The sequence below is a fragment of the Thermosporothrix hazakensis genome, assembly GCF_003253565.1.
Classification (GTDB): domain Bacteria; phylum Chloroflexota; class Ktedonobacteria; order Ktedonobacterales; family Ktedonobacteraceae; genus Thermosporothrix; species Thermosporothrix hazakensis.
Genome location: NZ_QKUF01000013.1, coordinates 1 through 165,698, shown reverse-complemented (window position 1 = coordinate 165,698; position 165,698 = coordinate 1). Strand labels below are relative to the sequence as shown.

98 protein-coding genes and 4 pseudogenes are annotated in these 165,698 nt (G+C 52.1%); 55 read left to right on the top strand and 47 right to left on the bottom strand.

Going from position 1 to position 165,698, the window contains the following annotated elements; all coding sequences use genetic code 11:
• The 4 genes from EI42_RS18330 to EI42_RS34405 form a co-directional block, all read right to left on the bottom strand.
• Positions 1 to 2,224: non-ribosomal peptide synthetase (locus EI42_RS18330; RefSeq protein WP_146505375.1), on the bottom strand; the 2,224-nt coding region annotated here is incomplete at its 3' end.
• A 49-nt stretch (positions 2,225 to 2,273) separates the two neighbouring features.
• Complete coding sequence (locus EI42_RS18325) at positions 2,274 to 6,518, bottom strand: type I polyketide synthase (RefSeq protein ID WP_111324079.1); 4,245 nt, start codon at positions 6,516 to 6,518, stop codon at positions 2,274 to 2,276.
• Positions 6,499 to 8,487 carry an AMP-binding protein gene (locus EI42_RS34410; protein ID WP_170142734.1) on the bottom strand — a complete coding sequence of 663 codons (1,989 nt, stop codon included), beginning with the start codon at positions 8,485 to 8,487 and terminating at the stop codon, positions 6,499 to 6,501. Before EI42_RS34410 ends, EI42_RS18325 begins: the two co-directional genes overlap by 20 nt.
• On the bottom strand, positions 8,477 to 9,742 hold the full coding sequence (locus EI42_RS34405) for a condensation domain-containing protein (protein WP_111324077.1): 1,266 nt from the start codon (positions 9,740 to 9,742) through the stop codon (positions 8,477 to 8,479). The genes EI42_RS34410 and EI42_RS34405 overlap by 11 nt, the downstream gene beginning before the upstream one ends.
• Before the next feature lie 317 nt (positions 9,743 to 10,059).
• On the opposite strand from EI42_RS34405, the gene EI42_RS18310 reads away from it, so the two are divergent.
• From EI42_RS18310 to EI42_RS18230, 16 genes are all read left to right on the top strand, one after another.
• On the top strand, positions 10,060 to 18,765 hold the full coding sequence (locus tag EI42_RS18310) for a type I polyketide synthase (protein WP_170142733.1): 8,706 nt from the start codon (positions 10,060 to 10,062) through the stop codon (positions 18,763 to 18,765).
• Positions 18,766 to 18,831: 66 nt separating this feature from the next.
• The gene (locus tag EI42_RS18305; protein ID WP_111324075.1) at positions 18,832 to 23,532 is read left to right on the top strand and encodes a type I polyketide synthase; all 4,701 of its coding nucleotides are present in this window, start codon (positions 18,832 to 18,834) and stop codon (positions 23,530 to 23,532) included.
• Between the two features lie 6 nt (positions 23,533 to 23,538).
• A complete protein-coding gene (locus EI42_RS18300; protein WP_111324074.1) occupies positions 23,539 to 32,448 on the top strand; it encodes a type I polyketide synthase in 8,910 nt (2,969 codons plus the stop codon).
• Between the two features lie 31 nt (positions 32,449 to 32,479).
• Positions 32,480 to 33,337, top strand: a complete 858-nt coding sequence (locus EI42_RS18295) for a 3-hydroxyacyl-CoA dehydrogenase family protein (protein ID WP_111324073.1) — start codon at positions 32,480 to 32,482, stop codon at positions 33,335 to 33,337.
• A 20-nt stretch (positions 33,338 to 33,357) separates the two neighbouring features.
• Positions 33,358 to 33,609 carry an acyl carrier protein gene (locus EI42_RS18290; RefSeq protein ID WP_111324072.1) on the top strand — a complete coding sequence of 84 codons (252 nt, stop codon included), beginning with the start codon at positions 33,358 to 33,360 and terminating at the stop codon, positions 33,607 to 33,609.
• A gap of 16 nt (positions 33,610 to 33,625) precedes the next feature.
• The gene (locus EI42_RS18285) at positions 33,626 to 34,762 is read left to right on the top strand and encodes an acyl-CoA dehydrogenase family protein (RefSeq protein ID WP_111324071.1); all 1,137 of its coding nucleotides are present in this window, start codon (positions 33,626 to 33,628) and stop codon (positions 34,760 to 34,762) included.
• Positions 34,763 to 34,780: 18 nt separating this feature from the next.
• The gene (locus EI42_RS18280; protein WP_111324070.1) at positions 34,781 to 35,839 is read left to right on the top strand and encodes an HAD-IIIC family phosphatase; all 1,059 of its coding nucleotides are present in this window, start codon (positions 34,781 to 34,783) and stop codon (positions 35,837 to 35,839) included.
• Between the two features lie 65 nt (positions 35,840 to 35,904).
• On the top strand, positions 35,905 to 36,909 hold the full coding sequence (locus EI42_RS18275) for an ABC transporter ATP-binding protein (RefSeq protein ID WP_111324069.1): 1,005 nt from the start codon (positions 35,905 to 35,907) through the stop codon (positions 36,907 to 36,909).
• Positions 36,878 to 37,666, top strand: coding sequence for an ABC transporter permease (locus EI42_RS18270; RefSeq protein ID WP_111324068.1), 789 nt, complete (start codon positions 36,878 to 36,880; stop codon positions 37,664 to 37,666). Before EI42_RS18275 ends, EI42_RS18270 begins: the two co-directional genes overlap by 32 nt.
• A gap of 43 nt (positions 37,667 to 37,709) precedes the next feature.
• Positions 37,710 to 41,111 (top strand): non-ribosomal peptide synthetase, encoded by a 3,402-nt coding sequence (locus tag EI42_RS18265; RefSeq protein ID WP_111324067.1) that lies wholly within the window; start codon positions 37,710 to 37,712, stop codon positions 41,109 to 41,111.
• A gap of 3 nt (positions 41,112 to 41,114) precedes the next feature.
• On the top strand, positions 41,115 to 41,876 hold the full coding sequence (locus EI42_RS18260; protein WP_111324066.1) for a thioesterase II family protein: 762 nt from the start codon (positions 41,115 to 41,117) through the stop codon (positions 41,874 to 41,876).
• Positions 41,877 to 42,016: 140 nt separating this feature from the next.
• The gene (locus EI42_RS18255) at positions 42,017 to 43,831 is read left to right on the top strand and encodes a fatty acyl-AMP ligase (RefSeq protein WP_111324065.1); all 1,815 of its coding nucleotides are present in this window, start codon (positions 42,017 to 42,019) and stop codon (positions 43,829 to 43,831) included.
• Positions 43,824 to 44,036 (top strand): MbtH family protein, encoded by a 213-nt coding sequence (locus tag EI42_RS18250; RefSeq protein WP_111324064.1) that lies wholly within the window; start codon positions 43,824 to 43,826, stop codon positions 44,034 to 44,036. The genes EI42_RS18255 and EI42_RS18250 overlap by 8 nt, the downstream gene beginning before the upstream one ends.
• 21 nt (positions 44,037 to 44,057) lie before the next feature.
• Positions 44,058 to 47,426: a non-ribosomal peptide synthetase gene (locus EI42_RS18245; RefSeq protein WP_111324063.1), complete on the top strand. Its 3,369-nt coding sequence runs from the start codon at positions 44,058 to 44,060 to the stop codon at positions 47,424 to 47,426.
• A gap of 35 nt (positions 47,427 to 47,461) precedes the next feature.
• Positions 47,462 to 49,936, top strand: a complete 2,475-nt coding sequence (locus EI42_RS18240) for a type I polyketide synthase (RefSeq protein WP_111324062.1) — start codon at positions 47,462 to 47,464, stop codon at positions 49,934 to 49,936.
• 574 nt (positions 49,937 to 50,510) lie between these two features.
• A complete protein-coding gene (locus tag EI42_RS18230; protein ID WP_170142732.1) occupies positions 50,511 to 53,342 on the top strand; it encodes a winged helix-turn-helix domain-containing protein in 2,832 nt (943 codons plus the stop codon).
• 430 nt (positions 53,343 to 53,772) lie between these two features.
• Here EI42_RS18230 and EI42_RS18225 read toward each other — a convergent pair whose 3' ends face one another.
• The 3 genes and pseudogenes from EI42_RS18225 to EI42_RS18215 form a co-directional block, all read right to left on the bottom strand.
• Positions 53,773 to 55,122 carry an MFS transporter gene (locus EI42_RS18225; protein ID WP_246046479.1) on the bottom strand — a complete coding sequence of 450 codons (1,350 nt, stop codon included), beginning with the start codon at positions 55,120 to 55,122 and terminating at the stop codon, positions 53,773 to 53,775.
• 385 nt (positions 55,123 to 55,507) lie between these two features.
• Positions 55,508 to 55,729 (bottom strand): annotated as a pseudogene (locus EI42_RS18220) (zinc ribbon domain-containing protein); the annotation flags it as partial.
• A gap of 34 nt (positions 55,730 to 55,763) precedes the next feature.
• Positions 55,764 to 56,447: a hypothetical protein gene (locus tag EI42_RS18215; protein WP_111324059.1), complete on the bottom strand. Its 684-nt coding sequence runs from the start codon at positions 56,445 to 56,447 to the stop codon at positions 55,764 to 55,766.
• Positions 56,448 to 56,712: 265 nt separating this feature from the next.
• Between EI42_RS18215 and EI42_RS18210 the strand changes: the two genes are divergently transcribed.
• From EI42_RS18210 to EI42_RS18170, 8 genes are all read left to right on the top strand, one after another.
• On the top strand, positions 56,713 to 57,918 hold the full coding sequence (locus EI42_RS18210; RefSeq protein WP_111324058.1) for a hypothetical protein: 1,206 nt from the start codon (positions 56,713 to 56,715) through the stop codon (positions 57,916 to 57,918).
• A 20-nt stretch (positions 57,919 to 57,938) separates the two neighbouring features.
• A complete protein-coding gene (locus EI42_RS18205; protein WP_111324057.1) occupies positions 57,939 to 61,946 on the top strand; it encodes a DUF6603 domain-containing protein in 4,008 nt (1,335 codons plus the stop codon).
• Positions 61,946 to 64,129, top strand: coding sequence for a hypothetical protein (locus EI42_RS18200; protein ID WP_111324056.1), 2,184 nt, complete (start codon positions 61,946 to 61,948; stop codon positions 64,127 to 64,129). The genes EI42_RS18205 and EI42_RS18200 overlap by 1 nt, the downstream gene beginning before the upstream one ends.
• 16 nt (positions 64,130 to 64,145) lie before the next feature.
• Entirely contained in the window at positions 64,146 to 68,162 is a 4,017-nt protein-coding gene (locus tag EI42_RS18195) for a hypothetical protein (protein WP_111324055.1), read from the top strand.
• A gap of 13 nt (positions 68,163 to 68,175) precedes the next feature.
• Complete coding sequence (locus EI42_RS18190; RefSeq protein WP_170142731.1) at positions 68,176 to 71,625, top strand: beta-propeller fold lactonase family protein; 3,450 nt, start codon at positions 68,176 to 68,178, stop codon at positions 71,623 to 71,625.
• Positions 71,626 to 71,639: 14 nt separating this feature from the next.
• Entirely contained in the window at positions 71,640 to 72,668 is a 1,029-nt protein-coding gene (locus EI42_RS18185; protein ID WP_111324053.1) for a hypothetical protein, read from the top strand.
• 19 nt (positions 72,669 to 72,687) lie between these two features.
• Positions 72,688 to 73,074 carry a hypothetical protein gene (locus EI42_RS18180; RefSeq protein WP_137686321.1) on the top strand — a complete coding sequence of 129 codons (387 nt, stop codon included), beginning with the start codon at positions 72,688 to 72,690 and terminating at the stop codon, positions 73,072 to 73,074.
• Positions 73,075 to 74,383: 1,309 nt separating this feature from the next.
• Positions 74,384 to 75,328, top strand: a complete 945-nt coding sequence (locus EI42_RS18170; RefSeq protein ID WP_111324050.1) for an NAD-dependent epimerase/dehydratase family protein — start codon at positions 74,384 to 74,386, stop codon at positions 75,326 to 75,328.
• Between the two features lie 156 nt (positions 75,329 to 75,484).
• On the opposite strand, the gene EI42_RS18165 is transcribed toward EI42_RS18170, so the two are convergent.
• The 5 genes from EI42_RS18165 to EI42_RS33930 all read right to left on the bottom strand — a co-directional run bounded on the left by EI42_RS18165 (position 75,485) and on the right by EI42_RS33930 (position 79,007).
• Positions 75,485 to 76,057, bottom strand: coding sequence for a TetR/AcrR family transcriptional regulator (locus tag EI42_RS18165; protein WP_211326242.1), 573 nt, complete (start codon positions 76,055 to 76,057; stop codon positions 75,485 to 75,487).
• A 66-nt stretch (positions 76,058 to 76,123) separates the two neighbouring features.
• Positions 76,124 to 77,248: an NADH-quinone oxidoreductase subunit D gene (locus tag EI42_RS18160; RefSeq protein ID WP_111324048.1), complete on the bottom strand. Its 1,125-nt coding sequence runs from the start codon at positions 77,246 to 77,248 to the stop codon at positions 76,124 to 76,126.
• A gap of 463 nt (positions 77,249 to 77,711) precedes the next feature.
• The gene (locus EI42_RS18155; RefSeq protein WP_111324047.1) at positions 77,712 to 77,906 is read right to left on the bottom strand and encodes a hypothetical protein; all 195 of its coding nucleotides are present in this window, start codon (positions 77,904 to 77,906) and stop codon (positions 77,712 to 77,714) included.
• A 258-nt stretch (positions 77,907 to 78,164) separates the two neighbouring features.
• On the bottom strand, positions 78,165 to 78,692 hold the full coding sequence (locus tag EI42_RS33935) for an MmyB family transcriptional regulator (RefSeq protein WP_249033468.1): 528 nt from the start codon (positions 78,690 to 78,692) through the stop codon (positions 78,165 to 78,167).
• A 90-nt stretch (positions 78,693 to 78,782) separates the two neighbouring features.
• Positions 78,783 to 79,007, bottom strand: coding sequence for a helix-turn-helix domain-containing protein (locus tag EI42_RS33930; RefSeq protein ID WP_246046477.1), 225 nt, complete (start codon positions 79,005 to 79,007; stop codon positions 78,783 to 78,785).
• A 321-nt stretch (positions 79,008 to 79,328) separates the two neighbouring features.
• Here EI42_RS33930 and EI42_RS18145 point away from each other — a divergent pair.
• Positions 79,329 to 80,164, top strand: a pseudogene (locus EI42_RS18145) (SDR family oxidoreductase).
• 453 nt (positions 80,165 to 80,617) lie between these two features.
• On the opposite strand, the gene EI42_RS18140 reads toward EI42_RS18145, so the two are convergent.
• Together EI42_RS18140 and EI42_RS18135 are read right to left on the bottom strand one after the other, a co-directional pair.
• Positions 80,618 to 81,709, bottom strand: coding sequence for a hypothetical protein (locus EI42_RS18140; protein WP_211326241.1), 1,092 nt, complete (start codon positions 81,707 to 81,709; stop codon positions 80,618 to 80,620).
• Between the two features lie 44 nt (positions 81,710 to 81,753).
• Entirely contained in the window at positions 81,754 to 82,548 is a 795-nt protein-coding gene (locus EI42_RS18135) for an acyl-homoserine-lactone synthase (RefSeq protein ID WP_111324045.1), read from the bottom strand.
• A 549-nt stretch (positions 82,549 to 83,097) separates the two neighbouring features.
• Here EI42_RS18135 and EI42_RS18130 point away from each other — a divergent pair.
• Entirely contained in the window at positions 83,098 to 84,348 is a 1,251-nt protein-coding gene (locus EI42_RS18130; RefSeq protein WP_170142730.1) for a restriction endonuclease, read from the top strand.
• A 1,444-nt stretch (positions 84,349 to 85,792) separates the two neighbouring features.
• On the opposite strand, the gene EI42_RS18115 is transcribed toward EI42_RS18130, so the two are convergent.
• From EI42_RS18115 to EI42_RS18095, 5 genes are all read right to left on the bottom strand, one after another.
• Complete coding sequence (locus tag EI42_RS18115) at positions 85,793 to 86,656, bottom strand: NAD(P)H-binding protein (RefSeq protein WP_111324084.1); 864 nt, start codon at positions 86,654 to 86,656, stop codon at positions 85,793 to 85,795.
• 143 nt (positions 86,657 to 86,799) lie between these two features.
• On the bottom strand, positions 86,800 to 87,627 hold the full coding sequence (locus EI42_RS18110; RefSeq protein WP_111324042.1) for a MerR family transcriptional regulator: 828 nt from the start codon (positions 87,625 to 87,627) through the stop codon (positions 86,800 to 86,802).
• Between the two features lie 791 nt (positions 87,628 to 88,418).
• Positions 88,419 to 89,372 (bottom strand): alpha/beta hydrolase, encoded by a 954-nt coding sequence (locus tag EI42_RS18105; RefSeq protein ID WP_111324041.1) that lies wholly within the window; start codon positions 89,370 to 89,372, stop codon positions 88,419 to 88,421.
• 705 nt (positions 89,373 to 90,077) lie between these two features.
• The gene (locus tag EI42_RS18100) at positions 90,078 to 91,361 is read right to left on the bottom strand and encodes an MFS transporter (RefSeq protein WP_111324040.1); all 1,284 of its coding nucleotides are present in this window, start codon (positions 91,359 to 91,361) and stop codon (positions 90,078 to 90,080) included.
• A gap of 516 nt (positions 91,362 to 91,877) precedes the next feature.
• On the bottom strand, positions 91,878 to 92,936 hold the full coding sequence (locus EI42_RS18095; RefSeq protein ID WP_111324039.1) for a MarR family winged helix-turn-helix transcriptional regulator: 1,059 nt from the start codon (positions 92,934 to 92,936) through the stop codon (positions 91,878 to 91,880).
• A gap of 176 nt (positions 92,937 to 93,112) precedes the next feature.
• Between EI42_RS18095 and EI42_RS34400 the strand changes: the two genes are divergently transcribed.
• From EI42_RS34400 to EI42_RS18075, 5 genes are all read left to right on the top strand, one after another.
• Positions 93,113 to 93,244 carry a hypothetical protein gene (locus tag EI42_RS34400; protein WP_281279012.1) on the top strand — a complete coding sequence of 44 codons (132 nt, stop codon included), beginning with the start codon at positions 93,113 to 93,115 and terminating at the stop codon, positions 93,242 to 93,244.
• 147 nt (positions 93,245 to 93,391) lie between these two features.
• Entirely contained in the window at positions 93,392 to 94,177 is a 786-nt protein-coding gene (locus tag EI42_RS18090; protein ID WP_111324083.1) for an ATP-binding cassette domain-containing protein, read from the top strand.
• Positions 94,178 to 94,972 (top strand): ABC transporter permease, encoded by a 795-nt coding sequence (locus EI42_RS18085; RefSeq protein WP_281279011.1) that lies wholly within the window; start codon positions 94,178 to 94,180, stop codon positions 94,970 to 94,972. It abuts the gene before it with no gap.
• 138 nt (positions 94,973 to 95,110) lie between these two features.
• Positions 95,111 to 96,289 (top strand): cytochrome P450, encoded by a 1,179-nt coding sequence (locus tag EI42_RS18080; RefSeq protein WP_111324038.1) that lies wholly within the window; start codon positions 95,111 to 95,113, stop codon positions 96,287 to 96,289.
• A gap of 96 nt (positions 96,290 to 96,385) precedes the next feature.
• On the top strand, positions 96,386 to 96,700 hold the full coding sequence (locus EI42_RS18075) for a hypothetical protein (RefSeq protein WP_137686320.1): 315 nt from the start codon (positions 96,386 to 96,388) through the stop codon (positions 96,698 to 96,700).
• Between the two features lie 557 nt (positions 96,701 to 97,257).
• On the opposite strand, the gene EI42_RS18070 is transcribed toward EI42_RS18075, so the two are convergent.
• Positions 97,258 to 98,697 (bottom strand): family 43 glycosylhydrolase, encoded by a 1,440-nt coding sequence (locus EI42_RS18070; protein WP_111324036.1) that lies wholly within the window; start codon positions 98,695 to 98,697, stop codon positions 97,258 to 97,260.
• A gap of 572 nt (positions 98,698 to 99,269) precedes the next feature.
• Entirely contained in the window at positions 99,270 to 100,079 is an 810-nt protein-coding gene (locus EI42_RS18060; protein ID WP_246046473.1) for a sugar phosphate isomerase/epimerase family protein, read from the bottom strand.
• 616 nt (positions 100,080 to 100,695) lie between these two features.
• On the opposite strand from EI42_RS18060, the gene EI42_RS18050 reads away from it, so the two are divergent.
• Positions 100,696 to 101,943, top strand: coding sequence for a hypothetical protein (locus tag EI42_RS18050; RefSeq protein ID WP_111324032.1), 1,248 nt, complete (start codon positions 100,696 to 100,698; stop codon positions 101,941 to 101,943).
• 173 nt (positions 101,944 to 102,116) lie between these two features.
• On the top strand, positions 102,117 to 103,445 hold the full coding sequence (gene secY / locus EI42_RS18045; protein WP_111324031.1) for a preprotein translocase subunit SecY: 1,329 nt from the start codon (positions 102,117 to 102,119) through the stop codon (positions 103,443 to 103,445).
• Here secY and EI42_RS33360 read toward each other — a convergent pair.
• From EI42_RS33360 to EI42_RS18035, 3 genes are all read right to left on the bottom strand, one after another.
• The gene (locus EI42_RS33360) at positions 103,435 to 103,596 is read right to left on the bottom strand and encodes a hypothetical protein (protein WP_211326240.1); all 162 of its coding nucleotides are present in this window, start codon (positions 103,594 to 103,596) and stop codon (positions 103,435 to 103,437) included. The genes secY and EI42_RS33360 overlap by 11 nt on opposite strands.
• An 82-nt stretch (positions 103,597 to 103,678) precedes the next feature.
• Positions 103,679 to 104,086 (bottom strand): nitroreductase family deazaflavin-dependent oxidoreductase, encoded by a 408-nt coding sequence (locus EI42_RS18040; RefSeq protein ID WP_246046471.1) that lies wholly within the window; start codon positions 104,084 to 104,086, stop codon positions 103,679 to 103,681.
• Between the two features lie 374 nt (positions 104,087 to 104,460).
• Positions 104,461 to 105,021, bottom strand: a complete 561-nt coding sequence (locus EI42_RS18035) for a zinc-binding dehydrogenase (protein WP_111324029.1) — start codon at positions 105,019 to 105,021, stop codon at positions 104,461 to 104,463.
• Between EI42_RS18035 and EI42_RS34925 the strand changes: the two genes are divergently transcribed.
• A complete protein-coding gene (locus tag EI42_RS34925) occupies positions 104,920 to 105,252 on the top strand; it encodes a winged helix-turn-helix transcriptional regulator (RefSeq protein WP_111324028.1) in 333 nt (110 codons plus the stop codon). The two genes, EI42_RS18035 and EI42_RS34925, sit on opposite strands and share 102 nt — an antisense overlap.
• Before the next feature lie 299 nt (positions 105,253 to 105,551).
• On the opposite strand, the gene EI42_RS18025 is transcribed toward EI42_RS34925, so the two are convergent.
• The 3 genes from EI42_RS18025 to EI42_RS18015 are packed head-to-tail and all read right to left on the bottom strand — an operon-like array spanning position 105,552 to position 115,205.
• The gene (locus EI42_RS18025) at positions 105,552 to 108,932 is read right to left on the bottom strand and encodes a Swt1 family HEPN domain-containing protein (RefSeq protein ID WP_111324027.1); all 3,381 of its coding nucleotides are present in this window, start codon (positions 108,930 to 108,932) and stop codon (positions 105,552 to 105,554) included.
• Between the two features lie 19 nt (positions 108,933 to 108,951).
• On the bottom strand, positions 108,952 to 111,720 hold the full coding sequence (locus EI42_RS18020) for a DUF1156 domain-containing protein (RefSeq protein ID WP_111324026.1): 2,769 nt from the start codon (positions 111,718 to 111,720) through the stop codon (positions 108,952 to 108,954).
• A complete protein-coding gene (locus EI42_RS18015) occupies positions 111,699 to 115,205 on the bottom strand; it encodes a helicase-related protein (protein ID WP_111324025.1) in 3,507 nt (1,168 codons plus the stop codon). Before EI42_RS18015 ends, EI42_RS18020 begins: the two co-directional genes overlap by 22 nt.
• 1,118 nt (positions 115,206 to 116,323) lie before the next feature.
• Between EI42_RS18015 and EI42_RS33355 the strand changes: the two genes are divergently transcribed.
• From EI42_RS33355 to EI42_RS18000, 3 genes are all read left to right on the top strand, one after another.
• Positions 116,324 to 116,791 carry a hypothetical protein gene (locus EI42_RS33355; RefSeq protein ID WP_111324024.1) on the top strand — a complete coding sequence of 156 codons (468 nt, stop codon included), beginning with the start codon at positions 116,324 to 116,326 and terminating at the stop codon, positions 116,789 to 116,791.
• A 163-nt stretch (positions 116,792 to 116,954) separates the two neighbouring features.
• Positions 116,955 to 118,226: a hypothetical protein gene (locus EI42_RS18005; RefSeq protein ID WP_137686318.1), complete on the top strand. Its 1,272-nt coding sequence runs from the start codon at positions 116,955 to 116,957 to the stop codon at positions 118,224 to 118,226.
• A gap of 288 nt (positions 118,227 to 118,514) precedes the next feature.
• Positions 118,515 to 119,039 (top strand): HAD family hydrolase, encoded by a 525-nt coding sequence (locus tag EI42_RS18000; protein WP_111324022.1) that lies wholly within the window; start codon positions 118,515 to 118,517, stop codon positions 119,037 to 119,039.
• 58 nt (positions 119,040 to 119,097) lie between these two features.
• Here the strand turns inward: EI42_RS18000 and EI42_RS17995 are convergent, their stop codons facing one another.
• From EI42_RS17995 to EI42_RS17985, 3 genes are all read right to left on the bottom strand, one after another.
• Positions 119,098 to 119,424 carry a hypothetical protein gene (locus tag EI42_RS17995; RefSeq protein ID WP_111324021.1) on the bottom strand — a complete coding sequence of 109 codons (327 nt, stop codon included), beginning with the start codon at positions 119,422 to 119,424 and terminating at the stop codon, positions 119,098 to 119,100.
• A gap of 1,052 nt (positions 119,425 to 120,476) precedes the next feature.
• The gene (locus EI42_RS17990) at positions 120,477 to 120,875 is read right to left on the bottom strand and encodes a VOC family protein (protein WP_111324020.1); all 399 of its coding nucleotides are present in this window, start codon (positions 120,873 to 120,875) and stop codon (positions 120,477 to 120,479) included.
• Positions 120,876 to 121,352: 477 nt separating this feature from the next.
• Positions 121,353 to 122,327: an amidohydrolase family protein gene (locus tag EI42_RS17985; protein WP_170142728.1), complete on the bottom strand. Its 975-nt coding sequence runs from the start codon at positions 122,325 to 122,327 to the stop codon at positions 121,353 to 121,355.
• 193 nt (positions 122,328 to 122,520) lie between these two features.
• Between EI42_RS17985 and EI42_RS17980 the strand changes: the two genes are divergently transcribed.
• The 3 genes from EI42_RS17980 (at position 122,521) to EI42_RS17970 (ending at position 125,421) form a co-directional block, all read left to right on the top strand.
• Complete coding sequence (locus tag EI42_RS17980) at positions 122,521 to 123,075, top strand: TetR/AcrR family transcriptional regulator (protein ID WP_170142727.1); 555 nt, start codon at positions 122,521 to 122,523, stop codon at positions 123,073 to 123,075.
• A gap of 809 nt (positions 123,076 to 123,884) precedes the next feature.
• Positions 123,885 to 124,457: a PadR family transcriptional regulator gene (locus EI42_RS17975; RefSeq protein WP_111324018.1), complete on the top strand. Its 573-nt coding sequence runs from the start codon at positions 123,885 to 123,887 to the stop codon at positions 124,455 to 124,457.
• A complete protein-coding gene (locus tag EI42_RS17970; RefSeq protein WP_111324017.1) occupies positions 124,441 to 125,421 on the top strand; it encodes a BtrH N-terminal domain-containing protein in 981 nt (326 codons plus the stop codon). The genes EI42_RS17975 and EI42_RS17970 overlap by 17 nt, the downstream gene beginning before the upstream one ends.
• 576 nt (positions 125,422 to 125,997) lie before the next feature.
• Here the strand turns inward: EI42_RS17970 and EI42_RS17965 are convergent.
• Positions 125,998 to 128,097, bottom strand: coding sequence for a WD40 repeat domain-containing serine/threonine-protein kinase (locus EI42_RS17965; RefSeq protein ID WP_170142726.1), 2,100 nt, complete (start codon positions 128,095 to 128,097; stop codon positions 125,998 to 126,000).
• 396 nt (positions 128,098 to 128,493) lie between these two features.
• Positions 128,494 to 130,332, bottom strand: a complete 1,839-nt coding sequence (locus tag EI42_RS17955; RefSeq protein WP_137686316.1) for a methyl-accepting chemotaxis protein — start codon at positions 130,330 to 130,332, stop codon at positions 128,494 to 128,496.
• A gap of 774 nt (positions 130,333 to 131,106) precedes the next feature.
• On the opposite strand from EI42_RS17955, the gene EI42_RS17950 reads away from it, so the two are divergent.
• The 5 genes from EI42_RS17950 to EI42_RS17930 all read left to right on the top strand — a co-directional run bounded on the left by EI42_RS17950 (position 131,107) and on the right by EI42_RS17930 (position 139,331).
• On the top strand, positions 131,107 to 133,161 hold the full coding sequence (locus tag EI42_RS17950) for a hydantoinase/oxoprolinase family protein (RefSeq protein WP_111324013.1): 2,055 nt from the start codon (positions 131,107 to 131,109) through the stop codon (positions 133,159 to 133,161).
• On the top strand, positions 133,158 to 134,912 hold the full coding sequence (locus EI42_RS17945; RefSeq protein ID WP_111324012.1) for a hydantoinase B/oxoprolinase family protein: 1,755 nt from the start codon (positions 133,158 to 133,160) through the stop codon (positions 134,910 to 134,912). The genes EI42_RS17950 and EI42_RS17945 overlap by 4 nt, the downstream gene beginning before the upstream one ends.
• Before the next feature lie 97 nt (positions 134,913 to 135,009).
• On the top strand, positions 135,010 to 136,554 hold the full coding sequence (locus EI42_RS17940; RefSeq protein WP_111324011.1) for an ECF transporter S component: 1,545 nt from the start codon (positions 135,010 to 135,012) through the stop codon (positions 136,552 to 136,554).
• Positions 136,555 to 136,735: 181 nt separating this feature from the next.
• Positions 136,736 to 138,490 carry an ABC transporter ATP-binding protein gene (locus EI42_RS17935; protein WP_111324010.1) on the top strand — a complete coding sequence of 585 codons (1,755 nt, stop codon included), beginning with the start codon at positions 136,736 to 136,738 and terminating at the stop codon, positions 138,488 to 138,490.
• Positions 138,483 to 139,331 carry an energy-coupling factor transporter transmembrane component T family protein gene (locus EI42_RS17930; protein WP_170142725.1) on the top strand — a complete coding sequence of 283 codons (849 nt, stop codon included), beginning with the start codon at positions 138,483 to 138,485 and terminating at the stop codon, positions 139,329 to 139,331. The genes EI42_RS17935 and EI42_RS17930 overlap by 8 nt, the downstream gene beginning before the upstream one ends.
• A gap of 67 nt (positions 139,332 to 139,398) precedes the next feature.
• Here the strand turns inward: EI42_RS17930 and EI42_RS31980 are convergent, their stop codons facing one another.
• Positions 139,399 to 139,617 carry a hypothetical protein gene (locus tag EI42_RS31980; RefSeq protein ID WP_137686315.1) on the bottom strand — a complete coding sequence of 73 codons (219 nt, stop codon included), beginning with the start codon at positions 139,615 to 139,617 and terminating at the stop codon, positions 139,399 to 139,401.
• Positions 139,618 to 140,276: 659 nt separating this feature from the next.
• Here EI42_RS31980 and EI42_RS17925 point away from each other — a divergent pair.
• On the top strand, positions 140,277 to 141,458 hold the full coding sequence (locus EI42_RS17925; RefSeq protein ID WP_111324008.1) for a glycoside hydrolase family 76 protein: 1,182 nt from the start codon (positions 140,277 to 140,279) through the stop codon (positions 141,456 to 141,458).
• 301 nt (positions 141,459 to 141,759) lie between these two features.
• On the opposite strand, the gene EI42_RS17920 is transcribed toward EI42_RS17925, so the two are convergent.
• From EI42_RS17920 to EI42_RS17905, 4 genes are read right to left on the bottom strand one after another with little or no spacing between them, the layout of a single operon-like run.
• Positions 141,760 to 142,383 carry a biotin transporter BioY gene (locus EI42_RS17920; RefSeq protein ID WP_170142724.1) on the bottom strand — a complete coding sequence of 208 codons (624 nt, stop codon included), beginning with the start codon at positions 142,381 to 142,383 and terminating at the stop codon, positions 141,760 to 141,762.
• Positions 142,384 to 142,406: 23 nt separating this feature from the next.
• On the bottom strand, positions 142,407 to 143,414 hold the full coding sequence (bioB, locus tag EI42_RS17915; RefSeq protein WP_211326238.1) for a biotin synthase BioB: 1,008 nt from the start codon (positions 143,412 to 143,414) through the stop codon (positions 142,407 to 142,409).
• A gap of 56 nt (positions 143,415 to 143,470) precedes the next feature.
• Complete coding sequence (locus tag EI42_RS17910) at positions 143,471 to 143,845, bottom strand: hypothetical protein (RefSeq protein ID WP_111324005.1); 375 nt, start codon at positions 143,843 to 143,845, stop codon at positions 143,471 to 143,473.
• Positions 143,826 to 144,407 (bottom strand): RNA polymerase sigma factor, encoded by a 582-nt coding sequence (locus tag EI42_RS17905; RefSeq protein WP_111324004.1) that lies wholly within the window; start codon positions 144,405 to 144,407, stop codon positions 143,826 to 143,828. Before EI42_RS17905 ends, EI42_RS17910 begins: the two co-directional genes overlap by 20 nt.
• A 451-nt stretch (positions 144,408 to 144,858) precedes the next feature.
• On the opposite strand from EI42_RS17905, the gene EI42_RS17900 reads away from it, so the two are divergent.
• The 4 genes from EI42_RS17900 (at position 144,859) to EI42_RS17880 (ending at position 150,538) form a co-directional block, all read left to right on the top strand.
• Entirely contained in the window at positions 144,859 to 145,563 is a 705-nt protein-coding gene (locus EI42_RS17900) for a YceI family protein (RefSeq protein WP_111324003.1), read from the top strand.
• Between the two features lie 328 nt (positions 145,564 to 145,891).
• Entirely contained in the window at positions 145,892 to 147,718 is a 1,827-nt protein-coding gene (locus EI42_RS17895) for a cellulose binding domain-containing protein (protein ID WP_111324002.1), read from the top strand.
• 961 nt (positions 147,719 to 148,679) lie between these two features.
• The gene (locus tag EI42_RS17885; protein ID WP_111324000.1) at positions 148,680 to 149,054 is read left to right on the top strand and encodes a YybH family protein; all 375 of its coding nucleotides are present in this window, start codon (positions 148,680 to 148,682) and stop codon (positions 149,052 to 149,054) included.
• A 494-nt stretch (positions 149,055 to 149,548) separates the two neighbouring features.
• On the top strand, positions 149,549 to 150,538 hold the full coding sequence (locus tag EI42_RS17880; protein WP_111323999.1) for an alpha/beta hydrolase: 990 nt from the start codon (positions 149,549 to 149,551) through the stop codon (positions 150,536 to 150,538).
• Between the two features lie 200 nt (positions 150,539 to 150,738).
• Here EI42_RS17880 and EI42_RS17875 read toward each other — a convergent pair whose 3' ends face one another.
• From EI42_RS17875 to EI42_RS34920, 5 genes and pseudogenes are all read right to left on the bottom strand, one after another.
• Entirely contained in the window at positions 150,739 to 151,521 is a 783-nt protein-coding gene (locus EI42_RS17875) for an SDR family NAD(P)-dependent oxidoreductase (protein WP_111323998.1), read from the bottom strand.
• Positions 151,522 to 151,587: 66 nt separating this feature from the next.
• On the bottom strand, positions 151,588 to 152,319 hold the full coding sequence (locus tag EI42_RS17870) for an SDR family oxidoreductase (protein WP_111323997.1): 732 nt from the start codon (positions 152,317 to 152,319) through the stop codon (positions 151,588 to 151,590).
• A 113-nt stretch (positions 152,320 to 152,432) separates the two neighbouring features.
• Entirely contained in the window at positions 152,433 to 152,852 is a 420-nt protein-coding gene (locus tag EI42_RS17865) for an SgcJ/EcaC family oxidoreductase (RefSeq protein ID WP_170142723.1), read from the bottom strand.
• Between the two features lie 162 nt (positions 152,853 to 153,014).
• On the bottom strand, positions 153,015 to 156,140 hold the full coding sequence (locus EI42_RS17860) for a winged helix-turn-helix domain-containing protein (protein WP_111323995.1): 3,126 nt from the start codon (positions 156,138 to 156,140) through the stop codon (positions 153,015 to 153,017).
• A 192-nt stretch (positions 156,141 to 156,332) separates the two neighbouring features.
• Positions 156,333 to 156,704, bottom strand: a pseudogene (locus EI42_RS34920) (putative quinol monooxygenase); the annotation flags it as partial.
• Between the two features lie 112 nt (positions 156,705 to 156,816).
• Between EI42_RS34920 and EI42_RS17850 the strand changes: the two are divergent.
• Positions 156,817 to 158,847, top strand: coding sequence for a tetratricopeptide repeat protein (locus tag EI42_RS17850; RefSeq protein WP_111323993.1), 2,031 nt, complete (start codon positions 156,817 to 156,819; stop codon positions 158,845 to 158,847).
• Positions 158,848 to 158,919: 72 nt separating this feature from the next.
• Here the strand turns inward: EI42_RS17850 and EI42_RS17845 are convergent, their stop codons facing one another.
• Together EI42_RS17845 and EI42_RS17840 are read right to left on the bottom strand one after the other, a co-directional pair.
• Positions 158,920 to 159,606 (bottom strand): hypothetical protein, encoded by a 687-nt coding sequence (locus EI42_RS17845; protein WP_111323992.1) that lies wholly within the window; start codon positions 159,604 to 159,606, stop codon positions 158,920 to 158,922.
• Positions 159,575 to 159,955 carry a PadR family transcriptional regulator gene (locus tag EI42_RS17840; RefSeq protein ID WP_211326237.1) on the bottom strand — a complete coding sequence of 127 codons (381 nt, stop codon included), beginning with the start codon at positions 159,953 to 159,955 and terminating at the stop codon, positions 159,575 to 159,577. The genes EI42_RS17845 and EI42_RS17840 overlap by 32 nt, the downstream gene beginning before the upstream one ends.
• Positions 159,956 to 160,397: 442 nt before the next feature.
• Here EI42_RS17840 and EI42_RS17835 point away from each other — a divergent pair, with 442 nt between their 5' ends.
• Positions 160,398 to 161,000 (top strand): YdeI/OmpD-associated family protein, encoded by a 603-nt coding sequence (locus tag EI42_RS17835; protein ID WP_111323990.1) that lies wholly within the window; start codon positions 160,398 to 160,400, stop codon positions 160,998 to 161,000.
• A gap of 473 nt (positions 161,001 to 161,473) precedes the next feature.
• On the opposite strand, the gene EI42_RS34395 is transcribed toward EI42_RS17835, so the two are convergent.
• Positions 161,474 to 161,602 (bottom strand): hypothetical protein, encoded by a 129-nt coding sequence (locus tag EI42_RS34395; RefSeq protein ID WP_282957326.1) that lies wholly within the window; start codon positions 161,600 to 161,602, stop codon positions 161,474 to 161,476.
• 40 nt (positions 161,603 to 161,642) lie between these two features.
• On the opposite strand from EI42_RS34395, the gene EI42_RS17825 reads away from it, so the two are divergent.
• Both EI42_RS17825 and EI42_RS17820 read left to right on the top strand, forming a co-directional pair.
• The gene (locus EI42_RS17825) at positions 161,643 to 162,653 is read left to right on the top strand and encodes a GlxA family transcriptional regulator (RefSeq protein ID WP_246046470.1); all 1,011 of its coding nucleotides are present in this window, start codon (positions 161,643 to 161,645) and stop codon (positions 162,651 to 162,653) included.
• Positions 162,622 to 163,215, top strand: a complete 594-nt coding sequence (locus EI42_RS17820; RefSeq protein WP_111323988.1) for a DJ-1/PfpI family protein — start codon at positions 162,622 to 162,624, stop codon at positions 163,213 to 163,215. The genes EI42_RS17825 and EI42_RS17820 overlap by 32 nt, the downstream gene beginning before the upstream one ends.
• An 89-nt stretch (positions 163,216 to 163,304) precedes the next feature.
• On the opposite strand, the gene EI42_RS17815 is transcribed toward EI42_RS17820, so the two are convergent.
• A complete protein-coding gene (locus tag EI42_RS17815; protein ID WP_111323987.1) occupies positions 163,305 to 164,096 on the bottom strand; it encodes an amidohydrolase family protein in 792 nt (263 codons plus the stop codon).
• Positions 164,097 to 164,875: 779 nt separating this feature from the next.
• Between EI42_RS17815 and EI42_RS34915 the strand changes: the two are divergent.
• A pseudogene (locus EI42_RS34915) lies at positions 164,876 to 165,058 on the top strand (helix-turn-helix transcriptional regulator); the annotation flags it as partial.
• A gap of 91 nt (positions 165,059 to 165,149) precedes the next feature.
• Here the strand turns inward: EI42_RS34915 and EI42_RS33920 are convergent.
• The gene (locus EI42_RS33920; protein ID WP_246046468.1) at positions 165,150 to 165,476 is read right to left on the bottom strand and encodes a hypothetical protein; all 327 of its coding nucleotides are present in this window, start codon (positions 165,474 to 165,476) and stop codon (positions 165,150 to 165,152) included.
• Positions 165,477 to 165,698 lie beyond the last annotated feature (222 nt).

Sequence of the window (165,698 nt, the reverse complement as noted above, 5' to 3'; positions counted from 1 at the left end):
GCTCCAGATCAAAGGGCCGCTCACGCTCCTGCCTGATATATGCCTCCACCTTCTCCTCTCGCTCCTCCTCCCGCTCCTGAAGCACGCTCACCCTCGTCAAAAAGGCTCCCGGCTCTTCCGCAATTCGTTGGACCGGACCCTCTCCCTCTTCGGGAAAGCTCGTACGCAGGCTCTCCTGACGCCGAACCAGCCGGTATAAGCTTGCAATTAACGCCTCATGATCCAGTGGCCCATACAGGTTCCACGCCAGCACAATCGTATAGGCTGATTGTCCCGGAGTCAGCCGATCCAGAAACCAGAGCCGTTGCTGCGCATACGACAATGGCAACCTCTCGGTTCGTGATACCCGCTTGAGCGCGAACTGTGTATCTTTCCCCTGGCTCTTCTGTTGCCTCTCGATAAAGCTCGCCATAGCACGAATAACTTGCTGCTCAAAAAAAAGATGGAGCGGGAAGACAATCTGAAACGCACTGTAGATTCGGGCTACTATCTGAGTAGCGTGAAGGGAATGCCCCCCGAGCGCAAAGAAACGATCCTCCACCCCTACCTGTGCCACACCCAGAACCTCTCTCCAGATCTCGACTAAGGTCGCCTCCACTTTTGTTCTCGGCGCAACATAACTTGTCCCGGTCATCTGCCGGCTCTTTGCCAGGGCAGGCAGCGCTTGCCGATCAACCTTCCCATTGCTCGTGAGCGGAAAGCTATTCAGCAGCACAAAGCCGGCGGGCAGCATATATGAAGGAAGCCGTTCCTGAAGCCATTGTTGAAGCTCTTCCAGAAAGTGTTCATCCTGCTGCCCCTCACGCGGTATCACATAGGCTACGAGTTCTTTTTGTTCGGGGATATCTTCTCGCGCTACGACCAGGCTCGTTTTCACCCCATGATGCATGGCAAGTATCCCCTCAATCTCACCAGGCTCAATACGAAACCCGCGAATCTTTACCTGGTGATCGCTCCGGCCAATATACTCGAATGTGCCATCAGAAAGCGTGCGCACCAGATCACCCGTCCGGTAGATTCGAGCGCCAGGAGTAGACGAGAATGGATCTGGAAGAAAACGCTCCGCTGTCAACTCTGGCCGGTTGAGATACCCCGGTGATACGCCCTCTCCTCCGATATAGAGTTCTCCCACAGCGCCAGCCGATACCGGTTGCAAGTTTGCATCCAGAATATGGGCCGTCGTGCTGGCGATAGGATACCCGATATCGGGCATCTTCAAGTCTTTCTTCTTCCCGGCTGAAACGGTACCTGCCGTAGCTACAACCGTACATTCGGTAGGGCCATAGTGATTCACCAGACGGAAGGGCAAACCGGGTTCAGGATAAAGGCGGAGTTTATCCCCACCGGTGAGCAACGCACGCAATGGCACACGTTCCGGCCAGGAAAGTGCGAGTATTGTTTCTGCAAGCGGCGTGGGAAGAAAACAATAGGTAATGCGCTGTTCTAGAAGCCAATCCCGCAAGAGGTGCGACGAAAGGCGCGTCTCTTCATCAGGAATATGCAGGCTGGCCCCCACAACTAAATACGGCCAGATTTCCCAGACACAGGCGTCAAACGCAGGGCTGGCAAGCTGAGTGGCACGATCCTCAGGAGTAATCTCATAGGCCTGAATGTGCCAGCGAAGCAGATACAGCAGGTTCGCATGGGAAATCTGTACGCCCTTTGGCTTACCGGTAGAACCGGAAGTGTAAATTACATAAGCAAGTTCCTCCAGTTCTCGGCTTACATCCAGATTGGTCTTCGGCCATACAGCTCTTCTCACCACCTCCACATCAACCGTACTCACTCCCGGCAGGGCTTCCCCTCGCGTAAGCACAACCTTTACGCCGGCTTCTTCCATCTGTAACACGTTTCGCTGTGGAGGCGCCCCCGGATCAAGCGGCACATATGCCCCGCCGGCCTTCCAGATCGCAAGCAGGCTCACAATCAGATCAACCGATCTCGGTAAACAAACCCCTACCAAACTCCCTCTCCTGACTCCACGTTCTCGTAAGCAAAGTGCCAGTTGGTTCGCCCGCTCGTTCAGCTCCCAGTAGCTCAGACTTTCCCGCTCATCGCTGACCGCAAGCCTCGCAGGAATACGTTCTACCTGCTCTTCAATCAATTGATGGACACAACGTTGAGCGCGTTCGGTCTGCTCATCTTTAATCACTCCCTCCTGGCGCAGAAGATGTTTTAGCAATTCCTGTTTTTGAAGAGAGAGCTGTTTCGATCTATCAGCCATTGGTTTTTCTCCTCATACTTCTCAACAATCTAATAGATCACGATTGTGTTTACAAACCATGTGAACAATCTCGGAGTATGTTCCCGGGAGCTGGTATCAATCCTTCATCTATCAGATAGTGAAGATACATGCCTGGCAAATCAGCATCCACAGATGGGTAAACAATCGACGATCCTTTGAGCCTTTCTAGAGTCCGCTCGCACCCAAAGCGATTCCGTCTCCGCGTTCGATGAACAAACATGTTTGCGTCGGAAGCCGCCCCCTCCTCAAGCAATTGCAGAAGAAGCTCCGCATCTGGATCGGGCTTCACCTTCAGTGCTTCAATAATATCGGACTTCCAGATACTCAATGGAACCAGCTCCACCTGATAGCCAAAAGTACGCAGCCAATGAAGGACTTCCTGCCAGGGAATCAGTTCAGGGGAAACCAGATGAAAGACATCTTTCTCGGTATTCTGCTGCTGAGAGAGGTATACAATTGCTTTGCTTACATAATCAACAGGCAGGATCTCCATATACTCATCAAGCATAGGAGCTTTCCCCAGACGAAGACATGTCATAAGCAAACGCAGCCACACATCGCCACTGTTGCTGACACCAGTCTCACTATGTCCGGTAATAGTTCCGGGACGATAAATAGTAACGGGCAGTCCTCTTTCACGATACTGGAACACAATCTGCTCTGCCACCCACTTACTCAGGCTATATCCGTTGGCTGTTGCTATAGCTTCGGAACGACAACGCGGAATGATATGCTCCTGGAGAATCGTTTCATCATAGACATCAAGATCAAAAACGGAAACCGAAGAGATATAATGGAGCGGCTTTACACGTGTTCTGCTCGCAAGGCGTAGCACTTCCCTGGTTCCAAGCACATTGGTTGCTTTCAAGGTCTGATAGGGATAGAAGAAATTAACCTGAGCCCCATTGTGATAGATCACATCAAGGCTTTCGGCCAGTCGATCAAACTCAGCAGAAGGAAGCCCGAAACAGGGCAGCGCCAGATCCCCTTGAAGGGCAATAATCCTCGAAAGATCACACTGACGCGACAACGTGCGAGAGCTCAGGTTATTCAAAACTCGCTCCCTTGCCTGTGCAGGTGTAGATGCACGAACCAGACAATACACAGTAGCCTTTGTCCTCTGCAACAGCTCAGAAAGCAAAAAAGCACCTGTAAAGCCAGTCGCTCCGGTCAGCAGAATGGCTTTTGGCTCTTCTGGCGCCGCGACATGAGCAGGCAGCCGAATCTCCTCAGCAAGGACTATCTCTTTCCATAACGCCTCGGGGCCTGATGCATCTTCGTTTGCCGCTTGCCGATGCAGTTGTTCAATTGCCTCTGCCAGTGCCGCAATGGTAGGCTTTTCCAGAAGGTGCCGGACAGAAAGCTCTATCTGGCAGGCCTGATTAATGGCAGCGATCAACTGCGTAGCAAGCAGCGAATGCCCTCCCAGTTCAAAGAAATCATCATAGACCCCGATTTCCCGCAAGCCAAAGAACGTCTGCCAGAGAGTACATAGACGCTGTTCCAGCTCCGTACGAGGCGCTACATATGCTGTCTGCATCACTGTCGAACACTCGCCCTGAAATACCGCAGTATCTTTCACAGGAGAGGTAACCGAGTGTCCTGCATAGAAACCGGACGGCGCATCAAGCCAATACCGCTTTCGCTCAAAAGGATATCCGGGGAGAGGAACACGCTTTCGTCGCTCATCCGCATAGATTTTCTGCCAGTCGACATGTACGCCCGCCATCCAGAGTTTTCCTAGCGTTTGCAAGAGAAAATCAGTGTCCATAACACACTGTTCTTCCCTTCTCATGGAGGCCAGAAAAAGATGAGGCGTATTGTCTAACTGCCTTTGTGCCGATACTTTCAGTACCTGTTCCGGACCAACTTCCAGCAGAATAGCCCCTTCAAAGCCCCTCAGAATGGTTTGCAGGCCAGCCGCGAATTGCACGGTCTGTCGGATATGCCTGACCCAATACTCCGGGTTGCTTGCCTCTTCTGCCATAATCCATGTCCCTGTGACACTCGATATGTAGCGTTTTAGCGGAGGGCGAAAGCGAATACCTTGTACAGTATGGCGAAACTCGTTCAGTAGCGGGTCCAGCATCGGAGAGTGAAATGCATATGCTGATTCCAGCAGATGACATTGTACGCCGCGTTCGCTCAGCAGAGCACGAAGTGTTTCAATCCGTTCACATGGTCCCGCGACGACACACTGAGTCGATCCGTTCTGTGCAGCAAGTGAAAGTTCAGCGGGAAGCAGAGGAAGCACTTCGTTCACAGATGCAGACACTGACAGCATACAGCCACCACCCGTTTTCTGCACCATCCTGCCATACAGAAGAGCCAGTTCAAGTCCTTCTTCCAGCGTTATGACACCAGCCAGACAGGCAGCAACATATTCACCTACGCCCCATCCAAGCATTGCATCCGGCTGTATGCCCCAGGTCATCCATAGCTGAGCCAGCGCATATTCAAGCATAAAGAGGAGTGGCTGTGTGATCTGTGGCTCGCGCAGTCGCTCCTCCAGCCGGGAGGACTCATCAGCAAAAAGAAGAGCGCGCACATCTTCCCCCAGAAACTTCTGAAGCAGGACAGCCACCTTATCAACGTGCTGACGAAACAAAGCCTCTTCTTGATACAGGGTGCTGCACATCCCACCGTGCTGGCTTCCCTCTCCCGGGAAAAGGTAAATCACGGAGCGGCGTAACCCATCATCGACATGAGTTAAAAGCGTCGCTGGATTCTTGCCCTGTAACTCCTGAATCGCATCTATCCTATCACAACACACACATATACGCCTGTAGGGGAAATGCTTGCGTCCAACCTGAAGTGTATATGCTATATCTGCCAGCTCCTGTTCAGGGTGTCTCTCAATGTGGCTTGCGAGCTGAGCAGTGACTTCCTCTAAAGCGGAAGGCGTTCGAGCACTCAGAACCAGAAGTTGAACAGGCCGAGAAAAAGGGGCTGGATCGGCTTCAGGAGCCTCTTCCAGGATAACGTGAACATTTGTGCCTCCGACGCCCAGAGAGTTGACACCTGCACGACGCGGAAGCGCAGGCGTTTCCCACGGCCTGTACTGGGTGTTGACATAGAAAGGGCTTGTCGCAAAACCAATTTGAGGATTGGGTTGCTGAAAATGCAGACTGGGGACCATGCTTTTATGCTTCAGCATAAGAGCAGTCTTGATGAGACCTGCAACCCCGGATGCATGATTCAAATACCCGATATTGCTTTTCACAGAACCAAGTGCACAATAGCTCTTTTCTGCGGTCCTGCGTTGGAACGCTTTTATTAATGCAGTCAGTTCCAGTGAGTCACCCAAAGGGGTTCCAGCTGCATGAGCCTCTACGTAACTAATGGTAGAGGGATCAACACCCGCCAGAGCCAGTGCTTCCAGAACTGCTGTTGCCTGCCCATCCACACCCGGTACAGAATAGCTGGCTCTGGATGCTCCATCATTCGTGATTGCCCCTCCTTTAATGACGGCATACACCGTATCTCCATCTCGCACAGCATCCTCCAGCCGCTTTAACACCACCGCTCCCAGGCCATCCCCGAAGATGGTTCCTTGAGCTCGGGCATCAAAGGCCCTGCAATGCCCATCTGGTGATAACAGACTGGTTTCTTCGTAAAGATACCCCTGATCAGGGGCTGGATTCACGGAAACCCCTCCCGCAAGCATCATGTCGCATTGATAGCTCATAAGGCTCTGGCAGGCCATATAGATGGCGACAAGCGAACTTGAACAGGCCGAACGAATATTGAGACTTGGCCCTTTCAAATTCAGCTTATAGGAAACTCGTGAACTGATATAATCGCCGCTGTTCAGGTAATCAATGGCGTTTCCGCCGATTGCTTTTTCTATATGGGGATGCGCATGAATATGAAACACATAGGCATTATCACCTGAGCCAATATACACCCCGACCACTCCCGAACAGGTTTCCGGATTATAGCCAGCGTGCTCAAAAGCATGCCAGGCACACTCCAGGAATAGCCGGTGTTGCGGGTCCATAACCTCAGCCTCGCGAGGCGTGTAGCCGAAAAACGAGGCATCAAAAAACTCTCTCTTTTCAAGCAGCGAGGCAGCCCGCACATAATTCGGCTGTGCGAGTTGCTCCGGATCAACTCCGGCAGCAAGCAATTCCTCATCTGTGAAAAACGTAATCCCTTCTCTTCCTTCACAGAGGAGCCTCCAAAAGGCCTCGACATCTGGCGCTCCCGGGAAGCGACAGGCCATGCCAATAATGGCAACGCCATCTAGAGATTCATGGGAGGGTTCCATCATGCTGTCTCCTCTCCTTCATCAGTGCTTTTCGTTTCTGCAAAGCCTCATTTTGCCGCTCTACCCGTTTCGCAATCTGTTGTTCTTCCTCCTGTTCCTGCTGTTTTTCCTGACATTCCTGCAAAAACACAGCTAATTCCCTGATAGTCGGATATTTCAAGAGATCAAGTACCGCGATAGGGAGCTTGAGCAGACTTTGAATCTCGTTGTGCAGTCGGATCATCAGGAGCGAATGCCCACCACGATCAAAGAAATTGTCATGGATGCTTATCTGCTCAACTTGTAACAGGCGGCACCAGATAGCGGCTATCTCTTTTTCCAGGTGGGTACGAGGAGCAGCCTCCACTCCTTGAGAGCAGGCCTCTTCTTCCTGTGGAAGGGCTTCATAACAAACCGCTCCATCAGAATCAAGCGGTACATCCTCAAGCAGGATAAGCGATACAGGTCCAAAGGAAACGGGAATATATTCCTGCAGTATGGCTTGAAGAGCAGGTTTGAGCGTCGCCCACTCAGCCTCCTTTTCTGGAACAACATAGACAACAAGTCGTTGTTTCTCACGCACAACGATAACAGCCTGATAGGCCTCCCTGTGCTCCATCAGCAAAGTGGCAACGGCAGCAAACGAGAAACGCTCATTGCGAACTTGAATTTCCGGTCCGATCAGTTCAAGTCTTCCGTCTGGAAGTACTCTGGCCCTGTCGCCAGTTTGAGAGAAGCGTGTTCCCGCAATCATCACAGCGGTTTCTGATCGCTCTCCCGCAACGTATATCTCGCCAATAGCTCCCAGTGGCACCTGTTGCTTCTGCTGGTCCAGAAGAAGAAGCGGAACAAGAGGATAGCCAATAGGAGTGCAGCGACGCGGGGGTTTCGTTGCATCCAGCACATACAATGTCTGCCACGTTCCCGCCACGCCATAACCATGTATGATCTCTATGCCCGGCAAACGCTGCTGTAGCTCCTGTAACTTCTGCTCGGGAAATGTTCTACTCTGAGTCAGAAGCAGTTGCAGAGGACAGAGGTATCCTTGACGACTCAGGCGCAGAAGCGCGGGCAAAAAATGTTCAGGAAGATAGGCACCGGTTATCTGATGTGTAGCCAACCACTCGCAATACGTTTTCCCCGGGAACCGATACGCTTCAGGAACAAGCCAGGCAGTCCCTCCACCAGTTAACGGGAGTAATAGTTCATACAGAAAGGTTGGTGAAGAGTGCAAGGACCAGACTCCCATGCTGACAGCTCTTTTTCCCCAACCATGTTGGACAGCATGCTGAAGGAACCGATAGAGCTGGCTTTGCGTTTGGTCTATTGAAGGATACCATGCCAGGATATCCGTCATTTCGCGTTCCTGAACCGGAAGCGGCGCAGGAGGTGCTATCAACTCATCTATACAGAGGCACGGAATATCACTGAAGTAGCCTCGCATCGCTTGTTCACAGATAACACATCTGATAGAAGGCATTCCCGCTCTTTGCGAAAAGGGGGGCTTTTCTTCTAGCGGAACAGAACTGCACCCTGCTCTCAGGATTGCAAGCATCGCTATGACAGCAGCAAGTGACCGTTCCAGGACAAGCCCGATATATGAACCTGCCTGTATCCCCATTGCCAGCAGATGCTGTGCTACCCTCTCGATTTCACAGGAGAGCTCGCGATATGTATAGCTCTTTCCTTCATAGACAAGCGCAGTCGCGTCAGGGGAACGTTCTACCTGAGAAGCAAAAAGCTCATAGAGAGCATTGGCAGGAATCTCATCTTCTGGCGGGAACGCCAGCGGAGAAGCAAGCAAAGGAAGATCCTGAAGACGCTGTTCAGGATTGTCTACCAGGGCGGCCAGAAGCATGCGATAGCTCTCCATCATCTGCTCGATACTGGCTCGTTCAAACAGCTCACCATTGTATTCGAGCGAACCCTTCATCCCTTGCTCGCTCTCCTCTAACAACAAAGTAAGCTCAAATCTGGCTGTTTTATTCTCCATAGAAAGCATTGTCCTCTACTTCAAAGGGGAGACAGACAAGTCCGGTCAATTCCTGTTCCCGATAGGCGTTCTGAAGCGAAAACAAGATCTGAAACAGAACGGTTCGACCGGGGTCGCGCACTGGCCGCAATGCTTCAACCACTCGCTCAAAAGGGATATCCTGATTGCTATAGGCATCCAGTGCATCAGCCTTAACCCGCTGTAAGATGGTTCGGAAGGTCGGGTTCTCCTTCAAATCGGCACGTATAACAACTGTATTGACAAAGTTGCCAATCAGCGGCTCAAAGTCAGTCCGTGTCCGGTTGGAAACGGGCAACCCAACTGCAATATCTTCCTGTCCAGTGTAACGACTTAACAGGACCTGGAAAGCTGCCAGCATCAGCATCACCAGTGTCACCCCTTCGCGCTGACAAAGCGCAATGAGCTTCTCATGCAGGGCAGCATCTAGCGTGAAGGAAAAAGTATGCCCGCTATACCCCTGCCTTGCGTGGCGAGGATGATCTGTCGGCAATGCCAGCGGTGCAGGACTATCAGACAGACGCTGAAGCCAGTAGTGGAGCTGTGCATTCCCGCGTTCCCCCTGTACTCGCTCCTGTTGCCATTGCACAAAATCCGCATACTGAACAGCGAGGGGAGGCAATGGAGAAGGCCGCTCATTTACAAAAGCATCATAGAGCTGTGAAAGTTCTTGTGAAAGAATCCCCATTGACCAGGCATCGGCGATAATATGGTGGAGCGAGAGGAAAAGAATATGCTCATTCTCCCGGGTCGCAAAGAGATATACGCGTAGAAGCGGACCGCTTTCCAGATGAAAGGGCTTCTGTTTATCTTTCCGAATTGTCCGGATGATTTCCTGCTTCTGCTCCTGCTCTGAGAGGTTGACAAGCACTACAAGCTCTAACTTGAGCGTATAGGCCGGGCCAATGTGTTGCACAGGCAAGCCATGAACAACAGGAAAGGTCGTCCGCAAAATATCATGGCGTCTGATTATCTCATTCAAGCTGGCCTCCAATGCATCCACATGCAAATCTCCCAGAAGGCGAAGACCGGTAAGCATATGAAAATTGCTACTGGTTGGCTCTATCTGATGTAAAAACCATACCCGCTGCTGCGCAAAGGAGAGAGGAACAGTCTGTTCACGCTGAATAGACTTCTGCTCTGTCTGAGCGGTAAGTCCCTGTTGCTGTAACAGGCGTTGAAGGAGTGCCTGTTTCTCTGCGGAGAGCTTCATTCTTCCATACCGGGAGGATGCCATACTTGCTCCTTATCGTCTCTTTCCAATCATCATGTCAACGCTATATTGCCTCATTACACACTTTTCAAGTGTATGCCCTTCTCTTCTCCTCTGTCATGTGCCAAAAGATGTATTTCTACTGCCCGATGCTCTGAAACACAAGCAAGCGAAATGCTGAATGTACCTTTCGATACATGACTTTCCCTGAAGACTTGTTTAGACTTGCAGCAGAAAGAGTGCTTCTCACCCGGAAAAGTCAAAATGAACGCCAGCCTTCTCCTGTACAAAGCAAGCACACCTGGCTGGTGATATCTGGCAGAGTGAATAAGGAAGTATCAATGCGCAAAGCAAGCTTTCTCACAGAAGAGACAATCCAGGCCAGGCTGCAAGCGGAACTTGCACAGCATCTGGACATTGATATTGCGGAAGTCGATATACATGATTCTTTCGCGAGTTATGGGCTGGTTTCGGCTGATGCGGTGCAGTTCGTCAGCTTACTGGAAGATTGGTTAGGAGTCAGTCTTTCTGATACACTCCTCTACGACTATCCAAATATAGCCGGGCTTACTCAGTACCTGATGACGCTAGAGACGCCACACACCGCAGCTCGCACACCCCGTAGAGCATCAAATGAACCGATCGCAATTATCGGTATCGGCTGCCGCTTCCCTGGCGGAGCAGATACACCAGAAGCTTTCTGGCGGCTCCTCTCTCATGGCGAGTGTACCGTAACAGAGGTTCCCCCTGAGCGCTGGAGTCTTGAAACATTTTACGACCCGGATCCCCAGGCTCCTGGCAAGATGTATACCCGCTTTGGAAGCTTTATCTCTGATATTGATAGCTTTGATACCAGCTTTTTCGGCCTCTCGCCTCGCGAAGCCTCGCGAATGGACCCCCAACAGCGACTATTGCTTGAAGTTGCCTGGGAAGCGCTGGAGCGCGCCGGTATCTCTCCTGAATCGCTCCAGGAGAGTCAGACCGGCGTTTTTATCGGCATGATGAGCAACCAGGAATACATGCAGCTCCAAATTCAGCACGGAAACGGCGACCATCTCAATGACCCCTACTTCGGGCTGGGCAGCGCGGCCAGCGTTGCCGCCGGGCGTCTCTCTTATCAGCTCAACTTAAAAGGGCCCGCGTTGACTGTCGATACGGCCTGTTCATCCTCCCTGGTGACTACCCATCTCGCATGTCAGAGCCTGCGGGAATATGAATCTGATCTCGCTCTGGTCGGAGGTGTGAACGTCACGCTGCTTCCAGAAAATATTGTCAATTACTGTAAAATGGGGATGCTTTCAGCCGACGGGCGCTGCAAAACCTTCGATGAATCGGCCAACGGGTTTGTACTGGGAGAAGGCTGCGGGATACTTGTGCTCAAGCGCCTCTCGGATGCGCTCGCAGATAGAAACCCTATCCTCGCGCTTATTCGCGGCTCTGCTGTCAATCAAGATGGGCGCAGCAATGGCCTGACCGCACCGAACAAACACGCACAGGCTGCTGTCATTCGACAAGCATTGGCAAACGCAGGCATCACCCCTCAGCAGGTGCAATATGTGGAAGCTCATGGTTCCGGGACTGCATTGGGCGATCCAATCGAGGTCGATGCATTGATGTCGGTGCTGGGAGAGGAGCGTCATTCAGAACAACCCCTCCTGATCGGCTCGGTAAAAACCAACATCGGTCACCTGGCCGGAGCAGCAGGTATTGCAGGGCTCATTAAGACGGTTCTCGCTCTCCAATACCGTGAACTTCCCCCTCACCTCCATGTACAAAAGCCCAATTCGCGAATCAACTGGCAAGCATACCCGATCGAAATAGTACAGCAAAGGCGGGCCTGGCCTCAAGGAGCGCATATAGCAGGGGTCAGCTCTTTTGGCTGGTCCGGGACCAACGCACATGTCATAGTAGAAGAAGCGCCCATGCCGCCAGAAACCGAAGCACCTGCCACCGCACAATTGCTTCTGCTTTCCGCCAGAACCACAACAGCCCTGGAACAGGCAACAGAGCGCCTCATCACGTACTTACAGCAGCACCCCACCGCTCTTCTGGCTGATGTTGCCTACACCACGCAGGTAGGTCGTACCCCCTTCCAGAAGCGGCGGGCCATCATTGCCAGAAATAGAGAAGAAGCCCTGCGTACACTGACGGAACGCTCCTTCCTGACCGGTTTTCTTTCAGACAAGGGGCATCCAATCGCATTTCTCTTCTCACATCAAGAGTACCTCTCACTTGAACAGAGTATGGAGTTCTATCAGAACGAACCTGTTTTCCGCTCCATCATTGACCGCTGCCACACGTATCTTCTGCATACCTTCAACAGAGATATCCAGCAGTGCCAGAAACAGACCCAATCCTTCATTGTGAAATATGCGCTTGCCGTACTCCTGCGCTCGCTAGGTGTCACGCCATCGGCTCTGTTCAGTTCAGGAAGGGATGAGTACATTGCGGCATGTCTCTCCGGGGTGCTCTCGCTTGAAGATGCTCTCAGGTTGAACATGGCACAGGACACAGAAAGCCCGGACCTTCTTTCTCAGCTTCCATGTCACCCGCCCGAGATTCCCTTTATCTCTTCCCGCACCGGAGACTGGATCTCGACGGAACAGGCTACTGATCCTGAGTACTGGATCACATGCGGACAGCAGACTGTTGATGAGATCAGACAGTCTCAATACAGCAAGCGATACTTCCTTGTACACATTGGAGGCCAAACCGAGCAAGATACTGCTGAGACGTCTATAGTGGCGCTTCTGCACTCGGCTGATGATCATCTCTCTGTTCAGGAGACTGTACTTACCTGCCTGGGTAAACTCTGGCTTGCCGGGGTTTCAATCAACTGGTCTGCTCTCCATGCAGGAACGCAACGAAGGCTGCTCTCATTGCCTACCTACGCTTTCGAGAAACAGCGCTGCTGGATAGGGAATCGCTCTGAAGAACGGCTCCCACAATCCGGGAAAAGAGAACTCGCCGATAGGTTCTACCTCCCTGAATGGATTCAACGTCCGGCGCCCCGGGCAAACGGGCTGACGGAAAGTGGCCCCTGGCTTCTTTTTCATGATCAAGCGGGTCTGAGCAAGGCAATTACACAGCAACTCCTCCGGGAAAATCAGTCAGTTATCCAGGTTTATGCGGCTACACACTTCCATCGGCAAAATGACTATATGTATTCCATCCGCTTGGCATGCCAAGAAGACTACAGCAGGCTTTGTCAGGAGTTGCAAGACAGTGGTTTGTTCCCTGCAACAATTATTCACTGTGGAGGCTTTTCCAGACAGGATAGAGAAATGCCCTCCAGAGCTTCCTTTCAAGCCCTGCAAACCAATGGCTTCTATAGTGTGCTCTTCCTGGCGCAGGCATTACAGGCATACTCGCACCCTGTTCGGCTAAACATCATTACCAATCAACTTCAACCCGTAACTGATCGGGACCATGTGCATCCAGAGCATGCCCCCTTACAGGCTGCCTGTAAGGTGATACAACAGGAATACCCTGCTCTTCGTTGTACGCATATCGATCTGGCAGGCAATGCCTTACAGTATCAAAGCGACGAAGATACGATCAGGCAGCTTCTCATAGACTGTTGCACTGACAGTCCAGATCAAAGCATTGCATATCGAAACCAGCAACGTTGGGTCCCGCAGTATCGCCCTATCCATCTGGAAGCACCTCTGTATCCTGCACACCTACGAAAACAGGGCGTCTACCTTATCACCGGGGGGCTGGGCGGTATCGGTCTTGCTCTGGCAAAGTACCTCGCCAGAACAGTACAGGCTCGACTTGTCTTGCTCAGTCGCTCGGCTTTACCCGCACGAGAAACCTGGCCAGACCTGATTCGCAGTGAAGACAGCACGAGTAAAACCGCACAGCGACTTCAACATCTGCTTGAGCTGGAGGCCCTCGGTGCAGAAGTCCTGCTACTTCAAGCCGATATTGCTGATCCGGCACAGACACAAGCAGCCATACAACAGACGCTTACCCGATTCGGTACACTGCACGGAGTCTTTCACGCGGCTGGCAACGTGGAGCAAGAGGCCCTCAAATCGATCCAGCATCTGACCCGGGCCGATTGCGAGCTTCATTTTCAAGCAAAGGTGTACGGAACCATTGCGCTCTATCAGGCACTACAAGAAGTACCTCTCGATTTCTGCCTGCTCTTCTCTTCTATCTCTGCTGTACTGGGTGGTCTGGGCTTTATCAGCTATGCAGCCGGAAATTGTTTCCTGGATAGCTTCGCCCGGCGCTATCGAAGTTTGGAACAGCCGTGGATCAGCGTCAACTGGGATACATGGCTAACGGACAGTATGAAAACAGCCTTCCAGGGGAAAACACTTCTTCGCTATGCAATGGAACTTGATGAGGGACTTGATGCCTTGAATCGCATCCTGGCCTCTCCAGTCGCTCCCCGGATCGTCCACTCAACAGGGAAGCTTCAAGAGCGACTTCAGGAGTGGCTGCCACCTGTCAGCAAAACGCCTCCCTCACAGACTCCAACCATTGTCAGAGATTACGAGCGCACGATCACCACTATATGGCAGGAAGCACTTGGCCTGAACGAAGTCAACCCTGACGATAACTTTTTTGAATCAGGGGGGAACTCTCTTATTGGCATACAGGTTATCAACAAGATCAATAAAGCGCTGCAACTCCAACTACCCAATGTTGCGCTCTTTGAAGCGCCCACGATCAACGCCCTTGCCCGCTATGCTCGCAACACTCAACAGACAGCGACAACGGAAAGCAAACAACCGCAAAAAGCCAAACGCGCCACCCCTCAACAAAATGGTATCGCTATTATTGGCATGGCCGGGCGCTTTCCGGGTGCCAACTCTATTGAACAATTCTGGGAGAATTTGCGTAACGGCGTGGAGACTATTTCTTTCTTCTCAAAAGAGGAACTGGCAGAAGCCGGTGTCCCTGACCAACTGCTTCAGCATCCTGATTATGTGCGAGCACGCCCGATACTTGAAGACATCGCATCTTTCGATGCTGCATTCTTCGGCTATACGCCCCGAGACGCAAGTTTACTTGATCCACAACACCGACTTTTTCTTGAGTGTTGTTGGGAAGCGGTTGAGCATGCGGGCTATGACACCCAGACGTATAAGGGGTCTGTCGGTGTCTTTGGCGGTTCCGCTATGAGTACCTACCTGCTATCGCATGCAAACACCATCCTGGGATCAATCGATGACTATCAGCTTGTCATCAGCAACGACAAAGATTCCCTGACAACAACCGTTTCCTACAAACTCAATCTCAAAGGGCCAAGCGTTGCGGTTCAGACCTTCTGTTCTACCTCTCTGGTCGCCGTCCATCTTGCCTGTCAAAGCATCCTTGCCAATGAATGTGATATGGCTTTGGCAGGAGGCGTCTCGGTTCGCGTCCCGACAAAGAGAGGCTATCTGTACCAAGAAGGCGGAATGGAGTCCATTGATGGACATTGCCGTACCTTTGATGCGAAAGCTACAGGAAGTATCTTCGGGGACGGCGTTGGCATTGTTGTCCTCAAGCGCCTTTCTGATGCTATCGCAGATGGAGACACCATTCATGCCGTCATCAAAGGCAGCGCGATCAACAATGATGGCTCATTGAAGGTCAGCTATAGCGCTCCAAGCGTGACCGGACAGGCAGAAGCAATCAAGGCCGCTCTGCTCAATGCAGACGTCTCCGCGGAGAGTATCAGCTATGTCGAGGCACATGGAACAGCCACAGAACTCGGTGACCCGATCGAAATTACAGCCCTTACAAAAGCGTTCCGCACAGACACAGAGCGTCAACAGTACTGCGCGATTGGCTCTGTGAAAACAAACGTAGGTCACCTTGATCGCGCCGCGGGCGTCTCCGGTCTCATGAAGACAACGCTGGCTCTGGAACATGAAGAGATCCCCCCGAGCCTCCACTATCAATCACCAAATCCTGAGATCACTTTTGCCAGCAGTCCCTTCTATGTCAATTCCCGGCTGACTCCGTGGCCGCGCAGCAGTCGTCCACGAAGAGCGATGGTCAATTCGCTTGGTATGGGTGGAACGAACGCCCATGTTATTCTTGAGGAGGCGCCCATGCAGACGCCTTCATCGGCTTCTCGCTCCTCGCAGCTCTTTGTTCTCTCTGCCCGCTCGGAATCTGCCCTTCAGCAGAGTATCAGCAATCTGCAAAACTACCTGGAACGCCATCCAGATGCGAAGCTTGCAGATGTCGCCTATACCCTCCAGGTTGGGCGCAGACGTTTTGAACATCGTTGCACCTTCGTCTGTGGGACGCAGGCGGGAGCGTTACAGGCGCTCTCCACAGGAACCGGTCTCCATATACGGAAAGAACAGCGTACCGGACGCCCGCTCATTTTGTTCTTCCCGGCAACGGATCACTATCAGGATATCCAACTGCTTTGTGCTCAAGAACTCACTTTTCAAGCCCACTTCGACCGAGGATGGGAAAGCGTGTGCTCCCTGACCGGGTCCCAGAGAGAGAAGCAACCCACCGGACAGGTTGCCCTTTTCCTGGCAGAATATGCGCTCGGACAAGCCCTTCTTCAATCAGGCATTACTCCTCAAGCCGTATTTGGCTCTGGCATTGGAGAATATGTAGCGGCCTGCCTGGCCGGGGTGCTGACACTTGAAGACGCTTTGTCTCTGGTACTGGTAGAACAGGCCCGGAATATCGAACTCCATACACCGAGTATCCCTTTCTTTTCAAGCAACAGTGAAACCTGGCTCCGTGATGGTCTTGCAATTCCTTCCTCCTACAGAGGAGCCCTGACAAAGCAAAATGTGTCCCTATCAGCCTCACTCCTGCAATGGATACAAGAGCCTGATTCGGTGCTTCTGACAGTAGGCACCGCCCAAAATCCTGAGCTTACCTCTTGCCTCAAGCAGGTTGATTCTCGCTTGCTTCCAGATATGCTGACAGCCATCCAACCGGGAAATGCATCCTTTCTTGCAATGCTCGGGCAGCTCTGGCTTGCCGGCGTCACAATCGACTGGGAACGCTTCTACAGCCAGGAACGGCGCCACCGACTGCCACTGCCAACCTATCCATTTGAGCGCCAGCATTACTGGATTGAAACGGCACCGGCGCAGCCAGAGGTTTCAGCACAGCGCACAACAGAGCAAAAGCAGCCACTCAAAGACTGGTTTTATCTCCCCGGCTGGAAACAAGCACCGCCGGCTCGCATTGCTCGAAGGCAGGCACGTGAACAACAAGCCCACTGGGTGTTCTTTATGGACAAATGCCAGATCGGGAAACAGCTTATCACGCACCTACAGCTTCTTCCAGAGCAGGTCACGTGTATCTGGGCCGGTCAGGCCTTCCAGAAAAGAGAAGAAGGCATATATAGCATTCATCCGGGTGAGCGGGCTGATTACGAAATGGTCCTGAAGGAATTACAGGCGCAGGGAAAAACACCTGCTACCATCGTTCATCTCTGGTCACTCAATCGCGAAGAACGAGCAATAGAAACAGAGCTCAGAGAAGGCTTCTCTAGCTTGCTCTTCCTCGCTCAGGTGCTTGGCGACCTGGGAATTCAATCCTATTCCCTGAATGTACTTTCAAGCACCATTTATGCTATCACCGGACGAGAAACAATCCGCCCGGCCCACGCGACACTCTCAGGCCCCTGCCGCGTGATTCCTCAGGAATATCCGAGCGTCAGTTGTCGCAACATTGATATAGAGTTGCCAGAGCCAGGAAGTCAGCAGGAGACCACGCTGCTCCATCTGATCAGCGCCGAACTCAGCAGTGAGACAGGAGAAAGCGTCGTTGCGCTGCGTGATAAGACGCGTTGGATACAGAGCTTCGAGCCGCTAGAACTCCCGGAAACGCAGCCGGATACCGTCAACCTGCGTCAGAATGGCGTGTATATGATAACCGGCATCGGTGGGCTTGCTCTGAGTATGGCAGCATACCTGACACAGAAGTTTCATGCCAAAATAGCACTTATCGGACGCAGCATGCTTCCTGCTCGTCAGGAATGGCCCCATATCCTTGCCAGCCAGGGAGATACATCCGGCATAGGCTGGAAAATTCGCACGGTTCAGTACTTAGAGCAAGCAGGCGCTGAGCTTCTCTTCCTTCAGGCCGATGTCTCAGATGAAGAACAGATGCGTGCAGCCCTTACTCAAACACTCTCAACCTTTGGCACACTACATGGCATCCTGCATACTGCCGGCGCGCCGGGCGTTGGTCTGATCCAGATCAAAAAACCTGCCGATGCGGCAACAGTGCTCGCTCCTAAAGTGGTGGGAACAGAGACACTCTTACGAATCATCAAGGAAAAACCGGATCTTTCGCTCGACTTCCTGGCTCTCTTCTCATCTATCACCTCGATTACGGGAGGCCCCGGGCAGGTCGATTACTGTGCCGCAAACGCGTTTCTCGACGCCTGCGCCCGTTGTTCATACCCGCAGATAGGAACTCTTGTCTCGCTGAGCTGGAGCGAATGGCAATGGAACGCATGGGAGGCGGGTTTAGCAGGATACGATAGCGAAACACAGAACTTCTTCCGTACGCAACGCCAGATCTTCGGGATCACAGCGGAGGAAGGTGCAGAGGCTTTTGTGCGTGTCCTGGCATCTTCGCTTTCTCATGTTATCGTCTCACCTCAGCCATTCCAGGCACTGCTGAATCTCAGCACAACGCTTACAACCAGGACTGTGCTCCAGCGAACCCAGAAACAACAACAGAATCGGGTGAAACACCCGCGACCCAATCTCAGCAGTTCCTATGCTCCGCCTGCGACAGATCTGGAACGCCAGATTACCGCAATCTGGGAAGATCTACTCGGTATCGAAGCCATCGGTGTCAATGATAACTTCTTTGAGCTCGGTGGCAACTCTCTTATCGGCCTGGATCTGGTGACGCGCCTGAAAAAAGGGCTGAAACTGACAAACCTTGCAGCCTACATCATCTACGAAGCGCCCTCGATTCATGCCCTGGCACAGGTCATCCCGCAGGAGCAGGCTGAAACGGTCAGTGTCATACGCTCCGATAGAGGCACACGCAGGCGGGAGGCGCTTCGCCGTCGCATGCATGGAGGAGGACAAAAGAGCGAATAGCCCTCCCCAAGACACACATCTCATCGTGACACAGTTATTTCTCCACTGGAGAGGAGAGAGCGCAAGATGACAAATGATTCGTCCTACGATACAGCCTTAGCCATCATAGGCATGTCAGGAAAGTTTCCAGGGGCTGCAACCCTTGAAACGTTCTGGCAAAACATTGCCGGAGGGATAAAATCCATCCGCTTCTTTACTGATGAGGAAATGCTGGCAGCCGGAATTGATCCTGCTGAATTACGTAAGCCTGATCTGGTGAAAGCGGGAGGCTTCCTTGAAGACGTCGAGTACTTTGATGCAGCCTTCTTCGGGTATACGCCACGTGAAGCCGATATTATGGATCCTCAGCATCGGCTTATGCTGGAATGCGCCTGGTCCGCGCTGGAAGATGCAGCCTATGTACCAGACACCTATCAAGGGCTGATTGGCATCTTTGCCGGTTCGGCCACCAGTACCTATATGCGCCACAATATCTATGCTGATCCGGCACTCTTTGAGAACATCGGACAGGCACAGGTCAATGTCGGCAACGACCAGGATTCTCTGACAACGACTATCTCCTATAAGCTCAATCTCAGAGGGCCCAGTATTGCGGTACAAACCTTCTGTTCAACCTCCCTGGTCGCGGTCCATCTTGCCTGTCAGAGTTTGCTCAATGGTGAATGTGATATTGCACTTGCCGGTGGCGTCGCGATCAACCTTCCCCAGGAAAGCGGATATATCTATGAGGAAGGGGGTATTCTCTCTCCCGATGGGGAATGCCGCACCTTTGACGCGCAGGGGCAAGGCAGCGTTATGGGAAACGGGGCAGGTTGTGTCGTTCTCAAGCGCTTCCATGACGCCTTGAACGATGGCGATCATATCTATGCGTGTATTCGAGGAACCGCTATCAATAATGATGGGGCAGCACGAGTCAGTTATACCGCTCCCGGACTCGATGGACAGGCAAATGTTGTCGCTGAGGCCCTCGACAATGCTGATATAGATGTTGAGAGTATCGGTTATATCGAAGCCCACGGCACTGCAACTGCCCTCGGGGATATGATCGAGCTAGGGGCACTCCTCAAGGCATTTCGTGGAAGAACGGACAAACAGCGGTTCTGTGCCCTGGGTTCAGTGAAACCAAATGTGGGCCATCTGGACCGCGCAGCAGGAGTCACCGGTCTGATAAAAACCGCGCTGGCTCTTCAACATCAGCAGATTCCACCCAGCCTGAACTTCGAGCAAACCAGCCCTGATATTCAGTTAGAACAGAGTCCTTTCTTTATCAATACAACCCTGCGAGCCTGGCCCGCTGCCGATGCACCTCGCCGCGCAGGCGTCAGCTCCTTTGGCGTAGGCGGGACGAATGTGCATGTCATTCTGGAAGAAGCTCCAGAACATGTAAACGCGCCGTCAGCTCGTCCATTTCATCTCCTCTCGCTGTCGGCACGCACCGAGACCGCGCTAGAAGCGATGACGAAACAACTGGCAACTCATCTGAGCAAATATCCGGAACAGAACATAGCAGATGTCGCCTATACCCTACAGGTAGGACGAACAGTCTTTCCATACCGACGCGTCGTGCTCTGTGAGGAAAGAGAAGATGCTATCCAGGCCCTGCAAACCGGCAATTCGGCACAGGTCTTGACCACCCGGGACCCTTTTCGGGAGCGCAAAGTTGCTTTCCTCTTTCCCGGTGTAGGCGAACAGTATGGCGAACAGGCAAAAGCGCTGTATCGAGATGAGCCAGATTTCCGCGAGGCCGTAGAACGCTGTTGTTCTTTCCTCCGAGCCAGCTTCGACCTGGATATAAGCGAGATTTTTATGCAAGAGCAGCCGCCACACCAACCAATGTCCTCGCACATTGACTTTCGGGCAATGGTAGGACGCTCCAGGCGCGCTACAAACTCTTCGCTCTCTCGCACAGCTATTGCTCAGCCGGCGCTCTTTGTCTTTGAATATGCCCTGGCATGCTTGCTTCAACGGTGGGGGATTCAACCTGTTGCCCTGCTTGGCTATAGTCTGGGAGAATATGTAGCAGCCTGTCTGTCCGGCATCTTGAGTCTGGAAGACGCTCTTACCCTGGTTGTGCAACGTGCCCGGGCCATTGATGAGCTTCCGGCTGGCACAATGCTTGCAGTCAATGCACCAGAAGCTCAGGTGCAGCGCTATCTCTCTTCCCACATCAGTCTCGCCGCCGTGAACAGCCCGATGACATGCGTGCTTGCCGGTTCTCCTGATGCAATCGCGTCTCTGGAGCAACGTCTGCATGAACAGGAAATTGCGTGCTTTCGCATCCAAACAACCCACGCCTTTCATTCCTTTATGCTGGAACCACTGCGCCCTATTGTCACAAAGTACGCCCATAGCGTGCGACGGTCAACACCCCGAATTCCTCTGATCTCGAACGTCACTGGCACCTGGCTGACAGATGAACAGGCGCTGGATCCAACCTATTGGGCCGCACATATGTGTCAAACAGTGCAGTTTGTCAGGGGTGTAGAACAGTTGCTTCATGATCCTGAATGGTTGGTTCTCGAAGTCGGCCCCGGCCAGGGTCTCAGCTCCTTTGTGAAGCAACATCTCGCATGTGGTTCGGCACGTCTGCCGCTGATACATCCTCTCCTGCCAGCCGCCTATGATCGGCAACCCACGCAAGCGTTCTTGCTGAAAACGCTTGGCAAGCTCTGGCTCGCCGGCGTGCCTGTGAACTGGGCAGGCTTTCATGCCCAGGAACAGCGCTACCGTGTCTCATTGCCTACCTATCCTTTTGAAAGACAACGTCACTGGCTCACACCCGCCAAATCACCCTCGTCTCCAGGCCCCTCCATTCAGGTGATGAGTGTCGATCAACTGGCGCGACTGGAACATATCTCTGATTGGTTCTATCTCCCATCCTGGAAACAAGGTGCTCCCCAGCATCCCTTTACAAGGAGCAGAGAAGATGCCCCTCGCTGGCTTCTCTTTGCCGATGCGCAGGGTATCGGTGAGCGTCTCGCGCATATCTTACGTCATCACGGGCACGCCGTTGCTCTGGTCAAACCGGGCGAAAGATTTGCAGTTTTACAAGATGGTTCCTATCGTCTCAATCCGCCTGATCGCGCTGATTATGAGCAGCTCTTTCAGTCCTTGCCTGCTGTGCTCGGTGGCCTACCAACCGATATCGTTCACCTGTGGACGGTAGGCATGCCGGAGAAGCCTCTAGACTACGGCTTTTATAGCCTTTTAGCGCTGTCCCAATGCCTGGGCAATCTCGATGAGCAACCCTGTATGCTCTCAATCGTCTCTGACGAGACACAGGAAATTATGGAAGGGGAACGCCTCTGTCCTGCAAAATCCGCCGTTATGGGAGTCTGCCGGGTGATTCCCCAGGAGTATACCCACATTCGGTGTCGGACAATTGATATTGTGCTCTCCGAGACGCAGTCCAAAATCGCTCTCCTTCTGACTGAGCTAACAAGTGACTGCTCAGATCAGGTTGTCGCTCTTCGGGGAGGCAAACGGTGGCTGGAAACCTTTGTGCCATATCCTCTCCCCGAACCGACACAACCGATCTTCAGGCAGAACGGTGTCTACCTGATTACAGGCGGCTTAGGTGGGCTTGGTCTGGCAATGGCAGAGCGACTGGTACAACAGTATCACGCGCAGGTGATCTTGACCTCCCGTTCGGCATTACCGCCCCGCCAGGAGTGGGAACGCATGCTCGCACTCCCGGATGAGATAAACACGCGCAAGCTCAGCGCCCTTTTACGCATGGAAGCGCACGGCGTTCAGCCTCTTGTCCTCTCTGCAGATGTCAACAATGAAGAACAGATGCAAAGGGTGTTTCAGCGCATTCTGGAAACGTATGGCATGCTACATGGCATCCTTCATACCGCTGCCGTCCCCGCCATCGGCCTTACACAGTTCAAAACGGCAGAAGCAGCAGCGCATGTGCTGGCTCCTAAAGTCAGCGGAACACTCATCCTGGAAAAACTGATCAGGCAAGATGTTCCCTCGCTCGACTTTCTTCTGCTCTTTTCCTCTATGTCCTCGATCACCGGGGGAGGGCCAGGGCAGGTCGATTATAGTGCTGCCAATGCCTTTCTGGGCACCTATGCGAAGGCGCAACGACATCAATACCCGCAAACGCTGGCTGTCGACTGGGGTGAATGGCAATGGAACGGGTGGGAAGCTGGACTTGAGGGCTATGATCCAGCAGCACAAGAGCTCTTCAAACAACATCGCCTCCATTTTGGCATCTCGTTTGATGAAGGCTTCGCCGCGCTCACGCGTCTTCTGGCTCAGGATCAGCCCCATGTTATTGTCTCAACGCAGGAATTTTGCACCTTCGCAGAGCTCAGCAAGGACTTCACAGCAAGTACCGTCATACAATACGAGCGAGAAAAGCAGCGAAAAACAGAGCGCCACCCCCGCCCGGCACTCAGCACATCGTACAGCGCCCCACGAAACCAGCAGGAGCAACAAATAGTAGCCATCTGGGAAGATATGCTCGGTATCACCCCTATTGGCATTGATGATAATTTCTTTGATCTGGGGGGCAACTCCTTAACAGGCGTTGCGATGATAGCCCGCTTGAAGAAGGCCTTTTCTCTTGCTCGTCTCCCTGCGGCCGCGCTCTATGAAGCTCCCTCCGTCAGCGCAATGGCTCAATACCTGAAACAGTATTCTTCAATGCAATCAGAGACGAAGGATCATGCACAAAACGAGTGGGACGAGCGCGGTATGAAGCGTCGAGCAGGGTTGCGACAGCGTCTTAACGAACGTCAGCAGCAAGAAAGATGAGATCTCATGACCAGTTCAGTATATTACACCGAAGAATATCAAACGGCCCTGGCTCTTATCGGCATGTCGGGGCGCTTCCCTGGAGCTCAGAATGTTACGGAGTTCTGGCAGAATATCTCACAGGGACATCAATCCCTGCGTCCGCTCTCAGATGAAGAGCTTCGCGCGGCGGGGGTTGATCCGGCGCTACTTCGCGATCCGAACTTTGTTCGCGTGGGGGCGATTGTCGAGCAGGCAGATACCTTTGACGCAGCCTTTTTCGGATATTCACCACGCGAAGCTGAAATTATGGACCCACAGCATCGCCTCTTTCTTGAATGTTGCTGGGAAGCACTCGAAGACGCTGCTTGTGATGTATCTACCTATCAGGGTCTCATTGGCGTTTTCGCGGGAAGTGCCGTCAGCACATATATGTTACGCAATCTGTTACCGAATAAAGAGTTGATGAATTTAATCGGACAGATGCAGCTCGATGTCGGCAATGATCGGGACTCTCTCTCCTCTACAGTGGCTTACAAGCTTGGGCTTCGTGGCCCGGCACTGGCAGTGCAGACCTTCTGCTCGACCTCATTGGTCGCCACACATCTGGCCTGCCAGAGCTTACTGAACTACGAATCTGATATTGCACTTGCTGGCGGCGTCAGTATTGTCTTTCCACAAGAGACAGGCTACCTGTACGAAGAGGGCGGCATCCTCTCCCCCGATGGAGTCTGCCGAACGTTTGATGCACGGGGCCAGGGCAGCGTTATGGGGAATGGTGTCGGAGTTGTAGCCTTAAAGCGTCTGCACGATGCTCTGGACGATGGCGACCATATCTATGCGATCATTCGGGGTTCGGCAATCAATAATGATGGCAGCACCCGCGTGAGCTATACCGCGCCGGGTGTCGATGGAGAAGCAAACGTTATCTCGGCAGCCCTGAGTTATGCCAACCTCTCCGCCGAAAGCATCAGCTATATGGAAGCACACGGCACGGCGACAGTGCTTGGTGATGCCGTCGAAATAGCAGCCATGCAGAAAGCGTTCAACCGCCAAACCAATAAGAAGCGCTTCTGTGCTATTGGCTCTGTCAAACCCAATGTAGGCCACCTGGATCGCGCAGCGGGCATCACTGGATTGATCAAGACCTCTCTGGCGCTCCATCATCGCCAGATCCCGCCCAGCCTTCATTTCGAGCGAACAAGCCCGGATGTTGATCTTGATAACAGCCCGTTCTATGTCAACACCACACTCAAGCAGTGGGAAAGCACGGATCATCCGCGACGTGCCGGTGTAAGTTCTTTCGGGTTGGGCGGAACCAATGCCCATGTGGTACTGGAACAGGCTCCAGAAGTGGTCTCTTCCCCTCACTCGCGCCCCTGGTCCCTGCTGCTGCTCTCAGCAAAAACAGAGACAGCGCTTGATGCAATGTGCAGAAACCTTGCTTCCTTCCTGGAAACCCATCCGGACCTCAATATAGCAGATGTGGCCTACACTCTTCAGGTAGGACGGAGCACCTTCAACTATCAACAGGCGCTTCTCTGCACCGATAGCATGGACGCCCTTCAAGTACTGCGCGGCCGCCCTTCAGATCGGCTTCTCCGTCAGCATCAGGTGCATCGGAATCGTCCTGTTGCATTTCTCATACCAGAAAAAGCGCATTACCCGTTCGCCTCTCTCCAGGTGCTCTACCGGGAAGAGCATGCGTTTCGAGTTGAGGTTGAGCGCTGCTGCCGCTGTGTGCAGGAACAGTCTGGCCTGGCTCTTCAAGCACTTTTTGAAGGGCATGAGCAGCAGCTATCTGCTTCGGGACAGGCAGCCCTTCACTTCATTGTAGAATATGGACTTGCCCGGCTTCTCCAGCAAGGGGGCATACAACCGGCCTGCATATATGGATCTGAACCTGTCGCCGCCTGTCTCTCTGGTGTCTTATCTCTGGAGGATGCATTACGACTTGTCGTACAACGCGCTCGTTCTCTGGAAACAGGCGCATCAGTACTCTCTTCCGAGCAGGCAGCCAAAATGATACAAGGCATTTCATTGCAAAAACCCACTATCCCTTACGCTTCTCATCTCACCACAACCTGGATCACGGCAGAGCAAGCAACAAGCCCCCGATACTGGCAGACGCTCTTGTGTCTGGAAGAGCACACCCCCCGGGAATGGAAGCAACTCCTCTCAGACAGTGAATGCCTGTTCCTGGAGGTGGGACCGGGCCAGATGCTGGAAGCGCTTCGGCCTGGCGGAGAACTCAATGAGGAACTCCGGTTCTCCATCCTACCAGCAGATCCAGAGCAGTCCAGCCAGCGTCACCTGCTCATTACCCTCGGCCGTCTGTGGTTGGCAGGCATTTCTATCAATTGGCAGGGCTTTTATGCACAGGAACAGCGCTGCCGTCTCTCTCTTCCAACATATCCCTTCGAGCGCAAGCGCTACTGGCTCGCTGCTCCCGGGGCCCCGGCAGATTCGCCTGAAAATCTACGAAAGCCCGAGATCAGCGATTGGTTCTCTCTTCCCACCTGGGAGCCCGCGCCTCTCGCCGCCCAACAAGCAAAGAAAGCCACCTACTTGCTCTTCCTTGATGAGAACAAAGTCAGTGAAACGCTTGCGCGCACCCTTGAGCAAGCACACCATACGGTCATACAGGTCTATGCGGGAAACAGCTTTGAGCAGCTCCAGCCTCATCGCTTCCAAATCAATCCACGTCAACCAGAGGATTATATCCACCTCTTTCGTACCCTCACCGAACTGCAATGCATGCCTGACAGCATCCTCCATGCCTGGAGCCTGACGGAAAAGCAGAGGGATGGATCAAGCCCTGAACAGGAACATTTCCAGACCGTGCAGCACAGGGGTTTCTATTCGCTCCTTTTCCTTGTGCAGGCCCTGAACAGCCTGTTCTATGAAAAAGAGCTACACCTTCTTGTGCTCTCAAATGCCCTTCATCTTGTTCGGGAAAAGGATCATATCGAGCCAGAAAAAGCGACGCTCCTGGGCGCGTGCATCGTGATCGGGCAGGAATATCCTCATATCATTTGCCGCTGTATTGATCTTGATCTGGCAGATAAACAGATCAACGCGTTCCTTGCTACGGAATGCCAGACTCGCCCGACAGAACGTGTTGTAGCATACCGGAATGGGCAGCGCTATACACGAACCTATAGGGCCAAACAACTTTCTGCTCCCACAGGCAATAGCCTCTTCCGTACCCGAGGGACCTATCTGATCACCGGTGGCCTGGGAAGAATCGGCCTGCTGCTGGCCGAACACCTGGCACGAACCGTTCAGGCCCGTTTGATTCTCGTGGGCAGAACCGAGTTACCCGCACACGATACATGGGCCGATTGGCTCAAAACGCATGATGCACAGGACACGCTCAGTCAGAAAATAAGAAGGCTCCAGGAGATCGAAGCATATAGCAGCACGGTGCAGTATTACGCGGCTGATGTCGCAGATGAGCAGCAAATGCAGCGTGTTGTTCAACAGGCGACCGCATTGTATGGCCCCCTGCATGGTATCTTTCATACCGCAGGCATCACTCCTGATACTGCCTTTTCTGAAATACAGACGACCGGGATACCACAGGCCGAAGAAGTGTTTCGCTCAAAGGTGCAGGGCCTCTATGTATTGGAACGCGTCCTGAAAGATCAGCCGCTTGATTTCTGCCTGCTCTTCTCATCTATTGCTGCTATTCTGGGAGGCCTGGGCTTCGTTACATATGCGGCCGCCAACAATTTCGTCAACGCCTTTACCGAACAGCACAATCAACACGCTGCAACTCGCTGGATCAGTGTCAACTGGGATACCTGGCGTGTGGAGGAGAGAGAGCAGCATGCGATTGGCAGTACGGTTGCTGCATATGCTATGACTCCCACTGAAGCAATCCAGGCCCTGGAATATACGCTCACCTGTCAGGACAGCGTGCTTATCAATTCGACTGGCGATATCCATACACGTATTCGTCAGTGGGTAGAAATGGACAGCTTCCATCGACGAGAAGCTTCTGCGCCTGAAGCAGTCGCTGTAGCGACAAGTGCTGGAGACTATGAGCGTCAACTTGTTGCAATCTGGCAACAGATTCTTGGCCTTGATGAGATCGGCCTTGACGACAACTTCTTCGAACTTGGCGGCAACTCGTTAATCGCGCTTCAACTGATTGCTCGCATCAAGAAAACCTTTCGGGTACAGATCTCGGTTGTCACCTTGTTTGAGGCCCCCACGATCAACACCATGCTCAAGTATCTCCAGGCCAGTGCGGAGCCCCGGGGAGAAAACAAACAGGATATCCTCAAATCACGGCGTCAGCAGGCACGGGCGACAACAAAGCAGCAGGACATCGCCATTATTGGCATGGCCGGGCGTTTCCCCGGTGCCAGCACGGTCACGCAATTCTGGCACAATCTTTGTCATGGCATAGAATCCATTACCTTCTTCAGCGAAGAAGAGTTACTCGAAGCCGGGATTGATCCTGAACAACTCAAGCATCCTGCCTACGTCAAAGCGCGCCCGATTCTGGAAGATATCGAACTCTTTGACGCGGCCTTCTTTGGCTATAGCCCGCGCGAAGCCGAATTGCTGGATCCTCAACACCGGCTTTTCCTTGAATGTGCATGGCAGGCTCTGGAAAATGCAGGCTATGATCCGCAGCGCTATAAAGGGCTGATCGGAATGTTCGGGGGCTCCAATGTAAGCACTTACCTCTACTGTGCGCTTGCCAACATCCCCCATATCATTGAAGAGGTGGGCGGCTACCAGATTGCCATGAACACCGATAAGGATTCGCTTACAACCAGCGTCTCCTATAAGCTCAACTTGAAAGGACCCAGTGTCTCTGTCCAGACATTTTGCTCGACCTCTCTCGTTGCCGCCCATATGGCATGTCAGAGCCTTGCTCAGGGCGAATGTGATATTGCATTAGCCGGTGGCGTTTCCATCCGTGTCCCCTCCAAAGAAGGGTACATCTATGAAGCGGGAGGCATGGAATCCCCTGACGGCCACTGCCGTACCTTTGATGCAAAAGCGAAAGGAAGTATGTTCGGCGATGGAGCTGGCATTGTCGTGCTAAAACGCCTGGAAGAGGCACTGGCTGACGGTGACACGATCTATGCGGTCATTAAAGGGTCTGCCATGAACAATGATGGCTCCCTCAAAGTGAGCTATACTGCCCCCAGTGTCATAGGTCAGTCTGAAGTCATCATGGCGGCGCTGGAAAGAGCGGGCGTCTCGGCAGACAGCATCAGCTATGTCGAAGCACACGGAACAGCTACCGAGCTAGGAGATCCCATCGAAGTCGCAGCGCTGACCAAAGCATTTCAATCGCATACCAGGAGAACAAACTATTGTGCTATTGGCTCGGTGAAAACGAATGTAGGACACCTGGATAGAGCCGCAGGTGTTTCAGGATTAATCAAGACAGCACTGGCACTACAACACCGCGTCATTCCACCAAGCCTTCATTTTGAGAGTCCGAATCCGCAAATAGATTTTGTTCACAGTCCATTCTACGTGAATACCACGTTATGCGGCTGGCAGACCGACAAGCTCCCCCGAAGAGCTGGCTTGAATTCGCTTGGCATGGGCGGCACCAATGTACATATGGTGCTGGAAGAGCCGCCATCGCTTCCTGAGCGTCCTGCCTCTACTGAACCCCAACTGCTTTTGCTCTCAGCCCGCAGTGCTCAGGCGCTCGAACACGTCAATGATAACCTCCTGGCTTATCTACAGGAACAGGGTGATACGCTTGATCTGGCAGATGTTGCTTATACCTTACAGGTCGGGCGGAAGATATTTGAGCACCGTCGTATGTTCGTCTTTACAGATCGCTCCGAGCTGGTAACGGCTCTGGAACAAAAACAGGCAAATAAGGTCTTCAGTCACGCAGAAAAGCGAACTGAGCGTCCGGTTGTCTTCCTCTTTCCAGGTGTCGGCGAACAATATAGAGGACTGGCCCGGGACCTCTATGAGCATGAACCGGTTTTTCGTGAGGTCGTTGAGCAGTGCGCCCGCATCCTGGAACCGATCCTCGCCACTGATATTCGGGCTTTCTTTGTCAATCCCGAAGGGCACTCGACAGCCAGTAGGCCGGCCCTGGCAGGACGTGCACCGGTACGCACTCCTGATCCTCTGGCAAAAACAGAGGTGGCACAACCCTTTACATTTGTGGTGGAATATGCGCTTGCCCGACTCCTGATGCATCTAGGAATTACGCCCGCGGCGATGCTTGGCTATAGTGTCGGTGAATATGTTGCCGCCTGTCTGGCCGAAGTCCTCTCGCTTCAGGATACCCTGACGCTGGTAGCACGGCGGGCACAATGGATCGCACAGCAGCCAGAGGGCGCGATGCTTACAGTGATGCTTTCTGCCGAAGAAGTACAGCCATACCTTGAAGCCGGGCTTGATCTTGCGGTCGTAAACGGGCCACATGTGTGTGTGCTGTCTGGCACAATTCCTGCAATTGAGCGGCTGGAAAAGGTGCTTCAACGCGAAGGGATTGCAGGAAGACGTATTGACGCCACTCACGCCTTTCATTCTCGGCAGCTCTGGCAGGTGCAAGAAACACTGACAGCTCTCGCAAGCACCATGCAACACAAGCCAGCAAAAATCCCCTACCTCTCAAATGTCACAGGAACCTGGATTACTGCCGAGCAAACAGCCGATCCCACCTACTGGGCCCGGCACATGTGTGGAACCGTTCAGTTTGCTGCCGGTCTTGAGCAACTCTTACAGGAACCTGATTGGGCCCTGCTGGAAGTGGGAGCCGGACAAACCCTCGGCTCTTTCCTAAAGCAGCATCCCGCCTGTAGTCCGGCACAAAGAACACTCATACTGAGCACGTTGCCCTCGCGTCATGAGCAGCAATCGGCACAAATTGCCTTTCTCTCAGCATTGGGAAAGCTCTGGCTCACCGGAGTCTCTATCGATTGGGAACAGCTCTCAACCCGGCCACGAAGGCGCGTTCCACTCCCTACCTATCCTTTTGAGCGTAAGCGCTACTGGTGTCTTCCACCAAAAGCCACCCTATCGGGGCGCAACGCACCAATACAAGACAAGGATCCATTACGCAAACAGCCCGATATCACAGATTGGTTCTATCTCCCAACCTGGAAACAGGCACTACCCGGCATCGCGGGAAAACAGAGCACAGATACCGCTGCCCGCTGGCTGCTCTTTCTGGATAGTTGCGGCATTGGAAAATATCTCTCGGATCAATTACAGGCAGCCCACCAGGAGGTCATCACCGTCTCCCCTGGCTCAACCTTCGATCGAGAAAACCCGAATGCCTTTCGTCTGGTTCCCGAAAACCCCGAGCACTATAAAGCACTCTTTCGGGCGTTAGGCCAGCAGAACAAACTGCCCCGGCACATTGTCTATCTCTGGTCTGTTTCGCCCGACTCCCGCGGCGAGGCGACCGCTTCTTCATCTGACTTTTACAGGGTCCTCTCTCTGGTTCAGGCAGTGGGTGATCAAGGTCTTGAAAGCGGCAACTTCTTCATGGTCTCCAATGGCATACACAGCGTTACAGGGAATGAGCGTCTCTTCCCTGAAAAATCGCTCATCATGGGATTTTGCCGCGTCCTTCCACAGGAGTACCCTCAATATGCCTGTTGCAATATTGATATTGACCTGACAGAGCGAGCTCCTGAACGGCTCGCCCATATGCTCATGAACGAACTTCAGACGGGCATAACCGAAGGTGTGGTTGCATTGCGGGGCTCGCGCCGTTGGGTCCAATCCTTTGAACCTGTTCAACTTCCTTCCTGTGGGGCGAACGAAGCCGGTCTGCGTCAGAAAGGCGTCTACCTGATTACAGGCGGCCTGGGGGGGATCGCGCTTGGAATAGCGACCTATCTGGCTCGAACTGTTCAGGCCAGGCTCATTCTTGTCGGGCGTTCAGAGCTGCCGCCGCGTCGCGAGTGGGAGCAAATCCTGTCAAAGGAAGATCCAAACTCCCGTCTCTGTGACCGCATTCGCCAGATTCTTCATCTGGAAGAGCTTGGAGCAGAGGTTCTGATTCAGAGAGCAGATGTGACCGATGAGGTAGCCATGCAAGAGGTAATAAGCAAGACGCTTGCCAGGTTCGGCACGCTGCACGGCGTTCTGCATACTGCCGGCTTGCCCGGTGTGGGATTGATGCAATTAAAAAAACCAGAGGTTGCCGCCAGTGTGCTGGCCCCCAAAGTGCAGGGGACACTGGTTCTCGAACGCGTTCTTCACGCTATCCCTCTGGATTTTCTGGTCCTCTTCTCTTCCATGAATTCGACGACAGGAGGAGGCCCCGGGCAGGTCGACTACTGTGCAGCAAATACCTTCCTGGATGTCTACGCACAGGCTCGGATGGCGGAGGGAAAGCGGGTCATTGCTATAGATTGGGGAGAATGGCAATGGAATGCCTGGGCCGCCGGACTGGATGGCTATGACCCGGCAGTACAGGAATTTTTCATTGAAAATCGCCGACGCATCGGTATCTCTTTTGAAGAAGGTGCAGAGGCGCTGACGCGAGTGCTTGCCCAGCGATTTCCTCATATTGTTGTCTCTACCCAGCAGTTCCACGCTCTAATTGAAGCAAGTAAAGATTTCACCAGCGCGACGGTATTGCAGCAGGCCCGGGGAAATCAAGCACGCTATGAACGACCTACACTGGGGGTTGAATACCTTGCTCCCGCTTCTGAGTTAGAAGCAGGAATAGCAGATATCTGGAGCGAGCTGCTAGGAATAGAGTCCATAGGTGTGAATGACAACTTCTTTGAACTGGGGGGACATTCTCTTCTGGCAACACAACTCATCTCACGACTACGACGACACTATCAGATCGAATTACCACTCGCCACCATTTTTGAGGCTCCTACCATCGCAGATCAGGCCGTCGTCATTGAACTGGCTATGATTGACGAGATCGAGAGCCTTGACGCACAGAATCTCGAATCGACCATCTCATAGCATCAAGTTGAAACGTCTGGAGGAAACAACCATGCACATTCGTACCGTTGGCGTTATAGGGGCCGGAGTCATGGGCACCGGTGTCGCCCAGAACCTTGCACAAGCAGGGTTGCACGTTTTGCTCCTCGACCTCTCAACAGATATCTTGCAGCAAGCAAGAAAGGAGATCTTTCACAATATCCGCCTCGCACAGCTTCTCAAACGAGGTGCCGGGGCAAAAGAAGATACTGCAACCATCATTGATAGAATTACCTTTACGACTGAATACACCCCGCTTCAAGATGCTGATTTCGTGATCGAAAACGCAACCGAGAAATGGGAAGTCAAAAAGCCCATTTACGAACAGCTTGACACTGTCTGTCCTGCACACTGTATCTTTGCCGCAAACACATCCGCGATCTCGATCACCCGGATCGCCTCGGCGACCAGACGGCCTGGCAATGTACTTGGCATTCACTTTATGAATCCCGTCCCGATGAAGCCAACGGTAGAAATGATTCGCGGCTTCCACACCTCAGAAGAAGCTCTCACCAGCGCGGGTCAACTCCTGACCGCTATGGGGAAAAAGTGGGTGCAGGTACAGGATATGCCTGGCTTTGTCTCAAACCGCGTCCTGATGCTGACCATAAATGAAGCGATCTACCTGCTACAGGACCAGGTGGCCAGTGCAGAGGATGTAGACAGGGTCTTCAAGGAATGTTTTGGGCACACAATGGGGCCACTGGAAACTGCGGATCTCATCGGCCTCGATACCATTCTGTACTCAGTAGAAGTGCTCTATGAAAGTTTCAACGATAGCAAATATCGCCCCTGCCCGCTTTTAAAAAAGATGGTTGATGCAGGGCTATATGGACGAAAAAACGGTCAGGGCTTTTACACCTATAAATAAATGTACAGGAGAGGAACCACATGGAAGCAACACGCGCAAAAATTCGAGCATTTCTTGCAAAGTTCTTTCAGCATGCAGATCTCAAGGATAGCGATGACATTTTTGCTCTGGGCTTTGTCAATTCGCTCTTCGCGATGCAGCTTGTGCTTTTTATCGAGTCGGAATTCCGCGTTACGATCGAGGATGACGATCTTGATATTAATAATTTCCGTTCCATTGATGCTATGGCCCAACTGATTGAGCGCAAAACAACGTCACACCTCGCCATGTAGAAAGGCTGAGAGCAGCATGCAGACCACCCTTACAGATCAACAACAAAGCGCTCAGGCTCGCTTTAAAGCATTTGTTCGCACAGAGATTCTCCCGCACGCCGATCGCATCGATCAGGAGGAGTATACTCCACGAGAGTTGATCAGCAAGATGGCACAACAAGGCTTTTTCGGAACATTCCTTGCAGAGGAATGGGGCGGCACCGCAATGGATATGATCACTTCAGGCATTCTGCATGAAGAAGTCGGCTATGGCTGTTCCTCACTTCGAAGCCTGTTAACTGTGCATAGTATGGTCTCCTATGCAATCCAGAAATGGGGGAAGGCACACCTGAAAGCCAGGTGGCTCCCCCTCCTGGCCTCCGGTGCGCGTCTTGGAGCTTTTGCTCTGAGCGAACCTCATGCGGGCAGCGATGCCAAAAGCATCGAAACCACCGCAACGTTACAGGGCGGTTCCTACCGGCTGCAAGGGCAGAAAAAGTGGATCACGTACGGACAAATCGCTGATGTCTTTCTTCTGTTCGCACAGGTCGAGGGCAAGGTTTCGGCTTTCCTGGTAGAACGTGACACGCCAGGTCTCTCGATCATTCCTATTCGCGGCATGCTCGGTACCAGAGGCTCTATGCTGGCAGAGCTGCACCTTCAGAATTGCCGGATCCCGGCAGAAAACCTTATCGGAGGCACGGGGTTCGGTCTGGCCTCTGTTGCCACTTCCGCGCTGGACATCGGGCGATATAGTGTTGCCTGCGGGAGTGTTGGAATCGCGCAAGCGGCGCTGGATGCAAGCCTCCGTTTCGTCCACACCCGCAAACAGTACGGGGCCTTCCTCAAAGAACACCAGCTTATCAGAGAAATGATTACAAACATGCAGACAAATGTCAGCGCGGCCCGTCTCCTCTGCCGTCATGCAGGCTACCTCAAAGATATTGGCGATCCCACAACGTTGATGGAAACGTTTATTGCCAAATATTTTGCCTCAACAGCAGCGGTCAAGGCAGCAAATGATGCAGTGCAGATACATGGCGCACTGGGTTGTAGCAACGAATATCCAGTGCAACGCTATCTGCGAGATGCTAAAATTATGGAGATCATTGAAGGAAGCAATCAGATACAGCAGATACATATTGCCCAGTACAGCTACCAGCAGCATAGGTAGCGGCGAAAGGATTTCGTGATGTTGAAACAGGATGCAAGCATACAAAAAAGAAAGCAGCAAACCATTAAATGCGTTGTCTGGGATCTTGATAATACTCTCTGGGATAACGTTCTCCTTGAGGATGGCGCTATTTCTCTGCGTCCCGAGGCCCTTGAGGTTATAAAAATACTTGATAGCCGGGGAATATTGCACTCTATCGCCAGCAAGAATGACCATACGACCGCAATGCAAAAATTAGAGGAGCTTGGCATCAGTCAGTACTTCCTTTATCCTCAGATTCATTGGGATGCAAAGTCATCTTCATTGAAAGCGATTGCCTCCGCGCTCAATATCGGCCTTGACACACTCGCGTTTGTCGATGATCAGCCCTTTGAGAGAGAGGAAGTGGCGTTCTCTTTACCAGAAGTGCTCTGCATTGATAGTGCCTGCCTCTCCACTATTCCCGATCTGCCCGCGATGAAGCCCCGCTTTATTACAGAGGATTCTCAGAGACGCAGACAGATGTATCAAAGCGACATTCTGAGGAAAGAAGCGGAAAAGGAGTTCACGGGAACGAATGAGGAATTTCTTGCAACCCTGAATATGGTTTTTACCATCTCTCGGGCTCGTGAAGCTGATTTACAGCGTGCAGAGGAATTAACGGTCCGAACTCACCAACTGAATACGACAGGGCGCACCTATTCTTACGATGAGCTGAATCAGTTCCGCCTCTCTCCCGATCATCTCCTGCTGGTTGCAGAGTTACAGGATAAGTACGGGACCTATGGAAAGATCGGTCTGGCCCTGATTCACTGCCAGCAACATGCCTGGACGATCAAGCTTCTGTTAATGTCATGCCGCGTTATGTCCAGGGGCGTCGGCACTATCTTGATGAGTTATATCATGCAGGAGGCCAGGAAGGCAGGTGTTCACTTACTGGCCGATTTTCTGGTTACTGAGCGTAACCGTATGATGTATGTCACCTATAAATTCGGCGGATTTCGGGAGCGGGAGCGTAATGGCGACATGGTCTTGCTAGAAAATGACCTTTCTCATATCCAGGCATTTCCGGACTACGCAACTGTTCGCGTTGAATAGCAGAAGCCGGCATAGTGTGGGGGATTCTCTCTTTCATACTATGCCATCAGAAGAAGAGGAGCCGTATGGAGACAACACCAAACAAACCGGCTATCATAATTGAGCAGATCAGCAAGACCTATTACAAAGGCAAAAAGCAGGAGATCAACGCGGTCAGGCCACTGAATTTGACTGTTCCCGCCGGACAAATCTTCGGCTTTCTTGGCCCAAATGGGGCAGGAAAAACAACCACCATTAAAATGATCTGCGGCTTGATTCGTCCAACGACCGGACACATCTATGTCAATGGTTACGACGTCATTCGCGAACGCTGGAACGCAATGCGCCAGATCGGTGCCGTGCTTGAAGGAACCCGTAACATCCACTGGAGACTTTCTGCATGGCAAAATCTTCTTTACTTTGGGCGCCTGAAAGGATGCTATCCTCGGGAGATCAAACAACGCGGCACTGAACTGCTGCATGACCTGGACTTATGGGATCGTCGCCACACCGAAATACGTGAGTTCTCCCGTGGAATGCAGCAAAAGGTCGCCATTGCCTGCGCACTGATCGCAGATCCGCCCGTTATCTTACTTGACGAACCCACGCTTGGACTGGATATTGAAGCGGCCCGTGTGGTGAAAGAGTGGATATGGAAACTGGCACATGAACGCGGCAAAACGATTGTCCTCACCACCCACCAGCTCGATATTGCTCAGGCGCTCTGTCACCGTATTGCGATTATACAGAAAGGGAGCATCCTGGCAGATCAGCCACTCGATGTACTGCTTGATAAACTTGGCCCCGGAGAATTCTACAGTATAAAAATCAAGGGAACCCTTACCAGTCAGCAGAGACAGGATTTCCCCGCTTTCACAATTGAAACCGAGGACGAAAATACGATTCTCTCAGGTAGACTCGAAAATCAAACCATGCTTCAGGAGACCCTTGCACGCCTTATTCAGCTTAACTTGAACGTGCTTTCGATGAGCCGTGAAGAACCAAATCTGGAAGACATCTTTATTGATCTGATTGACGGTGCCAGGAAAGGGGACACGCATGAGCATCATCTTACAAGCGCTCTACAATGAGATTCATCGGCGCCTGATCCTTTTATGGAGCTATAAGTTTAACGTTTGTATGCAGGTGCTGGAAATTGTTTTACTCTACATCGGGATCAGCTTTTTTGTTGGGGGCGGTCGTCTGGAGGCACCGCAACTGGCGAACACATTACTCGGGTATGTCATCTGGTTCTATGCTCGTATCATGATTTTAAGCACTGGCTCTGAACTGATTGGGGAGGCTCAGGCCGGTACGTTAGAACAGACATATATGAGCCCGGTTCCACCAGCTATCTTGATGATCGGACGCATGCTTGCGATCCTGGTCGTAGCCACCATTATGTTTATCATACCGCTCTGTGGCATTGTTGTTGTCTTTCATATCCAGTACAACTTTCACTGGGAGGGCATCCCTGTTCTGCTGCTCACCCTGAGCGGGCTATTTGGCTTCTCTCTTGCGATCAGCGGGGCCGCGCTTGTGTTCAAACAAATCGATGCTCTGGCCGACCTCACCCAGAATCTGATGCTCTTTCTCACAGGCGCATTACTACCGGTTGCGCTCTTCCCCGATTGGCTGGCAGCGATCGCCAATACCCTTCCAATCACACAGGGCATTATTGTATTGCGCTCAGTCATGCTCAATAATAAGACGCTTGCAGCAGTCTGGGGAGATGGAAGTCTGATCGCTCTCCTGATCAATTCTGTCGCTTATATCATTCTCGGGAGCATTATCTTCTTCTGCTGCGACGCTATTGCCAGACGTAATGGCTCCTTAGGCCAATATTAACGCATGAACTTGAGTCTCCACAGAGAAGGAAGCAGAGCTACTTATGTCACTACGCGATGAACTTGCAAAACGCAAACAACAGTTATCGCTCTCTCAACAAGCCTCACTGCAAAAGCGCTTGAAAAGAGAAGAGAGCCCTGGCCCTCAGAGAGAAGCCATACCGAAACGGCCTCCCTCTCCCATCGTCAGCGCCTCTTCTGCCCAGAAACGTATCTGGTTCCTGCAACAATTGGACCCGAAATCGCCAGCATACAATGAGCATATAGCCCTTCGTTTTCAGGGCCCCCTCGATGAAGCCATAGTCGCCCACGCCCTGCGCACTATGCAGCATCGACATGAGATGCTACGCAGCCATTTTCAACTTGATATCGAGCATATTCAACTGGTTGTCTTCTCCGAAGAGCAAGCACCTTTTCCCTTTCATCTACTCTCCTGTGAGCAATCAACCCGTGAAGAACGAGAGTCCGCCGCGTATGCATACATCAGTAATGAGTCTCAGCGGCTTTTCTCTCTGACAGATGGTGTCCTCTGGCGCACAACACTGATTCGTCTGGACCTGGAAGACTATATCTTGCTAACGGTACTGCATCATAGCATCTGTGATGCATGGTCTATTGCTCTGTTTAACCGCGAGTTCCTTCACCTGTATGAGACGTTTCGGCAGGGGAAGGTATGCCAGCTATCACCACTGACCATTCAATATACCGACTTTGCTCACTGGCAACAGCAAGCCTTTGAACAGGATAAGCGGTTTCAACAGCAGCTCGCCTACTGGAAAAAACAGCTTGGTGGCCCTCTTCCTGTGCTTGAGTTACCCACCACACGACTCCGACCCGCCATACAATCAACCAGCGGGAGCCGCTATCCTATCACTCTTCCATACGCTTTGTACCGGCAACTACAGGCATTCAGCCGCCAGGAAGGGGCAACTCTCTTTATGATCCTGCTGGCGGCCTTTGCGCTCACGCTGTACCGATATACGCATCAGGAAGAGATCATTATAGGTACCCTTATCGCTGGACGAACTCGTCCTGAGTTTGAGCCTATCATCGGGTTGTTTGCAAATACCCTCGCGCTCAGACTTGATCTGCATGGCAACCCGAGCTGCCAGGAATTGATAAGGAGAACTCGGAACGTTGCGCTCGAAGCCTATGCTCATCAGGATATCGCCTTTGAACGCCTGGTTGAATACCTGCAACCCGGGCGCAGTACAAGCCACACCCCCATTTTTCAGACCATGCTTGTGCTCCAAAATGTTCCCCCTGTACATAATGGAATCGAGCATGTTCAGATTACGCCCCTTGAGGAGCTGGAACATACAACAGCCAAATTCGACCTTATGCTAAACCTTCGGGAAGGCCCACAGGGGATATCCGGCTATCTGGAATATACAACGGATCTTTTTGACGCCGATTTTATCGCCACTTTGTGCAATCACTTCTCCCGCGTGCTCTCTCTCATGGCAACAAGCAGCTCTCAGCATATTGCCTCGCTCCCCCTGCTCTCCGAGCCCGAAAGGGAGCGATTGCTTTCAACCTGGAACAGTACCACCCGGCCATATCCGTATCACACTGGCTTCATCCAGTTATTTGAAGCTCAGGTTGCAAAAACACCTTCCGCCCTGGCTGTTATGGATGGAGAGATACGCGTCACTTATGCGGAACTGAATAGCCGGGCCACTATCCTTGCCCATCATTTGCGGGCCTGCGGTGTCGGAACAGAGGTCATTGTAGCTCTTCTGGCAGCCCGAAGCTGGAAGTTTCTCGCCGCGCTCCTGGCAATCTTCAAGGCGGGAGGAGCTTATCTTCCACTCGACCCACATGCTCCAGCCAGCAGGCTTGCTCTCCTTCTTGAAAACAGTCAGTATGTCCTCACCACGCCCGAGTTGTTCCCGCAGCTTGAAGCGGTACAGCGTGAAAAACAGGCAATGACCATACTGGATATAGAAGCGCTTCTTTCCACCGCCCCATCAGGCAGAGCTCCCTCGGCTCAAACCACGGGTGAGCAATTGGCCTATGTGATCTATACCTCTGGCTCAACAGGCCAGCCTAAAGGAGCCATGCTAACGCAGCAGGGAATGATCAATCATCTCTACTCGAAGATTACGGATCTCCACATAACAGAGACAGATAGAGTAGCCCAAACGGCCTCGCACTGTTTTGACATCTCTATCTGGCAATTCCTCGCGCCGCTGCTGGTCGGGGCTCAGGTTCACATTTTTGAGGACTCGCTTTTACGCGATCCACATACCCTGTTTGAGCGGGTTCAACAGAATCAGATCACGCTGCTGGAACTTGTTCCTTCCCTGCTTGAAATAGCGCTGGACGTGTGGCAACGGCAAGGACCGAAACAGTTCCCATCTCTGCCATCATTACGCTGGTTGCTGCTGACAGGTGAAGCGCTGCCCCCCGCATTGACCCGTTCCTGGTTTGAACACTACCCTCACATTCCCCTCCTCAATGCATATGGACCTACTGAATGTTCCGATGATGTCGCAACAATCGGACTGACTGAACCTGTAGCAACCTCAACCATGTATACACCCATTGGACGCCCGATTGCCAATACACAGCTCTACGTCCTTACCCCACAGCTAGAGCCAGTTCCCGTTGGTGTCAGCGGAGAATTGTATGTCGGCGGCATTGGTGTCGGACGTGGCTACTTGAATAATCCGGCACGGACAGCCGAAGTCTTTTTGCCCGATCCATTCAGTCACCGGGAAGGTGCCCGCCTGTATAAAACCGGGGATAGAGTCCGATGGCAGGCCAATGGAACCCTTGAATACCTGGGGCGCCTTGATGCTCAGATAAAATTACGCGGGTATCGTATCGAGCCAGGTGAAATTGAGGCCATTCTTTCCCAACACCCCTCGGTCCGACAGAGTGTGCTGACGCTCAGAGAAGATGAACCCGGGAATAAATGCCTCGTCGCCTACATTATCCCTGCTCAGGGATGGCAACCCGAGCCCGAGCAGCTTCGCCAATTCCTGCGCCAGCGCTTACCATCGTATATGCTCCCCGCTTTCTTTATCTTTCTGGAAGCTCTCCCATTGAACGAGAATGGAAAAATCGACTATCGAGCGCTCCCGACCCCTTCACAGGTTGACCTGCCCCTCACGGCACTGGAACAGGTCCTGCTTACTCTCTGGCGGCAGGTCCTGGGAACCGAGCAGGTCGGCATCCATGACAACTTCTTCGATCTGGGCGGGCAGCCTTCACAACTCCCACTTCTCATGACCGGCATCTATGAAACCTTTGAGGTAGAGCTTCCACTACTCTGGTTGATAGAGCATCCAACGGTAGCACAACTCAGCCGGGTAATTGAGCAGGAATGTCAGGAGTACGGACGGATGAAAGCGATCGCAGAGCTCTTCCTGAAGGTCTCATGCCTCTCCGATGAAGAAGTGACAGGCTTCCTGCAAGAGCATAAAGAGAGGATTCCATAATCTATGAGAACCAGCACCCAGAATACAAAGTGGCTTCACTGCCTCAAGCCGAACCCGCATGCCTATTTACGGCTGTTCTGTTTTTCTTATGCTGGTGGCAGCGCATCTACATTCTATGGGTGGGAACGTATGCTACCTCCCGAGATCGAGGTGTGCGCCATTCAGCTCCCGGGCCGGGAGAATCGCCTGCGAGAGCCTCCTATTACCAATATGCAGACCCTGATCACCTCCCTGGAAGCAGCATTATCCCCCTATCTGCAAGACCCATACGCCTTTTTTGGCCATAGTCTGGGCGCATTGATCTGCTTTCTTCTGGCCAAACAGCTACCCGGGGCACCGGAATGTCTCTTTGTTTCCGCTCACCGGGCTCCGCATCTTCCTCCCAGGCATTCTTTTCTCCATCGTCTCTCAGATGCGGAGCTAATCGAGCAGCTCCGCACCTATCAGGGAACACCGGAGAGCGTCCTGCAAAACAGTGAGCTCATGTCTCTGCTATTGCCATCCATTCGCGCAGATTTTACCCTGTTTGAAACCTATCAGCATAAGAATGGACCTGCGCTCACCTGTCCTGTGATTGCGTTTGGCGGCGAACATGATCCTAAAGTCAGCCGTCAGGAGCTTCTGCTGTGGCGTATGTATACAAGCAATACCTTTGAACTCCATATGCTCCCCGGCACCCATTTCTTCCTTCAGGACAACAGGGCTGCACTGTTGCAGAGCATAACTCAAGCGCTTATCCCGATATTGAATCGACTACATATATAGAAAAACGGAATGGGCTTCAAGGAGCAAGGAAAATACACACTTTGATACATGACAGCCGGTGCGTTTCCTTTCTATACTGGGAAAGAGGCAATAGCACCGTGCTCACCTGCTAAATTGCTGCAACGAAGGGAAAAGAAAAAATGTACACACCAGAAAGACAGGCGTTCCCGAATACAGACATTACAAATCTGGTAGCACTGATGCGCTGGCGAGCGACAGTACAACCCGATGACATCGCCTGTACCTTTATGAACTTTAAAGCAGACGAAAAGAATGACGACATTACGTATCGACATATAGATGCGCAGGCGAGAGCAATTGCAGCACACCTTCAGGCATTGGGCCTCTCTGGAAAATCAGCAATCCTGCTATATCCGTCAGGGCTTCCCTATATTACTGCCTTCTTTGCCTGCCTCTATGCCAGGGTCCTGGCAATACCTGCCTACCCTCCGCATTCGGAACGCTTTGTTCCTCGAATTCAAGCTATCGTACAGGACAGTGAGGCAACTATCATCCTCACGACAACCCAGATTAAAGCAAATGTGAAACGCTGGTTCGCGGGTGTTCCTGCACTGGAACATCTCCAATGGTTGACAACAGACGATATCTCCATACAGGCCGCTGGGAGCTGGAAAGGGCTCGACATAGAAGCCAGGACACTGGCGTTTCTCCAATATACATCTGGCTCTACCTCGACTCCAAAAGGCGTTATGGTCAGTCATGGAAACCTGCTGCATAATCTGAAGGGTCAGGCCAATCTCTGGCATATCCCGGATGAACCCGGCTGCTACGTCTCCTGGCTCCCTATCTTTCATGATATGGGCCTGATTGCCGGAATACTGCTCCCCTTCTATCTCGGCTCCAGAGTTTACCTGATGGCTCCTGCCTCCTTTCTACAACGCCCCATGCGCTGGCTTCAGACGATATCTCGCTATCACGCAACGCACAGCTTTGCCCCCAACTTTGGCTATGAACTCTGTGCCAGAAGAAGTACACCGGAATCACGCGCAGGGCTGGACTTATCCAATTGGCGCGTGGCAATGAACGGCGCGGAACCGATCCATCACGATACATTGGAGAACTTCTTGCGGGTCTTTGCGCCCTATGGCTTCCGTCGTTCTGCTTTTGCTCCCGCTTACGGGTTGGCTGAAGCGACTCTGGTCGTTTCCAGTATCTCCGCACAAGCAATCAGCTCTACCAAAACAGTGAATAAGTCAAAGTTTGAACAGCGGCAAATCGTGGAAGTTGAGCCAACAAGCAGCAATATCCATAGAGCAGTGAGCTGCGGTCGTGTGCTTGATGGGCAAAAAGTTCGGATTGTTCACCCTGAAACGAGAACAACCTGTCCTGACGGGATCGTCGGGGAAATCTGGGTTGCGGGCCCGAGCAATGCGCATGGCTACTGGCAACGTCCGACAGAGACCGAAACAACCTTCCATGCCTACCTGACAGAGAACAACGAAGGTCCCTTCCTCCGCACTGGCGATCTTGGCTTTCTCCAGGACGGCGAACTCTTTCTCGTCGGACGCCTGAAAGATGTCATCATCATCCGCGGACGCAATTTTTACCCTCAAGATATCGAAGTCACTGTTGAAAATGCACATCCCGCTATACGCCTGGGCACCTGTGCAGCCTTTTCTATTGAGGAGGACAATCAGGAGCAACTGGTTATTGTGGCCGAAGTCGATCACCGCTATCAAGCCAAAGAGGGTGAACCTGAGCAGGAAAAGTTGATGCAACCGAGCACGATTCAGAAGCGGATTCGAGAAGCAGTCGCCCTGGAACATGACGTACAGGTCGCCCATATTGGCTTACTCAAAGTAGGGGGAATTCAGAAGACATCGAGTGGCAAAATACAGCGGAGCGCCTGCCGGGCCAAGTTTCTGGATGGTAGCCTCTCTCTCTGGAGTGGCCTGAAGCAGCAAGAAAAGAAGAAGGAGAATATCTATGGATGAAACGTTCGGCACAGAGACCTATAGAGTTGTCGTCAATCATGAAGAGCAGTATTCCATCTGGCCCACCACATTAGAGATCCCTCGCGGATGGAGGGATACAGGCAAACAGGGAACGAAAGATGAATGCCTGAACTATGTCAAAGAAGTCTGGACCGATATGAGGCCTCTGAGCTTGCGCCAAAAAATGTCACAACAAGCACAATAACAGACAAACAGAGAGGGCAGCGTGTCAATCAAAGACGAATTAGCAAAAAAACGAGCAAACCTGAACGAGAAGCAAGCCGCATTACTGACCAGGCGTCTCCACGGTACTTCTCACCCCCAGGAGGCGCGGTATGCTGGCATCCCCATCAGACCGAAGGGGGAAGCTATTCCTGCTTCCTTTGCTCAGCAGCGGCTCTGGTTTCTTCTCCAGCTCGAAGCAGACAGTGCAACCTACAACGAATTTACAGCAATGCGTATCAAGGGGCAGCTCGATATTGCAGCCCTCAAAAAGACGTTGGGCGAAATTCAGCACCGCCACGAGATCCTACGCACTTCACTTGTTGCAAAAGACAGGCAGGTACAGCAGGTTATTCATGCCCGGGCGGATCTCTGCTTGCGGGAAGTCGATCTGTGTGACCTCCCTGAAACGCTTCAGACCGCACAGCTTGAACAGCTTATTACGACAGAAATTCGCACACCTTTTGACCTTACGAAAAGCCCGCTATGGCGAGTAGCACTCTTCAAACTATCCGAGACCGAGCATTATTTTCTCCTGATCATGCATCACACCATCTGCGATGCATGGACGTTGCAACTTTTCCTTGATGAACTACTGACGATCTATCCCGCTCTGCAAAGTGGCCAGCACTCACCCCTTCCCATCCCGGACATCCAGTATGCGGATTATGCTTTCTGGCAACAGCAAACACTGACCGACAGCAAAATTGAGCAACAACTTTCCTACTGGAAGCAGCTATTAGATGGTCCTCTCCCTACATTGGATCTTCCAACGGACAGACCACGATCGGCAATACGGAGTAATCGAGGCAAACGTACCTATTTCACCTATCCACTCGAACTGTACAGGCGCTTGCAGCGTTTCAATCGGGAGGAGCATGTCACCCTCTTCATGACGCTCTTTGCCGCATTTAGCATTTTACTCTCTCAGTATACCCGCCAGGACGATATTATTATTGGCACATCGGTAGCCGGGAGAACCAGGCCAGAACTTGAGAAACTGGCAGGTCTGTTTACCAATACGCTGCCCCTGCGTACCATCCTGGACAGCCAGTGTAGCTTTCGAGAAGTCGTACGGGATACTCGGACGATGGTGCTGGAAGCCTTCTCACACCAGGATGTCCCGTTCGAGAAAATCGTGGCTGAACTCTGCCCTGAACGCAATTTGAGCCATAACCCGCTCTTTCAGGTGATGTTCTTGCTCCAAAATGGACCTGTAGCTCGAAAAGATCCGCCAGGCCTGACCTTTATACCTCAAGGGCTGGATAACCAGACAGCCAAGTTTGACCTGGAACTGGATATACAGGAAACCCCGCAAGGCCTTATGGGATACATGGAATACAGCACAGATCTTTTCGATGAGCGCACGATCAGGCAAATAGTAGGCCATTACCAGCACCTCCTACAGCAGATAACGGAATATCCAGATCTATCACTATCCCGGCTTTCCTTGCTTTCTGCTGAAGAGAAACATATCCTTACGACACGAAACAGAACCGAAACGGCTTATCCTGCTGATCGCTGTTACCATGCCCTGTTTGAAGAGCAGGTACGTCGAACCCCGGAGGCGCTTGCCATTCGAGACGGAGACGTGCATCTGACCTACCAGGAGCTGAACCAGCGAGCGGAGCACCTCGCCCGCTTCTTGCGTCAGGCCGGGGTAGGACCAGACAGGCTGGTGACGCTGATTGCTGAACGTGGCTGGAAACTGCTCACCGCCATACTTGCCATCTTTAAAGCAGGAGGAGCATACCTTCCCCTTGAACCGTCCTATCCTGGGGAGCGCCTGGCGTACATCCTTCAACAGAGCGCCTCCCAATTGGTGCTTACCACCTCTGAGCAGCTCCCATCTCTCCAGCAGTACGCCGTACCAATACACAATATTGACGCCCTTCTTCAACAGGCTCCACCACCGAGCAGCTCTCAACCTCAGAGCGAACCGAAGCAACTTGCCTATGTCATCTATACGTCAGGTTCAACTGGCCGGCCAAAGGGCGTGATGATCGAGCAGAGAGCCATGATCAATCATCTCTTTGCCAAGATTCGTGACCTTGAGCTCAAGCCAACCGACCGTGTAGCCCAAACAGCATCCCAATGCTTCGATATCTCTGTCTGGCAAATGCTAGCACCTCTCCTTGTGGGTGCCAGCGTTGAAATCTTCTCTGATGAAGTAACACATAATCCGGTCGAACTCTTCCGACAGATAGCCCAACAGCGAATAACCATTCTCGAAATTGTTCCAGCACTGCTACACACAGCACTGCGTTTCATAGATCCTTCTCTCGATCTCTCAGCGCTACGCTGGTTGATTCTGACCGGAGAAGCGCTGGCTCCTGATCTGGTTCGGCACTGGTTTGCCCGTTACCCTTCTCTCCCTATGCTCAACGCCTATGGCCCAACCGAGTGCGCCGATGATGTGACCCACTACCCGATTACTGCGCCGCTTCATGAGCAGAGAACAGTCACACCAATAGGCGCGCCAGTTGCCAATACACGGCTCTATATCCTCAATCAGGCGGGCGAACTCGTTCCAGACGGGATTATTGGTGAGCTCTATATAGGAGGTGATGGTGTTGGCAGGGGATATTTGAACAGTCCAGGACAAACAGCCGAAGCATTCCTTCCCGACCCTTTCAGTATCAGGGGAGGAGAACGGCTCTACAAAACAGGCGATCTTGCCCGCTGGCTCCCTGATGGGACACTCGAATATTATGGAAGAGTCGATACACAGGTGAAGATTCGAGGATATCGCATAGAACCGGGAGAAATTGAAGCAGTGCTCCATCAACATCCTGTCGTACGCCAATGCGTTGTTCTCGCTCAAGAAGATCCCTCTGGTCAGCAACAGCTTGTGGCTTTTATCACCTGTGAAAAACATCTGGTAGCGCCAGAGCCTACCGAGTTCTCCCATTTTCTGCAAGGGCGTCTGCCAGACTATATGGTTCCTTCATTCTTTAGCATACTTCCAACGATTCCCCTCAATAAAAATGGGAAAATAGATCGTCACGCTCTCCTTGCGCTTAGCCGGGAGACACCTCTGCCGCAGGAGCAGATTGAACAGCCGCGTACCCCACTGGAAGAGGTGATACAGCTTATCTGGTGCGAGGTTCTCGAAAAAGAGCAGATTGCCCGGAACAAGAGCTTCTTTGAGCTCGGGGGACATTCGTTGCTGGCAGCTCAGGCAATGGCACGCATAGGAGAAATATTCGAGCTCGATTTTCCCCTGCGCTGGCTCTTTGAGGCTCCAACGATCGCCGGACTGGCGCAAACAATGTTACAGGACTCCACCCGGCGCAAGCGGATCGAGAAGACTGCTGAGATTGTTTTGCAGGTGCTCAATATGCCCGATGAAGCATTCAGCGACGACGTATAGGGCATAGCGACGCAAAGAGAAAAAGGAGAAGGCTCTTGGAACCTATTGCCATTGTTGGAATCGGCTGCCGTTTCCCCGGTAACGCTAATTCACCGGAAGATCTCTGGACATTACTCAAAGAGGAACAAGATATCATTGAGGATATCCCGCAGGATCGGCTTGCCCAGATGCTCCCGGCCCATGCCACAGAGGCGCAAAGAAAACTTCTAACACGCCAGGGCGGCTATTTAACCGATATTGATAGATTTGCGGCTTCTTTCTTTGATATTGCACCAAAGGAGGCAAGGTATATTGACCCACAGCAACGTCTCCTGATGGAAGTCGCATGGGAAGCGCTCGAAGATGCCAATCAGGTGCTTGATGAGGAACTGAAAGCCCAGACCGGGGTATTTGTTGGCCTCTGGACAAATGACTATGAGACCTATATGTACAATACCCATCAGCCAGTAAATCTCTATATGACCACAGGAGGAAGTCACTACGCCGCTTCGGGACGCCTTTCATATGTCCTGGATGCACGCGGCCCCAGTATGACAGTGGATACAGCCTGTTCTTCCTCTCTGGTTGCACTTCATCTTGCCTGTCAGAGCTTACGGGCAGGTGAATGCTCATTGGCTCTCGTTGGAGGCGCGAACCTCATCCTCCAACCATATATTACGCTGGGATATGCACGCTCAAAAATGCTTTCACCAGACCATCGCTGCAAATTTGGTGATACGCAGGCAAACGGATATGTACGAAGTGAAGGCGTTGCAGTCGTTCTGCTCAAGCGGTTATCCCGGGCAATCGAGGAACAAAATACGATTTACGCGGTTATTCAGGGAAGTTCGATCAACAATGACGGGCAAGAAAGCGGGTCACTCGTTGCTCCCAGTCTGGAGGGACAGATTAGCCTTCTTCGCACGGCCTATCGGGTAGCAGGCATCTCTCCGGGACAAGTCTGCTATGTTGAAGCACATGGCACCGGCACCAAAGCAGGCGATTATGCGGAACTTCATGCGCTCGGCACCGTGCTCCGAGAAGGAAGAGCACCAGATAATCACTGTCGTATCGGATCAGTTAAGACAAACATCGGGCATACTGAAGCCACTTCAGGGTTAGCAGGCCTGATTAAAGTTGCTCTTTGCCTGAAACATCGGGCTATTCCTGCCAGCCTCCATCATCAAACACCTTCTGAGCGCATTCCCTGGCATGGCTTGCCACTCAAAATACAGCGCCATTTTGAAAAACTTCCGTCCGAAGAAGAATGCCTCTATGCAGCGGTCAACTCATTTGGCATCACAGGCACCAATGTTCATGTGGTTTTACGCACACCACCCGCGGGTAACACTGCTCCAACAGCGGAAACTCCTCGCCATTCGCTCCTCTTACTCTCTGCCCACAACAAGCACACCCTGCATATGCTGATAGATCACTATAGTGCTTTCCTTCAATCGGTCAGGCAAAACCAGAGCATCTCACTTGATGATATCTGCACTTCAGCCGGCCTGGGTCGCAAACATATGCCGTACCGCATTGCCCTGATAGCCAGCTCTAAAGATGATGCCATTGCGCAGCTTCAAACCCTCAATGAGGATAAAGAGGGAGTCTACATCAAGACCGCGCGCTTACCTCCGGTTTTCGTGTTCGGGGAAAGCGATGCAGATTTCCAGGTATTCAATTCGTTAGAGCAGGACCCTATCTGTTGGGATATATGCACCCGGTGCCATGCCCACCTGCGCAAATACACAAACTGGTCCCTGCTGGACCTGCTTTCAACCAACAGAAAGAAGTATCCTGTATGGAGTGCCAGCATGAAACGCGTTGTCACTTTTGTTTCCCAAGCGGCCTTTATCGCTCTCTGGCACTCCTGGGGCATCCCGCTTGAAATGACTATTGGGTATGGAGTTGGAGAGCTGGCTGCAAGCTATGCTACAGGGGAGTTACAGCTAGAAGATGGGCTCTTTCTTGCCTTTGCAGGGAAAAGACGCACGTCTCACATGCCTGAGCTCCTTCGCTCCTCTTCTTCCTCTGGTCTAGTCAAAAATGCTACCAATGGGGTATCTCAAAAAGATGCGTTTCAGTCCCTGGTAGCACCTTATCATGTTACAACGGAAACACCTGTTCAGGATATGGTGCATCCATCTGACACAACCGCTTTTGATACGTGGAATACAATCGCAGTTGAGCAGCCGCATAGCGAGCACACTCATAGTCCAGAGGAGTTGCTTGGCACTATAAATGAACTCGTCGCACTCAACTATTCTGTCTTTATAGAAGTAGGTTCGGGGACGCATTCTCAGCTCTCATCCATACTTCAAAATAGTTTGAAAGCGCATATGAAAACCGGGCATTTGTTGTACTGGCCATTGACAAAAGAAGACCAACGGCTCAACACGCTCCATCTTTTGAGATATCTTTATCTCTCTGGATGCTCAGCCGACTGGAAAAGATTTTTTAAAGGGAGGAGAGATATCCAGCTCCCTAAATATCCCTGGCATCGTGAACGGTTCTGGCTGGAAGAATACTAGCAGGCAAGCAGTAGAAAGAGAAAGGATAGCCAGCATGCCTGCTCACAAGACAGTACACGCCAGAGAAAAAGAGCCCCGGCCAGGCTTTTCTGATCGGGGCTTTTCTCTCTGTTACGGGCACAGGTAGCATCTTCACAAAGGAGCTGTGCCCGTCTCTATCCAGAATCAAAAAAGGGTGTGATAAACCTGTTTCCTTTTCTATGAGATCCATTCTACAAAAGTTCGCTAAACGATTACATGAAGCACCGTACAGATTTTATATATACTGATTTCATAACCATATTCTTATGCTGAACACTCGAAATAAAAAGAGCATTCCAGTCTTGACTTCATTGTTTTTCTGTGCTACGCTGAAATTCCACATAGAGAAAGAAACACATTCCAGGCCCTTAGAATGTCCATTGAAGCATTTCTCAAATTCTTTCTCTACGGTTCTGTTTTTTTCAGTAAAACGGTATAGTTTTCCACAAATGCGAAGAAGCAATATGTATAGAGACCGCAACACCTCCATATACATATGTGCTCTCTTATTTCCAGATGTATGGGGAAGCATTTATAGAAGGAGCTTATGACCATGCAAGATGCCTCTCGAACACCTTCTATCAAGCATCTGAGGCACTCAAACAATCCGGCCCAACAGAATTATTTCTCCTCCCTCATTCCTTTTCAGCCTCTTTTGACAAAGATTCGTCCTCCATCTTTACCGCTAAAGCATGTTTCTCGACCTTTTCTCGTTTCAACCCTTAATCACAACATCACACAATATAAACTGACCCTCCTTACCTCTTCACCAGGTTTTGGAAAAACAACGTTGCTCAGTGAATGGTGTGCAGATCCTCCGGAGACAGCTCTTCCATATGCATGGCTTTCGCTGGACGAGCGTGACAATGATCCAAAACATTTCTTTGCCTACCTGCTCTTTGCCCTTCAATGTGTCCATCTGGTAGAAGACTTCAACCACCTCCTTCCTCCATCACCGCATGAAGCGCTTTCAGAGACCAATCTTTCCTACTTGCTCAATGAGATCACCATCTCGATTCCGTACGATTTTGTGCTTATCCTCGATCAGTATCACTGTATCACCTCTACAGCCATTCATAAAGCGATCCTCTTCTTGCTGGAGTACGCACCCGCAAACGTTCATTTTGTGATTGCCGGACGAACACCGCCGCCCTTCCCTCTGGCTCGTCTGCGTGCTCAAGCTCGCCTCATAGAGCTTGGTGACAAGGAGCTTCGCTTTCAACTTTCAGAGGCATCCCAATTCCTGAAAGAGAAGATGCAGGTCTCTCTTTCAGATGAGCAGGTCGCAACGCTAAATCAACGCACTGAGGGCTGGATCACCGCGCTACAACTGGCGGCCTATGCTCTGAGGAAACAGGAAGGAGAGGGCATAGATCGGTTAATTCATTCCTTCTCAGGTAACCATCACTACATACTTGACTATCTTACTGCCGAGACCTTCCATCAACAATCTACAACCATACAAACTATTTTGATGCAAACCTCTATCCTGGATCGTCTCAACCCATCGCTTTGTGCAGCAGTTATCGACGAGAACGATGGTTATGCAATCCTGGATACACTGGAAAAAACCGGCCTTTTTCTGATCCCGATTGACGGAGAAGAAGGCTGGTATCGGTATCATCGCTGTTTCCGAGATTTCCTTTATCACCTGCTTACCCGGACTTCTCCGGACATACTCCCTGAACTCCATTACCGCGCCAGCATATGGTTTGAACTTCAAGGAGAGTATCCCTCTGCGATAGAACATGCACTGGCAGCCAGCGATTTTGAACGCGCAATCGCCCTTCTCGGTCAGGTTGCCTCACATCTGCTCACGCAGGGACACTTTCTCTTACTGCTCAACTGGCTGATTGCGATTCCCGATGAATATATTCTGGCGCATCCACTGCTTTGCCTCGTCTATATTTGGTCGATGATTTTTCGAGGGTATACATCCAATGTCGAAAAATATTTACGCTCCGTCAAACTCTCCGCGGCGCCGCAGTCTGCCTCTTCACCGAACAGAAATGAGAAGATTGATGAAGCATACTGGCAGGCTGCCAGCGCGGCGGTGCATTGTTACCTCGCCAATATTCAAGGCAGGATTCATGATGCGATAGAGTCGGCCTCATATGCCCTCAAGCATCTTCCCGTCGCCGATTTCCCGATGCGTGTGCAGGTTGTCATGGTAGCAGGGGTTACTGTCTGGCTCACAGGGAAAGAGGCAGAAGCAATTCCCTATTTTGAACAGGCATATCGGGATAATCTTGCTGCCGGTTCACTCCCCTTCGCTTGCACCAGCGCCTGGGTTCAGGCAAAACTCTATATCATTCGTGGCTACCTCCATCAGGGCATGGAGCTGCTTCAACAGGCCCTTCAAATCATAGAACAGCTTTCCCCTAACGCGACAGAAGAATCCTTGCTTGCTACAGGAATGCTCTGGCTCGGCATTGGCAACATCTATCGGTATTGGAACAACAAAGAGTTATCTATCCACTACCTGACAAAGGGCCTTGAACTCTGTAGCCGTTGGGACGGAATCGGTCTGGCAGGGCCAGCAATGATTGATGGCATGCTCACGCTCGCCCTTTTCCGGCTGGAACAGGGACAGGAGAAAGAGGCGCAGGAGATTATCTACCAGGCAGAGCAATATGTGCATAAGTATAGCCTGCATTTCTATACCCCGCTCAGCCTCCGCATTTTCCAGAAACGCTTTAAACCAGAAGGTGGGGCCCAACTTACTCAGTTTATTCTTTCAAAGGTGCCAACCAGTTTTCTTTATGAACTGGATCAAATGGTTGATATTCGCTTCTTCCTTCAACAGAAAGAGTATGATCGGGCTCTCAACATATTGGCCCCACTCCTTGAGCAGGCCCAGGCAGCCAACCGCCGAGCAATAGTGCTGGAACTTCGCCTGCTTCAGGCACTGGCATATGAGGGCAAGCGAGATAGCATGCAAGCAGGGCAGGCACTCTGTCAGGCGCTCGCTGATGGCGCTTCAGACTATTTTATTCAACCCTTCCTGGCTCAGGAACAAGCCATGTATGATCTATTAGTAAAGGTTCTTGATCTGAGAAACAAGACACCTCAACCAGATTGGCCCGCCTTTCCACTCGACTATGCACTTAATATTCTCGATGCCTTCAAGGCTGACAAACAATCTATACCAGCACAACACGAGAGCGGGAAGGCCTTTCAAGAAAAGACATCTATTGAGCAACTAACGCCGAAAGAACAGGAAGTGGTAAAATTAGCCATTCAGGGGTACTCAAATTCGGAGATTGCCCGAAAGATGTGTCTGGAGGTGTGCACGGTCCGCTGGCACATGAAGAATATCTACGGAAAACTTCAGGTACATAACCGCATCCAGCTTGCCCTCAAAGTTCAAGAAGCCGAGCTCTAAACAATAGCTTTGCACTTTCATACTGATGCCAGGGCGTAAGGTATATCCCTCCCTCTTTATGCCAGGGCATCAGAATATGTTCGGGACGTGAGCAAGCAACGAACTGAAACTGTGTACTTCATTGCATAGTTCTATGGCTCCAACATGATACCCCTGCATATCTCTGCTCGCTTGCAACAATTTGTTATGGTGGTGCTGCGAAAAGCCATACCAGCTTCTCCTCATCTTGAAAGCCTACACCTTTTTCGTGTATGACTCCTGTTTGCACAAAGCGACTGTCAACGTCAAGCGCAAACAATATACGTTCTGGTAAACAATTCGTCCAACATCAGCCAGACAGTAACGCTGGATTATCTGCACTCGTTTCCCATATCCTCCAGGATGAAAGGCGAGAGCACATTGAGCAGGAATGACACTCTCGCCCTCTCGCCTATGCTTCTTTGACCAGACAAGAGGTATCTACTTCGCGTCGCTCTTTGAGCCACCATGCTGATGCAAACGAGATCAGACTTAATGCCACTATATAGAGCGCCACTGCCTGCCACGAGCCCTCGCCAATCGAAATGCTCACTTGCGGCAAGCCTAAGGCCCCCAGATTTGTCTGGCCATTCAACAACAACAATGCCACAATAGGAGCTAGCCCGCCTGCAAACGGCGCCGCCAGTTGATACCCCAATGACGCCCCACTATAGCGGAAACGCGTCTCAAAACGTTCCGCTATCAACACTGCCAGTGGTGCAGACAGCCAGGCGTTCAGCACACACAATGATAGCGCGATAGCCAGTTGTACCAGAACAGGATTGCCACTATTCAGCAGCCAGAAGTAGGGAAACGCAAACACCCCCATCAGGACACAGCCAGTCAGGAACCAGAAACGACGCCCATATCGATCTGAAAGAGAGCCAAACAGTGGAATGGTAAAGAGTTCCAGGCCTGCACCAAGCATAATCGCATTCAAAATCATGCTGCTGTCCAGTTTCAGAACCGCCGTTCCATATGTAATCACAAAGACACTGAACAGGTAGAAGGGAGCCTGATCGCCAAAACGTGCGCCAGTACTCAGCAGCACTTCTGGCCAGTTATATTTGAGCACCTCCAGCAGGGGCGCTTTTGCCGCAAGATTCTGCTGCTTCACCTGCTCGAAAAGCGGTGTCTCGGTAATTTGAAAACGAATAAAGAGACCAACCAGAATCAGCAAGGCACTGACAAAAAACGGAATACGCCAGCCCCAGATCAGAAATTGCTCTCCCGTCATCATGCTCACGATATTTACAACACATGTCGAGGTCACCAGACCAGCCGGGCCCCCCATCTGAGGCCAGCTTGTCCAGAAGCCCCGGCGCTCTTTTTCCCCATATTCCAGCGCCAGCAGGACGGCGCCACCCCATTCGCCTCCAACGCCGAGCCCCTGGCCGACTCGAAGAAGCGTTAGTAGCAACGGAGCAACAATCCCAATCGCATCATAACCCGGCAGAAATCCAATCAGCAGTGTTGAAATTCCCATCAACAACAGAGTAGTCACGAGCGTCGATTTCCGACCGATACGATCACCCAGATGTCCGAATAATGCTCCTCCAAATGGTCGCGCTACAAATCCAGCCAGAAATGTAACCAGTGCCAGAAGCGTTCTTGTCAGGGGATCCGTTTCAGGGAAAAACAATTGAGGGAACACCAGTGTTGCCATCGTCCCGTAGAGGAAGAAATCATACCATTCAATAGCGGTACCAAGCGTACTTGACAGCACAACCGCTGTCATCGGTCTCTGAGCCTGTTCTACCACAGAATCCCTCCATGCTGATTGGTATCAGCCACTTCAACCCTTAGCTCATCTATATATAGTATAAGAAAAGAAAAAAATTGTATAAAGTCAGAAGATAATATGGCAAGAGTTGTAAGAGCTATACACAAAGCGAAACCGGCATTCTATGTGCTCACCACAATACAACCTGTGGATACCTCTGCCTTCAAACAGAGAAAGAAAACAGGTCTTCCTTTCCGGGGTCTCGAACGCAGGCCGGGGTTTGCTCCGTGCACTACATCCCTGTTCTGACACTCCCCATGGCTAAAGCCAGGGGGTTCTTCTTTCAACGACCCGACTTGCCACGTCTCCCTTTGGAAGACGCAGGAGAGGCCAGGTCTCCAGAAGCGTTTCGTCCCGTGGGACGGGTTCCCGTATGCCCTACGGTACCGTTTGAAACGGATTGGAGCGCTTCATGCAGGATATTCAACGCGGCATTGTGATCGCGATCAAGTACTACTCCACAGCCAGTACAAACATGGGTGCGAACGCTAAGCGATTTCTTGACCATCGTGCCGCATTCAGAACATTTCTGGCTGGTGAAATGGGGCGCAACGGCAATCACCGGAATACCATGCAACAAGGCATAAAGGCAGGGGTTTTACGGGGCGGGTTGATAAAGCCTAGCAGGCAGAAAGCCCCATCGGATAGCCCTGCTTACACAGCGTTTCAGCAGTTGCTTGCATCTGCTTGAGCCACTTCTTTTCCTCCTCAGTACGAGCCCCATTCAGAAGCTGCTTCGTGTAGATGTTGGTCATCTGCATGGAAAGGCCAAACGTTTTTTCTTTCGCTTGACACTTCTCTTTGCAGAGATCTTTCCAGTTTTTGAGGAGAAGTTCAAACATTTTCCAATGGTATTCTTGCTCGTGCACCAATATCTCACTGACACTATATTGGACAACAGTAAAGCGAGCAGCTTCAGCAAGCATAAAAGCAAGGATCTTTACAGGCCCTTCCGTCAACGCCTTAATATCACCCAGCACCCATTTTCTGCCCTGCGCAATAGCATCCTCAATCCCTGACTCGTTCAGTATCTGATCCTTCTCGCTGTAGTTAATCAAGTCTTTCGGGATCTCTTTCCAGTTCCCAACCTTGCCCCCCTTTTCGGCATTTAAGTGAGAGATGTAGGCATCAGCCGTTTTTATCCGCACCAGAAGTTTGCTTTCTTCAGAGGTTGCGACCTTGATATCAAGATTCTCCCCCTTTTCAGGCACCTTGAGTTGCTGCCTGATTGTGCTAATAAAGCCATGATAATCCGCTATTTCAATCCAGGAAGCACCAGGAATTTGAACAGCATAGCTGTACATTCTTTTCCTCTTTCTTTCTTACTCACTTTTATTGTAACATAATGGAAAATCAAGCATACACACATAGAAGCAGCCTTATATTATAATCTCCAGTACAATATATATATATAACTTTATCGATATAAAGAAATAAAATAGCAATTTCTTGATTTGTATAAATACAAGGTGGTATTATGACAATAGATCAGGGTACAGTTGGAAGAAGAGAGGCCAACCTACATAGTCTGCATAAATATGCACACATTGATGGAAGTGAGGAGATTTCATGCTTCATTATCTTACAGATGTATTGGGTATCGAGGGTGTTGTTGATCGTCTCTATGGAGTGAAATGGATACCAGGCAAGGAAAAAGAATGGAATTTCGCTACGTGCTCCCCTTCTAATACAGAAGAGCCAGGAATCTACCTTGCTTTCCATCATCGAAATCTGGTTAGCCAGATTGATTATTTCGGCAGACAGCCAGGCGGTCCAGGGGTTATCTATCCTGTTCCGCCAAACCCTCCGAAGAAGCTACAACAATTTCTTCAAGCTCAGGGATTAGAGGTTTCTGATGAGAAGCTCAAAGATATCGCTGGGTTTCTGGCATATGTACTGAATTGTCTCAAGCTCATCGAGCAAGTGGATACCCTGGGACTGCTTCCTGCTCTGCGAGAGGGTCGTTTCCCTGTGTTCATTATCCCGGCAGCTCAGCAGAATCGTACACTACCCCTGGAGAATGAGCACGCGGTCTGTCAGCTTACGCAATGGCTCCTCTCTGCTGAACACGCCAATATTGCAGGCCCCATCTCTGATCTGTTGTACCAGCGTTATGCCTCGCTCCCTCAATCGCAACGCCTTGACCGTTTTCTACAGGACCTTCAAGAGTTCCCCTTGCGCTCTCTTTTCCTGGACAAAAGTCAATTTTCATCTGGCTATTTCAATGCAAAGCTCAAACTGAGTAAGAATTTCTGGCTCGACTGGCTGGCTGGAAAAAAGATAGACATTTATATCCAGCAAACTGAGAATCAAGGGATCAAAACCCGAGAGTATTTTCTTCTGGCCCTGCTGATGCTGCTCTATCCTGTTTCTCCTCCGGGCCCGGGAACAGGAGCTATTATTGAGTTCAATGCCCGTCGCGAAGGGCATAATGTCCCTGAACAGCCTGACTTTCGTCCGCCTGCAATAGGACTTGTACATCAGCTTGTTCACGCACAATATTGCTGCGCAGGCGCTGCGCCCGGCTATGCACACAACCATTTTACAACCACTGCCGCGGAACTTCTCTTTACCGGTATAGAGCCGTTCAACCAGATTTCAGAGGGGGAAGCAACAACCTGGAAGTACGTTTCAGAGAACAGCATTCGCTCCTCGTGGAACAATGTAAAAAACCCTGATGCCTCAAATATATGGGCACATCCAGAACAGAGGACAGCCTTTGAACTGGCCGGAAAGAATCTCAAGCAGAAACGAGAAGCACTCAGGCTTATTTAAGGAAGGAAAGCAGGGGAAATATGTCGCTGGAGAAGATACAACAGGCCCTTCTGGACCTGAAGCAGCAGAGAACGCTTACACTCTCGGATATCGCCCGGCTTGTTCCAGGCGCTGCTCTGACATTGGAACTGCTCCCACGTATTGAGGCGATACAGCTTCCAGGTGTCCAGATTCGGCTTGAGCAAGAACGGCTGACCCTAACCGATACCATCACCTGGGGCAAAGTGAACGAGATCGCGGCCACGATCACGATAACATATGATCCTGCCAGTTCACAACAATACCTGATCGCATGCTCTTTTCAAGTAAAGCAGACACTGGCGATACCAGGAATAAGCTGGCTTGCAATGAAGCGTTTTCAGGTAAGCGGAGAGAGCATCCCTCTTTCGCTCGCCTCTTCGCTTGCCTCTCAGGCAGACATCGCCATAGAGACAGATCTAGTGGTAGATGACGTCTCATTGCCGCTTCGGATAGCCTCTGACCCTACAGCGGGAATTCAGTTGCAGCTCAGGCAGGAGGCAACACTTGACGCCGGAAGCGCACTCAACCTTGTGACCGGTCCGCAGAAGGACATTCAGGTGCCCGGGATTGGTCAGATTGCCTTACACCAGTTTCAGGTTTGCTTTGCACCACGTCGTACCCCGGTCGTTTCACAAATCAGTATCGAGATGGGTAGTCCTTCGGAGGGCCAGGGATGGGAAGTGCTCCCCTCGGTACAACTCGAAGAATATCGTATCGGAATCACCATTCTTGACCCACTGGGAAGCCGACGCATCAGCGGACTTGTCGCAGCCAGCATGAAACTTGGTCGGAGTTCTTTCGCAGTCACTGCCCAAAGAACAGAAACCGGAAGCTGGTTCTTTCAAGGTGTCATCGAGCAGGTCAGTGGCGAACTGTTACAGGATCTTGGCGATCAGTTCGGCGTGACAATACCAGAATCCTTGAAACGGATGACCCTGAAACATTGTGCGATCACGTTTGATACCAGTACAGGCACCTTTTCCTGTGCCCTTGAATTAGATATCACGCTTGCAGGTGAGACCTTCGCTCTGACCACAACCTTGCGCTTGAAACGGGTAGCGGGAAAGTATCAGCCCGAAATTCGAGGCACACTTCAGCTCGATAACGCTACACTTTCAATCGAATATGAAGAGCAAAAGGTGATCGGCGAGTGGAAAGATGAGCAGAACCCCCTGACGCTTGAGAAACTTGCTTCTGCCCTGAAGGTTGACCCATCCGAACTGCCAGATATTCCCTCTGAATTGACGCCCGACCTTTCGAGCGTTCGCCTGATCTATGACCTGTCGCAAGAGAGTGGCATTGCTCTGAGCGTCACATCTCCACATTACGGAAAAGCAGTGGTTGTCATCTTTCAAGATACAAATACGAAAAAAAGGCACTTCTTCTGTGGCATAGAAGCCGGACTGCCTGTCAAGCTCTCTGATCTCCCTTTGCTCGGGACGATCCTTGACCGAGAAATAACCGTCTCCATCGAGAAGATACACCTTTTGCTTGCCACTGTTATCATAGGCGAGCAAATGGCTGAACGGGTGAACAAGCTTATTGGGGAAGGCTACCCACATGTGCCAGCAACAGGCATAACCGCTCTCCTCTGCCTCTCGGCTGAAGCACACTTTGGCGAACTGGTGGTCCCTCTTACCTTACAACTGGGAGGACAACGGCAGACGGTAGCAGAGTATGCTGAAGCGATGCTCCTTCCCGGCAGATACGGTTTGGCTTTCTGGGCCTACGGAGAACAACAGACAACAGAGCTCATTACGCTGAGTACAACAGCAGATACCACTCTCTGGCTGGATGTAGAAAAGTCCTTTGGACCACTCAAAATCCAGAAGCTTGGTATGCAGTATACTGGCGGCAAACTGGCGATCCTTGCTAACCTTGCCCTTACCGCTGGTGGATTAACTATCAGGTTGGAAGGCTTTGGACTCAGTTCTCCTCTGAAACAGTTTGCACCACAATTTCTCATTCGGGGATTAAGCGTCACTGCCCAGGAAGGACCTGTCATCGTCAGCGGAGGATTAATCGGCACACTCGATCCGGTGAATTTCGTTGGCGAACTGATAGTTCAGACAGCAAATCTCTCGATTTTTGCTCTTGGTGCCTACACACAGGTACAGGACCATCCTTCCTTCTTTCTCTATGCAGTGCTGAACTATCCAATAGGTGGACCAACGTTTTTCTTTGTCACTGGCTTAGCAGGTGGCCTGGGCTTCAATCGAAAGCTGGTGCTGCCTGACGTTGAACATGTCGCATCATTTCCATTGGTAGAGTGGGCTAAAGGAAATGGCGATGTGCCATCACCACAGCCCGGCGAAGACATCGGAAAGAAAGTCAGCGAGGTCCTGGATACACTCATCAATAAAGGCGTCATTACTCCGGGCCTGGGTGATTACTGGCTGGCTGCCGGCATCCACTTTACTTCATTTGAGGTCATCGACTCGTTCGCATTGGTTACCCTGAGCATCGGAACCGACGTTGAAATTGCATTATTGGGGCTCTCAACGCTAACACTTCCACCACCCAAAGCCGGAGGCTCTCAGGTAATCGTTGCCCAGATTGAGCTAGCCTTGAAAGGGAGCTTCTCGCTCCATACCGGTCTACTGGCTCTATCAGGACAACTCACATCAAACTCCTTTCTCTTCTCACGGGATTGCCGTCTGACCGGTGGCTTTGCTTTCTACAGCTGGTTCTCAGGATCTCATGCAGGTGAGTTTGTAATAACAGTTGGTGGATACAACCCGCATTTCACCATTCCGGCTCACTATCCACAGGTTCCCCGCCTCGGGATCAATTGGCAAATCAGCACAGAGCTAAGCGTGAAAGCGGAACTCTACTTCGCTCTGACATCCTGTGCAGTCATGGCAGGTGGACGGCTGGAAGCCCTCTGGCAAAGCGGAGGAGTGAAGGCATGGTTTACTGTCTGGGCTGATTTCCTGATGCTCCTGCAACCATTTCATTACTATATCAGTGCAGGGATCTCCCTTGGAGTCTCTTTTGATATAAACCTGCTGATAACGCGCAAAACCATCACGATTACAATTGGCGTTGGCCTGGAAATCTGGGGCCCTGATTTTACAGGCAAAGCGGTTATTGATCTCGCCCTCATCTCGTTTACCATTCACTTTGGTAGCAGCGGACGACAGACAGACACCACAATCTCATGGAATAAGTTTGTACAGCAGTTGCTTCCACAACAAAAAACAACCACGAAGCTACTTACTGCCGGTCCAGATGCTCAATCAACAGCGGATCCTTCGATCTTGCATATCAATGTCACAAAAGGACTGACGAAAACACTCACTCAAGATACCTTTGTCGTCAATCCCGGAGAGTTTGAATGCACCGTTACATCTGCAATCCCGGTGAAAACGCTCCAATATGACTCAAAACTCTCACTTGCCCCTGATACGATGCAACCACAGAGAGAGGGAAGCGTTATTCAACCGAATACAGAGTTTGGTGTTGGTCCGACCGGAACGGAGAGTTCAGCATTCCAATCAACATGCACGGTACGCATTGAAACCAACCAACCAAGCACATTTTATCTGGTACGCATACTTCAGAACATCCCGAAATCACTCTGGCAGAAACAGCATTTCAATCAGCAGGGAGTCCCGCAGATTCAAAACCCGCTTCAGGATACAACGCTTACTGATGTGCTGGTTGGCGCCCGAATCCTGCCTTATGTCGATGCCCCTCGGCACACACTCCCGATTGCGCTGTCTATTCTACAATACACTACTGAACAGCCTCAATCTTTCTGGTGGAATGTTCCTTCTGTGGCAAAGAAAGACCCTTTTCGTACCGAGACTGTTGTAGAGACGATCAAGAGTGCAAAGGCGCTGACCAACCGCAACGCGTTACTACAAGCAATGGAAGCGGATAGACTCCTTGTCTCTCCCAACCTCCAGGTTGACGCGTTAAGCAACCCCGCAACATATGATCTGTTCGCACCCCCATACTTGCGTTTGCTTGGAGAAGAGAAGCCAATAGAAGGGCGAGTGTAATGAGTAAGGACGAGAAAAAGGTTGCATTTATTCAATATGATCTGCCTGCCTTAAAGGCGGGAAAGTATACCATCCAGGTCGAGCAGGCATTGAATACAGAGGCACCCAATCAGTTCGCACATGCAAGCACCATAATCGTGAAAGGGGAACGCTTGTCTTTCTCTGCTGACGATATCAGCGGTGTGTTTCCGCCCAACCTGGCAACCGGTGAATTTGATGGTGTTTTGCCTCATGTGGTCCTCAAGCGCTGTACCTTGCCCTGGGAACGAGCCTCTGACCTTCCCTCTGAAGAGGCTCCCTGGCTTGCCGTCTTCCTGTTCACAGATGAAGAAGCAGCCAGCGTGAAAATAGCGAAAGCGACCCCTCTGGCGCTGCTACCACAGGGACAGATAATGCAACAACAGGATACAACCCTGAGCAAGAAAGAGAATATTCTGAACCAGAATGGAGAGCACTTTCAGGGAACACTCCCCGCTGGCTATCTGTCGTATCCCGATTGGGCGCTTGAATACGGCGAATCCCCTGATGACGCCTGTATGGTGATCGATATTCCGGTAGAACTCTTCAGTAAGGTTGCTCCTGCAAAAGAAGATCTCCCCTATCTGGCCCATATTCGGCAGGTTGATACTATGCACGGGCCAGATAGCAATCAACATCTCCTCAAGTATGCAATTGTCCGGGGAAACCGGGTCCCTGCAATCGATACGCTCTCACATGCGTTTCTGGTATCGCTAGAACGCTTTGCTGAGTATCTCCCGGATGAACAGGGAGCAAAAAGCGGCAAAATACCCGCTGACACAACCTATATCCGCTTGCTCAACTATCATTATTGGCGCTTCACAGCCAACTCACGCGGCGCGATGCTTCGTACACTGCTCGAGAATCTGAACAAGACAACAGACGGGAGACAGAAACTGACCACGCTTCAGGTGCCGTTCGAGGGAATACCACCAACCGAAAGCGAGGTGAAAAGCGCGCTGGATAAACAGCAAGCAGGAACCACAACCGCGCAAGACGCCCGGGTACTTCTTCGGAATGCACTGGTACAGGGCTATGTGCCGCTCAAGCATCATCTGCGTCACGGAGGCGAAACGGTTTCCTGGTATCGCGGACCTCTGGCCCCCTCTACTGTCATGCCAACCTTGAAGACACCACTTTCTGGCCCCGACGCCGCAAACGCCTACAATCCCCTGACCGGCCTGTTTGATGTCTCTTATGGCATTGCCTGGCAACTGGGACAGATGCTCGCATTACAGAATACCGGTTTTGCGAACGAGCTGTATCGGTGGCGACGAACAACCCACTTCTCTCAGGCACTTTCTGCCCAGATGCAGGCGTTTGAGGCAAACCTGAACGGGGAATCTATCTTTAGCAGTTTTCTCCAGGCGCACAGGCAGTTTGCAGCAACGATTCCAGATGAGGTGTCACAATGGCTGGCACGCCTCCGCCTGCTCTACGGGATACCTTTTCACTATCTTGTGCCAGATGAACGCATGCTTCCAATTGAGTCATTGCGCTTCTTTTTCCTTGATCAGAACTGGCTACAGGCACTCATTGACGGCGTATTGAGCATCGGGCGCGTCACCCGGGATGGACGGCCTCAGCTTGATTGCTGCGATTATACCGAGTTTCATGGGAAGATCGCAGCGCGTATACACACAATCCGTCCGAACCGACGCCCTTTCACGACCTACAGAAATGAAACCCAGCAGTGCACCGGGTTTCTTTTACGGTCAAAAGTTGTTGCGGGATGGCCCAATCTTCAAGTAAACGGCTATGCGGATCAGAAGGGAACAGAGGAAATTCCCATCTTGCGTTGGACGAAGCTATCTGAGGATACCATGCTCTGTCTTTTTGATGGGGTTGTTGCTCTGGTCGCGCTTCATGAACCACCTGAACAAATTCATGCAGGGGTAGAGGGTGACCCGGGGCACTATACGACAACGCTTCGAGCAGTAACCGCAGGGCAGAAACAACCTGGACAGCAGCTTGATGGACAGACAGCACTTCCTACCCGCAGTGATAATCAGACCCTCAAGCTCGATGTAGCTCAGCGCACACTCAAAGAGACATTGAATAACCCTCCATTTGACCAGAAGCTCGACAAGGTAACATCGGCAGAATTTGCGCTTGAGCTGGTCAAGGGCGTGGTAAAGGTTGAATATTACAATAGAAATGTATAAAAGAGGAGAAGAGAAAATGGCTGGACTGCTGGTCCCGGTCGATGTGGCGGCCTTCTGTGTGGGAACAGTCGACGAGGAGACAACCCGCAAGTTTTCCGGGTTGACCGCAGCCTTTGATAAAGGACATCTTGGCATGGGCGTACCCGGGTTTCTGGGTTCTGATGTCACATGTGATCTACGCGATTCTCCTTATGACTATCTGGAGAGCGGAGTGCATCTGCACTGGGCGCTTCCCGACGCGCTGACGCATGCAACAGTGGATACAACAGGAGAAGTGTGCTTTCCGGCAGCTCCCAATCGCTGGCTTGTGACCCGGCTGCTAATTCAAGGGACAGAGCCACAAGCAAAAACGTGGATTATTGAAAGTGATGCACTCTCAGAAGAACAGCCAGCAGGGCAAAAGGTGATTACGCTGCCAGTTCATAATGACCCGGAACAGCCCTTTCGCTATGTAGGGAAATATACTGAATTCACTCCGACCTGGAAAGAGCCGGATCCCGCAACGGGAGCAACTCCCTTTGAAGCAGCGTTTGGCAGCCCCTTACATGCAGCCGCCAGCGGTGATATTGCTTTTGCGGCTTTTTATCCCAATTGCCGAAGCGTTTTTGGTTTTTGCGATACCCTCAAAGACCTATCCTTACAGGAAGGACAGAAAGCACTTCTCTCGTATGTCGTGATCGGGTGGTTTAGCAGACGTGAATATGACCCCTGTTACGCTTCTGCTTCCATACATCAGGAAAAGCTGTCAACCTTGCAAGAGCAGCAATCCTGGACATTTACCGAGGAAGAGCCTCCTGCCTATACACTATATCATGGCTTCATTCAGGGTCTCTCCTGGAATCCTCGCACGACCTACGTCGAAAGCTACGATCAACCCCTGTCAGTAGTCGCAGATGTGGCCGTCGGAAACACACCAGCCGAAGCCTTTTCCGCGTATTTCCGTGGGCAACAGTTTTTACAGACGGCTATTGACGAGCAGCTCTTTACTGCCTTTCAGGTTGGCGCCTTGCAAGAGTTACAACGCCCACAACCTGATCAACTGGCTCAACTGTACCGCGCGCTCCATACGCTGCAATTCAGTGCTACAGCCTCAGGCAAACGCTACACCATCGAACAGGAAACGGATACACTGCTTCCACTGCGCCTGGCTGAAGCGCTACGCCTGCTGAATGCCTATCAACAGGAAAGTGACAGTTATTATGCTGAACTGATGCAGTATCTCTGGCAGCTCTTCGCTGAGTGGTTTCGCTACTTTCATGTGGACATTCAAACGCAGCAAGCCGCATTTCAGGCAGTGCTGAAGCGGTATCAATCACTCTCTAACCTGGAGAAGAAGCAGCAAGAAGCACAGCAGAAGGCTGACAATCAGAAGAAGCTGGTGCAGGATATGCTCACTGAACAGCAACACTTGAAAGAGCTTCCTGCACCGATGTACTCAGCACCTGCCGAACCAGTGCTTTTACTTGGGGGCAACGGGCTTGAACGTGCCCAGCGTTATGGTGGAGATGGACGGTATCATGAGAAGGGCTATCTGGCATGCCGGCAAACGGATCAGGTCTTGACAGCGGTCACCATCCAGGGACAGACCTGTACAGCCACTCAGTTCGCTGCGCTCAGGCTTTCCGAAAACCTGCCTTATCCCGATACCTGCACGGCGCTCTTGCGTGAAGCCTGTCTACTTGATACGGCGTTAATGGCTGCCCGAACAGGCACAGCAGAAAGCGACCTGACAACGGCACTGGATGCAGCCCTTCGTGCACAGCCGCAACATATCTACACTTTTACCGGAATGCTTCCCTCGCCCGTTGGCGTACGCCGCTGGATGGGAGCGAACCCCTGGCTCCCAATTTTCCTGCTCTGGGAGGTAGAGTATGAGCCGCTGACTGCAACTGTCCAGGAGAATCAGCCACTCGACTATGACCCTCAGCTTTTTACTGGCAATTATACTATTGACCCCGAAACAGGAACCATTAAGTACAAAACGAATCCTGCTCATCCCGTTAACCCGAGCAAGCCAATATATGCGCAGCGCTATCGAGGATCGACTGTGCTTTCCTCACAAGCGACGCTCAATTTGCAGGAGCTGCTGGCTGCCCATAGCGACACTGAACCACTCAAGAAAATGCTGGATCATCTGAACGCGACACCAATTCAGACGCAGGCACTCAGCGGATTTGCCGCTGCGCTGCTGATGCGTGAGCAAAGCTTGCAGTTACGGATCCAAGAGCCTCCACAACAAATGCATGTCCCGGTTCCGATGCAAAATCTGACCAGGGCTCTGATACAAAAGAAGATCCGTGCGACCACAGCTCCGAACTTTAACAGTTTCTTTAACCCTTTGCGAGCAGGCTATATCAGACTTTCCTCGTTGCTGCTGGTGGATGCATTTGGACAACAGCGAACAGTGCTTGATCGCAATCGTCGCATTGCCGCCCGAAGCCTGTCACTGGCAGAAACATTGAGAACTACGTTTCAGGATCAGACAGTACCGGATGTTGCATTTTGTCAGCCTCGCCTTGCTCAGCCGTCACGTCTTCTGTTCCACTGGATCGCTGCGAACAGCGTCTCCCTGAACCAGACGAATATACATCCCACAACCTCCCCTATCTGTGGTTGGCTACTTCCTCATCGCTACACCAACAGTATTGCTCTCTACAATCAACAGGGCTCACCACTTGGCACCTTGTTTTTGAATGGGGATCGCAGTAAGGTCCGATGGCAGCCAGCGCCCGGCGAGGAGCGCTTTCTTGACCAACCACTTGAGCAGGTGATGCGATATGAAAACCCGTTTCTTCGTGATGTCAGCCTGATGTTACAGAAGAGCACACCCGCTTTCTTTCAGGCGTTCTGGGAAACACTCGATAGAGCCTGCAACGCGCTTCATCCACTCCCCCGGCCAGATATAGCACTCCCCAATCTGGTAGAGCGTCCGCTGGCCCTGGTTCAGGCCTCCCTGCGTCTGGAGCTCGAAGGAGAACCGGCCTGTAATCAGGATTGGGCAACGCTGGTTGATGGGCAATTCATCGAGACAGATAGCGGGATTACAAAGGTTCAGTTCCCGGTCATTCTCGGCCATCTCGAGCACCTCACAGATGGATTGATCGGCTATTTCAAGTCCGGGCAAACCACATTTGACCTTTCGACATTCTATTCAGAGGCCGCCAACCCGGACGCGACCTCGGGCGTCATCCGTCCCTCACAAACGACAGTCCTGTTAACGCCCAGGCATGCAGGTGAGAGCGAAGAATGGAAGCTATTACTTCTGATTGATCCTCACCTGCCAGTACATGCCACAACCGGCATTCTACCTGCACAGCAGGTACAACTTCCAGCCGAACACACCACAGCCTTACAGAGGCTGTCGATGACCTTCTTTCGCGCGCCGCTTCTGTATGGAGCCAGTGCGCTCACCCTTCCCCTTGCGCCTCAGGAAGGCTACCAGTGGTCCTGGATCGAAGAGGTCATTGAGGGTCAAACAAAGAAGTGGACAGTACAGCCAGATATCCACGCGGACAATGATAGTGCAGTCTGGGCCTATACCCCACAGCATATTACAGAAGGCTGGCTGCGCTTAAATCCTCAACTCCTCCTTTTCTCATTGCTTAATCCAGGCGGTCAACCCGTCGCGCAGCGGGCAAAGGCAAATACACTGACCCTTACGCTCAAGAACAAGTGCAAAAGCAGCATTGTCTTTCAACCCGGCCAATTACTTCCCGAAGGAGAGAACAATTATGGATCTATCCTCTACCTCCATTTTGGGGGGTTGGTGGAGAGCCAGAACATACCTGAAATACGGTGGAAAGCCGAGGGATGGGCCTTTCAGCGCTTCAATGATACACGCTATGGCAATTACTGGGCATTCACCCCGGTTGCTGGAAAGCCCATCACGCTCCAACCTGAGGAGGGCATTACCCTCACGCTGGAAAACGTGATCGTCACCAGTAGGAACGCTCAGGAACATGTGTATGTCGACTTCTATAACCTCGATGGTCTCAACAATGGCGTGTACGACATTCTCATTGCTGTTCAATAACAAAGGAGAAAACATGGAACAGGAAATAACCACTCTGGAACCACAGTTAACCTGTGAACTGCGGAATCATAGGGACCACGACAAGAATACCATCTATATCACGACGGATAGCACTTACAATCAGCTTTCCCTTCGGATCACGACAAATGTTGAGGCAACCTTCAAGCCTGCCTCACATCACGTTCCACCAGATCAAGGAGGGTCTGCGGATGGCTCTATGCTCTACCTGGATCTTTCCAGCCTGAATCTCTCCACGTCTGAGTTTCAGAAACTTGAGGCATCGGCTGCGGAATGGTCATTCCAGGCCTACCCGGATCAGCGCACGATTGGTATGACTCCCACTGTCCTTCAGACCCTGAAGCCGGGACCAGGGAACCAGATTGATATTACACTTGCCTCACTGACACTCTCTTCCCCTCCACAGGGAAGCGTTGTCTATCCTGTTGTCACCTACTTCCATGTTCCATCTATTACTGATGACGAGATCGGGCAGTTTGACACCTTATCCGCCACGCTTCAGGTGCCGCCTGACACGCACAAACGAGAGTTGCAGCGCGATATTCAACTGAGTACAGACACGAACGCGATTATTACCAGCGATGAGGAGCATACAGTTGCGAACTTCTTTACGCTCGCCTTTGGACCGGGTCCTGAGGGAAAAGAGGTCAAGGCTGGCCCTGCAACCGCATTCGTACTCACCTTTGTCTATGGCACAGGCTACGGATATGGAGCCTTGACGGATATTCAGCATGCGCGCGATATCAAGGTAACTCGTGGCCTGAATGCAGACGAATGGCATATTGAGTCTGACACAACCTTACAGAACCCTTCATGGAAGCTAACACCTCCTGTTGGAAAGCCAATCATTGGGACCGGCCCTCAATCCAACGTCGCCTTCGACGTCACGAATATTGTCACCCTTTTCCGTGCCGGGCCCACTTCACTTCTGCTAACCTATCAAGGCATACCTGGCTACCAGGACGGCTCTTTTATCCTGCCACTCTATAAGATCCCGCATGTACAGATCAGTTCATTGCAGGTTGAGCCGAATCCGACCTATCTGACCGAGCAAAAGGCAGAGGTCACCGTTCGTTGGCAGACAAAGAATGCAACCTCACTCTTGCTTGCACCACTTTGTCAGGATGTCACCAATCTCACCAGTGTCCCGGCTGAAATCTTCACCACAACCCCCTTTACCCTGACAGCAAAAGGCCCGTATGCAGATCGCAATAATGTGGCCTATCGCACGGTCGAAGCAGTGGTACTCCCACGCATCAACTCGTTTACAGCATCTCCACGCTCCATCTATTACAAAGACTTTCCCTGTGATGTCACCTTTTCCTGGGCGGTGGATTCAAACGAGCGCATCAGGCTTGTGAGCAGCCGCGAGGGCACAAGTGGCGACACCTATGAGCCACTTGGCAGCGTCACGAAGTCCATTCAGCAGCCTCAGATGATGACTTTGATTCCCATTTCGCAATATCAGGAAAACGTTCAGAATCGGAAGCTGGTCCTTTCTGCCTTTAAAACACAGCACCAACGCTATCCACTCGCGCAAAAGGCACGTCTGGTCGCAGCCTCTCCGACAGCACCGCTCACAGCTCTGGCGCATGAGCATCAAATCTCATTTATTGACAACGCCCTCTATCAGCCGATCGGAGAGCCGCTTGCAACCGGAGACACACCCTATCTGGCCTTCGCGCCTGATGGGAGCTTTGTCTTCGTTGCCTCAGGAGATGGACAGCTTACCCTGATCCATATACAGGAGACGCAAACACGCCCTTATTACACTTTTCAGTCTGCTGCGTTGCCAGATGTCAGCGATAAACCAACGGCTGTCGCGATTTCGCGAGATGCGAAAACGCTGTTTGTGACAACACAAGATGCCCACCGTGCGGGCAAGCTGGTCATTCTGATGCAGGAGGGAAACACATACCACAAACAGGGCGAAGTCGCGGTCGGGAAAGAGCCAACAGATATCGCGCTTGACCCATCCGGCGCCCGGGTCTACGTTTCTAATGCCGGCGAGAACACCATTTCGATCATTGGTGTAGATGCAAAGCGAAACTATGCCCTGATAAGTACGATTGGCAATATCGGACAACAGCCGCGTGGACTTGGTATTACCCGTGATGGTCAGATCTTGCTGGTAGCCTCCGCAAATGGGGTGTTTGCTTTGAGTACTTCCTACCCCGATGGTTCACCACGCCAGCATCTTCCTGTAGAAACACCTGTCTCTTTCGCAATGATGGCAGGTGGGAGATATGCCTTTGTCTCGCTGGAAAAGAAGAACGCGCTTGCCTTGATCGCCTGTGGTACCTTGCCAAAAGATTGTAAGGTGCTGGAAGAAAACATTCAGGTAGGGGAGAAACCAACAGGTGTCACGGTCACACTCGACGATGGATTGGTACTGGTTACCAATACTGGCGATGCTTCAATAAGTGTGTTGACGCTTGCGACCTATGAGGCAGAAACGACTTCCATTCCCTCAGTCGAAAAACCAACCGGAGTCGTTGTGACACCAGATGCAAAGCAGATCTATTCCTGGCATAACGCACTGATTCGAGATATCTTGCACCCGAAAGATATTCCCGGTCTCTCCGTCTATGACCGAATTTCAGGAATCAGCACGACTCACCTGGAAACGACCGATCTGATCACCTGTGCTGTTCATCCTGACAAGAATCGTCAGTTCGCCTTCGCGCTTGAAAAGGCTTCGACGGATCTCCTTCTTATCGATACCGGGACGTTTGAAACGCAGAGGGTACCGCTGGAGGGAGGACACCAACCGCTTCTACTCGACGTTTCTGCAAATGGAGAACGCCTGTTTCTTCTATGCGACGATAAGCAACGCTATTATATGCAAGTTTTTGACATCACCGGACAGACACCGAAAAAGCTTGCAGAGAAGGAACTTTATGAGCATCCATCCACCAAGGGGTTCAAGTCTCTCTGTGTGCTGGCCGATGGCTCTCAAGCGTTTGTAACGGAATCAAGCGTTCCTCTTCTGCATCAGATCTATCATGAGGAAGGAAGCTATCAGGTAAAGAGTCATGAGCTTGAAGGGAGGCCCGAGGCTCTGACTGCGCTCCCCGATGGCGCTCGCCTCTATGTGTTCAGTGTGAAGGACACAGACCCGGGTGCAGATGCAAACATGAATATGATCTCGGTCATCAATCCCAGGACCATGCATATCAGAACGGTGCATCTGGGCATTGAGCAAAAGGTTGCATCCATTCAGTATGTCGTTCCCTCACCGGATGGGACAGCATTGTTTGCAACCGATGCCAGCGGCGTGCGAATCGTTGACCCGGTTTCGCTTCGCCTGAGTAGAACGTACCTCTGGCCTGGAGCCACTGTCATTTCGTACGGGATCGCAACACAGCCCGATGGTGCAGAGATATTCGTCACCGATAGGGGCGGCTCTACGGTGTTCGTGTTACGTCAGGTGCAACCAGAGTAAAAAGGAGCAGGAAGATGACACAGACAAGCGGCATTTTTTTGCGCCAGTATATGGGCCAGGCAGAAACCTCCGCCCGAGCAGGATGGGCCAGCAGTCCCGATATCATCCCTAATGGGACTTCTCCCGGAGACCCACAACAGTTTGCACGCGAATATGATACAGATTTCGAGCAGCCGCTTCCAATGACTCGCACGAATTATATATACTTTCGCGGCAAAAATCTAACAGACGGGCCGGCAAGCGCAAATGTTTACCTCTACTATGTCGAAAGCTCATTGATTCTCTGGCCAAATCAATGGAAGGGAAAAGGTGATCCTTCCATCGTCAGGCAGGACGGGACCCAGGCGAATGATACCCTTCTCAAAGCGGAAAAGAAGGGAGAAATCGTCGTGTCTGAACCCCTGCTCTGGACACCTCCCCACCTGGAGGGAGGAAAGCACTACTGCATGATTGTCTGGATCGGGCAAGATGGGAAGAAGCCTCCCGACTTCGCAGGAATGCCTTCTATGGATGATACTCAGTTTCAGGCTTTCCTGGTTGATAACCCGTTTGTAACCCGTAATACAGTCACATTAACTCAAGCTCCACCTGACTATAAATATACGACACAACTACAGGGCACAACCGACGACTTGCTGCTTCATATCACTGTCGGGTTTCCTCAATTTCCCTCGGGCAATTACTCAATCAGCATTCCCGGTGTGAAGTGGCAGGGAAAAGATAACCTGTACTTTCAAGGCGCGATTCCGCCGGATGGACAGAATCACACCTACGAGATTGAGCTTCCCCAGAACTACAACACCTCCATTGTTATTGAGTACGATAAAAGCAGTGGAACGATCCCCGTTGGCGCCGCTGTTAAGATCGATGCCATACAACCAGTATCATCCTTCTCTCAGGCACGATTCTATGAGCGTTTCCCGCATCTCACCCTACCGTTAGTGTACTACGCTGCGGGTCATACTGCCTTTTCTACATGCATTCCAATTAAAAAGGGGTTCGTGCTGGGACAACAACGATGGGTACATAAGATTGAACAATAAGGGCTCAGGAAAGGAGTTTATGATGTCTGAGGGCCAGTTAAAGCCTGCCATCGTCTTGAAAGAAGCCATCAATGTCGGGAATACAGAAGCTGCAGTGACGTTTTCAATCTGTTTCCAACAGATCCCCGCTGATGGTGCATATTCCTTGTTCGTGCCGGGACCAGATGCCCGGAATACAATTCAGATTCCACTCGGCACGCTTCCACCAACATCGAAGCAATCTATTGTCTCATTCCAAGTACGGTATCCAGCACAGTTCACAACACATCTGGAGCTGTCCTATTGGTTTGGAACTACTATCCCTCCATGCTGTGGAAAAATCGATGTGACGGTATCTGCCACTGTAGAGAAAGCGGCCAGATTTCAGGAACACATCTTGCTTGAGCGCTCGATGCCGATACAATAGGGCCACTTTCTCTGACCCTGAAGCATCAGCATCTCTTGCTCCTCACGATCCACTTCCGGATCGTACAGCATGTCGCGGGCCGCCTTAACCTGGCCTTCAACGCCTTCTCTCATCGCTTCAAGGCGGCGAGAGAAGGCTGAGATCCCCGCGTTTCAAGGAAGAGAAACGCTCTGACTCCTTCACCATTCCGCAAGTCCCGAGCGAAGGAATGCCAACAAACTGAAAGGTGGAGGAGCCACGCGGCCTCTGCCTCGGTTCCCGGGCTCTTGAAATTATCCGCGGATCGCGGAATTGCGCTGCTGAAACGCTGTGGATAGATCAATTGGGCGCTCCCGGGTGCAAAATCTGGCACGCTTGTAGAACAGAATAGCATCGTTCTCACCCCACATCCTGCGGCTGGCGAAATAAGCCGTCAACATTAGCATATGGGCACTCAAAGCAAGCTATCTCATTGCTCGAGCCAGAGCAACGCCAGAAGAAGTACGACGGATGCAGCGTTTTCTACTGAGTGGTGATCAGACCCAATCAGGGAAAATGAGTCTTAAGCGGAGGATTGGCTAAGTTCCTTCTAGCAAGAAAGAGGTGCTGGTAGCATACAACCGCTTATCAGCTTTGCTCTTCGCCTTCATCTTGCAAGAGAGCCTCTATCTGTTTTTTCGCCCCCGCTGGAAGTCCATTGCTTCGAGAGAAGCAATAGGAGCCCTTCAGGAAAAGGGAGGCTAGCTCCCCAAAGAAGTTGCCCTCGGGCATCTCCCTCTGAGATACCGTTCCGGTCAGTACACCGGACAGAAAAAGCGAGACCATCTGAGAACAGGCAGCCCCGGGGATCCTCTCAGATGAACAATGAATCCCTTTTCTCTATCCTTGTTACATACTCATTTCTCGCTATCTATGTTCATCTCATATTCTATAGTCCCTTTTTCCCTGCAAATTTCATTCTAACACTATCCAGATACGTGGTTCTCGATCCTGTAACTACTTTATGTGTGATCCGGAGCCTTTGCTGTTGGGAAAGGTTGGGAAGAAGGCGCACATTTTCCCCTTTGCCAGGACAAGCCTCTATCAAACTGCATAAGGTTAGCGTTCAACAATCCACGCACCCCTGGCACAAGCTGCCTGTCGCTTTGAGATCAGCTTCAATCTCGCAGATATCACCCGCGAGAATCACGAACACGGGTGATGGTTTTCCGTTCCTTCTGCTCTATACTTCTCTTCAGAGACAACAGAAATGTTGAACCTGGTCTCACTGCCAGCAGAAACATGCACCTGACAAGAAAAGATACGACACATATTCTAAGGAGAAAAAAATATGCATACAGCAAAAGAACTGCACGTCATTTTCGGCACCGGCCCGGTCGGGTTCTCCCTTGCTGAGGAACTCCTTGCCCGAGGAAAACAGGTTCGCCTGGTCAACCGCAGCGGCAAAGGAGCGGTTCCCAGAGGTGCAGAACTGGTCGCTGGAGACATTTCCAGCCTCGCGGTGGCTCGCGAGCTCAGCGAGGGGGCGGCAGTGATCTACAACGCCACCCATGCCCCTTACGAACAATGGCCAGAGGTATTGCCTCGCCTTCAGGAGAATATGATTGAGAGTGCGGCGACCCACGGGGCAACACTTGTTGTCATTGACAATCTCTATCTGTATGGGGAAACACATGGACAGCCCATGACAGAAGCAATGGCTCACAGAGCCACATCCCGCAAAGGGCGTCTTCGGGCCGAACTGATGTGGGGTTATCTGCAAGCGCATCAAGTGGGCAAGGCCCGCGTTGTCATCGGGCGTGCGGCTGACTTCTTCGGTCCACGAGCGCTCAATTCATCTCTGGGACAATATGTTTTCCCTGCGGCCCTCTCGCAACAGCCGGTTCTGGTTCTGGGAAATATCGATCTTCCTCACAGCTACAGCTATATGCCCGATATTGCTCGAAGCCTGATCATTCTGGGAGAGCGCAATGAGGCTCATGGAAAAGAATGGCTCTTACCAGTTGCTCCTGTCATCTCAACGCGTGAGGTCATCCAGCTCATCGAGCAGGAACTGGGCTACCCGCTGCACCTCTTCTCGGTTCCGTCCGTAGGCTTCGCGCATGAACAGGGCATTTTCGACCAGGCTTTTGCCGAAGAGTACAGCGAACTCTTCTACCAGTATACTGAGCCACAAATTGTCGATTCGAGCGCCTTTGAACAGGCCTTCGGTTTGCATGCAACACCGCTGAAAGAAGCGCTTGCGACTACGATCTGCTGGTATCAGACACGCTAGGACAAACGCTCAGAACGGTACACAGAGAACTCCACGACAGACATCCTCTGTGTACCTTTTTCCCTTCTGCGCTCTTCTGAGAAGCGATTGCCCCTGAACTGCAATATCCTCTTCTATGTGTGGCATAGCCCGAATACGGACAAACAGATATTCTATTTAACTGCGCGGAAGTAGCCCCCGAATAAAAAGAGCAAGAGAGCTTTTCAGATACTCTAATGCCTCTCCCTGTGATCTCATACCCCCAAGCCAGCTTGTCAGGGTCATATAATAGATCGAGAAAAAATTAGCGCTTGCAAGTTGCACATCGATATCAGGAGCGACCTCACCCCGCTCCTGAGCCCGCTCGACCAGTATCGCCATTTTTTCCAGAAAAAAGCTGAATTGTTCGATATGTGAGCTATGCAGGCGGTCCGCTTCATGAAAGAGAACCTCTTTAATATACGCATAAGCATCATCGGGCCGCTGCTCATACAGATGAAAGAAGGCCGTAAAGATATGCAGCAACGAGTCAAGTAAGGAGGCCGCTTCAGGCAGCGTCGCAAACTGTTGATCAGTGGTCTGCCGAATCACATCGCCATAGACCAACAGAAGCAGTTCGGATTTCTTCTTCACATAAAGAAAGAGCGTCCCGGTCCCGATTTCAGCCCGCTCCGCAACCTCAAAAGTGGTCGTCTCTGCATATCCTTTCTCTGCAAAGAGTTCTCGGGCGGCTTTCACAATGCGTTCCAACTTTTGCTGTTTATTTTTTTCTCGTAATCCCATTCTCCCCGTCCTGTGTGAAGATTCCAGGCGGGCCTAGCGGTCAACATCTCCCATGATAACATCTAAGCTTCCCAGAATCGCAACAACATCACTCATTTTATAGCCTCGTAGCAACTCTGGCAATATCTGAAGATTGGTAAACGATGGGCCGCGCAGCTTGACACGCCAGGGAAATTCACTCCCATCACTGATGAGATAAATACCAAGCTCTCCCTTGCTGCTTTCAACAGCGAAATAGGTTTCACCGCGTGGTGGGCGCAGCATTACAGGGGTTCGGGTCGAGATTGGCCCCCCGGGCAGCTTCTCCAAAGCGGTCCGGCAGAGCCGAATACTTTCGCGTATTTCAAGCAGGCGCACATGATTTCGAGCGTAGCTGTCACCTTCCTGGCCCGTTTGTACCTTGACCGGAACCTCACGATATGCCATATAAGGCCGATGCTTACGCAGGTCCCATTCCACGCCACTCGCACGTAGAATCGGCCCCGTCATCCCGTAAGCAAGCGCCCGCTGTGGATCAATATAGCCTACTCCTTTTGTGCGTATCTGAAAGATCTCGCTTCCCTCAGCCAGCCCTTGCATCTCATCTATCTCACGTTCAATATAGTCAAGGAACTCTTCACATCGCTTCAGCCAACCGGACGGAAGGTCATGAAGTACGCCTCCAACACGCATATAGTTCACGTTGAAGCGACTTCCTCCAAGCGCCTCAAATAAATCCAGAATCCGTTCGCGGTGACGGAAAGCCCATAGAAACGGCGTTGTCGCTCCCAGATCCATCACAAAGGAGCCAACCGCTACCAGATGGCTGGCGATACGTTGCAGCTCATTCGTGAGCAATCGAATATACTGCGCCCGTCGTGGAGGCTCAATACCCATAAGCTGCTCAACCGCGCCGACATAGGCCGTCTCCTGGATCATCGGGGATAGGTAATCTACATTATCCATATAGCGAATGCCGGCCATCACAGTTCGATTTTCAAGTATTTTCTCAATGCCACGATGCAGATAGCCGATCACCGGAGTACAACTTGTAATGGTCTCTCCTTCCAGCATCAGCATCAGCCGCAAGACGCCGTGTGTGCTCGGGTGCTGCGGCCCCATGTTCAATAGCATTTCTTGCGAAGAGACTGGATCAACGTTTTCTACTGGCTTGCTCATATGTCCTTCCTCCTTCAATGACTATAGTCATAAATGATTATAGTCATATTATAGACAGGACAAAGGCAAGATGCAAGGAAGCCTGGATCCTATTTCCGTCCTCTCAGAGACATGTACGAGCCGTTGTGCATCTCTGAGAGTCAGAAGGTGCAGAATTTCCAGAGCAGCCACGCGCCTTCCGAAAACAGCATCGTATACGGGAATTCGTAGCAGGTGAGGAAAAAGGGTATATGCAGATTTCTAAGACAACAGACTGTGGGTGAACGAAATATTTCGAGCGTCTTTGAACAGGCCTTCGGCCTACATGCCACACCACTGAAAGAAGCGCTTGCGACTACGATCCGCTGGTATCAGATCCGGAGAACCTGCAGACCATCTAGTGGGAACAGGGGGAAGAAAGTCGAGCAGATCTACCGCTCCACGTCCATCCCATAATAATTTCTCATAAGGTTGCCTGAAAACATCAGGCATTCGCTATAATCTCGCGAGCGAAGAAACGCAATGAATCCAATTGCAGGGTATCAGGAAAGCTGAGAATTACTTCCTGCACACCAACATTCTCCAACTCAGCGAGCTGCTTGCGAATAGTTTCAGGGCTTTCCATCAGGACACACAAACCCATTCGTTTGAGAAGGTTGAAAAACTCTGGTTGGACCATTGCCCTTGCCTCCTCATCAGGTTCTGCGATAGACACAATGCGGTGATAGTACGATGAACATGCTCATAGGCTCGTCCTACAGCCTCACAATGTTGCTTGAGCACCGCGAACTTTCGCTGGATAGTTGGCACATCTCCATTCCCAACGAAGATAGGACGCTCAGCTAGCGTTCTCATATCATTCTGGCAACAAAAAGAAAATGGGGCGCCTCTGCCCCATTTCACATATCCACAAAATAGAGGAAAAAGAGACGCTTGATCACGAAGAAAGCAGTTGGGAGACCTTGGCTGGTGTATCTGCTTCATCCAACGGGATGTATACAGTCACCGTGAGACCCGGGGCGTCAGACACCTGAAACGTGACAAGCTCAAACACGAGAGAGCCTCCTTGTGGATGCTTGAATATTTTGTGATCTTCTGACGCACTGAGCACCTCATGATCGGGCCACCAGGCCCGAAATTCAGGGCTGGCAATCATCAGATCCTGGATCAACTCTGTCAACCAGGGATCACCAGGATAGCGACCACACATGGCACGGAATTGGGCCAGGAGCCGTCGCGCATGCCCTTCCCAATCGACAAGAAATTGCCGATACGTTGGAGAAGTAAACATTCGCCAGACAGAGTTGCGTTCGTGAGCGCTCATCTGCTCATAATCGCCAAAGACGACGCGTGCTGCTTCGTTCCAGGCCACTACATCCCATCGTCGTCCGGTCACAAAGGCTGGACTGAGACCTTGATGATCGAGGAAGAGCTGTAACGCCGGACTCACGGTTTCAGGCTCCATGGCCCTCGCTGGAGGAGGTTGTTGGCGCGCTAAGAAGAAGAGGTGCGCTCGCTCATCGGCATTCAAGCGTAAGGCCTGCACGAGACTTTCTCAGACCTGCGTCGAAACGCTGATTGGGCGCCCCTGCTCCAACCAGGTATACCAGTCCACACTGACGCCTGCCAAGTGGGCAACTTCTGCGCGTCTGAGTCCTGGGGCTCGCCGTCTGCTTCCTCGCGGTATCCCCACGTCTTCAGGAGCCAACCGATCCCTCCTGGTGCGCAGAAAATCTCCCAGTTCTTGCAAGCGCCGGGTCTCTTGCTCTCGTCCCATCATTCCTCTCTCTCTCTCTTGTATCCGCCTTGTTGCGGAACCATAGGAGTCTCACTTCTAGGATCAACACTCATCTTGTTCTGGGATCACTCGTAGTATACACTGCCGATGTGTCGAAAACAACGCTTGCGCGACAAGAGCATGATATCAATACCTATTCGGTCAAGGAACGCTTGTCAAAGGGCGTGATGCTGGCTGCATCGCTTGCCAGATCGACGCGCATACAGGCAACGATACAAGTAGTCATACAGTATCACCTGACTTAATGTGTAGGAGGTCACACGATCAAAATCCCACGCTTACGTTATGATGGAGGAATTTCTCATAAAAGTTTTTGTTACCGGCGCAACCGGATATATTGGCTTGGCCATCGTCCGCGAGCTTTTCGCTAGCGGGCATCAGGTCCTCGGCCTAGCTCGCTCAGATGCCGCTGCCACATCGCTCGCATCTATCGGTGCACAGGTATATCGCGGTTCCCTCGATGATCTTGACAGCCTGCGCAGCGGAGCAGCGGCATCCGACGGCGTCATTCATACCGCCTACTTCACGACATCTTCCGATCTTGGGAGGGGCGGTGAAGGGATATGCCATGCTATCAAGGCGCTTGGTGCGGAACTTGCTGGCTCCGGCCGCCCATTTGTCGTGACCTCCGCTACTGGTCTTCTCCAACCGGGCCATCTTGGGACGGAGGAGGACGCAGCGTCTCCCGGCTCAGTTGGGGGGTATCGTGTTGCCTCGGAAGAAGCGGCGCTGGAACTTTCCTCGCGTGGTGTGCGCGTGTCAATCGTACGACTGCCGCCGACAACACATGGCGAGGGCGATCACGGTTTTGTCCCGACCCTCATCAGCCTTGCTCGTCGAAAGCTATATCGGCGTACCCAGGCGACGGATCGAATCGTTGGCCCGCTGTGCACCGGCTTGATGCTGCACACCTGTTCCAATTGGCACTGGAGAAGGCCCCGACAGGATCAGTGTTGCATGCGGTCGCAGACGAAGGGGTGCCAGTGTGCGAGATCGCAGGCGTCATTTCCCGCCGCCCGGGCGTTCCGGCTGTCTCTCTGCCTATCGAGGAAGCGGGCTCACACTTCGGCTGAATCGGGCATATTTTCTCACTGGACCTCCCGGCATCGAGCACGCAGACCCGACAACGGTTGGGATAGCACCCCGTGCAACCCGGTTTGCTGGCGGATCTCGACGGCGATTACTACTTCACGAACGAGGCATGGTTAACATTGCGTTGACCGTTTCACACCAGGAGTTTCCAGGAAAACGCATTGTTCTTTTTCATATCTGTGCTGCCGGGCCACATAAACCCCCGGCTTCCTCTTTCCGCATCCTAACTTCTCCTGTTACCATGTTATAAGTCGGCGTGTCTACCTATATACTCCCTCGTCGCTCGATCCTGAGCGCATCGATTTACAAAACAGTGATGAATGAAAAAGTCCAATGGAAAAGATGTCAAAGAATATATCCAACAACAGAACATAGGGTTGTGCTATATTTTGTGCTCATTGGAGGAAAGGTTCAATCCCATTGTGCCCTATATGGCTTCATTTGCCTAGTGGTTGCGTGGTTGTTTTTGGGTGAAGTCATATAGGGCACCCTGACATCTCTTATGCCCAAGGCGTTTTTTTCGGGAACGAAGTTGTGTTCCGAGGCGTCCTCATCTCCTTTGTTACTATGCGAGATAATAACAAGTCAACACTGGTCCCGCTGTTAGCAGGCCAGAGTGGATGTTTCCCTTGTTTAGCCTCGTCAATAGCAGTTACAAGGCGTTGAATTTCTTCTTCGGTCCGCTTTAGGCGATGTTCTGCCTGCCATGCATGTTCAAAGCGCGAAAGCAAATTGTTCAGAGAGCGAGCCACTTCCCAGAGCGCATTTCCTTGCGGAACATTGGCTCGAACTTTGTAGTGTCCATTTGCTACATGAGCATGAACATCTCGCAAATGAAAAGCTGCTTCTTCCAGTTCTTTTCTCTCCTGTGAAACAGCCCGTTCAAGCGCGACGAGTTCCTCCGCGTTATCAGCACGCTCGATAGCACGTTCCATAGAGCTAACAGCAAGGGCACTCAATAGAGCAATACCTAACTGCAAAATAAGCGGTCTTGCAAAGAGAACAGCAGGTCCATTCCATTGGGCTATGAGAGCTGAGATATCCGCTGTGTGTTTCAATAGAAACACATCTCCCAAAATAAATGTGCAATGGAGCGCAAGAAAAAACCAGAGATAGAAACGTGAAAGCAAAATGGCCGAAACAAATAGTGGAAAGATAAAAAGATCGAAGGTCAATAACCACCCTGTCCCTAATCCCCCCGGCGCCCCTAGCAGGCTCCCTTCAATTGCGATCTCCATACCAAAGAGCAACAGCAAGGATGCAATGGTCTGCTTCCCAAAGCGATTACAGATCAATGACAGGATAGACAGTGGCATCATCAAAATAATTGCTATCGCTGTCCCAATATCTTGATAAGCCTGCTGAAGCAAAAACAATGGTGCAAAAAAAACAAAAGGAATGATAAAACTGATCAAGCGTGAACGGCGTTCACGCTCACGTAGTGTACGTGCCATGACAGGATCATCAGAATGGGTAGGGCGGGGCGTGGTTAATCGAAGCCAAAAAGCGAGTAATCCCTTACTTGAAGTTGACACATCTGTCTCAACATTGGAAAAACTCGGCGGAGTTTGCATGAATGCACCTTCCTCCAACTTTATACTTTCTTTTCCAAAGTAATAAGAAACTCTTTCTCTTCTCAGGATAAAATACTCTTAAGAAAGAGATCCCTATTCTTTAGCAATGCTATCATACGATTAAATCTTGATTCCCCATCTCTTGCCTCTCTCACCATATATAGAGTCTGAATTAAATCAATTAACACTAATGCATATCCTTGTCTCATATGAAGCTGATGAGAATGCAAGAGCTGAAAATGAAAATGTGAGTGTTTTATCACTCTCCAACAGAGAGCATCAACCATTGCTAATGCAAAAGGACGACCCGTACCCTCGGCAATAGCATAAACCGCTGCATAGATGAGATCTCTAACGACATCTGCTGCAAACGATCTTTCATCTCCTTTTTTCACTTTGTAACGACGAACACACAAACGTGTTAGTTCAATAAGCATCTGCACATTGTAGCGTTCCTGCAAAAGGACACAGATTTCAGTGGGAACCATTCCTGCCTGCACAAAATCGGTGCATATCATAGTCTCTTCCCAGGAAGAAGGAAGAAACAAGCGAGTGCCCCCAAGTAACTGTTGTGTTTGTCGCATCTCAATCCGCCCATAAACCCCAAAACAGGCTACATGGCTCAACCTATCACGATCATAGTGGTCACATTCACACCCTTCATCAGTAACAGGAAGATCCCAACCTAATTGCTCAACAAAAACATCCGTTCTGAGCTTCTGATACTCCTTCTGGCGCTCAACATCATCCCAGGGAATAGAGCTAACACAATAATGCTGTCCCTGCTCAATAAAATCTCTGCTCGGGAATAGATCTGTGATTGAAGAGGGAAAATGCGTTAATTTGTTCTCTTGCATATTTTTATTCCTTGACTAGAAACAGCTACTCTTCAGGCAAGGATAACACTACAAAATAATTATTGTCAAATATTAATCTTTTTGGCTATATAGGTAGTAGCCAGTTCAAGAATTTCCACATGATAATATCAGAAAAATTCACTCAACATGTCTGGCAAACCTGACATTACAAAGCAAGTAAAAATAATAATTCAAGCATACAAATCAGTTTTATAAAACACCGAGAAAAATAATAGTAATTAAAATAATAAAAATGGTACAGAGCAATTCTTCATTGTTACCCCTTGCCATCTGTTTATAGTATTGATTCCCCTCCTTGTGCTTTTCACCTGTACCAGATATACTTCTTTTTAAGAAGTTTCTCTTTCTCTGTACTACTGTAATTCCTGCCCATTCATGGATATCAGCCTTATATTGATAACTAATATCTCAAAACGAACAGTATTGGCATCTGGGTTGCCTCAACTGATCGAGATAATCTCTTCCCATTATCTGGAAAAGGTATCATTTTTGATTAGAGAAATTTTTCCCGGAAAGGATGAGCATCATATGCCTCTTTCACTCCCTACTCCTCCGGTACATCCGGATATCAAGCGTGAACTCAAGCACTGCCTCCTCTCCCTCTCCGCTCGCAGTTTTGAATTCTTCGCGAGCGAACTTCTTCTCTATGTTGGGCTAGAAACAGTATCGGTAACACGCTACAGCGGTGATGGCGGGATTGATGCGCAGGGAAAACTACTTGCTGGCCCTTTTCGGCTTTCCGTTGGCGTGCAGGTCAAGCGCTATCGCCACAATGTTCAGCGCCCAGACATTGAACGTTTCATTGGTGCTCTATCCGGACGTTTTGCAGACGGTCTCTTTATCACGACAGCCGACTACACCCCCAAAGCCCTGCATAAAGCAGCTACCTCAATTCCCCGGGTACTTACTCTCAATGGCGACCATATTGTCTCTCTTCTACTTGAAAAGCGTCTGGGAGTCAAACCATCTCCCATCCATCCTCAAAAATTTATCGTTGATAACGACTATTTTGCCCATTTTGAAAGTATGAGAAATCTGTTATACCACCGAGATATCTCATCCACAGATACCCAAGGCATTGCCGGCACAGATTCAAGAGAAGGGCCCGTTGATCTAAGCCCAGAGGAAGATGTCATCTCGCTCAATGCCCTCAGCTATGCATTGCGGGTTGATCCAACCCGTGTACGAGTCTGGGTAGATGAAGGGCATCTGATACCAGACGCCACTACTATCTCTGGTGGACGCGTCTTCGCGTACTTTCGACGCGATCGCATTGAACAGATCAGGCGTCAGCTTCGACTTCAACCCCTTCCCGCTTCCAGCGAAGAATGGAAACAGGCCTTCCTCGATTTCATGAAAAGCCGAGTACTCTCTAAATCATATAAACCAGTGCTCCTGAAAGCCTTTTTCACACTGGTTGATCGTGAAGGAGCAGTCAAGATGGAGGATCTTGTCAAAGCCTTTCGGGCACTCTACCTTCAGGCAAAAGAGAGCGGACAGCCACTCGAACGCCAGCGATCCATCATGACCTCACCTGAAACAGCAAGTGACACAGCCATCAAGCGATTAATTATTACACAGCCCTTGGAACGCTTTCTAATCCAAAACTTTATGGAATATGACCGACATGAAGATATTCTTCGCATTGCGCCTCAAATCTGGCACGAATTACGCTATTACGAGGTACAGGATATCCTGAAAAGCACTGATGAGCAGCTTCGCTATTATCTTGCTCGCGAAAATCAGCGCTCCCATACAGGAGGCGAAAATGCCTCCTGAGCCAACAGAATGTATCATCCTACCTCATAACAGAAAGAGAAGGCTCTTTTACTGGTGATGTACCGCCTACTGTCTCTCCTTTCCAGGGACAAACCCACATAACAGATAGAGATGAAGATACTTTTCTGTTTCTGTCATATACGTTATCGTCTTCATTCAATAATAACTGGTAGCATATAGTTGGCATGCATTTAACTGTATCCAGGCCAGAAACTGAAAAGATCAATATACCTTGCACACATCTTTCTAACTAGTGATGCATGCAATGATACAATATATGTACCTTTCCACGATATTTCTGACCCTCCTACAGGCTAGCCGTTCCTTTTTACGGCGTAGTCCTTCCCCATCGGCGTACTGCACGGAGGAAACGGGGCATTTTGAGCGGCAACGCTCCCGCTTACACAAGCACATCGAGCGCATCGTAAACTGCCTCAAGTGTTTCGTTGCACTGCCACCCGAGATGAGAAGCGGGCTGACAGCTTCCTCGCGATGGTCTTGCTCGCCTTCATCCTGCTCTGGTCCTGACCTTTTATGAACATCCCCTGGCAAAGACGATCACATACAGTGCATGCTTCATCTCCATCGTGAAAGGCAAAGATGGAGCACCGCATGAATGCCGCCTGCCCTTGTGTGCAGGCGGAAGAACAGCTTAAGAAGATCATTGTGTATCCTCTCTCTCAACGAGGCATTTGTATAGGTTACAGATTTCAGCACGGCTCGGTTTCCTGTCCTGTGTGTCCGACACAGAGAACATCACTGTTTGGGTGAGCACGTGCTGACTGGAAGGCAAGGTAGGGAACGCAAAGAGAGGAATAAGTATTCGTTGTGAGATGCATGGAGGTGGAGCCACTCGTCCGTTCATTGCAGCCCGCTTCTCGCTATATTGCAGCAACGGTGCTCTCATATGCGGGCATACTACCAGAGAGAACCGACCGAGCAAGAGCGTGCTCTTTGTCTGTCAGAACTGCCAGTACGCCTTACATGCTGATCTGGTGGGGCAAGAAATATCGCGCTGAAAGCGCTTCTCGCCCGGTCCTGCTGGGCGAGAAAGGGACACGTGTCACTTGTCCTTGGTGTATCGGAGTCAAAGCAGAGCGTATATGACGGTTCTGTATGGTTTACCACCTTCGGCACGGTGCAGTTTCCTGTGCTGCGGTTGAGTCCAGACACAAGCCTCCTGCTTTCGCGGGAGGTCATTGACTTATGTCATCTGGCGTTGCACGAATACCAACCGCTACACCCAGATGAGTTGGCTTCCGGTTGGCTCCACGACCTTCATCGTAAGGTATTTCCTTTGGTTACCGGAAAACCGGAGAAGCGGTTGTGAAGCCAAATCCCCGTTTCTCGTTGATGTTTCACAGAGCGTTTGATTGTAGCACGCGATACCCCGACGGTTCGACCCTACCAGTAGAGCCACTGCACTTCCACCAGAACCGAAGCATCATCTCGCCGATGAGATCGCCGCCGAAAGCGCGGCCCGCAAGGACATCGGCGGTCGGCCGATGATACGGGCAAGAGTCGGGTCAACCCGGTTAAATTCGCCCCGTCGGCTCGCTTGGAAGAGCCCCACATACATATCAGCCCTCTCCTCTGAGAGACCGTGGGCGATCAGGCTATCCCGATACTGCGCATCCGGTACCACGATCCGACGGATTGGGCGGTGCGTCAGCTCCGAGGCAATAGCTGCGATGCCGTCCAGGTCGATAGCTTCGGTGGCTGTCAGATCAGGAGTCACACCGTCAAGGGACTCCTCGCTGAGGGCAATCGCCGCCGCTTCGGCCAGGTCAGCGTGAGCAGTCCAGGAAACCGGCCCATCCGCCGGAGCAACCAGCTCCCCCGTCTTCAGGGCGTCGCCGAGCAACATGAGCACTGATGCCGCGTAGAAACCGTTACGCAACGCGGTAAAGGCCACACCTGAAGCCCGAAGTGCTGCCTCGGTGGCGGCATGATCAACCATAGGAGGGAAGAGCGATGTTGGGGACGAAGCCATATGGCTTGTGTAGAGAATCCTGCGGGCGCCGGCCAACTTCGCTATGTCGATAGCCGTGCAATGCTGGCGAACTGCTGCCTCACCGAGGCTGTCGCATGACACGATGAGTACTTGCGATGCCCCCTCAAAGGCATGGGCGAGGCTTATAGGGTCGTTGTAATCTCCCCTGCGGACGCGAACGCCCTGCTCTTTCAGTTCTTGCGCCTTCTCCGGGTTGCGAACACTCACACCGATTTGCCCGGCGGGAATACGAGTAAGCAGCCGTTCCACTATCGCTCGACCAAGCTGGCCGTTGGCTCCAGTTACAATAATCATGATAACCTCCTGTTTCTCTTTGATGTACTTCTCACTCTGTCTATCCAGTGGAATACTGTCATCAGTATGTACTCTTCTCTTTTCGAACGTATGTACTTTCCTGTTCGCTCCTTTCATTGCTCAGAGATCAGACTGCCTCTCGTTTATCCCACTTTCTCAACTGGAAACTGAATCTCGGTGAGCGCGTCGTCAAGATTGTCTCCCCGGCGCAGGCGAATCTTGCGGCGTGGTCCAACAATGGTGTAGCCATTGTTCTCCATCCAGGTTCCCAATGCTTGATAGGCCGAGAGCACCAGCGAGGGTGGTCCATAATGGAGTGTACTCGCCATATAGGGAACAGCAGGTAAAGAGCAGCGTGTCAGCCGCCCCTCACTCCGTATAATCAGAGGATTGACCACTCTCGGGTCAACAGGGGCGACAATCTCCACAGAACTGAGAGGCTGTTCGTCCTCGCTCTGAGCATGAAGGACAAGCAGATGATCGATAGGATTGACTCCATAGCGTTTCAACATAATGGAGATTTCGTCAACCCAGTGCGCCTGATACACCAGATCAGCCGTTGTCAGGCGGAGAGAGACTCCGGTGATCGGCTTGACCGCTTTGAGCACGACTTCATAGCTCGGCAGAGAATTGCCCTGCTCAATGGAGCGCAAGCGTGCTTCGATGCGCACGAGTTGCTCCCGTTCCTCCTGAATCTGCTGCTGGAGTTGTGCCTGCCTGAGCTGCAACATCCCTTGCAAGGTTTCAGAAGAAATGCCTTCGTCCAGAATCCTGGCGATCTGTGTAAGTCCCAGTCCAAGCTCTTTGAAGGCCAGAATGCGATGCAGACGTGGCAACTGATCCATCGTGTAGAACCGATAGCCAGTATCAGGATCAACATGAATCGGCCTGAGAAGTCCAATCTCGTCGTAGTAGCGCAGGGTGGTCATCGAGACCTCAGCGAGTTTAGCAAAATCGCGAATCTTTAACATCTCATCTCTTCCTATCCGTTTGCAAGACCAGGTGAACAACTCTTGTTAGCATCTTACAACTTTCGGGTAGGATGAAAGTCAAGAGGGGAGCATGAATAACACAAAACTTCCATACCATCTTCACTTCTCAGGATCACCCCAATTCCATCCAACAAGCATTGGACGCATTTTCCAGATGAGCCGCAAACAGCAATGCGCTTACCTGAGTCCCTCTTGGAGTTGTCCTGACTGGAAGCAGCGAGGATCTCCAATCGCTGGAGTAGCGCATCAGCATGCATACCTGTCTATTGCAAAACCTCTTTCACCCCTATCGAGAAATCCACACGCATTTTCTGGTACGAGCAGCTCAGAACCCCAACCGAGAAGGTCGGCCTCCTGCTAGAGTGATGACGCTTTTGTCCCCGCAATGAACCACGGCCAACAAGCAGCCCAAATCGTCTGGCCAGTGAAGCCGTTAAAGCGGATCTGCTCACGGTCGTCGCCGCACAGGCCAATCTTTCCAGCATGACCGCAGCGTCTTTTCTGGAGAGAAGTTACCCGCCAGTGCGGCTATCTCACGATGGCCCAGCAGGCTGAGAAACGCTGTGGGCGAGATGAATATGGATTCAACCCCTGCTTGAGGGCTTTCATCTCGCTTCTTGTCTCCCCTTATAATTTGTGTATAAAAGTCAGGCCTCCAGCCAGGGGGATACTTGACTATTCGATTTTCCTTTGACTGTTATAGCCTGATAAAAACGATTACCCTCGTTCGCCAGGCCATCTGATCCCTTTTTGAAAACCACAAGCCTTTTCTATTGAATACGAAGGGCGCGTTTCAATGCGGTAAGCTGGTCGCGAGCTGCGATCTGAGTTACCTGTGCATCAGCAACCATTCTGAAGCCGTGGTAAGCCCCGGGATAGATATGAAACTCCGTTGGCACTCCTGCCCGGGTGAGACGACGCGCAAACTCCAGATCTTCTTCAAGAAACAGATCCAATGCACCCACATTTATGAATGTAGGAGGAAGACCCTCCAAATCTTCAGCACGGGCTGCTGCGGCATAGGGGGACACATCGGGTCCACCAGGTTCCTGACCTAACAGAGAAGTCCAGCCAAAGCGATTCGCCTCACGGGTCCAGATAAATTCTCCAGTATACGGATGTGGTTCTGCCATGATGCAGGTACGATCGTCAAGCATGGGAGCAATCAGAAGCTGGAATGCCAGAGGAATTTCACCCCGATCACGAGCAAGCAACCCAAGCGCAGCAGCCAAGCCTCCCCCTGCACTACTCCCTACAAGGGCAATGCGGGCCGGATCGACACCCAGTTTGCTTGTATGGGTATGCAGCCACTGTAAGGCGGCGTAACAGTCCTCAACAGGACCGGGATGATGTGTCTCAGGAGCCAGACGATAGCCTACCGAAACTGCCACACATCCAAGAACCGATACGACTTTCTTCACCATAAGATCTTCTTGCTCTGGAGATCCCATAACATAACCACCTCCGTGCATCCAGAGCAAGGCCGGCACAGGCCTTATCTCTGTTGTTGGCTGGTAGAGTAGTACCCGTACCTCGGGCGCACCTTCTGGACCGGGCACAAAGTGTTCAGTCACCTCTATACCAGGGAACGAGGGAAGATCAGAAAACCTCTGGGTCTGGGTCATAGTCCGCACTTGCTTGATGATTGCTTCATTCAATTCTATGGAGGGAAGCTGATCAAGTAGAGCAACAAGCTCAGGATCAACAAGGGGGCGGGTTGTCATAATAGAGTCCTTTCACATCCAAAAACACAGTCACCGGTGACTTATAAGCAAGCACCAGTACAGACAAAAAAAGGATCGATGCAGCGAGCGACAAACAGAGCACATTGTATCTGACGAAGGCTCATCTACTCTATATTGCTCACAGCAGTTTTTGTCTCGATATACCTCGTACTTTATAAATAGTTCTTTCGTTGCGAATTTATGAATGATAGCGATAAAGACTATAGCATTTTTGTCAAGGAATGAGTGTACTCTCTTCAGGCTAAAAATTCCTCGCTTCACTCCCAATTCAGAATAGAAGATATAAATAGCACAACACCATTAAAATTTTTTATAAACCTAATCATTGCTCAAAGCATTTTTCAGCTATAAGTGCTATTTCCGCAAAACAAGACAGAGAGCTTTTATTATATATCACCTTGGAACGGAACAACAACATCTTCCGGAACCATGGCATGAACATACAAGTCAAGCCATGACATCGGAGCCATCGCTTCCGTCTCCGCTCACCACGCCTGCTCGGAGAAGAAAAGAGCCATCACTTTTGTGATAGCCCTTTCTCTTGCGTACCATCAGGCCCGCTTCCGTCTGGGAGGAGATTCAGTACTCCTCCATACGCGACACGGAACGGCCGCGGGATGAGCATCCTTCACCTCTCCTCGATGAGCCAAGAGCGAGCACACCTCACGCGCCTCCGTTCCTTTTTCAGTCCTCTTCGCTCGCCTCCTGTTCATTGTAGGTTTGCTCTTTTGCCTTCCGTCTCCGGAGAAGCGGCAGAGCAATCCAGAGACAGAGCATGGCGAGGACAATACTGAATGAAGCTGAAGCATATGCTTGAAAAGGTCCCCATGCAGTGTATACGAAACCGCCAAGCAATGGCCCGACAACCCATCCAAGCGATTGCAACGATTGCGTCGCTCCACTCACACGACCTTGCTCGTGCCGTCCAACCATTTCAGAGATGAGACCTCGCAGAGCGTTTTCAACAAGGCTCCCGGAACCTGCAAAAAGCATCACCCCGACCAGCAAGAGAAGTGGGGTGGCGAAAAACGCGATGGAGCCAAGTATAAGGTAGCTGATACCAACCAGCACAAAAGCAATGAGACCGAGCCGGATGTTTCCCAACATAGCAAGGAACCAGCCAACCAACACACCCTGTACGAGAATATCTACCGCTCCAACCAGAGTCACAACGAGACCGGCCTGCGTTGCATTGAAGCCAAGGCAGTCTTTCATTAAGACTGTGAGCGTCGTCTGTAACATGCTCACCGGGAGCGCATACAAGAACCAGGCCAGCAAGAGCCAGCGCACATTTGCCCAACGAAATGCGGACACCAGTTGTTTCAAGGGATTGAGTTCGCTCACAGAAATGGAGGTGATACGATGCTCTTTGTCCAGACTCTCCGGGAGCAAGAAGTACCCCCAGACGAGCGTAAGCAGGAGCAGACCAGCGGCAACAAGAAAGGGAGCGCGATCGTTGAGCGTGGCCAACAGTCCACCAACAGCAGGACCCATGAGAGAACCGATGCTTGCCGCAGCACCCAACCAGCCGAAGTACTTACCACGGGCCTGTGGTTCTGTGATATCAGCGATATAGCCGAACAAAATGCTGATGTTGCCACCTGTCAGGCCATCGATGATGCGCCCGAGGAAGAGCAGCCAGAGCGCTCCGCCCAGACCGAAGATGAGATAGCCGAACGCGGAACCAAGCAGACAGATGAAGAGTATGGGACGTCGCCCGAAACGGTCAGAAAGCACACCCAAAACCGGCGCAGCGATCAACTGGCAGATTCCATAAACTGCGGTAAGCCATCCCATGATGACAGCAAGATTCGTCGGATGAGCCAGGTACTGTAACGTGAGAAACGGAACAAGAGGGATAATAATCGTCATCCCCATAGTGTTCAGGAGTGCGATCACGAGAAGCAGTACAAGAGACATGCGACCTACAGGTGTGTTCGAGTTCGTAGAACGAACAGACTTATGCATAGAGAAGCTCTACCTTTGCAAAAAAGTTTATCCTACTACTTCCAGGCGAAGCAGTAGCATGAACCTTTTCAAACAAGCTTGAGCTGTCTCGCGCGATGATACGCTGCACACCTGTTTACGAATGAGTATTACGGAGAAAAAGAGATTATGGGTGTCCACAAAGCGTGGATATGGGAGAGTTTGTCTCTTTCCTCGCCGTGCGCCCTATGCGACGCGAACCCATTCGCACAATGAGCAAGAATGCTGACAATGAGTGTTTGTTAGAGAGGATGTCAACATTCCATCCTTGCTTCATTGATATATTTGCTGTTTGCTTTCTGAAAAGTTGTGATCACTCTATCACAAGCCATTTCTGTCTGTCAAGCATTGTTTCTTTCGCCCTCTTAGTATCTTATTGCCTCTATTATAACACCTGTCATTCCTTGTCGTAAAGAAGGGTCATCATCCCTGGCCTTAGAGCATCATTCCCCCTATCTGCGTCCACAAGGGGGGTTGGATGTGCTGACCCCCAAAGCCTCAATCAGAGGTGATAGTGACCATGCTTCCGGAGCTTATAACTTCGATGCTGTAATATGGGGCCGTTGGCTCGAAACCATCGCTTTGCAACCACACATTGTTGCGCATAGAGGATTGACCATCGAGGACAAATGTGGAGCCCCCACCTTTGAGAATCGCTCGTACGGCGACGCCGGCAGGCCGTCGAAGCATGATTTCTGATCCTCCTCCACTGATCCGTATAGGAACCACATCAGAGGGCACAGGAAGCGCCAGGTGAACCTTGCTTCCGCCCCCCTTGATCTCGAAGGAGGCGAGCTTGAGATTGCCCAACTCGGCGGTGATATCTGATCCCCCACCCTGGATCACAATCTGCCACGGGATGGCGGCATTGAGCGTGAACGCGGCCTCACGCTGCTCTCCAACCAACCCCAATAGACGCCGTGGATAGCGGAGCGTGACTACTCCGTTTTTGGTCACAACGTTTGGCACCGCTCCCTCAAAGCGGGCCTGGTAAAGTTCGCCTATCCCTTCGCTCGCACGCAAGACCAACTGAATAGAGGTGGGAACAACAAGCCGGGCACTGGAGAGACCTTCAAGCGGCGCGGAGAAGATTTTCTCCTCACTTGAGGGAGCTTCTTGCAATCGGAGAATTTCCTTCCCGGTGCTCGTGTTGAGGCGCGTGAGAAACGCGAGAAGAAAAGCAATCTGCTCATCATCGTAATCCGATACCAGTTCCTCCCATGTCTTCCCAAGAGCATCAAACATAGGGCTAAGCCTGGCCATGTCGTCCTTGTCTCTTTCGAGGCGGACAATGACTCTGCGGCCATCGTTCGGGTCACGTTCCCGGCGCACAAGCCCGGCCTCTTCCAGCCGGTTAAGGATCCTGGCAGTTGCGCCTGTCGTCATTCCCAGAAGCTCGGCGAGTTGACCAGCAGAAACGTCACCGGCCAGATCCAGAATGTCCAGTACCTGAATGTCTGTGTCAGCCGCCATCTCGGTCCGAGTCGCAGCCACCCGGAAGAAGGAAGCACCAAAGCCATTGATCTTCCTCAATTCTTGCTTGAGTGCTCCGAGCATCTCCCTTCGATTTCTCTGAGAACCTCTTGACAATGTCTGTTCCTCCGTGTATTCTTTATTTAAGTGATTGAGTCACTTAAATTTTCAAGTTTTTACTGATTAAATCAGATGACGTAATTAGTATTCACTAATCTAATCAGTAAAATACAGTATACCATGCAAAGGTCTCACGTGCCATGACGATCTTGAAACGCGAGCATAGTGCCAAGCGTCCGGCGACTGTAACGCTTGGCGTCATCGACCGGGCCGGGACCACGGAGGTGATTTTTGCGTTCCTGGTTCTGGCGGCACAGGCGAGACCACGATAGTTCAAATTCTATCCTCATTGATGAAGGCAGTAACCAACCGAGAACCGAAAAATGAGGAGAGAGCATCACAGAACTCTCCTGGCAACGGAAAGTGAAGAACAAGTTATGCAAACGAAGGGCAATGGACAACAACTCTCTGTCTCGAAGATGCCTGTTCTAAAGGAGAAGATTGTGCAAAGCACTGCTATTCAGGTTACAGACATACAGAAATCATACAAAAATCTGGATGTTTTAAAAGGGGTGAATTTCGCTGTGGAACAGGGCAGTATTTTTGCCCTGCTTGGCTCCAACGGCGCAGGCAAGACCACGCTGGTCAAAATCCTCACCACGCTCCTCAAACAGGACAGTGGAACAGCCATCGTCAATGGTTTTGATGTCGCCTCAGAGCCTGCCCGCGTCCGGCAATCCATCAGTCTCACCGGGCAGTTTGCCGCTGTGGATGAGATGTTGACCGGGCGAGAAAACCTCATTCTGATCGCTCGACTTCGACACCTCAAACAGCCACGTCAGGTGGCTGATGAGTTGTTGGCCCGCTTTGGCTTAACCGATGCTGCCAACCGCAGGGCATCAACATATTCAGGCGGGATGCGCCGCAGGCTTGACCTGGCCATGAGTCTGGTGGGAACACCGCCGATCCTGTTCCTTGATGAGCCAACCACCGGCTTGGACCCCGAAGCCCGCATGGAGGTGTGGAAAGAGGTGAAGACGCTTGCCGATGGGGGCACCACCGTCTTCTTGACCACGCAGTACCTGGAAGAGGCGGAACAGCTTGCTGACCATATTGCGATTCTCCATGAGGGCAAGATTCTTGCCAGTGGCACGCTCATGGAGCTCAAAAAGCTCTTTCCCCCGGCTCAGGTGGAGTATGTGGAAAAACAGCCGACCCTGGAAGAGATTTTTCTTGCCATCATTGGCAAAAAGGAGTACCGATAAATGGAAATGTCACCGAGAACTCCCCCGCAAACCCGGATCCAGAACCACTTTTTCAGCGATATGAGCGTGATGGTTGGCCGTTCGATGCGCCACATTTTCCGCAGCCTGGATACCATCATCACAGTCACGATCACGCCGATTGCGATGATGTTGCTCTTCGTGTATGTCTTCGGAGGTGCTATTCAAACCGGGACAGGGAACTATGTCAATTACCTCTTACCCGGGATCGTATTGATGGCGATTGCAAGCGGGGTTTCTTACACCGCGTTCCGCTTGTTTACTGATGTGCAGAAAGGGATCGTGGAGCGCTTTCGCTCGATGCCAATAGCCCCCTCTACCCTGCTGTGGGGACATGTGCTGACCTCGCTGGTCTCCAACGCGATTTCGGTGGCGGTCATCGTGCTTGTGGCGTTGATCATGGGCTTTCGTTCGTCGGCGGGTCTTCTGGCATGGCTTGCCGTTCTGGGTATCCTTGCGTTGTTGACGCTGGCTCTAACCTGGGTCGCGGTGATCCCTGGACTGACCGCCAAATCGATAGACGGCGCGACCGCCTTTTCATATCCCCTGATCTTCCTGCCCTTTATTAGCTCGGCGTTTGTGCCAACACAATCGATGCCATTTGTCGTCAGGGTCTTTGCCGAAAATCAGCCAGTGACGGCGATTGTGGAAACCATTCGGGCGCTGCTCACTGGACAGCCTGTGTCTCAGTCGATATGGATAGCGCTTGCCTGGTGCATCGGGATTCTGGTTGTGGCCTACTTCTTTGCGATGAGGGCATACAAAAAGCGCATGTGAAAAGAGGTCACACTATCGCTACTCTTTATCATCGACGATTTCATTCCTACGATCTGACATCGATGTGACATTCAGAAATTATTAAACAACACTGTTCCCTTTGTGGGATATGTCCTACCGCAGAAAGAAGAAAGAAAGATGCAAACAAAATCAAATAGGGAAGAGCTTACTGCCCCGTATGAATGGTATCGGCAGATGCGTGAGACACAGCCCGTGTTCTTTGACCAGAAGATGCAAGCATGGCATGTTTTCCGTTACGCAGATGTAGAGCGTGTTCTCAGTGATCACACGGCATTTTCGTCCGATCAGAACCGTTTCATGCCAGAAGAGTACCGCGATGCAAACCCATTCACTTTGAGTATTATACGCATGGATCCGCCGCGCCATCACCAATTGCGCCGACTCGTATCGCAGGCCTTCACTCCACGCCGCGTGGCTCAGATGGAGGCGCGCATCACAGAGATCACCAATGCCTTGCTCGACCAGGTTATAGCAAAGGGGGAAATGGATGTGATCCAGGACCTGGCCACCCCGCTGCCAATCACGGTCATTGCAGAGTTATTAGGGATTCCCACTGAGCAGCGAGAGCAGTTTAAGCAGTGGTCCGATGCCTTTATCTCAGGCGACGGGGAAGCGACAGCAGAGGATCAGCAGGCAAGCATACAGGCAGCAGGGAGCATGGCCGCCTACTTTACGCAGCTCTTTGAGGAACGGCGCGCTCATCCGCAGGATGATCTGATAAGCGCGCTATTGCAGGCGGAAGTGGATGGGGAACGGCTGAGCAACGAAGAATTGATCGGGTTCTGCGTACTGCTGCTGGTGGCAGGCAATGAGACGACAACCAATCTGATCGGCAACGCGATCCTGTGCCTGGATGAGTATCCGGAAAGTATGGAGCTTCTGCGCGCCAATCGCAACCTGGTGCCGGGGGCGCTGGAAGAAGCCCTGCGCTACCATTCGCCGGTCAAACTTCTGCCGCGCTGGAGCGTGAGCGAGACGATGATTGGTGATCAGCACATTGAAGCGGGTCAGGTGCTCCTTACCTGGATCCACTCAGCAAATCGCGATGAGACGCAGTTCCCCGATGCCGATCAGTTTCTGATCGAGCGTGAGCCCAATCGGCACCTGGGCTTCGGGCGCGGTATCCACTTCTGCCTGGGGGCTCCTCTGGCGCGTTTGGAAGCGAAGATTGCGCTGAATGCGATGCTCGACCGGCTGCCAGGCTCCTGGAACGTGCCTGATGAGCCATTGTCCTTGGTCAAGAATATGTCTACATTTGGCGTAAAGAAGCTGCCCCTGGTCTGGGAAAAAGAATAGAACGAGTATTCTGGCAAGCAGGCCCCCCCTCTCCGATGAACTGAGAGGGGGACAGTTCATTGTGTTATCGCAAGCTGCTTCAGGAGAAAATACACTGTGATGCCACAAGAGGAAACATATGAACAAACAGGCTTAATCTACGGCAGATATGGAGGCGATCAGGTATACGACGAGGCACCCTATGAACCAGGAATGAGCGAAATACCAGTAGCGAAAGTGTATCAGGAATCACATCACAATCAGAATGTGCTACGCCTCATAGGGCTCGTCATTACAATGATAAGCTTGCTTGCGTTCGCTGTAATCTGCCTGGTTCTTGTCGGTGGCATAGGAGGATTGATTAGTTTCTGTGCTGCATGTGTCGCTACCCCCTTTATTGTGGCCTATGCAGCAATCGACAAGATAAAGTGAGCGCTTTGCATGGGTGGCAGTGATGCCCATACTGAGCCCTTCTTGATAGAGGCCATTGAGAAACAAAGGGACGAAAAGCCACGTTCAATGAGAGCACTTCCCCGGCTTGTTTGGAAAGATAAGCCGGTCTTTTCCGCCGCTGCACTGCAATAAGAATATGCTCTCCATACTTCCTTTGCACATAAGCCTCTAAAGAAGGGCTCTCTGCTAGCCTGTTCAGGTTCATGGCTCCCGCCCGGGGCGCAACACTCAACTCACTTATGCGGAAAACCTGAATGAGAGCTGTTGTCAAACCCCAAACTCAGCAGACATATTATGTAGCCTACTTTGAGATGACGAATCTACCGGAAGGAACGACTGAGGTGCATGTCCAATCTATCATTGATGCGCTTAGTGGAAAACCTACCCCGCTGAATTTCACTCTGCCGGTACACCAGCCCTGACCGATAAGCAAGGAAGGCTGAGCGCTCCTCGATCCTCTCTACTCAGAGAGAAACATGCAGGCCAGAGCGTAAGTGCATCGACTCCACTTCTCTGGCCTCTGTATTCGCCTTCTGTTACGGTGCCCAGGGTGAAACCAGTGCCCAGGTGACGTCCGGAGTATAACTTGCAGGATTATCCCAGGAATACAGACCGCTATTGCTTGCAATCCAGAGTTCACCGTTTATATGGCGAATGTAACGATCAGGATAATTGTAGGACAAAAAGGAGATGCCGCTTCCTGATAGCCCGCGTTGTGCACAGAAGGTGGCATCAAGCGCAAAGAGCCTTGAGCCATCGGGAGCATCCAAATGGATCCGATAGGAGCTATGGCGCAGATAGTGGCCAGGATAATTCTTTGACTCGAAAGAATAGCATCCGGCATCAGCCAATCCCGGCACAATCTTAAACGTCGCATCCTGTTTATCAAGCAGTGGGCTACTCGCGTTCATAACAGTCGTTACGCCCAATCCGTCCCTGTGACGGATAAAGTTATCGGTGAAACCCGGAGTCGTCACCTGGATGGACTGGAATACATTGGTTGTCAGTGAGGTGCGCAAGGGGCGCGTCTCCACACCTTGAGAGGTCATCGTCACCGGCTGAATTGTCCCATTCGCTCCATAGAACATCCGATCGATCGCGACCTTGCGTTGTGAGAAATCGTTATTTTCATACCGATGATACACAATATACCAGTCATCAGAACCAGGATACCGAAGAAAGGCATGATGCCCCGGCCCCTTATATACATCATTTGAAGAAAGAATAGTTCCGCGATGCGTCCAGGGACCAAGCGGAGAAGAGCTTGTCGCGTACTGTACATTATAGCTGCTGTCGCAGTAACAACCATTCGAGTAGGAGAGGTAGTAGACACCATTCCGCTTATGAACCCAGGATGCCTCCGTGAAGTTCAGGGGCGTCTGCACGATCTGCCCACCATTCAGTGAGACCATGTCCCCGTTCAACCTGTAGATGCCCATTTTTCCCTGTCCGGCGGAACCTCCATAGTACAGATAGGCTTGCCCATCATCATCGATAAAAACCATCGGGTCGATCGACTCAACGCCGCTCAGACCTGCTGGCACAAGCGGTTTTCCAGTATCAGTACATGGCCCCTTCGGACTGTCACAGACCGCGACACCTATCTGCACATCCGCTGCAAAATAAAAGTAATATTTTCCATTGCGATACACCATGTCTGGCGCCCAGGCTCGCGTATCCGCCCAACTCACCTGCGAACCAACATCAAGAATAACACCCTCATCGACCCAGTGCGATAGATCAGTAGACGACCATGCATGAAAACGGTTGTTGTCAAAACCCGAGGGATAAATCCAGTAGCGCCCCTCGAAAATCTTGATACTCGGATCTGCCTGATTTCCGGGAAGAATCGGGTTCCCGGTCGTTGCAGCGCTGGCGTTTGGCACCAGAAGACCACTCCCTATCATCATGGAAAACAAGACTATTCCTACCACAAACAACAAGATGAACGGCTTCCTGATGGATCTTTCCTTCATACGAGCCTCCCTGCTCTGTATTCAAAAGGGTCTAACGCTCAGGAATATCACTGTGAGATCTGGTCAGAGCACATGCCGGTTCCACTTTTCTCCCACTATATGAGGAGAAGAAGCAGAGGAAAAACAGAATACGATCTTTTCATTGTTGATACTACCATAACACAGAAAAATTCTTTTTACAATAGAACTCAAGCTCTATACACTTTTTATCTATCCGCCCTTTTCCATCAACAGCCACTTTCAACAATAGCTCTGATCAGGCTGAAAAGTATCAAGGTCATGGTCATCGCTCAACAAATTGCACTGCTGAGATAAAGAGATACTATGCTCCGTTGATACAGCATATCGATAGAGCTTTATTCGAAAGCGCCAGAAGGTCCCTGACTTGAGCCGCGAGGAGTGTCAAGTATGGGTGTATCTCAGACATTTCGGCGATCAGGGACCTGAAGGGGCGGGCAGTGAACAAGCGATGCAGGGGAGAAAGCGAGTTCACAACAGAGAAAGCGCCTTCGCTTCAATCTCCCTCGGTGCAGGGCTGCAATCAACAACCTCCACCCGAAAAGACACAGGCTTTAATCGCGTTCAGCTTGTGAGTACCACATCCACTGTGCTCGTATCGTCTCCAGAGCAGGTCCTACTTCGGTTGCCATATCCTTCCAGTGACACTCTATTGAAATGCGCTGATCATAGCCACACTGCTGAAGCACTGAAAAATAGGGGCGAAAATCCTCTCCATGTACTCCCGGAGCACTACGTTCCTCCAGTTCAGCGACATGCACATGTGCCAGATAGGGAGCGACCACCGCGATACTTGCAGGTGCTTCCCGATTACTTGCCATATGATAGGTATCGACCAGGAGCCCCGCACCAGAGGTCGCAATGCTGGCGACCAACTCACCACCCTCGGCCACTGTATTGATCACATTTGTTTCCTGATAGCGTAGAGGCTCTAACGCAATACGCACCCCATGCTCTTTCCCCCAATCACTCCAGGTAGCGAGATAATCCGCAATCTGCTGGATTGCCTCCGCTCGCTCATATCCCTCCGGGCAGGCTCGGGCCCCTCCACTCCCAAAGACAATCACCCGAATTCCTGCCTCCTCTGCACGCCGCAACACGGTCCGCACATAGCGCTCCACCCGCTCCCGATCGACAGACCGTTCTGGTGTTGCAAGCAGCGGAAAGTTTCCAGGGAAAAAGACATTCGCCACCTCAATCGGAAAGGGAAGCACACGACGCGCCTCGCGTAACTGTTCTGCAAACGCCTCCTGCGAGCGCTCGGGCATCAGAAAATGTTGTACGTTTTCTTCAAGATAGTCAACATTGAGTGCTGGAAATGCAGCAACCTGCCGAAATGAAGCACAGATACCAAACTTCATCATTGCTCCTTTCAATCCCGCTCAATCGAGAGCGACTAACAAGCGCGCTTCCACAATCTCCGGGCATCGCCATTGCTCCCCGCAGAGAAAACGTTTACTTGATAATCCTTCTACAGCATACCACAACGGCAGGAGACGTACCATCACGATCATATGCATGCAGCTTACAATGAAGAGAATAAAAGGGGTAAACGTCTTTGCTGGCTTTTGAACAGAGAATCAGCCAGTTCAGGCATATCTCGGGTTGAGCTATGGTCGTAAGAAAGAGCAGTCCGTGAGAAAAGGAGGGTCTAGAGCCTGGAGAAAGAGAAAACGGAGCGACGCAGAACCAGCCTTCCCTACAGAGCCATCCGGAAAAACAGGTGCCGAAGCTGATAGGCAAAGGAGCAAGCACCTCTCGCTCTTCGATCCACTTTTCAGCATTCCCCGGGCTTGTGCCCTGGGCAGTGTCAAACGCTACGACTCGGCTCTTTATCAGCTCGACACTGTTCCGAAAGGCTTGCAGCATGAGCAAGAGAAACTGCTGACACTCCCGACAAAATAAATGAGCACATCCCTCATCTCTTGCGCTATACTATCAGCATGTTCGATTCATGAGTTCGGGAGGTTTTTCACGACTGTGGCACATCAGCAAAACCAGCAGCAGAGCAGAAGCCATCTATCCCTGAACACCCTTGTTGCAGGCTTCCTCATTCTCCTCTCTTTCCTGATCTCACCTTTCCTTTTGCTTTCAGGCTTTTCATCGGGCCTTACCACGCACCGGATCATCCATCCGGCAAAGCCCAAAAGCCAGAGCGAAATAGCACACGCTTCACCTGAGATCAGCAGAGATATCCAGCAATGGCGCACATTACTGGCAGCCCTCCCTCGTATTGAGTATCGCTCGGAACTACTCGTCCCTAATTATGCGGAGGATCGAGCATTACGCGAAGCGCTCCTCACCCCCCTGGCAGAGTGGCAGCCCGATCCGGACGATCCACAACATCATTTCTATCGCGCCTCGAATAAGTTGCTTATCTCGTTTCGCTCCCCAGGAGACACCACAACCGACAAGCTACATGCCTTATCACCGGACACCTCAAACGAACGAGCGCTGCTCACGGCTCGTGTTCTCCTGGGGCTCTGGTGGAACCGTTTCAATGATGAGCGATATAGCAGCAATGGGTACGTTGTGGTGCGCACTGATGAGCTTCTTCACTGGCGCGGGGTTCAGAAACACCAGCGCAAGGCGTTCCCGGGCGCAAGCAAACGCTACAGCGATGGGTTTCAATGGAAACACAAGCAACAGCTTGTACAGGATATCACGCTTTTGAGTCAGTGCTATGTACAGGGCTCCCATCTTACCATCACCGAAGGGAAAGCGGTGCATCACACCGTCAACTCGCCCTATCTTTCCCTGATGCCTATCAAGGAAGCAGAGAAAGCCATACCACAAGGATATGCGATTGCGCCTGGGAGCTGGCTTGTGGACTATCTTCAACAGAACAACTGCTATTTTGCATCGCTTGATCGTCAGGTTTTCCAGCTCAATCCACAGAGCGAGCGTATCACCCTGAGGCTTGCGCTCTACCTTACCGAGCAATGGAGGCAACAAAAGCGCAACAAGACAACCACACCGTTCGTTCTTGCCGATCTGCTGGCCGCAAGCAAGGTTCCCATTGATCGCCCGAATATAACGACACGCTTTGCGCCTCGCGTTGAAGCTGCTTTACAGAAATTGTATACAATGGGATTGCTTCAGGAGCCGCCGCGCTGTTTAACTGACATCGATAAAAGCAAAACCCGATGGGGTAACGAGTGGTTGGCCTCCCAATGGCTCCTGCTCCCGGAGAAACATCTTTCAGGAAATCACTTGCGGGGGCCATAAGCCCCCACTCCCTTCCGTTGAAATCCCCACTTCCTCCCGTTGAAATCCCCACTCCCCTCCGTTGAAAAAAGACGCACAAATACCCTTCACAGGCCCTCAATCCTGCCGCCCTCTTCGCCCCATTTCTCCGCTATGCTGAACACAGATACATCGGCATACAGAAGGAGATTTCTATGTGGCAAAAACTACGCCTTCTCTGGGGCATTCATGATATTCGCCGTAAGTTCCTTCTTACAGCAGGACTACTCCTTGTCTTTCGCGTGCTCGCACACATTCCCGTCCCCCTGACTGCTTACCAGAGAGAACAGCTACTGGCTCTTATGCAGAATACGCAGTCCACTCAGGGCCAGCTCCTTTCGTTTTTCAATCTCTTTTCCGGGGGAGCACTGCAAAACTTCTCGCTGGTAGCGCTCGGCATCTACCCTTACATTACAGCGACTATCGTTGTCCAATTACTAACGCCCTTGCTTCCTGCGCTGCAACGCATGCAGGAAGCAGGAGAACGAGGGAAGCAGCAGCTCATACAGATGACGCGCCTGTTCGCCATACCACTGGCCTTCCTGCAAGCGCTCTCACAAACAGCGCTCCTTGCAAATACAGGCGTTCTAGATCCAGCAACCTTCAACCTCTTTGGTGCACACTGGCTCCAGACACTTGCTATTCTGCTCTCCCTGACGGCAGGCACCATTATCCTGATCTGGCTTGCCGAACTGATAACTGAGCATGGCATAGGAAACGGAACCTCTATTATTATCGTCGCTGGTATCCTCAGCTCGCTCCCCGGTAGCATTCAGCGAACCATACTTTCGCTCTTCACCTCGGGAGGAAATGGCAGCTCTGTTGTCACGCTTGCTGCGCTCTTCCTTCTCCTGCTCCTCCTGCTGCTCTCTATGGTCTATATGTATTCAGGTCAACGACACGTTCCTGTTTCATACCCGACCAAACGCAACAAACTTCATGCCTTCAGACACACGACCTTTCTGCCAATGCAAGTCAACAGTGTAGGGATGATCCCGCTCATCTTCGCTCAGGCTTTTCTCCTCTTCCCCCATACGATCGGTCAGCTCCTTGCTGGAAGTCAGCTCCCGTGGGCCCGAGAAGCCGGAAGATGGATCACCCTGTATCTCAGCAACCCAACAACGTGGTACTACTGGCTGATCTATGCTGTGCTAACCGCGGCCTTTACCTACTTCTATACCTATGTGCAGTGGCAACAACAGAGCATCGCGGAATCTCTCCAAAAACAGGGAGCGATCATTGAGGGATATCGCCCGGGAGAAGCAACGAACCGCTATCTTTCCCAGATACTCTCACGTATAACTTTCGGTGGAGCACTCTTTCTCTGCTGTATGGTTGTGCTACCGGCCTTCTTCCAGACAGGAGGGAATATCCCGGTGAACAGTTCCTCCCTGCTCATCGTTGTAGGAGTCATACTAGACACGCTCCGTCAGCTAAATGCTCAGGTTGTAGCAAGAAACTACAGCGGGTTTCTCAGCGAGTGAAGAAAAGCCAGGTGATACCCGCTTGCGCGTTTTCCCGCACAACTGAGATGTGAGAAATCTCCATGTCCAGTTCATGCCAGGGGAAGACGCTCTTTCCCTTGAGATGGGGAGTTTTCGCTTCTGGCCGCTTTGCCATCCACCATATATGCATGAACACAGAAATGCATACACGCTTTCTCTAGACAAAAAAAGGCTGTTGACCCATTCCAGGTCAACAGCCCTTTCAGCTTGCTCTATTGATGCCGTTCGAGCACAAACACCGGGATCTCTCGTGTTGTCTTCTTCTGATACTCTGCATAGGGCGGAAAGACCGTTACAGCATGCGCGAAGGCACGTTCTCGCTCCTCGCCACTCAAGAGCCGGGCCGTTGCTGTAAAGGTTTCCTGCCCTACCTCAACGGTCACCTCAGGATTCGCCAATAAATTATAATACCAGAGAGGATGTTTCGGATCTCCCCCCTTCGACGCGACTGCCAGATAGTGTTCTCCATAGGGCACGGAGATCAACGGATAGACGCGCGGTTGGCCTGTTTTCGCGCCCTTAATCGTTACCAGGAGCAGGGGATATCCATTCTGCTTCACAGTGCCGCCACTTTCGCGGAACCGCTCCACGATACTTTGATTATATGTCACAAAATCCATATCTTTTTCTCCATTTATGAGCATATTCACATCACGCCAGAAAAGGCCGACATCCTCTCTGACTATCCAGAGAACAGTGCTCGTATCCCTGGATAAAGCGCAAGAAAAACCCTGCGTTCAGTTCTATAAAACAGAGAAACAAGCTACTTTATTCCTTTCCCGATACTATGGAGCTCTTTCTACACCCGGGATACCTTGAATCTGTCCCTACCATTACAGGTCATACAGATTACAGAACAAACGGCACACGTCCTATACATATCCCCTGACAGCAGTATTCGCGGCTTTCGGACGACATGGACCCAATACGCACCTAATGGGAAGGCCCATGCTCATCCAAGGACCTTCCCCACATTGACACCTTTCAGCAGGATCTATTCTTGCTCAACATCTCTGGACAATGCATGCTCGTCTGCAATCTGAAGGACGATCCGACCACCTCCATGCGCCTGCTGCACCTCTTGCAGAGGAAAGACTGTCGTTCTCGGAGTCTGAACGGAGCCCTCATCGATAAGTGCAGCAATAGCCTGCAAGATTTCGCTGGTAATAGTTGCCAGGAAGAAGATGCCCTGCGTCCCATGCTCTTCCATCAGCTCCGGCGCCGGTTGCGAGACAGCAGAGATCAATGTTCCCCCTCGCCGCAATACCCGTACTGATTGCTCTGCTGTCTTCCCGCCAACCGCATCAAAGATAAGATCAACAGCATCAGTGATAGAGCCAGTTATCTCTTCAGGTGGGACCTTTGTATAATCGATCACTTCGTCAGCACCAAGCGAGCGAACATAATCTTGATTTTCAGAAGATGCAGTCGCGAGCACATATGCTCCCTTCAGATGAGCAAGCTGGACTCCAAACGAACCGACACCGCCAGCAGCTCCCAGAACCAGGACACGCTGACCGGCCTGCAATTTCCCATAAAGAAGTTCCTCCCCCACGTAGAGTACTCAGTGACAGATTTTGGCTTCAGTCTAAAACCAATTATTCTCTTAATGCCCAACTGGGGAGAGCAGCATATGCAGCATTTTGGAGATATATCGAATCCTGCAAGCACGAGATGTTTTGACAATCGAAAGGATAATATAAATGTTTTGAGAGCGCACCGGGCAGATAATCACAACAAGCAATACGGACCGGCAACCGGAGCCACTCCTGTGCCTGACGTGTAAACACTTCTCAGCCGGTTTTGCGCCTGCTTTTCTGCCTACGAGCAGACACATCACGATACTTCGTATCGCGGATGTCAGGCATACTCTGGCAAGCCGCCTGCGTGGAGTTATCGCGATTCTGGATTGAGCAGGGCACAATCTGCCCGCAGTGTCCTCACTTATTCCCGACTCTGATGCATAAGTGACGACATCAGGTGCGGAAGCCCGGTAAAAGAGGAGATGCCCGACACTTCTTTTAGCAGGCTTCCAGGAATCCCCTCTTCTACTTTTGCTGGAGAAACTCTTTCAGCGAACCGTCGCTACTCTTCCTCAAAACCTGACTGCGGGTGGAATTTGAGTGTACGGCAGTTCTCCTGAACAATGCGTTGAATATGTTCGGGCACACCATCGGGAATCTCAGCCTGAATTTCCAGCGTCACCGTGACCCGAGATCCCAGAAGGCCCGCCAGATGGGTCACGACTTCCCGCATAATGGTCGCCGCATCTCCAGCCATGCGCAACGGATCCAGATCAACAGTACCATGAAAACGGCGTGGAAGCTGTTCCTCTGGCGGTTCCGGGAGCACAGGCACTGAGACGCTCCCCGGCCCTGTTGGTGGCCAATCATGTCCGTTCGTTTCTCCTCTGGGAAGATGTCCGTTCTCACCGACCGGTTTCATGCCACCATTGTCCTGCTGATTCCCACCGGGCTCCACTGGCGGCTTCATGCTTCGCGCCAGATCGCTGGCAAGCTGTGCCTGTGCCACTTCTGGCTTCACAAGCACCGCGTCGGAGTTGAGCCGAATTTCCGCAAGCTCGCCTGCTTTGAGCCCCTTATACCGGTTCGTCTCCGCCTCCCAACTATCTGCGTAGGCGAAGGTTTCCTCTGCCCATTGCTTCGATGCTACCCCATCCTGAATCGCCGCTTTCAGGATATCGCTGTTTTTCAGACGTGGCAAATAAATAAAGCAGGCGAAATTCTCGGCAAGCCGCTTGACACTGATATGGTCATTCTGCCACAACGGGATTCGGTCCAGTTCGTGGCGCAGCGTCGTCCCGGCCCATTCTGTCAGCAGCAGTCCCTCAGTCCGAAGCTTGCGACTGGCGGTCTCGGCAAGTCTGCCGACCTGTTGAGGTTGAATGCGCAACTCCGTCAATACATCAGGTTTACGCGGGTCTGGCTGATCGGGAATCAGCAAAAACGTATAGGTACCTGGCAAGCGCTGATTGATCGTCTCATCGGCGTCTTTGAGCCGCGTTTCTGCTTGCTTCTTCTGGTACGCGTCGAGATTGAGCGTCTCGCTTTCTTCATAAATAGATTTCCAGGCGCGATAGCGGCGCACGGCCTGTTGTAGTTCCTCAAGGCGCAAACGATCGGGTGCAAGGAAGATCAGCGTGTTGCGATAGCTTCGACGCGCATTCCCTCGCATATTCAGTATCGTCGTGGCCTCCCGGCAGGCCGGGCTCTCCAGGTCAGCGCGCCCATGCACAAACTGCGGCTTGAGAATAACCAACCGCACAGCAGTATCATCATCAGGGATGTCGCTGCTGGAGGCCGGGCAGACATGCACTCGTGAGAAATCGCCCCGATTGTTCTGCTCGAGCTTCAAGCGGCGCTCGATCTCTTCCAGGACGGCATATTCATCCTGCTGGGCGGCGCGATCCTGTGCCAGACGTGTCACGCTCGGCTGGGTCTTATACCAGTAGCGTCGTTCATTCTGATACAAATGAGTTGCATGATCGCTCAGACGACGCAGCGCATCGCCAAAGGTCGAAACCTGCTCGCCGGGCTGCACGCACCCGAGATTGATAAACGTATCTTCCAGCCCACGATTGCCGTTCTGGGCAAGAGGAGCAGATCCCAGATAGATCGTTCGCGCAACACGCCTGCATGCTGAATAGCGTCCCAGGTTCGGCGTTTCCCGGTCGATCTTGAGGGGAAGCGAGTTCGGTCCATCAATGTCTTTCTCAATGACGGGAACCCAGTTGTCTTCCAGATAGTGCGTGAGCTCATACTGCACATTCGGCTCATCAATCGGCACATTTGCTGGCAGAATCAGCAAATTGGTATCCTGCCGCTCCCAGAGCGAGTGCACCACAGCAGCCATTAAACGCAGTACTCCGCGAGTTCGCTGGAATTTTTCCAGACTTGACCAATCGTTATACAAGCGATCAAATAGTTCCGGGTGAATGGGATAGCAGCTCTTGATCCGACGCTCGTACTCGGCCTCGCGATAATGAAGCGGAAATTCCTGCGCTTGCTCGCGATAGAACTCCACAAAGCGTTTCGCAACCGCATCACGCGCCGGGTAATAGGCGGGATTCATTGGCTGAAATAAGCGACGGCGCACAATCTCAAATCCCTCTTCGGCGTTGGCCGGACGCCAGGGCGATTCCACCCGCCCAAAGATATTTCGTAAGCGGGCAAGGGCTTCTTTCCCTCCCTCGCCTCCGGTCTCGATATCAGAAGCAGGCAGAGTCGCCACAACCAGCGTGCCGGGCGTTTCCCGGGCAGCTTCTGTGAGAGCCTGAGCAAAGCTCATGTTCGCGTCGAAGGAGCCAGAAGGCAGAGTGGGATCACTATAGGATTGGCGCACATAGGTGATCCATTCGTCGATCAGAATCAGGCAGGGAGAAGCCGCCGTAAAGAGCGCACGCAACACATTTGAGCCGGGACTGACCCGACGCTGATCGGCTTCGGCCACCATCTCGTAGCCTTCCTTGCCAAGCAACTGATGAGCCAGCTCACCCCAGAGCGTGTTCACCTTACAACCATCAGGCTTAAGCTGCGCCTGCCCGGGAGAGAGCTCATATCCAACCAGCACGGCCCGCTTGACACGTGGAATATGCTCGATTCCCACTCTTTCCTGCAGATCCTCTATACCCGGCAGTTCATGCGCTGGCGTCCCCGAAAAGAGGTGATAGAGGGCGAGCAGTGAATGGGTCTTGCCACCTCCGAAGTTCGTCTGAAGCTCAATAATCGCATCTCCACCTTTGTTCGAGAGCCGGTGCAGGGCATCACTGAGCAGGCGGGTCAGTCCTTCGGTCAGAAAGGTGATCTCAAAGAAACGCCGCGGATCTCGATACTCTTCCTCTCCCTCACCGCGGTGCACCTGCCCGAGGTTCGCCGCAAAGCTGCTTCGCTCGTATTTTCCAGATGCGACATCAGGATGCGGTGTCACAATCTGACGCCAGGGAAGCAGCGACGCGACCGGTTGCCCCTCAATAGGCGTAATAGCGGTTTTCTGAAACTCACGGCGTGCCTGCTCTTCATAACGAAGACGAAGCACGTCCTGTTTCTGCTGCTCGATTTTCCGGGCGGCATCCGAAGCCGCAATCGCATTGAGCAAGTGGTGAATCGTATCCAGCGCCCGATACACATCATCGCTGCTGAAGGATTTCTGGTGCGCCCAACGATTCCGTACATCTCGGATCTCACCGACCCAACTGCGCTCGGCAAGCCTAAGCGTCTTGCCAAAGACATCGAACCAGTTGTTCAACATAATCGTGAGCAGCGCTGTGGTGTCGAGATGAGCGTCCTCAGCATCCTCTGTTTGCTGAAAACTCTTCAAAGATTGTTGCGCCTTCTGCCACCATTGCTCTTTATAGACAGTATACATTCTATGTTCAATGTAAGGCTTCAGCGCCTCATTAAGCACATCCAGCGCTTTTCCAACCCGCTCATGATTGCTTTGCGCCATAATCCATCTCCCTCATTTCTTACATCAGAGATTGTTGCTTTATCTGCTCTCCGGGGGCTTTGCTTTCAAGGTGACGAATCTCACTCCAGGATGCCACAAGACTGTTAAAGGCCATCCCTTCCTGAGCCCACCCCTTGCGTTCACAGAGGTTATACAGGTGGTAAGCGAGATCGCGGGCCAGTTCCCCCTGTTCTCCGACCTGTCGCAACAGTGCACTCGTGGACCTCTCTCCCTTCTTATCCAGCGAATCAATAAGCCGGAGCATAATCGTCCAGACACTGTACCGATGCGCTTGTGTGGGGTTCCACTCGGACGGGAGTTCGTCGGCTCGGAGCAAGCGCACCTTGCCACCAGTTGCCTCCACAATGCCCGCCTCCTTCATTGCTTGCACAGATGTATTCTTGGCCTTTGAGAGTGTCTCAGCCTCTCCATAGAGCCCGGGCTTCATGGCGTTGTTCTCATACCAGGCAATCGCCCACCGGGTCTCGGGATCATATTCGCCTTCTTGCTCCGTCAGGAACTCATCGAGCACCTGATTGATCAGTTGCAGCGCGGTGCGCACCTTGAGCGACGTTCCATCTGCCTCAACGACCTTGCTATAGCGCGAATAGATCGCAATCCCCGGGCCGATACTGGCCTGCGCAAGGTCAACCGGAGCAATATTACCCGATTGCAATTCTTTCAATGCATGCGGCAGTTCGCGACGGAGCGCGTTCAAAAATTCGCGGCGCGAGGCAATCGGCGCGTTGACCTCACGTGGCCGACAGACCAACACAATCGAGGAGGCCAGCGCATTTGTCCCGTGTCCCACGGTGCGATTGGCAAGCTCGGTCCGCATCGGCCAGGTGCCGGTAATCATAAAACCTGCGCGAATCAGCCCCTCAAGCATGGTCTCCCACCCGGTTGAGGCGTGCACGGTTCCATTGCCCTGCTCATCTTCTTCGGCTTCTCCCTGTTTGAAGGCATAGTAGACCGTCAGCGGGTAGTCAGGATGCTGCACCTCTCGCATTTTCTGAAAGGCCTTGCCCAATCCCACCTCAAAGAAGCGCTGGGCAGTCCGCTTATCACCACCGAAACGATACGGCGTTGCAACCAGTTCCTCCGCTTTGGGAACCAGCATCGTGCCAAACAGCTCGGGATAGATCGGATGGAGCGAGCGACGAAGCCAGATATAGAAGAAATCAGAGAGGTCGGCATAGCCGATATTATCATAGTAGGGCGGATCGGTCGAAATAACGGGCTGTGTAACGCCATTCACGATGCTGGTCGCATCCTGTTGCTTGACGGAGCCTTCAACGCCATATGCAGATATTTCAATTGCCTCAGCCACCCAGTCAACAGCACCCAGAAAATTCCCTGTGGATTCGCTGAACGGGTTTGCCTCCGCAAAATCCCAGACCATCGGGAGCGCCTGTCGAGCAAACGTGTTCCGTGTACTATCCCGTGTGCTATCCCAGGAACAAATACTTGAATTTCTATCAGCCAGACGATCCACAGCAAGTGCCAGATAGGTTGCAACCGCATCAGCATAGGCCTGAATATCCCTATCATCGCGGTCGCTTGTCCGTTGCGCATCACGCACCATCTGCTCGCGCGCCTCCTGCACCAGATCACTGAAGGTGGCCAGGGCGACGAGTTGCCGGTTGGTGAAGAGATCTTTATGCTTTGTCATCCCATAGAGCTGCACCCGGAACCCAAGCGCCTGTTCGGGCAAGCATGTATCAGGGATATCATATGGCGGCTCGACATCTGCTTTCTGGATATGGTCCTCTGTCGGTGCAAGATAGACGCGGCCCGTCGGTCCATCGGCAACAATAGCCATCAACTGCTCGCCCATGCGTCCCTGCTTCCCTTCCTCACGGATATACTCGAAGGGCAGGGGCGTGCCACAAACAATACAGGTCCCTCCTCTACGATTGACCGTCCCGTCCTGCGGTTCCCCTTTGCCGGTCAGCACGGTATACCGGATGCGTGGGGGGGTACATCCCTGATCGATGATCGGTTCAACCCGGGCCTCTTTCCCTTTTTTCTTCGAGAGCCACCATTTGCTTGCCAGAGGCGCTTGTATCCCACAGGCCGGATTCGGGCAGGTAACGGTCCTTGCCCAGAGCCAGGCAATCACATTTGCCTCCTGATGCCCGTATTCAGCAGGGAGTTGAATCCGTGGATAGAGATGACCGATACGCTTCTGTGCCTCCCTGCGCATCCACTTTCCATAATAGCGGATATCGTGAGCAAGACCGCGCGCACCCTGCCACTCCGCAGAAATATCAAAATGCTCGTCGGGATTGATCGGCGGCCGTCTGGCAAACTTTGCCGGTAGTTCCATCATCGCTTTATTCAAAAGCACGGCAACCGGGTTCAGGTCGCGAGCATGCGCGCGCAAGCCCAGGCGCTGCGCTTCGAGCGGGATTGATCCGCCTCCCGCAAAGGGGTCCAGCACAGCCGGCAAGGTCTCGCCCGCATACTTCTTGATCTCTTTGCGCGCCTTTTCCAGCACGTCAGCATTGTTGCTGTTCTCCCATAGCACCAGATCCTCAATCAGACGAAACAGACGATCACGCTCCTGCTTCTGAATCTTCTCAGTCGGGAAGAGCTCGGGATGCGCCGAGGGATCATCTACCAGCGAGGTAAAGAGCACAGCCCTGCACGTTGCCAGTGGCTTACGAGACCACCAGAGATGTAGTGTTGAGGGATGGCCATGCCGAATCGATTTTTCCCGAATAGAGGCTTCATTTATTTTCGTTAACGGAATATTGACCTCTATTAACTTCCTTTTATACGACATACAGGGGGAACTCCTCGAACCATTGCTTTCAGGCTATAATTGACGCTTGTTGCCTTGAAATCAGGCTTACGTTCAAAGGGGCACTGAACATACCAGGTCGTGGTGCGCTCGCCGTCAACCTCCACAATAGCAAGGAAGAAATCCTCAGGCTTATTGAGTGCGGTTAGAATCTCGTTCTTAGTGACGGTGATCGTCTCGGCTCCCTTCTGGCGGCCTTTGACCTCGATAAAGCGTAACTTGCCACTCCCGGGTATGCGCGACTCGATGTCGTATCCGCATTTATCACTTGAAACATCGCGTGGAATGTAGCCCTTCTCCTGCTCGATTGCCATAACCGTTTGCATCGCAATGTGCTCGACGATGGCCGTATCACGGGAGATGTTCGGAGAAGGCTGCGCTTCAATGTGCTTGCGAAGCAGCCCAACAGGCAAAATCAGGGCACAGCCAACGACCACCGGCGGAAGCACAGAGAGATGCTCTGCATGCTCAAGCTCGGCCAGGCGTTGATCTCGGCGCAGTCTCAGTTCTTCTGCCCGCTGCCGGGCCTGCTGTGAGTTCTGGCGGGCATTGGGCTTGCCCTGCTCCTCTTTCTCCAGCAGATCGACAGAACGAGCATCCCAGTACATCGCCTCGCGAGTCAGGCGCTCATGAACGGCCTGCCTGGTCTTGCGGATATGTTCTTTCCGTCGCTGCTCGACTTCTCGAAAATGATGGGGGACAAGGTGTTCGATCGCATACGCACGCACCCGCTCCTCAAGGTCGGCGCGAAGCCAGGGCTGTGCTTTCAACTCCTCAGCAACGGAGAGTTCCTCGTCCTCTAAGGCGCGATAATCCAGAAAAGGCGCATAGCCAGCCGTCCGAACCTCACCAGCCCGATTGATTTCCAGGAAATGAAGCTGACGAGAAACAACGTGATGTCGGCCCGACGCATCGGGAGCCGCTTCCTGAATAGTATGCTCCAGATAGAAGAGCACGCGCGGCTCCTCGCTCTGGTCCAGTGGATCAACCAGCACAGCGCCCTGCTTGAGGAGTCCCTGATAGCGTTCGAGCAACAGGTGAAGCATGGCATCAAGCAACGGATGACCCGGGTAGATCAGCTCTGCGGGCGGCTTGCCTGGCAACGTCAGCAGCTTCTTCTCAAAGGCAATCCGCTCATAGGACTCAAGAATCATGTTGCGGGTTGCCTGACCCCACTTGCGCAACGCAAGCGGAACATGGCGTATCTGATAGCGATGTGGCTCATACTGCGAGCAGCGCATCCCGAAATGCTCACATGCCGCAAGAAAAAAGGCCTCGATAAAATGTGGTTGCAAACGACGGGCGGCCGCACGTTCCATTTCCTCACGTACCTGACGCACGCGGGCAACATCCATCACCTCGCGCACCAGCGCTCGCTGTTCCAGCAATTCCAGCACATGGCGATGATCAAGCGCACTCTCGACCTTCTGAAACGTCCGAGCGCGCACAGCCGGATCATTCCCATAGCGAATCGCTTCGACAATCAAATCTTTGAGCGAGCGATCAGCAAAGTGCAGTTTCCCCAGGACATCAAATACCTTGCCCCCAAGCGCCTCATTCTCACGCTCAAGCTTCTTGAGCAATGTATGGAAGACTTCGCCTTCCCGCGTCTCATGGGCAACCAGATTCCAGAGATGACACACTTCTGTCTGACCGATACGGTGAATACGCCCAAAGCGCTGCTCAAGCCGGTTCGGGTTCCAGGGCAGATCGTAGTTAACCATCAGATGGGCGCGCTGAAGATTAATGCCCTCTCCGGCCGCGTCAGTTGCGATCAGGATCAAAATATCTTTGTTCTGAGTAAATGCATGCTGTGCAGCAAGGCGCTCTTCTCGTCGCATACCGCCATGAATCGTCACCACCGCTTCGGGCCGTCCGAGCAGGATCTGAATGCGGTCAGCAAGATAGTTCAGGGTATCTTTGTGCTCGGTAAAAAGAACCAGCTTATGGCGATGATGCTCATTGTCGAACATGGCATCGCTCTGCAACAGGTTCGCCAGTTCCTCCCATTTGCGATCGGTGCCACTCCAGCGGACGCGCAAAGCCAGCTCCTCAAGCCGCGCCAGGCGGAGAATCTCAGCTTTGAGCTCGGCGATCGTGCGCGCAGCAGAGGCCTGATCGACAACCAGATCTTCCGTTTTTTCCAGCTCCGCATCAGGCAACTCTTCAAGCTCTTCCAGCTCATCGCTCTCGAACAGCGGGAGATCACGCGGCAGAGCCAGCGGAGCAGTCTCATCGGCATGCATCTGAAGCGCATCATCCAGGCGCTTTTGCAGCCGCTCTTTTCGCCGCCTGAGTGATTGGTAGATCGCCTCGGGAGATGACGCCAGCCGCCGCTGAAGGATGGTCAAGGCAAAGCCGATCGTCCCTCTTCGGCTCTTCTGTTCCAGGCTGTCGGCGCGATCAAACTCGTTCTTTACGTAGTCGGTCACTTCCTCATATAGCTGCTTCTCGGGCCCGGAGAGCGTATAGTTGACGACATACGCCTTACGCTCGGGAAACAGCCGTGTGCCCTCAAAGGTAAACAGCTCTTCCTTGAGCATATGGCGCATGAGATCCGAGACCTCAGGCGTTTCGTGGCTCTCGCGATGCGTGCCTTCAAAGCGATCGTGATCGAGCAAGCGCATAAAGAGGGAAAAGTCCTCAGCTTTTCCGTTGTGGGGAGTCGCCGTCAGAAGCAAAAAATGGCGCGTCCGCTGCCCGAGCATGTCACCAAGCTGGTAACGACGGGTATATTTCACCTCGCCACTAAAGACGGTCGCAGACAGTTTATGTGCCTCATCGACAACAACCAGATCCCATTCGCACTGCTTGAGCAGCTCCTGTGTTTCCTCGTTACGAGCGAGCATGTCAAGGCGAGCTATACATAAGGGCAGATCCTGAAAGATATTGCCGGAAAAAGAGTTCTCCAGCCGATCCCGCGTCAAGATCTCAAATCGCAGGTCAAATTTCTGCTTTAGCTCATCCTGCCATTGCTCAACAAGACTGCCAGGCGCCACAATCAGGCAGCGATGCAGATCACCACGAATAAGGAGTTCTTTAAGTAGAAGTCCGGTCATGACCGTTTTTCCTGCGCCAGGGTCATCAGCCAGCAAATAGCGCAGAGGCTGTCTGCTCAGCATCGTACTGTAGACAGCAGTAATCTGATGCGGCAGAGGATCGATCAGCGAGCTATGTACCGCGACAAGTGGATCAAAAAGGTGGGCAAGATGAATTCGATAGGCCTCGGAGATCAGACGAAAATGCGCTCCATCGGCGTCAAATTTCCAGAGCGTATCGGTCGAAATAATCTCAAGCGCGGCTGCTTCCCGCGCATACAATAACTGTGATCCCGGCTGTCCATTGGCGTCTTTAAAGGTGATTTCAACAGCAGAACCGTATGCTTTCACGTCAATGAGGGTCACAGTCTTCTGAGGAAGCAGCCCCTTTATCTGCATCCCCGGCCTGAGTTCCTCAAGGAGAGCCATTGATATCCTTCTTCTTTCTAACAAAACAATGGTAGTAAGGGTATACAACGGCATGATTACTTTAACAGAACTAAACATGCAGGCCAATACGAAACAATTACATTCTAACACATCCTACTGAAGTGGATCAGGCCCACAGCAAGCGTTGCAATGGTATATGCAGAATAAATTCTAGAAAGTGCTCGTTGGTACCGGAACTAGCCAAAGGGGCAATAGAGGCCAGCGCAGTTGTTTTTCGTTCTGCCAGGCAGGTTGACTCAACAATTGGAGAAAGAAAATAAAAAGTTGATATGTAGAAGCGACAGGGATTTTCGCAGAGGAAGCAAAGAGGCTCACATAGAGCAAGAGATGTGGAACAACACGAGGAACGGACACGAGTCCGAGCAGCGCGGCTCGATACAGTGACTTGCGGTATCCTTCTACAGATCGTTCTCTCTTAGACCGCATAGCAGTTCAGAGATAGAACAAAAAACAGCCCTCATATCACCCGTTCTGACTCCTCTGTGCGAGGGGAACAGAGCCACTATCTCACAAGAAAGCATATCTCATGTGGAATAATTTCACAGGTCAGAAATATGTTCTCCGGGAAGAAAGTTGCTCGTGGCAGAGGCATAGAACAGCGGGAAGAGAGGTAAAAAAGGAAAACTGCCTTTCCAGAGTAAGAAAGGAGAGTATCGCAACCAGCGAAAAAATACCCCTCCTATTCAGATAATAAATAAACCAAAGGAGTGTGCTCCGACGTCAACGAGTCGAAGGAGACTTATCACTCTGCCTCTCATTTCATCAGGAACGGCTTTCGCTGTATAGGCAGACAGTGTCACATAATAGAGTGGGTCTATTGCATAAAAGAGAGCCGTGATTCCTGCTAAAAGAAATGTATTTATTGCAAATGCATATAGACCGAAAATTAAGAAGGAAAGCAGCGTTATCCCTAAAAGCAGTGCACTCAAATGAATGCCCCGGCTGGAAGTGCCCAGAAAACATAGACAAACCCTCGTATGGCAGCAACCCCTCCAGCTTGAGCAGAAGAACCTGTTTAAGCCAGAACAACGAGAGGGAGTACGATACCAGTTCCTTCTGTTCCAATCCAGGAGGCAAGCTGTCCACTCCATAGAAGCATGAAGTTACGCTGTTTCCAGAGTGATTTATTCATAAAGCTACTCCAAATGGATAATATGCCATTTATTCCATACTGGTGTTCTTCGGGAAAACGTCCAGGTTATGGTATTTGTGCTCGCCTCTCATCATTGATGGGGAGAGAAAACATGCTTTACAAGAGGAGGCAGCCACCTGGCAGACAGAAAATTTCTGATAGAGTTTCCAGCTCCTCTGTTCTTATCTTACCGAAAAATCACTTTTTTCACCAGAATTTCAACAAAGTATGGAATATTTTTATTCAAACGCTCTATGTAATGGCGATAGCGAGGGAAAAAAGGACCCTCTCTCTGATAAGCGATCCTTCTTCTGGCACGGAGCAAGACGTTGGGGTTGAATTGCCAGAGAAGGTCTTCATGCTCACCTCACAATACAGCATCAAAGATTCTGTCAGGCATGTTCTTTACATCAGTCGGCTCTCCATGCCGTAATTCCTGAACATCGCAAGCAGGATGACATGAACAGGAAAATTCAGCGCAACAAAACTCACATGAGCAGAGATATAATAATTAGAAATGTCTTTTATAACTACAGAACACTGGATAAAATCGTGTTAAAGCCTTTTTTCTTTTCTTCATGAAGAAAGGGAAATGTATGCGGAGATTCTGTCATCACCCGGGTATGTTCTTGCTGCTCTTCGGTATGTTGGGCTTCCTGCTTCCTCTCACTACCGGGCAAGCTCACGCCGCGGTGACCCCGAACCCTCAAAAAGTGGATTATGCCTATGTTTACAACAATCAGCTCTACCTCTCAAAACATGGGAACGTGCCACAACAGGTCACGCACTTCTCCTATGAAAACAAACACCCGCTTATGATTTACTTTGATCAACCGGTCTGGCTCTCCGATGATCGCTATGTTGCCTTTAAGCTCAAAGCGACGGATAACGGTGGAGGCGGCGGCGGCTGTGGATATACCAATCTGATCGGGCGCTATGGGCAGCTCTTCATTTATGATACGGTGACCCAAAAGCTTGTTACCATTTCGCTTCCGGGTGATCCTCAGCCAGCTTCCGGGCTCTATGATGGTAACTGGGCCTTCCTGTTCCAGCAGGATAACAACCCATTCCATCAGGACAAAAACCATCTGCTGGCCTGGCATCGTCAAGGACTCTACATCATCGACCTGACCAGACTCTCTACGCCTCAGCAGGCAGTACATCAGCTCGTACGAGCCAGCGATTTACCCGGCGTGGAGAACCACTATCAAGCAAGGCCGATGCGCTACACCAACAATAACCTGTACTATGAAGCTTCAACGCTGCTCGATGGTCAGAGCGCTCATCCCAAACTCCATATGGAGATCTATGCCGTGAGCCTCAACAACCCAACCCGAGCCAATAAAGTTGCTGATGCCGGCACGGTGCCTCTCTGCCTTCCCTCACCAGATGGCCGAGAAACGAATATATTCCAGGAACCCGGTTGGGACGTTTCGGCATTGGGTACCATCGCCTGGCAACACATTGTACAGAAACCGGATAAGAGCTACAGCAGCAGCATCCAGACGAAGGATCTCGACCAGAAGGTGACAACGGTTTTTACGCGCTTACCATCACAGGCTTTTACCCATAGCATTCGGCTTTCCTGGTCTCCTGATGGTGGCTTCCTTCTGGCCAATACACGGATGTATGATGGCCCTCCGGTTCTTGCAACCATCTCCATGCGCAACCCGGATACAACCTTCTTTTCCTATCAAGGGCAGATCGAAGGTGATGTCTCCTGGCAGCCAGCTAACGCAAAGTTCACGCTCTCCTTCCCTCTGGCCCCCTCCAGTAATGGAGATGTGGTCGAGTACACGCTGAATAATGCGTCTGGTACGCACTGGCAGGTTCCGGCCAATAGCTTCGCCTGGGGCCAAACTGCCTGAGGCTTCCCGGACCTTGACATCACACAGACAGCGAGGTGGCAAACCCTTCCTCGCTGTCTGCTCTGTCTAACTCCATCGCGACCGGTCACCTCAAGGACGAAGTGGAGACGAGCAAAGGCACGGAAGTCCCTTTCTGCTCTTTTCTGTCTTCTTTCCTCCTCCCTCAAACGTGGACAAAGAAAGGCAAGAACGCTTGTCAGCACCCGAGCACACCTCTACAATAGTAGGATCGGCAGCACCAGACGCTCAGATCACTCAGCAGGTGAGCACCAGTGAAAGGAACCAATAATGATCCGCGCTGTAATTATCGACCTTGACGCACTTATCTCTAAGGGGAGCATCACACCGTTACCAGGCGCAGCCGAGCGCCTCGCACACATTCGTGCACAACAGCTTCCCATCGCCATCACCACTAACCCAAATAAGCTCATTGCACATACCGCCGAGCAGCAAGCGACGGCTCCCGACAGCTTCTCTGCTGCTGCACGGGTCGCGGCCTCCATCAAGGAGATAAGCCATGCCCTCGATTTGCAGCAAGTCCCCTGGTTCCTCTCCCTGGGCGATCCAACCACCCAGGAAACAATGTCCGCGCAGACCTATCAAGCCACCATCGAGCAGATTAAGCAGGAAATGCAATCGCTTTTTCCTCAGGGAGCCCTCTATGTGAGCCAGGTCACCGGACCAGCCCCGGCCATGCTCCTCGCCATCACGCAGCACTTCCAGGTCCCTCCTGCTGAATGCCTTTACATCGGGACCAGTGCCATGGATAAACAAGCGGCTAACGCTGCCGGGCTGCCGTTTGAACTCGTATGAGACGCGTGTGCCTGTCACTCATCCTCATAGAGGCGACAATCACGAGCATAGTAACTCATCAGGGAGCTTCCTGGCTCCCCTGTGCTTTATGCACCTCGGTTCGATCCGGCATGTTCCCTCGATGGTAGAGCCAGAATGCGGGATGCGGGGAACGACCAGGTAAGACAATCTCGCATTTCTGGGCACTCACCACAACCTTCGCTGGTTCCTCCAACAGGGCAGGGTCAGTATGCTCAAGCCAGGCCACCACTTCCAGCGTCGAACGATAGCGCAGCGAAAACACCCGTTCTCCTAACACATCCTGATTCACCTCAATCAGGTTTGTTGGAAAGCGACTCTGCACCGCCTGTAAACAATTACGCAAAGTATCCTCAAACTCCATCATGTTACTCACCCTTGTTCTTCTTCCCCTGCCCGATAAAGAGCAGCTTCCTCATCCCGTCTCTACAACGGAACATGGTGACCATTGTAGAGCAGAGACATCCTCTTTTGTAGTGCACGAACGCGGTTCACAGGCGGTTTCAGACATGCGATGACGACGAAGAGCGTTGTGGCGCGGTCTCCTCTCCTGCCCCAAAAGAAACTGCTCGCCGATAGAAGCATCTCCTTTCCGGTGAGCCGAGCTACACCTGCAACGTATCCCCTCTGCTGACCATCACCCTCACCACTACGAAACCTTCGCTGTTGAGTCCTCTTCCCCCTTCACGGGAGCGGGCCGCGCAGTGAACTGCCACACGCGTCGAACGAAGAACGCTTCTCATCCGGTCCTGCTGGACGAGAACGGAGCACGTGTCGCCTGTCCCTGATGTGTCGAACAAGGAAGCCAAAGCAGAGCGCCTGCAACGGTTCTCTGAGGTGCAGTGGAGTTCAGACACAAGCCTCCTCCTTCTGATGGAGGTGATTGACGGAGGAAACTGCTGCCCACTACGTTGCTCATCCTGCTTGCTGGTGGATGCCCCGCAAGCAGGGCCGCGGGACCACCCTGACAGAGTGCGTTCCAGCACCCTCCTCCCCTGTTCGCCCAAAGCAAAAGCATTCTTTCAGCACTTACGCCTCTGCTGATGATCATCGTTCAAAATTTGTTCGAGCGAGTCATGCGCGAAGAGCTGGCACAGCACATTGATACCTTTTTGGGAGAATGTCTACTCAGGTGCCGAGGGTAGAAATTCCAATCAGTAGGCCGAGATTGCTACCATCTGGCAGGTCACTCTTTTTATCTGTTGTTCCCTGAGATGAAGAGCATTTCATTGCGGGCATAACAGGTGATACGCAAAAACCGGGAAATTGGTGCTCAGAATAAAATATTACATTTTTTACCAGGAACATCCTTAATGAGAGAAAAGCGGATAGAATAGATCACTGCCCCAGATCCCCGACCCGACTCAAAAGGCCGACCGAAGATCCAGGGCTCTAAAAGTCGAAAATACTTCCGGCCCATTACTCAGAACCAGCTTCGATCCTCTCTCTTATGGGTTTATAGAGTTCAATAACATTGCCATCCGGGTCACAAAAATGTGCCACGCGTGATCCCCATTCAGGCATGTCTGTTGGAAGGGTAACAAAGTCAACGCCCTTTTCTCGTAGGGAGTGAACAACCTCGTCAACATCGTCTACTTCAAACTGCAAAATGGAGAGAGGGAAGGATGATAGAGCCTGTATCTCAGATCCAAGCACAGGGGCCATCCGTTTTCGGGCAAAAAGTGCCAGATTTTTTTCTTCAAAATAGGCATATTCCAGAGTATCATTATGCCAGCCGGAAAATCCCAGAATATCTTTATAGAATGCCAGACTTTCAGAAAATTTGTTGACCAGTAATCTAATTGCGTGAAATTCCATCTATTATTTTTCCTTTATGATCAGAGCATAACTATTCCTCTTTTGCATTTTATTCTGTGAATTTATCCCATGATATTCATAGACATACCCTGCCAGATCTTGTACTGCAAGAATGCACAAAAGGAACTATCTTCCCTCTGGAAACAGCACACAACAAGATACCTTGCTTTTGGGAAAAGCAAGAATCCGGCCTACTTGCTCGTCTCTTCTTCATTACTCCACCATGAGAGGCTTCAACATCAAGGGGGAACTGCCTTACAAGCACCCCAATCGGTCCAGCAAAATGCAAAGGGTCATTCTCTATTATAAGCGATGCTTCACGCAAAACATCCTGCTTCCAGTACCTATGCTCCCTTTGCTGAGAAACACTGACTTCAACCGACGATTCACCCCCCCTATCTGGATAGCACATCCTGCTTACTCATTGGAGGGAACTGAGGATTTTACAGGTATCCTCAGCTTCCCGCATATAGCCCCTTACAGCACAGAGAGTTTGAGCAGCCTTTCCGCATTCCTATGGGCAATTTTCTCTCTATCAGCAGGACTGAGAGGGGCATTCTCCAGAAATGCTCTGGCATGATCGCCGGCCTGGAAAGGATAATCGACGGAGTACAGAATACGATCAACCCCAAGAACCTGGAGACACAACAAGAACGGAGGAAGCGTAAACATTCCGCTGGGAGTAACGTACATATTCTGGACAAAATAGTCCTTCACAAGTCGCTGCAAGCCTTTAGTCACCGGAGTTAGTCCAGCGGAGAAGCGATCCAGGTAGAAAGGGATCATCTCTCCCCAATGACCGAGGACAATTTGCAGACGGGGATAGCGATCAAAGACCCCGGCCAGGACCAAGCGTAGCGCGTGAATCCCTGTATCCAGGTGCCAGCCCCAACCAAAGGTTGCAAAGCTCCCACTCACAGCAGGCTCGAAACCAGCGTAATAGGCATCCCATACCTTCTGCGGTGGAGGCGCGGGATGCAGGTAGAGCGGAACGTCAAGAGCTTCAGCCGCCGAGAGAAGCGAGTCAAACGCAGGATCGTCCAGGTAACGCCCCTTTGTATGCCCGTGAATCATTGCCCCCCTCAAGCCAAGAGTCTTCACTGCTCTCTCCAACTCAGCAGCAGAAGCCTCTGGATCAGGCGTAGGTAGAGTAGCCAACCCCACAAAACGCTCAGGATGGGCGCGAACCACCGCCGCAAGTCCATCATTAATCGTTCGTGCCAGCGCGACCGCCTCTGCGGCAGGAATCTGCTGTATCCCTGCGGCAGGATGAGAGAGCACCTGCATATCAACGCCCATCGCTTTCATCGCTTCCAGGCGACCACTCCCCACATCCTCAAGCTGCGCGGTCGGCGGCTCATAGAAATTCTCTCCAGAGGCCGGGAGCAAGCGCGCCACCGCCTCCTTAATCTCAGCGAACTGAAAATGTTCTTCAAACGCAATAATTTTCATCAATATCCTTCTTCCTAAAAGCAAGTCTCACTTACGTTTTGAAGTATAGCAGATGACGAAGCAAAAAAGCAAGTGACACTTGCTTTTTGTTTTCTCACCTGCTATACTCCTGAGCATGAAGAACAAAGAAGACACCATACCCATGAAAAGCAGTGGCCGAACAAAATCTCGTCCTGGTGGGAGAAGCGCACAGGTGAGAAAGGCCGTCCTGACTACCACACTCGATCTGCTGAGTCAACGAGGCTATGAAGCCATGACAACCAGGGATATTGCCGCTCATGCCGGAGTCAACGAAGCTTCATTGTTTCGTCGCTGGGGCACTAAGGCCGCGATCGTCGCGGAGGCCTTACAGAACTACAGCGCCACAGAGACACCCACGCCAGACACTGGCGCCCTGCGCACCGACTTGCTAGCCTTGTTGCGTGGGATTATCGCCCGTATCCAGACCCCCTTAGGCAAAGTCATCGACCAGATCGTCGTAGGGCAGAATACGCAGCCCGAGTTAGAAGAAGTGCGTCGGGCCTACTGGCGAGATCGCTTCAAGCGAGCCGAAGCGATCATCCAGCGAGCAAAAGATCGCGGCGAACTTCCCGAGGATATCGATGCCCACTTTCTGGTGGAAGTTGCCATCGGGCCAATTGTCGTGCGAGCCAACGCCACAGACCAGCCACTGGACGACCAGCTGCCAGAGCAGATCGTAACGCTGATCCTCTCCAGCATCCAGCAAAAAAGCACCTCCTCCAATTAAGCTGAAGCACGCCGCATACCACACTCAGTCCAACAAGCAGAGCTGGCCAACAGAATCAGAGCAAGCTGAGGATACATGTAAAATACTCAGCTTACTTCTATTGCGGAAAAGAGCCGAATTCTTGCTCTTCCAGACAGTACATTGCCAAATTCAGGCGGTGATATGCGTCAAACAGGCAATGGATATGGTCCTGTAGCACCTTCCCGCCACTCATTATTGAAAGGCGAGGTTGTGGCAACCTTTTCTAGAGTCTGTCAGGAACTCGATACCAAAACGATGGTAAAAGGTCGCATGATGACCAGAAAACCGTATCCAGGCGATGTCACAGACGACGAATGGGCCTTTGTTGCTCTGTATAGACCTTGTACCCGAAAATGCGGAGCAACGTCAGTATGAACTAAGAGAAGTCTTCAACGGGTTGTGCTGGATGGTGCGCACAGAAGCATCCTGACACAGGATACCACATAACTTGCCACCCTGGTACATTATGTAGCAGCAGACGAGGCGCTGGCTGATAGTCTGCTGTTTTGAAGCGCTTGTGCACGATTTATGTATGCTGTTGCGAGGGATCAAAGGACACAAAGGGCAACCCGCGCCGCCATCATTGATAGCCGAACCCTGCATTCCACTCCCGAAAAAAGTGCGCTCAGTTTCGGATGTACAACTTCGAGCGGATCCTGAGAGCCAGTGAAGATGAAAACCGATCATAGCCTTTCCCGGCACCAGAACAAGCAAAGATCTGCCTCTTGTCTTTTTATTTCACCCGTGTTATATTTCACATATGAAATAGTAAGGAGAAAGAGGTCTCCATGCATCCAATTTCAAATGTCGAATTCATGCTGCTGCAAATGATCGCGGAGTGTCGTCAAGCTTCAGGATACGATATCAAGAAGTTCGTCGATCAACGCGGTTATCGGGAATGGGCAAATATAGGCACAACTTCAATCTATGCAGGGCTAAAGAAGCTGAGCGATAAAGGTTGGATCGTAACCGAGCAATCCGACGGGAAATCCGGTAAAGGGCCTATGCCGACCCGTTTTACCCTCACCGAGGCCGGCATTGTCAAGCTAAAACAGGAAATCCTGGACAGCCTGTCATCTGCGCGAGAGCGCGACAGCCGCTTTGATCTCGGTGTGGCCGCTTTGCCCTTTGTCGGGAGGGACGAGGCCATCAAAGCTCTGCAAAAGCGACTGGATTTTCTTCGAGAGACTTCCCAAAAAATAGAGCAGAAGTATGAAGCGCAAGGCGGCATTCGCTTGCCGTTGAACGTAAGGGCGCTGTTCTTACATCCGATAAGCCTCATCGAGAGCGAGCGCGCGTTTGTTGCCAGGCTTGTGAAAGAGTTGCTGGAGGAGACAGCAGAATATGAGCAAAATCATTGACGGTTTCATTCCCTATCAAGGCCAACATTGTGAAACAACAGCGATGGGCAATTTACTACAATTTGCGGGGATCCATCTGTCGGAACCGATGCTGTTCGGACTCGGACAAGGGCTCGGCTTCATCTATTGGGATTCAAAGGGGATGGACTTTCCATTCATCGGAGGAAGGATAAAAACGGATGAATTGACAGCCAATCTCGCCGCCCGGCTCGGGTTGACCCTACGAATTCAAGAAACGTCATCCGTTGATAAAGCCTGGCGGAACGTACAGAGCTGTATCGAACACGGGATTCCGGTCGGGCTGAAACTGGACTCCTATTACCTGGACTATTTCACAAACAAAGTGCACTTTGCAGGTCACTATGCGGTCCTCTACGGTATCGATGACGAATACGCATATATGGCGGACACCGGACAACAGGGTAGCCTGGTGAAGACCCGTTTAACCAGCCTGGCCGCGGCCAGAAACGCAAAGGGACCCATGAGCTCCCGTAATCGTTCTTTTACGCTTGACCCGGTCGACGCCTTGCCGCCGCTCGTCCCAGCCATACGCACAGCCCTGACCAGGAATTCGTATGACTATTTGAACCCGCCCATTCGCAATATTGGGAACAAAGGCATCATCAAAATGAGCAAGGAAATTTTGAAGTGGCCTTCCCGTAGCAACAATATCGAACATGATTTCTGCCTGACCGCTTTGCTGATGGAGCGTGCAGGAACCGGCGGTGCTTTGTTTCGGAATCTATACCGGGATTTCCTGAAAGAATGCGTCGAGCTGTTGGAAGACCCAAAAATCGAACAAGCCTACCATTTGTTCACAGAAATCGCTCCGATGTGGGTCAGCGTTTCTGCTTCGATCGACCGTGCGGGAAGAACAGGGAACCAACAGGAGCTACAGCAGACGTCCAGACTCTTGCTCGAAATTGCGAATAAAGAACGTGCGGCTATGGAGCTACTGGCCTGATAATAGGGCCCGATCCCCCGGAACAGAGACTTCAACACACAAGTGACATGGATTCGGCTGAGGCCCGGGCCTTCTGCTTCTCAGCCGAATCCGCAGAGCCCTGCCCTTGAGTGTCTCCCTCTTCAGCTTCGCAGGTTGGTACTCCACGCGAGCATATGCGGTGGGGAGCGGCAGGGCCACCTGTTCGCGTCACACAGAAGCAGTACAGCCGGAAAGCCACGCACCAGGAAGGCTTCAAGGATGATGCCGATAGTAGTGGTACCCGGTTGATACAGCTATTGGAGCCGAAGACAACGAATCAGCGCAAGAACGGCTCCATCCGCTTCATATGCAAGCCCCACCATACTACGTCCTGAGCCACGGATAACATCCGTATACCAGCGCTCTGCCCCATACATGTTATATATCGACTATCACTATACCTCGTATGAATCACCATGCTACGAAGCGAACAAGAAGACACGTCCCTGGCTCAATACATAAAGTGACATAAGAGTATGCTACCTGATATACAGTCTATTGTAATAGGAATATGCGCTAACGCTGATTCTGTGCCAGACAATAGAAAGGAGCACTTCAGACCGATTGAAGAACCAGAATGGAAAGCTTCTCCATCCCTACCGCAACAACACCTCCTCGTGTTGCTGAAGCGGCCAATGGCATGCTTTCCAGAGCAAAGGGCTGGCCGACTTGTTTGCCAGGCAGCGGTTGTACCTGCCAGAAACGCAAGAAGTGGTCGGCAGAAATTGTCCCCAACCAGGAAGAGTCCGGGGACCAGAACAACTCAACGACTTCTCGGGCGAACCCGGTAAATGCAGCCAATAACTGCCCATTCTGCGGATTCCAGAGGCACACGCGTGCATCTTTCCTGCCTCCAGAGGAAGCCAGAAAACGACCATCAGGGCTCCAGCGCAGCGTATGCACCTCATCTGTATGCGCCTCCCATTGGTGCAGCGAGGTTCCCTGCTCGGCCTGCCACAACGAAATCATCCGATCGCTTGCGGTCGCGATCAGACGCAGGCTCGGCGACCAGCAGAGCGCCCTGACACCACTTTTCCCCGGAACCTTCCAGTGATGCAGAGGCTTCCCATCTCTCCCCCATAAACGTACCGTACGATCTTTACCCCCTGAAGCAAGGAGCTGACCATCAGGCGACCAGGCCACTACATAAATATCACTATGGTGACCATGCATGGTACGAAGCTTTGAGAGTTGCGCGTTCTCTCCATCTGTCCGCTGCCAGAGACAAATACTGGCATCTATAGAAGAAGAAGCCAGAAGCGAGCCATCAGGCGACCAGCTCAGCGAATGGACGCGCTTCTCGTGGCCGGCAAATGTTCCTAGCGGTGTACCAACCCGATGCTGTACCAACCAGAGCCAGACATTACCATCATGATCGGCTGAGGCAAGATGCAGCCCGTCAGGAGCCCAGCTTACCGCACTGATCGGGGCAATATGTCCCGGCATACGACACAGGATCACCGCATTTCCAGGCACCAGATTTTGTTTTTGGGCTGAAATAGCCGGGAATTCCCCGCTCCTGGAAGATGGGCGTCCATTCGGCCACTCGCGCGGCGAAAACTCACGCGGAAGCGGTGAGACCTCGCGTAAACGTGGCGAAAACTCTCCAGGAAGTGAACGCGAACGCGGCGAAAATTCCTGCTGACGCGGCGAAAACTCCTGCTGACGTGGTGAAAACTCTCCCGAGTTCAAAAACCGGGACACCTCTCCGGGAAGCGAACGCGAACGCGGCGGGAGCGGCTGAGAGGAGGAATGCTTTCTCTCCATATTCCTGGTAATATAGGGGATAACCTGCTCGCAAGCAGCCGCAAAGGTTTGCGCAAACTGCCGCACATCGGGAAATTGCTCGTTCACCTGTCGGCTCATCGCCCGCAACAGTGTCTGATCCAGCGGATTTGCAAACGGCAGCAAAGGAGCAATCGATTTCGGATCAAGCCAATGAGGCGCCACCGCCTGCCCGGCACGCTCCGCCAGCACAACAAGAAACTTACACAGCATCAGCCGCGCGACCATCGCAAGTGCCACCTGATCTTCTGCCGGTGACATGCCATTTTGCAGTGAGTCAAAGGGGCCAGACATTGCCCGTGCTGTCCCTACCAGGACCGAATAATAAAAATCGCTGACCTGCAAGAGCCCGGGAGCGACCAGCAAGCAGTTCTCTGGCTTGAGCCGACCATGCACAAAGGTATGATCGTGAGCGAACTGCAACGCTTCGGCGATTTGCCTGATAATGGTCACGATTGTGGCGGCAGACAAGCTGCTGGTGGTCTGTAAGTATCGAGCCAGGGATCCACCTTCCTCAAACGTCGAAACCAGAGCGATAAGAGCATGTGACTCCAACCACTCTGCATGGAGCAGCGGATGAATATGGGGGTGACGCAGCGAGAGCAGCGGCTTCAATAATGACTGCGCGCCTGGTACAAAATGATGCAAGATACGTACCACCACCGGGGAGCGTGTCCGCGACATTCCATCCCCCTCGTGAGGCACAGCCAGATACAGACTGGCAGTTGTATTCCGTCGCAAGAAGCGGACAACTCGCCAGCGCCCAACTATTGCGCCCTCGACCAGGAAGCCACACAGAGGATGAGGACAAAGCAATATCCCCTCCCCTGAAACCGGGTGACTTCCATGCGGATTCAAGCAATTACTCATGGAACTCTCTTGTCCCTTCACAAGAAGCGGCCCAGGAAGCCTACGGCACTCAAGCCGAGGAGGCATGGGCCTGCTGCAACGGTGTCAGAAGCGTGCCAGGGCGAGAACAGCAGATGTTTCCTCTCCAAAAACGACAATTTCTTCAGCATGCCTGGCACGCTCTTCCTCAGATCATACAATCAACGACACGCAACAAGAGCCGGTCGCGCATTGAACTGATATACGCGTCGAACAGACGACGCTTCTCGTCCGGCAGGACTGGCGAGAACGAGACAGGTGTCACATGTCTCTGATGTGTCGGACAAAGAAGCCAAAGCAGCACCCCTGCCAAGGGGTGCTGAGGTGCAGTGGAGTTCAGACACAAGCCTCCTCCTTCACATGGAGGTGATTGACAAATTAGTGTAGTGACCTGGTCTCCCGATTATCGGGCCGTGATGCTCGTCCCGAGGATCGCTCTTCACGGATATACACGTTGAACTGCTGCCACAGCTCTTGCAACTGAGATAAGTGCATGGTCAGACCGCGTTCTACAGTTGAGAGGGTTTCATCTAGCTGTCCTGGTGAGGTGTTGCCATTCTGAACCCCCTGCCGCGCCTGCTTCACAGTATCTAGCAGCCCGTGCATGCGTCGCCCGGCCAGATTGATAGATTCACGCATACGGCGGAAGCTGATATCAAGCCGATTCTGCACACGAATGAGGGAAAGCAGCGCACGACCTGACGCCAGAGAACTGCGTTTTGTGGAATGAAGCTCCGACAACTTCCCTTCCGCCATTTCGTCCAGTGCGCGCTGCAACAGCTCCGTTTCCTGCTCGTACACCTGTACCTTTTGCATCTCCTGGCGCCAATTGCTCATACGCTCAATCAGTAGATTTAAACTCATAGATACAGGAGCAAGTGGCCCATCGACGTTGGCGCGAGCATTAAAATCTCCCTGGGCAAGCCGCGCATGGGTCTGCTGAATGTGCGCAATATTCGCCCGCAGCTCCTCAAGCTCTTCAGCGCGTGAAGAGGCATGCAGGAGTTCATGCTGACTGTGTTTATACGCTTGTTGCGACTGATCCAGTGCGACCTTCAGGCGCTCGTTCAGGACCATATTATCAACCAACGTCAGCATCTGCCGCACCACTGGCAACAGGAACAGACCCGCACAGACCAATAACACCTGTGAAATCTGCTTCTCGTCACGCAAGGCAATCCCGACAATGAGCAACACTGAAGTGATCAAGGTAAAGAGCAACGGCGTAATCGCACGAAGAATCGCGTTGACCGTTGAGCGAATGCGGGTCGTGGTTCCCTGACGCTCCGAGCCCTCTTGCATCGATTGGGCAAGTTCGTAGGGATAGATCAGGATAGCCCAGACAATCAAGAAACGGGAAAGCGACCAACCCACATCAACCAGTGCACCAGAGTAGTAGACTCCAGCCGACTGCATATACCCATAGATAGAGTCAGTAATAGCACGTGCTGCCACCCCTGCGGCAAACGCCGTCAAACTATGCGTCAGCACTCTTGAGCCAAAGGGGTTAAAAAAGAGCAGAACGGCAACGACACCAATACAGAGGTCAAAGGTCGGCAGCGTCAATGCCATCGCCTTGACCAGAAATTCACCTTTGAGATTGGCGATCGTGGGTCCGAGGACAAAATACCAGGAAATCGCAAAAACCGAAAGGACCATCGTTCCGGCATCAACCAGCAAACGCGTGCGCCCTGCTACAGAACCACCACGTGGTAGCCATAGCGCGATACCAATCAGGAAGCATGGCTGACTGATGAGGAAAAGAACGTCAGCAATCGACGGGTATGGAGGATAGGTCAACGTCGAGTCATACCAGACCCAGAAGGCCTGCCCACAGGCGTCGAAAAGCCCGGAAAGCCCGATAAAGATCACGGCCCCCCAGGCCCGAAACGCAGCATTTGTGTTCTCCGGACGTATCCCCAGACGCCGCAGCTCTCGCAGAGCAAAGAGAGCAAACGGAATGTTGAGGAACTCGCCGATCCAGATATAAAGGTCGTCCAGCACGATCCAGACACGATTGTTCATCGGCCCGGTTCGCCACACCGTATAGGCCAGCAGGAGAATCACATGCGTCACCACAACGGCAACAATCACCCAGGGGAAGAAGGTCACGAGCTTCGGACGCGCTATCGGTTGTGGAGCTTCACTTGCTTCTGGTGAAGATGCCGCCCGCGACCGAGAGCCATTTCCCCTATACATCATGGATGTATTTTTCATACTTTCGCCTCACAGCTTATCAGTTCATAACAAGGGATAAGTCCTATTTCCCGGTTGCATACTCAAAAATAGACATGCAAACCAGGATTCTGGTTCCACGCTTATCTGTTTTTCTCATCAAAAACAAATGTACTTCTCTACATCGATCGTTTTTTCTACAGAAAAATCAGGGCGTGCCTCCACTTTCTATCAGCACAAGATTTTTCTTTTTATAGTGAAATGTGTCACATCAAGAAGGTCCAATATTTTCGCTATCGAATCTTCCATAAAGGCTCATCTCAGGAAAATAGCATATACTCTGCTTGGTTGTCAATAATAATGCATTCTGGTAGTAATATTCTTCCTCTAGCAATATAATCCTACTCTATAATGCACAGCTTGATTAAAAACAGAAAACTTCCTTATAGTCTCTCCATTTCTCCTATAAAAAAAGATACCCACCGACACCATTCGGGACAATACCACTTGCATTTTCTTTACCAGTAGTGTAATTTCTTCTATATAAGATGTTCTCACTAAAATCCCTGAAGCCCTTATTATTCATTCCGGCTCAGATGGTTGCAACCTGCCTCTTCATGCTTTGCCAGCAGACAGCAAGGCAGTTTTAGCGTCATCCATGATGGCGCACAACGAGTATTCATATGAGGTAGAGTGTATAGCCAATGGAAAAGGCGCAAGCGCTTTCTCCAATTGGCTTTTTCTCATAGCATATGAATACTCATATATTTTTAGTAAAAATAAACCTGGTATTTTCATATCACGACAGGAGAATACATGAGTAAAAGAGCGGCTGTCGACATCGGGGGTACATTTACCGATCTCGTTTCTCTTGATGAAGAAACCGGCGAAATAATCCTTGGCAAAACATCAACCACCCCCGCTCACTTTGAGGAGGGAGTTATTACCGCCATTACAGACGCCCAACTGCAAGGCGTTCACTTTCTGGCGCATGGCACCACCGTCATTATCAACGCTTTGACCGAGCGCAAGGGAGCGGCTACAGCGCTGCTCACAACACGCGGATTTCGTGACATCCTCGAAATCCAGCGCGCAAACCGACCGGACCTGTATAATCTGGTCTATGCCAAGCCCAAGCCCTTCGTTCCGCGGCGCCTGCGCCTGGAAATTACCGAGCGCATCAACTACAAAGGCGAGGTCCTGACTCCCCTTGTGAAAGAAGATGTGCTGGCCGCCGTGGAGGAGGCACGCAAGCAGGGCGCAGAAGCCATTGCCATCTGTTTCCTGCATGCTTACGCCAATCCTGCCCACGAAAAACAGGCCTGCGAGCTGATCAAACAGGTATGGCCCGAAGTTGACGTGAGCGTCTCCCATGAGCTGGCCCAGGAGTGGCGCGAGTTCGATCGTAGTAGCACGACCGTGCTGGACGCATATGTCAAACCAACAGCTCGCCGCTACCTGCACGCGCTCGAAACGAAGCTACAGGAAGTGAACATCCCGCAGCAAGCCTGCTACGTGATGCAGTCCAACGGCGGCGTCACCCGTTTTCGCATGGCCAGTCACACCCCGATCCATCTGGTTGAATCGGGCCCTGTTGGTGGTATCATCGGAGCAGCCGCTATCGGTAAGCTGATTGGCGAACCGAACTTGATTACGCTCGATATCGGTGGCACAACCGCTAAATCCTCACTTATTGAACAGGGGACGGTGAAAGTCACCAGCGATTATTTTATTGAGCGCACCCCGACCAGTGCCGGTTATCCTATCAAGGTGCCAGTTGTCGACATCATTGAGATCGGTGCCGGTGGCGGTAGTATCGCCTGGATTGATCCGGCAGGCGCTCTTAAAGTGGGTCCACGCAGCGCCGGAGCTGATCCCGGTCCCGCAGCCTACGGACGCGGTGGCACGGAGCCAACTGTTACTGATGCCAGCATCCTGACCGGACGCATCAACCCGCACTACTTCCTCGGGGGCAAACTCAAGCTTGACCTCGACAACGCCCGCAAAGCAATGGCTCGCATTGCCGATCCGCTCGGCGTCAGTATTGAAGAGGCCGCTCTTGGCATTATTCGGATAGCAAACGCTAATATGACGCATCTGCTCAAGCTGGTCTCGGTGCGCCAGGGACGTGATCCGCGTGAATTCGCGATGGTCGCCTGTGGTGGTGGTGGCTCGCTGCATGCCGCAACGCTGGCGAAAGAGCTCCATATCCCTCGCGTCATCGTGCCTCCCGCTCCCGGTCACTTCTCCGCGTGGGGTATGCTCATGAGCGACCTGCGCCATGACGTGGTGCAGACACGCCTGCTGCGCACCTCACAGATGGAAATGAGCACCTTGAACGAAATCTTCCAGGAGCTTGAGCAGCGGCTGTACGCCCTCTTTGCCGAGGAAGGACTTCCGGAACAGGAGATTCTCTTTGCCCGCTCGGCAGATATGCGCTATCTCGGTCAGGAGCATACGGTGAATGTTCCTATCCCCAATGGCCTTCTGACTGAAGAGCATCATCATAGCCTGGAGAGCCTGTTCCATGATCTGCATGAGCAGCGCTATACCTTCCGTCAGGCATCACAGATCGAGATTGTACATCTTCGCCTGACCGGCTTTGGGCGGGTCCGCAAACCCGAGCTGCGCAAGATCGAGCGCCAGAGCGACATCAAGCGTGCCTTCAAGGGAGTACGCCTTGTCGACTTCGACGACTCCGGACAGCACGAGACCTCCATCTACGACCGCGCTCTGCTTGGAGCTGGCGCAAAACTGGAAGGCCCCGCTGTGATTGAAGAGACCGCCTCTTCAACGCTGGTCCTGCCCGGTCAGCAAGCAAGCATCGACGAATATGGCAACATCATTATCGAGACTGGAGGCGAGGCATGATCAAGCGCAGCTCTACAAACCCCTTTACACTTGAAATCGTCAAAGATACGCTGGTGGCGATCGGTGACGAGATGTTCGTTGCCCTCCAGCGTACTTCAAAAAGCCCGATTATTTATGAGGTGCTCGACTTCGCCTCGGGCCTGACCGACGCAAAAGGCCAGCTCATCACTCAGGGAAATGGAATCACCGGTTTCCTGGGGACATTGACCTTTGCCGTGCGCTCTGTCCTCGACAAGTTCGGCACTGACGCCATTCATCCGGGTGACATTTTCATCACCAACGACCCGTACAGCGGAGGCGGAACACACCTCTCCGACGTTACGCTGATCGTTCCGATTTTCTATGAGGGAACATTGATCGCCTTCTCTGCCAGTAAGGCCCACTGGACCGAGGTTGGCGGCAAAGACCCCGGCTCCTGGACAACCGACTCAACCGAGGTCTATCAGGAAGGGCTTCAGTTCCCCTGTATCAAGCTCTATGAGCAGGGAAAGCCCCTGCAAAGCCTTATTGACCTGATCGCGGCCAATGTTCGCCTGCCAGATATGACGCTCGGCGATATGTACGCCCAGGCTGCCTCGTTGCGGCTCGGGGAGCGCCGGGTACAGGAGCTTTGCCAGAAATATGGTCAGGATGTGGTTCAGGAAGCCATCGAAGCGCTCCTGGATTATGGCGAACGGATGACCCGTCTGGAACTGGCAAAACTGCCCAAAGGCACCTATGAGGCCGTCGATTACATCGATGATGACGGTATGGGCAGCGGTCCGCTTCCTGTGCACGTCAAGGTCACCATCAGCGATGATGAATTTATTTGCGACTTTACAGGCACGCATCCTCAGGTAGCCGGGCCGATCAACTGCCCGGAGGCCGGGTTACATTCAGCCGTGCGCACGATTTTGAAGGCAATTACGAACCCGAATATCCCGGCCAATGAGGGATGTTTCCGCGTCCTCAAAATCATTTGCCCACCCGGCACCGTGCTGAATGCACAGAGGCCCGCGCCCGTCTCCACCTACTGGGAGGCACAGGACTTCGCCACCGATCTCATCTGGAAAGCGCTCGCTCCGATTGTACCGGACCGCCTATCCGCCGGACACTTTCTCTCGGTCTGTGGTATCGTCGTTGCAGGCACGCACCCCGATACCGGTGAGCTCTACCTGCTGGTGGAGCCGGAAACCGGTGGATGGGGCGCAGGGGCCAACAAAGACGGTGAGTCCGGTCTGTTCTGTGTTGGCGATGGCGAAACCTATGTGATCCCGGTCGAGATCGCCGAAGCACGTTACGGGCTCCTCGTTGACCGCTACGCGCTCGATACCGAGCCAGCAGCGGGAGCGGGTCGCCATCGTGGAGGCCGTGGCTGCATCCGCGAGTATCGTGCCCTGACCGATGATGTCACGGTAACAGCCACTTTTGGCCGTCACAAGTATCTTCCCTGGAGCGTCAACGGCGGACAACCTGGCTCACGCAACGCGATCCATTTTCTCCATGCTGATGGGAGCGAGCAGATTGTTGGCAAATGCGCACGCCACCCCCTCAAGCGCGGCGAAGTGGTTCGCTTCGTGACGGGAACCGGCGGCGGTTGGGGCTCTCCCTACGACCGACCGGTTGAACAGGTTATTGAAGATGTACGAGATGGGTATATCTCCATTGAACAGGCAAAACAGGACTATGGCGTTGAGCTAGATACACAGACGCTCCAGGTGCTTGCCCTGGCTCCTGAGCGGCTACAGGCAACAAAGCAGCATTCCCATTAAGGATGGTCATAGTGCGCTGTGAGTTTTTCATTCCTCATGGCGCACTTGTATCATATATTTTTCATTCATTTTAGAAAAATGAGAGGATAAGTGGTTCATGCAACATGAACTTGTTCAGCGCAAACCCATTATCAGCGCTCGTATCGCCGCCATCGCTGTTCTTTTCGGGGCGATCAGTGGCGCCTTTTCTGCGCTTCAGATCTCCGTTCCCGTACCCTATCTGCCCGGCGTAACAATGGACTTCGGTGGGCTCTGGCTCACGATTGCCACCATGCTGGGCGGACCCATTGCAGGCGCAATCGTTACTCTCGCCGGCTCTATTGCTGACCCCCAGGTCAACATTGCGGGCTGGCCCGGTTATCTTATTCACGTCCTTATCTTCGCTGCATTATATCCGCTTGTCTACCGCGTTCGCATTCCTGTTCTACGTATTGTGCTCTTTATCGTTGTAACCGCCCTTGCACTCTTCGCCCAGGAATGGTACTGGATCTTCCTTTTCAGCCAGGTGTATGGACTGTATCCCTTTGTCGTCATGATCGCGATGCAATTTTCAGTCTCTTACTGGATCTTCCTGGCAGTGTATGCGGTCGTTCCGGCAATCTTACTGGCAGTCGTCCCCAAATTTGTCGCCCCTGAATGGCGTTGGCCCTGGCAGAAAGAAAAGGAGGAAGAGGATCTCGATAGTGAGCTTACCTCTGTCGAACCTCAAACAGCCAGTGTGAAGCCAGAGACCTCAAAAGAGGAGAGCGCTCCCGTTGAGCTCGCATCGACCAAAAAGGAGGACAGCGAGCAGGCGACAGCAAGCCCTGCACCGGCTGAAACAGTGGCAGCAACCGAAACTGTTGAGCAGGTAAACCAGGAGCCACCAGCAGTGGAGGTGAAAGAGAACTCAGAGACCGAAACCCCTGCACAGGCGCCTGCTCAGACCGCTACCAAAGAGGTAACGGAACAGCCAGAAGAAAATGAGCTAGAGGAACAGCAGACCGTCGCTGAAGTGAAAACTGAAGAACAGCAGATTTCCGTCTCTGATGAGCCTACGGCAACTGCAACTACTGAGGAACAGCAGACCGTCGCTGAAGTGAAAACTGAAGAACAGCAGATTTCCGATGAGCCTACAGCAACTGCAACTACCGAGGAACAGCAGACCGTCGCTGAAGTGAAAACCGAGGAGCAGCAGGCTTCCGATGAGCCTACGGTAACTGCAACTACCGAGGAGCAGCAGGCTTCCGATGAGCCTACGGCAACTGCAACTACCGAGGAACAGCAGGCCCCCGTCTCTGATGAGCCTGCGCAGCCCGAAGCGGAAGTAACCGAGACGGCAACTGCTCCTGTAATCGTCGAAGAGGGAAAGACCGAAGTGGCAAACACTGAAGAGCCACAGCCCTCCGCTGAAGTCACGACAGAGCCTGCTACGGTTGCCAGCGAAGAGCCAGAGGAAAAAGCAGGGCAAGCCGAAGAGCAGCCTGAAGTGGCGGCAGAGGTTCCCGTTACCGAGCCAGCGGCCCCCACTAAGAAGGTCACAGCCAAGCGCAAGCCTGCAACCCGCAAATCCACAACCCGAACAAGCAATAAGGGAGGAACAGGGAACAAATCTGGCAAGCGTTCGCGCTCCAGCAAGAAGAACTTGCCAGAAAATCAATAGCCCGTCTTCACCTTACAATCAAACTTACTAATATACAAATACAAAAATAGATACAGATAGATGCAGAGCGAGGAACGCAGAGCTCCTCGCTCTTGCCATAGCAGAGAAGCTCTTAAAGAACGCCTGCCGTACTGCCGATGGCAACAGCAGCGCGTTCAGGCGTCATAAAAGGAGGCCCCGCGTGGGAGAAGAAACCCCAACATATCCGTTACAATATGAACGCTTCTCATTTGCGTACGGACAGGACGCACAAACGAAAGCCGTTGAAAACATTGATTTAAAGCTGCCTGCTGGCCGCGTTGTCCTGATTACCGGTCCCAGTGGCGCGGGCAAGACAACCCTCTGTCGCGCCGGGAATGGGCTCATTCCTCAGGAGTTTAAGGGGAAGATGCAGGGTCGGGTGATTATCAGCGAGAAATACACGGCGCGTAAGTACGGCGTCAGTGCGCTCTCTAAACTGGTTGGGGTCTTACAACAAGACCCGGATACACAGTTATTTCTTCCTACAATTGAAGATGAGATCGTTTTTGGTCCCTGCAACTATGGCCTACCAGCGGAGGAGATCAGGCAACGCTCCGAGTATTTACTTCAGCTAACACGACTTACTCCGCACAGGAAAAAGAACCCGCACAACCTTTCGGGTGGACAGAAGCAAGTATGTGCTCTTGCCGCTATCCTCGCCTTTCAGCCAGAAACGCTGATTCTCGACGAACCGACCTCCAATATTGACCCACAGGGCAGTGAAATCGTGCTGGAACTGATCGCAAAACAGGCCCGGGAAGAGGGACGCACCACGCTACTTATCGAGCACAAGCTTGAGGAAGCGGTACACATGGTCGATGAGATGATTCTGCTGGATCAGGGAAAAATTCTGTATCGGGGCCCGGTGCGCGAGGTGTTGGAACACGTCGAATATATCGACTCAGTTGGCCTCAATGCCCCACAGGTGACACTGCTTGCGGCGCGCTTGCGTTCGGCAGGCTGGCAGGTTAAGCGCCTCCCACTGGATAGCGAAGAGGCTGTTGAGGTACTCGGACCACTCATCGACCGCGAGAAGCTGCAACAACAGTCCGAGCTCCCGCCACGCCACAAGTCACGCAAGACCGAGGAGGTTGTGATTGACATTCGCGGCCTCAAGCACACCTATAAAGATGGCACTATCGCGCTTCACAATATCGATCTACGTATTCAGCGAGGCGAGTTTGTGGCGATTCTGGGTCAGAACGGTTCTGGAAAGACAACGCTCGTCAAGCATCTCAACGGCCTGCTGAAGCCAACTGAGGGCCTCGTTACCATCGTCGGACAGGACACCCGAAAAGCAAGCGTCAATACCCTTGCGAGAACAGTAGGCCTGATTTTCCAGAACCCGGATAACCAGATCTGTAAGATGAAGGTGTATGACGAGATTGCCTTTGGTTTGAAGAATATCGGTGTCCCCAAAGAGCAGATCAGCGAACGTGTCAGACAGGTTGCAGAAGAGCTGGAAATTGTCCATCTTCTTGATAAGAATCCCTTCACGCTGAGTATGGGAGAGAAACAACGCATTGCCGTGGCGGCAGTATTGGCAATGCAACCGGATATTCTGATCCTGGACGAGCCTACCACCGGCCAGGACTTCAAGCGAGCGAAGGAAATCATGGACATGGCTGTGCGCCTGCACGAAGCGGGCAAGACGATTCTCGTTATCACCCATGACATGAATCTTGCAGCCGAATATTGTGAGCGCGTGGTTGTGCTGGCAGGCGGCAAGGTACTGCTGGATTCGCCGACCCGGGAAGCGTTTCAAAACGACGCAGCGCTACGAGAGTCATCATTGCGACCTCCCCAGGTCACCTTACTGGGTAGAGCGCTTGGCTATCCCGGCACCTGGCTGACAGTGAATGAAGCCTTTACGACGCTACAAGGTATGCAGAGAGGAGGAGAGCAGAGTGCTTGATCTGGCATATCAGAATAAAGAAACCATCGTCCATCACCTTGACCCACGAGTCAGAATGCTGGCCTGGTTCATCATCAGCATCGTGTTGATTACCTGGAATGACCCGCTCTTCCTCTTGCTCCTGCTCATCATCACACTGGGCTACGGGCGGGTAGCGGCTATTCCGGTCAGGCAAAGCCTGCGCCTTCTGCTCCCAACGCTGCCATTTGTGCTGCTGATCCTGATCACAAATGTGCTACTCTGGCGCCCTGCCTCACCGGAAAAGGCTCACCTCCTCTTCTCTATCATACCGCAGGGCGGACCACTGCCAGCCATCCCGTTCTACTGGGAGACCGCCGTCTTTTCTATCGGGGTCATTCTGCGTATCATGGTCTTGATGATCAATGTTTTCATTTTGATGAAAACGGTTTCCCCGTCAGAAATTGCCCTGGTCATTACGCGCCTGGGCATTCCTCCCGAGATCGGGATGACGCTTTCTATGACCATCTCTTACATTCCTGCGATGATCGATCAGGTCACCGCGGTGATAGAGGCACAGCAATCGCGTGCCTGGCGCATTCAGACCGCAAACCCGATTTCACGCATGATGGCCTACATGCCCATTATCATGCCGATCTTCTTTCGCTCGCTCCATTCAACCGAAGCAATGGCGGCAGCGATGCTCTCGCGCGGCTTCGGCTATAACACCAGAGGCCGCACGGAACTCAACCCTATCAGGTTCTCGCGCCTTGACTGGCTCGTTACCCTGGTTCTTGTGCTCTTTCTTGCCACAAGTATTATCCTGGGTATTCTGGGGATCACCCAGTTTACTACCACATTACGACTACTCGGCATCGCGTAGCCGAACAGAAGCAGCGGAGAAAGAGACATTTTCCGCTGCTTTCTTCAGCTCTCTGAAGCCTCGATATTCAAGCAACGTCACGGAACAGGTTACTGCCCCACGCTTGAGCCTCCTGAAGTGAAGAGCCTCGTATTACTCGACTTTCTCGCTTACATCGCCCGGCCGTCACGATACCGCTTGCCAGGAACGCCACTGTACCCGTCAGGCGATTACCCACAGCAACCCGCCAGGACGCGGTACGCAGGCTGAGACCGTGATCTATCCATGACGTAGATGATCCCCTCATCTATTCTGCCGCTTTCGCAGGCCACTGCTTGCAGCAAACATAGAAGCAATCCCAGCGTCGCAACAGGACAAATCTTACTTCAGGGAATACAGGCACTATGCTAGAGGAGGATCCTAATATGCAAATAGAGCGTAGCGGGTTGGGAGGGTGAGCTGCAAAAGAAGGTATCTGCCCTTCCGATAGATATCCTGATAAAAAGATGTCACAAAAAAGCTCAAGCAACGACAAAGTAGTATACCACGTTCGACCATGCTCAGAGTTTTATCACCGGCTATGACCAGGCTCTGCATATGCCTGAGCATGGGGCATCGTTCGAGGTACAGGCACTCGTACAGCACTTTACCCATGAGCAGTGGTACACGCGAGCAGGTCATGTGTTTCACTGTATCAGACATGCTTGTACCAGCCAGCGCCCGTGCTTTTTTCACAGAATCCAGGCGCAAAACTCATCGCATCAGCATTTCAAGCAAACAGCCATTAAAAAAGGGTATAATACTAGAAAGGGGAAGTCACCGCGCTTGCAGGGAAGGAACCCGCTCTGCACGAAGGCATGGACGCTTGAAGCAAAGAGACAGCCTCAAGAAACCGCAGCGCTCGCCCCTCCTCGCTGGCAGTGTCGCCCCTCTTCGTCGTTTTGTTCACCCGAAGGAGGTTTTCAAATGAAACGGAAAACAGTCATCAAGCTTCTGCTCTCCGGCTTCGTCAGCCTGACCCTCTCCGGCCTGCTCAAGAATGAGATCAAGACCGTCAGCGCCTCCACCCACAGTGTTACCCTGGACCGAGCTTTAGCCGCCTATAACGCGATGCAGAAGTATTTCTACAAGCAAGATGGCTCATCCCTCTATCTGGAACAGTATCCACCTGCTGCAAACGATCGCCCATACAGCTATGAATGGCCATTCTCTCAGGCTCATGTCGCCACTATTGATCTGCTGAACATTCCAGGCGAGACAGGCCGGAACTTTCGAGAGGCCGTCCAGGATCGTTCACGCGGGCAGGAACACTACTGGAATCCCACAGGAGCCACCAATGTCGCTGGCTATGATTCGTATCCACGCTCTCCCTATGGCGATGGTGGCGACAAGTTCTATGATGATAACGAATGGGTGGGTCTGGCCAAAATTCAGCTCTATCTGATGACAAAAGACCAGGCTGCCCTGAAACGTGCAAAAGAGATCTTTACGCTGGTGGTTTCCGGTTGGGATACTGATCCCTCCCATCCTGCCCCCGGTGGCGTCTTCTGGACACAGGCAAGCTGGAGCCAGGATCGCAATACCGTTTCCAATATGCCCGGAGCGGAAATGGGCCTGCGTCTGTACCAGATTACCGGTGAGCGCTTTTACTTTGATTGGGCCAAGAAGATGTATGACTGGACAAACGAGCACCTGCTTGCACCAAACGGGTTGTACTGGGATAATGTCCACATGGACGGCACGATTGACAAAACACAGTGGAGCTACAATCAGGGTGTTCCCATTGGGGTGAACGTCCTGTTCTACCAGATCACAGGAGACAGTGTCTATCTGCAAAGGGCGAAGGACATCGCAAACGCCGCCCTCGACTTTTATGGCAGCGAAAACCGCCTCTACAAACAACCGGCCTGCTTCAATGCCATCTTTTTCAAGAACCTGCTCTTGCTCTATACGAAAACGCATGAGCAGCGCTACCTGCGTGCGATGCAAGCCTATGCAGACACCGTCTGGAATCAGTATCGCGACCCAAACACAAACCTGTTCCACATAGAAAACCAGCAGGCAACGTCGCTCTTAGAGCAGGCCGCCATGACCCAGATCTACGCAGTTCTGGCCTGGGATCCCGCTCAATACCACCTGCTCTACTGAGCCAGACACGAAAGCCTCATAGCGCTCTATGGGGCTTTCCCTCTCTACCAGATCATCGGTGCTTCCATTCGCTTATCTACCCGCTGGCAAGATCCTGAGTCCTTTCAACAGGCATTCGAGCGCGCCTGCCTCGTGATCTCAAGAGGGCTGATAACACACACCCTGATCCGGTTTTGCTCCTTGCTTGAGCGCTTCTCAGTAGCTTCGCTGCTCATTCAATCAAGGCACAAAAAAAGAAGGGCCGAGATGCACCCTGCCAGCATCACCACCCATCCCCTGCATCTCAGCCCTCCCAATCACACTAGAACACTTCCCCTCTCAACGTTTCCCCGCGAAACCTGCGTACAAGCGACCAGGAAAATGGGAGTAGCAGACTGGCCACGACCATCTTCAGGACATCACCGATAAGGAACGGAAGCGCTCCGGTCATGATCGCCTGCAAGACGTTGCCATGCAACCAGACACTCAGCCATGCCACACCAACCACATAAATGACCACCATGCCCGGAAGCATCGCCAGAAACGAGGTCCTGTAATGACGATCTAACCGCCGCTCACAACACCACCCGATCACAAACGCTGCCAACGGATAGGACAGCAGATATCCCGCTGTCGGTTGCGTCAGCAGATACAGAACACTTCCTCCATTCGAGAAGACCGGAAGACCGGCCACACCCTCTGTCAGAAAGAGCAACACCGCTGTTGCTCCACGCCATTTCCCCAGCGCTGCACCCAGGAGGACCACTGCAAACGGTTGCATACTGAACGGTACATATGGTGAAAAGAGATAGAATTTGATCTGCGAACAAAGTACTAACAGGATGCTTCCCAACACCACCAGCGCTATATCACGCGTGTACGTCATCGCACGCGAACGCCTCACCGGAAGCACATAATCTATAATCGTTGTAGACGCTTGCATCATGCTGCTTTTCTCCTTGAAATACATCAAACTGCTGTTACACAGGCCTGTTCGGCATGTTCCTCAATCTCAAACCCCATATCCTCAATCATTTGCCAGGTTTCGCGATAGTTTTGCCCCGGCTCAGTCAGATAGCCAGAGACAAAGACCGAATTCGCCGCATAGAGCGCCAGCGGTTGCAGCGTGCGCAGATAGCTTTCACGTGCCGCCGAGAGTCGCACTTCCTGCTGTGGATTATACAGACGTATCAGACAGAGAATCCGCAGACAATCGTATGGCGTGAGCGTGCGCTTTATATGCTCAAACGGCGTTCCCTTGATCGCGAACAGGAAATTGACCGGGATCGATTGCGGCTGAAGCTCTCGCAGCGCCTCCGCGATATCAAGGATGTCTTCCTCACTTTCTCCCTGCCCGAAAATAGCCCCCGAACAGAGCTGTAATCCGGCATTACGAGCAGCGTGCAACGTATTCAAGCGATCCTGATAGGTATGCGTCGTGCAGATGGACGGGTAATAGTTCTCGCTGGTATTCAGGTTATGGTTATACTGCTCAACGCCCGCCTCGGACAGGATACGCGCCTTCTCCTCATCAATCAGCCCCATGCTGCAACAACAGGCAATCCCGACTTCCTGACGAATCTTGCGCACCACCTCGGCCACAAAATTGATCTCACGGCGCGTCGCCCCACGCGTACTGATGACAATGCAGTAACGGCGGCATCTGGCCTTCTTCGCCTCGTGAGCCTTCTCAAGGATGCGTTGCATCGTCACCATCGGGTAGCGCTCGATCTCCGCTGTCGAGACTCGTGACTGCGAGCAATAATGGCAATCTTCCGGGCACAGGCCACTTTTCGCGTTGATCAGCATATGCAGGTGCACCCTCCGACCGCAAAAGTGGGACCGCACCCGATATGTTGCGCTCAAAAGCCGCAAGATCTGAGTATCAGGACAGTGCAATACATCACGCCCCTCCTCACGCGTCAACTGTCCACCTTGCAGCACCTTCTGCGCCAGAATATCGAAATCTCTCATCATACCTTCCTTCAACCGGACATGCATATGTATGTTCTACTCTGATGGTCGGCGGTTGCTCAGCAAGCGGCACGCTGTATCCCTTCCCTTTTGAAGGCCATATATGCGATGCCTCCCCCAACACACAACAGCGTCGCAACCAGCGCGGCGATTCCCAGATGCGGCAAGCGCTTTGCCGGCACTGCCAGTTCACCCCGCCGCGGAAAGAGAATGATCTTTCCCGTCGCGCGTGCCGCCTCATACCGTTGCGCCCGAAGCTCCTCAAAGCGCTGCCAGACACGAGTAAGTGCCTGATCATCTTCTATCGGAGCATAATACTCCTCCAAATCGGCGAGAAGCTGCTGCGGGGCTGTCTGCGTCCTTCGATGTACGAGGCTCTCACCCCATTGCCTTCCCCGCTTGTCATTCCTGTACTCACTTCCGTTTCCGGCCATGTGAATTCTCTCCCTCATTTCGTGCATAGAAGGTCCGTAGTTTATCCAGCGTTCGCGAAAGCATCGTGCGGATAGTCCCCTCGCGTTTGTGCAGTGTCGCCGCTATCTCCATATGGTTCAGCCCATATCCAAAGCGGAGCTCAAGCAGTTCCTGCTGCACGCTCGATAGCTTCTGTATATTAAGATGAAGCGAACGGTGCGCCTCCTCACGGAGCGTCACGGCTTCGGGCATCTCTCCTTCATCTTCCGGCATCTCGCTTGCCTGTTCCAGCATCACCAGTAACGGACGCCGAGCCAGCCGCTTCCGCACATCCTTCACTTTGTTCCGCGCCACTGTCCACAACCACGCCCGCTGTTCATCCTCGGTCCTCTTCGCTAGCGTCTGCTCATGTTCCAGAACAGCAACAAATATTTCGAGAAGCACATCCTCCGCATCAGAAATATCAGGCAGATGACGACGGAGATAGGAGAGCAGCCGAGCAGCATAGAGCTGATACAGAACCGCAGGCAACGATGTATCCTGCCCGGTGATACGCTCTTGACTGAATTGATAGGGTCGCATCTCCCTCCTCGGAAAAGTCGTTTGTAGGTGCTTGCATATATTGCAACGACACAGGGCCAAAAGTGTTACATCGTTTTGGCCCTTTTTTTCAACATCGGGAAAAGAGTGGGGAATTCCCCTGATGCGCGACCTCAAAAAAGCGACAGAAGCATAACAGCCTGGAACGTTTGAAGCGGTCGCGCTCTATTCAGCAATTATCAGCAGGTGAGACAAACAAGGAGCGCCTTCCGCAATCCGCTCTTCGCACAGAAGAGAGCGGCACTTCTCGACATAGATATGCAATGGCTTCATTGCAACTCCCTGACTACGTTTTATATACTAAGGAAAGAGAATATACTGCGTTTTTCCAGGCGCAGATTACACGAAAGGAGTTTCATTTTTTTATGCGTCCAGGCTCTTCGAGTGCCGCGATAGAGCTCCATATTCTCCCTCACAAGAAAGGATTCTCTCTATGCGCCGACCACATTGGATAGCGCTTTTCTCCCTGCTGATCTCTGGCCTGCTCTTTGCAGCCTGTGGAGGTTCTACCCAGGGCAACAATAGCGCCACCGACCCACAAACGACACCCACCACTCAGGCAACAGCGACACCGTGGATCACCACGACACCAGGCGCGAATCAGGAGCTATACACGATCGTCGCTCCGCCGACCGAAGCTTCTTATGAGGTTCAGGAACAGTTTCTCGAACAGAACCTGCCCACAACAGCGATTGGAAAAACGAACTCTGTCGAGGGCGGTTTTCTGATCCAGCGCGGGGATAAGCCCATAATCAACGACATGAAGATCACCATTGATCTACGCACGCTTAAGAGCGACCAGGAGCGGAGAGACAACGCGCTACGCCAACGCTGGCTGGAATCGAACACATATCCCTACGCAACCTTCGTCGCCAAAAATGTCCAGACACTTCCCGCAGGCGCTACTGAAGGGAAAACGCTCACCTTTCCCATTACCGGCGATCTCACGATCAGGAATGTGACACGTCAGGAAACCTTTCAGGTGACGGGGAAATTGGAAGGCGATACCATTACAGGAAAGGCCACCACCAAAATCCTGATGAAGAACTATAACTTTGAGCCGCCGAGCATTGCGGGCTTTCTGACCGTTGAGGATGGCGTCACACTGACGATCAACTTCACCGCGAAGAAAGGCTAAACAGTCAATCAGGGTACCCTGTGACCTGCTGTGCCATCGCGCAGCAGTACCCTCTCCTCCCACTTCCGCGTATGCCTCGCTCCCTCATATTCTTTCATTTTCACTTCCTGCATAGTATATAGCAAATCGCTCAAATCGCTCAAATCGCTCTTTCATTTTGCTCGCCGACAAGAAACTGTTCAGGCCTCGCAAAAGGTGAAAGAGAACTGCTTTACCAGTGAATAAAAACTGAGTAGATATAGGGATTCAGGAAGCATCACCACATTTTATACTAATAAGGTGTCATGTAGTTTCTATACAGAAGAGAGATGGTGAAAAGGATTTTACCATGTGCAAAAAGCAGAAAACAAGGTTGCTCCTCCTTCTGACAGTCGCTCTCTTGATTGTGGGCGTATCCGTCATTGAACCATCGCGAACGGCCTCTGCCGCCGCACTGGCCACTATCAATGGAGCGAAAAAGTATCAGACCATCGATGGGTTCGGCATTTCCGAGGCATTCGGTGCAGCTTCTGATATGCATGGAGCGAGCGGGCTTTCTCCCGCCAATCAACAGAAAGTGCTTGACCTGCTCTTCAGCCCAACGACAGGCGCGGGGCTGAGCATCCTGCGCAACATTATTCCCTCCGACACCTATCACACCATCTTGCCAACCAGCCCCGGCAGCCCGACGGCACCGCCTACCTATAAATGGGATGGCAACGACTGGGGTCAGGTCTGGCTCTCGCAGCAAGCGTTGCAATATGGCGTGAACCAGATCTACGCCGATGCGTGGAGCGCTCCGGGCTTCATGAAAACCAACAACAACGAGTCCAACGGCGGCACGCTATGCGGTGTGCCGAACGCGACCTGCGCAAGTGGCGACTGGCGACAGGCCTACGCGAACTACCTTGTACGCTACATTCAGTATTATCAAAGTGAGGGCATTCCTCTGAGCCATGTGGGCTTTGTAAATGAGCCCGACTTTACCGCCAGCTATTCCAGCATGACTATGTCCCCCGAACAGACAACCAATTTCATCAAGGTCCTGGGCCCTACTTTGAGCAATGCCGGACTCAAAACGAAGATCGTTTGCTGTGAGCCAATGAGCTGGAACACCGAGCAGAGCCATGTCAACGCGATCATGAACGATCAGGCAGCCAGCTCCTATGTGAGCATCTTTTCCGGTCATGGCTATGCCAGTCCCGCTTCAACAGCCCTGCAAAACACTGGCAACAAGCACGTCTGGGAAACCGAATGGTCAACCTTCAACAACTGGGACACTGCCTGGGACAATGGTACAGAGTCCTCGGGATTTACATGGGCGCAACGGATTCATACAGGCCTCACGAATGCTAACCTCAATGCGTTCTTCTTCTGGTGGGGAGCTGCGACAAAGAACGATAACGAGTCTCTTATCTTGCTCAATGGCGATAGCTACTCCATCTCTAGCCGGCTGTGGGCCTTTGCCAATTACAGCCGCTTCATTCGCCCCGGAGCAACGCGCCTTGATGCAACAAGTGACGCTGCCGGCCTGAACCTGAGTGCTTTTCTCAATACTGATGGAACAATTGCTGTCGTTGCTCTCAACACTGCAACCTCTGCCACGTCGGTCTCGTTCTCGCTCCCCAACACAAACATTTCCAATGGAACAGCGACACCGTATCTCACGAATGGCAACAATGGGACAGCACAGCAAACGGCGATTCCTATCAGCAACGGCTCTTTTAGCGCAACCGTTCCCGCCCGCTCGCTTGTGACCTACCAGATCAAAGGGTCATCTCAGCAACCCACACCAACCCCCTCAATCACGCCCACACCATCGCAGACGCCAACCGTTACCCCATCGCCAACCGCGCCCCCTTCACCTGTGCAGGTTTCCTATCAGGTTGTCAACCAGTGGCCCGGTGGCTTCACAGCCAGCATCCAGATCACGAACAATGGCACAAGCACTATTCAGAACTGGAAGTTACAATTCACCTTCCCGGGCTCTCAGAAAATCACCAACCTCTGGAATGGACAGGTCACCCAATCGGGCAATCAGGTGACGATTACCAATGCCAGTTACAATGCAACGATTGCGCCAGGCTCGTCCGTCACCATTGGCTTCAACGGTACATGGACAACAGATAATCCCGCTCCGAACTCGTTCATCTTTAACGGCATACCTGTCTCCTGAGAGCAGAAGCCAGGCAAAGAGAAGGCGACAGCGAGTGTATCTTGCTGTCGCCTTTGCTCATGTGGCAGTTCAAATCCCCTTCTCGGGTCTTTCGGCTTTTTGACTGCCGGGGTTCTAGCTCCGCTTCAGAAGCCAGTTGCCAGGCCGGTTTGCGGATACCTCTGTTTTTTGTCTCATTTTGCAGGGAAAAAAGGCGCCTTTTTGGGTTGGAGATGTGTGGCCGGGCTTCTAGAGCCGTGCGGATACCTCTGATGGGAGCTCCAGGTCCCCGCAGAATGTGTCATCATGTGCCAGAGACAAGCCGTTCTCCCGAAAAATATCCTCGGATACCAATTAATGTACAAAATGGCCGAATGCAAGAGCTACGAGCCGCATTGAGATGCTTCCCTGTGCGCTCACAATCCAGGGGAATGCAAGTATCCACATCGACGCTTTTTCGACTTTCGCGTAAAGCATTTTGCGGACGTCTTCAAGCGACTCCCCGACTTCAGAACAGATTGCTCAAGGAGGGATTGCTTGAGCGAGAGCCAGGTACAGGAGAAGCCTGAAAACGGGCTTCCTTTGTCGCGCCGCCTATTCTTCCCAGAAGCGAGCCTGGGGGAATTCAGCATATTCCTTCCATCTTCGCCTGATAAAAGTCCAGGTGGTGCCGCTCTTTTCATCTCATTCCCTGATATCCCGAAGTCCGGTTCCTCACTCCGGCGATGGGCTTTCCTCTCTGACGCGAAAGTTCACCGGGAGAGCGACAAGAGTCCGCAGCGATGATCCCTTCGTTCCCGGTACGATAGAAGAGCAAAATGCAAGAAGTTTCTGCTATTTACGCCTGCTATACTGGAATAGCAGAACCGGCTATCCCGGTCTGTAGCACACAACCTATAGGCCATTCACATCAGGAGAACAAGGAAGCCGTACCTACTCCATCCAGACATCTTTTACCCGCAATGTGAGAAAGGTGAGGTCGATGCCAGAGCACTCAAATGAGGCCCAGATTCGCACACTGGTCGAAAACTGGGCAAGCGCCATTCGAGCACAAGACAGGGAAGGTATGCGAGCCTGCCATACTGATGATATCGTGCTTTTTGATGTTATTCCTCCACTACAAATCCAGGGAGTAGAAGCTTATCAACAGCAGTGGGAACTCTTCTTTGATGCTGACCCCGGAGGACCGGGATCGTTTGAACCCATTGATCTGCATATTCTTGCTGGCGAAGATGTAGCTTTTGCCCACACCTTGCTTCGAGTTGCTAATAGCACGGCGCGTCTCACGCTTGGTTTCCGCAAGGTGAATGGTACATGGCTGATTGCCCATGAGCACCATTCTTTTCCCTGGGAATAAGTACGACTCTATCATATGGGCATAGTTCAGAAGGCTTCATATCTGCCTGATCCACGCTTTGAGCTGGTCAATCTCCTTGTGGGATACGAGGACAATCAGCATTCAACGACATTCTCTGCTATGGTTCAAGGAGGCATTGAACAACTTATGTATGCATAGCATGTCTTGCAGCATATTGAGATAGAATTATCTTACAAAGATAGCACAATAGCTATTTTTTGATACAATCACTTCACATCTACACAAAACCAACACGCAGAAAGCGCTCGTTCGCGGCAGGGTTTCAGCCACTGACTCACTGTTACATCACAGAAAAGCGCTTCGTGTCTTCTTTCGATGCTGGTAGCACGAAGTCTTTAAGGAGCTTTCTGGCAAAGGAGTTCGTCAGCATTCCTGGAACTTCTCTGTCAATTTGTTTGGGCCCCTTGCCAGCAGCGCCAGGAAGCACATCCATGATCTCAGGATGAGAGCATCTCAGCTTACAGGAGTCTTTTATGAAAACAGCTCTCAAGAGCCGTGTCGAACAGCTCGATCCTCAGATTGTTGCTTTTCTTACTGGTTTGGAGTCCCAGGGAGGCCCGCCACTCTACACCCTTTCGCCCACTGAGGCCCGAAATGTCTTGCTCTCCTTACAGCGCTCTGTCTCACCTCCGCTGCCCGCGGTAGATGTGGAGCAGCGAACCCTTCCTTGTGGACCAACGGGCACCGTCTCTTTACAAATCATTCGTCCACAAGGAGCACAGGGCGCCTTGCCCGGCGTCATCTACTTTCATGGTGGCGGGTGGGTCCTCGGCGATATTGAAACGCATCGTCATCTTGTCAGCCACATCGCTACCAGAGCTCAGGCAACCGTGCTCTTTGTCGACTATAATCGCTCTCCTGAGGCCCAATATCCGACTGTCATTGAACAGGCATATGCGGCTACCAAATGGATTGCCGAGAATAGATCGGCAGTAGGCGTCGATAACTCGCATCTGGCAGTTGCAGGCGATAGTGCCGGGGGGAATATGGCCACTGTCACCTGTCTGCTAGCTAAAGAGCGTGGGGGACCTCACATTGATTTCCAGGTTCTTTGTTACCCGGTCACCGATGCTCGCTTTGACACGTCCTCCTATCAGCAATTTGGGGATGATGGCTATTGGCTCACACGACAGGCCATGATCTGGTTCTGGGACAGTTATGCTCCCTCATCACAAAGGAACGAGATCACAGCCTCTCCCCTCCGCGCCTCTCTGGAGCAATTACGCGGTCTGCCTCCCGCATTGGTTATCACCAATGAGAACGATGTCCTGCGCGATGAGGGAGAGGCTTACGCACACAAGCTCATGCAGGCTGGAGTGCCTGTCATCGCCACCCGTTATCTCGGGGCCATTCATGATCTCTTGCTGCTTCATCCAATTGTTCGCACGCCTGTCGCACTTGCAGCTCTTGAGCAGGTATGCGACACATTGCGCACCGTCTTTACACAACCATCTCAGGCCTAAGCCAGTCTCAGGCCCATCACCACATCTCTCCCCGGTGGTGATGGGCTCTTTCCTTATGGAACCGGGGCATCTTCTATTTCCCCTTTCCTGCTTGTGAAAGCTGTCATTATCGGACCACGATGAGCAGGAAGAAGAGGGCACAGCCTGACCCGATGTTCCCTCTTCCACACCTCAGTACTGAAGCCAGAGACATACGGAGATCAGGCGCCACCGCTCACACGGACCACTTCACCATTGATCTGCTGATTGCGGCCCGAGGCCAGGAAAACCACCAGTGATGCCACATCCTCCGGTTCAGCGAAGCGGCGCGTGGGAACCTGCTGGACCGCATATCCTAGAATTTCCTCTGGCATCGAGTTCCTGGTGCGTTGTGTCAACACAACTCCGGGCATGACAATATTGGTCAGAATATTCAATGGCCCTACCTCGTGAGCGAGCGTTTGCGCCAGACCGTGGAGACCGGCTTTAGAAGAGGCATAAGCCGCCATTCCAGGGATGCCATTCTCCACAACCGTTGAGGAAATGTACACAATTCGTCCCCACTGCTGTGTTCGCATTCCGGGAAGCACATATTGAGTCGTCAGGTAGGCGCCCTCTAATCCTGTCCGGATCGCGGGTCGCCAGCGTGCGGGCTCAACGGTTTCGAACAGTGGATCTGACGCATCATTTGTCGTTTTTGTCCCATCAATGGCAAGCATATCCGCTGCATTATGAACCAGGATATCGATCGTTCCCCACTGCTCGTTGATCTGCCGTATTGCCTGATATATCGAGTCATCATCGCCTAAATCATAATGCACAACCAGTGCTTCACCTCCGGCTTCCCTGACGCTTGCTGCCGTTTGCTCCGCCCCTTCTCTATTCTTCTGATACGTCACGGCTACCCGCGCCCCCTCTTGTCCAAACGCAATCGCGGTCGCTCTTCCTATCCCTGCGGAACTGCCGGTGACCAGTACTGTTCTCTGTTGTAGCTGTAAATCCATGTGTAATCTCCTTTTTTCTCTAAATCATGCACTTTATCAGGTTATGGAATGAAACAACACGCTGAATTACCAGGGAAGTGATCCATTTTCATCAAAAAATCCGCCCGTCGGTCCATCATCGGCTATGGTCGCGAAATGCACCGCCACCCGCGCAGCCTGCTGTGGCGTCCGAGATCCCCGAGGGTTCCTGGCAGTTGCTGTAGGTCCTGGATCAACGGCGTTCACCTTGATTCCTGTGCGCTCTAATTCTTTGGCAAGAAAAAGGGTGAGCGCGTTGACTGTCGTCTTTGATGAAGCAAGGGACACTGGAAACGCTTGCAAGATTTCAGGAGGCACCTGACTCATTCGGCTGAGCGAGGCCATCCCACTTGATATGTTGACAATGCGTCCAGCGCTGGAACGACGCAACAACGGGAGCATCGCCTGAGTTACAGCAAGCAGTCCAAATACATTGGTTTCATACAGAGCGCGTACCTCTTCAAGAGGAACGTCACTCGCGGGTCTCCATGTTGAAGGAGCAATAGCCGCGTTGTTGACCAGGATATCAAGCCTGCCATACGTCTCCGAAAGCCAACGCGCTGCATTTTCGATGCTCTGCTGAGCGGTCACATCCAGATACAGGGCAGAAGCAAGCAGACCATCAGCGTTGAGCCCCCTCGCGGCCTCTTCTCCCCGGGCGGTATTGCGTGCTCCAATCAGAACCGTGATCCCCTGTTCTCCAAGTTGACGGGCAATTTCCAGACCGATGCCTTGATTGGCTCCTGTGACGAGCGCAATCTTCTTTGACTGAGAAGACATTGCTGAGAGATCCTTTCATCAGTACCCGGGGAGTCAGCCGCTCGTGGAAGAGTCCCACGTTAGCGGCTGTGACTCTCTGGTGTATGCCTTTTTTTCAGGCAGTGATACAGGTATTACTGTCTCGGCGGCATCTGCATGATGCGGGTGTTTTGGAGAGCCGCAAAGAGCCATTCCCCCTGCTCTTTGACCGCAATGGCCGTCTCCATCGTGGCGCGATCCGGGGCCAGCTCGGTCTGTCCGGGAAGCAGCGTATTGCCCAGGACATGAAGCAGTGCGACATCAGGGCGCAGAAAACGAATACTGGTAATAGTTGCTACGAGTTGGCTTCCCTTGAGGAATGTTTGAAACATGTGCTGGTGCGAAGCGCTAATCGCGTGCCTTCCCTGCGTGTTGGTGCCGGTGACATCGACATAGCTTGCATCTTCGGTGAAGACAGCTCCGTACGCCTGCCCATCTCCGTTGTTCCATGCATCGATAAGCTGCTGATACAGTGAACGAATTGCCTGCTCGTCAATTGTTGTGACGTTTTCCATTGTGAGTTTCTCTCTTTCTCTGTTCTCAGAAGTGGATGGACACGTTGTCGCGTCCTTCTGAGAACAAGTATAGAAAGAGAGAGGGTGATTCAACATCAACCTGTGGGAGTATCGTTGTGGGTGATTCCGAAGGGTGAAAGCCCGGCTCCATATCCGGAGGAATCAGAGCAGCCGGTATTGATGAGCGATATCACAGGCCTCCTGACGCGTATTCACCCCTAGCTTGCGGTAGATGCTTCTTATCTGTGTCTTGATCGTATTCAGAGAGACTACCAGCTCGCGGGCAATCTCTGGATTAGAGCGCCTCTGCACCAACAGGCGAAGGACACGTAGCTCCTGTGGAGAAAGCAGCTCAACGAGGGAGTTCTGCGCGGAATGTGGCTCCTCTTGCCTCCGGGGGCGCCCGAAAGCGAGCAGCAACTTGCGCCCATAGGCAACAAGCGCTGTTTCACGGATCGAGGATAGTGCCGTTTTCAAGAGATTCTCCATCGCCTCCCCTTCATCCAGGAAGAGCCGTTGATAGTCCTCCGGTTGCGCCAGTGCCAATGCTTCTTTCAGCGTAAGCGTGGCCCGAGAGATGTCTTTCTGCTTGAAGTAGGCCAGCGCCTCAAGCAGCAAGATTTCCAGCAGGCTACGCCCACGCCCCTGAGCCTCCGCTGTCGCTTTCCAGGGGGCAAGCAGGTGAAGCACATCATTGCCCTTCGCGAGCTGAAAACGAATGAACAGAAGCGCCTCCTCTTCACGTCGTATGAAGGGAAGGTCATCATTCTGTTGCATATAGGTAACAGACCAGTGCTCTACGGGACTCAGGTTGCCCAGGGCCAGTTCAATTCTGGCCTGACAGGCACGAACTTCGCGCAGGAACTGCCGCGAATGGACCAGAGCCTCGCATTCCGCAAGCGCCTCCAGGGCTTGCTGTGTTTCTCCACGCGCATAACAGAGACGCGCCAGGAGCAGTATACCGCCTGCCAGCAGGTGAACCTCTTCTGCCGGGGATCTGCCCAGTTCTTCCGCCTTTTGCAAGTACTGGCTTGTTGCATCCAGATCATTCCACTCATAGGAGAGCTGCGCAAGGCCATAGAGGGCTTGCCGCTCGTAGAAGCTTTCTTTTACCCCCGTCTCTCTGGTCAGTTGGAGCTGAACAAGATCCTGACGCTCGGCTCCTCGAACAAGGACCTGCGAATAATAGCGAGCAGCCTGATGCAGCTCACCTTTGCCAAAACTGGCTTCTGCTAACGCGAGCGTTGCCATCAATGTGGCAGGCAGCGATTCCACCTCTTCACAGAGCAGACGAGCCTGTAAAGCTGTCTCTCTGGCCTTGATGACCTGACCGGAAAGTGCTTCTTCCAGTGCGATCAGGGTAAGCGTGGGAGCACGCCATTGACGATCCTCTTTGGGGAGCAAAGTCAGCGCCAGCCGGGCCAGGTGGAATGCATGCAGGAAATCGCCATGAAAGAAGCTTAAATGCGCACGCAGTACCAGCGCAGCCCCACGCTTGTTCTGATTCGAGGTCCCCTCAAGTCCTTGCTCGGCTATCTGGAGCGGCCTTTGCATGCTCTGGCGGGTCTGGGACGCGCTGCGGTCGGACGTGAAGTACAGCGCCATCGCGTACACCAGACTGAGATTCGGGTGAGTGCGCAACAGTTCTTCCGGGAGGCGGGCCAGCCAGCGGCGCAGAGTATGATACTCGTTACGCCAGCTTTGCGGGAGCAGAAAGCGCTCGATCAGCCCGGCAGCGTGCTCAAATGCTTCGGCCTTCAAAGCGGCCTCGATCGCATCAGAAAGAAAGCCTCGTTGCTCATACCACTGACTCGCTTTGAGAGAAACGTCCCGCAAGACCGTCTCTCCTAGCTGCTTACGCGCCTCGGCATACATCGCTTCAGCAAAAAGAGCATGATAGCGATACCACTGTCTCCCCATATCCAGCGTGGTCAGAAACAGTCCGGCGCGCTCGATCGCGGTCAGCAATGTCTCGCTCTCCTGCCTCTCCAGCACTTCATCACAGAGGGAGCCAGTCAGACGGCTGAGCATGCTGGTCTGTAGCAGGAAGCGCTGCACCGATTCCGGTTGCGAGATAAGGACCTCATTCACGAAATAGTCCAGCAGTAAGTTTTGATGGCCCGCCAGATCGGTCAGGTGGCGCTCAATCTCCTGCGGATTGGCGTGTCCCTGCAAGGTGAGCAGGAGCAGACGCAGCCCCACAGGCCAGCCCTCCAGGTGGGCAGTGAGACGCTGAACCATCTGCTCAGAGAGAGGACGCGTCAATTCTTGCTCCAGAAAAACAGCCGTTTCCTCGGGAGAAAAGCGCAAATCGAGGGCCTTGATTTTCTGGATACCGCCTCTGGCATGCCAGCGTGCAAGTGAGAGCGGGGGATCACTGCGACTGATCACAATCAGATGCAGGGAAGAGGGCAGGTGTTCAATGAAAAAGGTCAGAGACGTATGAATATCTGGTTCATTGATCACATGATAGTCATCCAGGATCAGCAGGTACTCACCCGGGAGATTCTCCAGTTCATTCAGCCAGTGTGTCAAGAGCGTGATGAGCGATGGCTGCTGCGAGCCAGCAAGTTGGGCAAGAGCGGTGAGGCCAAGATCAGGCTGAAAGCTCTGACAGGCCGTAAGCACATAGCGCCAGAATTGCACCGGATCAGTATCCTCTGGCTCCAGTGAAACCCAGGCGACAGCCGGGAAATGCGGGTCTGCCATGCGCAAAGCGACCCATTGTCCAACCAATGTCGTTTTGCCAAAACCTGCCGGCGCCTGAAGCAAGGTCAATTGATGGCGCCGTCCCACATCGAGCAGGTCAAGCAACCGTGAGCGCTCGATGATCGAGGGTGGCAGCTTTGGAGGCCGAAGCCTGGAGGCGAGCAGTGGCATACCTGGAACGGGCTCAGCCTGTGCACGGTGTGAAGCCGCGGCTTTTCTATCGTCACGTGGAGTTGCCCGGGGTGTTTTCTGCTTTGGAGCGGGCTGGAAGGACTGAGCGATCTGTTCTAAGCGAGCAAGCGTCACAGCGGCAGTACGTCCTACATAGCGCTTGGAGCTCTTCTGAGGAGTGTAGTGATAGGCATACCAGTAGCTTTCACCCCGTGCTCTGGGCTCCTTGAGGAGACTGAGGCGACCACACTGCCCCTGAAAAGAGAATGAGGTCTGATCGGCAAGCCAAACCCTCCATGCTTCCTCATCATCTCGGGTAAAATGCAGACTGAGTTGGCCGTGAGTAAAGAGGTCATAGGTATCGCCTGTCCCTGACCAGAGGAGCACATGGATGGATGGTTTGGGCATAGCACTGACCTTTCAATTGATTTCACCCCCAACACTATTTCACCCCCAACAGTGGTGATTATAGCATAGAGCGCATCAACGAAACAGTACCTGATTGTCAGAAAAGGACATGCCTCTCAAGAAATCAAGCGATCTGACCAGCACTATACCTCTCAGCCTCTCTGGCCTACCTCCTCAATACTTGCACCTCTCTTACAAGCAAGACCCTGTCAGCCCTACCCGGCAACAAAACCGGGTCCCCGCTGAGATGAAGTGAGAGGGAAGCTTCAGAGCATCAAAGAAGCGCTGCCTCCGTTTTTTGTCAGGTATGCGCTTCTTGTCGATGTTTCCTTTACGATCGGCCCGTAGTGGCTCCCAGATTGTAATGTCCCGTTCCTGCTCCAGGAGAGTAGGAAGCGCCTCATGCCAGGCCTGACGATAGGGGCGCAGCAATTGGACCCCTATGACATCCCCATGGCTCTCCCAGGTTTCATAGAGCATGAAGCGATTCTCAGACGCCGGATCGCGATGCAGAACCGCCTCATGGAACATGGGCTCGCTGCGCATGGCGTCAAGCACTCCATTGAACGCCCTTTCCCTCCCTTTTCTTTACTTCCACTTCCGCATTGCTTATAATAGCAAAAACGGGAAAAGACGGAAATGATGTATCCGCTACCTTCAAATTCTGGAGCAGGGCATGAATGGACAGAGTGACTTCTTTTCAGGACGCCAGATCGGCAATTATCGAATTGTCGCGCCACTGGCACAGGGTGGCTTCGGCATGGTCTACCAGGGCCAGCATATCTATCTTACCCGGCGTGTTGTTGCGATCAAAATCATGCGGCAGACATTAGGAGAAAGCGAGCAGGCACAGTTTTTACGCGAAGCCGAACTGCTCGAACGCTTGCAGCACCCCCATATTCTCACTGTCCTTGATGCCGGTTTTTTTCAGGGTCAGCCCTACATGATTACGCCGCTGATGACCGGGGGCTCTCTTCGTCAGCGGCTCAAGCACCCGCTTTCGCCCACGCAGGCCCTTCAATATATCAGACAGATCGGGCAAGCGCTCTACTATGCGCATCAGCAGAAGATGATTCACCGTGACCTCAAGCCCGAAAACATCTTTCTTGCCGACGAAGAAACCGCTCTTCTGGCTGACTTTGGCATTACCTCGCTCCTCAGCACACAGAGCTATGTTGCTACCAGTATTGCAGGTACTCCTGCCTATATGGCCCCGGAACAATTTCGGGGCGAGGTCAGTCCGCAAAGTGATCAATATGCTCTGGCCTGTATACTCTATGAACTGCTCACGGGACGAAAGGTCTTTGAGGCCACTGACTTCATCTCAATGGGCTTCAAGCACACAACCGAGCCACCAACACCCCCACGCACACTCAATACTACTATTCCGCTGCATCTTGAACAGGCCATCCTGAAAGCGCTGGCGAAGAATCGTCATGACCGTTTTGCGCATATAGCAGCCTTCCTTGCGGCGCTCGAACAGCCAGAACCAACCATCCATATTCAACCCGCAGACAGCGTGTATCCGGTCGCAGCTTCCCCGAAGGACGACCCCGCCTTCAAAGCAGGCGAGCATCTGTACGCCGAAGAAGAATATGCAGAGGCGCTCCAGGCCTTTACGCAGGTTCTTAGCCGTCACCCTCGCTTCCCCGATGCATGGATTGGCAAAGGGAAAACACTTCAGGAACTTGAGCGATACGAGGAAGCACTGAACGCCTTTGATAAAGCGCTTCTCTTCGATCCTGAGCATGCTTCCGCCTGGTTCCACAAAGGACTACTTTTCGCCGAACTAAAGCGGTTTGAAGAGGCAGTACACGCGTATAATGCGGCTCTTCGTCTTCACCCTTCTGACGCACTCTGCTGGTATCATAAAGCCAATGCGCTGTTTTATATGGATCGCTTTGAGGAGGCGCTTCGGTCTGCTGAAGAGGCGCTTCGGTTCAATCCAGATCACGCCCTGTCCTGGAATACCAGGGGCAGCGTTCTCTACTGTCTACAGCGCTATGAAGAAGCGATCGCCGCCTATGAGGAAGCCATCCGCCTCAAGCCATCCTATTCTTACGCCTGGAATGGCAAAGGGCAGGCGCTGAACAAGCTCGGACGCTACGAAGCGGCTCTTCAAGCCTATGAGGAAGCCATTCGCCTTAAACCATCCTACACCTATGCCTGGAACGGCAAAGGAGAGGTTCTTTTCTCTCTGAATCGCTATGAAGAGGCCCTTCAGGCGTGTGCAGAAACGCTTCGCCTCGATCCCGCTCAGGCCTCAATCTGGAATATCAAGGGCGACGCCTTCCTTGCTTTAGAGCGCTATGAAGAGGCTCTTCAGGCTTATAACGAAACGCTTCGCCTCGATCCCCGAAACGCCACTGTCTGGCATCGAAAGGGGCTTCTCGTGCTCAAGCTACAGCGCTATGAAGAGGCCCTTCAGGCTTACAACGAAGCGCTTCGCCTCGATCCCCAGAACGCCACTGTCTGGCAACAGAAAGGGCTTTTTCTCCTCAAGTTGCGCCAGTATGGGGAAGCTCTTCAAGCATACAACGAAGCGCTTCGCCTCAATCCGCACTCAGCCTCAGCCTGGTATCAGAAAGGCTTGCTATTCGTCCAGATCAACAGGATTGAAGAGGCAAAAACGGCTTTTGAGCAGGCCCTTCAGCTTCAGCCAGACCATGTAAACGCGCGGATGAGCCTCGATGCCCTTCTGTCATAAGCAAGAGCGCACTCACGCAGCATATCCGCCTTTCCGGTGTCATCTGCAGCATGAGTGCGCCCGCAAAGACCTCTACCACGACATCAAAAGAAGAACAAGGTCAGTCGCACCAATTGCCAGCACCATCGCCCGGACATGCTGACCGGCCAGAATCTTCTGACTTCTCGAAAGCAAGCTGATATACAACCCGATAAGCAGGAGAGCCAGCAGAATAAGACCAAACGTCACGGGCCAATGCCAGCGCAAAAAGACAGCATCAATATCGCCTCCAGCCATTTTCACCCCTCCCATGACCAGTACACTGATCCCGAGCAGCAGGCCCGTCATGATCCCCTTACGCCCAACCTGGGTACGGATACGCGGTATCATAAATCCCATCATCCGAATCAACAGGTTGCTGATCCCCATCAAGCAAAAGGTGACCGGGTACAGCAGGGTGAGCCCGAACGGCGCCAGGCCCGTCAACAGATGCATCACAAGGGCACTTGTCGCAACGACACCGCAAACCAGGACCAGACCTCGAAAGACAGGGAAAACACTTCTCCAGAAACGAGGTTGCGTCTCCTGGGCCCATGCAGATGCCAGCACCGTGGGATTCTTCCCGACAACCGCTTCAAGGGACTTGCCATCCCGGATGGCCTCCTCTAAATGCTGCCTCAATTCAGCCGACATCTCGCGAATTCTTGCCTGTTCAACTCCACGCAACTCCCAATACGTGACACACGCCTCAATAAGAGAGGAAATTTGTTGTTGTGTCATGTGATCCACCTTCTGCATGACTTTCTTCTCCTTGCAAAATGCCAGTCACCACTTGAACAAAGGTTTCCCATTCAGCTCGCCACTGACGCAACTGGCGAGCTCCTTCCGGTAAAAGACGATAATACTTTCTTTTCGGCCCCTCAGGTGATGCCACCAGATAGCCTTCAATATACTTAAGGTGTTGTAAGCGACTCAGTAAGGGATAGATACTTCCCTCGCTAACCAGATCAAGCCCCTGTTGGGCAAGTTGTTGAACCATCTCATATCCATAACAGGGCCGTCTGGCAATGAGAGCCAGCAAACACATATCCAGCGTCCCCTTAAGCAATTGTGTTGATCGCTTTTCCACACTTTCCCTCAGTTCACTCACTATCTTGCACTACAAGTTAGTAAAAGTATACCACAGCACTACCTTGTTATGCAAGATAGTGTACAGCGAAAAAAGAGAAGCTGGCGGTTCTTGCTCACAAAGCAGGCATTTTCGGAGTGGAGCACCCGGAATGGCCCTCATCCCGCCCTTTTTGCACCTATGCATGGTATCGGTCGGCAAGGAGCAATCCAGAGAACGGGAGACTACGGAGCATACTCGGCGTTCAGATCCCCCAACTCGATATGACCCTATGGACAGCGTCAACCTGAGAGCATAGCAGTGCATCTTCTCAGATAGAGCAACAATACATATCATCCAAATTCAGGAATAAGCTTGTCCTCATCTCCCTGTACAATGAGGGAGAAAAGGACAGCGACACAAGCGTTTCTGACAGCTTCAGACAGGGAGAGATAGAATACATATGAGTTCAAGAACAGATAGCCCGGACAAGACGCTTTCTTATCCTATCATCACCTGCGAAACACAGCACGATTGGAAGATGTGGCTCGAAAAGCATCATCATGCCGTCAAAGGGGTATGGCTCAAACTCGCGAAGAAATCAACCGGTATCCCATCTGTCACACGCGAAGAGGCTTTAGATGAGGCTCTCTGCTATGGCTGGATTGACGGTCAGGCCAAACCATACGACGCATGCTATTGGTTACAAAAGTTTACACCCCGGACACGCCGCAGCACCTGGTCAAAACGCAATCGGGACAAGGTTGAGGCTTTCCAGGCCGCCGGTAGAATGCAACCTGAAGGCATCAGGCAGGTAGAACTCGCGAAGGCAGACGGACGCTGGCAAGCCGCCTATGATCGCCCCAGTGAGGCTACCGTGCCAGAGGACTTTCAGCGCGAACTGGACAAAAATCCGCAAGCCCTGGACTTCTTTTCCACTCTCAATAGCAGGAATCGCTATGCTATCCTGTTCCGCATTCAAACAGCGAAGAAAGCCGAAACGCGAGCCGCTCGCATCCGCACCTATGTTGACCTGTTGGCTCGCAATGAAAAGCTCTATCCTTAACAAGTCTCGTTTCAAGAAAACTGGCATCCCTAACAGACAGAGAAGAGGCAACGCAGCAGAAGAGCGCCTCTTCTCAACTGGTATGCTATGGGAAAGAGGACCATGACAGGATACAAAAGTCAGCAGGCTCAATGTCGAATGGAGAGAAACCGTTTCAGGTACGCGGCCTGCTGAGGCAACTGATCGGGAAAGCGAAGAGTATCCCCGTTTGGCAACCATCATCTCCCTCTAGCGATAGCAAGCATATCCGCAGTGCACCCTCTTCACAATGCAAGACCAAAAAGAAACAGGCAGTTTTACAACCTGCCCGGGTCAGAAGCTCTCAAGAAATGTTACATGAAAATGAGGTATCCAAAAATGTTACAGAGGTTGCTTAGCTTGTTTTAATATACAAAAAGCAGGTACTTTTTACGCTTGGTCCGAAGCCAAAGGGACAATAGAGCTATCCCTCGGTATCATAAATACGGAAGAGTTCAACGACCATCTACGCCACCATTATAACGCAACTGTCGGGACCCATGGACCAGTACAGGGAAGTGATTGGCCATATCCGTCCGCTTGCAGGCGTGATTTGCCTCTACAACATGATCGAAAAAGATCATATACTTTCTTCTATAGCAGTGGAATCGAAAGGAGCAAACGGTGAAGGCATCTCACGAGCGGACACAGAACGTCTTCTTCTTGCTGATACCCGGCGTGCATCTGCTGGATATGGCAGGACCCGCCCAGGTCTTTGATGCAGCGCGGGCACTTGGGGCCCCATATCGGCTCTTTTTCTGTGGCACAAGCGCAGAGGTACGTAGTGCACAGGGTGTGGTGTTCTCGCAGCTTGCCTCGCTCCCGCAGTGCCACGAGGACGATCTGATCATCATTCCGGGGATGCGGAGGCTGGATTTCCGCTTTCCCCTGTTGAATGCTGAAGCCCGCTCCTGGCTTCAGCGGGCCACACATCTGGGAGTACAGATTGCTTCTGTGTGTACCGGCGCCTTTGCCCTCGGGGAGGCTGGTTTGTTGAACGGGCGTCGTTGTACCACGCATTGGCGAAGAGTAGAGCAGCTTCAACAGCGCTATCCTGAAGCGCATGTGCTTGACGCTGTCTTGTTTGTGCGCGCTGGCCCGATTGTAACCAGTGCAGGCATTGCTTCGGGCATTGACATGGCGCTCGCATTGCTTGAACACTCCCGAGGGCCCGTTTTCGCGGCCCAGGTTGCCCGTGAACTGGTTGTCTATATGCGGCGAAATAGCATGCATGCACAGACGAGCGTCTATCTGGCGTATCGCTCGCATTTGCATTCCGATATCCATCGCGTGCAGGAATACCTGCTAGAGCATCCAGCGGAAAGTGTCTCATTGAAGCAACTGGCTGCTATCGCCCGGCTGAGCGTGCGCAGCCTGACGCGCGCCTTTAAAGAGGCTACCGGCATTACGCTGATCCAGTATCAACAACAATTGCGGATGGAGCTTGCAGCAACCTATTTGCAGGCCACTGATTCCACTGTTGAGGAGGTCGCAACGAAGTGTGGCTTTGAAGATGTGCGTCACTTTCGGCGTCTGTGGCGCAGGCAATTCGGCGCTCCTCCCTCGCTTTCCCGACAGTTGTATAGAACGGAGAAGAAAGACTATGACGAGAAACGTCGCCATTCTGCTTTTTGAGCAAGTTGAGCTGCTTGACTTTACCGGTCCCTTTGATGTCTTCGCAGTTGCCGGAAATAATCAGGATGCACCTTTCCAGGTCTACACAATCGCAGAAGAGGCTCGCCCGATCATAACGCGGTATGGTGTGAGCGTGAACCCCGCCTTTACGCTCGAAAACTGCCCTGCTCCTGATATTCTGGTGGTTCCCGGTGGAAATGGTGCACAAGCTGTCTTAGAGAACCCCCGGCTGCTTGCATGGATTCGTGAGCAGCATGAGCGTGTCGAGTTGCTTCTGTCGGTCTGCACGGGAGCGCTCGTACTGGCAAAAGCTGGCCTGCTGAAGGGACTGAGCGCAACAACCCACCATAGCTTAATTGACAAGCTTAGAGAGCTTGCCCCTGAGACAACGATCTTTCCCGAAAAGCGCTATGTGGATAACGGTAAGATTGTCCTCTCTGCCGGGGTATCAGCGGGCATTGATATGGCGCTCTATGTGGTCGCTCGTCTGCTCGGCGAAGAGAAGGCGCGGGAGACGGCGCGGCGGATGCAGTACGATCACTGGCAGGGACCAATCTTCTAACGAAGACCTGGGAGCGACATTTCATCTATCGCTCCCATATCCCTTGATCCATACACTCCCGAAGGAGCGGCAACTATTAGAATACTTCATCAGTTCAGATGAAGCAGTTCGGCCAGATTCTCCCCGAGTACACGCCTCCGCACCGCTGTATCGACGGTGGCTTGCTCCACAATCGTTCGCGCTATCAGCGGATGGCCAAACGGAGCATCAGAACTGAAAAGCGTCCTCATCGGTAATTCATGAATAGCGATCCTGGGACCAAGAAACGTGATTGTTCCCGACAGATCAAGGTAGGTCTGTGGCACTTCTTTTGCCAGCGCAATGGTCTCGCGCCAGTACATGCCTCCCATGTGACCAAGAATCAAAGGAACGCGTGGATATCGCCTGGAAAGAGCAACAAGCTGATGAATATCGTCCAGGTTCAGCGGCGGAAGCGTATGCACCCAGAGCGGAAGATTGCCATACTCTGAAGCGCACGCGAATATCACCTCAAGCTGATGAACGGCCCCCGATTGCATGGTAAATTCCCCGAACCCTCGGAAGCCAGCGGGGAGGACATACTTCTCAATCCATGTAGCCGTTTCCTCCTGTGTCAGTCCAAGCGGAACATTGGCAAAACCAGTGAAACGCTCCGGGTACTGCTGAATGACCTGAGCAGCTTCACTTACTGCCTGCTGGAACGATTGTAGATCGTTGTTCACTTTTCCAGCAATGATCTCGTTAAAGATACGTAGCTCCTGATTCAAGGTCTCCAGATCATGTGCCCGTTCCGGGTGAACCCGAGTTGTAAAGAGCAAGGTACGCTCGACTCCCGCCGTCTCCATCAAAGCAAGATGTTTCTCAACAGGTAGAATGAGATGCGCATGACCATCAATTATCATAGAAGTTCCTCCCTTTCATTGAGCAAAGCAAACCGAATTCGATATATATCAATTGCTCTCAACCGTTGATGAAAGGCTCTGAATCACCCAAACAGCCTCATCAAACACAAGATTGATCCGTTTGAGAGCATAGGATTTTGCTGCTCCGGGCAGAGGAGGAGATGCTTTTCAGCCATTACAGCCAGCACACAACAGGCGCAACCGCCTTCTCTGAGCAAGAGCCGGCACGATTGCGGATCGCCTACCCCACCGCATCCTCAGAGATCACCGACATGCTTCAGCTTGCTATGCCCATGTACAAGTTTTTTCATTCGCTTCAGCTCCTCCTGCTGTGTATCGTACACTCTCACATTAGTGTGAGAGTCAAGCCCTTTTGACAGCGGAGATGAAAATCATACTGCACTCTCATCGAAAAGAGAGGACGAGATCATATATATTCCGGAGCGGAAAAACGATCGCCGCAACAAACCCGGTAAAGGAGCGTGAGGAGAAAAAAGACGTCCGGGAACGAGATGTTGCCTCGGCGCCTTCTGGCCCCCCACCTTTGTGAGAATGACCAGAGCAGCTAACGTACCATATAAGACATGTTCACGCTTCTTATGAAATATCAAATCGATAGCCCGTCGTTCTCTCCTGTCTATCTGAAACAGCTTTAATTCACCAACGGGCACTTCTGAATAGCAATATTCAGGTAGCGCATCCAATTGCGTGATGTATACGTAACCAGATAAGAATGAGGCTCTACACGCCAAAGAGAATAAAATGGGAGGGTAGCACTCTTGTCAGTAAAGAGATCAAGTCAAGCGCAACCAAACCTGCTCTTGAAAAAGGCGCGGCAGGAGAAAGGCTGGACACAGCAACAAGTAGCTGACCTGATAGGCGCCCCACATTCCTTTATGGTTAATCGTTGGGAGAACGGAACCATATTCCCCAGCCTCGATTACTGTACAAAGCTCACAGCGCTTTTTCACAAGAGTCAAGAAGAACTGGGTCTACAACGTTCCCTGTACGCCACCCATCGCAACAGTCAGACAGGCCCCTGGTATGATGATGCTATTCCGTATCATCTCGTCCGTACCCTGATAGGGCGTCAGCAGGAGGTAGCTGAAATAAAACAGCACTTGCTGCATTCGGAACAGGAAACCAGAGTTGCCCCCTGCCTGCCAGGTCACGTACTTGATCGCCAAGCTTTCGGAGTGCTGCCGCAATCGATCCCATCTCTCCCTGCTCGGTACTCTTCCCATGCGTCAGAGAGAGCAACAACGCCCGCTGTTCCGCGACATTCGCAGGCGGGTGGGGCTCCCAGGGGGCCAGAAGTTCACAGCACTGACGCCGATGCGGGCGATATTCAGCGCTAAACGCGTAGGTCTCGGTGCGCATACGGAGCCATTGCAGGCACTGATCGATATCATAGCCCCAGTTGTTGACACTCCCCAGGCCAGAAGGGCGGGGATTCTTCCTTCATCCAGCCTGCTTGCGCGGCGCCGCAGTGCGATGACGCGTAGCGGCAGGCTGTCCAGAAGCGTTCGACGAGACACCCTCGTCGGTTCCCGTCTGCCCGACGGTACCCTGTAGTGCTTTGTGCAAGATATTTAAGGCGGC

What these genes read in the sequence shown, in the direction of transcription:
- EI42_RS18210 (WP_111324058.1), top strand. Translation starts at nt 56,713, where the DNA reads ATGCTTCATTATCTTACAGATGTATTGGGTATCGAGGGTGTTGTTGAT.
- EI42_RS33935 (WP_249033468.1), bottom strand. Translation starts at nt 78,692, where the DNA reads ATGGAGCCTGAAACCGTGAGTCCGGCGTTACAGCTCTTCCTCGATCAT.
- EI42_RS33930 (WP_246046477.1), bottom strand. Translation starts at nt 79,007, where the DNA reads ATGATGGGACGAGAGCAAGAGACCCGGCGCTTGCAAGAACTGGGAGAT.
- EI42_RS17910 (WP_111324005.1), bottom strand. Translation starts at nt 143,845, where the DNA reads ATGGCCGGAAACGGAAGTGAGTACAGGAATGACAAGCGGGGAAGGCAA.
- EI42_RS17940 (WP_111324011.1), top strand. Translation starts at nt 135,010, where the DNA reads ATGCAACATGAACTTGTTCAGCGCAAACCCATTATCAGCGCTCGTATC.
- EI42_RS18230 (WP_170142732.1), top strand. Translation starts at nt 50,511, where the DNA reads ATGCAAGATGCCTCTCGAACACCTTCTATCAAGCATCTGAGGCACTCA.
- EI42_RS17990 (WP_111324020.1), bottom strand. Translation starts at nt 120,875, where the DNA reads ATGGAATTTCACGCAATTAGATTACTGGTCAACAAATTTTCTGAAAGT.
- EI42_RS18280 (WP_111324070.1), top strand. Translation starts at nt 34,781, where the DNA reads ATGTTGAAACAGGATGCAAGCATACAAAAAAGAAAGCAGCAAACCATT.
- EI42_RS17925 (WP_111324008.1), top strand. Translation starts at nt 140,277, where the DNA reads ATGAAACGGAAAACAGTCATCAAGCTTCTGCTCTCCGGCTTCGTCAGC.
- EI42_RS18185 (WP_111324053.1), top strand. Translation starts at nt 71,640, where the DNA reads ATGACACAGACAAGCGGCATTTTTTTGCGCCAGTATATGGGCCAGGCA.
- EI42_RS34400 (WP_281279012.1), top strand. Translation starts at nt 93,113, where the DNA reads ATGACGATCTTGAAACGCGAGCATAGTGCCAAGCGTCCGGCGACTGTA.
- EI42_RS18160 (WP_111324048.1), bottom strand. Translation starts at nt 77,248, where the DNA reads ATGAGCAAGCCAGTAGAAAACGTTGATCCAGTCTCTTCGCAAGAAATG.
- EI42_RS18295 (WP_111324073.1), top strand. Translation starts at nt 32,480, where the DNA reads ATGCACATTCGTACCGTTGGCGTTATAGGGGCCGGAGTCATGGGCACC.
- EI42_RS17895 (WP_111324002.1), top strand. Translation starts at nt 145,892, where the DNA reads ATGTGCAAAAAGCAGAAAACAAGGTTGCTCCTCCTTCTGACAGTCGCT.
- EI42_RS18090 (WP_111324083.1), top strand. Translation starts at nt 93,392, where the DNA reads ATGCCTGTTCTAAAGGAGAAGATTGTGCAAAGCACTGCTATTCAGGTT.
- EI42_RS17865 (WP_170142723.1), bottom strand. Translation starts at nt 152,852, where the DNA reads ATGGAAAACGTCACAACAATTGACGAGCAGGCAATTCGTTCACTGTAT.
- EI42_RS18250 (WP_111324064.1), top strand. Translation starts at nt 43,824, where the DNA reads ATGGATGAAACGTTCGGCACAGAGACCTATAGAGTTGTCGTCAATCAT.
- EI42_RS34405 (WP_111324077.1), bottom strand. Translation starts at nt 9,742, where the DNA reads ATGGCATCCTCCCGGTATGGAAGAATGAAGCTCTCCGCAGAGAAACAG.
- EI42_RS18325 (WP_111324079.1), bottom strand. Translation starts at nt 6,518, where the DNA reads ATGATGGAACCCTCCCATGAATCTCTAGATGGCGTTGCCATTATTGGC.
- EI42_RS18115 (WP_111324084.1), bottom strand. Translation starts at nt 86,656, where the DNA reads ATGATTATTGTAACTGGAGCCAACGGCCAGCTTGGTCGAGCGATAGTG.
- EI42_RS17900 (WP_111324003.1), top strand. Translation starts at nt 144,859, where the DNA reads ATGCGCCGACCACATTGGATAGCGCTTTTCTCCCTGCTGATCTCTGGC.
- EI42_RS18270 (WP_111324068.1), top strand. Translation starts at nt 36,878, where the DNA reads ATGAGCATCATCTTACAAGCGCTCTACAATGAGATTCATCGGCGCCTG.
- secY (WP_111324031.1), top strand. Translation starts at nt 102,117, where the DNA reads ATGTGGCAAAAACTACGCCTTCTCTGGGGCATTCATGATATTCGCCGT.
- EI42_RS18285 (WP_111324071.1), top strand. Translation starts at nt 33,626, where the DNA reads ATGCAGACCACCCTTACAGATCAACAACAAAGCGCTCAGGCTCGCTTT.
- EI42_RS17920 (WP_170142724.1), bottom strand. Translation starts at nt 142,383, where the DNA reads ATGATGCAAGCGTCTACAACGATTATAGATTATGTGCTTCCGGTGAGG.
- EI42_RS18300 (WP_111324074.1), top strand. Translation starts at nt 23,539, where the DNA reads ATGACCAGTTCAGTATATTACACCGAAGAATATCAAACGGCCCTGGCT.
- EI42_RS18190 (WP_170142731.1), top strand. Translation starts at nt 68,176, where the DNA reads ATGGAACAGGAAATAACCACTCTGGAACCACAGTTAACCTGTGAACTG.
- EI42_RS18000 (WP_111324022.1), top strand. Translation starts at nt 118,515, where the DNA reads ATGATCCGCGCTGTAATTATCGACCTTGACGCACTTATCTCTAAGGGG.
- EI42_RS18095 (WP_111324039.1), bottom strand. Translation starts at nt 92,936, where the DNA reads ATGCTCGGAGCACTCAAGCAAGAATTGAGGAAGATCAATGGCTTTGGT.
- EI42_RS18260 (WP_111324066.1), top strand. Translation starts at nt 41,115, where the DNA reads ATGAGAACCAGCACCCAGAATACAAAGTGGCTTCACTGCCTCAAGCCG.
- EI42_RS18020 (WP_111324026.1), bottom strand. Translation starts at nt 111,720, where the DNA reads ATGTCGTATAAAAGGAAGTTAATAGAGGTCAATATTCCGTTAACGAAA.
- EI42_RS17815 (WP_111323987.1), bottom strand. Translation starts at nt 164,096, where the DNA reads ATGATAATTGATGGTCATGCGCATCTCATTCTACCTGTTGAGAAACAT.
- EI42_RS17970 (WP_111324017.1), top strand. Translation starts at nt 124,441, where the DNA reads ATGAGCAAAATCATTGACGGTTTCATTCCCTATCAAGGCCAACATTGT.
- EI42_RS34395 (WP_282957326.1), bottom strand. Translation starts at nt 161,602, where the DNA reads ATGATCTTTTTCGATCATGTTGTAGAGGCAAATCACGCCTGCAAGCGG.
- EI42_RS18070 (WP_111324036.1), bottom strand. Translation starts at nt 98,697, where the DNA reads ATGAAGGAAAGATCCATCAGGAAGCCGTTCATCTTGTTGTTTGTGGTA.
- EI42_RS18290 (WP_111324072.1), top strand. Translation starts at nt 33,358, where the DNA reads ATGGAAGCAACACGCGCAAAAATTCGAGCATTTCTTGCAAAGTTCTTT.
- EI42_RS33920 (WP_246046468.1), bottom strand. Translation starts at nt 165,476, where the DNA reads ATGCGCACCGAGACCTACGCGTTTAGCGCTGAATATCGCCCGCATCGG.
- EI42_RS18265 (WP_111324067.1), top strand. Translation starts at nt 37,710, where the DNA reads ATGTCACTACGCGATGAACTTGCAAAACGCAAACAACAGTTATCGCTC.
- EI42_RS18195 (WP_111324055.1), top strand. Translation starts at nt 64,146, where the DNA reads ATGGCTGGACTGCTGGTCCCGGTCGATGTGGCGGCCTTCTGTGTGGGA.
- EI42_RS17875 (WP_111323998.1), bottom strand. Translation starts at nt 151,521, where the DNA reads ATGGATTTACAGCTACAACAGAGAACAGTACTGGTCACCGGCAGTTCC.
- EI42_RS17850 (WP_111323993.1), top strand. Translation starts at nt 156,817, where the DNA reads ATGAATGGACAGAGTGACTTCTTTTCAGGACGCCAGATCGGCAATTAT.
- EI42_RS18310 (WP_170142733.1), top strand. Translation starts at nt 10,060, where the DNA reads ATGCGCAAAGCAAGCTTTCTCACAGAAGAGACAATCCAGGCCAGGCTG.
- EI42_RS17965 (WP_170142726.1), bottom strand. Translation starts at nt 128,097, where the DNA reads ATGAGTAATTGCTTGAATCCGCATGGAAGTCACCCGGTTTCAGGGGAG.
- EI42_RS18155 (WP_111324047.1), bottom strand. Translation starts at nt 77,906, where the DNA reads ATGGTCCAACCAGAGTTTTTCAACCTTCTCAAACGAATGGGTTTGTGT.
- EI42_RS18130 (WP_170142730.1), top strand. Translation starts at nt 83,098, where the DNA reads ATGCCTCTTTCACTCCCTACTCCTCCGGTACATCCGGATATCAAGCGT.
- EI42_RS17945 (WP_111324012.1), top strand. Translation starts at nt 133,158, where the DNA reads ATGATCAAGCGCAGCTCTACAAACCCCTTTACACTTGAAATCGTCAAA.
- EI42_RS18135 (WP_111324045.1), bottom strand. Translation starts at nt 82,548, where the DNA reads ATGCAAGAGAACAAATTAACGCATTTTCCCTCTTCAATCACAGATCTA.
- EI42_RS18015 (WP_111324025.1), bottom strand. Translation starts at nt 115,205, where the DNA reads ATGGCTCTCCTTGAGGAACTCAGGCCGGGGATGCAGATAAAGGGGCTG.
- EI42_RS18110 (WP_111324042.1), bottom strand. Translation starts at nt 87,627, where the DNA reads ATGTTAAAGATTCGCGATTTTGCTAAACTCGCTGAGGTCTCGATGACC.
- EI42_RS17835 (WP_111323990.1), top strand. Translation starts at nt 160,398, where the DNA reads ATGAGTTCAAGAACAGATAGCCCGGACAAGACGCTTTCTTATCCTATC.
- EI42_RS18005 (WP_137686318.1), top strand. Translation starts at nt 116,955, where the DNA reads ATGCGGAGATTCTGTCATCACCCGGGTATGTTCTTGCTGCTCTTCGGT.
- EI42_RS33360 (WP_211326240.1), bottom strand. Translation starts at nt 103,596, where the DNA reads ATGCATATATGGTGGATGGCAAAGCGGCCAGAAGCGAAAACTCCCCAT.
- EI42_RS18105 (WP_111324041.1), bottom strand. Translation starts at nt 89,372, where the DNA reads ATGACAACCCGCCCCCTTGTTGATCCTGAGCTTGTTGCTCTACTTGAT.
- EI42_RS34410 (WP_170142734.1), bottom strand. Translation starts at nt 8,487, where the DNA reads ATGGAGAATAAAACAGCCAGATTTGAGCTTACTTTGTTGTTAGAGGAG.
- EI42_RS31980 (WP_137686315.1), bottom strand. Translation starts at nt 139,617, where the DNA reads ATGAGGGGATCATCTACGTCATGGATAGATCACGGTCTCAGCCTGCGT.
- EI42_RS17860 (WP_111323995.1), bottom strand. Translation starts at nt 156,140, where the DNA reads ATGCCCAAACCATCCATCCATGTGCTCCTCTGGTCAGGGACAGGCGAT.
- EI42_RS18275 (WP_111324069.1), top strand. Translation starts at nt 35,905, where the DNA reads ATGGAGACAACACCAAACAAACCGGCTATCATAATTGAGCAGATCAGC.
- EI42_RS18170 (WP_111324050.1), top strand. Translation starts at nt 74,384, where the DNA reads ATGCATACAGCAAAAGAACTGCACGTCATTTTCGGCACCGGCCCGGTC.
- EI42_RS17880 (WP_111323999.1), top strand. Translation starts at nt 149,549, where the DNA reads ATGAAAACAGCTCTCAAGAGCCGTGTCGAACAGCTCGATCCTCAGATT.
- EI42_RS18040 (WP_246046471.1), bottom strand. Translation starts at nt 104,086, where the DNA reads ATGGATTTTGTGACATATAATCAAAGTATCGTGGAGCGGTTCCGCGAA.
- EI42_RS18255 (WP_111324065.1), top strand. Translation starts at nt 42,017, where the DNA reads ATGTACACACCAGAAAGACAGGCGTTCCCGAATACAGACATTACAAAT.
- EI42_RS18215 (WP_111324059.1), bottom strand. Translation starts at nt 56,447, where the DNA reads ATGTACAGCTATGCTGTTCAAATTCCTGGTGCTTCCTGGATTGAAATA.
- EI42_RS18200 (WP_111324056.1), top strand. Translation starts at nt 61,946, where the DNA reads ATGAGTAAGGACGAGAAAAAGGTTGCATTTATTCAATATGATCTGCCT.
- EI42_RS17905 (WP_111324004.1), bottom strand. Translation starts at nt 144,407, where the DNA reads ATGCGACCCTATCAATTCAGTCAAGAGCGTATCACCGGGCAGGATACA.
- EI42_RS17885 (WP_111324000.1), top strand. Translation starts at nt 148,680, where the DNA reads ATGCCAGAGCACTCAAATGAGGCCCAGATTCGCACACTGGTCGAAAAC.
- EI42_RS18305 (WP_111324075.1), top strand. Translation starts at nt 18,832, where the DNA reads ATGACAAATGATTCGTCCTACGATACAGCCTTAGCCATCATAGGCATG.
- EI42_RS18205 (WP_111324057.1), top strand. Translation starts at nt 57,939, where the DNA reads ATGTCGCTGGAGAAGATACAACAGGCCCTTCTGGACCTGAAGCAGCAG.
- EI42_RS17985 (WP_170142728.1), bottom strand. Translation starts at nt 122,327, where the DNA reads ATGAAAATTATTGCGTTTGAAGAACATTTTCAGTTCGCTGAGATTAAG.
- EI42_RS17975 (WP_111324018.1), top strand. Translation starts at nt 123,885, where the DNA reads ATGCATCCAATTTCAAATGTCGAATTCATGCTGCTGCAAATGATCGCG.
- EI42_RS17870 (WP_111323997.1), bottom strand. Translation starts at nt 152,319, where the DNA reads ATGTCTTCTCAGTCAAAGAAGATTGCGCTCGTCACAGGAGCCAATCAA.
- EI42_RS17955 (WP_137686316.1), bottom strand. Translation starts at nt 130,332, where the DNA reads ATGAAAAATACATCCATGATGTATAGGGGAAATGGCTCTCGGTCGCGG.
- EI42_RS18100 (WP_111324040.1), bottom strand. Translation starts at nt 91,361, where the DNA reads ATGCATAAGTCTGTTCGTTCTACGAACTCGAACACACCTGTAGGTCGC.
- EI42_RS18080 (WP_111324038.1), top strand. Translation starts at nt 95,111, where the DNA reads ATGCAAACAAAATCAAATAGGGAAGAGCTTACTGCCCCGTATGAATGG.
- EI42_RS18060 (WP_246046473.1), bottom strand. Translation starts at nt 100,079, where the DNA reads ATGATGAAGTTTGGTATCTGTGCTTCATTTCGGCAGGTTGCTGCATTT.
- EI42_RS17820 (WP_111323988.1), top strand. Translation starts at nt 162,622, where the DNA reads ATGACGAGAAACGTCGCCATTCTGCTTTTTGAGCAAGTTGAGCTGCTT.
- EI42_RS17950 (WP_111324013.1), top strand. Translation starts at nt 131,107, where the DNA reads ATGAGTAAAAGAGCGGCTGTCGACATCGGGGGTACATTTACCGATCTC.
- EI42_RS17995 (WP_111324021.1), bottom strand. Translation starts at nt 119,424, where the DNA reads ATGATGGAGTTTGAGGATACTTTGCGTAATTGTTTACAGGCGGTGCAG.
- EI42_RS18180 (WP_137686321.1), top strand. Translation starts at nt 72,688, where the DNA reads ATGATGTCTGAGGGCCAGTTAAAGCCTGCCATCGTCTTGAAAGAAGCC.
- EI42_RS18025 (WP_111324027.1), bottom strand. Translation starts at nt 108,932, where the DNA reads ATGGCGCAAAGCAATCATGAGCGGGTTGGAAAAGCGCTGGATGTGCTT.
- EI42_RS33355 (WP_111324024.1), top strand. Translation starts at nt 116,324, where the DNA reads ATGAAGTTACGCTGTTTCCAGAGTGATTTATTCATAAAGCTACTCCAA.
- EI42_RS34925 (WP_111324028.1), top strand. Translation starts at nt 104,920, where the DNA reads ATGAGCAAGCTGGACTCCAAACGAACCGACACCGCCAGCAGCTCCCAG.
- EI42_RS17845 (WP_111323992.1), bottom strand. Translation starts at nt 159,606, where the DNA reads ATGACACAACAACAAATTTCCTCTCTTATTGAGGCGTGTGTCACGTAT.
- bioB (WP_211326238.1), bottom strand. Translation starts at nt 143,414, where the DNA reads ATGATGAGAGATTTCGATATTCTGGCGCAGAAGGTGCTGCAAGGTGGA.
- EI42_RS18085 (WP_281279011.1), top strand. Translation starts at nt 94,178, where the DNA reads ATGGAAATGTCACCGAGAACTCCCCCGCAAACCCGGATCCAGAACCAC.